Annotated in this window: 199 protein-coding genes (2 of these 199 running past the window's edge); 75 read left to right on the plus strand and 124 right to left on the minus strand. The window is 47.2% G+C overall.

Annotated features, from left to right (window positions below; genetic code table 11):
- The 3 genes from IC230_RS09710 to IC230_RS09720 form a co-directional block, all read left to right on the plus strand.
- Positions 1 to 947 carry the 3' portion of an ATP-binding protein gene (locus IC230_RS09710; protein WP_191038794.1) on the plus strand. 463 nt of this gene lie to the left of the window's left edge, so 947 of the gene's 1410 nt are visible here — the last part of the coding sequence; the start codon falls outside the window, past its left edge; its stop codon occupies positions 945 to 947.
- 85 nt (positions 948 to 1032) lie between these two features.
- On the plus strand, positions 1033 to 2694 hold the full coding sequence (locus IC230_RS09715) for an FAD-dependent oxidoreductase (protein ID WP_191039292.1): 1662 nt from the start codon (positions 1033 to 1035) through the stop codon (positions 2692 to 2694).
- A gap of 49 nt (positions 2695 to 2743) precedes the next feature.
- Positions 2744 to 3016: a UBP-type zinc finger domain-containing protein gene (locus IC230_RS09720; protein ID WP_191038795.1), complete on the plus strand. Its 273-nt coding sequence runs from the start codon at positions 2744 to 2746 to the stop codon at positions 3014 to 3016.
- 105 nt (positions 3017 to 3121) lie between these two features.
- Here the strand turns inward: IC230_RS09720 and IC230_RS09725 are convergent, their stop codons facing one another.
- The 3 genes from IC230_RS09725 to IC230_RS09735 all read right to left on the minus strand — a co-directional run bounded on the left by IC230_RS09725 (position 3122) and on the right by IC230_RS09735 (position 8748).
- Complete coding sequence (locus tag IC230_RS09725) at positions 3122 to 3754, minus strand: hypothetical protein (protein WP_191038796.1); 633 nt, start codon at positions 3752 to 3754, stop codon at positions 3122 to 3124.
- Positions 3755 to 4029: 275 nt separating this feature from the next.
- On the minus strand, positions 4030 to 5571 hold the full coding sequence (locus IC230_RS09730; RefSeq protein ID WP_191038797.1) for a SusD/RagB family nutrient-binding outer membrane lipoprotein: 1542 nt from the start codon (positions 5569 to 5571) through the stop codon (positions 4030 to 4032).
- Between the two features lie 27 nt (positions 5572 to 5598).
- A complete protein-coding gene (locus IC230_RS09735) occupies positions 5599 to 8748 on the minus strand; it encodes a SusC/RagA family TonB-linked outer membrane protein (RefSeq protein WP_191038798.1) in 3150 nt (1049 codons plus the stop codon).
- A gap of 424 nt (positions 8749 to 9172) precedes the next feature.
- Here IC230_RS09735 and IC230_RS09740 point away from each other — a divergent pair, with 424 nt between their 5' ends.
- The 12 genes from IC230_RS09740 (at position 9173) to IC230_RS09795 (ending at position 17598) form a co-directional block, all read left to right on the plus strand.
- A complete protein-coding gene (locus tag IC230_RS09740; protein ID WP_191038799.1) occupies positions 9173 to 9991 on the plus strand; it encodes a phytanoyl-CoA dioxygenase family protein in 819 nt (272 codons plus the stop codon).
- Between the two features lie 83 nt (positions 9992 to 10074).
- A complete protein-coding gene (locus IC230_RS09745) occupies positions 10075 to 11325 on the plus strand; it encodes a sterol desaturase family protein (protein WP_191038800.1) in 1251 nt (416 codons plus the stop codon).
- Positions 11326 to 11337: 12 nt separating this feature from the next.
- A complete protein-coding gene (locus IC230_RS09750) occupies positions 11338 to 11964 on the plus strand; it encodes a peroxiredoxin family protein (protein ID WP_191038801.1) in 627 nt (208 codons plus the stop codon).
- Complete coding sequence (locus IC230_RS09755; protein WP_191038802.1) at positions 11951 to 12883, plus strand: DUF1684 domain-containing protein; 933 nt, start codon at positions 11951 to 11953, stop codon at positions 12881 to 12883. Before IC230_RS09750 ends, IC230_RS09755 begins: the two co-directional genes overlap by 14 nt.
- 17 nt (positions 12884 to 12900) lie before the next feature.
- The gene (locus IC230_RS09760; protein ID WP_191038803.1) at positions 12901 to 13179 is read left to right on the plus strand and encodes a hypothetical protein; all 279 of its coding nucleotides are present in this window, start codon (positions 12901 to 12903) and stop codon (positions 13177 to 13179) included.
- 44 nt (positions 13180 to 13223) lie between these two features.
- A complete protein-coding gene (locus IC230_RS09765) occupies positions 13224 to 14396 on the plus strand; it encodes a methionine aminotransferase (RefSeq protein ID WP_191038804.1) in 1173 nt (390 codons plus the stop codon).
- Positions 14397 to 14581: 185 nt separating this feature from the next.
- Positions 14582 to 15820 carry a cysteine desulfurase gene (locus tag IC230_RS09770; RefSeq protein ID WP_191038805.1) on the plus strand — a complete coding sequence of 413 codons (1239 nt, stop codon included), beginning with the start codon at positions 14582 to 14584 and terminating at the stop codon, positions 15818 to 15820.
- Positions 15821 to 15847: 27 nt separating this feature from the next.
- A complete protein-coding gene (locus IC230_RS09775) occupies positions 15848 to 16039 on the plus strand; it encodes a hypothetical protein (RefSeq protein WP_191038806.1) in 192 nt (63 codons plus the stop codon).
- The gene (locus IC230_RS34765) at positions 16018 to 16314 is read left to right on the plus strand and encodes a type II toxin-antitoxin system RelE/ParE family toxin (protein WP_191038807.1); all 297 of its coding nucleotides are present in this window, start codon (positions 16018 to 16020) and stop codon (positions 16312 to 16314) included. The genes IC230_RS09775 and IC230_RS34765 overlap by 22 nt, the downstream gene beginning before the upstream one ends.
- Positions 16315 to 16316: 2 nt before the next feature.
- On the plus strand, positions 16317 to 16745 hold the full coding sequence (locus IC230_RS09785) for a SufE family protein (RefSeq protein ID WP_191038808.1): 429 nt from the start codon (positions 16317 to 16319) through the stop codon (positions 16743 to 16745).
- Between the two features lie 10 nt (positions 16746 to 16755).
- A complete protein-coding gene (locus IC230_RS09790; protein WP_191038809.1) occupies positions 16756 to 17067 on the plus strand; it encodes a DUF59 domain-containing protein in 312 nt (103 codons plus the stop codon).
- A 99-nt stretch (positions 17068 to 17166) separates the two neighbouring features.
- The gene (locus IC230_RS09795; RefSeq protein WP_191038810.1) at positions 17167 to 17598 is read left to right on the plus strand and encodes a BrxA/BrxB family bacilliredoxin; all 432 of its coding nucleotides are present in this window, start codon (positions 17167 to 17169) and stop codon (positions 17596 to 17598) included.
- 74 nt (positions 17599 to 17672) lie between these two features.
- On the opposite strand, the gene eboC is transcribed toward IC230_RS09795, so the two are convergent.
- Positions 17673 to 18548 (minus strand): UbiA-like protein EboC, encoded by an 876-nt coding sequence (gene eboC, locus IC230_RS09800; protein WP_191038811.1) that lies wholly within the window; start codon positions 18546 to 18548, stop codon positions 17673 to 17675.
- A gap of 82 nt (positions 18549 to 18630) precedes the next feature.
- The gene (locus IC230_RS09805; RefSeq protein ID WP_191038812.1) at positions 18631 to 19563 is read right to left on the minus strand and encodes a TatD family hydrolase; all 933 of its coding nucleotides are present in this window, start codon (positions 19561 to 19563) and stop codon (positions 18631 to 18633) included.
- Between the two features lie 239 nt (positions 19564 to 19802).
- Here IC230_RS09805 and IC230_RS09810 point away from each other — a divergent pair, with 239 nt between their 5' ends.
- Complete coding sequence (locus IC230_RS09810; protein ID WP_191038813.1) at positions 19803 to 20471, plus strand: DUF4136 domain-containing protein; 669 nt, start codon at positions 19803 to 19805, stop codon at positions 20469 to 20471.
- A 6-nt stretch (positions 20472 to 20477) separates the two neighbouring features.
- Positions 20478 to 21137, plus strand: a complete 660-nt coding sequence (locus IC230_RS09815; RefSeq protein ID WP_191038814.1) for a porin family protein — start codon at positions 20478 to 20480, stop codon at positions 21135 to 21137.
- A gap of 17 nt (positions 21138 to 21154) precedes the next feature.
- Here the strand turns inward: IC230_RS09815 and IC230_RS09820 are convergent, their stop codons facing one another.
- Entirely contained in the window at positions 21155 to 21829 is a 675-nt protein-coding gene (locus IC230_RS09820) for an EboA domain-containing protein (protein ID WP_191038815.1), read from the minus strand.
- A gap of 144 nt (positions 21830 to 21973) precedes the next feature.
- On the opposite strand from IC230_RS09820, the gene IC230_RS09825 reads away from it, so the two are divergent.
- Complete coding sequence (locus tag IC230_RS09825; protein WP_191038816.1) at positions 21974 to 23782, plus strand: SGNH/GDSL hydrolase family protein; 1809 nt, start codon at positions 21974 to 21976, stop codon at positions 23780 to 23782.
- Between the two features lie 111 nt (positions 23783 to 23893).
- Here IC230_RS09825 and IC230_RS09830 read toward each other — a convergent pair whose 3' ends face one another.
- From IC230_RS09830 to IC230_RS09970, 29 genes are all read right to left on the minus strand, one after another.
- On the minus strand, positions 23894 to 25261 hold the full coding sequence (locus tag IC230_RS09830; RefSeq protein ID WP_223860572.1) for an ATP-binding protein: 1368 nt from the start codon (positions 25259 to 25261) through the stop codon (positions 23894 to 23896).
- 62 nt (positions 25262 to 25323) lie between these two features.
- Complete coding sequence (locus IC230_RS09835) at positions 25324 to 26778, minus strand: eCIS core domain-containing protein (RefSeq protein WP_191038817.1); 1455 nt, start codon at positions 26776 to 26778, stop codon at positions 25324 to 25326.
- Positions 26779 to 26788: 10 nt separating this feature from the next.
- Entirely contained in the window at positions 26789 to 27607 is an 819-nt protein-coding gene (locus IC230_RS09840; protein WP_191038818.1) for a peptidoglycan-binding protein, read from the minus strand.
- 199 nt (positions 27608 to 27806) lie between these two features.
- Entirely contained in the window at positions 27807 to 28580 is a 774-nt protein-coding gene (locus tag IC230_RS09845; RefSeq protein WP_191038819.1) for a hypothetical protein, read from the minus strand.
- Positions 28567 to 32268 carry an eCIS core domain-containing protein gene (locus tag IC230_RS09850; RefSeq protein WP_223860573.1) on the minus strand — a complete coding sequence of 1234 codons (3702 nt, stop codon included), beginning with the start codon at positions 32266 to 32268 and terminating at the stop codon, positions 28567 to 28569. Before IC230_RS09850 ends, IC230_RS09845 begins: the two co-directional genes overlap by 14 nt.
- A 71-nt stretch (positions 32269 to 32339) precedes the next feature.
- Positions 32340 to 34022, minus strand: coding sequence for a contractile injection system tape measure protein (locus tag IC230_RS09855; RefSeq protein WP_191038820.1), 1683 nt, complete (start codon positions 34020 to 34022; stop codon positions 32340 to 32342).
- 10 nt (positions 34023 to 34032) lie between these two features.
- Positions 34033 to 36276, minus strand: a complete 2244-nt coding sequence (locus IC230_RS09860; RefSeq protein WP_191038821.1) for a hypothetical protein — start codon at positions 36274 to 36276, stop codon at positions 34033 to 34035.
- A gap of 37 nt (positions 36277 to 36313) precedes the next feature.
- Positions 36314 to 42439, minus strand: coding sequence for a hypothetical protein (locus IC230_RS09865; protein ID WP_191038822.1), 6126 nt, complete (start codon positions 42437 to 42439; stop codon positions 36314 to 36316).
- A 55-nt stretch (positions 42440 to 42494) separates the two neighbouring features.
- Positions 42495 to 44126, minus strand: coding sequence for a hypothetical protein (locus tag IC230_RS09870; protein WP_191038823.1), 1632 nt, complete (start codon positions 44124 to 44126; stop codon positions 42495 to 42497).
- Between the two features lie 31 nt (positions 44127 to 44157).
- Positions 44158 to 47772, minus strand: coding sequence for a baseplate J/gp47 family protein (locus IC230_RS09875; protein ID WP_191038824.1), 3615 nt, complete (start codon positions 47770 to 47772; stop codon positions 44158 to 44160).
- A 43-nt stretch (positions 47773 to 47815) separates the two neighbouring features.
- Positions 47816 to 48247 (minus strand): GPW/gp25 family protein, encoded by a 432-nt coding sequence (locus IC230_RS09880; RefSeq protein ID WP_191038825.1) that lies wholly within the window; start codon positions 48245 to 48247, stop codon positions 47816 to 47818.
- Between the two features lie 38 nt (positions 48248 to 48285).
- Positions 48286 to 48576: a PAAR domain-containing protein gene (locus tag IC230_RS09885; protein ID WP_191038826.1), complete on the minus strand. Its 291-nt coding sequence runs from the start codon at positions 48574 to 48576 to the stop codon at positions 48286 to 48288.
- A gap of 11 nt (positions 48577 to 48587) precedes the next feature.
- Entirely contained in the window at positions 48588 to 50369 is a 1782-nt protein-coding gene (vgrG, locus tag IC230_RS09890; protein ID WP_191038827.1) for a type VI secretion system tip protein VgrG, read from the minus strand.
- Between the two features lie 20 nt (positions 50370 to 50389).
- The gene (locus tag IC230_RS09895; protein ID WP_191038828.1) at positions 50390 to 51109 is read right to left on the minus strand and encodes a CIS tube protein; all 720 of its coding nucleotides are present in this window, start codon (positions 51107 to 51109) and stop codon (positions 50390 to 50392) included.
- A 3-nt stretch (positions 51110 to 51112) separates the two neighbouring features.
- Positions 51113 to 51280, minus strand: a complete 168-nt coding sequence (locus IC230_RS09900; RefSeq protein ID WP_191038829.1) for a DUF5908 family protein — start codon at positions 51278 to 51280, stop codon at positions 51113 to 51115.
- A gap of 28 nt (positions 51281 to 51308) precedes the next feature.
- Positions 51309 to 51800: a phage tail protein gene (locus IC230_RS09905; RefSeq protein WP_191038830.1), complete on the minus strand. Its 492-nt coding sequence runs from the start codon at positions 51798 to 51800 to the stop codon at positions 51309 to 51311.
- A gap of 33 nt (positions 51801 to 51833) precedes the next feature.
- Positions 51834 to 52280: a phage tail protein gene (locus tag IC230_RS09910; protein ID WP_191038831.1), complete on the minus strand. Its 447-nt coding sequence runs from the start codon at positions 52278 to 52280 to the stop codon at positions 51834 to 51836.
- A 57-nt stretch (positions 52281 to 52337) separates the two neighbouring features.
- Positions 52338 to 53330, minus strand: a complete 993-nt coding sequence (locus IC230_RS09915) for a hypothetical protein (RefSeq protein ID WP_191038832.1) — start codon at positions 53328 to 53330, stop codon at positions 52338 to 52340.
- Positions 53331 to 53425: 95 nt separating this feature from the next.
- Positions 53426 to 54394 (minus strand): hypothetical protein, encoded by a 969-nt coding sequence (locus tag IC230_RS09920; protein WP_191038833.1) that lies wholly within the window; start codon positions 54392 to 54394, stop codon positions 53426 to 53428.
- A gap of 29 nt (positions 54395 to 54423) precedes the next feature.
- Positions 54424 to 55836 carry a phage tail sheath family protein gene (locus tag IC230_RS09925; protein WP_191038834.1) on the minus strand — a complete coding sequence of 471 codons (1413 nt, stop codon included), beginning with the start codon at positions 55834 to 55836 and terminating at the stop codon, positions 54424 to 54426.
- Between the two features lie 24 nt (positions 55837 to 55860).
- Positions 55861 to 57099, minus strand: a complete 1239-nt coding sequence (locus tag IC230_RS09930) for a hypothetical protein (protein WP_191038835.1) — start codon at positions 57097 to 57099, stop codon at positions 55861 to 55863.
- Positions 57100 to 57113: 14 nt separating this feature from the next.
- Positions 57114 to 57740 carry a DUF4255 domain-containing protein gene (locus tag IC230_RS09935; protein WP_191038836.1) on the minus strand — a complete coding sequence of 209 codons (627 nt, stop codon included), beginning with the start codon at positions 57738 to 57740 and terminating at the stop codon, positions 57114 to 57116.
- A 255-nt stretch (positions 57741 to 57995) separates the two neighbouring features.
- Positions 57996 to 59048: a class A beta-lactamase gene (bla, locus tag IC230_RS09940; RefSeq protein WP_191038837.1), complete on the minus strand. Its 1053-nt coding sequence runs from the start codon at positions 59046 to 59048 to the stop codon at positions 57996 to 57998.
- A gap of 757 nt (positions 59049 to 59805) precedes the next feature.
- On the minus strand, positions 59806 to 60987 hold the full coding sequence (locus IC230_RS09945) for a cystathionine gamma-synthase family protein (protein ID WP_191038838.1): 1182 nt from the start codon (positions 60985 to 60987) through the stop codon (positions 59806 to 59808).
- Between the two features lie 90 nt (positions 60988 to 61077).
- A complete protein-coding gene (locus IC230_RS09950) occupies positions 61078 to 61491 on the minus strand; it encodes a nuclear transport factor 2 family protein (RefSeq protein ID WP_191038839.1) in 414 nt (137 codons plus the stop codon).
- 43 nt (positions 61492 to 61534) lie between these two features.
- Positions 61535 to 62602 (minus strand): PLP-dependent cysteine synthase family protein, encoded by a 1068-nt coding sequence (locus tag IC230_RS09955; protein WP_191038840.1) that lies wholly within the window; start codon positions 62600 to 62602, stop codon positions 61535 to 61537.
- Between the two features lie 88 nt (positions 62603 to 62690).
- Complete coding sequence (locus IC230_RS09960) at positions 62691 to 63827, minus strand: TlpA disulfide reductase family protein (protein WP_191038841.1); 1137 nt, start codon at positions 63825 to 63827, stop codon at positions 62691 to 62693.
- A gap of 108 nt (positions 63828 to 63935) precedes the next feature.
- Entirely contained in the window at positions 63936 to 65951 is a 2016-nt protein-coding gene (locus IC230_RS09965; protein ID WP_191038842.1) for a c-type cytochrome, read from the minus strand.
- Between the two features lie 103 nt (positions 65952 to 66054).
- The gene (locus IC230_RS09970) at positions 66055 to 67926 is read right to left on the minus strand and encodes a 3-keto-disaccharide hydrolase (protein ID WP_191038843.1); all 1872 of its coding nucleotides are present in this window, start codon (positions 67924 to 67926) and stop codon (positions 66055 to 66057) included.
- Positions 67927 to 68048: 122 nt separating this feature from the next.
- Between IC230_RS09970 and IC230_RS09975 the strand changes: the two genes are divergently transcribed.
- The 4 genes from IC230_RS09975 (at position 68049) to IC230_RS09990 (ending at position 73476) form a co-directional block, all read left to right on the plus strand.
- Complete coding sequence (locus tag IC230_RS09975) at positions 68049 to 68858, plus strand: 3-keto-disaccharide hydrolase (protein ID WP_191038844.1); 810 nt, start codon at positions 68049 to 68051, stop codon at positions 68856 to 68858.
- Between the two features lie 135 nt (positions 68859 to 68993).
- Positions 68994 to 69500: a SixA phosphatase family protein gene (locus IC230_RS09980; protein ID WP_191038845.1), complete on the plus strand. Its 507-nt coding sequence runs from the start codon at positions 68994 to 68996 to the stop codon at positions 69498 to 69500.
- Positions 69501 to 69622: 122 nt separating this feature from the next.
- Positions 69623 to 70123, plus strand: coding sequence for an FAD-binding oxidoreductase (locus tag IC230_RS09985; protein ID WP_223860574.1), 501 nt, complete (start codon positions 69623 to 69625; stop codon positions 70121 to 70123).
- A 56-nt stretch (positions 70124 to 70179) separates the two neighbouring features.
- Positions 70180 to 73476: a M4 family metallopeptidase gene (locus IC230_RS09990; protein ID WP_191038846.1), complete on the plus strand. Its 3297-nt coding sequence runs from the start codon at positions 70180 to 70182 to the stop codon at positions 73474 to 73476.
- Between the two features lie 39 nt (positions 73477 to 73515).
- Here the strand turns inward: IC230_RS09990 and IC230_RS09995 are convergent, their stop codons facing one another.
- A complete protein-coding gene (locus IC230_RS09995) occupies positions 73516 to 73929 on the minus strand; it encodes a hypothetical protein (protein WP_191038847.1) in 414 nt (137 codons plus the stop codon).
- Positions 73930 to 74188: 259 nt separating this feature from the next.
- On the opposite strand from IC230_RS09995, the gene IC230_RS10000 reads away from it, so the two are divergent.
- Positions 74189 to 75553 carry a M28 family peptidase gene (locus IC230_RS10000; RefSeq protein ID WP_191038848.1) on the plus strand — a complete coding sequence of 455 codons (1365 nt, stop codon included), beginning with the start codon at positions 74189 to 74191 and terminating at the stop codon, positions 75551 to 75553.
- Positions 75554 to 75652: 99 nt separating this feature from the next.
- Here the strand turns inward: IC230_RS10000 and IC230_RS10005 are convergent, their stop codons facing one another.
- From IC230_RS10005 to IC230_RS10025, 5 genes are all read right to left on the minus strand, one after another.
- Positions 75653 to 76804 carry a BamA/TamA family outer membrane protein gene (locus IC230_RS10005; protein WP_191038849.1) on the minus strand — a complete coding sequence of 384 codons (1152 nt, stop codon included), beginning with the start codon at positions 76802 to 76804 and terminating at the stop codon, positions 75653 to 75655.
- A gap of 92 nt (positions 76805 to 76896) precedes the next feature.
- The gene (locus IC230_RS10010; RefSeq protein ID WP_191038850.1) at positions 76897 to 78567 is read right to left on the minus strand and encodes a hypothetical protein; all 1671 of its coding nucleotides are present in this window, start codon (positions 78565 to 78567) and stop codon (positions 76897 to 76899) included.
- A 77-nt stretch (positions 78568 to 78644) separates the two neighbouring features.
- Entirely contained in the window at positions 78645 to 79136 is a 492-nt protein-coding gene (locus IC230_RS10015) for an NADH-quinone oxidoreductase subunit C (RefSeq protein ID WP_191038851.1), read from the minus strand.
- A 293-nt stretch (positions 79137 to 79429) separates the two neighbouring features.
- Complete coding sequence (locus tag IC230_RS10020; protein ID WP_191038852.1) at positions 79430 to 79660, minus strand: hypothetical protein; 231 nt, start codon at positions 79658 to 79660, stop codon at positions 79430 to 79432.
- A gap of 47 nt (positions 79661 to 79707) precedes the next feature.
- Positions 79708 to 81687 (minus strand): M1 family metallopeptidase, encoded by a 1980-nt coding sequence (locus tag IC230_RS10025; RefSeq protein WP_191038853.1) that lies wholly within the window; start codon positions 81685 to 81687, stop codon positions 79708 to 79710.
- Between the two features lie 187 nt (positions 81688 to 81874).
- Here IC230_RS10025 and IC230_RS10030 point away from each other — a divergent pair, with 187 nt between their 5' ends.
- Both IC230_RS10030 and IC230_RS10035 read left to right on the plus strand, forming a co-directional pair.
- A complete protein-coding gene (locus tag IC230_RS10030) occupies positions 81875 to 82366 on the plus strand; it encodes a DinB family protein (RefSeq protein WP_191038854.1) in 492 nt (163 codons plus the stop codon).
- Between the two features lie 161 nt (positions 82367 to 82527).
- Positions 82528 to 84117 carry an N-acyl-D-amino-acid deacylase family protein gene (locus IC230_RS10035; RefSeq protein WP_191038855.1) on the plus strand — a complete coding sequence of 530 codons (1590 nt, stop codon included), beginning with the start codon at positions 82528 to 82530 and terminating at the stop codon, positions 84115 to 84117.
- A 38-nt stretch (positions 84118 to 84155) separates the two neighbouring features.
- On the opposite strand, the gene IC230_RS10040 is transcribed toward IC230_RS10035, so the two are convergent.
- Complete coding sequence (locus IC230_RS10040) at positions 84156 to 85421, minus strand: MFS transporter (protein WP_191038856.1); 1266 nt, start codon at positions 85419 to 85421, stop codon at positions 84156 to 84158.
- A gap of 165 nt (positions 85422 to 85586) precedes the next feature.
- On the opposite strand from IC230_RS10040, the gene treF reads away from it, so the two are divergent.
- From treF to IC230_RS10055, 3 genes are all read left to right on the plus strand, one after another.
- Complete coding sequence (gene treF / locus IC230_RS10045) at positions 85587 to 87125, plus strand: alpha,alpha-trehalase TreF (RefSeq protein ID WP_191038857.1); 1539 nt, start codon at positions 85587 to 85589, stop codon at positions 87123 to 87125.
- A 262-nt stretch (positions 87126 to 87387) separates the two neighbouring features.
- Entirely contained in the window at positions 87388 to 88002 is a 615-nt protein-coding gene (locus IC230_RS10050) for a hypothetical protein (protein ID WP_191038858.1), read from the plus strand.
- Positions 88003 to 88107: 105 nt separating this feature from the next.
- Positions 88108 to 89757 (plus strand): glycerol-3-phosphate dehydrogenase/oxidase, encoded by a 1650-nt coding sequence (locus tag IC230_RS10055; RefSeq protein ID WP_191038859.1) that lies wholly within the window; start codon positions 88108 to 88110, stop codon positions 89755 to 89757.
- A gap of 177 nt (positions 89758 to 89934) precedes the next feature.
- Here the strand turns inward: IC230_RS10055 and IC230_RS10060 are convergent, their stop codons facing one another.
- From IC230_RS10060 to IC230_RS10075, 4 genes are all read right to left on the minus strand, one after another.
- Complete coding sequence (locus IC230_RS10060; protein ID WP_191038860.1) at positions 89935 to 91098, minus strand: PQQ-dependent sugar dehydrogenase; 1164 nt, start codon at positions 91096 to 91098, stop codon at positions 89935 to 89937.
- 137 nt (positions 91099 to 91235) lie between these two features.
- Positions 91236 to 92756, minus strand: coding sequence for a Gfo/Idh/MocA family protein (locus IC230_RS10065; protein ID WP_191038861.1), 1521 nt, complete (start codon positions 92754 to 92756; stop codon positions 91236 to 91238).
- A gap of 64 nt (positions 92757 to 92820) precedes the next feature.
- The gene (locus IC230_RS10070) at positions 92821 to 93576 is read right to left on the minus strand and encodes an SAM-dependent methyltransferase (RefSeq protein WP_191038862.1); all 756 of its coding nucleotides are present in this window, start codon (positions 93574 to 93576) and stop codon (positions 92821 to 92823) included.
- Positions 93577 to 93902: 326 nt separating this feature from the next.
- Positions 93903 to 94625: a pseudouridine synthase gene (locus IC230_RS10075; protein WP_191038863.1), complete on the minus strand. Its 723-nt coding sequence runs from the start codon at positions 94623 to 94625 to the stop codon at positions 93903 to 93905.
- A 61-nt stretch (positions 94626 to 94686) separates the two neighbouring features.
- Between IC230_RS10075 and IC230_RS10080 the strand changes: the two genes are divergently transcribed.
- Positions 94687 to 95490: a hypothetical protein gene (locus tag IC230_RS10080; RefSeq protein WP_223860575.1), complete on the plus strand. Its 804-nt coding sequence runs from the start codon at positions 94687 to 94689 to the stop codon at positions 95488 to 95490.
- An 8-nt stretch (positions 95491 to 95498) separates the two neighbouring features.
- On the opposite strand, the gene IC230_RS10085 is transcribed toward IC230_RS10080, so the two are convergent.
- Positions 95499 to 96158 carry a Rossmann-fold NAD(P)-binding domain-containing protein gene (locus tag IC230_RS10085; protein WP_191038864.1) on the minus strand — a complete coding sequence of 220 codons (660 nt, stop codon included), beginning with the start codon at positions 96156 to 96158 and terminating at the stop codon, positions 95499 to 95501.
- A 150-nt stretch (positions 96159 to 96308) separates the two neighbouring features.
- Here IC230_RS10085 and IC230_RS10090 point away from each other — a divergent pair, with 150 nt between their 5' ends.
- From IC230_RS10090 to IC230_RS10100, 3 genes are all read left to right on the plus strand, one after another.
- Positions 96309 to 97679 (plus strand): amidohydrolase family protein, encoded by a 1371-nt coding sequence (locus tag IC230_RS10090; protein ID WP_191038865.1) that lies wholly within the window; start codon positions 96309 to 96311, stop codon positions 97677 to 97679.
- A 116-nt stretch (positions 97680 to 97795) separates the two neighbouring features.
- Positions 97796 to 98644, plus strand: coding sequence for an MBL fold metallo-hydrolase (locus IC230_RS10095; RefSeq protein WP_191038866.1), 849 nt, complete (start codon positions 97796 to 97798; stop codon positions 98642 to 98644).
- 54 nt (positions 98645 to 98698) lie between these two features.
- A complete protein-coding gene (locus IC230_RS10100) occupies positions 98699 to 100423 on the plus strand; it encodes a serine hydrolase (RefSeq protein ID WP_191038867.1) in 1725 nt (574 codons plus the stop codon).
- A 14-nt stretch (positions 100424 to 100437) separates the two neighbouring features.
- Here the strand turns inward: IC230_RS10100 and IC230_RS10105 are convergent, their stop codons facing one another.
- The 6 genes from IC230_RS10105 to estT form a co-directional block, all read right to left on the minus strand.
- Positions 100438 to 101964: a flavin-containing monooxygenase gene (locus tag IC230_RS10105; RefSeq protein WP_191038868.1), complete on the minus strand. Its 1527-nt coding sequence runs from the start codon at positions 101962 to 101964 to the stop codon at positions 100438 to 100440.
- 179 nt (positions 101965 to 102143) lie between these two features.
- Positions 102144 to 102581: a VOC family protein gene (locus IC230_RS10110; protein WP_191038869.1), complete on the minus strand. Its 438-nt coding sequence runs from the start codon at positions 102579 to 102581 to the stop codon at positions 102144 to 102146.
- Between the two features lie 55 nt (positions 102582 to 102636).
- Positions 102637 to 104535: an AAA domain-containing protein gene (locus IC230_RS10115; protein ID WP_191038870.1), complete on the minus strand. Its 1899-nt coding sequence runs from the start codon at positions 104533 to 104535 to the stop codon at positions 102637 to 102639.
- A gap of 177 nt (positions 104536 to 104712) precedes the next feature.
- Complete coding sequence (locus tag IC230_RS10120) at positions 104713 to 105033, minus strand: hypothetical protein (protein ID WP_191038871.1); 321 nt, start codon at positions 105031 to 105033, stop codon at positions 104713 to 104715.
- 278 nt (positions 105034 to 105311) lie between these two features.
- On the minus strand, positions 105312 to 105554 hold the full coding sequence (locus IC230_RS10125; RefSeq protein ID WP_191038872.1) for a DUF3820 family protein: 243 nt from the start codon (positions 105552 to 105554) through the stop codon (positions 105312 to 105314).
- A gap of 86 nt (positions 105555 to 105640) precedes the next feature.
- On the minus strand, positions 105641 to 106498 hold the full coding sequence (gene estT / locus IC230_RS10130; protein WP_191038873.1) for a macrolide hydrolase EstT: 858 nt from the start codon (positions 106496 to 106498) through the stop codon (positions 105641 to 105643).
- Between the two features lie 143 nt (positions 106499 to 106641).
- Between estT and IC230_RS10135 the strand changes: the two genes are divergently transcribed.
- Positions 106642 to 107499 (plus strand): alpha/beta fold hydrolase, encoded by an 858-nt coding sequence (locus IC230_RS10135; RefSeq protein WP_191038874.1) that lies wholly within the window; start codon positions 106642 to 106644, stop codon positions 107497 to 107499.
- Positions 107500 to 107610: 111 nt separating this feature from the next.
- On the opposite strand, the gene IC230_RS10140 is transcribed toward IC230_RS10135, so the two are convergent.
- Positions 107611 to 108639: a S66 peptidase family protein gene (locus IC230_RS10140; protein ID WP_191038875.1), complete on the minus strand. Its 1029-nt coding sequence runs from the start codon at positions 108637 to 108639 to the stop codon at positions 107611 to 107613.
- 293 nt (positions 108640 to 108932) lie between these two features.
- Here IC230_RS10140 and IC230_RS10145 point away from each other — a divergent pair, with 293 nt between their 5' ends.
- From IC230_RS10145 to IC230_RS10175, 7 genes are all read left to right on the plus strand, one after another.
- On the plus strand, positions 108933 to 109790 hold the full coding sequence (locus tag IC230_RS10145; protein ID WP_191038876.1) for a hypothetical protein: 858 nt from the start codon (positions 108933 to 108935) through the stop codon (positions 109788 to 109790).
- A gap of 46 nt (positions 109791 to 109836) precedes the next feature.
- Positions 109837 to 110793, plus strand: a complete 957-nt coding sequence (locus tag IC230_RS10150; RefSeq protein ID WP_191038877.1) for a hypothetical protein — start codon at positions 109837 to 109839, stop codon at positions 110791 to 110793.
- A 217-nt stretch (positions 110794 to 111010) separates the two neighbouring features.
- Positions 111011 to 111556, plus strand: coding sequence for a DinB family protein (locus tag IC230_RS10155; protein ID WP_191038878.1), 546 nt, complete (start codon positions 111011 to 111013; stop codon positions 111554 to 111556).
- A gap of 317 nt (positions 111557 to 111873) precedes the next feature.
- Positions 111874 to 113262, plus strand: a complete 1389-nt coding sequence (locus IC230_RS10160; protein WP_191038879.1) for a DUF4403 family protein — start codon at positions 111874 to 111876, stop codon at positions 113260 to 113262.
- Positions 113263 to 113277: 15 nt separating this feature from the next.
- Positions 113278 to 114063, plus strand: coding sequence for a M90 family metallopeptidase (locus IC230_RS10165; RefSeq protein ID WP_191038880.1), 786 nt, complete (start codon positions 113278 to 113280; stop codon positions 114061 to 114063).
- Between the two features lie 145 nt (positions 114064 to 114208).
- The gene (locus IC230_RS10170) at positions 114209 to 114988 is read left to right on the plus strand and encodes an arylamine N-acetyltransferase family protein (protein WP_191038881.1); all 780 of its coding nucleotides are present in this window, start codon (positions 114209 to 114211) and stop codon (positions 114986 to 114988) included.
- A 115-nt stretch (positions 114989 to 115103) separates the two neighbouring features.
- On the plus strand, positions 115104 to 115895 hold the full coding sequence (locus IC230_RS10175) for a 3-keto-disaccharide hydrolase (protein ID WP_191038882.1): 792 nt from the start codon (positions 115104 to 115106) through the stop codon (positions 115893 to 115895).
- A gap of 22 nt (positions 115896 to 115917) precedes the next feature.
- Here IC230_RS10175 and IC230_RS10180 read toward each other — a convergent pair whose 3' ends face one another.
- A complete protein-coding gene (locus IC230_RS10180; RefSeq protein WP_191038883.1) occupies positions 115918 to 117918 on the minus strand; it encodes a T9SS type B sorting domain-containing protein in 2001 nt (666 codons plus the stop codon).
- 354 nt (positions 117919 to 118272) lie between these two features.
- Between IC230_RS10180 and IC230_RS10185 the strand changes: the two genes are divergently transcribed.
- Both IC230_RS10185 and IC230_RS10190 read left to right on the plus strand, forming a co-directional pair.
- On the plus strand, positions 118273 to 118665 hold the full coding sequence (locus IC230_RS10185) for a nuclear transport factor 2 family protein (RefSeq protein ID WP_191038884.1): 393 nt from the start codon (positions 118273 to 118275) through the stop codon (positions 118663 to 118665).
- Between the two features lie 41 nt (positions 118666 to 118706).
- Positions 118707 to 119483 (plus strand): hypothetical protein, encoded by a 777-nt coding sequence (locus tag IC230_RS10190; protein WP_191038885.1) that lies wholly within the window; start codon positions 118707 to 118709, stop codon positions 119481 to 119483.
- A gap of 46 nt (positions 119484 to 119529) precedes the next feature.
- Here IC230_RS10190 and IC230_RS10195 read toward each other — a convergent pair whose 3' ends face one another.
- The 3 genes from IC230_RS10195 to IC230_RS10205 form a co-directional block, all read right to left on the minus strand.
- A complete protein-coding gene (locus IC230_RS10195) occupies positions 119530 to 119844 on the minus strand; it encodes a hypothetical protein (protein WP_191038886.1) in 315 nt (104 codons plus the stop codon).
- 9 nt (positions 119845 to 119853) lie between these two features.
- Positions 119854 to 120807, minus strand: a complete 954-nt coding sequence (locus IC230_RS10200) for a zinc metalloprotease (protein WP_223860576.1) — start codon at positions 120805 to 120807, stop codon at positions 119854 to 119856.
- Positions 120808 to 120903: 96 nt separating this feature from the next.
- The gene (locus tag IC230_RS10205) at positions 120904 to 122028 is read right to left on the minus strand and encodes a glycoside hydrolase family 18 protein (protein ID WP_191038887.1); all 1125 of its coding nucleotides are present in this window, start codon (positions 122026 to 122028) and stop codon (positions 120904 to 120906) included.
- A gap of 242 nt (positions 122029 to 122270) precedes the next feature.
- On the opposite strand from IC230_RS10205, the gene IC230_RS10210 reads away from it, so the two are divergent.
- Positions 122271 to 122912: an FISUMP domain-containing protein gene (locus IC230_RS10210; protein ID WP_191038888.1), complete on the plus strand. Its 642-nt coding sequence runs from the start codon at positions 122271 to 122273 to the stop codon at positions 122910 to 122912.
- Between the two features lie 182 nt (positions 122913 to 123094).
- Here IC230_RS10210 and IC230_RS10215 read toward each other — a convergent pair whose 3' ends face one another.
- Positions 123095 to 123511 carry a type II toxin-antitoxin system VapC family toxin gene (locus IC230_RS10215; RefSeq protein ID WP_191038889.1) on the minus strand — a complete coding sequence of 139 codons (417 nt, stop codon included), beginning with the start codon at positions 123509 to 123511 and terminating at the stop codon, positions 123095 to 123097.
- Complete coding sequence (locus tag IC230_RS10220; RefSeq protein ID WP_191038890.1) at positions 123493 to 123714, minus strand: hypothetical protein; 222 nt, start codon at positions 123712 to 123714, stop codon at positions 123493 to 123495. The genes IC230_RS10215 and IC230_RS10220 overlap by 19 nt, the downstream gene beginning before the upstream one ends.
- A 564-nt stretch (positions 123715 to 124278) precedes the next feature.
- Here IC230_RS10220 and IC230_RS10225 point away from each other — a divergent pair.
- A complete protein-coding gene (locus IC230_RS10225; protein ID WP_191038891.1) occupies positions 124279 to 124683 on the plus strand; it encodes a VOC family protein in 405 nt (134 codons plus the stop codon).
- 78 nt (positions 124684 to 124761) lie between these two features.
- On the opposite strand, the gene IC230_RS10230 is transcribed toward IC230_RS10225, so the two are convergent.
- A complete protein-coding gene (locus IC230_RS10230) occupies positions 124762 to 124986 on the minus strand; it encodes a hypothetical protein (RefSeq protein WP_191038892.1) in 225 nt (74 codons plus the stop codon).
- 170 nt (positions 124987 to 125156) lie between these two features.
- On the opposite strand from IC230_RS10230, the gene IC230_RS10235 reads away from it, so the two are divergent.
- Positions 125157 to 126473 (plus strand): MFS transporter, encoded by a 1317-nt coding sequence (locus IC230_RS10235; protein ID WP_191038893.1) that lies wholly within the window; start codon positions 125157 to 125159, stop codon positions 126471 to 126473.
- A gap of 90 nt (positions 126474 to 126563) precedes the next feature.
- Here IC230_RS10235 and IC230_RS10240 read toward each other — a convergent pair whose 3' ends face one another.
- Positions 126564 to 127889, minus strand: a complete 1326-nt coding sequence (locus tag IC230_RS10240) for a DEAD/DEAH box helicase (RefSeq protein ID WP_191038894.1) — start codon at positions 127887 to 127889, stop codon at positions 126564 to 126566.
- A 98-nt stretch (positions 127890 to 127987) separates the two neighbouring features.
- Between IC230_RS10240 and IC230_RS10245 the strand changes: the two genes are divergently transcribed.
- From IC230_RS10245 to IC230_RS10275, 7 genes are all read left to right on the plus strand, one after another.
- Complete coding sequence (locus tag IC230_RS10245; protein ID WP_191038895.1) at positions 127988 to 129316, plus strand: DEAD/DEAH box helicase; 1329 nt, start codon at positions 127988 to 127990, stop codon at positions 129314 to 129316.
- A complete protein-coding gene (locus IC230_RS10250) occupies positions 129282 to 130460 on the plus strand; it encodes a DEAD/DEAH box helicase (RefSeq protein WP_191038896.1) in 1179 nt (392 codons plus the stop codon). The genes IC230_RS10245 and IC230_RS10250 overlap by 35 nt, the downstream gene beginning before the upstream one ends.
- Positions 130461 to 130764: 304 nt before the next feature.
- A complete protein-coding gene (locus IC230_RS10255) occupies positions 130765 to 132561 on the plus strand; it encodes a M61 family metallopeptidase (RefSeq protein WP_191038897.1) in 1797 nt (598 codons plus the stop codon).
- 33 nt (positions 132562 to 132594) lie between these two features.
- Positions 132595 to 133209 carry a DUF3137 domain-containing protein gene (locus IC230_RS10260; protein WP_191038898.1) on the plus strand — a complete coding sequence of 205 codons (615 nt, stop codon included), beginning with the start codon at positions 132595 to 132597 and terminating at the stop codon, positions 133207 to 133209.
- Positions 133210 to 133433: 224 nt separating this feature from the next.
- Positions 133434 to 134183: a YMGG-like glycine zipper-containing protein gene (locus IC230_RS10265; protein ID WP_191038899.1), complete on the plus strand. Its 750-nt coding sequence runs from the start codon at positions 133434 to 133436 to the stop codon at positions 134181 to 134183.
- 132 nt (positions 134184 to 134315) lie between these two features.
- Positions 134316 to 134771 carry a YybH family protein gene (locus tag IC230_RS10270; RefSeq protein ID WP_191038900.1) on the plus strand — a complete coding sequence of 152 codons (456 nt, stop codon included), beginning with the start codon at positions 134316 to 134318 and terminating at the stop codon, positions 134769 to 134771.
- Between the two features lie 4 nt (positions 134772 to 134775).
- On the plus strand, positions 134776 to 135189 hold the full coding sequence (locus IC230_RS10275) for an immunity protein YezG family protein (protein WP_191038901.1): 414 nt from the start codon (positions 134776 to 134778) through the stop codon (positions 135187 to 135189).
- Here IC230_RS10275 and IC230_RS10280 read toward each other — a convergent pair whose 3' ends face one another.
- From IC230_RS10280 to IC230_RS10295, 4 genes are all read right to left on the minus strand, one after another.
- Positions 135190 to 135807, minus strand: coding sequence for a trimeric intracellular cation channel family protein (locus IC230_RS10280; protein ID WP_191038902.1), 618 nt, complete (start codon positions 135805 to 135807; stop codon positions 135190 to 135192).
- Positions 135808 to 136138: 331 nt separating this feature from the next.
- A complete protein-coding gene (locus tag IC230_RS10285) occupies positions 136139 to 137374 on the minus strand; it encodes a multidrug effflux MFS transporter (protein ID WP_191038903.1) in 1236 nt (411 codons plus the stop codon).
- Between the two features lie 167 nt (positions 137375 to 137541).
- Positions 137542 to 137925 carry a hypothetical protein gene (locus IC230_RS10290; RefSeq protein ID WP_191038904.1) on the minus strand — a complete coding sequence of 128 codons (384 nt, stop codon included), beginning with the start codon at positions 137923 to 137925 and terminating at the stop codon, positions 137542 to 137544.
- Positions 137926 to 138194: 269 nt separating this feature from the next.
- A complete protein-coding gene (locus IC230_RS10295) occupies positions 138195 to 140081 on the minus strand; it encodes a M1 family metallopeptidase (RefSeq protein ID WP_317171781.1) in 1887 nt (628 codons plus the stop codon).
- 307 nt (positions 140082 to 140388) lie between these two features.
- On the opposite strand from IC230_RS10295, the gene IC230_RS10300 reads away from it, so the two are divergent.
- The 3 genes from IC230_RS10300 to IC230_RS10310 all read left to right on the plus strand — a co-directional run bounded on the left by IC230_RS10300 (position 140389) and on the right by IC230_RS10310 (position 142369).
- Complete coding sequence (locus IC230_RS10300) at positions 140389 to 141189, plus strand: hypothetical protein (RefSeq protein ID WP_191038905.1); 801 nt, start codon at positions 140389 to 140391, stop codon at positions 141187 to 141189.
- A gap of 30 nt (positions 141190 to 141219) precedes the next feature.
- Positions 141220 to 141825, plus strand: coding sequence for a DinB family protein (locus tag IC230_RS10305; protein WP_191038906.1), 606 nt, complete (start codon positions 141220 to 141222; stop codon positions 141823 to 141825).
- A gap of 103 nt (positions 141826 to 141928) precedes the next feature.
- Complete coding sequence (locus tag IC230_RS10310) at positions 141929 to 142369, plus strand: nuclear transport factor 2 family protein (RefSeq protein ID WP_191038907.1); 441 nt, start codon at positions 141929 to 141931, stop codon at positions 142367 to 142369.
- A gap of 38 nt (positions 142370 to 142407) precedes the next feature.
- Here IC230_RS10310 and IC230_RS10315 read toward each other — a convergent pair whose 3' ends face one another.
- On the minus strand, positions 142408 to 145860 hold the full coding sequence (locus IC230_RS10315) for a PKD domain-containing protein (protein WP_191038908.1): 3453 nt from the start codon (positions 145858 to 145860) through the stop codon (positions 142408 to 142410).
- Positions 145861 to 145998: 138 nt separating this feature from the next.
- On the opposite strand from IC230_RS10315, the gene IC230_RS10320 reads away from it, so the two are divergent.
- Positions 145999 to 147063 carry a PorP/SprF family type IX secretion system membrane protein gene (locus IC230_RS10320; protein WP_191038909.1) on the plus strand — a complete coding sequence of 355 codons (1065 nt, stop codon included), beginning with the start codon at positions 145999 to 146001 and terminating at the stop codon, positions 147061 to 147063.
- Positions 147064 to 147133: 70 nt separating this feature from the next.
- Here IC230_RS10320 and IC230_RS10325 read toward each other — a convergent pair whose 3' ends face one another.
- The 5 genes from IC230_RS10325 to IC230_RS10345 form a co-directional block, all read right to left on the minus strand.
- Positions 147134 to 148333: an NRAMP family divalent metal transporter gene (locus tag IC230_RS10325; protein WP_191038910.1), complete on the minus strand. Its 1200-nt coding sequence runs from the start codon at positions 148331 to 148333 to the stop codon at positions 147134 to 147136.
- A gap of 98 nt (positions 148334 to 148431) precedes the next feature.
- Positions 148432 to 148905 (minus strand): Dps family protein, encoded by a 474-nt coding sequence (locus tag IC230_RS10330; RefSeq protein ID WP_191038911.1) that lies wholly within the window; start codon positions 148903 to 148905, stop codon positions 148432 to 148434.
- A 162-nt stretch (positions 148906 to 149067) separates the two neighbouring features.
- Positions 149068 to 150003 (minus strand): sugar phosphate isomerase/epimerase family protein, encoded by a 936-nt coding sequence (locus tag IC230_RS10335; protein WP_191038912.1) that lies wholly within the window; start codon positions 150001 to 150003, stop codon positions 149068 to 149070.
- Between the two features lie 62 nt (positions 150004 to 150065).
- Positions 150066 to 153860, minus strand: a complete 3795-nt coding sequence (locus IC230_RS10340) for a hydantoinase B/oxoprolinase family protein (protein WP_191038913.1) — start codon at positions 153858 to 153860, stop codon at positions 150066 to 150068.
- Positions 153861 to 153980: 120 nt separating this feature from the next.
- Entirely contained in the window at positions 153981 to 154733 is a 753-nt protein-coding gene (locus IC230_RS10345) for a DeoR/GlpR family DNA-binding transcription regulator (RefSeq protein WP_191038914.1), read from the minus strand.
- A gap of 54 nt (positions 154734 to 154787) precedes the next feature.
- Between IC230_RS10345 and nudK the strand changes: the two genes are divergently transcribed.
- Together nudK and IC230_RS10355 are read left to right on the plus strand one after the other, a co-directional pair.
- Entirely contained in the window at positions 154788 to 155375 is a 588-nt protein-coding gene (nudK, locus tag IC230_RS10350; RefSeq protein WP_191038915.1) for a GDP-mannose pyrophosphatase NudK, read from the plus strand.
- Position 155376: 1 nt separating this feature from the next.
- Positions 155377 to 155724, plus strand: a complete 348-nt coding sequence (locus IC230_RS10355) for a DUF4406 domain-containing protein (protein ID WP_191038916.1) — start codon at positions 155377 to 155379, stop codon at positions 155722 to 155724.
- Positions 155725 to 155781: 57 nt separating this feature from the next.
- Here the strand turns inward: IC230_RS10355 and IC230_RS10360 are convergent, their stop codons facing one another.
- The 6 genes from IC230_RS10360 to IC230_RS10385 all read right to left on the minus strand — a co-directional run bounded on the left by IC230_RS10360 (position 155782) and on the right by IC230_RS10385 (position 163933).
- Positions 155782 to 156318 carry an REP-associated tyrosine transposase gene (locus IC230_RS10360; RefSeq protein ID WP_394355482.1) on the minus strand — a complete coding sequence of 179 codons (537 nt, stop codon included), beginning with the start codon at positions 156316 to 156318 and terminating at the stop codon, positions 155782 to 155784.
- 239 nt (positions 156319 to 156557) lie between these two features.
- Positions 156558 to 159104, minus strand: a complete 2547-nt coding sequence (locus tag IC230_RS10365) for a PIG-L family deacetylase (protein ID WP_191038918.1) — start codon at positions 159102 to 159104, stop codon at positions 156558 to 156560.
- 230 nt (positions 159105 to 159334) lie between these two features.
- The gene (locus IC230_RS10370; RefSeq protein WP_191038919.1) at positions 159335 to 160429 is read right to left on the minus strand and encodes a putative Ig domain-containing protein; all 1095 of its coding nucleotides are present in this window, start codon (positions 160427 to 160429) and stop codon (positions 159335 to 159337) included.
- 150 nt (positions 160430 to 160579) lie between these two features.
- The gene (locus IC230_RS10375; RefSeq protein ID WP_191038920.1) at positions 160580 to 161710 is read right to left on the minus strand and encodes a YjbH domain-containing protein; all 1131 of its coding nucleotides are present in this window, start codon (positions 161708 to 161710) and stop codon (positions 160580 to 160582) included.
- Positions 161711 to 161785: 75 nt separating this feature from the next.
- Positions 161786 to 162655, minus strand: a complete 870-nt coding sequence (locus IC230_RS10380) for a YjbH domain-containing protein (RefSeq protein ID WP_191038921.1) — start codon at positions 162653 to 162655, stop codon at positions 161786 to 161788.
- A 201-nt stretch (positions 162656 to 162856) separates the two neighbouring features.
- A complete protein-coding gene (locus IC230_RS10385; protein ID WP_191038922.1) occupies positions 162857 to 163933 on the minus strand; it encodes a hypothetical protein in 1077 nt (358 codons plus the stop codon).
- Between the two features lie 424 nt (positions 163934 to 164357).
- On the opposite strand from IC230_RS10385, the gene IC230_RS10390 reads away from it, so the two are divergent.
- Positions 164358 to 165116 carry a tyrosine-protein phosphatase gene (locus tag IC230_RS10390; RefSeq protein ID WP_191038923.1) on the plus strand — a complete coding sequence of 253 codons (759 nt, stop codon included), beginning with the start codon at positions 164358 to 164360 and terminating at the stop codon, positions 165114 to 165116.
- 448 nt (positions 165117 to 165564) lie between these two features.
- Here IC230_RS10390 and IC230_RS10395 read toward each other — a convergent pair whose 3' ends face one another.
- The 28 genes from IC230_RS10395 to IC230_RS10530 all read right to left on the minus strand — a co-directional run bounded on the left by IC230_RS10395 (position 165565) and on the right by IC230_RS10530 (position 195438).
- Positions 165565 to 166827, minus strand: a complete 1263-nt coding sequence (locus tag IC230_RS10395) for a WcaI family glycosyltransferase (RefSeq protein ID WP_191038924.1) — start codon at positions 166825 to 166827, stop codon at positions 165565 to 165567.
- 59 nt (positions 166828 to 166886) lie between these two features.
- Positions 166887 to 167141: a VanZ family protein gene (locus IC230_RS33955; protein ID WP_223860578.1), complete on the minus strand. Its 255-nt coding sequence runs from the start codon at positions 167139 to 167141 to the stop codon at positions 166887 to 166889.
- A gap of 169 nt (positions 167142 to 167310) precedes the next feature.
- Entirely contained in the window at positions 167311 to 168201 is an 891-nt protein-coding gene (locus tag IC230_RS10405) for a glycosyltransferase family 2 protein (RefSeq protein ID WP_191038925.1), read from the minus strand.
- Positions 168201 to 169331, minus strand: a complete 1131-nt coding sequence (locus IC230_RS10410; protein WP_191038926.1) for a glycosyltransferase — start codon at positions 169329 to 169331, stop codon at positions 168201 to 168203. Before IC230_RS10410 ends, IC230_RS10405 begins: the two co-directional genes overlap by 1 nt.
- A 92-nt stretch (positions 169332 to 169423) precedes the next feature.
- Positions 169424 to 170479 (minus strand): glycosyltransferase family 61 protein, encoded by a 1056-nt coding sequence (locus IC230_RS10415; protein WP_191038927.1) that lies wholly within the window; start codon positions 170477 to 170479, stop codon positions 169424 to 169426.
- 15 nt (positions 170480 to 170494) lie between these two features.
- Positions 170495 to 171031, minus strand: a complete 537-nt coding sequence (locus IC230_RS10420) for a DapH/DapD/GlmU-related protein (protein ID WP_191038928.1) — start codon at positions 171029 to 171031, stop codon at positions 170495 to 170497.
- A complete protein-coding gene (locus IC230_RS34610; protein ID WP_191038929.1) occupies positions 171006 to 172148 on the minus strand; it encodes a glycosyltransferase family 4 protein in 1143 nt (380 codons plus the stop codon). The genes IC230_RS10420 and IC230_RS34610 overlap by 26 nt, the downstream gene beginning before the upstream one ends.
- Positions 172149 to 172150: 2 nt before the next feature.
- A complete protein-coding gene (locus tag IC230_RS10430) occupies positions 172151 to 173338 on the minus strand; it encodes a glycosyltransferase (RefSeq protein ID WP_223860580.1) in 1188 nt (395 codons plus the stop codon).
- A gap of 48 nt (positions 173339 to 173386) precedes the next feature.
- Entirely contained in the window at positions 173387 to 174049 is a 663-nt protein-coding gene (locus IC230_RS10435) for an acyltransferase (protein WP_191038931.1), read from the minus strand.
- The gene (locus IC230_RS10440) at positions 174040 to 175206 is read right to left on the minus strand and encodes a glycosyltransferase family 4 protein (RefSeq protein ID WP_223860581.1); all 1167 of its coding nucleotides are present in this window, start codon (positions 175204 to 175206) and stop codon (positions 174040 to 174042) included. The genes IC230_RS10435 and IC230_RS10440 overlap by 10 nt, the downstream gene beginning before the upstream one ends.
- Positions 175207 to 175223: 17 nt before the next feature.
- Positions 175224 to 176570, minus strand: coding sequence for a hypothetical protein (locus tag IC230_RS10445; protein WP_223860582.1), 1347 nt, complete (start codon positions 176568 to 176570; stop codon positions 175224 to 175226).
- A 2-nt stretch (positions 176571 to 176572) separates the two neighbouring features.
- Positions 176573 to 177823 (minus strand): glycosyltransferase family 4 protein, encoded by a 1251-nt coding sequence (locus tag IC230_RS10450; RefSeq protein WP_191038933.1) that lies wholly within the window; start codon positions 177821 to 177823, stop codon positions 176573 to 176575.
- A gap of 12 nt (positions 177824 to 177835) precedes the next feature.
- The gene (locus IC230_RS10455) at positions 177836 to 178984 is read right to left on the minus strand and encodes a glycosyltransferase family protein (RefSeq protein ID WP_191038934.1); all 1149 of its coding nucleotides are present in this window, start codon (positions 178982 to 178984) and stop codon (positions 177836 to 177838) included.
- A 19-nt stretch (positions 178985 to 179003) separates the two neighbouring features.
- Positions 179004 to 180065, minus strand: coding sequence for a glycosyltransferase family protein (locus IC230_RS10460; protein WP_191038935.1), 1062 nt, complete (start codon positions 180063 to 180065; stop codon positions 179004 to 179006).
- A gap of 143 nt (positions 180066 to 180208) precedes the next feature.
- On the minus strand, positions 180209 to 180643 hold the full coding sequence (locus IC230_RS34615) for an acyltransferase (protein WP_317171782.1): 435 nt from the start codon (positions 180641 to 180643) through the stop codon (positions 180209 to 180211).
- 107 nt (positions 180644 to 180750) lie between these two features.
- On the minus strand, positions 180751 to 181857 hold the full coding sequence (locus IC230_RS10470; protein ID WP_191038937.1) for a glycosyltransferase family protein: 1107 nt from the start codon (positions 181855 to 181857) through the stop codon (positions 180751 to 180753).
- A gap of 36 nt (positions 181858 to 181893) precedes the next feature.
- Entirely contained in the window at positions 181894 to 183036 is a 1143-nt protein-coding gene (locus IC230_RS10475; RefSeq protein ID WP_191038938.1) for a glycosyltransferase, read from the minus strand.
- Between the two features lie 33 nt (positions 183037 to 183069).
- Positions 183070 to 183951: a glycosyltransferase family 2 protein gene (locus IC230_RS10480; RefSeq protein WP_191038939.1), complete on the minus strand. Its 882-nt coding sequence runs from the start codon at positions 183949 to 183951 to the stop codon at positions 183070 to 183072.
- 34 nt (positions 183952 to 183985) lie between these two features.
- A complete protein-coding gene (locus IC230_RS10485) occupies positions 183986 to 184795 on the minus strand; it encodes a DUF5672 family protein (RefSeq protein ID WP_191038940.1) in 810 nt (269 codons plus the stop codon).
- A complete protein-coding gene (locus tag IC230_RS10490; protein WP_191038941.1) occupies positions 184764 to 185729 on the minus strand; it encodes a nucleotide-diphospho-sugar transferase in 966 nt (321 codons plus the stop codon). Before IC230_RS10490 ends, IC230_RS10485 begins: the two co-directional genes overlap by 32 nt.
- A gap of 11 nt (positions 185730 to 185740) precedes the next feature.
- Entirely contained in the window at positions 185741 to 186709 is a 969-nt protein-coding gene (locus IC230_RS10495) for a glycosyltransferase family protein (RefSeq protein WP_191038942.1), read from the minus strand.
- 669 nt (positions 186710 to 187378) lie between these two features.
- Complete coding sequence (locus IC230_RS10500; protein ID WP_191038943.1) at positions 187379 to 188242, minus strand: glycosyltransferase; 864 nt, start codon at positions 188240 to 188242, stop codon at positions 187379 to 187381.
- Between the two features lie 6 nt (positions 188243 to 188248).
- Positions 188249 to 189535, minus strand: a complete 1287-nt coding sequence (locus IC230_RS10505; protein ID WP_191038944.1) for an ABC transporter ATP-binding protein — start codon at positions 189533 to 189535, stop codon at positions 188249 to 188251.
- Positions 189536 to 189597: 62 nt separating this feature from the next.
- On the minus strand, positions 189598 to 190512 hold the full coding sequence (locus IC230_RS10510) for an ABC transporter permease (protein WP_191038945.1): 915 nt from the start codon (positions 190510 to 190512) through the stop codon (positions 189598 to 189600).
- A 149-nt stretch (positions 190513 to 190661) separates the two neighbouring features.
- The gene (locus IC230_RS10515; RefSeq protein ID WP_191038946.1) at positions 190662 to 191144 is read right to left on the minus strand and encodes a UpxY family transcription antiterminator; all 483 of its coding nucleotides are present in this window, start codon (positions 191142 to 191144) and stop codon (positions 190662 to 190664) included.
- A gap of 150 nt (positions 191145 to 191294) precedes the next feature.
- A complete protein-coding gene (locus IC230_RS10520) occupies positions 191295 to 193634 on the minus strand; it encodes a GumC family protein (protein WP_191038947.1) in 2340 nt (779 codons plus the stop codon).
- Positions 193635 to 193705: 71 nt separating this feature from the next.
- The gene (locus IC230_RS10525) at positions 193706 to 194530 is read right to left on the minus strand and encodes a polysaccharide biosynthesis/export family protein (protein WP_191038948.1); all 825 of its coding nucleotides are present in this window, start codon (positions 194528 to 194530) and stop codon (positions 193706 to 193708) included.
- Between the two features lie 119 nt (positions 194531 to 194649).
- Positions 194650 to 195438, minus strand: a complete 789-nt coding sequence (locus IC230_RS10530) for a sugar transferase (protein WP_191038949.1) — start codon at positions 195436 to 195438, stop codon at positions 194650 to 194652.
- A gap of 508 nt (positions 195439 to 195946) precedes the next feature.
- On the opposite strand from IC230_RS10530, the gene IC230_RS10535 reads away from it, so the two are divergent.
- Together IC230_RS10535 and IC230_RS10540 are read left to right on the plus strand one after the other, a co-directional pair.
- Positions 195947 to 196294 carry a LytR/AlgR family response regulator transcription factor gene (locus tag IC230_RS10535; RefSeq protein WP_191038950.1) on the plus strand — a complete coding sequence of 116 codons (348 nt, stop codon included), beginning with the start codon at positions 195947 to 195949 and terminating at the stop codon, positions 196292 to 196294.
- Positions 196295 to 196803: 509 nt separating this feature from the next.
- A complete protein-coding gene (locus IC230_RS10540) occupies positions 196804 to 197160 on the plus strand; it encodes a LytTR family DNA-binding domain-containing protein (RefSeq protein WP_191038951.1) in 357 nt (118 codons plus the stop codon).
- A 25-nt stretch (positions 197161 to 197185) separates the two neighbouring features.
- Here IC230_RS10540 and IC230_RS10545 read toward each other — a convergent pair whose 3' ends face one another.
- Both IC230_RS10545 and IC230_RS10550 read right to left on the minus strand, forming a co-directional pair.
- On the minus strand, positions 197186 to 197710 hold the full coding sequence (locus IC230_RS10545; protein ID WP_191038952.1) for a class I SAM-dependent methyltransferase: 525 nt from the start codon (positions 197708 to 197710) through the stop codon (positions 197186 to 197188).
- 55 nt (positions 197711 to 197765) lie between these two features.
- Positions 197766 to 198122: a hypothetical protein gene (locus tag IC230_RS10550; RefSeq protein ID WP_191038953.1), complete on the minus strand. Its 357-nt coding sequence runs from the start codon at positions 198120 to 198122 to the stop codon at positions 197766 to 197768.
- 425 nt (positions 198123 to 198547) lie between these two features.
- On the opposite strand from IC230_RS10550, the gene IC230_RS10555 reads away from it, so the two are divergent.
- Positions 198548 to 201229 carry a sodium-translocating pyrophosphatase gene (locus IC230_RS10555; RefSeq protein WP_191038954.1) on the plus strand — a complete coding sequence of 894 codons (2682 nt, stop codon included), beginning with the start codon at positions 198548 to 198550 and terminating at the stop codon, positions 201227 to 201229.
- Between the two features lie 84 nt (positions 201230 to 201313).
- On the opposite strand, the gene IC230_RS10560 is transcribed toward IC230_RS10555, so the two are convergent.
- The 4 genes from IC230_RS10560 to IC230_RS10575 form a co-directional block, all read right to left on the minus strand.
- On the minus strand, positions 201314 to 202381 hold the full coding sequence (locus IC230_RS10560; RefSeq protein WP_191038955.1) for an efflux RND transporter periplasmic adaptor subunit: 1068 nt from the start codon (positions 202379 to 202381) through the stop codon (positions 201314 to 201316).
- Positions 202382 to 202707: 326 nt separating this feature from the next.
- Positions 202708 to 203082 (minus strand): YtxH domain-containing protein, encoded by a 375-nt coding sequence (locus IC230_RS10565; RefSeq protein ID WP_191038956.1) that lies wholly within the window; start codon positions 203080 to 203082, stop codon positions 202708 to 202710.
- Positions 203083 to 203133: 51 nt separating this feature from the next.
- A complete protein-coding gene (locus IC230_RS10570; protein WP_191038957.1) occupies positions 203134 to 203385 on the minus strand; it encodes a YtxH domain-containing protein in 252 nt (83 codons plus the stop codon).
- A 457-nt stretch (positions 203386 to 203842) separates the two neighbouring features.
- Entirely contained in the window at positions 203843 to 204010 is a 168-nt protein-coding gene (locus tag IC230_RS10575) for a lmo0937 family membrane protein (RefSeq protein WP_157589464.1), read from the minus strand.
- 421 nt (positions 204011 to 204431) lie between these two features.
- Between IC230_RS10575 and IC230_RS10580 the strand changes: the two genes are divergently transcribed.
- Positions 204432 to 204857 carry a response regulator transcription factor gene (locus IC230_RS10580; RefSeq protein ID WP_317171783.1) on the plus strand — a complete coding sequence of 142 codons (426 nt, stop codon included), beginning with the start codon at positions 204432 to 204434 and terminating at the stop codon, positions 204855 to 204857.
- A gap of 90 nt (positions 204858 to 204947) precedes the next feature.
- A complete protein-coding gene (locus IC230_RS10585) occupies positions 204948 to 206420 on the plus strand; it encodes a sigma-54-dependent transcriptional regulator (RefSeq protein WP_191038958.1) in 1473 nt (490 codons plus the stop codon).
- Between the two features lie 93 nt (positions 206421 to 206513).
- On the opposite strand, the gene IC230_RS10590 is transcribed toward IC230_RS10585, so the two are convergent.
- Positions 206514 to 207170 (minus strand): porin family protein, encoded by a 657-nt coding sequence (locus IC230_RS10590; protein WP_191038959.1) that lies wholly within the window; start codon positions 207168 to 207170, stop codon positions 206514 to 206516.
- Positions 207171 to 207859: 689 nt separating this feature from the next.
- Here IC230_RS10590 and IC230_RS10595 point away from each other — a divergent pair.
- The 5 genes from IC230_RS10595 to IC230_RS10615 all read left to right on the plus strand — a co-directional run bounded on the left by IC230_RS10595 (position 207860) and on the right by IC230_RS10615 (position 211857).
- Positions 207860 to 208300, plus strand: coding sequence for a response regulator (locus IC230_RS10595; RefSeq protein ID WP_223860583.1), 441 nt, complete (start codon positions 207860 to 207862; stop codon positions 208298 to 208300).
- Between the two features lie 72 nt (positions 208301 to 208372).
- Positions 208373 to 209845 carry a hybrid sensor histidine kinase/response regulator gene (locus IC230_RS10600; protein ID WP_191038960.1) on the plus strand — a complete coding sequence of 491 codons (1473 nt, stop codon included), beginning with the start codon at positions 208373 to 208375 and terminating at the stop codon, positions 209843 to 209845.
- Between the two features lie 267 nt (positions 209846 to 210112).
- Positions 210113 to 210346 (plus strand): DUF2188 domain-containing protein, encoded by a 234-nt coding sequence (locus IC230_RS10605; protein WP_223860584.1) that lies wholly within the window; start codon positions 210113 to 210115, stop codon positions 210344 to 210346.
- Positions 210347 to 210530: 184 nt separating this feature from the next.
- Positions 210531 to 211034, plus strand: a complete 504-nt coding sequence (locus IC230_RS10610; RefSeq protein WP_191038961.1) for a pyridoxamine 5'-phosphate oxidase family protein — start codon at positions 210531 to 210533, stop codon at positions 211032 to 211034.
- Positions 211035 to 211128: 94 nt separating this feature from the next.
- Entirely contained in the window at positions 211129 to 211857 is a 729-nt protein-coding gene (locus tag IC230_RS10615; protein WP_191038962.1) for a DUF3891 family protein, read from the plus strand.
- A gap of 64 nt (positions 211858 to 211921) precedes the next feature.
- Here IC230_RS10615 and glgX read toward each other — a convergent pair whose 3' ends face one another.
- The 5 genes from glgX to IC230_RS10640 form a co-directional block, all read right to left on the minus strand.
- Positions 211922 to 214051, minus strand: coding sequence for a glycogen debranching protein GlgX (glgX, locus tag IC230_RS10620; RefSeq protein WP_191038963.1), 2130 nt, complete (start codon positions 214049 to 214051; stop codon positions 211922 to 211924).
- 130 nt (positions 214052 to 214181) lie between these two features.
- On the minus strand, positions 214182 to 214637 hold the full coding sequence (locus IC230_RS10625; RefSeq protein ID WP_191038964.1) for a ferritin-like domain-containing protein: 456 nt from the start codon (positions 214635 to 214637) through the stop codon (positions 214182 to 214184).
- A gap of 123 nt (positions 214638 to 214760) precedes the next feature.
- Positions 214761 to 215108: a DUF3140 domain-containing protein gene (locus IC230_RS10630; protein ID WP_191038965.1), complete on the minus strand. Its 348-nt coding sequence runs from the start codon at positions 215106 to 215108 to the stop codon at positions 214761 to 214763.
- 6 nt (positions 215109 to 215114) lie between these two features.
- Positions 215115 to 215327 carry a hypervirulence associated TUDOR domain-containing protein gene (locus IC230_RS10635; RefSeq protein ID WP_191038966.1) on the minus strand — a complete coding sequence of 71 codons (213 nt, stop codon included), beginning with the start codon at positions 215325 to 215327 and terminating at the stop codon, positions 215115 to 215117.
- 33 nt (positions 215328 to 215360) lie between these two features.
- Positions 215361 to 216110 carry an OmpA family protein gene (locus tag IC230_RS10640; protein ID WP_191038967.1) on the minus strand — a complete coding sequence of 250 codons (750 nt, stop codon included), beginning with the start codon at positions 216108 to 216110 and terminating at the stop codon, positions 215361 to 215363.
- Positions 216111 to 216519: 409 nt separating this feature from the next.
- On the opposite strand from IC230_RS10640, the gene IC230_RS10645 reads away from it, so the two are divergent.
- Positions 216520 to 217749 carry an alpha/beta hydrolase family protein gene (locus IC230_RS10645; RefSeq protein WP_191038968.1) on the plus strand — a complete coding sequence of 410 codons (1230 nt, stop codon included), beginning with the start codon at positions 216520 to 216522 and terminating at the stop codon, positions 217747 to 217749.
- A gap of 258 nt (positions 217750 to 218007) precedes the next feature.
- On the opposite strand, the gene IC230_RS10650 is transcribed toward IC230_RS10645, so the two are convergent.
- On the minus strand, positions 218008 to 218364 hold the full coding sequence (locus tag IC230_RS10650) for a hypothetical protein (protein WP_191038969.1): 357 nt from the start codon (positions 218362 to 218364) through the stop codon (positions 218008 to 218010).
- Positions 218365 to 218689: 325 nt separating this feature from the next.
- On the opposite strand from IC230_RS10650, the gene tkt reads away from it, so the two are divergent.
- Positions 218690 to 220735 (plus strand): transketolase, encoded by a 2046-nt coding sequence (tkt, locus tag IC230_RS10655; RefSeq protein WP_191038970.1) that lies wholly within the window; start codon positions 218690 to 218692, stop codon positions 220733 to 220735.
- A 193-nt stretch (positions 220736 to 220928) separates the two neighbouring features.
- Positions 220929 to 221168: a hypothetical protein gene (locus IC230_RS10660; RefSeq protein WP_223860585.1), complete on the plus strand. Its 240-nt coding sequence runs from the start codon at positions 220929 to 220931 to the stop codon at positions 221166 to 221168.
- 20 nt (positions 221169 to 221188) lie between these two features.
- On the opposite strand, the gene IC230_RS10665 is transcribed toward IC230_RS10660, so the two are convergent.
- Positions 221189 to 225301: a hybrid sensor histidine kinase/response regulator transcription factor gene (locus tag IC230_RS10665; protein WP_191038971.1), complete on the minus strand. Its 4113-nt coding sequence runs from the start codon at positions 225299 to 225301 to the stop codon at positions 221189 to 221191.
- 499 nt (positions 225302 to 225800) lie between these two features.
- Here IC230_RS10665 and IC230_RS10670 point away from each other — a divergent pair, with 499 nt between their 5' ends.
- The gene (locus tag IC230_RS10670) at positions 225801 to 226082 is read left to right on the plus strand and encodes an ArsR/SmtB family transcription factor (protein ID WP_191038972.1); all 282 of its coding nucleotides are present in this window, start codon (positions 225801 to 225803) and stop codon (positions 226080 to 226082) included.
- A gap of 250 nt (positions 226083 to 226332) precedes the next feature.
- On the opposite strand, the gene pyrF is transcribed toward IC230_RS10670, so the two are convergent.
- On the minus strand, positions 226333 to 227154 hold the full coding sequence (pyrF, locus tag IC230_RS10675; RefSeq protein WP_191038973.1) for an orotidine-5'-phosphate decarboxylase: 822 nt from the start codon (positions 227152 to 227154) through the stop codon (positions 226333 to 226335).
- A 112-nt stretch (positions 227155 to 227266) separates the two neighbouring features.
- On the opposite strand from pyrF, the gene rfbC reads away from it, so the two are divergent.
- Entirely contained in the window at positions 227267 to 227812 is a 546-nt protein-coding gene (gene rfbC, locus IC230_RS10680; RefSeq protein ID WP_191038974.1) for a dTDP-4-dehydrorhamnose 3,5-epimerase, read from the plus strand.
- Between the two features lie 69 nt (positions 227813 to 227881).
- On the opposite strand, the gene IC230_RS10685 is transcribed toward rfbC, so the two are convergent.
- Complete coding sequence (locus tag IC230_RS10685) at positions 227882 to 228574, minus strand: type 1 glutamine amidotransferase domain-containing protein (RefSeq protein ID WP_191038975.1); 693 nt, start codon at positions 228572 to 228574, stop codon at positions 227882 to 227884.
- Positions 228575 to 228918: 344 nt separating this feature from the next.
- On the opposite strand from IC230_RS10685, the gene IC230_RS10690 reads away from it, so the two are divergent.
- Entirely contained in the window at positions 228919 to 229314 is a 396-nt protein-coding gene (locus tag IC230_RS10690; protein ID WP_191038976.1) for a hypothetical protein, read from the plus strand.
- Between the two features lie 33 nt (positions 229315 to 229347).
- Here IC230_RS10690 and IC230_RS10695 read toward each other — a convergent pair whose 3' ends face one another.
- Both IC230_RS10695 and IC230_RS10700 read right to left on the minus strand, forming a co-directional pair.
- Positions 229348 to 230376 carry a DUF6807 domain-containing protein gene (locus IC230_RS10695; RefSeq protein ID WP_191038977.1) on the minus strand — a complete coding sequence of 343 codons (1029 nt, stop codon included), beginning with the start codon at positions 230374 to 230376 and terminating at the stop codon, positions 229348 to 229350.
- 126 nt (positions 230377 to 230502) lie between these two features.
- Positions 230503 to 230686, minus strand: partial view of a hypothetical protein gene (locus IC230_RS10700; protein WP_191038978.1) — the 3' end only. The gene runs 431 nt beyond the window's last position; the window shows 184 of its 615 coding nt (coding positions 432-615); the start codon falls outside the window, past its right edge; the stop codon is at positions 230503 to 230505.

Raw genomic sequence — 230686 nt, forward strand, 5'->3', positions numbered from 1 at the left:
CGCATGAGCTGAACAATCCAGTGGCGGCCGTAGTACGTTCTGTCGATACGCTCAAATCACATCTGCGTGCTACGCCGGAAGCCTTTAAAACGGTCATGAGCCTCGACCTGACTGATGAGCAGGTCGATTCGGTACGGACGGTATTTTTCGGGAAAGTCGATCAGCAATTAGCGGCTGATGTCAAAAAGCCGTTGACGTTGCTGGAACGTAGCAGTCGGGAAGATGACTTAACCGATTGGCTCGATGATCACGGAATTGATGACAGTTTGGATCTTGCCGGGCCATTAGTGGAGTTTGGGGTCTCGGTTGATGATCTGGACTGGCTTCTGGAAAAAATTGGTGATGAGAATCTGGTAGGCGTCGTAAACTGGATCGTCAATAATTTAGTGACAGAAAAACTGGTGCTTGATATTGGCGAAGCGTCCAAGCGAATCGCCATGCTGGTTAATTCCATCAAAAACTACACGCACATGGATCGGGGCGGGGGTAAAGAAGTCGTTCAGCTCGGCGAGGGTATCCGCAATACGTTAACGCTGCTGGAACACAAAGTCAAAAGCAAGCACATTGAATTAAACGTACTGATTCCCGATGGGCTGCCCACTGTTTGTGGATGGCCCGGCGAACTAAACCAGGTCTGGACCAACCTTATCGACAATGCTATTGATGCCATGCCCGACGGCGGAAAATTAGAAATCAGCAGCCAGCCCGACCGCCAGGCCGAAGGATTGGAGTTTGTGCTGACGAAAGTGATTGACAATGGTCCGGGTATTCCGGCTGATATTCAGGATAAAATTTTCGAGCCGTTTTTCACGACAAAACCCATTGGAAAAGGTACGGGTCTTGGACTCGACATTGTCCAGGGCGTTATAAAACACCATAACGGTTCCATTAAAGTTAACTCAAAACCCGGCCGTACTGAGTTCAGTATATGCCTTCCAGTTCAATGATGAATGATAAACGATGAATAGGTCTATGGCCTGTCATTTAGCATTCACAATTCATAATCGCACCGGCGACCCGGTCATCATTCAAATGAAGCTTCCTATCATTTTCTCCATCGACGACGATCAACAGGTATTGCAGGCAATCCAGCAGGATTTGCGAAAACAGTACCGGAAAAAATACCGTATTCTTGCCACCAGTTCGGCCCGGGAAGCGCTCGATACGTTGCCGGAATTAAAGAAGAAGGGTGAAGAAGTGGCACTGTTCCTCTCCGATCAGCGGATGCCCGACATGACCGGGGTCGAATTTCTGACAGAGGCTCGCAAGCTATTCCCGAATGCCAAACGGGCTTTGCTGACGGCTTATTCGGACATTGATGCGGCCGTACGGGCCATCAATCAAGTGCAGCTCGATTATTACATTGCCAAACCCTGGGACCCCCCCGAAGAAAAATTGTATCCGGTTCTCGATGATTTACTGGACGACTGGCAATCGGATTTTCGACCTGGTCATGAGGGCTTAAAATTAATCGGCTACCAGTTTTCGCCCCGTTCACATGAACTAAAGGATTTCATGGCGGGTAATTTATTTCCGTATCGCTGGCTTGATATTGAAAGCGACCCTAAGGCTCAGGAACTACTCGACCTGCACGATGTCAGCACTAAAGATTTGCCTGCCGTTGTGCTTGAAGATGGCTCAATATTGACTCAGCCGACTATTAGTGATCTGGGAGAAAAACTAGGGCTGAAGCCTAAAGCGTCGCAGAGTTTATATGATCTGGCCATTATAGGCGCAGGTCCTGCCGGATTGGCTGCTGCGGTTTATGGGGGTTCTGAAGGGTTGAAAACGGTTATGATTGACAAACGGGCACCGGGCGGACAGGCGGGTACGAGTTCCCGAATCGAAAATTACCTTGGCTTTCCGAATGGCTTGAGCGGGGCCGATTTAACTCGTAGAGCGATTACGCAGGCACAACGCTTTGGTGTGGAGTTCCTGGCCCCGCAGGAGGTGATGTCGATTAAATCGCAGGGGCAATACAAGCACATCAGTATGGTCGATGGGAGTGAAGTGGTAGCCCGCGCGATCATACTCAGCACAGGCGTAGCATACCACAAACTGGAGAACGAAAGTTTAGAGAAATTTACCGGGGCTGGGGTGTATTACGGAGCCGCCACAACCGAAGCGTATGCCTTCAAAGGAAAGCCGGTGTACATTGTCGGCGGTGGAAATTCAGCGGGTCAGGGCGCCATGTATCTATCCAGAACAGCATCAGAGGTATTTATTTGTGTACGACGTCCTGACCTGACCGAAACGATGTCACAATATCTGATCGATCAGATTGCGAATACGCCAAACATCACGGTGTTGGGCTGTACAGAGATTGTTGAAGCTTTGGGAAACGAACGGCTGGAATGTCTGGTGCTGGAAAATATGGATTCAAAAGAGCGAAAAACCGTACCGGCCGCCGGGTTGTTTGTCTTTATTGGTACGAAACCCCTCACTGACTGGATCGAGATGGACATCATAAAAGACCCGAAAGGCTTTATCGCTACGGGTCGGGATCTGGCTAAATATGCAGACTTCAAAAAGGTCTGGCGATACGATCGGGAGCCCTTTGCCCTCGAAACCTGTAGTGCCGGTATTTTTGCCGCTGGCGACGTTCGGGCTGGCGCCATGAACCGCGTAGCGTCAGCGGTAGGAGAGGGGGCTATGGCCGTGAGTTTTGTTCATAAATACCTGGCAGAAAGCTAACGTAGCGCGGGCTCCCACTCGCGTTACGTTAGCCAGGCCACATACTACTATGCTTAAACGAACCATCTGCGAACACCTCACTAACTTAAACGAACTACGTACTGCCAGGGAACATATCTGCGAAGAATGTGTCAAAACCGGCGATTCCTGGGTTCATTTGCGTACCTGCCAGACCTGTGGTGTCACGCTCTGTTGCGACGATTCGCCCAATAAACACGCAATGAAGCATTTTCACGCCAGCGGTCATCCCGTTATTGCCTCTGCCGAACCAGGTGAGCGATGGCTATGGTGTTACGTTGATGAACAAATGGCTTCGTACTAAACAAGAAGCAAGCTGTCAGTACGCGCTTTTTATGTGAATATAAGCACGTACCGACAGCTTGCCGAATTCCACCGTTGAATAAACGCCTACTCAGTCGATTGTCTGTTAACGGGATGATCGCCCGAATGTGTAACCCGCTTTTAGACTAAAGTATGAATTCTGACCTACTAACATTTTCCGGGCAACTGTATTTGTGATACTCGTATTACTGACCAGATTATAGGCACCTTCCAGCGTGATAGGACCAAGTGCCAACCCCACGCGACCTAAACCGCCTATCTTGGCTGTAGCAGGTAGAGGGTATTCGTAGAAACTGTTCATGGTATCGTAAAAGGTCTGATCACTCTTAGCCGTATAATATGCGCCTGCGCCTACCCCAATATATGGTTGTACAGTTGAACTAGTACCAATCCGATACGTTAGCGTCAGCACACCTGATAGAATCGATTGTGACTGGCTCTGATAGAGCAATACTTCATCGAGTATTTCGGGACGTTTGATAAACGCCTGTTCGAAGCGCAGACCAATATCCAGATTGCTGCCTAAACCGAATTGGGGTTCGATGCTGTAAACCAAACCACCCTTGGGTTGATCGCTGCTGCTGAATTTAGATGCCTTCTGAAATTTGGCAAACCCAGCCGCAACGTTGAGTTTAAATCCACTTTGAGCTTGGAGGTTGGTGCTGGTTACTAAACAACCCGCAACCATCATGGGGAGAATTAATAGGGAGATTTTCATAGAATATTTGAGGAGTAAAAAACTGCGGCAAGCTACCCAAACACCCTATGCTGCTGGTGCGATTTTTTTAAGGAAAAAGTGTGACCAGTTTTAACGGGTCTAAATTAACTACCTTTTTAAGCAAAAATATACGTCTTGCTGTAGACTAATTGTTTCTAAAGCTCATTGATATTCCAAAAGACAGTCTTTGTCGTTTTATCCGTTAACATAAAACAAACAAGCTCAACCAGAAAGGTTGAGCTTGTTTGTGTAGAACAGGAAGTAAATCGGTCAGCTTATTTGTCCCAGAATACGCGCGTATCTAAGTCATCAGCGCCTTGGCGACTAACGGCTGCATTGTAGTTATCGGCGTTAACTGATTTTTCGCTCAACGGATACGTTAGCCGGCGAATAAACGTACCAGCTATCGTCTTGCCGGGATACGGATTGGGCGTTAGGGTCGGGAAGCCACTTCGCCGAAAATTGGCAAACGCTTCGGGTCCGTTCAGGAAAGAAGCCACCCAGTACTGGGTATTGATCTGTTCCAGCGCTTTGGTTGCGTCGAATGGATTCGCCGTCAGATAAGCCGTGATGTCGGTGGCTGCAATAGTAGCAGAGGCATCGTATTCCTTCATCTGGTTCATATGAGCCGTAACACCGTTCGTGTAGAAAGTGGCTGCGCTACCCGTTGTCCAACCGCGTTGGGCCGCTTCGGCCAGGAGTAGTTGCGTTTGTGCATACGTAATGTAATGCTGTGGTGCGTCTACCTTCGCGACGGTACGTCGGTTAAGCTGCGAATATTTCCAGCCACCCGAGCCTACGTTACCCGGATAACCTGGTGCCGTGCTAACGTTACCGTTGTCGTAACCAATTGGAAACCCGATCTGATTGGCTGGCGTATTATCTTCCGTTGTTCCGCTGGGGTCTTTTGATGGCTCAGCATATTTGGTCGCGATGGGTTTCAGGCGTGGGTCATTCGTTTGTTTCAGGTAATTGACAAACGGCTGGGCCAGGTAAAAATTAGCTTTCTCTGTACCATTCCACAGATTACTCGTTGGGCTGGGAAAGATGCTGGTGTACTGAATTTTGACGTTATCGTCGTTGGATTGCATCACTCCTCCGGCAACGGCTTTCTGAACAAACGACTGGGCTTTGGCGGCATCGACTTTCGAGAGTCGCATCGCTACACGTAGCATCAGCGAGTAACCTAGTTTTTTCCACTGAGCGATATTTCCTTTAAAGTACAGATCACCCGTTTCAACCCGTTTACTGGCATCCAGTGCTGCGGTGGCCTGATCGAGTTCGTTCAGCAGATCGTTATAAATATCCTGCTGGTTATCGTACTTAGGCAAATAGGTAGACTGCGTATACGCCTGCCCGGCCTGTGAGTAGGGAACATCGCCATAGGAATCAACCAGCACCTGAAAAACGTAGACTTTCCAGATCCGGGCCATATTGTATAGGTTGCTACGGTTGGCATCCGATTTGGTCTGGTTCATTACGTCGGCCAGCAGCTTTATCGGCCCGTTATTGCCATTTCCCGTTCCGCTGTAGAAGAAATTCCAATTGACCATTGTGTTGGTGCGGTTGTCCTGATTATAATTCCCGCCGTTATTTACACCCCCAAAAGGCGTGTAAATCTGCTGAACAATGGCCTCTTCATACATAATTGTCTGAGCAGAAAATGTCGTAGTGTACTGCGCATTGGAGAACAGATAAATTGGGTCAATATTCGTTGACTGTACTGGATTTCGATTCACCTCCTCAAATCCTTTATCGCACCCGCTCAGGCTGGTTAGCAAAAGAGCACCTGCCAGGATATAATGTATTTTTTTCATGACTAAATAGCTGTAGATGGGTTGTCCTTAGAATTTCAGATTTACGTTAACGCCATAGCTGCGCGTTGTTGGCAGCGAGTGGGTTTCAATGCCCTGAATGTTATCGGAGGCACCCGCCAACGCTTCGGGATCAAGATTGTCTACGTATTTTTTGATTAGCAGTACGTTATTGCAAATGGCTGAAACGTTCAAGCCTTTGATAAACGACTTATTAACAAACCGCGAGAGGTCGTAACCAATCGATAAGGCCCGCCAGCGCACAAAACTGGCGTTGTAAACAAATCGCTCGGTATTGTTGGTACTGCGGTAGCTGGAGTAAAAATCTTCGGCTTCAACCCGGGTCGTGTTAGGTGTATACTCTGTACCTCCCGATGCGTTCTTCACTTCGTTTACGCCATCAAACAGGACACCCCCTTCCCGGCCAACTAACGATTCCTGCGACAAACCATGCCGGAGGAAGTTCAGATTCGAGTTGGAAAGCAGCTTATGACCGGCTTTAAAGTCAATTTGCGCGAAGACGCGGAAACCCTTGTACGTAAAGGTGTTTAACCAACCACCCGTGTATTTTGGGATTGCCGTGCCAAAGGTGGTAATATCGCCAGCCACGGGTTTGCCAGCCGCGGTAATGATACGTCCCTGTGGATCACGCTTGTAGGCAATACCCCGCAACGAAGCCATTGGTAAACCGACTTCATGCCAGACTTCGCCAAAGAAATCGCCCTGACCGACTTTAAGCCGTTGCTGACCATTGGCTAGTTCGAGTACTTTGCTTTCGTTGTACGTTACGTTGAAAGTCGTCTCCCAGGTAAGATTGTTATTTTTAACAGGCACCAGCGTTAACAGCATTTCAACACCCTGGTTACGTAAGCGACCCACGTTTACTTTGGTTTTGTCGTAGCCTGAAGCCGTCGAAATATCAACATTCAGGATTTCGTCTACTGTGTTTTTCTGATAGACAGCCAGGTCCAGATTGATACGACTGTTCAGCGCTCGTAATTCGAGACCAACTTCGGCTTCTTTGATTTTAAGCGGACGCAGGTTGGCGTTCGGACTGGTATTGGTTGTGATGAACCCCAACCCCTGACCCTGCAACGTATTGGCATTTAGTCCGTAGAACAGCGCATTTTGGTAAGGATCGGTGTCGCCCCCGACCACGGCATAGGCTGCTCTAACTTTAGCGTAGTTCAACCAGGTCGGGCGGGTTTTAAGCGCGTCACTTAATACCAAACTTCCGCTAACAGAGGGGTAGAGGTAACTGGATTGAGCGAGTGTCGAAAACCAGTCGTTCCGGGCTGTTACGTTGACAAACAGAAAATTCTTGAACGAGAATTCAGAGGCTCCATATAACGAATTAACCTGTTTGCGGCTATAAGCGTACTGCGGGTCCTTAGCCTGACCATTCTGAATCGTGTATAGACCCCGGATATAGAAGTTTGTGGCTGATGCATTGTTGTTCGTATAGATCTGCTGCAACTGATTGCCACCCAGCGTTAGGTCGATTCCAAAATTACCGAACGTACGGTTAGCACCCAGCAGGAAGTCCAGATTCCGTTCCCGGAACGTAATCACTTCCTGATAATAGTAGCCATTGAAACCCGTTGCAGCTGCTGATAAAGAGCGAGTGCCGGTAGGTCTGTTGAAATCATACGGTCGCGTGTAATAATCCTGCCCGATACGGCCCTGAACATACAACCAGTCATTGAACTGATACCGTAGCGAGGCATTGCCAAACAGTCGATCACGACGTACGTTTTCCGCGCGGTCATAGGCTACCCAATACGGATTGTTCCGATTCGTAAACCGTGATGTTGCTAGTTCATTACCATTGGCATCGTAGCGATTATCCCGCAACGTATACATATCGACTGTTGTGGCCGTGGTATAGACCGTCGTATTCGCGTTCAGATCCTGCAACCCAATCTGGGGTGGATTGTGGTTATACTCATTAGAGTAGTTGGCGTTTACCTGGGCTGAAAACTTAGGGGTGAAATTGTAATTCAGACCAACATTGAAAATTTTCTTGTGGAAATCAGAGTTCGGAATTATAGCGTTGGCGTCCGTATTCGAAAACGAGATCCGAAACCCACCCTTGTCACTGCCACCCGACAGCGCTACCGTGTTCGTGAACGTACTGCCTGTGCGATAGAACTTCTTGATCCGGTCGCGACTGGCTTCGTAAGGACGCATAACTCCGTCGAACTGGTACGTTGGTTTGCCATCGATTCGCTCCCCGAAACTGAAAACCCCCGAACTCTGGGCCTCGCCAACCGTTGTAGGGCGTTTGCCGAATTCACCCTGTCCGTATTCGTACTGGAAATCGGTGTAATCCAGCGCCTGATCGGCCGTGAAATTCGAGTTCACTTCGACACCAATGCCTGCGTTCCGACGACCGGTTTTGGTCGTAATGACGATAGCGCCATCCTTTGCCCGGAAGCCGTAAAGGGCAGCCGCTGTCGATCCTTTCAAAACGGTCATAGTTTCAATATCGTCCTGGTTAACACTCTGTAAGCCATCGCCCCCATCCGCAGCTGATCCGCTCCGGTTTGCTGTGCCATCTGTATCGCCCTGCCGACTCGAGAAATTAGAGTTATTGATGGGAACGCCATTTACGATAATAAGCGGAGAATTATCGCCTTTAAACGACGATTGCCCCCGAATCCGAATTTTGGCCGTGCCTCCTGGGCCACCCGTTGGTGCTGTAACGTTTACGCCCGCTATTTTGCCCTGCAAACTGTTGCCCAGGTTAGTTGTCCGGTTAACCGTAATCTGCTCTGTATTGACAGTTGCTGTAGCATAGCCCAGCTTTTTCGATTCCTTTTTGATTCCCAGAGCCGTAACGACAATTTCGTTAAGGTTCTGAGCCGACTCCTGGAGTGTAACCGTTATTTGTGTCTGGTTTCCCAGAGTAACGTCCTGACCACTAAAGCCAATGGCACTAATAACCAGTACTGCGTTGGCCGGGGCGGCAATGGCGAAATTACCTTCTGCATCGGTTGTGGTACCACTCGTTGAGTTACGTAGCAGAACGGTTGCTCCCGGAATGGCTTTCTGGTCGGCGCCAGAAATGACCTTACCCGTGACCCGACGGTCCTGAGCTTGAGCAACCTGTGTAATCAGGAAAGCAATCCAGAGCAATACGCTACAGATGCTGACCTTCGTTTGTACAGCGTGTTTCATGAAGGATAGAAAATTGAGTTATTAATCGAATAAGACAAAATGTTCTGCTTTAATTGAAAAAATACAAAAGCCCGAAATTAAGCGTATCTACTACTTTTTGCACAAACGCATGAAAAAATTTGGAAAAGTGAAACTCACTAATCACCTTTGCCTATCAATCTAAAAGAGTATATCATTTCATCTTATTCTTCGTATGAAATCTGATCAACAACCAGCAATTTTTGAGCATCGAAATGCTTACGTTGTCTCCTTCGTCATGCCTACGATGATGAATAGATGTTGTTGAATTTGCTTCCAGAATAAGTTATTAGCCTAGTTCTTTCTGAATCCACTTGTCAGGCAAACACCATGTTTGCTTTTTTATAAAAAAAAATACTATACTTAATCTGTATAGTAAATGTATTAAACCTTAATTCTTACGTCAATGGTACTTACTAAAAATCCGGTTGCCGTTCAATCTTCTTTCGCGTTAACAGCTGAGCAAACGGCTTTCTTTGATAAAAACGGCTTCCTCCACATCAAAAACTTTGTTGATCGCGACGTAGTAAAACTTTTTCTGCGGGAACTGCAGCGTGTCGAAGCCAATTGGATTGCCGAAAAAGTCGATAAGATCAACGGTATACCCATCAAATTTGGGCGTGATGAAAATGGCCAGTTGATTGTGCAACGCTTCGCTTTTGCCTCCCTGTTCAGCCCGGCGCTGCATGAGTTTTTGCAGGATGAGCGGCTCAAAGCGCTGACTCCACTATTGCAACCTTATAACGGACGTATCGGCGAAGAAGAAAAGGACGGTTTAGTTGTGAACCACTACGTCCGCACACCAGAGAGTAATTTTTCCCGTATGGGCTGGCACACCGATAGCCCGCGCGATTTGTTCCTGGGACAACGTATCCGGCCCATGCTCAACGTGGGTTTGCATCTGGACGATTGCCCAATGACTAATGGTGGATTACGAGTCTTGCCCGGCACGCATAAGCAAAATACACTGCTAACGCTCTTCCGTAAACGTCAATTTATTGATCACCGACCCGATCCCCGCGAAGTCGGGTTCGACATCGAAGCGGGCGACCTGACCATTCACAACGGTAGTTTGTGGCACCGGGTCGAACAGTCGCCGAATCTGGGTGCTGAAAGTCGTCGTCGGGTGATGTATATCCCGCTTGTTACGGGCGAATATCAGCCTAAGAACGCAGCCAGTAAAACGCCATTTTATCATCGATTAGGCGCTAAAATTCTTCGATAATGTATGCTTTACAGCTAACCGTCTGAGGGTAAACGTATTCAGCCATGAGACGTAATACCTTGCGCTTCTATACTAATTAACTCATGCATTTCAACTGGCTTGCTTTCGCGGTTCCGCTGTTTCTGTTCTTTATGGGACTGGAATATCTTGTGGCGAAATGGCAGAAGAAAAATTACTTTCATTTCAATAATTCCGTCGCGAATCTCAATGTCGGCATTGCGGAACGATTGCTGGACAGTTTTACGGTTGGTATTTTCTATTTCGTCTATAAGTATCTGCATGAGCACTACGCTCTGTTCGAGATTCCAGCGAATGCCTGGGGATGGATTGGGTTGTTGATCGCGACGGATTTTGTCTGGTATTGGTATCATCGGCTGGCGCATGAAATTAACGTATTCTGGGCAGTACATGTCGTTCACCACCAGAGCGAAGATTTTAACTACACCGTATCGGCACGTATCACGGTCTTTCAAGCTGCCGTACGGACGGGATTTTGGGCAATTCTACCGGTTATCGGTTTTCCGGCCGAAATGATCACCACGATTCTTCTCGTACATGGCTTATACCCATTCTTTATCCATACCCGAACCATTGGCAAATTAGGCTGGCTCGAATACATCCTGGTTACGCCCTCGCATCACCGGGTTCATCACGCCAGCAATCCGCAGTATCTGGATAAGAACTATGGCGACATGTTTATCATCTGGGACAAACTGTTTGGTACGTTCGCCGAAGAGAACGAAGAACCTGTATACGGATTGACGAAGCCACTCGACAGTCACAGCTTTTTGTGGCAACATTTTCATGGCCTGCTTGAAGTGTTGGTCGCAGCGGGTAGAGCAACGGGCTGGTCGGCGAAACTAGCCATATTGTTTGGAAAACCCGATGCCGTCGATCCAACTATTCGGCAGGAACTGGAAAGCCGGTTTTTATCGGCCAGCGCCATTGAACGCTCCGCTGCTCACTATAAGAGCCGACGCTTTCGGGGATACGTTGCCGGGCAATTAGCCGCTACGCTAGTGATCCTGTTCACACTTCTGTTGTTTGATCAATACGTACCAACTTATCTTCAGTTCTTAACGGCTCTGTTCATATTGCTTACCCTGATCAACTGTGGGGCCTTACTCGAGCAACGGCAGTGGGTGCTTTATCTGGAAATTGGTCGGGTAGGGGTGCTTTGGTTGGCTATATATGGTTTATTGGGCGATCCTATACTGATCATACTGGGCTACATCGGAGCACTATCACTTTGGGCATATTTCTCGCTTCTGCAGAAACGCTATTTTCAATTGGTTTACGGATTGGGACTACGTTCCGTCGATAAAAATTTATAGACAACAATAAACATGACACTTGAATTTGAAAATGAACTAGGCGACATTCGAGCCGTTAGCAGTACGCTGGACCGCACCCGAACAGAACGGATACGACCGTTGGTAACGGGCGATCCGGCCCCTTTTTTTAGCCTTGCCGGAGCGCCCAATAATTGGCGGGCCTCGGTTTTCGCCCAGAATGGATCTGAGCGCACTACGTCGGTACTGGATCTGGTCAGCGTCCGGCCTTTAGTCGTTAGTTTTTATTGCCCATGCTGGGGCCGTTATGCCCTGCCTTACCTAAACTCGCTGGTTCAATTACATCAGAATCTGTTGCTGGCAGGCGCTGATTTGGTGGTTTTCTCAAATGAGTCGCCTAAAACGCTGGAACGGCAGGTAAAGGGTCTGGATTTCCGGGTGGCCTACGCTGCAGAGTCAACCGTTGCGCAACGGTTTGGCGTATATAGCGAAGATGATCCTGTTTGGGAACGGGTATCAGGTATTTCTGAGGAGGCTTTTACGCCGGCACTTTACGTAATCGGTCTGGATCGCCGGATTGCCTACCATTTCTTGGATGAAAATTTTGATCGTCCGCTCGATCAGGATGCTATTTTCGATGTTGTTCGTGACCTTAACATTGCTCATTATGAAACGCGCTAAACGATCTCCGAAGGCATTGAATCCGTACTCAAGCTGTTTTTTCGGCTTATGGCTACTGACCATGATATCGATTGTAGGCTTTCGACAAATCGCCGACAGTCCAGCCTACAAAGCACAGATTGAGGAATGGCATCAAAAGCGCGTAAACTCACTTAAAAGCGAAAACGGCTGGCTGAATCTGGCGGGTTTATTCTGGCTAAAGGAAGGTAAAAATTCGTTGGGACGGGGTTCCGATTTCGACGTACCGTTTCCTGCAGCTAATGCTTCGACTGAGCTGGGCGTGCTTGAGCTAAATAACGGTGAAGTTCGTTTTGAGCCGAAGTTTGGCGCTGACGTATCGGTCGATGGAAAGTCCGTAACGGAACCGTTAGTCGTTTTCTCGGCTGACAATAAGCCAGCGGTTTTGGCTAATGGATCATTGCGGTGGGTAACTATTAAACGGGGTGACAAATACGGCATCCGGCTACGCGATCTGGACAGTCCGTTGCTGAAAGAATTTCATTCGATCGACCGCTTTCCCGTTGACGAAAGCTGGCGGATCAAAGCGAAACTGGAAAAACCCAGTACGCCCAAAATCATTCCGATCATAAACGTATTGGGCCAGGTGACGCAGACGCCATTAGTGGGTACACTTGTTTTTGAGAAAGGCGGGAAAACGTATCGTTTGGATGCGGTTGGTGAAGAGGAAAAGCTATTCATTCTGTTCGGTGATCCTACCAATGCCCACAATACGTATGGCGCTGGTCGATTTCTGTACGCTGACAAAGCCGATTCAGAGGGCGTAACGACGCTCGATTTTAATCAGGCGATTAACCCGCCCTGCGCTTTCACTACGTATGCCACCTGTCCATTACCGCCGAAGCAAAACAAACTAACGCTTGCCGTTACAGCCGGAGAGAAACGTTACGGTGATCATTAAGACGAGGGAAGTTTCTCATGCAGAGCGAACGAAATCATGACGGAGCGGCTTCTTTTCAGCGTTTATCCTATCAGGAACAGTTAAATCTTGTCTGGCAGCGTGGCGTACTGCTCGAAGCCCGGCGACTGCCGGGCTTTTGGCTGCATCTGTATGCAGTCAATTCTTTTTTTGTAGAAACCTGGGTCTGCCAGCGTCGGTATGACGTTACGTTAGTACGTTTACTAGGCGATACGAATGAACTGGAACCGTATCTTGATAAAATTTTACTGGGTAACGTACTGCCAGATTACTTATAAGCTATTCTTTTGCGCCGGTTGTAACCCGACGAATTCAGATCATAATGCATAAAATAATACCTACTTTATCAACAACAGGCCTTTCGTCAAAGCTCCCCAACGTTGGCACGACCATTTTCACGGTTATGTCGAAACTGGCTACCGAGACGGGAGCGATTAATCTGTCGCAGGGATTTCCGGGTTTTGATTGTTCGCCCGAATTAGTGTCGCTGGTTGAGTACTATTTACGGAATGGGTTTAACCAGTACGCGCCGATGACGGGTGTTCCTGCATTGCGCGAATCGCTGGCGCAGAAAACATTTGAGCAGTATAACGTAGCGTATGATCCAGACACAGAAGTAACCGTTACGTCGGGTGCGACCGAAGCCATTTTCGCGGCTCTTACAGCGGTGATCCGTCCCGGTGATGAGGTACTCGTCTTTGAACCAGCCTACGATAGCTACGTACCTGCTATCGAATTGAACGGCGGAGTTCCCATTTACGTAACGCTGACACCACCGGATTACGCCATCGACTGGCAACGGGTTGCCGAAAAAATTACCGATAAGACCCGGTTAGTTCTGGTCAATACACCCCATAATCCCACGGGGCACGTCTGGACACGTAACGACCTGAATCAACTGGCCGACCTCATCCGCGACCGCGATATCTGGATTGTCAGCGATGAGGTTTATGAGCACATCCTGTTCGATGGACGGGTTCACCATTCGCTGATGACCCATCCCGAATTGCAGGAGCGGACGTTCGTCGTGGGATCATTCGGGAAAACCTTTCACGTCACTGGCTGGAAAATCGGCTACTGCCTGGCCCCAATGGAACTGACAACCGAATTTCGGAAGATTCACCAGTATTTAACCTTTAGTACCGTTACACCGATTCAGTACGCTCTGGCCGATTACCTGAAACAACCGGATCACTATCGGAAACTGCCCGATTTCTACCAGCGTAAGCGCGATTTGTTTCTGGACGGTCTGCGCGGCTCCCGCTTTACGTTCACGCCCGCCGAAGGCAGTTTCTTCCAGACGGTTTCCTATGCCGCCATCACCGACGAGCCGGACTATGATCTGGCAATACGTCTGACCAAAGAAATTGGCGTAGCATCCATTCCGGTTTCAGTGTTTTACAATCGAAAAAACGACTACCAGATCCTTCGTTTCTGCTTTGCCAAAGACGACGCCATTTTGCAGGAAGCTGCCGAGCGGCTGAGTCGATTATAAGTTGCACTGGTACCACGGACTTCAGTCCGTTTTTGAGTGAGTCTAAAAACGGACTGAAGTCCGTGGTACCAGTGCGGCCGACCGTTGTACCTTATCATTTGCTGTTTATCGAACCTAATACAGCCTACTTTACGTTTTCTAGATAGATTCGTTTAGTTTTCGTTGCTCCCCGCTTTTAATACCTTATGCAGCCGACCATAGATCATACGCTTGATATTCAAAAAATTCGCCAGGACTTTCCGATACTCGATCAGGAAGTCAACGGACGACCACTGGTGTATCTCGATAATGCCGCTACCAACCAGAAACCGATTCCGGTTATTAACGCTCTGACTCGTTATTACGAAGGTTATAATGCGAATATTCACCGGGGAATTCACCATCTGGCTGAGCAGGCTACGGCCGCTTTTGAAGCATCACGACGGGCCGTTCAGGAGTTTCTGAATGCGAAGCACTGGCAGGAAATAATCTTTACGTACGGCACGACGGATGGCATTAACCTAGTTGCTCAGACTTACGGTCGTCGGTTTCTGAAAGAAGGCGATGAGATCATTATTTCAACGATGGAGCACCATTCTAACATCGTTCCCTGGCAGATGCTTTGCGAAGAAAAAGGATGCGTGCTGAAGGTTATCCCGGTAGATGACAACGGCGAACTGATTCTGGAGGAGTACGAAAAGCTCTTGTCTGAACGTACCAAGCTGGTATCGTGCGTACACGTATCGAATTCGCTGGGCACGATCAATCCGGTCAAAACCATTATCGATAAAGCCCACGAAGTTGGTGCTGTTGTGCTGATCGATGGCGCACAGGCCAGCTCACACCTTGACATCGATGTACAAGCGCTTGATGCTGACTTCTACGTACTGTCGGCGCACAAACTCTACGGCCCGACGGGTATGGGAGTTTTATACGGCAAGAAAGAAATCCTGGATGCTATGCCGCCATATCGGGGTGGGGGCGAGATGATCAAAGAAGTGACGTTTGCTAAAACGACGTACAACGACTTGCCCTATAAATTTGAAGCTGGCACGCCTAATATTGCCGACGTCGTAGCCGTTAAAACCGCGCTGGAATATATGGCTGGTTTGGGTAAGGAAAATATTGCTGCCCATGAAGACGACTTGCTTCAATACGCTACGGAACAGCTTAATGAACTCGACGGACTACGTATCATTGGGCAGGCCAAGCATAAAATTGGGGTCATTTCATTTGTGCTTGATGGTATTCATCACCAGGATACGGGTGTCATTCTGGATCAGCAGGGCATTGCCGTTCGGACGGGACACCACTGCACCATGCCATTGATGCAACGCTTTGGTATTGCCGGAACTACGCGGGCATCGTTTGCGGTTTATAACACCAGAGATGAAATTGACCGACTCGTACAAGGTCTGCGCCGGGTTCAGAAAATGATGTTGTAATAAACGTGTAAACTGTTAGTTAGTCCTATGATTAGTACTGCTGCTATTGTTGAATCTTTCCGCCAGTTACCGGAAAAAATATCGCTTGACGAAGCGGTTGAACGGCTCATCATTCTTGATCGCTATGGACGTGCCATGGAAGAAATTGGCCAGGAAAAGGGCCATAAAAATGAAGATGTCATGCGTGAAATGAAAGAATGGATTCAGGCAAGCCGATAATTTGGAAAGACGAAGCAAAAGAGGACTTGTGGGATGTTTTGCATTACCTCTCACGATCATCGTCGGTTTATGTTGATAATTGGTCGAATGAATTGACGAAAAAGCTTGGTTTACTTGAATCATTCCCGGAAATGGGGCGTAAAGTCCCAGAGAAAGAACTGACTCATCTTCGGGAGTTATTGATTGGGAATTATCGTTTGCTGTACATATATCTCCAAGATACAATAACCATAATAGCTATACGGCATCAGTCCAGCCAGTTAGGTAAACTTTGAATATGACTATTAATGAAAAACAGGACGAGATCATCGAAGAGTTTGACTTGTTCGATGATCAACTCGACAAGACGCAATACATCATTGATTTAGGTAAAAAATTGCCACCTATGCCTGAAGCCCAGAAAACCGATGAAAATCGAATTATGGGGTGTCAGTCGAAAGTATGGGTCGATGCTGAACTAAAAGACGATAGACTGTATTTTTATGGGGATAGCGAACCAACTGCTCAAATCTCGAAGGGGTTGGTTAGTTTGCTGATCCGGGTTTTATCGGGCGAAAAACCTGAAGATATTGCCAGAGCAGATCTCTATTTTATTCCGAGAGTAGGTATGGGAAACCTGATTACGTCGTTGCGGGCCGGTGGGCTGGCCTCGATGATCGAACGGATGAAAGCTTTCGGTCGTGCATACACCGAAAAAACTGTTTAATAGTTGTGTCATGACAGACGAAGAACTGAAAGAACAAGTTGTACTGGCGCTCAAAGGCGTATATGATCCCGAAATTCCGGTTGATGTATACGAACTAGGCCTGATCTACGACATCAAGATATTTCCGGTGAATAATGTGTACATTCTAATGACACTGACTTCACCGTCCTGCCCGTCGGCAGGTTCTATTCCGGCTGAGATCGAAGAGAAGGTGCGGGCTATTGAGGGTGTAAACGACGTAAGCGTTGAATTAACCTTCGATCCACCCTACTCAACCGAACTTATGTCGGAAGTTGCTAAATTAGAACTGGGATTTATGTGATCGGTAATTTTTGAATTGCGATTGATGATTTCAATCTTAGTTCAAACTTCGTCATCTCCCCAAAATCGTAAATCATACTTTCAAAATCATACAGTACTTATGTATCCTCCTCATTTGCTTATCCCAATGCGGGAAGACCTGACCAGCGTCGGGTTTGAAGAATTGACCACTGCCGATGACGTAGTGAACACTATGGAAAACGCCGAAGGTACCATGCTCGTTGTGGTAAATTCGGTATGCGGTTGTGCCGCTGGTGCGGCTCGTCCGGGTGTCAAAGCCGCTTTAGCAGCTAGCCCTGTGAAGCCTGATAAAATGGTGACCGTATTTGCGGGTGGTGATCTGGAAGCTGTGGCTAAGATGCGGGAATACCTGCTACCTTATCCTCCTTCGTCGCCTGCAATTGGCATTTTCAAGGATGGTGATCTGGTTCATTTCATCGAGCGGCACCACATCGAAGGCCGGTCGGCACAGATGATTGCTCAGCATCTCGAAATGGCGTTGGAAGAGTTCTGTACGCCCGCGAACGCGTAACAATCGTAGTATCGAAGCTCCGGCTTCGGGAGTGTAAGAGAAGCCTCTTCACTCCCGAAGCCGGAGCTTCGGCGTTACGTTACGGCAAATACCTTTGCCAGTAACCGGGATAGTGGCAACAGGCAGCAAACCAGTAGTGCCAGCGGAAATGACGCAAATGCGGCTACCCAGGCGGCATTCATGACGATCAGTGATAGTACGCCCGCTTTTACGGCCAGACCGATATTTCGGCCAATTGGCTCTTTCACGGCTCGCCAGAGTGGCGGAAAAATAAAATACCCGAATATTAATAAGAAGGGCAAGGCGGTACCTAACTGTTGCTGCCGTTGCGCTAGTGCCGCTACACAGCCAATAACGAGTGCGTAGAGCAAGCCAGCGGCACGTAACGTTGTGGTATTACCGCCGTGCACTTCGCCCCGGCTAATCATGGTGATGGCCGCAATGTAGATAATCGGTACGATGCCAACCCAAACCCACGGCAGTACCTGGTCGGGCAGAATGCTAACTCCCAGTAGCAAATTCAGCCCTCGGCACAAACCCATGTTAACGGGCCCCAGCCAGTTGTGATGCTTGCCGAATCGATCATAGACAAGCGAGGATACAGCAATACCGATGGCCAGAAAGCCTGCTGTTTGATTCACCATAAACGACGTACCAATTCCCAGAATCAGCAGGAGCGTTCCCAGCAACGTAGCAACGCTTTTACTAACGACACCGCTCGGTATAGGTCGCTCGGGCCGCTCGACGGCGTCTAACTCAGCGTCGAAAACGTCGTTGAACACGACTCCCCCGCCGTACAGACAGACGGTTGCCAAACTGAGCCAGCCGACCGGCGCAGGCGCTGGATTCGGAATTACAAAATACCCTGCAATAGCCATGCCGGCCAACACATCCGCAATCGCCGTGACGAGATTGGCCGGACGAGTGAGGGAAAGAAGCGCTTTAAACATAGTGAAGAATGAAGAGTGTAGAGTGAAGAATAAAGAGCAAAGAATGATTATGCGTCAGCTTTTATTCTACACTCTACACTCTTCATTTAATGATCGTTGATTCTTTATCTACTCTTGGCGCCTGACCACCGCGCAGAACGGAACTGCCATTAAACCGTTGACTCTGGTCGATGCCCATGGGTTGCGTAAGTTCGTCGAGGCTAAGCTGCCCGCTTTGAGCGAAAGCCGTAACGGCATTCGTAAACGTAACGAGCCGGATCGCTTCATCCGAAATGCCGCGTTGCTTCATTAAAGCTGCTGTTTTCGGTACAGCCAGGGGGTCGCTGATACCCCAGTCGGCTGCGGAGTTGATCATGATCCGTTCGGGACCGTACTGTTTAACTACCTCAACCATACGTTCATTACCCATTTTGGTAAACGGATAAATCGTGAAGCCCGCCCAGAAACCGCGGTCCAGCACTTCACGAACCGTTTCCTCATTGTTATGATCAACGATGACCATGCCCGGCTCCAGCCCATGCTCCAGCGCAATATCCATACTACGGCTGGTTCCCTGTTTTTTGTCGCGGTGGGGCGTGTGGATCTGCACAGGTAGATTGGCCTCCTTCGCCAGTTCCAGCTGAGCCCGGTAATACTTGTCTTCAGCGGCCGTCTGATCATCAAAACCTATTTCGCCGACGCCAACTACCCCTTCTTTATAGATGAACAAGGGAAGAATTTCCATAACCTGTTCGGCCAGTTCTTCCTGATTGGCTTCTTTGGAATTCAATCCGATGGTGCAGTAATGACGAATACCAAATTGCGACGCGCGAAACCGCTCCCAGCCTACCAGACTCGCAAAGTAATCCCGGAAGGAGTCGACGCCCGTACGAGGCTGACCCAGCCAGAAGGCCGGTTCGATCAAGGCCACTACGCCTGCATCGGCCATTGCCTGATAATCATCTGTGGTTCGGGAGGTCATGTGAACGTGCATATCAAAAAATGACATACCCCGAATCGAATCCATAAAATCCATAATGCGTTTCTGTTAGGTATTGATTAAGTAAAGGTACCACGGGTTTCAACCGTACTTCCAGTGATTAATACGGGTTAAAACCCGTGGTACCTTACTGTTGGCTAGATTAGCTTCATAGCCTGCAAAGTTCTCGAAAATTTGCCCTCGTTCCGTATGACTTTAGTCAGATTTTAATTGAGCTTAAGCAAACTTCGCTTTGATCTGTTCGTTGTATAATTAGTACAACAACAAATTCAACCATGAATCTGCTTCATCATCTTCGGTTAGGAAAAGGGAGCCTCTGGGCGATCCTACTGCTAACACTGGGCGGGGCACTTACCGCCTGTCGCGAGAATGCGATCAACGATTTAAGTCCGACGGATACGCCCGTCTACATTACAAACTACGACCGTTCTGTCAACTTTGGTCAGTACAAAACGTTTAGCCTGCCCGATTCGGTTATCATTCAGTCGAACGATAGTTATGCCGCCGTGAAAAACAGTATTTCGGATCGGTTTGTCACAAACGTAGCAGCCGCGTTAACAGCCAAAGGATTTCAACGCGTCACTAAAGGACAGACGGCTGATCTGGGCGTTGCGATTATTCGCGTTAACAACCTGTACACCGGAATTGCCAGCAACCCATATTCCTATTACTCAAATTACTGGGGGTATGGCGGGCTGGGAGGATTAGGTGGCTTGGGTGGTTACTACTATCCGAGCTATTACACTTATCAGGTGACGGATCAGTACTGGGAAATTCAAATGGTCGATCTGAAAAATAACCCGGCGACGGGCAGCGGTCAGCAGCAGGTGAACGTCATTTACGATGCTACGATTCGTGGTACCGATATCACCGATACACAGTCGGTCGATACGGCAGTAACGGCTATTTTCAATCAATCCTCTTATTTACAGGCAACCCGCTAAGACGCCATGAAACGCATAACCGCAATCATTGCCCTGCTATGCCTGACAACGGCGGCCTGGGCACAATACAGAAATGAATACGAGTCGTCGATCTACGACCGGTACGTTACATTCAACGTATCGGCCCGATATGGTCTGTCACTGCCGATGGGTGGCCAAAAAGGATACATCGATAAGGTTTCGCCTACGAACTTTGCATTAGAGGGCGAATGGTTGTTTCCCAAACAGTTTTCGATCGGATTGAAAACGGGCTATCAGTATACGAAACAACGGTTAGGACGGCAGCTCTATACGTATATAGATGGCAACAGCGTACAGGACATTTCGTCGGTACAAACCCGAACGCTATCAGTTATTCCGGCAATGGTCTCGCTGTCGTACTATTTTGCCGACAATGCCGCTGCCATCCGACCGTACGTCCAATTTGCGGGTGGTGGAGCCTATGTCGATTACACGAACTATTTCGGTCCGTTCGCCGATCAGAAAACGGGCTTTAAAGGGGCCATTGCGCCAGCTGTTGGACTGAAATACTATGGTCGACGTGAGCAGGGACTGGGCGCTGAGATTCAGGCGCAGTATCAGAACATTTTCTTCAATTACGATCTGCTCAAAGGTAGCAGTCCGTCATTGATGCTATCGGCCGGGATAACGTACCGGTTCTATTAATCTGTAGCCCGGCCAGGCTACATCAGCAAGTCAATATTCGGCGGTAAACTTCGCCCGGCAGCCCGACGTTCGGCGGCATAGTCCGTTAGCGTTTGAGCCAGCCGGGCGTTTTTATGTTCAGCCAGACCGACGATCTGCGTTACGTCTTTGTCCGTGAAGAATGCTTTCAGAATCATCTGGTTCCAGGCGGCTTCGTCGAAGTAATCAGCTGGGTATGGATTGTGCAGCATGATGGCTGACTGGACATCCGCGATGTTGTTTCGAATGCCTTCGGTCGCCTGAAATCGCCAGCTCTCCGGATACGCCAGTACGGGTAAAGCTGAGTATAGGGCCACTAATTCGTTCAGTTCACCGGCTTTAAACAGTTGCGAAATCGTTTTGGTGTAGGTCTGTTGATCATCAGCAGGAAGTTGAAGCAACCACCACACGCGTGCCAGTCGATCCAGCGTCCAACCTGTAACGGTAAAACCCGGACGGATGCGTTCGAGCGCAAAAGCCATGTCCGTAGGAACCGTAATCGTTTGTTTACTCACAAAACGTGGAATAGCCGTAAAAACGCGGTAGAACGTAGCAAGCTGCGGATTTTGCTGAAACGCATCCGTTTGCTGACGAAGATAATTGACTGCCTTTTCGGAATCAGCCTGCTGCTCAATCAGGTAAAACAGCGTTTGGCTCATCTGAGAAATGTTCATAATGCAAAGGTACCTGAGAGAATCCTTACTCTTTTCTATCAAAAACACATTAGTCCGGCACTATACTCACCTTTATGCATCGGAACCAGACCCGTAAGGCATGATGTCAGGTTCAGAACCTGATATCATAACACCTAAATAAGCATGAAAAAAACGTTACTGACTTCGGTTTTATTCATCTGTTTACAAACCATCACTTCTCTGGCCCAGACTTCAACCGATTATGTCTGGTGGAATCCGGCTCAGGCTGATTTTTCGGTTGTTGAAGGGCAGGCCTGGTCTGGAAAAAGCATTCAAAATCAGTATGATCGACTGCCGGCTAAAGTCGAGAAAACCGTTCGGACGCCCGTCTGGAATTTGTCGCATAACGCAGCCGGGCTACTAATTCGATTCAGGGCTAGTACTAACCGGATTACGGTACGTTATGCCGTTACGGGAAAACACGACCTGCCGCACATGCCGGCTACGGGGGTTAGTGGCGTGGATCTGTACGCGGGCAACAGCGATGGCGACTGGCTGTGGTGCGCTGGGAAGTACACCTTTGGCGATACCATCCAGTATCAGTTTACGAATCTTGAACCCAATGATACGTATCATCAGAAAGGGCGCGAATACCGGTTGTATCTGCCGCTTTACAATTCGGTTAAATGGCTTGAAATAGGTGTGCCAACCGGCGTTACGTTAACCCCCTTGCCAGTTCGGGCCGACAAGCCAATAGTGATTTATGGTACGTCGATTGCCCAGGGAGCCTGTGCCTCAAGACCCGGTATGGCCTGGACGGCTATCCTGGGACGCAAACTGGATCGTCCTGTCATCAATCTGGGGTTTTCAGGCAACGGACGTTTGGAAAAAGAGATCGTTGACCTTTTACCAGAAATAGATGCCAAATTATACGTATTGGATTGCCTCCCCAACCTGATTGCCACAGTAGGTATAAAATCCGATACGATAAGAAGCCGGATCATTGAATCGGTGAAAGCGCTACGTCGACAACGACCCACGGTGCCAATTCTATTAGTCGAACATGCGGGCTATACCGATGGTGATATCAACCCAACCCGGAGGCAACTCTACAGTGATGTGAATGTATTGATGGGACAAGCCTTTACGCAATTGAAAAGCGAAGGCATTCAAAACCTGTACATCCTGCCAAAGTCGACAATCAATCTCGATAATGATGCCATGGTCGATGGTACACACCCGACGGATCTGGGTATGCAGCAATACGCTGATGCCTACGAACGTAGCATCCGCACAATTCTGAACGAACCCCTTGGTGATGTTTCGACCATGAAACCGCGAACGCAATACCGCGATGCCAGAATCTATGATTGGGAAACCCGGCACCGCGATATTATGGCTCGCGTGAAAAATAAACCCCCGCGCATTCTGTTCATCGGCAATTCCATTACGCACTTCTGGGGTGGTGAGTCGACGGGGGCTACGGTACGTGGGAGCGATAGCTGGAACGCTGTCCTGGAACCGCTGGGCGTTCTCAATCTGGGGTATGGCTGGGATCGTATCGAGAACGTATTGTGGCGGGTTTATCACGGCGAACTTGATGGCTACTCTGCGGCTCAGATCGTGCTGATGATCGGTACCAATAACCTTCAGCTTAACACAGATGTCCAGATCAGTGATGGACTTGCGTTTCTGATCAAGGCCATGAAGGCGCGCCAGCCCACTGCGGATATTTTGGTAATAGGCGTATTACCACGTCGGGATGGGGAGTTGCGCGTTGCTACGTTGAATCAGCGTATCGCCCAGATGGCAGGTGAGCAAAACGTTACGTTTATCCAGCCGGGTACTGTGTTTCTAAAACCGGATGGAAAAATAGAGGAGGGATTATTTAGTGACGGACTACATCCAAATGCGGAAGGCTACCGACAGTTGATTGCTAAAATTCAACCTTATCTGAAAGCGGTTGAGTCAGCACCGAAACGCAAGAAATAAGTACCGCGGATCTTTAGTCCGCGCTATCGTTAGGGTAAACTCCAGGACTGATTGTTCGTCTAACAGCTATATGGGCTAAAGCCTCGCGCTACGTATCATCGCGCTACGTAATCAATCGTTGCCAAACCCAACGAACATCTTCCCTTCTTTTTCGTACTCCCGACGGATTCCTTCTAAAATATGCTGGCGTTTCACTAACTGGCTACCTTCGGCATAAGCCGTTAGACAAGCAAATTGCACTACATTAATAATGCCGCCACCTGTGAGCTCATAGCGGCTGGAAAAGTGTGGCAACTGAACAGTGCTATCGAACTGAATAACCGAAGGGAATGACTTTGTCCAGATCTGGAGCCGTTCGTGAGCATCGGGCAGCGGAAACTTGATGATCGAATTGAAACGCCGTAAAAACGCATCATCAATGTTCGACTTGAAGTTCGACGCCAGAATAATCATGCCATTAAACGTCTCGATTCGCTGTAATAGATACGATACCTCCTGGTTGGCGTATTTGTCGTGGGCGTCTTTGACGTTCGTGCGCTTCCCAAACAGGGCGTCGGCCTCATCAAAAAATAAAATCCAGTCTTTATTCTCGGCTTTGGCAAACAGATTCGACAGGTTCTTCTCCGTTTCGCCTATAAACTTGGAGACAATCGTAGAGAGGTCAATCTTGTAAACATCCCGGCCTGTGTACTTACCGAGCAGGGAAGCTGTGAGCGTTTTGCCGGTACCGGGTGGCCCATAGAACAGCACCCGATAACCAGGCCGGAGTCGGTTGCCCATGCCCCAGTCAGTTTCTAATTGCCTGTGATACTGCACCCAGTTTTGTAACTCCCGAATCTGCTGCCGAATCTCGTCGTTCAGCACTATATCGTCCCAGGATAGGTTGGTTTCGATCCGTTGCGCCGGGAACGTACTGCTGAATTTTGGGGGCGTAATTTTTCCAATCGTAAATAACTCGACATACTCTGGCGACAGTAGAACACGACCACTCAGCATCGGTTCGCCTTCCAAGGCGTCTTCCAGGTGAAGTACCTGTTTGCGGGCAAAAAAATGATCAGCGCTGAACAGCGTTTGCCATTGAAATCGCTGGGCCAGATCGTTGCCCGCCAGTAAAAAAAGGACCGTTTCGCCGGTAGGCAGGAAGCCGCGGAATTGCTTGCCGCGGGTGCCGCCAATAGGCAGAAAATCAGTCGGCTGGTCGAAAAAAGAGTGGATGATGTTATCAAAGAAATCCACTTTTACGTGTGAAACCAGCGCCACCAGCAACGTAACGATTTCAGCCCGGCTGAGTTGATTTGTTGTAATAAAAACGCTAAGCGGATCTTGTTCCGATGCGAAGTCTGGAAATGGAATATCTTCAGCACGTTCGTATTCAGTGGGTTGATTAAAAAACGTTTGTAGCTGGAATTGAGCCAAACGTAGTAAGCCCTCAAAAAAAGAATAGCGCATCAATGGCTGATTTTTGATTGGCTCATTCATTAACGATCGCAATTAGGAAATAGCAATTTGTTGAACACCTTTTGTGAAAACTCTACTAAGCCTCACCGGAGTGCATCTAGTACATCCTGTTCAGTTTTGCTTTTAATCAGTTTTGCCCAGTCAGATTGCGGTTTTTTGCGTTTTATTTCGTCAAAAACCGCTGTTTTTCCGAGAAAGTAAGCCTTGGCCAGCGCATCGAAACCAACGACCGTCAAAACCTGACTGGCTCCTTTTACCTGATCCTCATAGGCCTTTCCAGAGCCGAGTTTATATTCGTTTAGAATGGCATTCGTAAAAATCTGCGTAAAGCCTTCATTTAAATAAGGCCCCATACTTCGAGTACTGCCCGCCGATAAATTATGAATGCTTTCGTGAATTAAGATCTCGATGGTCGGATTCGGAGCCACCACTATTTTGTTGTTACTACGGTCATAAAAGCCCCTAATCGAGGTTTCATACGTATCGCCGGGAAAGGTTGATTTAAAGCTGCCTTCGAAATCTTTTTCATTCCGTTTGTAGTCGACTTTATCCTGAATGGAAAATCCTTTTTTGAGTTTATTGCCAATATAGGGTTGCAGAACCGCACTGTTTTTCAAGGCCGCATCCACACTTTTCTCATCTTTATACCACACCGTTTTCGCAAGCGTGTAGTTCTTCAGTGGATTTTCTTTCAGGGCCAACGTATCGCCGTTCTGCTGCACAACATGTGTGAGTTCGTGAGCTAAGAGATGCTGGCCTTCCGCACTGTTGGGAGCAAATTTGCCAGTGTTGAAGTAAACATCTTTACCATGCGTAAATGCCTGTGCGTTTATCTCGTCATTCAGCTCTGCCGATGCCAAATCCTTATGAATGTTGACCCCACTGAAATCCCGACCAAACGCCTGTTCCATCTGAGAGCGGGTTTTGTCCGGCAACCGGCTTCCCTGTCCGCGCGTGCCTTCAATCTGAGAGGTTACAGAAGGTGAAGCGACCGATCCACCCGGCTGCGCTTTTTTTTGAACAGGCTTTTCTTCTTCTTTTTTTGGGTCATCAGCCTTTTGAACACCTGGCGCTTCCTCCTTTTTCTCCTTTTCCGGCATTTCCATTTTCTGGATCGTCGGCTTTTCTTCTTCTTTTTTCGGTGCTTCAGCTTTCTGGACTGTCGGTTTCTCCTCCTCTTTTTGGGGAGCTTCGGCCTTCTGAACCGTTGGTTTTTCTTCCTCCTTTTTTGGATCTTCTGCTTTCTGAACGTCCTTTTTTTCTTCCGGTGCAACCATGCGTTGTACCGCAGAATCGCCCGTTCGACCAACACCAGCTGGCTGTTTAGCTACCACTTTGTCTGCTACGGCATCCGCTTCGCGCTCATAGTGGTCATTCGCCTGACCAATAGTTAGTTTGGGTTGAAAAAAAGCCTCACGTTTGTTCTGTGCACCCGGCGCATTGACAGGATTGCGCGAAAAAAAAGGCTGTTGCTCCGTCTGTACATCCTGCGTAGACGGATTACGATGACGACGGGAACGAGGAGAAGATGCTTTCATGAGGTCAAGATTAGACTAAACTATCAATGGAAAACACATCAAGCTTGGATTGCCTGAAATTACGTACACGACTCAAGACGGCATTCCCATTGCTGGAACCGCCCTCATTGGTATTGCCTTCAATGGTTTCAAAAATGTCGTCATCTATGGCCGAAATGATACCTGTGTGGACCCAGTCATTAGTCGCTTTTTGCAGCAGGAAAATATCGCCTGGTTTCGCTAAGGAGGGGTCTTTTCGAATTTGGGTATGTCGAATAAGGTTTTTCTTCTCTAATCCGATGGTACCTACTACGTCGCAACTGTAGGTTAGGGGCATAAGCTTTTTAAAATCTTTGCCCTGTGTCGAAGCTGCCTGATCGATGATGGACTGCACGAAACCCATGCACCAAAACCACTCGTCTCCCTCATTTCCATCCATGTACGACCGTACCCAGGGACCGGAATTAGCCCGCTGATTAATAATCAATTCAGATGGGCGATGCGGTAAATGATTTCTAGCAGCACTAACCACAAGTTCGCGCAAGTCTTTGCCAGTAGGCTTCTTGGTAAACGCACTGCGCAGGGGCGTCGAAAGCAGGTCAAATATCTCCTGATCAACATGGCCTGTTTGCTCGATGCCTTTTGCTCTCTGGAAATTTTTGACAGCCTGCTCGGTTGCTTTTCCAAAATCACCATCAATCGCTGTAGAGGTAGCCGAACCGGGGTTCAGCATGGAAAAGAGAGTCAGCCAAGACTGAATTTTACGAATATCTTTTTTGACATTGTTCGCACCGTTTCTTCGCTGGATCGCACTAATTGTAAGTTCATTTTGGAAGGCCGTTTTGTGCATGGTTACGGGAATTAAATTATTAAATAATCAGGTTGCGAGGCTACATACGATATAAAATCGCTTTGGCGGCCCAAAAAATTTCTTCAGGAAGCTTCTTAGATAAGTTAAAGATACCAGATTCGATATAAGACTATCTACCGTTTGATAAGTCGTACTACACATTTTACATTTGATAATTTTTTTAAATAATGAACTATATTTAGTCTGACTTCATTTTGCTTAAATAATCTTTGAACTTTTTTGCATGATCAAACAAATCTTGATTGTCAGATTTGAAAAAGAAATCCTTTTCTCCTATTAGTTTGCTTATTTCGTTCTGGATACTATTGTTGATTGTAATATCATTTGAGAATACATTGTTGACTTCAGCAATCAATTGATTTTTATAAGGTATTATCTTAACTGTATTTTCTATTTTACTTTTTATTTTATCTAAATCAAAAGCATAATTACTCCATATATTTAACGAGTATAAGCCAGGAAAGAAATCTAAAAAATCCCATTTTGTGATTCCTACGTATTTCGTCGCCGTACCGCCCGACTTGAGTCTGGTTACTAATTTGTGCTTAAAATCGAACTCTTCTTTTGAGCATATGAAACCGTAGATTATTGGAATTATATCAATGGTTTGTGTAATGAATGTTAATAGTTTATCTGTATTTTTTGCCTCTTTAAGTGATATTTTTATTGTCCAGATAGTTATGTTTTGGTCAGGTATGAAACTAACGTGAATAAGTGAGTTCTGATCTCCGCTTAAGAAAAAATCAAAATTTTCCGAATAGAGCAAAAATAGTTTATTTCTATTTATGGGAAATTGGTATTTGAATGGTTCAGAAGCTCCAAATGAAGATAATTTTGATAGATTAGTATTGATGTTGTCAATTAGTTTATCAAAAACTACATTATCAATCACTCCTTTTTCAAAGTATAAGTAAATGTAGATTTCTCGGATGTTATTGTTAGATGATTTCATAAATTGTTCCTCCTCTGGATAGTATTGCTTGTTGTAAAGGCTCTGATACGTGTGTTGACTCAACTGTTCCATCCTTTGAGTCTCTCACGACTAAATCAAATGTTTTGGCGGCTGGGAGCCAACTGTCAGAGTTAGGTAATTTAGCGAAAGTTCCATCGGCGATTTTTGCATTGTCTCGCATTTGCTCATCAAAAGAAATGGAAGCGACGTCTTTAACATCGCCTACAACCGTACGTGGTTTATAAATATCTGGAATGCGATTTCTCTTATCGCCATTACTATCTTTTTTGTCAAAGACATCAATAGCAATTTTCTGTAAACCAGAATTGCCCGATTCCTGCACATACTTATTCAGAGATGCCGCTTCACCTGATTTTCCGCGCTTGCGGGAGGCTCTGTGTTCGACATATATTACCATATCGCCCGGTACTTTATACTTTTTACCTTTATAAATATGTAAGAAATCGTTTACGTATCGATTAGAGACCCCTAGTTCTGTTTTTTCTAATTCATCCAGATTAGGAGTTGATTTGCCCTGCAACTCTTTTGGGCGTTTCTTTTTAGTAGGTCCCTTCTTCTTCTTTCGCTGTATATACTCAAAATCCCAGGTTTCTCCGCCGTCTACAACTGTGATTGAGCCGATAATAGTGCCATGATCGCGTTTGACGTTAGCAGCAATCTGGTCAGCCTCTGCTCTTGTGACTTCACCATCAGCAAGCTTTTGATTACCTTCCTGGTCGATCTCACCTAAAGCCGCTTCAATCGTGTCGTTTTTACCATCGGCTTTTTTATCCGCTTCGGTTAGGATCGCGTTGAATTTTACGGGTTTGGGATTGTGAATGCCTCGCGCCGAAGATGATACAACCCACTTGCTGCCTTGTTGCTCGATCGTATACGTAAGGCCACTGACGGCTTTTTCAATTCCGTTGAGTTGCGTTCGCAGATCGGCTTTCGTTATCGGATCTTTGATGCCTTTTAGTTTATTACCGCCCTGCTCAAACAATTTTGCGGCCTCCTGTTGTGCTTTCGGGTCGGGTTTGGCCGCCGTTGCCTTAGCGGGAGCGCCTTTCGCCGGATCGGATTTATCGCCCTTCTTTTTACCCGCTTTCGGATCGGGTAGTTCGGGTTTTGTTACGGTACCATCTTCTTTGAATTCACCTTTTCCCGGACCGCCTTCGCCCGTTTTGTCCGGTAATGTATCATCGACCATATTGGTCATGAACTTCGAGGGGTCGAACTCCGGTTTTTTGAACTCAACTTCCGGTACGTTGCCCGAACCTAGTACGTAGTCTTTAACCGTAGCACTCAGACCGATTGGGTCAGTAAGTGGCCATTGTTTGGCGAATAGCGGCCATGTCCATTTTTTATCGGAAAGCGGTGACCACCAGGGCGTCTCTACTTCGATGAAGAAATCGCCACCCAAGCCCAGCATGGGTTGAGCGACCATTTCGAGCGTACCGCTGATGTAGAATTCGCCAGGGTCGCGCCAGCCAATGGTTGGGCGAGCATCTGCATACGCCTGAACGCCAACATCGGCTTGAACACCCACGCCGAATTTCAGATCATGACTTAAAATTTCGATGCCTGCCCCCCCTTCAGCTCGTAAACGGAGGCCCGCGTAAGCCGAAATGTTGATCGAACCGGCGATCTGAATGTTCTTTTGAATAGTTGGATCGGTCGAATACGTACCAATCACTTCAATGTTATAGATTTTGGCTGGTCCCAGTTTGGCAATGGCATGGAGGCTGATGTTGGCGAACAGATTGAGGTTACCAACGACCGGGATACCGTAATAGGCCTTTGCTTCAAATTTAAATAGCTCTTTATCCCAATCTTTCTGCTTAAACAACTCTATTTCAGCAGGTGGGGCAATTTTGCCGATGACCGTAATGTCTCCCTTGCCATCTACAATGACGTTGACTGTTCCGGCGAACCATCCCGTCAAGTGGAATTGTAATTGTCCGGTAGCAGCCAGAGCCCGATCTTTTTTGCCTTCTTTCGGAACCGGAACCTCGGCGGGGGGCGTTGCCGTCTGCGCATTCTCTTTACCACCTGCAGCCGCAATGGCATCTTTGGCAAACGCATTGGCTGACTGTAAATCGGTGGCGATGAAGCTTATTTCACCGGATAATTTGTTCGCATTATAGGCCGCTTTTCCTTGGACATCAATGCTGCCATCTTCCTTGTAGCTGATCTTCGCGATCCCGCTAAAGTCTTTATAGTCAACTCCTAAACTTACTTCGCCAGTGAGATTCTCTTTGGTATTGTCTAAATGCAATTCACCCGAAACAACGCCTTTGATATTGACGGTAGCCGATGCGTCAATTTTGGGCTTATTGGTATTTTCTAACAGGAAATTGAAGCTGGCGTTCAGGAAACCACCAACTTCGACCTTAACATCATTAGCGCCAAGTTTCAACACGCCACCGCTGAATTCATTGACTAACGTCGGTAGGCGCTCACTAACCTTTAAACCCACGCCACCCAAAAGAGAAGAATTCTGTTTGATGGTATTGAACCACTCTTTTGGCCCATTCTGCCGGTTTGATACGTAGGCATCTTTTATGGATTCATTCTCAACGGTAAAGACCAGATAAAAACCGCCTGCCTGCCTAGTCCAGGCATTCGTCAGGAGCATAGAACCCTTACTCTTGCTATTAAAGTTGCCCCGTCTGTCTTTTCTGATTGTAACCCGCCCTTCTTCCGTTATGCCTTTGACAATCACCCTGACGTCCAATTCTTTACGGGGAGCCGCGTCAATCTCTGCCTTGACTTTATCCGAAAGGTTGAACGTACCTCCCGATAAATCAACCACTTCCGAGCTCAGCGCAGCAACCGGAGCAGGGGCAGTCGCTTTCTGAATCAGCGTATCGGTTGGGTTCGGTTTGGGCTTACGTTTTACACTCGCTCCCTGCTGCACGGTATGCGTTAGTTCGTGTGCCAGCAAGCGTTGACCCTCGGAAGTGGATGGATTATATTGTCCTTCGTTGAAATAAATGTCGTTGCCGTGCGTAAAAGCATAAGCGTTCAGATCCTGACTGAGTTGGCTGGCTTCGCTACCCGTGTGCACACGTACGCCCGAGAAATCAGCGCCCATAGCTGATTCCATTGGCGTCCGAACACTGTCTGATAGGGGAGAGCCGTTGCCTTTGGACGTATTGAGCCGGTCCGAGACATCGGAACTGGCCGTTTCGCCGGAATCAGCTTCTTTTTTCTGAATTTGCTCTTTCCGGTCACTCTCGTCCGACTTGCGCTGAACGGTATCCTCGGGTGGATCGGCGGCTGATTCAAAAATCGGTTTTCGCTGAAGTTTTTCGTCCGTCCGTTCTGGTTCGTCCTCTTTCTTCTGGAGTTTTTCCTCCGGTTCACTGCTGCTCTTCGGTTGTACGTTAGAACTGCTGCCTGGCACACCTGGAGTCGTCGACGGCGAGGCAGATGCCTGTCGATTAACGGGTTGCGGATTCGCTAGTTTAGCGACAACGTCATTGGCAACTGCATCAGCCTGTTGCTCAAAATGATCATTAGCGGGCCCAACTCTAAGTTTCGGCTGAATACGAGGCTGATTGAAAAAGGACGACTCCTGCGCTTGCTCTCCCCAGAACGACGTAGCATCACCACCTTTCGAGAAAAAAGGCTGGTTCGTCTGCGAACGCGCAGTAGTGGCCGATGGCGGGGCAAGCGTTTTCAAGGTTAGTTCAGTTCCTTTTTTGTGACTAATTGCGGAAAATCATCCAGCCACAATTAGCTATCATACATCGCTTAATACCATTCAACGTAGAGAAATTCATTCATCCAGCTGTGTTTAATGACGCCGATCCCCCAGGGCAACTGATCGAGGAGAATGTCGATGGTCTGTCGCTCAACCTGTAGTAACCAACCGTTGTCGCGTTTGGTCAACCGCCCATCTCGGTAAAAAAATCCTTCCCGTAAGCCAGCAACACTAGTTGAACCGAGCGCCGACCAATAGGCAATGACCATATCGAGCAAACTTTTTGCTTCAGCTTTCTCCCGTTTGGTTAGCCGGATAGAACCATCAATCGGTTGGTTGATTGGCCAACCCGCTAAAATTTTCGGTAGCCCCTGTTCATATTCCGGGGTTTTCGTTTTTCCTGTTGCCAGATAGTGGATCAACTGAACCGCTCGTCTATGATCTGATTGGCGATTGGGCTGTAAGCCGACTTCTGTAAAATAGGCTGACAAAAACGGATGCAGTAAAACGACCCCGGCGTTCGGAACGTAAAAGACCTCTCCTTCGTCAACGTCGGTATGAATAGGGTTATCAATGGGCATTCTCTCGGATACGTTGTCGGCTCGTCCGGCCTCCGTCGATTTCTCTACAGGCAATTCGGTTTCCGCATCGGCTGATTGGCTTACAGTTGCTCCAGAAGAGGAAATCTGGGATTGTTTGGCCAGAAAATTCGTAATAACTGTGCGGTGTTCCTCTACGATTTTTTCGAATAAGCTGACCAAAAGTTCACCCTCCGATACGTTACGAAAAGCCTCCCTAATAGCCTGCTGAAGTTGCGTTGTCTCGAAAACTATGTCAATTGACTTACCCACCCTCGATTTTTGAGCGCGAGTTTTCGGCTTTGCCTGCTGACGGTGTTGCTGCTGAAAAAAGCGGTCGAGGACCAGCGCCTGAGACGTAGCGCTAAAAGAACGCCTAGTAACTCGCTCCAGGAGTCGCTTAAAAAATTCGGTACTGTTAACCCACTGGCTGAGTTCAGACTGATACGTATCGGTGCTCAGTTTTTCGAAAACAAGCAGCCAGAATACAGACGTAGCGTTCTTTACTTCCACCAACGTAATGCCAATACATTTCTGCCACCACGTTACGGCGAACAAGCCTCGAAAGGCGGTTTGCCATCGAAGCAATTCCCGAGCGGAACGGCCCGTCATGGCTTCAGCAAGTTGCACCAGAAATGGATCGTCGTATTGCCGGACAAGCCGCTCAAGAGCTACCGGTTGAGTACGTAGTAACTGCCGGAAGGTCGATACAGCCACCGGCGACGTAGCAATCAAATCAAGCGCGGCCAGTTCCCATTCGACAGGAGTGGCTACGGAAAGACGTCGGTGACCTGTGCGGATGAAATCGAGCCAGGCCTCGAAACGATTGGCCGTTGGCGATACTTCCTGTACAGGTGCGTCGGTGGAGCGAGGAAACAAGCGTCGCCGGATAATTTCTTCCGCAATCATTCGACAAACGGATTGGGTTAGTTTCTCTTTCCAGTTTTTTTTTCCGACAGCAGGTAACTCGATGGCAATTCGGTCGAGCCGCACGACTGTATGAGGTTCTATAACAGCGTCGAGAGCCTGGTTTAGTTCGGGTAATAGGTCCTGCCAAAACCACTCACTTACTTCAGTTTGCAGGGCAACGCCATCCGTCTGCCGCGATGCATGGACATTGAGCGCTACGTTGCCGATAAGGTGATTCTGGGACATGAGTTTTTAGTTAGTCAATTGGGTTAAGCGATGGAAGGCTAGCCGTCACTGTTTTTTCGGCTATATCGATCAGTCCATCTCTTGATGCAGTAAGTTGAATCGTGAAAGTCTGTGGATCCGCTTCCCCGGCCACCCAGACAAATTTTTGACTGAACGTATTTTTGGCTTTCGATTTTAGTTTGCCATCTAGTTGCCAGCGATACTCATCCGCGTTTTCGGATTTATTTTGGAATATTAGTTTGATTTCAAACGGTTTGTGGGCATCAGTAAACGTGACTTTAATTTCATCTCCATTCTCTGACACATCTCCATTTTCTTGTGCGTCTACGGCGAAACTGGCTTTCGGTGGTGTCTGTTCTTTTTGGTTTATGACAACAATGGTCGTTTTCTCTACACTTTCCCGGCCATCTTTTTTGGCTGTCAACGTAACGAGATAATGCGTTGCGGGTAGGTTAGTAAGCGGGAAAAAATGCGCGTATTCATTTTGATGGTTATCGGCAGAAAGTCTTGTGCCATCGCCATTGCTGCCTTTAACGTGCCATTCGAGATCATTCTGATTTTCTGATGTACTGAACAAAACGAATGTTTCTCCTTCGTTCGGTTTAGTTGTTTGGGATTTGATCTCAAAATCAGCAATAACTGGTTTGGGTGTGGGCGGTTGCACCCAGTAAGGCAGACAAAAATCGCCCAGAATCGTATTGCCTTCGCCTGAAACAACGACAACGAACGTACCGCCAGACGGTACACCGCCCTGATGTTCAAGACCAGGATTTTGCCGGGCAAATTCGGTCAGCGATGGCACGTCATCCTGTCCACGCAGCGGCTTAACCAACACAACCTGGAAAGGTAAATTCAGTGAATCGCGCAGGTCTTCAAACTGATTTTTCTTCTTATCATTCAGCGTTATTTTTTGATTGACATGCCCCTCGATTCGGTAGAAATCAGATTCGTCAAAGAATGGCTGGTGCTGTAGTCGTTTTGTGCCGTCGTAACTAAGAATCAGTGCATCGAACTGACTGGCGGGGCGCCAGTTTTTTTGGAGCGCATCCGTTTTCAGATAAAACGGAATAGCCTGCATCCCGACCGGGAACGTAGCGCGTCGGGATGGCGTAATACGTAGCTCTTTTTTTGCCTCCGTGTCTAAACTGCCAAAATCAGCATTGATCAGCAGACTAATCAGGCGTTCATACAACTGGCGGGCGTACTCAAAATCGGTATCGGTCGTACCAGAGAAGATCGGGCGGTAGAACGGTGTGCGGACGTCATCAGAAAAGCCGCCGTTCGCGTCGAATTTCCCCAGAGCTAAGTGCTTCGGAAAACAGGTTTTGGGCGGAAGATTTGCCATGTGCCGGGTAAATGGCGTAGTGACAAATTCATTATAAGCCCGGATGATCAGGCGCAGGTAGTCGTAAAGGTATTGTCCATTGGTTTTAGGATGCAGTGCCGGTACGTCGAGCATACTGGCTGCATCTTTGCCCATACTGCCTAGTCCAAAGATCGTATCGGCAAGCCCGCATGTTTTTATTAATTCGTCCTTGATTCCTGGAAACGAAGTATTGAGACTGTTTTTGTACAGGTCGCTCAGGTTACTATCTCCGTCAGCATCAGGCAAGCTCAGACGAACCACCGTCGTCGATATAGGCGTAAAGGTGTTGGACTGATTCGTTGCTGTATTTGGTCCACAATCGAAAATCGCTGATAAACCCGGTAGAGATCCATTCCCTGACCAGACCTTATCATCAATGAGCAGGAATTTTGTTGTTACGTTGGCACGCTTCCCTTTATCGCAGGTCGCGCAGCCTTTCAGATCTTCAGCAACGACTTCAAAAAAAACGATTAGCCACTTATTGGCCAGAGTCTCGCTGGTGAGCGGGGTGCCAATGCTGTTGAGTTCCAGATGCTCTACGGTGTCATTTAATTCATCTGTTGTTGAGGGGCGATCCAGATAATCACCGAATGACTCGGCTTTGAATTCTCTTTTTATGATTTTAGATGCCGGGCTGGTACTATTTGTCAGTTCGACAGGCGTATGTGAGCAATACAGATGACCTTCCGACGTAACGCCAGCCCCCGCCTGAATGGTGATTGTATTTGTTTCGACAGTTACATGAAGCCCATATAAAATACCCATACCATGCAGGCAGGTCCGGGTATGCCGTACTTCGGCGTCAGCTCGGCGAAAGACGGCGTTTAAATCGCGGCTGCGTAGAGGTAAGCCTTTCTCGAAGAACGGAAATATGGTTGACGTGTCCATGAGCGTATCCTTGGTTCGTTTATGATCTGTTTGTCGATCAGTCTATTGTTGTTTCATCCAGTATAATAGGTGTCCCGTTGCAGTCATTTAGGATAGCCTGCGGGAAAGTATTCGTCAATTTTCCCAGTATGTCGACCAGACTACTCGTTTGCTCACTGAAGTCAATACTGGAGGGCTGGTCGATTTCCTGAAGCCAGCCGCGTAAACAGTCCTCAAAACGCTGCATCTGTCCAGGCGTAATCCAGACGATATTCAGCAGGATGTGAACCGGTGTTTCGCGACGCAGGGTGTTCTCAAAAAACTGCCTGAAATCCACTGACCGAAACCGACGCGACCAGTACGGCAGCACGACCGTTGCAGTCATGGAGTACGGATCACTGCCGGGGATATACGCATCGAAATCACTGATCAATCCTGGTTTTCTCAACTCCTCACGAACCTGAATCGGTAAAAGCTGACTGGCTGCGGTTGGCAGGAATTGACGAGGACGTAGTAAAATGTGTTCGACTACGTGAAACCCTTCTGAATCGACATACGATCGTGTACGTTTGATCGCTTGATTACAGAGCGAAAGAGTAGTATATCGGCGAGGATGGGTTGCCAGCACCTGAGCCGGATCGGTCAAAACAAGTGTTCGTGACTGATCGGCGGCCTGGTAACGACTATAGTTGGTTTTGTCGCTGAGCAAATTCTGGCAACGGGTAAGCCCTGCCTCAAGGTCGGATTCCTTGCCATAGCTGGTTACGCTCTCCCAGATTTCGTAATGCGGAAAGTCATGTTGCTGGGTCAGACCCGCCAGTTGGTATCGTTCAGTGCCAACAATAATCCGGATTTCAAATCCTCTGCCGCCATCGACCCGATCCACAATCAAGTCGGCGGGTAGTGCCACGTACAACTGCCGAACGGCCTCAACTAATTCGGCTTCGGATGCGTGTTGATCTTCGTCGTCATCGAAAACAAACCGTGATCCAGTTGTTTTGTCGAGTACGCCCAGCATGTATATACCCGACTCAACCACCACAAAAAGATTGGTTAATGGCTGTCGGGTCTGGCTGAACGCAGGGACCTTAGTCAGGATTTTGGCTAGCAGCTTTTTGGATTCGTCCGACGCAGCGAATCGATTTGTCCACGCTAAAAACAACTCATCACGCCGAATTTCCCGATCGGTATTGGTATGGAACGCACCCAGATGCCGCGCCAATGCATACGTATCGCTCACGAGCTGAAACCGGTACTGGCAACCATCGGTATAATCGATATACGGACGTACTACCCGCGTTTCGTCAGTAGCCTGGTACCGATTCAGAAAATTTTCGACCTGTTCCCAGCCGAGCGTATCGAGTTGATCGGTCTCCAGTTTCAGGTCAGCTTCGGCAGGGCTGACTTTCGGACCATCCGGGTTTGTCGTGGTTTTCGGGTTAATGACAAAGCTATCAGTGCTTTCTAACAGGACTTCAATCAGAGCAATCTGCCAGCCCTTGTTGCCGTCGCGGATGGGGGCATAATGACTCTCGAAACCGAGTATATCCGTAAAGGACATAAAGCCATCGAGGGCTTCCCACCAGGTCGGATAGGCGGTCGAGCTTCGCCAGTCGACCCGTTGATTCCGAGCGTTATATAGCTGGAAATAAATGCCATCGGTCGTCGTATAGAACGGAAACAGGCGGGCATAATCATGCCTTAGACCGATACCCTGCTGGGCGAGAATAGCGCTGTCGAAGAGCTCGCTGACGGCAATGGCCTGGTGCCCATCAGTTAAATCGATTCTGAATCTGGGTATCTGTGTCTGCTCATCGATTACGGGCTTGATGGAGTAGTTATCCAGACTCAGCGAAGCGGTTATGACGCGCATAAGGGTTTTCTCAAACCACTGCCGGGCTTCAGCCGCCGAAGTATACGAATCCGGGCTTTGCCATAGTATCCGTGTTTTGTCGCGGATAACCCAGTGGCCGTCCGGTGGTGTGGCTCCTTCGCCTACGACCAAATCGCTGTAGGGAGGAGTCTGACAGCGATTGGTTCGTATGAGCTGATCGGCGAATTTCTTTGCTTCATCACTCGTGGCAAACGATTGCTCGTAAACAGCGATGGGTGCATTGGCGTCGCGCACACGCCAGCGTCGGCTTGCTAAGTCCGGGGGCGGAAACTCATCGCCGGGGCAAACAAAAACATCTGAAATTTGCGTATAGGCTTCGTTTGTTGTTGTCAGGCAATTTATTATTTTGATTTTCAGTACGTTCCGTTCTGCATCTGTCAGGTAACTTTCAGGATGCTCAGCCAGAATCTGGTTATTGACCTTTAGCTGAAACGAAAAACTGCCCGGTTCGCCAATTGGATCAATATAGTCAGGCTGAAAGTTCACTAACTTGTCTCGAACCTTTTCCTCAAAGAATTGCCGGCTTTCGGCTTCGGTCGTATGCGTACTACCAGCAGGTTCACGAAGTATGGCTGACAGGCTACCCTCACTATTAGGGCAGAGCAGTTCAAACTGCCAGGAATCGCTACGTTCTTCGGCTTCGAACCGGATGCGGTGGGCGCAGCTCAGCGTCTGAATGTTGGTTAGTACGTCATTCCGTTCACCGACGGTATCATACAGCGATGGATGGGTTGCCAGTAAGTCTCCTGAGTTTAAGTGCTGCAGGCTAAAGCCGTGCGCACAGCCGTTATTAATCGTGTCATCGAGAAGCCATGCCCCTCCGCAGGCGGCTTCCAGCACCTCGTCGAACGCCATTTCGGCTTCGTCGGCAGTGTCAAACAACCGAACATCCCGGAGCCCTATCTCGTTCTCCGTTTCATTGTCCATTAGTTGGGTATAGAACTGGGCTGGCTTCGTATCGAGCTGTACGGTATACTGATAAGGTAATTGCTGAATGTCGTCTCTGAACTGTTCGGCTTCCGGTAACGTAGCAACGGGCTGCGTCTGGGCAAGCACTACCTGAACTGTATGCGGCCGCTCATCCAGTTGCGCCGATGGGTACGTCCGAAGTTCGATCAACTGAACCGAGAACGTATCGTCGTTGTGGTGGTGTATTCTGACCGTACGGGCCTCTTTTGGCAACGTCATCGCCCGATCCGCTGCGGCCTGCGTTTGTTTGGCTGTTTTGAACAAATGGATACTTTGCAACTGGTTTCCTTTCGGTAACGGAATCGTCCAGTAATGACGGACTGGCGTCGACTGAATGAGGAGACGCAGGGGATTATTGGCAAAAAAACGAACGGTTTGCTCAATGGCCTCATTCCGCTTTTCGGCTGTCGAATAATAGTTCGGATGCGTAGCCAGTACATCGCTTAGGTTAGCGTTTTTCGTGCCTTTGGGCTGGCTACGTAGCTGAAAGCCAAAGCCTTTTGCGCTACGGGCTAATGGCTGATAATAGTCTTTATGAGCGGCTGTCCGACGAATGATGAGCGCCATCAGTCGAGCTTCAGCCTGTGTATATGTAGCAGCGACGGACCGGAAAATGGGGCTACCATCCGGTTTTAGTACGTTTGCGTAAAACCCTTTCTGTTGCGGTACAAAATCAACCGGTAGCCGATTGGCATCGCGCGTTACGAGCCGCGTATATCGTAGCATGGCATCGCGGGCCTCCGGTGTGCCATACGTATCGGGATGAACAGCAACGACACAACCCGCCTGATCTGTCATACGAAACCCAAACACGTGTTCCGTCTCGCAGCGCGTAGGGACAAAAGCATTGGGGCTTTTAACAGCCTCTTGAATCGTATGCTGAAAATCGGCAAGTTCGCCAATTCGGCTTGGTTGAGGGGACTGCAACAGGGTTAGGCCCTGCCGGTCATGAACGAAAAACTGCCTCCGTACGGCCTCATCGAGTTCAAAGAAATTGAGTTGTTTGGTGGGCTTGTTCGCTGGTCGATTGAATCCCAGCATCGTGGCCAGACGGTTTTCAAGTCCACTGCTGTTTTTCCATTGCCAGTATTTTTCCGGTGGCAAATGCTGGTTAAATCCACGGCTCCGATTGCGGCTGATCTTGGGGTACGCTTCGATAAACCGAGCTTTATCGCGGGCCATTGTTTCGGCAGACGGTGGTTGTGCGCTGTTTTTGTTCAGACCGAACATCAGCAGGGTGTAATCCGTAAAATCTTCGGCAAACCGGGCGAGTAAGTGGTCGAACAGGTTATTTTTCCGCCGGAGATAGTCGGACTGGCTTTCGGTGATCTGCCGCATAATCTGCCCGAAATCAGCAGTCCAGCGAAACACCCAGTCGAAGGTATAGTGATGTTCCTCTGCCATACGTTTCTCCCGGCTCAGATAGCTGGATTCCAACGTAGCTAAAAAACGAACCATGCCCAGAGCGGCTTCAGCATCGTCTTCCGTTGCGTAGGTTTTCTGACTGCGCAGGACTACCGGATGAAGCCCCTGACTGATGATCTGGAAATAGAAACGCCCATTGTCTGGATTTTTCGGAAACGATCTATCGACCGAATCTTCATCGAAGGCCTTGATGATTTGAATCAGAGCTGTGTCGCGTTCTGCTGGGGTGCCAAAGACACGCCGTTGTTGGGTGGTCGGATCAATAACTTTAGCGATACGTTCCCCTTCTGAGAAAAAACGGCTGATTGGGTTTCCAGGAACGGGTGCAACCGAATAAGGAAGCAGTTTCTCTAAAAACGCTACGTCGGATAAGCTGCCGTTGGCTAAGACACTGTCGGTTACTGGATCGAGTTTCGTTGAAAATAGACTACGTACGTTGGCTAACTGCGACAGATAATTGGCCAGTAACTGATCGAAAAATAACAGATAACCTTTCAATTGCAGCGCCTGAGCATGCCGCTGGCGTTCGTCGGCCGTGTTGGCGTTTGCCGGAAAAGATACTCCACTCGTGCCGTAAACTGCGGGCAGGTCGTTCTGAATGCTGAAATGATACCCCAGCCCATCGGTAAGGCTGGTATTACGCTCGTCTACCGGCTCATTTCGGTATGTGCCGAGTGTAATGGGTAGATCGAGTTCTGTGGGCTTTTTTGGCACTTTAAGCCGATTGGCTATCTTTTTGGCAAAGAATTTCAGCACGCGATCCGTATCAATACTGTAGACTACGTTCCGTTTACTGAGTACCAGCGAATTGATGGACTTTAAGGCGTCTAAGACGGGGCGGAACGTATCGGGGGTTAAGGGTAATATCCACTCTTCACCTTCCAGATTCGTACCGTTTGTCAGATTGACAAGGCGCAGGTTCTTGACAGCCGTGATCCCATCGATGCCGAGTAAAACGCGGTAGATGTCGGATACATGAATGACCTGCCGACGTTCAGCATTTTCTAGTTGCTTCGTATCGATAAAACCGAAACTGTCTTTTAGTTTTAATGGTAGCCCCTCAAAAATTTCGTCGGTTGTAGCGCCTTTTGCCAGCATTTCATTAATGGTATAAAACGAAATGGTTGGCGACAGAAACTCCTGGACCCGATCCAGGATGTTGAGCATTACGTCGTCGGGCAGGGCGTTGGTTGTCAGCTCAATTTCGCCACACAGGCTGATTTTCTCGTCGCGTAACACACGGATAGCCAGGTAGTCTTCACAAAGGTTACGGTGGGCGTGGAGTTTTTCGGAAACCTGAGCCAGAATCCGGTTTGTTACGCTCGTTGCTGTCTCGCCGTTGGCTTCCTGTTGAGCCAGGTAAGCATCGTCTAGTTCGAGTAGTACGTTGTACAGGCCATTGACGTAAATGCGGGGCTCCTCTTTACTAGTTGAAGCAATCATTTTTAACTGCCTGGTTTCCAGGTCGATAATCAAAGCCGGTTCGTCGGGGTTAGCCTCATCGGTTGGACCAACTACCGACAACCATGCATTCCGAACGCCCGCTGTATCCACCAGAAGTTTGCGTAGATCCAGAATCGTTAATGGGTTACAACTCAGGCTATGCGCTGCCGTCGGGAAATTGTCATCAACCGTTGACGTTATGTTGGCAGAACTAGATAGCGGTTGGGCCAGCAGATCCCGAATGTCGAGGTTCGTTCGATAGCCCAGATCGGTGAGGGCGTAACACAGGAGTTCGAGAATCGTGATGCCCGGATCGTGGCTATTGTGGTCTGTCCAGGTCTGACCCGCTAACGCCTGAATATGGCTGATCCCCTCGGCACGCAGGCGATCAAAGTCAAGGTATTCAGGAAATTTCCGAACCTTTTTTGGGGTGATTGTTCGTGCCGTAGTCATAGGGCTTCTAGTCTAAATTTTTTGGTTCACCGGTGGTAGCCGAACCGCACAGGCTTTATTTTCCCTGCTTCAACCCGTTAATTTCATCCTGGAGCGCGTCGATCTGATCACTCAGTTCCTGCACGCTACGTACCAGCAGCGCAATGAGATTATGCTGCGCAATGCCGAAGTTTTTGTCTGGAAACTGCTTCGCTATTTTAGAGCTACGCCCCGTTCGACCCGTGAAGACAAACCCCATTTGCGTATGATTATCGCCTTCGGGTACCCGAGCCTGGGGAACAAGCGTTTTCAGAAACTCCAGCCCCGATTCGATAGGGGTGACATCGCCCTGAAGTGAGCGGACATACAGGCCATCGGCGCGGGCAAACCCATCGACCAACGTACTGAAGGTTGTTGTTTTTCGGGCATTCGGATCGGGAGTGAGCGACAATACCCGATTGCCTTCCTGCCGAAACTCGAACCCTTGTTTGGCATCCGTATCGAAAACCGTTGCATCGTATTCAACTGACAGGTTCAGATTGACTTCTTCGCCGTCATCCTTCAGATTCGTTACGGTCAGCATGGGGTTCACACTTTCGACGTCGAAGGCGAACCGGCCATTTGTGCCCTTTTCATCGGCGATGTCGAGTTTGGCAGATGGTGTTGCTGTCCCGATACCTACGTTACCCGTAGCGTCGAATACAACCAGCGGTTTTTTGGCTATTGTCGAAAATAGGAAGCCACCTGGGGTGTTAGTTGTCCAGGCAGCACGCTGATTATCAAGGCTCTGGATTACCTGCGCTACGTTGTTTTTTACACCAGGTTTTAATAAAATCAACTGCGGCTGGTTGGGGTCGTCGACGTTGAGCCGGATACCCGTATTGCCGTTTGCGACATCGAGTGTAGCTTGTGGCGTTGCTGTATTTATGCCAACACGGGGTGCCTGACCTCTAGCGCTGCCCATCAGCAGTAGCAGCGTCTCGCTGGTCGGTGTGCCTTCGGAAATAGCCGCCATTTGTTTTTTAAATACATAGCCCAGCGGCACATTCGTTTGCCATTCGACCGACGTAGCGGTATCGTTGAGCAGAATGGTCTGGTCAACATAAAGCGGGCTGATGTCGTCCTGCGATTGCGACTGAATCCCTGATTTCAACTGCAAATGAGGCCCGCCCGTCAGGCCAGCCGGATTGAATAAGAGTTGGCTGCCTGCTCCCTGACTATCGTCGTTGAGATGAAAAAAAGCGTCGGGTGCCGACGTGCCAACCCCCAGTTTGCCAACCACTTCGGCATACATGATGGTCGCTGGAGACCCCGGCACAACGTGCCAGTCGTGATCGTTGCTGTCGATGTGAATAAGTTGCCAGCGACAGCACTCGCCGGGTGGTTTGTTGCCGCAACAGTCATCTTCGAGGCAATCGCACTCCTGCCCCTGGGCTTTCGCAAGGGCTTCGGCCTGTTTTTTGGAAACAAAGATATAAATGCCACTATTGGCAGGTCGGTCGCTGGCCGGGTCAGCCTGATCAGTGTAGAGGACAATATTGCCTTCCTGATAACCGGCCCCCTTTTGCCACACGCCAAAAAAACGGTCGTCGCGTTTGACCAGAACGGCATCGATTAAGCGGGCAAAATCCTGCCCGGTAGGAATGCTCCCATCTTTAAAGTGATCTTTCAGCTCCGAGCGGTTCTGGATATTAATTATGTTGCTCATGGACGTATGGTTTCGGGTTCAAGTCAAACGTTTAGGGTGTTTTGGAAGACGAGGAGGGTATTTGCCAGTCAGGAGAGCCAATGCCCCGGTTTACCAATCTTGGCGGAGGTTTAGCGGTAAAAGGCGTTATGGTATGTTTGCCGTTGGTAAAGACGACGCGGGCTGCCGATGCATGAACCTCTTCCTGTTGCACTCCGTCGAGTTGCATCACAAAATCAGTGACGAAGGCGACGTATTCGCGATTTTCAATAAAACCCAGAATGGAAGAGCGGTAAATGACGCCACCAAACGTCACCTGGGCTTTGGAGTCGAATGCCCAGGGAGCCAGAAATTGACCGATGTCTTTTTTTAATAACTCTATGTAGTATTCGCGGCTTTTTCCGGGACAGAACTGCACCTGAAACTGGGTATCGACTTCTTCATAAATCGGGTTAAGCACCTGTAATCGGGCGAAGGGCGAGATGCGTTTTTTTATCCAGTCCTGAATACGGGTCAGCAACCCCCGCGATGCCATTGGTTTCTGGAGATCATCGAGCTGCGTTTGCATTGCATCCGGCACCACCACAACCGTAACGTAACCAGGAGCCGCATGCACGTCGTTGATAGCCTGATTCGTGGGATCAACGCTTCGGTTGGCAAACGTGTGCGGAATACATTTGACCTTAAACACTTCCGGGAATGCTTCGAGAATGAGTTGCTCGTAGTCGAACAGGGTTACGCCCCGACCTTTGTGTCGCAGTTGTTCGCTTACCCGGCTGTAAAAATGGGAGGTGCTTTCGGCTGGACGACCGCCAAACGATGGGTACGGTTGCTTGATGGCCTTAATGCTCACATCCGGCGTGTCGAGTTTCGTTACCAAACCAGCAGGCAATGGTACCGCCAGCCGGGCCGGATCGTTTTGTTTGGCGGGCTCATCGGCAAGTACGGGGGCGAACGTAGCCCTGGATGCCTGCGTATGAACACCAACCGCCTTGCAAACAGCCTGGATATTATCGGACGTAGCGGCTTTGATCCAATAAAACGACGACGGCAAAACAGTAGTCTTCCGGGAAGCTGTCCGTTCGGGTAGCACAAGCTGCACAATGCCCGACTGAATGAAACCCTTTGTGGCATCGTTCACTACGTTCTTTCCGGCTTCCAGAGGCAGCCAGTCATTGCCATCGAGATACGTCCAGTGGATGGTGGCTGCATCGATATTGGTTTTCGCGGATGATTCCAGCAACTGAAACAGAACAAGTGTCAGACTACCCTCAACGGCGTTCGTCAGACCAATCAGGAGCGCACCCTGGTCCGAAAAATTGTCAACGACGAAGGGAACGGATTTAGCACCTTGTTCGATACGTCGATAATTGGCTCCGTCATCAAACGGCAGGACGTGGAACAGCGTTGCGGCTGACGTTTCTGCCGTATAACTGACTGTTAAGTTTTTAATGACAGGCGTATAGGGTGGATTGACTGTCAGGGTCGTTGCCGGAAATTCTTTGACGATATCCTTGAGTTGATCGGGCGTTTTGTTGGAAAGCAACAACGCATTCCGCGTTAAGACTTCGGCGTAATATTGATGCAGAAAATCGTTTTGCAACTGGACCAAAACAAACCCATCCTGCCAGCCAGCTTCTTTTGCAACAGCAGGCGAAGTCGGTATGGGCAAAGAAATGGAATCAGCTGTAAAATCGTTCCCGGTCGAATCTGCCGACAAAATCAGCGGCTCAAAAACATTACCGGGACTTGTTTCCTCATTGACAGGATTGCCTTTTTCGTAATAAAACACCCGCCGGGTAAAGGAATTATCTGTCGTGGGCAGCGGTACTGTCGTCAGTTTATAGGCGCCATAGTACGTTCCAAAATCTGACGGTTTTTTATCCCACTCAAAATCGACTTCCAGCTTGGTCAGTTCTTTAGAAAAAATCTCCGGGCTGCCAATCGAGAACGTGGAACCAACGGACGGCACGGCCCCGAAGGGCATAAACGGCTTGGTCGGGTCCTGGTCGCCGTCATCGGTACGTATCAGTACGTTTTGTAGCTGCGAAACTTCAGTTTTGATGCTGACAGCCTTGATCTGAACCAGCCGCATAAGCTCATACAGTCCGGCTTTGTCGTTGAGAATTAGTTGAATAACGGCTTCGTTCGTTATGCCATAGTCTACCCCCAATACGGCTGGGTCTGCCGCTACAATGGCGTCATCTTTAACCCCCAATGTAAACATTACGGAGAGCGTATGACCGTTTATCAATGTGGTCACTACACCGCTGGGACTAAACCATTTCTTTGCGCCACTTAGCCGAATAGCGAAAGCGTCAGTAGCATTGGCAGGTACCGGATTTTCGCACGTCAGTGTTAGGGTTATCGTGCGAAGACCAGCGCTGAGGATTAACTCTTTTGACGAAATGGCCAGACCAACGGTGGCTGCTAAGGCCTTTTTTGTTTTGTCGTTCGGCGGATTCTCTGATGCTTCTTCCCCGAGAATTGCCCATTTGGTATGGGCTGGATCGGCGAAGTCTTTGCCCAGACCATCCGCCGAATTGGCTTTGGGTCGGGCCAGAAACGAGGTGGCATTTCGATAGAGCGTCCGCAGTTCGGCGATCTGAGTTTGGCTGATAATAATTTCGTCATCGAGCGCAAAATGAACGTCGACTTTGTGCGCGTCTTTGCCATCTTTCAGAAGCGTCTGCTGCGGAAGCCGGTACTGCGAAACGGGCTTGGGTAATTCGAATAGCACATGGACGGCATCGGGTACAAGCAGCTTGGGCTGTAGCTTCAGTACGTCCCGATAATAAAAATCGAGGTGTTTTTGCGTGAGTCCGTTAAAGTCGTCGGTGACGCGACGCAATAGCCGTAGAAATGTGTAGAGCAGTGCCAGATGCGGCTCATGCGTTTGAGTGGGCTGAAGGATGTCCTGTTTAGCAGCCTCCCCAACAATTTGCTGAATGGTTTTCGCGAAGGTGCGGAAAATGTCATCGAGTCGATCGGCGATACGTCGAATCTGCACAACCGAGTCGAGATCTGTCAGCGTGTTGTCGCGGATGTATTGAATCGAACCAAGGTTCCAGAGAGACCCTACCTGCTCTTTGGCGAGATCGGTCAGGTTGGGGAGTTGATACGTAATGTCGGGCAAATTGACAACACTAAATAGTTGACTCAGGGCGGGTTGCAGGTTCGACTGGATAAGGTCTTCGATGAGCCGCCGGAGGGGTGTTTCATTCAGGATAACTTTGTTCTCCAGCAAGACAACATCTCCCGACAAAGCGACAAACCAGCTATTGACGGTTAAGGCCGAATCGAACAGAAAATCAAACCAGGGTGCGTAATTGGCTCGATTCAACCCGTCCGTAAAGCGTTGTTTCGTGTGCGTATAGCCCGTTTCGTAGTTCGTTATATCAAACGCTTCGATAAGCGATACCTGGACCGACGAACTGGTTCGAAAGAAGGGCTGCCAGTTTGATTGCTGAAGTTTTTTGTCGGGACTTTCGTCGGTTTCGTAGAAAGCTACAGCTTTGGCAAATTCATTCAAATAAACCAGCAATTGCCGCTCCGATCGGTCGTCGAGGGCAACCGATTCGGGCGCAAGCGCATGTAGGTCGAGCCGTTCAGTCTGGCTGCGGCCATCGCGGACAAGCGGATGCTGCGGGTTTATAGAATCTGCCATACAGGTGCCGGTTTCGGGCGGGTGGTTCGCCCGGAACGTTACGTTAGGAGTTTATGCCCTCTGTGATGTAAAAATCATAGACGAAATTGAAGCGCGAATTGGTGGTACGAATCGTATAATCGACCTCAATCAGTAGCTTCCCATCCAGCGCAGGCTGACCAATCGGCTGATTGACTTCCACCCGTTCGACCCGAATGCGCGGTTCATTGTAGATCATGGCCGTGCTGACCATATCGCGGATGTAGCCAACGACGGAAGCATTCATTGGTTCAAATTGAAAGTCAGTTAGGTTACAGCCGTAATCCGGGCGCATGATCCGTTCGCCCAGACTGGTCGACAGCAGGATTTGAAGACTCTGCTCAATATCTTCACGAGCGTCAACCATATCGGCTCCACTGGTGCCAAAATCGCTTCGATGAAACGTGGGTGGAAATGCCCAGCCCCGTCCCAAAAACTTGTCACTATCCTGTTGCATACGTTATTGACATTAAGTTGCGAAGTATCTAACCTTAGTCAGCCACCAATCATGACGGTTGGGAATCCTAGTACGATGCTGCCGCCGTGGGCTGTCAGGTCACCTAATCGGGCCGCCGGTTTGCCACCAATGAGCACGGTAGCCGATCCTTTCACGATGGTGTCAGGTGGTCCTACGCAGGTGGCTATGTCGCCTACGACGGCGGCAGGCAGACCACCAATCAAAACGGTGGGTAAACCCGGTCCTGTGATCGGACCGCCCACATGCGGCACTATGCCCGTAACCATCGGGCAAACATGCATATCGCCAATTCGAGCTGCTGGAGGCATTGTTACGTTCGTTAATTTATCATTACGGTTCCACCTTTTATTTCGGTCTGACCACCAGCTTTCAGCGACGCTTTCGCCGACCCTTCGAGGCTCAGCTCTGTTTGTGCTTTGCCTTTAAGGCTCATGCCTTCCAGGCTAAGAGCCTGCGTGGCTTTCAAACTGATGCTGCCCGTTGCTTTGATCGTAATGTCTTTCGGACTGCTGATCTCAATCCCATCGGGCGATAGTTTCCAGCTATTACCCGTTTGATCGGTTGTTTTGATGCTTTTCTCGTCGTCGCTGATGATGATTGAATTGTTGTTGGGTGTCGAAATTGTAATGCTTTTCTTCTCGTCATCGAACAGCACTTTCATGTTGCTGCGTGTCACGAAGCCCTTGATGTGGTTTTCGTCCTTCGTGGGTAATGGGGCCGGATTCTTACTGCTGTTGAGCATCCCCAGTACGACCGCATGACGCGGATCATCGTTAATAAATCCGACGATTACTTCGTCGCCGATTTCAGGACGGAAGTAGGAGCCCCGTTTGTTACCGGCATCTAAGGCTGCCACACGTGCCCAGATTCCGTTGCTGGCGTTGTCGAGCGTTGGTAGTTTCACACGAATCCGGTCCTCGCCGTCGGGGTCTTCGGCCAGCTTGACGACGATGCCAATTTGCAGTCCCGAAACAGCGGGCGTCAGACCGGCCGCAGCCACTTCGGCGGTTTGGTATTGCTGGTAAAAAAACTCCGGCGATAACCCAACCTGAATGTGAGTGTACCAGGAGCCACCACCCAATTCGTGCCGAACGGCCGTTACGTAGGCTTTGCCGTTGAAGCGAGCGCCCATACCGGCGAGGGTGACGCAGTTGCCCGGTACAACGCCCGCAAAGCCAACGATTTTAGCCCGCCCGCGAATTTTCGATAATCGGCTCCGGGTGATTGTTGCATCAGCCCAGGCTTTTAGTTCGGATTGGGCAATGTGTCCACTATGGCGGAGCTCCATTGCCGACAAACCTGCGTCGGTGGCCAGGTTATTGCCCGATAGGTTGCCATGTTCACTAAAACGACCCGCTACACTGCCGTCCGACGTAATGGGTTGCTGGGTTGAATAATCCCAGCTTTGGGCGTTGACAGCTCCGATTTGCGTTCGGGCATCCAGTTCTGTTTCGAACTCACGAAGATTACCACCGAAAACCAGATTTAACACCGACGCACTATTGGTTGACGGCTGCTGCCAACTGACTTTCCCGGCCTCAACTAAAACCAGCATACCGTTCATGTCGGCCCGGCTCATGACAAAATCCCAGTCGGTGCAGTAGTATTGAACTAACTCCCGGTGTTGGATTCTCGTAGCGTCAATCGAGCCCGCGTGTGCACTCAGCACCTGACTGACGGCATCGCTATCCGTCATATCGGTAAAGTAGCGATTATGCCGACCCAAGGTTAGTCGATACGTTTCATCCCGACAGTCGACAGTCAGCGTAGAGTCGCCCCCTTCGCGTGCCCGGATGCTTTGCCTGACCACCGCGCCTTTAAACACCGACGCATTGTGCTGATCGTGGCCGAGTTTGACCTCAATCTTGCTGCCCGGTACAAACGCATCGCCCTCGCTGATCGGGAAACTCTGGTTCGCTGCCGACCCATCGCGCAGAATGATTTTCGCCATAGGAATTCGGTTCACTTCGTTCGTGACGACGATGGTCAGCACCTGAAACCCCGGATCGATTGGCTGTCCGTCAACCAGGAGATCAAAACTGACAACATCCCTTCGGGAGTCATTCGGAACAACAGGATCGGTAGTCTGCGCATCAGGCATAACGTAGTGTTTTTAGCGTATCAAGATTCCTGAATTGGCGGAAAAACCAGATTGGCACCGGTCTTTAAGCGCCGGAAAGACGTCAACCCATTAGCTTTTGCCACCTTGAGATAATAGCTCTGGTCGTCGTATATTTTTTGGGTCATCAGCGGCAATCGATCGCCGAACTCTACGGTACGTACATGCGTCAGATCGGGTGAGCGGTGGTCCTGGCGATTTTGCAGACGAGCCTCCTGTTCGACGTAGTTGGTAAACTGGGCCGTCAGCTTGGCACGTAGCGGTTCACCGGTACGTGCAAACAGCGTGTAGTTCACATCCAGCTGAGTGAGCATACAGTTGAACCCCTGCACGTCGCCCGTCATCAGGTTGTCGCCCCACATGACCTTCAGGTAATGCGGTTTATGGCTTTCCCCGTCAACGTGATACGTAACGGTCATGAAATTCCTGACCTGCTCCTGAACAGGCGTTCCATCCAGCGTATTCCCCATCACCGTACCCGTATTGTCGAAGATGAACTCGAGTTTCAGCTGCTCCGGTGGTGTTTTCTTGTACTTAATATCTGAGCCACTATTGCCGTGACCGCCCGACTGATCAACCTCCACTTTATACGACATGGCGTAATTTTCGGGGTTGATCGGCAGAGTAAACTTACCGGTCTGCGACTGGAGTTTTTTGTCGTTAAATGCCTGAATGACAACGGGCGTTACGTTCGACGTCCCCACTTTTTTGGTTTCGGCCATGACTCAGCGTTCTTCTTGTTCCCGTAAAATCATCAGCACTTTATCGACAACAGCCTCGATCAACGCTTGCTGCGCTTCCTGACCACTCTCAGCCCCAGCCGTTCCGGCCGATGCTCCTCCCTCATCAGACAGGTTGATTTTGATGGCTAATTCTCTGATTTCGACTGGCATACGTAACGGGGTTTGTACTGGCGGGTAATTAGGGGCGGTCGTACGTAAAGTAGTTGTAGTTCAGCTCAAGCGATTCAATCAGCACCTCGCTCCGTTCGGCGTTCAGATCATTAATCTTCCAGTTTTTGGGCCAGGCATGCGCAACGGTCCACCGGGCCAGCGGCTCGTGTTTTTCGTTGAGCAACTCGATCAGCAGGTCACGGGTCCGGGTAAACTGGCTTTGTTTTCGCTCACTCGACGAAGCCGACATCAGCGCGATGGTATCGCTGAACCAGTCGGTCCAAACCGACTCTTTAGGCCGAAATAAGCCTCGTTTCAGCACCAGATCGCTGTATTTTGTCCGAACGGGCAGGGTATGTTCAAACCGATTTTCGCCCCCTTCTTTCCAGGTTTCCGTCTGAATCTGAACGCTCAAGCCACTAACCGACTGAAAATACGTATCGGTTGCGTTGGTCGCTCCCGTGAAACTGACACGAAAGTGAAAGCCAAGGGGTGGGTAGTATTTAGGAATGTCGGCCATAAATCTGAACGTAAGGGGTGATACGTTGCGCTGTTACGCTTTATTCGAGATAACGACACCCTCGTGCGCCAGCTCGACACTCTCGATGGCAATCTCGTTGGCATCGGCTTTCAGATCAGCGTACTGAACTTTGGTAGGCCACGCATTCTTGATTTTCCAGGCCACAATCGGCTCGTGGTTTTCGTTCAGCAGACTCACCGTAAGGTCGCGCCGGAATTTGGCACCTTTCTCTTCAAACAGTTTGGTCTGATCCCACCAGGTGTAGAATTCGTTGTCGTTCTCGAACGTACCCCGTTTCATGGTGATGTTACCGTATTTCTGGAGACCAGGCTGCTTGGTTTTGTTGTATTCCGGCGCTGCCCCGTGTCGATACTCGATCACTTCGGTTTCGACAGTCAGACCCGTCACTTCGGTAAAGCCAATGTTGGTGCCACCCCAGTCAACTTTGAAGTGAAATTTCGGAAGCGGATATTTTGCCATAGTTTAAAAAATTGAAAGTTGAATTCAGCAATTGGCCTGAACGGCCAGCGCCATCCTTTATTTCTTGGTCTGATTTTTAGCCTCTTCCGCACTTTTTAGCGCAGCACTCAAGCCATCAAAACTCGACTCGGCTCGTTGCAGGTCTTTCTGTGTGAGCGTGAGCTGATCATCGGCGGTTTTCATCATCCGTCTGGCTTTCTCATACTGTTTTTTTGTCTCGCTGTAGTAGCGATCAGTACCAGAAAGCGGGAAATGAGGAATATGCTGATAGACCGTGTCGCAGGGGTAGTGGTCGCCGTCGGGGTCGGGATCGGGTTGCGGCACACCCGAACTAAGCACATTTCTAAGCTGAGCCAGTAACCATTCCAGGCCACCCGGAATTTTTACGTCACGTCCTAAGATTTTAGCATCAATCGTTTCAAAAATGGTCGTGTACAGAATCTTATCTTCTTCAACGGTGACCGACTCGTCCAGAACGCGCGTAATACGGTACGTTTCTATGTCGCCAGTGCGGCTGCTGTCCATGCCGTAATGAAGGATATAGATTGCTTTGAGCAGGTCTAGTGCTTTGGTGAGTGCGTCAGCGCAGGCTATCGAGGCCTTATTCAGTTTACCACCGTCGCCCCCCAGTTTGTTGAACTCCGCCATGAATACATTCGGCTTAAAGTCCTTGCTTCCCATACCGGTATTGTCGATCTCGTTTTTAAGCGACTGGTATTTCTGCGTTAGGCGATCCAGCGATTGACTGACCATCCGAACGTTGCAAACCAGCAACCGAATGGCCTCAACAATCTGTTCGACGTTTGCATTAACGGTCTGGGCCTGAGCCGCCAGCTTGTCAATGTCCTCAAATACTTTCTCGGATAACTTTTCGGTGGCTTCGACATTGTCGAAATACACCTTAAGCTTATTGTACCAAGTGACGGTGTTGTCGCTATAACCTTTTTTCGTATCCCGAACGGCTGTCAGGTATTTTTTTGTCCGTTCGGCATGTTTTACCTTTCGGCGGAGGTGAGAAATATATTCCTGCGAAAGCGAATGATTAGACATGATTCTATAAGGGTTTGAATGACTGATTTCGGAGTCAGCCTAAGCCGATCGAAGTACGTTTGGATACTGGTGAACCAGGAAGAGCCCGTTGAGTCTTACTGGAATGACTCCTCAACTGCATGCTGAATCCGTTCAAGCTGTTCGCGGGTGTAGGTGCTTAGCTGGCCATCATCCGGGCAATCGGGGTCCTGAACGAAGCCGAGCGTTTTTTGAAGGGCTGTATACTGATGTTCTTTGCGGAAGGTTTCGGCACGGGCTAAGCGTTGTTTGGCCAGCATTTGGGCCAATATTCCCTGCGTTTCCTGCTTTTGGCTTTGGGCAAAGGCTACGTTTTTCGATACATCGGCCTCCAGAGCGGTTACGTCGGTAACCAGCATTTTGCTCAAATCCGTTAAGCTCGGTACGTTAGCCGATTCACTAATGCCAATCACTTTCACCGAAACCTCAAAGGCGTCATCGGCCAGATCATTGGTCAGATCGGCCAGACCCTGCCGGGGCGGCCGTCGTTGTTTAGGGTTTTTCTCGCCGGTATCGCCACCGATTTCCCGAACCCGATCCGAGAAATTCGTTATGTACTTATTCAGCCACTTCTGCTCATCATCAGCCGCCGTGGTGCTGGAGTTTTCGAGGAGTTCGCTAACCTGATAGGCCGTGGTTTCTACGTCTGTAAGCGCTGTCTTAAGATTTTGCAGCGACTGAATTAAAGTAGTGAACGACGTTTTTACCGTAGCCGCCTGAGCGACGTACTGGCCAATCGTTTTGTCGATTTCCAGCGCATCCTGTTTGGCAATGATCGTTACGCCGTTCATCAGTCCTTCATATTCCTGACCCGATGCCTGCGATTTTTGCAGCGTACACCAGGTAAACTGCTGGTTACTGACAGCCGCCCGTTCCTGCTCAAGGGCAACTCGGCGTTCAGTATCCATATCCTTCACTTCTTTTTGAAGTCCACTCGCATTATCCGCTCCCCGGGCGTATAGATCGAGGGTGCGGTCCGTTGCGGTAGGACCGGGTGGCTGCAAGAGTGCGGGGACGTCAGCCGATTTATTTGCTTCGTTTTCCATTGTATAGGCGTTAAAGGGTCATATTTCTGTTAGGATTGCGGCATCATCTGGCTAAAATTCAGGATGATAAATTCGGCAGGACGGACGATAGCCATCCCGATTTCGACGATCATACGGCCTTCCAGTACATCCAGCCCGGTCATGGTTTGATTCAGACCAACGGCTACGTAAAACGCATGGTCGGGTTTGGCTCCCTGCAATGCACCGGCCCGCCACTGCAGAATCAGGAAATTTTCAATCATAGCCCGTACCCGTACCCAGGTGTTGGCATCGTTTGGCTCGAAGACAAACTGCCCACAAGCGTTTTTGACCGATTCCTCAACCATGTTGCAGAACCGGCGAACGGAGACGTATCGCCATTCATTATCGTTACCGGCCAGTGTACGCGCTCCCCACACAATAGCTGGCCCACGACCCGGAAAGGAACGAATCACATTGATAGATTTGCCATCTCTGGCGTCGACATTCAGCCCCTCATGCTCTTCGTGTGAAATGATTTGCGAGGGTCGAATAACCAGATCCATGTTGGTGTTGGCGGGTGCTTTCCAGACACCGCGTGTCGAATCGGTATCGGCGTAAATACCGGCTATCCCCGCTGACGGCGGCATGCGCATGGGCTGATCGCGAATAGCCGATATGATCTGGAAATATTGCGCATTATTGCCTTTTTTCAAGGTATCTAACGTAGTGCCATCAACCGTCACTTTCGAATCATCAATGACGAAATCTAAACTCGTGTCGACGTTTGGGTAATAAGCGGCACCATACTTCAGATTGTCCGTACCAATTTTGCTTCGTAAAATGGCAACAGGGCTTTTATCATCTTCGGTTGCCGTGGCATCCGTAATTGTTTTCTGATCAGCTCTGTAAACATCCATTACGACAAACCGATCCATCAAATCTGCACAACTTTTCAGCGCGGCTACCTGAAGGTTATAATAGTCTGTAGCTGTTGTTAAAGCCTGTGCATCCGTGAAAAGAATTAAAGTGACTTCATCTATTTTTTTCGATGCCTCTAACCCGTCAGCCAGATCACTGGACAGCACAAGGCCACCATTTTTATCGTACTTACCTACCGAGATAATATAACATGGACCTCCACCATTGGCGAAGTAAAACTGGAGGCTATAAAACAGTTTAAATTTCGATAATTTGGTTTCATCAAAATTTACCGTAATTACAGGATCGCCCGCAGCATTCTTAGCGCTGATACTAATACCTTCTTCGGGCTGTGCATTCCCAAAATAAGTCTGATATTCGACTAAGGATGTGATACGGACCGCCTTGATTAAGTTGTCCACTATTTCTTTATCCGTAAGATGTTTCTGATCCTGGGTATAACCAATAAAGGCTGGAATCGCGGTTTCTACAGCCGCTACAGAAGGCGGAAAGGTTGGAATTTCGTTTATGTAGACGCCGGGGGTTTTATAATCTGTTGTCATCGGATAGTTGATTTTAATTGCTGGTTATACTTTCGGGACAAACACGTTAGAATAAAAAACATCGTCGCCCTGTTGACTTATCGCTGCGTCAGGGCCAGGCAGGAAAACGGTTGGACTATTGATCGTCTTTTGAAAATAGGAAGCTTCTGCCGATAACAAACGCGGATCAACGGTAATGAGATCTAGGCCTTTTTCGGTTAAAAAATCGTAACTATCCGGCTTCGTAAGCTTCTTGCCGTTGTTCGAACGGTAGCGCCAGTACGTTGCCCGGCTTTTGATCAAAATGTCAAAAATGCGATGGCTTTTTCTGATTGAATTGTCGGCGGTAAGTACGCTGAAATCTTCTCCCTTTGCGGTAGTGATTTCAATGAGTGCATAAGGACGTAGTGTCGCCAGCGTATCGCTGAAATAGATCATTTTCGACTCTTCCGGATTTTCGTTATAGCTGACTGTCAGCAGGTATAATCCATCGGTTATTTTGTTCCCCTTATCATCTTCCAGGAAGTTTAGCGATACGATTTGTACGGGTGTATCGAAGGAAAGACTTATTGTTTTTACTGGCTCGGTGCTCCCATCTGCAACTAATTTTGCAACCAGTTTTTTTATCGGTTCGGTCGCCTGATACGGAATTGTTTTTTGCGCAAATCGACACGTATCCTGATCGTTTACATACATGTACTGATCACCCTGATCACTCAAAGGCATCCAGTCTAAAGCTGTATCTGAATTTGTTGTTTTTCGGGCTATTTGCAGCTTATCTGATGTCCGGGCTAACTCACCCATTGCATAGGTTTTTTCCTTAGTAAAATTTGCAATTGTATTTGACAGCGTCGGCGCTGTTCTCATACGTTTTAATTGCAATGGTCGATTGGAAAAATAATAACCTGTATTGCTGGCTGATTCAGAAGTGAACGATCTGAATTGTGGGTTTTTGGTGCGTATTGAAAATTGAAATAATACGGGTTCTTTGAGCGGTATTCTGGGCGTTACCTGATCAAAATTCACCTCGATACCCAATATAAATCCAGTAGGTTTTACGGCAAAACGGATGTGATAGTCCGTTAGCTGTTTTTTGCAACTTTCAGTAGGTTCAATTAGTAAATCATTCGCTACGTTGTATTGCCTGTTTATTACTTTTTCTGCCAGACCGTTGGGCCATTCCGTTCGCTTTTTATCGAACAGAGACGTACCATCGGCCTGCATCAAATAATATTCATGCAGGAGTCTTACCTCAAAAAGACGTTTGAATAGCATTGAGGCCATAGAATTGACGATTACTAATTCATTTTTCGAACCTGGCTCTGAATTTCTTCGATAAGCGGTATGTCCTGACCGACGTTGCGGTTTTGAACGCTCACTAAACGAATTTTATACATGGCAAACGGAATTTGTCGACCACCCAGCGAGCCCCACAGGTGATTGATCTGCTCAAAGGTGAGTGTATATAAATCGGCAAATAATTTAAGTTCATTCAGGGTATTGTCCCGGTTAGGAATACCATTTACATTGAGCGAATTGGCGAGGGTAAATCCGGTCCGATATTGAAAAAATTCGATTACATGCGACAAGCCACGTAGTGATTTTATGTAACTATTCGTGGTAGCGGTTTCGCCCCCTTCATTTAGGTTGGAAGTGATTAGTACGTATAAATTCAGATGAATCGGTGGCGATCGGTATTCGTAACCTCCTCCTAAACCAGGTACGTAAGGAAGGCTATTTTTAAGGGTGCTCTCTTCTTCGATGTTGACCAGAGAGAGGATAATCTTATCTTTTAACGGCTCATCCTTTTCGGTTTCCAGCAACGCAATGTTTCGTAGATCGACCTCGATGCCAGCCTCTCCTTTATCATTGCGGATAAAGTAGGCTAACTCGTTGCGTAACAGGACGAGGGCTGCGTCGATCATGGTATGGGTAAGTCAATAAAATTTCGTGCTAATGTTATAATAGGCGTTTGGGAAACCTTGATCTTTTGAGCGAACGGTTGAAAGTTGTGTGTATACGCAAAAATTGATGCTTCGTGTTGATTTTCAAGTTATTCCACAGGTTATAGAGGTATATACGTTTGTCGATGTAAAACGCGTCTGTGTAAAAAAAAAGCCTGGAAGCTATGACGTGCTTCCAGGCTTTTAAAAAATGGGACAGAGTTATGACCGTGTCGTTTACCGACTTAGGGACGTAGCAGGTGGCTGAAATAAAAAGTAATCGTAAATGGTGCGGGCCAGATGGGCGATGGTTGCTTCGCGTTCTGCCAATGGTTGCGGGGATGGACCGACAAAAACCGCAATAGCTATGTGCCCTGCGTCGCCGGGCAACGTAATGATGCCGACGTCATCCGTTGCGTTCCCATCTAATGAACCTGTTTTGTGCGCAATAAGCGTTTCGGGAGGCAGATATCCTTTGAGTCGATTTAACCCACCCCGGCAGCGTTGCATCACAGCCAGCAGCGTATCCCGACTGGCGGGCTGAAGCGCTTTTCCACGAAAAATCTGAGTCAGTAAATTGACCATAGCCTCCGGCGTCGACGTATCACGAAAGTCATCTTTAAATTTTACTTCAGCCGCTTTACGTGATTCGGGTGTGGTCCCTTTTTCCAGATTAGCGTAAAAACCCAGCGTCCACTGGTCAGCGGGGGGTAATGTAACGCCTTCCAGATCGGCCAATAATTGAATAATGGATCGGTCTACCGACATACCCTGAATGCCCAGCGTTTTCAGCCGATTCTGAACGGCTTCCGGACCACCGGCCAGACGTAGCAGAATATCCGTTGCCGAGTTATCGCTAATCACCATCATCAGTTCGAGCAGATTCTGAACGGATAGTTGAACGCCCGGCTTTGCAAACAGCACATCCAACGTACCGCTACCCGGATGCAGATCGGATGGTTTCAGATCCGTCATGGTCATAAGCGACAACTGGCCTTTTTCAATCTTTGTGAAAAGTTCAGTCGCAATGGCCACTTTAACCGTGCTCGCCATCGCGAACCGCTCCTGCGAATTCAGGCTTATCTGTTTGCCACTTTCGAGATGAAGCGCGCAAACGCCCACTTTGCCTTTAGCCAGTTTGGCGATACGTTCCAGTTCCTGCTGCAACCGTTGCGTCGCTACGTCTGGGATTGTCTTTGTCGACAAACTGGTCTGAGCCCGAAGCAGAGCGGGAGAATGAATGTAGAAGAGTAAACCAATCAGTAATGAAGTAACGTAGCGTAGATTCATAGTTCGGTTAACGTGCAGTTATGTAGTTATTAAGATTTTTAGGGTTGTTGTTCAAGGAGACAACCTGTGTAAAGGGACTTATTTGACAATCTTACCTTCGCACTCAAACGGGAACGAGAGAACGGTATCTTTTTTGTGAATATAAAACACTAGCTCATTCTTACGCTTAACAACTGTATCGCCTATGGCAATGTATTTTGTGAAAAAAGGGTACCAACTACCCAGATCAGAATACCTGTTTCGACTTCCGTCATGGGCGTTAATCCCCTCTATACTAAACCAGCGGCCATTAAATTCTCGTGCCTCTACTTTGATCGCACATTCCCTGGATCGGTAGCTTTCTGCATCAAGGTCACAATTACTCCCTCCGCAACCCGAATTCAACCCGATAAGTGTGAACGTTGTGATGATTTGCTTCATCTTTCTGGTTATATAAGTTGGTTTGAAGTTAGGTTATGATAAATCCCTTAGCATAAGCAGTCAGGCAGAGCGAAACTGTAATTTTAGTACGACCCCGCTGGAGTCAAATGTTTATAGTAATAGTAGTTTCTATAAATATTTGGCCCCAGCGGGGTCGTACTAAATCGATCAAGTATAACCTTGCCTGATTATTTAAACGCCGATGGGTTTTTATACTTCTGTACGAATTCTTTAGCTGCGGTCATTAGTTCGGGATACTTCGTATCTGTAGCTAACAGTCGAAAAGTTAATTAATCGACCGTTAGCCGGATGAAAGAAAAATCAGTGAACCAAAATCTTATAAACCTCTCAGTGCGTTGTCCAAATCAGTAATCAAATCTTCTACGTTTTCGATGCCGACGGAATAGCGAATCAGACTTTCCGGAATGCCTAGTTGGGCGCGCTGCGCTTCCGTGAGTTCGACGTGACTGGTGGTTCGGGGTGGCCCCGCCAACGTACTGACTGAACCCAGACTGGCCGCCAGATGTACCAATTGAAGTTTGGGTAAAAACTTTTTTACGTCGTCATACGTACCGTTCAGCGAGAAGCTCATCATGCCGCCGAATCCCGACATCTGAGATTTAGCAATATCATGTCCTAAGTGCGTTTCGAGCCCCGGATAAAAGACGTCGTTGACGTTGGGGTGTGCTTTCAGGAACTGCGCAATTTTTAGAGCTGATGCGTTTTGGCGTTCGATACGTAGTTCGAGGGTTTTCATGCCCCGGGCAATCATATACGCCGGATCGGCTTGCAGGCTGGCACCGTTTATTTCCCGGAACCGGAACACTTTCTCGACCAGTTCAGCTTTCCCGGCCAAAACACCACCCATGGCATCTGAATGGCCACACAGGAATTTGGTAGCGCTGTGAACAACCAGATCGGCACCTAATTGTAACGGATTCTGATTAATTGGCGTGGCGAACGTATTGTCGACAACGACCACCGCGCCAACGTTTTTCGCGGCCGTTGCTAACCGCTTAATGTCGACGATTTTTAGTGTTGGATTGGTTGGCGTTTCCAGATAGACCAGATCGCAGCCTTTGGCAATTTCGGCTTCCAGTTGGTCGTGATCGGTGGTGTCGCTTAACGTAACGTTTACGTTATAACTGGGCAGAAAATCCAGGAACAATCGGCTAGCTCCGCCGTACGTGTCTTTCAGCGAAACGACGCGCTTGCCCGGCCCAAGTAAGGCAAATAACGTGTTGCTGATGGCCGCCATACCCGTTGAAAAAGACGTAGCGGCTTCAGCGCCTTCCAGTATACGAACCTTCTCCTCGAACACATGTACTGTTGGGTTCGTGTTTCGACTGTAGATGAATCCACTGGCTTTACCAGTCGCTACGTCGTACCATTCATCAAGATCGTCGTAGGCATACGTAACGCTGTTGATGATGGGGGGCGTTGTAGCACCTTGAAAAAAACGTTCGGTTTCGCCAGCCCAAATAGCGGTTGTTCCTTTTTTCTGCTTCGAGAAATCCATGTGAATCAGGTGTATAAATACAATGAGGTAAAAATTAAGATGATTGGTTTGACCCCTCCGGGGTCAAACCCGTCTGGAAATTGGTCGATCTTACTGGGTAAAATAGACTTTCCTGATTAGACCGTTTTCTACTTTGTAAATGGCCACGGCCTGAGAAGGGGGCTTTTGCGGATTGACGGTAACTTTTTCATGGTCGATCACCGTGTTGTTGAGGACAATTCGGTTAACAATTTCGCAGTGTAGCGATTTCGCTTTATCGAAAAAAGCGCCATAATCTTTTCGCATTGCTTCTTTCCCTCTCGAAATCAGCTTATCGGGCAGATCATACAATTCAATGTCATCGGCATAGGTTGCCAGAAAAGCGTCGATATTGCGGGCGTTATAGGCTTCCACCTGCTTCTGAACGATGCTTTCGGGCGTTACGGTTGTCGAATTTGTAACTGTCTGGTTGTAAGCTGGTAATGCGCTAGTAAGGGCAAACAGAAAAATGCAGAACTGTTTCATGAAAGGGACGTAATAAGAGGTTGAAACGTTACGTTTTATGCAGTCAAAAAACACCGGGTCGGCCCATCAATAGACGACTAATCGGACGATAATCCGTGAACTCGATGTCAGGTGCTACGTATCCTGGCTTAATCGGCTCTTCACGTACCAGATCGGTACTGAGATATTTTTTATTGCTGTCACACAAAATGGTCACCACACGGGCCTCTGAACCCATTTCGGTTTGGAGATTAATTGCGCCAATCAGATTGGCACCTGACGAAATCCCGACGGCGATTCCCAATTGCAGCGCCAGTTTCTGCGCTACCAGAATCGAATCGCCGTCACTGGCCTGCACTACGTGGTCTAACTCACTCAACTTGAGAATATCCGGAATAAACTCATCGAAGAATCCCTGAATCCGGTGCGAGCCGGTTTTGTAGCCCACCGATAACGTTGGTGACTCGGCAGGTTCGAGCGGGTGAATGCGAATATCGGGTTTGCGGGATTTGAGATACCGACCAACGCCCATGACCGTACCGCCCGTTCCGACACCAGCCACGAATGCATCAGGCGTGATGTCGACGCTTTGGAGTTGCAGCCAGATTTCTTTGCCGGTCGTCAGCCGATGGGCTTCGGCATTGTATTGATTGGCGAACTGACGAGGCAGAAATACGTGCGGGTCAGCCGCAGCCATATCCTCCGACCGTTGGATAGCCCCCAGAAAACCGCCTTCTTCCTTCGTAAACAGAATAATATCGGCGCCGAGGCTGCGGATGATGTCGATACGTTCCTGGCTGATTCCGGCGGGCATAATGATCGTGACCGGATGTCCCAGCGCGCGGCCTACTGCCGAAAAGGCAATCCCCGAACTGCCACTGGTCGCTTCAACGATACGGTCGCCGGGTTGGATATGCCCCTGACGATAAGCCTGGTGCAGTACGTGGAGCGCCATCCGGTCTTTCATGCTGCCGGTGAGGTTATAGTGCTCACATTTGACGTAAAGCGATCGTGGCTGACCTCTGTACGTGTAAAAGAGTTCCAGCATCGGCGTATTACCGACCAGGTGCCAGAGATGCTCAAATTTTTCCTGCGTTGCCGGATTGATTCCGGTTTCGATGGGTGATAGCATAGGGATTAATAAAAATTACCCGCAAAGTGCGTAAATCTTTGCGGGTAATGAAACGTAACGTTATCTAGTCTCTGAATTATTCAGGTCGTTAGGGCTTCGCGGTCAGGATCTCTTCCAGTTTTTTGCCTAGTTCTTCGCCACGAACGTTTTTAGCAATGATTTTTCCGCTAGGATCGAGCAGGAAATTCTGGGGAATCGAGCGAATGCCGTATTGCCTGGACACTTCGTTATCCCAGAATTTTAAATCAGATACCTGCGTCCAGTCGAGTCCGTCTTTATGAATGGCTTTGAGCCAGGCTTCTTTAGCATTGGGTCGATCCAAAGAAACACCCAGTACGGTAAAGTTTTTGTCTTTGTATTGATGGAAGTTCTTCACTACGTTGGGATTTTCTTTGCGGCAGGGACCGCACCAGCTTGCCCAGAAATCAATCAGTACGTATTTCCCGCGGAAGCTAGCCAACGATACGGCTTTCCCGGCTGTGTCGGCCTGGGTAAATTCGGGTGCCATGGCGCCAACAGACGTTGATTTGACCGCGGCAAGCATTTTAGCATATGCTTGCCCCGATTTACTAGTTTTCAGAGCGTCGGATAAGCCATCAAATAGGGGTCCTACTTCGGCGTAGTCGGGTGTATAATCATATTGTTGCAGGGCATTCAGACTGACCAGACTGGTCGGGTTTTCCCGGATGAACTGCCCCTTAATTTTCTTCTGTTCGCCCTGGATGAGTTCATACCGTTTATCCAGGTTTTCCTCAAACTCTTTCGATTTCTTTTGTTCTGCTGTTACAGACCGGTACTCCTTCATCAGTTGAGCCATTTTATCCGTGGTTGGCCTAAGCATAGTGGTAAGCTTCTGATTATCAATGTTCAAAGGCGTACCACTTATTACGGCATTTTCCAACGAATCGGGACTATTGACTGTAATCATGCCCGGCTCAAGGTAGATTCCGGTGGCTGCTATCGGGCGGCTTCGGCTAAAGCCCGTTCCCAGTTTATCAACAAACAAAGTAGCCTGCATGGCCTCATTAAGGGTCCCTTTAAACGTGAATTGCCCGTTTTGAATTTGAGCAGAGTCCATTTTTGCCGTACCGTTGTCCATGTAGCGTAAATAGGCCTTCGCTGGCGCTTTAACTCCGGCCAATTTTCCGTTGACTGTGTAAGTTCCCCCTTGCGCCCAGAGCCACGCTGGACTAAGAAACAGAGCTATTATGATAAAAGGCTTCATAGAAAGGCTTCGTTTGTTGATAGTCATGCATAAAAATAGCTAATAATGGACGAACTGTGTCATTATTAGCTATTATCAGTAATCACATTACCGCAGCGAATGCATTATTTATGGCTTTGGCTCGCCAGTTGACGTGCTTCCGTTGGCGGGAGCAAGGGAATTGATCCAGGCTGCAATTTTCAATGCATCGGCTTTGGGGACCTGTGGCATTGGCGGCATTTCGGTAGCGTAATCGGGCCAGTTTTGTGGCTTTGGACTATAGATTAGTTCCAAAATCTGATCGTTGGTGTACTTGCGTTTCGCTACGTCCGAAAAAGCTGGGCCAACCTGCCGTTTGTTGGCCTGGTGGCAGGCTGCACAGGTGTGGCGGGTCAATAAACCTTTCACTTCGTCGTAGGTTGGTGCTTTCGCCATCGTTACGGCCTGCCCTTCTACCAGTTTGGGTTTCGCGCCTGTGGTAACTTTGGTCGATGCTTTTTTGCCCGTTGTAGCCGCGGCTGGCGCTGTAGTCGGCGCAGCCACCGGAGTTGCCGCTGAGTTTTTTGTACTAACGTCACTCATGGCTAGTTTCTGCCCATCGGGAATGTTATTGAGCGTATAGTAAGCAATCGGATGGACGAGTGAGTAGGAGCCTTCGACGCCCCGAACTTCATCAAGGGTTAGTTGATGGATGTAATATTTACGCATGCCGTCGACAATCAGACGAGCCTTCAGGCCATCAGCAGAAACTTTCACGCCTTTGAGTGGCAACGCTTCCTTGTTGATTGTCGGGCTACCATAAACCGAATGGTATTTGTACAGAAAACTCTCAACCCGATACGAGGCTAAATCCTCGGCCGATTTGCGATCAACGGGTTTGGTAAATTCGACTTCAAATCCGTCGGGCATCGCTTTCACGGTGCGCATCTCAAACGGTACGGCACCATTCCAGACTAAACGTTGCAAGCCTTCATTGGCTTCACCAGCCGATCCCCAGCCGCGGTTCGTTTCACCTACGAACAGCGAGCCGTCTTTCGCAAACGCCATACGTAGTACGCCCGACCGAAAACCGTTCCTTAGTTCGATGGCACCGCCCTGGTATTCGCCATTAACCTTTTCCATGAACACCCGCGAAATCTTACTCATCCCCTGATCACCAACCAATAATTGTCCGGCGAAGGGGCCAAACGCACCTTGCGGAATCTCCAGAATTTCGGAGTTCGAAATGCCCAGAATACCGTGAGGTAACCATACGGCCGGTGTTTGGACATCAACTCCCGGAAACTTATCTTTCATCTGATAAAGCAGATTCGGGGTTTCGTTAACGATATTTTCCGGTTTAATAGCCCGGCCATTCTCGTCCCGACGTCGGCGTTCGTCAATAGTCGCGTTGAATTGAGTGGCGGTCAACTTAACCGGAGAGTTAGCTGCACCTGTCCATTGTAAACCCGCCGGGTGACCTACAAACGAACCTTTTTTGACATGAACAACCCCACCCGATCCCATCCAGTCGCCCTGGTTGTCGGCGTAGAACAGTTCACCGTCGTAAATGCCTAATCCGCAGGGCGAGCGCATACCCGTTGCCCACGGCTGCATGGTGCCGTTTTCACTGATCTTCATCGTCCAGCCGCGCCAGGGGACCCGGCTTTCACCCCGCCACCACTCTTCATCACCGAATGCTACGTTACCCGTTACGAAAAACTGACCGTCGGACGCAATTTTCGGGCCGAAACTGTATTCGTGATAATGGCCTGACAGCGGCCAGGCATAAATCGTTTCAAATACATCGGCTTTTCCATCGCTGTTGGAGTCAACCATTTTGGTCAGTTCGCCCCGTTGTGCACAGTACATAGCACCGTCTTTGTACGTCAGCCCCAGAATCTCGTGCAGACCTGAAGCAAACTTGCGGAAATACGGTTTGCGGCTGGTCGGATTCTCAACGATCCAGACATCACCCCGGCGGGTAGCCACGCCCAGATTGCCATCAGGTAACACCGTTAAACCACCCACTTCGAGCAACGTACCTTCGGGAGCAGTTACCTTTAAGATCTTGAAAAAATCTTCTTCCTTGGGCGATTCCTGCGCCTGTACTGCTGTGACAGTTAGGGAAAGAAGTACCGCTATTGTCTTTTGAAAGAATTTCATAATGGATTATTCATTGACAATAGACCACGGATTTTTATGATTACTATGATTTCTTAAGATCATAATCTATCCTAATCATCATAAAAATCTGTGTTCCATTGAATTAAAAAAGTATTGAATAGATCAGTTTACCTTTCACCGGCACGATCAGTTCCTGCCGCCCGTTGCTGTCCCGAATGGTTGGTTTGGCACCCGCTACGTCGTCAATGCGTACGTATTCCTGTCCATCAACAAGGTACATGCCGTTTTCCAGCGCGCTGATGCTCGTGCCGCTGATGATACGTGCATACAGATCGCTGGTCGGATTCGTGACGGTCACTTCGCGCTGAATGCCTTTGCCTTCGGCCAGCACCCGAATCTTATCATCGACCGACGCGCCATAGCTCTGGTAGCGGAAGGTTGGCCGGTCGCTTTCGTCTAGTACGTATCCTTTGGGTCGGTAACCGGAACCGGTCGTGTCGGCCACCCAGTTGGTTTGAGGGGAAGCGAGTTTTGTCAGGAACAGCACCGGCGCACCCAGACGCTGAACCATGCCCATGGGGCGGGAAGAACCATCGCCCCGATCGTGCCACATAGGCGTCGTATCCAGAAACGAACCGCGCCAAACCTGTACCAGCGCCCCTTTATCGAGATCGTAGGTGTAATGCACCTGCTCGGGGCTACCAACCGATACGGCATGGGTAACCCGTAGCGTACGGCCCTGCGTATTTTTCTCGCCGGGCATATCCATGAAACTACGTAGCATCGTGTTGGTCGGAGCATCTACGATAATTGGGTCTACTTCTTCGCCCGTACCACCTGCCATATCGCTCATCGCGTACTCACGAATACCCGGTCCGGCTACGGCTAAGCCGAGGCCTGGTTGAGCCCAGTCGACGAATTTAGCGTAGAGCAGTTCAAACGGGAGATCACCTTTAGGAAGCGTAGCTTTACCTCTTGCATTCCATTCGCTGGGCGCAATGACCGTCTGGTTATTTATTTTCAGGATTCCGCCACCGCCCGGAACGCCCAGATTAAATTGATACTCACCCGGCTCCAAAACACGTAACGTACCGGTATAGCGAATCAAAAACTCGTTTGGAATGCGGCTTACCGATGCCGACAATACGGTTGTCGCTCCTTCCGATTCAGGAGCTTTGCCGCCGAAATCCGCGTCTTTTTGAAACTTGCCCTTGTAGACCGCGTATTTCAGGTTCAGCAGTTCAGGCCGGGGTTTATCGTAGGCAACGTAGCGAATATTGCGGAAGGCCACCGCGCCATGATCACCCTGGATACGGAGCGGACCAAGGGGCTTTTCATCCGGAAACGCTGAACCACGGGTTGGTCCGGTCAGTTCAACATCTTCCTGAATAACGACGCCATTCAGTTCAACCCGAATAACGCGACCGTTTTCTGTTTTCTGCCCGTTTGTGTTGAAACGGGGTGCCTGAAACGAAATTTTCAAATGCTGCCATAAGCCGGGCGCCCGGCTTGCATTCTGACGGGCAGCGTGACCTTCATAACCTTTTTGTCCTTCGGGTCGTTTCTCGTCCCAGCGCTCATAAACTGAGCCATTATCATGAACGTTCGGTGTCCGAATTTCCCAACTGTCGCGTAATTGAATTTCGTAGCGCCCCTGCAGATAGACGCCCGAATTGGACTTAGCGGCCATCATGTAATCCAATTCTAAATCGACGTCACCGTGTTGTAGGTTGGTAAACAGATCTTTACCGCCCGTCGGATTTTTTGCCGGAGGAATGTTGGCCAGAATGCCCGTTCCTTTGTCGGTGGTCAGCGTGTTTTCTTTGTTTAGATCGGCACGTACGTTGCCGACGATGCGCCAGTTTGACGCAGGGTCTGCAAAGGCACTCATATCGTTGAGTGGAATGGAAATGCCCGGCATCGGAACTGGCTGAGCCATCGTACGTTGCGTAACAAAACCGCAGCCGATACTCAACAGCCAGTAGAAGTGGCTTTTGGAGGATAATTTGAACATGAAAAACAACGAAATTTTTGGGGCGAAATCTACCATTTTTTCTTCGAAAAAGGACGTAAATCCACATTTATCCTATCTTTGGACGGTTTTACCCGTGCGTTCATTAATCCGAATAATTCTCCATGAAAAAAGTACACGTATCGTTTGCCGTTTGCATCGGTATGGCTAGCCTAGCCCTTACGAATCTAGCTGTGGCCCAACAGGCTGAACCTAGAAAACCTACTCCCGAATCAACTGAAATTTGGGAGCCCGTTCCACCGGTCGTTACACCAGGTAAAATATCGGCGAATACCAGTGGTACCACTCCGCCGTCTGATGCCATTGTGCTCTTCGACGGTAAAAACGCCGACGAGTGGGTTGCCATAAAAGGATATTCGCCAGCTAGTTGGGAAAAAACCAACGAAGGCCCACTCAAATGGCCGGTCAAAGACGGAATCTTATACTCGACCGTTGGTTTTTCTGCCCGTTCTAAGCAGGAATTCAATGATTTTCAATTGCATATCGAATTCAAGACGCCTGAAAAAGCAGAAGGTAAAAGCCAGGCAAGAGGCAATAGCGGTATCTTTTTACAAGGCCGTTATGAGTTACAGGTGCTCGATAACTACAATAACCCGACTTACGTAAACGGGATGGTCGGTTCGATCTACAAACAGGCGATTCCGCTGGTTAACCCAAGTCGTCCTCCGGGTGAGTGGCAAACGTACGACGTTATCTATCAGGCACCCAGATTTAACAAAGCCGGTATGATGATGGACTACGCCTACGTAACAGTACTGCTGAACGGCATATTGGTACAGAACCATGCCGCCATTCGGGGTACGACGGAATACATTGGTTATCCTAAAGTACAAGCTCACGGTGCCGGCCCGATTCTGTTGCAGGATCACGGCAATCCGGTTGGTTTCCGCAATATCTGGGTACGGCCTTTGTAGCTGCTTCGTTTACCATTTACTAACTGCCTCCGGTATTTGCCGGAGGCTTTTTTGTATCATTGCAGGTGTCCACGGGTTTTAATTCGTGGTACGTAATCGTCCATCTAATCACGGGGTGAAGCCGTGGGTACTCGTATGCGCTTATTTTTTCTTATCGTCATCGGCATTACGTTCCTGACAGGTTGCTCCACAACCACCGTTTACATTGTTCGTCATGGCGAAAAAGTAAGCGAGGCTGATACGACAGACCTCAACGCAGCTGGAAAGCAACGGGCGATTGCGCTGGCCGATACGTTGGTAAACAAAGGCATCGACTCGATCTTCACAACACCGTATCGACGTACGCGCCAGACCGCCGAACCACTGGCGCAGCGAATCAACGTGCGCATGGTCGAGTACCCGGCTAAACCCAACGACGCAATTGTGAATCGGGTTGGTCAGATTCGGGGTAAAACGGTGCTGGTTGTCGGGCACAGCAATACGATTCTGGACATCGCCAAAGGATTAGGGGCTCAGCCAACACTGGCTAAAATTGAATCGGGCGATTTTGATAATCTGCTACGTGTCCGAATCCGTCGGGGCTTGTTTGGTAAATCTGTTTCGCTGTCGCAGACCACCTATGGCCAACCGACACAGCCATGAGTGACTGACCTCGGCTACGTATCGTCTTATAACCTTACTCCCCTCAAATCATACAAATGCAGTATTGACGGGGAAAGTAGCGAACGCTACTTTTGTTCGGTTACTACGACGATAACGTACTGATGAAACGCCTGCCCCTGATCGTATTTTTTCTTGCCCAACTGACTAGCCTAATCACGGTTGGGCAGGGCATTCGTGCTGCCCCGAACAGCGTAGAGGTCGCTCCGGTTAAAACGACTCAAGTTCCCACGCCCGATACGTATACCGGCCGTCAGATTCTGGTTGGTAGCGGTGGTGGATTTACCGGCTTTATCACAACATATTATCTATTTGAGAACGGCAAACTGTTTCGGCGAAGCAGTCGTGACACCACGTTTACGTTTGTTGCCCGGCAACCGACCGCTCGAACAAAGCGCCTGTTCAATACTCTTGAAGGCACTTGTAAAATTAAAAAGACCAGGTTCGATCATCCCGGCAATCGCTACACGTTTGTTCGGTGGCGAAAAGGTAAGCAGAGTTATAAAGTGGCCTGGGGAATGCCCGGCCATACCGTTCCGACGACGTATGCCAAATTCGTAGAGTCGTTTATGACTATGATTCCAGCGGCATCGAAACAGAAATGAGACCGGCCTGTTTTTAGATAAAATCAGCTTCGTTAACCGAGAAAATCCGCTCCCTTATGAAACCACTTTTCCTTTTCCTGTCCGTATTGATTGCCGCCCAGTCGCTGGCCCAGCAACCCGCCCCAAGCTTTAGTCGGAAATACAAAACAACGTCACCAACACCCGGATTGGCGGAACGATTAGGCGCAACGGTTATCCCGGTTTCTAAAAATCGAACAGGTCGCCAGACACTGACAGCTTCGGGTGCGTTACGATCGACACTTGAGCCGCTACGTTTGCGGGTTGTGCGGGATGCCGAAACGGGACTGCCCATATTGATCGAGCGAAAAAGTACGTCGACGGGTAGCACAAGCGCATCGAAAAATGGCCGTGCTCGACTGTCGGCGGCTGCCGCTGTTTCGGCTACGTATCAATTTATGGGCCAGGTACGTGGACTGCTCAAGCTCGACAATCCCGAAGCAAATTTTACCGTAGCCCGCACCGAAACGGACGACCTCGGGCAGATGCATGTTCGCCTGAGCCAGACGTATCAGGGTGTTCCTGTGCTGGGTTCTGAATTGGTTGCGCATCTAGCAGATGGCGATGTTTCGTCACTGAATGGCCGTTATCAAACTATTATTTCCGGCTTGTCGACAAAACCAGCGCTGGCGTTAACTGATGCATCGGAACAAGCCTTGCAGGACGTTCGTAAAACCTCAACGGTTCGTTCATTCGGCGATAATCTTCTGCAAATGAAGTCGACGGAGGGAGAGCTATGCGTGTTTCCAACCGCGGATGGACAGGCAAAGCTGGCCTATCAACTTACCGTCCGGCCTAACCTGCTCGAACGCTGGGAATACGTAGTGGATGCGCAGACGGGGGAGGTACTGGACAAATACAATCATACCTGTACGTTTGTGGCACCCCCGGTTACGGCGTCGGCACGGGATCTGAACGGCGTAACCCGGTCGATCCAGACGTATCAGCAGAGTGGTACGTATTACATGATTGATGCCACACGTCCGATGTTCAACGCAACGGCTTCGAAAATGCCGAGCGATCCAGTGGGGGCGATCTGGACGGTTGACGCGAAAAATTCGAATAGCGACGACCCTAAATTGTACCAGATCACCTCGGGGAACAATACGGATTGGAGTCCAACGGCAGTTTCGGCCCATTATAACGCTAGCGTTGCTTACGATTATTACCAAAAAACTTTTAGCCGCAATGCATTGAGCGGTAACGGCGCGACGATGATCTCGCTCATCAACATTACCGATGACGATGGCAAAGGCCTTGACAATGCGTACTGGAACGGCAAAATTATGGCCTACGGGAATGGTCGTGTGTTGAAACCACTGGCTGGCGGTCTGGACGTAGCGGGGCACGAAATGACGCACGGTGTTATTCAGAACACGGCTAATCTGCAATACAAAAATCAGTCGGGAGCCATTAACGAATCGATGGCCGACGTGTTCGGCGCGATGATTGACCGGACAAACTGGACGATTGGCGAACAGGTAGCAACGACCAGTCTTTTGCCATCGGGGGCACTCCGCGATTTATCGAACCCGAATCAGGGTGGTAAAACCAGAGATCCCAACGGCTACCAGCCTGCAACGATGACGCAGTACGAAAACACGTCTGACGACAATGGGGGCGTTCATATCAACAGCGGTATTCCCAATTTTGCGTTCTATAAGTTTGCTACAGCTGTTGGAAAGGATAAGGCGGAAAAAGTCTATTATCGTGCTCTGACAACGTACTTGGTTCGTACCTCTCAATTCCTGGATTTACGGCTGGCCATCATTAAAGCGGCCGGGGATCTGTTCGGCGCTACCGGAACTGAAGTAGCAGCCGCTAAAAATGCGTTCGATGCCGTTGGTATTGTTGAAGGTACGACACCGACCACGCCGGGTAAACAACCTGATTTGCCGGTGGCTTCGGGTCAGGATCTACTATTGCTGGCGGATGCCGCTAGCGCCAAACTTTATTCAACCGTAATTGGCGCGAATCCCGCCAAATTCGATCCAAAATCAGCCCTGGGCCTGATGCACCGCCCCAGCGTGACCGATGATGGAACGTATGCCTACTACGTTACAAGTGATAAACGAATCCGGGCCGTCAACCTGACGGGTACGCCCACCGAAACAGTGATTTCGAATGAGACGGTCTGGGATAACGTAGCGATTTCGAAAGATGGAACCAAACTAGCCGCCCTTACCGCCGATCGGGACGGGTCAATTTACGTGTATAGTTCCGCTCAGAAAAAATGGACCCAGTTTAAACTGTACAATCCTACGTATACGGAAGGCGTTCAGACGGGTGATGTGCAATATGCCGATTCGTTCGAGTGGGATTTCGCCGGGGAGAATATCGTTTACGATGCTTATAACTCACTCCAGAACAATGGTGGCGAATCTGTTGATTATTGGGATGTAGGGTTCATTAATGTCTGGGATAATAAAACAGGCAATTTCGCTAGCGGTGACATTGAGAAATTATACGCTAATCTGGAGGAAGGCGAGAGCATTGGTAATCCGTCGTATTCGAAAAACTCACCTGACGTTATTGCTTTCGATTACGTAAATGATACCGATGGTACGTATTACGTTGTCGCGACAGACCTCAGCACGAGCAGTTTGCAGATCGTTCATAAGAACAATACGTTAGGCTTCCCGAACTACTCTCGGTTGGACAACAGGCTTGTGTTCAATACGGAATCCGGGTCATCGGAAAATATATCGGGAATCAATCTGGCAGCCGATAAAGTGACACCATCCGGTACGGCATCGGTGCTGTATACCGGTGCGAAATGGCCCGTCTGGTACACTCAGGCGACGCGGACTATTCCAACTAAAACCGCCCAGACAATTACGTTCGATGCCATCGCCGACCGATACCTAAATCAAGGTGATCTGGCCCTTAAAGCATCGTGCTCCTCGAATCTGTTGGTCAATTTTCAGGTACGTAGTGGTCCGGCTACCCTGAGCGGTTCGACGCTAAAGTTCAGTGGAACGGGTGCGGTTACGGTCCGGGCTTATCAGGATGGCAATAGTCAGTTTGCAGCGGCTACATCCGTTGATCGTACGTTTCAGGTGATGGTTGTTACTGAAACGGAACCACTCTGGTCTGAGGCTGTCAAACTATATCCAAATCCTGTTCATACAACACTTACCGTTGAGTTACCCGGCACAGAAACTTTCGAAAACGTATCACTACGTACGCTTTCAGGCGCAACGGTCTTGCAACCGACGGTTCGCGCGAGGCAACGTACCACTACGTTAGCTGTCGACCAGTTACCCAAGGGTTTGTATCTGCTGCGGATTCAAACGCCGAATGGAGTTGCCAATAAAAAGGTGATAAAGGAGTAACCAGTACTGGTGATTCGTCACAGCCAGCATCTCAGGCCGTTAAGCGGGTGGTGTCTCGCTATTGTCCTTATCATCTTCTGGTTTATATGTCTCTACCGGGCTTGGGTCAAAATAGCCACTGCCATCAAAAGAATGGATGTCTTTATCGAAAGCGGGTATAATCATCCAGCAAGAAACACCCCGGGCGGGTTCAGTGTCCCATTCCGGATTGGAATTGATTTCCGGCTTGCCAGAGGTGGGTTCATCATCGATGCCGTCATTGTCATATCGTTGGTAAAACCAAGAATAGGTTCCATCCTGAAATGAATAGTCCCCAAGGACAACGCCTATATTCTGGATGCCTAAGAGGAGATTATAGTTTCCCTTGAAAGCGTCACTATGAATGTCCGGTGGTAGTTGATCTGCCGGATACCATTTACCTACTTGAATGTCTGAGCCTATACTATTGGCCATTGAAACTGAAAATTACATGTAACATTTAATCCGAACACCTAGTCAATACGTTGTGCTCGGAGAAGTTTATCAACAGGGATACTAATTGGTAGCCCCTTTGTCTTAATATAGTGAGGATTCTTTCCAATTAAGAACTTGTTCTATTCAATTGTTTAATCCTGCCTGACATCTAGGGTAGTGCTTTCTACAGAAAAGCCCGACTGTTACGTAGCAGCCGGGCTTTTCTGTATCTTGCCTCTTTAACCAATACAACCGCTATATGAAAAAAATACTTACACTTCTCATAACGCTATTTGTCAGTTATGCTCACGCTCAAAATGCTGACTCTGTTGCGATCCGAAAGATTTATAACGAAGCGCTCTCGAAGGGTAAATCCTACGAGTGGTTACGGTATTTGACCAAGCAAATTGGGCCTCGACTGAGCGGTTCCGCAGGCGCCCAAAAAGCCGTAGACTGGACGAAACAGATCATGGAGCAACAGGGATTCGATCGGGTGTTTTTGCAGGACGTTATGGTGCCGCACTGGGTACGGGGTGCTAAAGAAGAAGCTTATATTCAAACTGGAAAACAGAAAGTTAAGGTGCCCATTGCGGCTCTCGGCGGTTCGGTTGCTACGGGGCCGAAAGGCGTTGAAGCGGGTGTGATCGAAGTGAAAAGTTTTCCTGAATTACGGGCGATGAGTCCCGACAAGGTGAAGGGTAAAATCGTCTTTTACAACCGCCCGATGGACCCGACAAAAATCAATACGTTCGAGGCTTATGGGGGCGCCGTTGACCAGCGCGCCAACGGTGCTACTGAAGCGGCAAAACTTGGGGCTATCGGTGCGATTGTTCGCTCGATGACCAATGTGCACGACGATTATCCGCACGTGGGTGGCATGCGGTACGCTACGGGTGTGGCCTTGATTCCGACGGCGGCCATCAGTACGAATGGCGCCGATTTACTGAGTAAATCATTGCAGGAGAATCCAAATCTGACGTTTTATTTCAAGCAAAACTGCGAAACCTTAACCGATGCGAAGTCGTACAACGTAGTGGGGGAGATTAAGGGAAGCGAGAAACCCGATGAGATTATTGTCGTCGGTGGACACTTGGACTCCTGGGATCTGGCCGAAGGGGCTCATGACGACGGGGCGGGATGCGTGCAATCCATCGAAGTGCTACGTATTATGAAAGCGCTGGGCATTAAACCGAAACGTACCATCCGGGCTGTTATGTTTATGAACGAAGAAAACGGTTTACGTGGCGGTATTCAATACGCGGATCTGGCCAAGAAAAATAATGAGAAAACGATAGCTGCCGTGGAGTCTGACAATGGCGGCTTTACGCCCCGCGGTTTTGGTATTGTGGGCACGCCCGAGCAACGCACAAAAGTAATGCCCTGGAAACCGTTGCTGGCTCCATATGGCCTAACCGATATTGGTCCGGGTGGAGGAGGAGCCGACATCGGACCGTTAGCCCAATCAGGAACCGTTTTGTTTGGATTCAAACCTGATTCGCAGCGCTATTTTGATTATCACCACACGATGGTTGATCGCTTTGAAACCGTTAGTCAGCGCGAACTTGAACTGGGAGCCGCTTCGATGGCAGCTTTGATCTACTTGCTGGATCAGTACGGTTTATGAGTGTCTGATGAGTGGTTGTGCGTCGTGGTTACCGTTGCCGTGGTGTCAGGTTTTCGAACCTGACACCACGGCAACGGTAACCACGACGCACTCCACATTTTAAAAAGCTTCCCCTGTAAGAATATAGAAACCAAGCCCTTCGCGCGTGATGCCCATGTCGGCACGCAGAAAAACATCTTTTTTCTTGAAGAGCAGATAACGAATGCCGGTTCCGGCAGTTGGCAGCAAATGCTCGAATTGAACCTGATCCACCGAAGGCGCTACCGTACCGATTGCCGCAAAAACCACGGCACCGAAACGCTGACTGAACGGAAACGGTAACCACCGGTATTCCACCTGCGTAGCCGCATAAAATTTATCCCGATAGCGGCCCAAGTAATAACCACGCATGGTGTTTTCTCCTCCCAGCAACGCCAACTGGTTGAACGGTACGTTGCCCGTCATCAGATTCCCGTAAACCTGCCAGGCCAGCACCTGATTAGGTCTGACAGAATGATACCCGCGGAAATCGGCAAAAATGTTATGAAATGACAACGCACTACTACGTGATTGCCCGTAATTGAGATACGCGATTTCGCTAAAATAACCTTTCCGGGGATTCAATGCGTTGGGGCGACTATCATACACCAGGCCTAGTCCCAATCCTAGATTCGACGTTCCCTGACTGCCTAAGGGTAAGTCGTGAGCAGTGCCTTCTGGTTGTTGAAATTCGATTCGGCTCAGATGTTGAAAGTCAAGTTCCAGCCCGCCGAACAGATTGGGTCGTAATCGGCGCATTGCCCGTTCCCGAAGTTGAATGGAGAAAGCATCGACTGTGGCCGGATTGGTTGGCCCGCTCTGTGGCCCTATACCGTAATAAAGCAGTGGAAACCGCTGCACGCGGCCCCGCCCCAGAAAAAACCACCGGTCGTTATCTCCGTAGATGGCATGATCGAGATTAAGACCGTACTGACCACGTAACGTAAAGAAGCTAAATGCCTGAATTTCACTTAGGCGATTCGTCAGGGTATCGTTATGGGCATGATACAGATACAGCGCTGATAAACCTAATTCAATACTAGTTTCGGGTGCATACCCCAATGTTGGATAGAACGATACGTGCGGTCGCGCTGCTGAGGTTGTATCGTTGAAGTAACGATCTATAACCCGTTTAATGAACGTCTGCGACACTGCCTGCTCGGATGATAAGCCCAGGAGCAGTCCGATCAGAAAGAGCTGGTTCCGTAAACGTCTGTAGTTGGATTGCTGCATAAAACCTATTTAACTGAACCGTTAAGACAACAGGATTTTGTTTAATCAGTTTTGACAATCCTTTATAAGCTGTTCGGGCAATCTGTGAACGGCTACAGATTTTTATCCAGCACTTTTCTTACTTCTTCCAGTTCGCCCGGTAACGGTGCGTTTCGTTTGACAATTTTGCCGGTCCGATTAATAACCGTTGCCGATAATTCATTATCCGAACGTAATCGCTCAATAGCGTCCATGAGCTGGGAGTCGGTCAGTAGAAGGTGATCGCCAGAGAGATTGTAACGCGTAGCGAGTTCAGGCCATAACAAACTGTTGGTGCCGGGCATGGGTAAATAAACCAGGGCAAAATCGCGGGAACTGTAGACGCTACGCAGCCGCTGGGCGTCGAATGCTGCCTGCCGACCAGCTTCGTCGGAGGCTGATGTAAGCAGTAGGTAAATTACCTTTCCCCGATTGGTATTAACGACCTGATCGAACAGAGACGAACCATTGCCCAGATCGTCGCGGGTAATGAATACGCTGGGTGAAATCTCCAGATTACTGGTTCGGTTTCCCGCCTTACGTAGCGTCTGCATGGCTGCCCGAATCCGGGTGCTGTCTTTTACTTCAAGCCCATACAACTCATCCAGAGATTTCGCCAATTGCGGATCTTTAACCTGGGGCCGGGCATAATCGTACAGCAATCGCGCGAAGTCTAAGGTCAGACCAGGTAACGAATTTGCTAACCAGTAAGCGGCCAGATAATTTACGTCCGTACTATCAAATTTGCGGATACTGCGTTGAATCATAGTTTCGTAGTTCACTAACCGCTGAAGCGTATCGGGACTCCGTTTAACCAGCCCATCGAAAAAACGCAAATCGGCTGCGCGGGCCGTGTTGGTTGTTGCGTAGTCGTGGAGACGTAGCCGTTCTTCAGCCGTTATATTTTTTCCGTACCGTTCGAGCAGAAGCGATAACGCACGTACCGTCAGCCCGTTGGTTTGTTGCGTAGCATCAGTCGATATGCGTTCCGTTACGTAGCTGGCAAAGCGATTCATCGACGAGGCACGGGCAGCCGTCAGGAGCTGATAATCAGGCGGACGGAGGGAAGAATTCATAGAAGTAGGGATCATCGTGCTCTCAAAACTCGCCTTGTCGTACAGAAAAGCCGCTGCGTTATAGCGATTGTTGCCCATAACCCATTGAGTTACCAATGGAAATGGTTTTTCTTTCTCCGAAAACTTCACAAAAGGCGTCTGGAAGGAGGCTACCAACGTATTGAACGCTGTATTGTCGCTTTGATTGGCGATCAGCTCCGACAGTTTTTTACTTGATGGTTTGTCTGGATACGCGGCCTCAAACGCTTTGTAGCGCGCAAACTGCTGATTGACCTGCGCATTCGTGCCACCAAATCGAAACGGAACAGCTACCGAGAAAAGTGAGTCGGCATTCAACTCGATGGTTACCGTACCGGGTGCGGCCAGAAATGCAGTCGAAATACGACCGTAGTTAAAATACAATTCTTCCTGCGGATAAATGAGCGGTAGCGACACGCGAAACGTACCATCAACGTTCAGTGGAGCCGGGCGCACCAGTTCGCGATTCGCTTGCAGAATATTATTTCGACTGACCAGTACCGTTGGTGCTTCCCGATAAAGTCGGGCGGTCAAATTACGGATACGCCCCGTTACAATGATCGAGTCGGTGGTTTGGGCCGAGGCAAGTCCAGACAGGAGAATACTGGCAACAAACAGTACGTAAAAAAAGGGTTGAGAATGGTTTTTCATTGCTTCAATACAAACAGATAAAGCAATAACAAACGAAAAGCCCAAACTGTCAACACTTCACGAAAAATGCCATAGGCCTACTTCGTTTTTATGCCGTGATACTGCTCTTCTTCCTGATAATCGGTACGTAGTGGATGGCCAACCCAATCGGTCGGGAGTAGAATCCGGCGGAGGTCGGGATGATTCTCAAAATGAATACCGACCAGGTCAAACGCTTCACGCTCATGCCAGTCGGCGGTTCGCCAGATGTGAGCCACACTCGGCACCGAGGGCAAGCGGTTTTTCTCCGCGTTACGTGGGACAACGACCTTTACTGTCAGATTGTGTTCGTATGGAATAGACGTCAGGTTATAAATGACCTCCATTGTGTTAACTTCCGGGCCGTTATCAATGCCCGTAACGCAGGCCAACAAATCAAAAAAAAGTCGCTCGTCATCGCGCAGAAACTGGCAAAGCTCAACCAGTCGCTCAGTTGGTACCGTGAGATACGGTTGCGGATTTTGGGTGTTAGCCGTTAAGCCCTGGTCAAATTGAGCTGTTAGGAGGTCAGTTATTTCGAAGAAGGTCATAACTAGTTAAAACGCAAACGGGTTCATATCTGGTCCAGAGCGCGTATTCACGATATTTAGTAGACGAACAGCATCCTCCTCTATGAGGTAATATAAGTAATGGGTTTTGTTAATGAGTCGTTTGCGGAGCAATGGATTTTCCACGTGGCTCATACCAATATAGGGCTAACTATCAATAATATCTAACTGACGATAAAACTCATTGACAAACCGAATAGCCACTTCGACTGACCTGTTTTCAACTAGGTAATCACGAATTGAATTAAACTCCTTAACAGTCGTTTCTGACCAAATTATTTGTTTAGCCATTCACGATGTCGTTGTTTCATTTCTTCATGAGAGACGGTTTTATTTTCCTTATGCTCCTGAATAGCTTGGTCCAGTTGGCGACGCTGTTCTTGAGTTAAGTGAGATAAAGTAGTGAGTTGTCCTGATAAAATAAGACTGGCATCTTCCAACATCAATTTATCATCAACGGTTTCTACCAGTTGATGGAGTCGGCTCCTCATTTCCTGAATGCTCATTGCTGAATTCGCTTTGTTTATCGAAAGATATGATAAAGTTACTCAACTTACGCCAGCCAGGCCAGCCACTGCATCCAGTTTTCGATCCAGAATAAAAACTTCGTAGCGAATTTAGCCGCTGGAGCCGACGACGGTTTAAGTGTTAAACTATTGTTGTTGAGATCAGTGTCCATGTAAATCTTCTGTTTCGGATCGACTTTCGCCCACAGGACTTTGGCGTTTTCAGCGAGCGTGAACTGCCGCTGACGAGCCTTGCCATCCCAGAAAAGCATCAGTTCTTTGCCATTCTCGAAATGAACCAGTATGTCTACGGGCATCTTGCCATCGCCGTTACGTTGCACCCATACCACCGACCGCTGCTGACCATCCTGCGTCCGGTTTCTGATGGAGAGCAGTTCATAATCCACTACGTTGTCGCCATAGAGCGCCTGCTCGAAAAACCAGTTCATGTCGGGACCATATTTGCTGCCGAGCCGTTCGGGAACAATCTCATTGACGATGTCGATAAAGTTTTGACCATTGGGATGCTTGAATTTCCAGCGACTAAAGTACGTCTGCATGATCTCGTCCATAATCGGGCGACTGACAAGACCCTCCAGTGTTCGCAGCCAGGTTGCCGTTTTCATGTAGGTTAGCACACCGTACTGGCCTTCGGGCAATTGCCACGTATTACCAAACGACGAGCCATTTTCGGGATGATCCTGATGCACGTAACTATCTCGCGAAACTTCCAGGTCGCCCATTCGAAAACCCAGCAGATCCACCTGCGACGAGCGAGCGCCATAGGTTGCGTCCATAATTCGACCCTCGTAGTATTGATTGAAGCCTTCATCGAGCCACGCTTCCTCAAACTCGTTCGTGGCTAACAACTGCATAAAATACTGATGACCAAACTCATGAATAGTAACCTCTTCCGGAAACCGCATTCCGCTGGGCAAAAACCAGGCGCTACCGGCCGTGATGAACGTCGGATATTCCATACCAAAGGAACCACTGGCATGAAGCGGAGGGTCAATGATGGTCAGATTAGGAAACGGGTACTTGCCGAGGTGTTTATCGAAATACGATAGAGCCGCTTTAACCGCATCCAGGTGCCGTTGCGCCTGATGAACGTGCTCGGGCTGCATGACCAGCTCCAGCGTAACGGTACCGCCCGAAGGCGAATCCACCGCACCGGCGGACCGGCCGGGCCGTTTCCATTTATCGTTGATGACCTGAAAATGGGGGGAGGCCGTCCAGGCAAAATCCACTACGTCTTCGGCATGATACAGAATGGTTTTAGTGCCATTTTTATTTTGTTTTTCCGACTGAAACAGACCCGTAGCACTCACCCAGAAATCTTTCGGTGTCGTGATGTTTACGTCATAAACGCCATAGTCAGCGTAGAATTCGGAGTGGGCGTGGAACTGATGACAATTCCATTGTCCTTGCGTTGCATACCGGGTTCCAGCCGGTTCATAGACTCCAATTTTCGGGAACCACTGGCCAACCAGAAAAAAGTCGCGGCTGAAACCCGTTCGGGCAAAGATTTTAGGAAGTTTGGCCCGGAATGCGATGTCTAAAACAATCGTTTCGCCCGGTCCAACGGGTTTCGAAAGCGGCACCCGAATCACGGTATGATCATCCCGATTCTGGTCGTCGGGTTGAATAAACTGATACGCTAAGGCTTCTCCCACCCGCGTTTTCATCGACACGACATCAAGCGAACCGTAGGGATTTTCTTCCGCGTTTCGGTCAATTTCTGTACCGCGCAGCTGCCCGCCTGATTCACGCATGAACGTGGATTTTTCATTGCGGAAGGCGTTGAGATACAGGTGGAACTGTAACTCCCGAATGACGTCGTTGGAGGCATTGCGCCAGGTGAGCGTTTCCTTTCCGGTCAGTTTTTTCGTGATTGGATCGAGTGTTACGTCAATCTGGTAGTTGGCCAGACGCGGACTCAATGGCGTCGGGAAAATAGGTTTCGCTGATTGAGCAAAACTGATTGATATGCTGCTGTATAGCAGGAGAAACAGAAGACGTTTCATCGGGTTAGAAAGCGAAAATGGCGAAGATTTTCAGAATCGTTACGTAGGCGATCAAGTGCGTAATCCATTGCTGCAATGTAAGTGAAAAATTTGTTTAGACCTTCCCGCCATCGGCAAAACCCTACTGACATAGGGCTGTCACAGGGTCTATTTACCTTTGTTTCAGCAATAAACCAACGACAATTCTATGGAACTGATTCCGATGTTTTTGAAAGAACTGGAGCAGGAAGCACAGACAACCCGCGACATGCTGCAACGGATACCCGACGACAAATACGACTGGCAACCCCACGAAAAAAGTATGACGATCCGGCGGCTGGCTACGCACATCGCAAACATACCTACCTGGGTAACCATGGCACTAACAACGGATGAGCTTGACTTTGCGAACAATCCTTACCACGAAGACGTCATCAACAACACCGCTGAATTGATTGATTATTTTGAAAAATGTCTGGTGGATGGTAAATCACAGTTAGTGTTGGCAAATGAAGCCATCCTGAATCAACCCTGGACGTTACGCAACGGAGAGCAGGTGTATAGCGTTTCGCCTAAGCATGAAGTCATTCGAATGGTCTTCTGTCAGGTAGTACATCACCGTGCCCAGCTAGGTGTCTTTCTGCGATTGCTGGATATTCCGATTCCGGGGAGCTACGGACCAAGTGCCGATGAGCAATAAGTTAATTACGTAGGCTTGTGTGGTGGTGTCAGGGCTGAGGCCCTGACACCACCACACAAGCTGTATTATCTCTTCCCTTTTGTTGCGCATTTGATTTTGACGGAGAAAACAAGCATATTCATTGCAAATTGGCTTGTTCGACCATCCTCTCTATATTATCGATGCACCATTCTTTCTACGCGCTACTTATTTGCCTTTTCACCTCTTTTTTTAGCTATGCCCAACCCTATGATCTGGTGATTAAAAATGGTCGGGTAGTCGATGGCACGGGTAATCCGTGGGTATATGCTGACGTTGCTATCCAGAACGGACGTATCGCCCGCGTAGGTACGATTCCGCCAGCGGAGGCCAAACGGACAATTGACGCAACGGGACTCATCGTTGCTCCTGGTTTTATCGATGTACATGCCCACGTTGAAGGGAGTCTGGAAGCGCAGCCTGGTGCGCCAAATTTCATTCATGATGGCGTTACCACAGTGATAACGGGTAATTGTGGTGGGTCGAGTTCAAACCTGAAGACGTACTTCGATTCTCTTCGGATGCAGAAAACGTCGATCAATGTGGGATCGCTGATCGGGCATAATTCCGTACGGTTGAAGGTCATGAAGATGGCGTTTCGGGAGCCAACTGCCCGCGAGCAGACCGACATGGAAGCCCTTGTAGAGCAAGCTATGAAAGACGGTGCAGTAGGTATGTCGACGGGCCTGATTTACACGCCCGGTACGTATGCCCGAACGCCCGAAGTGGTCAATCTGGCGAAGGTGGCATCGCATTATGGTGGACTTTATGCCTCGCACATACGTAACGAAGGGCAGAACGTTAAACAGGCAGTTGAAGAAGCTATCCAGATTAGCCGGGAAGCCCACATCCCGGTCGAAATTTCCCATTTTAAAGTAGCCAGTAAACCGCTGTGGGGCAAAAGCACCGAAACGGTTGAACTGGTCGAAGCCGCCCGACGCGAGGGGTTGGACGTAACGGTTGACCAATATCCGTATACCGCATCCAGTACGTCTCTGGAAAGTATCCTGCCTTCGTGGGCGTTGGCTGATGGCGATTCGGCGGTCCTGATTCGTTTCCGGGACCCGGCAACCCGCATGAAAATTCGTACCGAAATGCTGGAGTCGCTGAAGAAAAATTTACGTAAAAATTACGACTACGCCGTTGTCGCCAGCTACAGACCCGATACGACGTTCAATGGCATGAGCATCAGTGCTATCAATCAGAAATTAGGTCGGAAAAGCACGGCTGAAACGGAAGCGGACCTGGTGATGGACCTGATGGAACGCGCTAGCCTGAAACGGATACAGATGGTCTATCATACTATGTCGGAAACGGATGTCGAGAACATTCTGCGTTATCCGAACACAATGATTGCTTCCGATGCGGGCGTCTCCAAATTTGGTTCGGGTATGCCACACCCGCGCGGCTACGGTACCAACGCCCGCGTATTAGGCCGCTACGTACGCGAACGGCACATTATCCCCCTCGAAGAAGCGATCCGACGAATGACGTCCTTACCCGCGCAACGATTTAAGCTGGCTGATCGGGGTTTGCTACGTCCCGGCTATGCGGCCGACATCGTTCTGTTCGACGAAAAGACCGTAGCAGATCGCGCTACGTATGAGCAGCCCCATGCCTACACCACCGGCATTTCGTGGGTGCTGGTCAACGGTACGCCGGTCGTTGAAGACGGAAAACATAATGGTCAACGACCAGGTCAGGTGCTGATGGGTCCTGGGTTTGGAAAGTGAAAAGAGCGCGATGGCGTACCGCCCGAACCAACCTCTGACTAATGCCCTGCCATGCCTGATACGGGCTTGACCTCATGCCCTGTTTTCTTCTGCATCCGGCTGAATACGGTAATCAACACCAGCAATAGCCCAATCGGAATGAGCGAAAAGTAGAAAGCCGTTTGCCCGCCGTAGGCTTCGAACACGTTACCCGTGATAATCGACCCTGTTGTGCCGCCCAAGGCTGAAAAAATCACAATCAAACCGGCCATCGGTCCCTGCTGACGTAACTCCAGGCTACTCAGAATAGCGGAGTTGATCGCTGGATAAATGGGTGCAATGAACAGACCAATCAGCGGGAAAACGAAAGCGGCTGGCGGGGCATCACTCCAGCCCGTTACAGCCCGTCCATCGACCGTAGCGGCCAGCGGTAAGGCCAGCAGAACCAGTCCACCCGATACAACCAGGCAGATCATCAATAGCCAGTACCACGAGATACGTCCCAGTAACAGGCCCGCCAGGAACCGACCAATTGCAGTTGAAGCCGCCAGAATGCTGGCCATTTCAATACTAAGCGAAGTCGGCAGCTTCAGGATTTTGCTGTTGAAGGTTGGTAGCCAGCTCATGATGCCCTGCTCCATCAGTACGTAAACAAAAGCCGTAGCGATAAAGACCAGCACAACGGGCGTAACAGCCAACCGAAGCATGTCGCCAAGATCATCGATGACGTTTTTCGTGTCTTCGTGGCGGACACTCCGTTCGTTAATAGGCGTGCTGAGCAACAATACAAACGCAATGAGCGCAATAGCTGCCAGTACGTAGTAAACCGACAGCCAGTTGGTCGATTGCAGGTTGGTGTTATCGACAAAAGCACTGAACAGAAAATACCCCGACAAGACGCCAACCATAAAGAAAGACTCCAGGAAATTCATGAAGCCCGCGTGCTCGTTCGAGTCGTTTGTGATGAGGCCAATGGTAGCAAACACGGACACTTTGATCAGGGCAAAACCCGCACCCGCAGCTGCAAAGAGTAATTTGGTTGTCCAGAAAGCCGGCACCTGCGGCATTAACAAACACGCTACGGTGACCAGGCCGAGGGCAAACAGCATGGCCCGTTTGTAGCCGATGCGGGTTATATAAGAAGCTACGATAAAAGATACGATGGCGATACTCAGGTCTTTGAACGCTTCGAGGACACTGGCCGATGATTCGGAAACGCCATAATTATTCTGCACCTGTAAAATCACCGTTCCCACGCTGTTGAGCAGAATGGCGAAAACGAAGTAGTTAAGAAGCAACGAAAGTTTAATACGCCAGTGGGCCATCAGATACGATGATTTTAGGATTTAGGTTGATAAACATACGGTTTTCCCGCTATTATTTTTACAAGTTATACTTGTGCATTTTGCATTTTTGCCGTTCCAGTCAGCTATACGTATGACAAAGCGGACCTTTTTTGGTTACACTATCAAACCCTTTTTGTTGAACCTTTGGCAAATCCATCTTTCCCCAAATCGCCCGACCAGCTTTTCGGTACGTTGTTTCATGACGTACAGTTAGGGCATGTTTTTACGGACTCGAAAACATTTGTAGACAGCGTACCTAAACTGGCGCCCGCCGATCTGGTAGCCCTATACGAATCCGAAAAAGACAAACCCGACTTTGATCTGGAAGTGTTCGTCCGTACTTATTTTATCGTGCCGGAAAAAGTAGCGAGCGATTACGTCAGTGATCGGACAATTGACACCGCCGAACACGTGAATCGTCTGTGGGACCGACTGACCCGACAAGCTGATCCGCCAGTGGAAGGTAGTTCACGCGTACCCCTGCCGCATCCGTACATCGTGCCGGGCGGGCGATTTCGTGAGATTTTTTATTGGGACAGTTATTTCACTATGCTGGGCCTGAAAGAGTCGGGGCGAGTGGATTTGATTCATGGTATGCTCGACAACTTCGCTTATCTGATCGATACGTTCGGCTTCATCCCAAATGGTAACCGGACGTATTTTCTGAGTCGGTCGCAGCCGCCGTATTTCGCGCTGATGGTGGGGTTGCTGGTTCACATGGAGGGAACCGCTACGTTGACAAAATACCTTCCGCAGTTGCAGAAAGAATATGATTTCTGGATGGATGATTCAGGGTCTTCTGGCAACGATGATCCGATGACGAAACGAACGGTGCGGCTACCCCATCACAGCGTACTGAATCGATATTGGGATGATACGCCCACGCCACGCCCTGAAGCTTACCGGCAGGAAGTCGAACTAACCGAAGTCGCCGAACCACTGGGCGTGGTGCCGGAGGAGTTATATACGCACATTCGGGCCGCTTGTGAATCGGGCTGGGATTTTAGCAGTCGCTGGTTTGTCGATCAGAAAACGATGGCGTCGATCCGGGCCGCTGAGATCGTGCCTGTCGATTTGAACTGCCTGTTGTACTATCTGGAACTTACCCTGCGAGACGCCTACAACGTAGCGGGTGATCAGGAACGAGCCTTGGCTTTTGAGAAATTAGCTATATCCCGGAAAGAGCTGATTCAGACTCTTTTCTGGAATGAGAATACCCGGTTCTTTCATGATTATGATGCGCTGGCGCAAAAACCGACGAATGCGATAACCTTAGCGGGCGTGTTTCCCCTATTTTTCAACATAGCTAATCCTGAACAGGCGAGCCATATTCACGACCAGCTTAACGCTGAATTCTTACAGGCAGGCGGCTGGGTTACCACCCTCAATCATACGGGTCAGCAGTGGGATTGGCCGAATGGCTGGGCTCCCTTGCAATGGATTACGTATCAGGGTCTATTGAATTACGGGTTCACGGAAACCGCTCACGAAGGACGTAACCGTTGGCTGGCACTCAATGACAAAGTGTTTAAGGCGACGGGTAAAATGATGGAGAAGTATAACGTAGTGGATGCTGCGCTGACAACGGGTGGGGGAGAGTATCCGAATCAGGACGGTTTCGGCTGGACAAACGGCGTTTATCTGGCGATGGATAAAGACCGGATCAATACTGCTCCAATTTAACTCTTATTACCGGTACCACGGGTTTCAACCCGTTTTTGGAAACAATTTCCGAACGGGTTAAAACCCGTGGTGCCTTTTTCTCAAACCATTACATTAGTCAAGTACTAGCGAACGAGTGACACTAGCTTTCGTCAGCTTTTTGTTCTTTCACTAATCCGTCTGTCCAGGCTTTTATTGATGCCTACGCCCTTTCATCCGCAACTAGTTGTAGGATTGACGTAACTGGCGTAGCTTTCGTTTCTAATCATTTTAAAATCAGCTCATGACACCGCTTCGCCGACATGCCGTACTTCGGCGCGTAAAAGATATTACCTTCAGTACCGCCCTTAGTCTGGCGTTACTCAACGGAGGAGCCATGCTCCAGAGTTGTAGCAACAACAATTCCGACGAGGAGCAGACCGAACGAACTGAAACGACGTTCAAACAAGGCGTTCGGACATTCATTACCGAAACCGCACCCGGTAACTTCAAAATTACCGATGAAGTGCAGGCCCAGCCAGGACAAGCCGGAGCAATTGTCAGCTATTACGATGGTCATCGTGATACGTTGAGTGTCGAAGCTGCTAAACGACTCGTTCAATCCGACGAATCGACCCGCACGTACCTAAACAATCCGGGCGGCTATCAGCATCACAATGGATTAGCCAATGTGTTGTTATGGGGTGGGTTGGGCTATATGCTCGGCCGCTCGACGGCTCCGCAATATCGTGCTGACCAACAGCGATACGGAGCGGGTGTGTATGCCAATTCAGACGTATACAACCGTTCTAACCAGGTTCGGGAAAACGTGCGCACCTCGCGTGTCGTTCGGACAACCCGGCCGTCTGGTGGACGTAGTGGATTTTTCGGAGGTCGTAGCCGGGGATTCTCGTCATAAATTGGATAAAATAAAGATATTGCCGCAACTAATTACCCCTTTGTTACCGTTACCTGATTAGAACTGAGGAAATTAAATAGCCTGATAAGCTTTTAGTAAACTACCATGAATCGGCAAAAAAATCGGGAGCGGCTGCGGCAGGAAACATTTGATCTCTGTATTATTGGTGCGGGTGCCAGTGGTGCCGGTGCCGCTTTAGACGCGGCTCTCCGTGGGTATCGGGTTGCGCTGATCGACCGGGGAGACTTTGCGGGCGAAACCTCATCGCGGTCAACGAAACTGATTCATGGGGGTGTCCGGTACCTGGAACAAGCCATCAAAAAACTTGATCTGGCACAATTGCGTCAGGTTCGTCATGGTCTGGCCGAACGTCGGACGGTGATTCGGAACGCTCCCCATCTGGCGCATCCGTTAGCCATTCTTACGCCTGTTTTCAGTTGGTTCGAGGGAATGTACATGACCATCGGGCTAACGCTCTATGATTTGATTTCCGGGCAGGATTCATTGCCGAAAGGTAGCTGGCTCAGTAAAGCGCAGGCGCTCGACAAAAGCCCAATGCTGACCCGGCAGATGCATTCGGCGGTGCTTTATTACGACGGTCAGTTCAACGATGCTCGCTACGCTTTAGCGCTTGCCCACTCGGCCGACGAAGCTGGGGCTGTGGTTGTGAACTACGCAGCCGTCACAGACTTCAGGAAAGAGAGCGGACGTATCAACGCTGCTATAGTTCAGGACCAGTTTACGGGCGAAACAATCGATGTTCGGGCAACCGTTTTTCTAAACTGTACGGGTCCTTATGCTGACAGCGTTCGGTTACTGGCAAACCCCGATCTGGATCAGCGCATTCGTCCCAGTAAAGGTGTTCATATTGTTCTGCCTCGCGAAACGCTAAACAGTGACTACGCTATCCTAATTCCGAAAACAACCGATGGCCGGGTGGTTTTTGCCATTCCGTTTGGCGATAAGGTTTTCGTCGGAACGACCGACAACGATTATTCGGATTTAAATCAGGAGCCCGTTCTGGAGCCCTCAGAAGTTGATTACCTGCTTGAAACGGTACGGCCTTATCTGGATAAAACGCCGGAACGTAGTGAAGTTCAGTCTGGGTTTGGCGGGATACGTCCATTGATTGTTAGCAGTCGTGCTGATACCAAAACTTTGCTTCGCGATCATGAAGTTGAACATGACACGACGTCAGGTCTGCTGAGTTTGCTGGGTGGTAAGTGGACAACGTACCGGGTTATGGCGCAGGATGCGATCGACTGGGTGGGTGAACTGCTGAATAAGTCCGCGAAAAGTAGTACGGAAACACATTACTTAGTTGGTGGTGAAAACTACAAGTATGCCGATTGGCAGCGCCTGCAAAACCAGTACAACCTTCCTGCCGAAGTATGTCAGCATTTAATGCGGACGTATGGCAATCGTGCCGATCAGGTAGCACAGTTAACACAGCAACCCGCGCTGGCAAATAAACTGACCGATAGCCAGCCGTTTATCAACGCTGAAGTAGTTTATCAAGTGCGTGAAGAAATGGCCGTTACACCCCGCGACGTACTGGCACGCCGGTGGCGGCTCGAACTTTCTGACTGGCAACTAACGGCTCAGCTTGCTCCGCAAGTGGCTGATCTGATGGCTACTGAATTAGACTGGAGCGATGCGTATCGCGTTGAGCAGATTCGTGCGTATCAACACCAGCTCAATACGTTTATGACCCGAGCCGGCCTAACCCACGAACGGACAGAAGCATTGACCTAGACGTGCTAAGACAATCTGGCGTCACTCGCTAGTGCGGTCTCTATAGACGTCAACAAAATTTAATCAATGCGACTCGCATTAAGCCATTCGACCCCTGCGGGGTCAAATGTTTATAGCAATTATTAGTTCTATAAGCATCTGACCCCGCAGGGGTCGAACAAAATACTATCGTATTTCTTAGTTTGGTACAACACGAACGATTCGGCCAGGTCCTTCGAGCGATACATACAGGTTGCCGTCAGGTCCCTGCTTGACGTTACGTATACGCTGGCCTGTTAGCAGTTTAGTTTCTCCCGTGATCTGATTGTTGCTGAGTGTCAGGATACTCAAGTATTCCTCCGCCAGCGCACCCGTCACCAGACTACCTTTCAGACTACCGAATTTGTCGCTCGTGATAAACGCCAAACCGCTGGTGCCTATAGATGGGGTCCAGGTGTGGATAGGTGCCTGAATGCCGTCGCGGGTGGGGCTTTCCGATATGATAGTACCGTCGTAATTAACACCGTACGAAACCAGTGGCCACCCGTAATTGGCACCTTTCTGAATGATATTAACCTCGTCCCCGCCTTTCGGACCGTGTTCCGTTGACCATAGCTGGTTCGTCGCCGGATTGAAGGCCAATCCCTGCGGATTCCGATTGCCATACGCATAAACCGTCGTGGGGGTCGTGTTGCCTGGTAAGATGGGATTGTCGGATGGAACCTGACCACTGTCAGTCATGCGGTGAATTTTACCCCAGCCAGTGTTCACGTTCTGGGCATTCTGGTTAGGCGATGAAGCGCCACCATACGTGCGCGGACCGCCTTCGCCTACGCTCAGGTACAACATGTTGTCTGGGCCAAACTCGATACGACTACCGTAGTGACCCTGCCAGGCATTCGTAGCATCCGTCTGAAAAATCGTCGACAAGTCAGTAATTTGGTTGTTGGCTACTTTGAACCGCACCAAGTTCAGGCGTCCTGACTGCGTACCCGCTGTAGAGCCCGCGTAGGTGGCGTAGATCCAGCCGTTGCTGGCGTACTGCGGATGCACCCGTAAGTCAAGTAAGCCGCCCTGCCCCGCCGTGTAAATGTCACCAGGCAATCCTGTCAGCTCAGTGGGCGTAGTGGAGCCGTTGGTTAGTCGATAGAGTCGTCCTCGCTTTTCGGTAAAGAGCAGATCGCCGTTAGGCAAAAAATCCATGCCCCAGATGATCTCATAGCCTGCCAGCACGGTTTGAACCTGAAAGTTGGCTGGTATCGGTGCGGGCGTTGTGTCATGGTCGGCCACTTGCTGGCAACTGCTAAACAGACTGGCACCCACGATTAGGGCACTCAGTACGGATAAAGTTTGCTTTTTCATACGTTGATTTTAATCTCTTTTTAATCTAAACGTATGTAAAGCGGATTTGTTGAATGAGAAAGTGGTCTGCCGAACGAATGGGCTTTGTTTCTTTAGCCATTCCTTCAACAGACCACTGCTCTAATCCAATCTCTTAATTACGCCGTTAACGACCAGCCCTGACGGTACTCACGCTTCACGAATTGATTCGCTTCGTCAAAATTGGTGATCTTCATGTTTTTGCCATCCCATGACAGTTGCTTCCGACCTGGGTAGGTAAATCCTTTTCCATCAGCTTTTGGCGTGCGAACTGTATAGCTACGAATCGCTAAGTTCCCCATCAGAACGGATTCAGTAAGCGGACCGGCGAAATCGAACGAAGAGGTAAGCGCCTTGTGCTCTTTGCTATTGAAACCTGCCTTGCAGGCTTCGGTCCACAGCACCTGGTGTCCATTTTCAGGTAGCGGCTTGGAACCATCCGCAGGCTTCGGTTTTGGGTCACCCACTATTTTCTTTCCATCTTTTGTGTAAAGCTTCGGGTCCTCGCCGTACATCCCACAGATGAGCAAGCCTTTGTCGCCGTGGATAAGAACACCGTTTTCGCCATTTTCGGGCATAGGTTCACCTTCAGGCAGCATATCCGGACGGAAAGGACGCAGACCGCCATCCTCCCAGATCATTTTTACGACCGACTTATTTTTAGCCGTTGCCGGGAATTTTAATTCCACATGCGATGAGGGCGGGCAACCTTCAGGAATATACTCGGGTGTCCAGTCTTTCAGGAATACCTGGCCAATGCTGGTTTCAACCTCAGTTGGGTAACCGAGTCCGAGTACCCGGAACGGCGTATCCATGATGTGACAACCGATATCGCCCAGGGCGCCCGCACCAAAATTCCACCAGCCACGCCATTTGAATGGGTGATAAGCGGGCGTATACCCAACTTTCTGCGCGGGACCGAGCCACAGATCCCAATCCAGATCGACAGGTACCTGCTCAACTGCCGGTGGCACGGGAATGCCCTGCGGCCAAACGGGACGGTTGGTCCAGAGGTTAACGGTATGCACAGTGCCCAGCAGGCCTTTGTCGAACCAATCCACCATTTGCTTCTGCTGCGGATTCGATGAGCCCTGATTGCCCATTTGCGTAACGACTTTGTATTTGCGGGCGGCCTCGGTCAGCATCCGGGCTTCGTAAATATTGTGGGTCAGCGGTTTCTGTACGTACACGTGTTTCCCGCGCTGCATAGCGGCCATTGCCACAACAGCGTGCGTATGGTCGGCGGTCGAAACCGTAACGGCGTCGATGGCTTTGCCTTCTTTATCGAGCATTTCCCGGAAATCTTTGTAGCGTTTTGCGTTCGGATGTTTCTCGAAATTTTCTTTAACGCGGGGCAGACCCCAGTCGACGTCGCAAAGCGCTACGATGTTATTCGCGCCATTGTTATACGAATTGTTGGTATCGCTAAAGCCTTTACCACCAAAGCCAACACCTGCAATATTTAGTTTATCGCTGGGAGCAATGAAACCTTTACCACCGAGTACGTGACGAGGTACGATAAAGAAGCCTGCCGTAGCCAAAGCGCCCGCCTGAAGAAACTGACGGCGCGTCGTGCCCTGCGTGGACGCGCCTGAGTTAGTTTGCCCAGACGTTGGCGTTGAGTTATCTGATTGGTTCATGAGAAACGTATAGGAGTTGTATTAATTGATAAGGGAATATCAGGCGAAATTTACCCAATTGTTGTTATGATTTTTCCGCTATCAGATACATTTGCTGATCCCCCAACTGGTAATCCGTCTTTTCCGTCGAATTATAAACAGCAATGGTTCGTAATCCATACTTATTCAGTAGTCGCTTCACTTCAGAAAGGGTATAGACGTAATGCTTGAAGTAATGCACCTCAGTCCGGTCTGCCTTGGTATACGTAATCTCCGTTGCCATGTAGCTGTCACCAACCACGTACGAATTGCGGATGTCCATAATTAAATCGCCAAGTAGGTAGTGCCCTGTATGGGGAAAGTTGGGCAGAATACTCTCGGCGACCAGCCCCGAATTTATCACAAACCGGGCTCCTGGCTTCAGGGCGTTCGCTACCTTCTTCACAAAGACGCTCATTCCCTTAGCATTGACGTAGCCAAAACTGTTGCCCAGGCAGTAGGCACCATCAAAAGAATTTCCGATTGGCGTTGTCAATAAATCACCCTGAATGACTTGGATGGGCAATTGTTCAGAGGCTATTTGTTGCTGTAACGCCAGAAGAAATTCAGCGGAGATATCAATGCCTGTCAGCATAAAACCCCGCTTTGCCAACTCAACAGCGTGCCGGCCGTTTCCACAAGGGATGTCGAGTAACGTAGCACCCGGTTGTGTGGCTAACGTATCAATCAGGAAGTTCACTTCCCGTTCGGTCACTGCTTCCAGAGGAGCTTTTGTCCACATTTCGCAGTTCAGATCCGAGAAAAAATCAGTATACCAATTATCGTTAATCGTAATGTTCATTGTCTGAAAAAGTGTTAATGGCTAAAAGACTGCTAACTGGGCAGACGTTTAGCTTGAAGAAATAGGGAAAGACGTTAAGACGTAATTCTTCTGAAGAGAAGTAGAGGCACGCGTACATGGCTTATATCAAACCGATACAGTGCCAGAAGAGCATACAAAACTGCCAGCCCGCATAAGCAGGCCCTGAAAGAGAAGGAAAAAAGACCGTATCAGCAGCCCGGCCGTTTGGGCCTAAACCAAGGAGATCACAGGCGAATCTGTTTTGAGCCGTAAAAGTACGGAAGCAGTAAAAGAGGGAAAAGTTGTTTTGAGCGAGCGGTAGCTGGTTAGTTGTCAACTCCAAACAAACCTCTCATCATTCGCTCAAATTCGGCCTGCCAGGGAGCCGTGATTGTAATCCGTTCCGACGTAACGGGGTGCGTAAATTCAATCTGCTGAGCGTGGAGCAGCATGGTATTCATGTCGAATTGATCCTTGAATAACTTGTTCTGTTTGTTACAGCCGTGCGGACGGTCACCAATAATTGGGTGCAGAATGTGGGCCATGTGTTTGCGTAACTGATGCATTCGTCCGGTGGTGGGCGTGAGTTCTACCAGCGAGTAACGGGACGTAGCGTGTTTGCCAAATGGTAGCGGAACCTCCGTTCGTTGAAGCGTTTTCAGGAACGTAACGGCATACTGTATAGTACCGTCATCGCGCCGGAGGGGGTAATCGATTGTTTGCTCATCTGGCGTGTAGCCTCTCACAATCGCTACGTATGTTTTTTGAACCTTACCTTCGGCAAAGAGAATCTGCATAGTTGAGTTCATGGCTTCAGTAAGCGCGAAAAGAAGCACTCCGCCTGTTTTTCGGTCCAATCGGTGAACGGGATAGACGCGCTGGCCCAACTGATCCCGTAGCAATTGCACGGCAAATTCGCTGGCGTCGCTGGCAATCGGCGACCGGTGGACAAGCAGCCCGTGCGGTTTGTTGATCGCGACTAAATCAGCAGACTGATAGAGTAGGGGAAGGGGTTGGGCTAGACTGATTGGCGGAGGCTGCGGTTGCATGGAATGAGTAAATAACGGGCTGCACATAACTTACGACCGTTATCGTGCAAACTTAAAAACTATGCAAGTTCGTCAGTCCGTCAAGAACCTTTGTCTTCTGACCAGTCTATTTTTCTCACTAACGAGTTTTGCTCAAAAAGCGACCGAACTCCGACGGTTTCAACTGGCTCAGGTTCAGCAGGGCGTGGCCGTCGACCCGGCGCATTTCTACGTCATTAACAATCATTCGCTGACCAAACATACAAAAGCCGACGGGAAGCAGATAGCAGCCTGGAACGATACAACCGGGCTGTTGAAACATATGAACAGCGGTGTCGTCATTGGACAAAAACTCTATTGCACCCACTCTAATTATCCGGACGTACCAATGGCTAGCTCCATCGAAATTTTCGATACGCGAACGCTGACGCACATTGGTACTCACAGTTTTGGCTTGTTTCCGGGTTCCGTAACCTGGGCTGACTTTTACCAGGGATACTGGTGGGTGGCGTTTGCCAATTACTCAAACAAGGCCATGGCCGAAGGTCGCGATAATCGCTGGACGACGCTGGTCAAGTTTACCGAAAACTGGCAGCAGCTTGAGTCCTGGGCGTTTCCTGCGAACGTATTGCAGGCGTTTGCTTCGTACAGTACGTCGGGGGGCACCTGGGGATCAGACGGGCTCATTTACTGCACGGGCCACGACAAACCGGAGCTGTACGTCCTGAAACTACCCGAACGAGGTCATACGCTTCAGTACGTAAAAACCATTCCAACCCTCAGCGAAGGCCAGGCTTTTGCCATCGATCGTAGTATCAAAAACAAACAGGTGTTGTATGGCATTACGCGCAACGATAACTACGTCATTGTCTCAGTTATCGACTAAGCGAGGCTTTACCGTTTCGCCAGATCAACAATATCCTTCACTTCCAGAATTTGCTTTTCGTAGCCTTTCGTAACGGTTTTAATCATTGCCTGACCCACTTCCTGCAACGTACAGAAACCGGCCGGGTAAAGGGCTCGACCGATGGGGTAAAGCCAGGCAAGCAACTTGTAATAACTCTTCACATTTTTCTGACCAGGTACCGCTTTCATAAAGCCGGGTCGGAACATGTAGGCGTTTTTGAACAGGCGCATCAAGGCATTTTCGGTAGCGCCTTTTACGCGCGCCCAGGCGAGGCTCCCCTGTTCGCTGCTATCGGTACCCGCTCCCGTAACGTAGCAAAACGTCATTTCCGGATTGAGTTTTGCCAGCATTGTCGCTACGTTCATAGTAAGGTCGTATGTCAGGTGTTTATAATCCTCCTTGCTGATGCCAACGGAGGATACACCCAGACAGAAATAACAGGCATTATACCCAGTCAGTTGATGTTCGATGGGGGTTAGATTAAAGAAGTCTTTGTGGATGATTTCCGTTAATTTGGGATGCGATACGCCACCGGGCTTGCGGTTAATGACCAGCACTTGCTCCACATCGGGATGATTCAGGCATTCGAGCAGGACGCCTTCGCCCACCATGCCGGTAGCGCCGGTTATGATTGCTTTGATTTTCATGAGTAATGAATTGACGGAGAGTGATAACGAAATAACTACCCATCGCTCATTATGTTGACCTGGCTAAATTTATCGGCTTGCCTAACAGTATCGAACTAGCTCAAAAATCCTTTAAACGCTAACTGGACTCATCGCTAACTCGTTCAATCTATGCGAAACGCACTTGCTTTTTTACTTATCTGGCTCCTCGCTCCTTGCACCCTGCTACTCGCACAAAGTCTTGTCAGCAACGGTCAGCGCGAGATTGTCTTTCGATCCGTGAATGTGATTCCAATGGATCGGGAACGTGTTTTGGAGAATCAAACGGTTGTCGTGAAAAATGGTCGTATCACGGCGCTGGGAAATGAGGGAAGCGTAAAGTTTGGCAACGATGCACTGGTCGTTGATGCGAAAGGTAAATACCTGACGCCGGGCTGGGCCGAAATCCACGCGCACGTACCGCCCATCGACGACATCGAGCCGATGAAAGAGGTGCTGACACTCTACCTGGTCAACGGAATCACCACCATTCGGGGCATGCTCGGTCACCCAAAACACCTCGAACTACGTAGTAAAATAAACAGTGGCGAAATTCTCGGTCCGCACTTCTATGCGACGGGTCCATCCTTCAACGGACAGACTGTAAAAACCGCCGAGCGGGGTGCCGAAATGGTACGGGAGCAGAAAGCCGCCGGTTACGATTTTCTGAAACTGCATCCCGGCCTCACCAACGTAACGTTTCCGGCCATTGCGAAAACGGCTAAAGAGGTTGGCATTCCGTTTGTCGGACACGTATCGTTCAATGTGGGCGTTTGGCGAGCCATTGACGCTGGTTACTCGTCCATCGATCATCTGGACGGTTTTATCGAAGCCATCGTGCCCCGATCCGATACGTTAGCGGAGCAGGAAACCGGGTTGTTTGGCTCCTGGATTGCCTATCGTGCGGATGAATCGCAGATTCTGAAACTAGTGAAAGGCTTACGTGATAAGCACATTCGGGTGGTGCCGACGCAGGCCCTGGCTGAACGCTGGCTTTCGCCACTTCCGGCCGATGCTTTTGCCAGTGCGCCGGAGTTCAAATACATGAAACCCGAACAGATTACGAGTTGGGTCAATGCGAAAAATAGCTACAACAACAACCCGAATTTTTCCAAAGAACACGCTGAAAAACTGATCCAGATCCGTCGGAAATTGATTCTAGCGTGTCAGAAAAACGGTGTTGATATTTTGTTAGGCTCCGATGCGCCACAGGTCCTTAACGTGCCGGGTTTTTCAATCCATCACGAAATGAAGTACATGGTCGATGCAGGTCTGACGCCTTACGAAACGTTACGTACCGGAACCGTTAACGTAGCGTCGTATCTCAACAAGCCCGATTGGGGAACGATCAAGACGGGCAACGTATCGGATTTGGTGCTGCTCAGTGGTAATCCACTGAAAGACATTGGCCAGACCCGGAACATCGAAGGCGTCATGATCGGCACGAACTGGCTGCCGAAAGACTACATCCAGAGTGAGTTGAAAAAGCTGGAGAAAAAATAAGATTAGTTAACCACAGAGGCACAGAGACCACAGAGTTTTATTTAGGATTATTGTACTTCAAGCTCTGTGGTCTCTGTGCCTCTGTGGTTAATTCAAATTTGTTCAATACACTACCAATGAACACTACCAACGCCACTTCAGAAGACCTTTCCGTAAATCAAACGACCGATAAAACCATCTGCGCTACGTGCGGTACGCAGTATCCGGCGAATAAACCGTTGCCGGAATTATGCCCGATCTGTAACAACGACCGGCAATACATTGGCGATGACGGACAAGTCTGGACCAGCCTGGCGACGTTGGCAAAAGACCGTACGATCCGCTTCAGTCAGGTTCATGAAAATTTGTATGACTTACGTATCACACCGGCCTTTGCTATTGGTCAACGGGCTTTTCTGATTTTGTCTGAGTCGGGTAACGTACTGTGGGATTGTTTGCCCTTTCTGGATGAGCCGACCGTAGCGTTCATTCAATCAAAAGGCGGGCTGAACGCCATCGCTATTTCGCATCCGCATTACTACAGCCTCATGGCAGAATGGGCACGGATTTTTAACTGCCCGATCTACATTCATCAGCACGATGCTGAGTGGGTGCAGAAACCTTCAGGTCATGTCCAGTTCTGGACGGGTAATCAGAAAGCACTCTGGGACGGCATGACCATCATCAACACCGGTGGGCACTTTCCGGGAAGCTGCGTCTTGTATCTGCCTGATAAATCCGGTAAAGACAGTATCTTAACCGGTGATTCCATCTACGTAGCGCGCGACCGGCGAGCCGTTACGTTCATGTACAGCTATCCCAATCTTATTCCGCTGTCTAAAAAAGACATTGAGCAGATACGAGACCGAATGGCCGACGTTCCGTTCGACCGCATCTATGGAGCATTTGACGGAATGATCATTGCCGAAAATGGCCGGGCCGTCTTTGATGCGTCCATTCAGCGGTATCTCAAAATTGTTTCCTGAAGAAACGTAGCAACGAATACTTTTTACAACACCACCCTAACTACCCGTAATGACATGAAAAGAATTATCTATTCGCTTGTTCTGATCGGCTTGCTAGCCAATCCACTGGCCCATGCGCAATCGCCCAGGCTGTCGGCCAGGATCGACTCTCTTTTTGCGGAATGGAATAAACCCGGTATGCCAGGAGCGGCCGTCGGCGTTGTTCATCAGGGTAAATTGATTTATGCCAAAGGATTCGGGGAGGCCGATCTGGAAACGGGAGCACCGATCAAGCCGGAAACGATTTTTCACGTAGCGTCGGTATCGAAGCAGTTTACGGCTTATGCGGTTGTGTTGCTGGCCCAGGAGGGCAAACTGTCGCTGAACGATGATATTCGAAAATACCTGCCCGAAGTGCCGGATTTTGGGAAAACCATTACGATACGTCAATTGATGAACCACACCAGTGGCCTGCGGGATCAGTGGAATCTACTGGCAATGGCTGGCTGGCAACTCGACGACGTAATCACCAAAGAACAGATTTTCAACCTGGTCCGTCGGCAGAAAGAGCTGAATTTTGAGCCAGGTTCGGCTTATGCCTATTGCAATACCGGCTATACGCTGCTGGGCGAGATAGTCGGGCGTGTTACTAAACAACCGTTTCCCAACTGGATGCAGCAGCATGTTTTCAAGCCATTAGGCATGAAAAATACCTTGTTTTATGCTAATCAGGAGCAACTTGTAAAAGGCCGGGCCTACTCATTTCACGTAGCGTCAGGAGCGCAGCCGGGATTCGACAAGAGTATTCTGAGTTATGGCAACGTCGGCGCCACCAGTTTATTTACTACGGTGAATGATCTGGCCCTCTGGATCGACAATTTCCGTTCGTCAACGATTGGCAACAAGAATACCATGACGCAGATGCTGGAACGGGGCCGACTCACAAAGGGCGACACGTTGCCCTATGCCCTGGGCTTGATCCACGGCAAATACAAAGGGCTATCGTATTACGGACATGACGGCGCTGACGCCGGTTTCCGCTCTTCGCTGGCGTACTTTCCAAAAGAAGATTATGGGTTCATTGTGTTGAGCAATCAGGCCGAGTTTAATCCCGGAAAAAAAGCTTTTGATGTTGCCAGGCTGGTTCTGGCTCCGCAACTGAAAGAAGAAAAACAGACCAGCGCTCCAGTTGCTACGTCGTCTACAGTGTATGCATTTGATTCAACACGGTTCAGTCAATATGCCGGAGCGTATGAGCTGGCTGAACAACCGGGCTTTATCCTGACATTCAGACGAAATGGTAACCGGTATTATGCTGATGCGACTGGCCGGGGCGAGATAGAAATTTTTCCGTCGTCCGATACGACTTTCTTTTTAAAAGTGGTCGATGCTTCTATTGTCTTTCATAAACCGAAAGAAGGCAACGTGAACCGCATTACACTCCGGCAAAATGGCGATCATCCAGCCACTCGTGTTCAGCCCGGTCAGCAGTCGGAAGTGAAGTGGGAACAGTTCGTAGGTAAGTATTATAGCCCGGAGCTGGAAACGATCTATACGATTGATCGCAAAGGTGATGCGCTGAAACTAATCCATGTGCATCACGGCGAAGTAGACTTAAAAGTAATCAATAAGGATCGGTTACAGGCGCCCTGGTGGTTTGTGCAAAACATTGCTGTGGTTCGGGATAAAGCCGATCAGATCCTTGGCCTGCGGATGTCGAATGGACGCGTAGTGAATTTGTGGTTCAAACGCTTGCCGGATGATTTCGGAACAGGAATACCGCCCATGGCCAGCAAATAGCTCGAATAAAGTAGTCAGTAAGATTCCGCTATGACTGCTTTGTTGTCCGCCACAGCCGATAGCTGCGGATAAAGTGCTTCTAATTCCCGCGTAAGACCTTTATAGATACCCGGATCAAACGGAGCCATAAATTCCTTAATGGGGTTGCGGGTACGCTGCGTTTTCAGGCCCATGTCGCGCATGAGTTCATCGGCATGGTGAAACGAGAAAGGCGAAACACACGTACCCGATGAACTGGTTTTAGGAGCCCGCTTCAACAGCCATTCCTGATGGACCGCGATCTCCCGCTTCATGGTTTCCGGGCTGGGCAGTTTCAGTTGACCTTTGATGTACTGAGCGGTGTAATGGGCAGCCAGCTCCGACGTAAAGGGGGTGAATAAGGATGCATTATACCCCACGAATGAAAGATTCGCTACGTCGGCGGGTAAGACGTTACGGTACAGCTGAAACATGCCTTTTTCATCCCGGAGACGACTGCTGAGTCTGGGTTCCAGAAACGGAACGGTTTGGTTAAAACCCGTGGCAAAGACAACCATGTCGGCCGCGATTTTTTTGCCGTTATCCAGAATCACTCCGTCTTTAACGTAGCGTACAATCTCGCCTTTCTCCAACTGAATCTCGCCATTGGCCGCCCGCTCAAAAAAGTTATCGGAGCTTAAGCCGAGCATACAGTTTGCAATGCTGTCGAACGGTTTTTCGGGGAGCAGACCGCTTTTCTTTAACTTTAGCTGAGTCGTTACCAGTTTGCCTAATCCCTTCACAATCAATTTGGTGACAGGTTTGCCCGCCGGGCCATGCAGAAATTTGTGAACGCCAAACAGCGAACGGTAGGGGAATAATGACTCGCCGAGCCGGTGAAGCAGTAGGTATTTGATGTTAAGTCCCAGAAAGATACGCGGCATTTTCCAGCGGACGTTTCGATAAATGCAGACCGGTTTCTGGCTGGATACGTTCCCGATCTGCGACAGAATATCGTGTGCCGATTTGGCAAAACCGACAACGGCTACCTTTTTTCGTTTGGCGGCTTCGAGATGGCGCTGCCGGAATTCTGTACTGTGCAGAATCTGACCTTCAAACAAAAGGGAACCCGGAATTTGTGGTCGATTTGGTTCGCTATACGTACCGTTGCAAATGACTAAGAAATCAACTTTTACTACGGCCGATTTACCATGTTGACTGGTGTGTAGTATCCAGCCGCCCAGTCCATCGTCGATAGCCTCCGCTTTCTCCACATTCGTGCTGAACTGGATTGACGGTAGTACTCGAAAATGACGAGCGTAACTCATTAGGTATTCCTGTACCTGTTGTCCCGATGGCCATTCTGCGTACTGCTTCGGCATCGGAAAATCGGAGAAGGTATACGTATCGCGGGTGTTCTGCGTCGTTACACCCGGATACTGACGGGTAGAAGCCCATACGCCACCTAATTCAGCTTCTTTTTCGAAGACCACGACTTCGAAACCGTGCTCGCGCAGCGTTTTTGCGGTAACTAAGCCGCTCAGCCCGGCACCGATAATTCCAATTTTCTTAGGCGATTTCATTACGTATGTGAAGACAATTGATCAAACATGAGTGAAGGATGATCAAAAGTAAATCGCTCCCAAGCCACCAAAAATCGGTACGATGTTGAGTTGGAGCTTTTACGTAACGAACCGCGAAAAATACGGCTTGACCTGTGCCGGTTTAGCCTAGACTATTCCATGCTAAACCGGCTGACATGCTATTGTTTCTGGCTGATACTTACCATCCAGTTGATACCAAACTGATCCGTTACCATGCCGAATACATCGCCCCAGAACTGCCTGGTGAGCGGAGCCGTAACCTTCCCGTTTTCGGAGAGTTTGTTAAAATACGTCTGAAGGCGCTGCTCGTCAGAACCCTCCAGCGATAAACTAAACGGGTTACTGTTCCTAGCTTCTGTACCATTGGGATTATCGCTTGCCAGCAGGACGACATCACCGCTAAGGCGGGCATGCATGATTTGGTCTTTTACGTCGGCACTGTTCGCTTTCGGCTCGGCGTGGGCATCGGCAGGACCTTCGCCAAACGTGGTCAGCACCAGTTCGCCACCGAAGACGCTCTTGTAAAATTCCATCGCTTCGCGGCAGTTTCCATCGAAGAAGAGGTACGGGTTGAGGAGTACAGGATTCTGATTCATAGGGTTTAGTATTTTTTGCGGTAAAAATACTAAGGCCGTTTAAAACCTACGAATCTCATAGCCACTCCCAGGCACTTTGATACGCATTGAGATTTTCGGAATAGGTAATGAAATCGGCGTAAAAGGGGAGCCCCGCCAACGTAGCGCTGTCGCCAATGATGACCAGTTTCTTGCGGGCGCGTGTCATCGCTACGTTCATGCGCCGGATATCGGACAGAAAACCAATGTCGCCTTCGGTATTACTGCGAACCATGGAAATGTAAACAATGTCCCGTTCCTGTCCCTGAAAGCTATCGATGGTATTGACCGAAATTTTGTCTTTATACTCCTGTAGCTCGGGCGTATTCAGCAACTGCTCGTTCAGGATATTGATTTGCTGCTTGTAGGGGGAAATGACAGCAATCGTTGGGAAATCCTGTTTAGCGTAGCGTGTAGCTAAATCGGTCGCTAGTTGCGCTAGATGTTTCATTAACAGCGCGGCTTCTTCAGGATTCGTTGAACTGGTTCCGTCCAGCTTTTCGTCAAATCCGCAACCCGCCGTATCCACAAACGCCAGCGACGTATCGCCCTCAAACAGGGAATGGCCTGCGACTGATGCGTGCGCCTTCACTTTGTTTTCGTAAAACACCTGCGACGAATACCCCATGATGTGCTCGTGCATGCGATACTGTTCGTTCAGCAACGTAACGGCTTCGGGGTGCAGCGTAACACATTTCTCGAGCAACGTAGTACTTAAGCCTTTCCGCGCGGCTTCCGGCGATTTGATCGTCGGCGGCAACTGGCAATGATCGCCTGCCAGCACAACTTTCTGCGCTTTCAGAATCGGAATCCAGCAGGCCGGTTCCAGCGCTTGTCCAGCCTCATCGATCACCACCGTATGATACGTCAGATTTCGAACCGTGTAGTGATTCGCACCGACCAGCGTAGCGGTAATGACCTGCGCTTTGGCGATCAGATCATCAATAACATACTGCTCCGAGTTGGCTACGTCTTTCATAATGCGATGGGCTTCATCAAACAGGGCTTTCCGTTGATCGCGTTCCGCTTTACCGAAATTGCGCTTGTACTTATGCGCCATATTCCTAAACTCATTCGCCTGCTTCTTCAGCTTTTTGGCTTCTTTCATGTATGGATGCTCGCCCACCTTATAATCCAGTGTCAGCGCCATCAGCCGTTCCGATACGCGGGCCGGGTTGCCGACCCGTAGTACGTTCAACCCCTCCTCATGCAGCTTTTCGCTCAATAAATCGACGGCCGTATTACTCGGTGCTACCACCAGAATCTTCCGGTTATCCTGCTTAATCAGCGTTTTGATGGCCTGTACCAACGTAGTAGTTTTGCCGGTACCCGGAGGGCCATGCACAATTGCCAGCTCATTCGCCGACACGATTTTCTCAACCGCTGCGAGTTGACTGGGATTCAGTTTAGGCAGAAATAACCTGGGGACTTCCGTATGAAACGTAGGCGATTTCTCGCCGGTCAGGATGTTGGTGATTCGTTTATCCGGTTTCTCGCTTAACGTACTGGCCGTTTTAAGGGCCTGTTCCATTTCGTTGTAGCTGTTGTCATCAAATAGAACTTCAACACCCAGTTTACCATCGCGCGACCAGTCGGGCAGTTCATCCGTACGTAGCGTTATTTTGGCGCGATTGCCGCCCTGGTAGGAAATTGTGCCTTCGACCCGGTCGGTTTTAGGATCGTGATTGCTGAACAACACGGCGGGCATGCCAAACCGAATCTGATGCGGGATGTCCTGATGCGTCGTTCGTTCAATTTCTACGGTCAAATAATCGCCACGACCAATTTCGGAACCACGGATGGCGATTGGGTACCAGGTTAAGCCGTTGGCCCGACGCTCGGCAACGGATGTCGTTTCGGTAAGTCTTCGGTATTGAGTACGGTCTTCTTCTCGTTCAATCTTGAGTAAATCGAGCAGATTTTTGAAATAATCCATCCACAAAGATACGTACCTTTCGTGGGTGTCAGGCTTGGGAAACAGACATCACTACGTAGACAGATACCAGCGGTTGTGCTAGCCTGCTTTCGACTCAACTATCGCTCCAGACAGACAAAAAAAACCTTCTGCCAGCACTTAACTGACAGAAGGTTTTTATGCAATGAGTCAATAAACCTATGGGCGCTGCATTTTACCGCTCGATGAATCACTTCTCATCCGGTTGCGTCGCATATCCCGATTCCGGCCGTTACCCTGCGTTGACATTGAGTCGCCCGACATGGAATTCATATTCCCCGACCGTCTGTTCATGCGTGCGTTTCGGCCTTTTCCCATGTTTGAATTGGTCGTAGTCGACGAATCGGTCACGCCAGTTTGCGAGGATGAACCGTTTGTGCCATTACCAGTACCACTGTTGCCGGTGCTTGTTGTTTGGGCCTGTGCGCTAAAGCTGGCTACTGCGAATAAAAGCGCGACCATCATTACTATGTTTTTCATGAGTATACGTTGAGTTTGACACTAGTCGACAGACTAATTGCTTGGTTAATGAACAGATTGTTCAGTAAAACGGGCCGAAAAGGAAGCAATAACTGAGCGTACGGTATCAAGTTTACCCAAGCGCGCCAATAACGGGCTTATAATTGATCAAAACAGTTGGTATCTGGCCATTTAATAGGCTGAGAAAAAGGTACCACGGGTTTTAACCCGTTGGGGAACTGGCAAAAAAAACGGGTTTTAACCCCTGGTACCGGTACTAAGAAGTAAAAATGGCGTGATTACCCTCTTCTCTTCAACTCATCGAGCAGATAGTCTAATCCATTCAGTTTGATTTCGTACATGGTTTGTAACAGCATCCCCAGCTTACCCGCCGGAAAACCACTCTGCATAAACCATTCCAGGTAAGATATTGGTAAAGCTCTGATCAGCGTGCCTTTATACTTGCCAAACGGCATCTGGTAATGAAGCAATTCTTTCAACAGTTCAGGATTGCCGTGGGCTTGTTCGCTGGGAATAGACATAACTAGTAAGGGTTGTTTGCCAAATTACGTGTAATCGGGCCAGGTATACATCAGGTTTTGTAGGGGATAGGTAAGTTGACTTGTAATTAGTTCGCTTCTACTGTCGCTGACACATGATTGGCAATAGCGTCGATGATTACGCCCCAATCTGCTTTATTTAGTTCGTGGCCCGTCCCTTCGAGCCGAAGTAGCTTTGCCTTTTTTAGCTCCCGTAGTATTACCTCCGTGTGCTGAAAGGGCCAAATTAAATCGTCCGTTCCGTGGATTAGCAGGGTGGGTTGTTTAATCGTATGAATTTGTCCGTAATAGGCTTCACCTCCCTGCAGCGAAGCATGATTAAACATACTGCGGTAGCTGTTGGCGCGTCTAAATTCGTTCCGGATCAGGTTCTCACTTCGTTTTCGATCAAATGGTTTTCGTCCATTCATCAAGATAGCTCCCTGAATCATATAATCTACTACGTCCTGCTCGTTCGCCCAATTCACGGAATCCGCTTTTGCCTGAAAGTCGACAATTCGCTGATCCATTTCGGGAATGCCGGGATCGGAATCTCCCCAGGGACCGGTGGCCATAAGGGTTAACGATTCAACTTGTTGGGGGTATTTCAGAGCTGCGATTTGAGCAATCAAGCCTCCTAGCGAGATGCCTGCAAAATGGGCTTTTGCACATTGATACCCATCGACTATGGCGATGGCATCATCTACCAAGTCTACTAGGTCGTAGGCTGTTACGCCAGGTTGATACGTCGTTGATTTCCCTACATCCCGGTAGTCGTAACGGATGACAAAAAGACCTTTATCCGCTAATCGCTGACAGAATTCTTCATCCCAAAAGAGCATTGACACCGTCGCGCCAGCCAGTAACAGTAAGGCTGGCTGGTTCGGGTCGCCAAAACTTTCAGTTGCTAAGTGTATGTTTTTATGGCTGATTATTTTTTCGCTCATAACCAGGTCGGTGAATAGACAGGTTTCATAGGTGTAAATAGTAAATCCGTCTTTTGGTTTTAATCTTACTGGAATTCCCGAGTCAAAAAAGCATTCCAACCAGTATAACAGGCTTCGGGTCCTGCCTGAGAAAAGCGAGTACTATGAAACACTTTTTTTATTGCCTCACAATAAGTATCATTCTTACTTCCTGCAGTGAAACAAAAGAATCCGCAGAAGCTGTTCCGTATGGCTCGAACCATGGAAACTATTTAACCATCCATGGCACAAAGATTTACTATGAAGAATACGGTAACGGAATACCGCTACTTCTCCTGCACCAGGGGCTTGGATCGATTGAAAACCTAAGCGAAATTATCCCGGAGTTATCCAGACACTTCCGGGTAATCGCACCGGACGCTCCAGGACATGGGCGGTCTGAGCAAGCCGACAGTTTGAGTGGAGATTTGTTAGCCGAATACTGTTCTGCCCTTATTGATCAACTTCAACTGGACAGTGCTTACGTAATGGGCTGGAGTATGGGTGGGAACACATCTCTGCTGCTTGCCGCCAACCGACCGGATAAGATAAAGAAAGTTGTCAGTGGCGCTTCCAATACAAAATCAAGTGGGCTAACCCAGGAAGGACGTGCGTTGTTAAAGGAGTACACTGTAGAAGCTGTCAAAGAAGATAAAACATGGCTTGAGCATTATCAGCGCATGAACCCTCAACCTGGCCAGTGGATTAAGTTTTGGGAGGATACTCAAAAAATGTGGTCACGGGAAATCAAAGTTCCAGACGATAAACTTTCCCGCATTACCGTACCCGTACTCATCATTCGCGGAGACCGGGACATGATAAAACTAGAGCACAGCGTTGACATATTCCGATCCCTCAAAAAAGGTCAGCTGTGTATCTACCCAAATATGGGACACGACATGCCCGAGTTAAAAAGTGAGATGCTCTGTCGAATAGCCGTTGATTTTTTTAACAAGAACGATGACAAAGGAGCCAGCCATTAGCAAGAGTTGGGCATGCTGGCGGCCGGCGAAACTCTAGTTTACGAATCTGCCAATGGGTAGTCTCAGCACAATGAATGGTGCGCGATGAGAAGTTGCCAAACGGTAGTATACCTACGTAACGGCCGATTCCAGCAGACGGATAGTACCCGCCGTTGCGTCGATTTCGGTATCGATGCCGAGCGGGACGGTGAATTTATCGCGGATGTGGCCGATCATGGCACCGGAGAAAGCAGGCTTGTCCAGGGGAATGATGTGTTCAGTCAATACGTCGTCCAGCGTGAGAGAACCGTAGCCGCCACTACCCGGCCCGCAGTCGCTGCATTTGCCAAACACGAAGCCTGCCAGCTGAGTCAAAATACCCGCCAGTTTGAGCTGGGTCAGCATCCGGTCGACGCGGTAAATATCCTCGTGCGTATCTTCCAGGAACAGAATGGTGTTTCGCCAGTCGGGGAGGTACGGCGAGCCGACCAAATGACTCAATACGGTGAGATTGCCGCCGACCAGTCGCCCGCGGGCCAGACCCGGTTTGATGGTGGTGATCCGATCCTGCGTTTGCGTGAGGTTATCGCCTTTCTCCGTGGGGTTCTTCATCGTCACGGTTTCACCTTCCATGAGCACCCGCTTAAACCAGTCGACCGTGTAGGCGTTGAACGTAGCGGACCCGACTGGGCCATGTACAGTAACTAAGCCGGTCTTGGCGTATATGCCCAGCAGTAGGGCCGTTACGTCGCTGTACCCCATCAGGATTTTCGGATTACGTTGAATCAGGTCATAATCCAGCAGGGGCAACAGCCGGGCGCAACCCCAGCCGCCGTGAATAGCGACGATGGCTTTAACGCTCCGGTCATTGAAGAAGGCGTGAATGTCTGAAACCCGGTCGGCATCACGCCCGGCGAGGTAACCGTACCGGTCGTAAATATGGGGTCCGAGTTTCGTCTGAAAGCCCAGCGCCTGAAGCGACTCCTGCGCAATCTTCACTGTTTCCTGACTATAGGCCGGAGCCGCCGGGCAAATCAGGCCAACGGTGTCGCCTGGGCGTAGGCGGGGTGGTTTTATAAGCGTCGCAGGTGGCTGGCTGGGTGCCAGTGAGAGAAACGGAGCCAGGCTGGTGGCTCGCAGAAACGAACGGCGAGAAGACATTGGAAAGGCAGGAATCTAACGGTGCAGAAAGATAACCGAAAACAACGTAGTGGTCAAGCGGACTGTATGCGTTTTAGTCAGTAAAAAAGAGCCTTTGAGCGCCAGAGAAGAGTTTTTACAGCCACTAAAAACGGGCGAAGCAGCTTTGTTTAGACCCGACTTGTAACCTGTTCACATACCAAATTGAGTATTTCGCCTACCAAATTGATCGATTGACATACATAATTCCCGGGATGCAGTGCCGAACGCTTAGTTTTGACCCATCGCAATAGTATACAGCCTGAAGACAATCTATGAAGTATTTCGTTTTGCTTTTCGTTCTCCTGGTCACTTTTCGGGGGAACGCTCAGATTACCGTTGGCAGCACGGGTATGGCTGTTGTTTCCGGTACGCCGATCAATGTCAATGGCTTGCTGCTCACCCCAGCCACCACCCTGACTATTGTCAACAATGGCATCCAGAAAAGCAGTACACCCCTGGCGAACAATCCGGGCATTAACCGTCTCTATCAGTTCAGCGCTCCCCTCCGGTTCTCAGGCATCGTCGGTATCAGCTACTTGCCGACTGAGCTCAACGGCTATACCGAGTCAACGCTGCAAGTGGCCTACACGCCCGAAGCGAGTGCAAACCTTACGGTTACGACCAGCAGCACCGTCAACACGGCTACGCATTCTGTACGGAACCGACTGACGGACCAGAATCTATACGTAGTGACCGCTACGGCCCTCTCGGATCTATCGCCCATCGTTTACGCCCGACCTACTTCCGTCTACGGCGCAACGCCCTTTACGGTGGTAGTCGATGTGGTCGAACTAAACTCCGTAGCCAGCAGAGGCACCTTCACCGTGCGGGTTACCAAGGACCAAAAGCTTAACCTGGTCTTTGATCCGGGCTTAACGCGGGTTAATAATCGACCTGTACAAAACAGCGTGTGGAGCCTGAACAATTCGAACCCTAATTATTACATCCTCACCACTTCGCAGTCTGTGGCAGCAGGTGACAAGTTGTCGTTTGGGTTAAATGGTAGCTTGAGCCCAGGGGCTTCTTCAGGCGTGATTACGATCAGCTCGACGGTGCTGCCAACCAGCGTTGTAGAAGCCAGGCTGAATAATAACATTGACGCCGATAAAGTGGAGTATTTCCAGCAGTAACGGCGCATCCGTGATTAATCGTTTCCTCTTTTTTACTCTTTACTCTATGAAAAAGTTCGTTATCCTGTTTGCTGGTTTACTATTGATCTCTTTCTGTGGGTTCGCCCAGGTCAAAATCGGCGACAACTTCACCGCTGTCAATGCCAATTCACTCCTGGAGCTGGAGAGCACGAATAAAGCGCTGCTCTTGCCCCGACTCAACCAGACCCAGATTGACGGAATGCAGAATGTACCTGCCGGGATGCTGGTTTACAACAGCACCACGAACCTGCTCAACATCCGCTCTAATACCGGCTGGATTACATTGGCGCAGGCAGCCGACGCAGCCTCGGCTACCAACCCCTGGTCAACTTCGAACACATCGACGGGACCAACAACCTATACCTATAGCCGGGTAGGTATTGATACCAACCAGCCTTTCGGCCAATTAGCCAACACTTCAGTCAATACCATTGGCTCGGATAAATACGGGGGCAATCCCGGTTCGCTATCCTGGGCTAGTACGCAACTAGGCTACGTAGGCCAGATCTATAACGGGGGTAGAGATAATAACTTCAATGGTCTGGCGGTTAAGGTTAATTCTAATAACGCTACTGCGCTAGACGTTTCCCAGGGGGGGCAAGGTAGTGAGGGCCAACCGCTACTTATCGTTAAATCAACGGGGAATGTAGGCGTCCGAACTACAAATCCAACCGAAGCCCTGGAAGTCAACGGCAATATAAAGTACTCAGGTAACTTGCAGATGGGTTTAGTCTACCCCTACTCTGATAACGTAATAGCCGTCAACACCTACGCTGCGATACCGGTTCCATGCCCTGCAGGCACTAAACTGATTGGTGGGGGGGGCGGCCAGCGTGATTTTGGGGCAGCTGGAGCCAGCCTTTCGATTACCTATAGCGGCCCCGACAAAGACGACACTAACAGGTGGTTACTCATTCTCGCCAATCGAAACAGCCAGGCCATCACCATTCGTACATACGCCATCTGTGCCAAAGTGCAGTAATCCATTCCTTAGCTATAGTCACTTGAAGCCCTGCCTCATGGTGGGGCTTCTTATTTTGATTGCTCTAAAACTAGCCCAAGGGTGTGTACTACCTTGCCTTTTATGCCCGATTTGTATTATCTGGTCAAATCAATGCTTAAATTTCCTGCACAATCAACGGATTGTCGTACCAAAAATCAATAAAGCCAATTTTCTCAATAACCCCAACCAACAAGTTATGATCACTAAACTACAGTTACGATTCGCGTTTGCCTGCCTGAGCGTATTCTGGATATTTACGGCCCAGGCCGCCAAACCCCTGACGACGGTCGCTCAACTGACCGCCGACTGGCAGCGCGCTAAAGAGTACACGAAAGAATATCTGGATGCTATGTCGGAAGATGGCATCAACTACAAGCCAACCCCCGAAATCCGCAGTTTTGCCGATCAAATGCTTCATCTGGCGAATGCCAACTACAATTTTGGAGCCGTAGCGAGTGGTAAAACCAATCCCATGCAGGGCAAGAAAATGGAGGAGATGGCTGATCTGAAAACCAAAGCGACCTTAACCAAAGCCGTGATGGACAGCTACGATTTCATGATCGATGCCGTCAAAGGTATGAGCGACGCTCAACTGGCTGAGATGGTGAAAATGGGGCCGCGCGAAATGAGCCGTGAAACGGTATTGGCGAAAGCCTTCGAACACCAGACGCACCACCGAGGCCAGTGCACGATTTACATTCGGATGAAAGGCATCAAACCACCGAATGAGAAGCTGTTCTAGAAACAAAATTTGAGTAACTAACAGCGTCCAGTTACGGAATGCTGATTACGGATAAAGGTCAATTGCCAAATCGTTTCGGCAGTTGACCTTTTTTTGTGAACGCTTAGTTGGCGGTACGTTAGTCTCTTCTATACAATCTGCTGTTCTGCTCACAAAATAGATTTACCGTGACCGAGTAACTGACAAAAGATAGATCTGAAAGGACATAATGCAGGCTTGAGCCAGAATAAGCCGCGTTCCGAACATACCGGAGTCTTAGACGTTAATAGACGTATTACTACGTTACTCAGGGGCCTGTCAACGGGTACTTTGTTTACATGACACCATCACACACGTACCGTTTATTGATTGGGCTGATCACGTTAATTGGCTTTGTACAGTGCCAGACGAAGCAGCAGCCCCAGGCCCCTGTCGCCGAAGGATTCGATCCACCTATTCCGCCCACACTGTCGTATGTGGCCGGGTCGATTACGTTTGATCTGAAGGAAATACAGAAAAAAATCAATCAGGAACTTGATCCTGTCCTGATTGGAAAAGAAACGGAGACGGGTAAAACAGAGGGGATCATTTCGTTTCGGGTGAAACGGTTAGGCGATGTTCAGGTGCGGTACGTCGATCATCAGATTCAGCTGTCGGCTCCGCTGCAGATGTGGTTAACGAAGCCCTTCAGCAAAGATACGACACCCCCGAAGAAACCCTTTAGCGTTATACGGGTTGCCTTCAAAAGCCCCATTACCGTAACGCCCAACTGGCGATTCGCCAGCCATACGACGTTTACGGATTATCGGTGGATTGTTGAGCCTGAAATTCGCGTGTTAGGCAAGGAGTTTTCGCTGCTAAAACTGGCTCAGAAGATTCTGGATAAACATAAGGCCGATATTGAAAAGGCCATTGACAAAGCGGTGTATGAGAACCTGCGGCTCGATCAGATGGTCAAACCAACCTGGCAGGACATGCAGAATCCCCTGCTGATCAATAAAGAATATGGCTTGTGGCTGGTACCTAAACCCATTAGCGTAGCGGCCGGACCAGTTGATGGCAATGCGCGACAGCTCGTTACGCACGTGCGGATTGCGTTTGAAACCCAGACAGAGGTGAAACCGCAGGAGCCCGTACATCCGAAAACAAACCTGACCCGACTACAGAAACGGGATTCGGTATCGCAGACCTCCGATCTGAACCTGATGAGCTTTATTCCGTATGCCGATCTCAACCGGATGCTGGCTCTGACGATCGGGAAACAACCCAAAGAAATGGCGCTTGGTGCCGTGACGGTGAAAGGCGCTACGGTGTATGGCGCCCAACGATCCTTGATTGTGAAAGCAGAGCTGAGTGGATTAATCGATGGGCCTGTCTACCTGCGTGGACGCCCGACGTTCGATACGTTGACCAATACGTTACGTATCAACCAGCTGGATTTTGACGATACCCATAGCGAATTGCTATCGAAAAGTACAGCGTCCGTCTGGCACGATCCTTTGCGCAAGGTGCTGGAGCGTATGCTGACCATCCGGCTGGGCGATGACATTGCCAAACTGCCTCAGGCAATTGATAAGGCTTATGAGCAGGGCGGACCAGGAAAAAAAACGGATTTGGGGATTCAGTCGTTTCGGTTCGTACCCCAGAAAATTGCCATCCGGCCCGATGGCATTCAGGCGTTGATCAAGGTAAAATCGAAAGTAGAGGTGAAGGTGAATGCGTTATGACTAATTCGATAAAAAATGATTGCTCTCATTAGTGTCGTTGTGCTGGTAATCGGCTGGCTTGTCTGGCGAAATCTGAAACAGAAAAAGCAGGATTCGGTGCCGTTGCCCGCTACGTACCCGGAATTGCTGGAAGAACACGTAGCATATTACCGATCCCTGAGTGACGAGAAAAAGAAACCGTTCGAAGATCGGGTGCGCCATTTTCTGAACACGATCAAAATTGAAGGCGTGGGTACGACTGCTGATGATCTGGATAAGGTATTGGTCGCCAGTAGCGCGATTATTCCTATTTTCGGCTTCGACGACTGGTATTATCCGCTGACTAACGTGCTGTTGTATGAAGATCGATTCAACGCCGATTATCAAACCACGGGCGATGAACGGAACATTCTGGGGATGGTGGGCGAAGGCGGGGCGTTGCAGAGTACCATGGTGCTGTCGAAACCGGCGTTGCGGGAGGGGTTTGCCAACGAAAGCAGTAAAGGCAATACCGGCATCCATGAATTTGTTCACCTGCTCGACAAGGCTGATGGGTCTACCGATGGGCTACCCGAATACTTATTAGACAAAGGACATATCAAGCCCTGGCTGCAGCTGATTCATACGAGCATCCACGACATTAAAGCGAATCATTCGGACATCAATCCTTACGGCATTACGAACGAAGCGGAGTTCTTTGCCGTCGTATCGGAATATTTCTTCAAACGACCGGATCTGCTGCACGAAAAGCATCCTGAACTCTTCGCCCGATTGGAAGAAATCTTTCACCAGAATCCGCTCACGGACGATAAAGTAGCGTAAACCTGGGATAAAGTGCGATCCAGGAGGCAACAACTCAATCGCCTTATTCACCTGCCAGGAAGCTGATTCGGCCAATTCAGGAACTAGGCTCTGGATAAACCTGACGATTCTGACCAACTTTGGTCCATACTCCAAACGAATAGCTATGAACGTCGATGCGTATTTAGAAAGGATTCAGTATACCGGCCAACGGGAGCCGACTTTGGCAACCTTACAGGCACTGCACCATCAGCACCAACTAACGGTACCCATTGAAAACCTGGACATTCACAACAATCGGGAGATTCGCCTGTTGCCTGAAGCGCTGTTCGACAAACTCATTACGCAAAAACGGGGTGGCTTCTGCTACGAACTGAATGGTCTTTTCTACGAACTGCTCAACACGCTCGGTTTCGACGTAACGCGCATTTCCGGATGTACGTACGAAACCGATAAAGGATTCAATCCTGAATTCGACCACCTGGCGATCGTGGCCCGTATCGATGGCATCGACTGGCTCGTCGACGTAGCGTTTGGGAAACGGTTTCCGCTGTATCCAATTCCACTCAGACTAAATCAAATTCAGGAAGATAAAAGTGGTTGCTATCTGATTGCCGAACACGATGCTGATTACATGGCCATCAGGCATGTGAACGAGCAGGGTGATTGGGAACCCGGCTATATCTTTACCCTCACTCCGCGCGAACTGTCTGATTTTGCCGACATGTGTCGTTTTCACCAAACCTCCAGCGACTCATTCTTCACCCGGAATAAAATGTGCTCACTCGTAACCCCGGAAGGCCGTATTACCTTGACGGATACAGCCTTGAAAGTTACTGAGTATGGCTACGTGACGGAAACAAACGTGCCCGATAGCCAGGCTTTTGATACGTTCCTGTACAACTATTTTGGCATTCGCCTGAATGGAATGCCCGCTATGGTTTAGTGCAGGGAGGGATAACGTAGCGATGTCAGATTCGCTGTTTTTGTGCCGCCGAAGTAGATGCGAAGGGTTATCGTCTTCCAGTTGTATAGCAACCTAAAAACGAATAAACGATCTCATGAAGCAACGGATGCATAAGCCAATACACGTATTATCAACCTTATTATTGGCTGCCGCCAGCCTTAGTATTAGCCAGACGGCCGAGGCACAGATTGGCGTTGGAGCCAAACCGCCCAAAAGCGCCGAAGTACTGTTCGACGGATCACGCAAGATGCTTGATGAAAAATGGACGTACTGGCAGGGGCCGCGTTTAGCCGCTACGTTGCCCATCAAATGGCAGATTGAAAAAGACCCGGCTGGTCCCGGTACGGTCGTGAACACGAATGATCCGGCGGGCGCGGGTGGCAAATACGGGGCTGCCGACATCGTGACCAACCAGGTCTTCCGCGATTTTCGCCTGCATGTTGAATTCTACGTCAGCAAGCCGGGCGGCAACAGCGGTGTGTATCTGCAAAATCGCTACGAGATTCAGATCTTCGACGGTGACACGACGTCACACGGACTCGGTGCCATCATCAACGAATCGCCGTCGCCCTATAAATTATATACTGGCCCTGGTAAGTGGAATGCCTATGACATTGAGTTTCGGGCAGCGCGTTTCAACGACGGCAAACGAACCGAACCGGCGCTGGTGACCATTTATCTGAACGGAAAGAAAGCGCATACGAATCATGCCATCAACCAGGTGTGGGGCGGCCCTAATTCCGGCATTGATGGTGGCAACGACGGCGGCAAAGGCATTACCGATACGCCAGGTGGTATAAAACTTCAGGCCGAAGGTCACGACGTACTATATCGCAATATCTGGATTCAACCGCTGGATTTAAAACAACCCAATACGGATTTTTAAGCAAGATCGTTTGCGTGCTTCTTTACCTGATCAGGACAACCTTGCCCCGCTTCTGGTCCAGTTGCTTTTTGCCGTACTCATACCGAATCTGGTAGCCGTAAGTGCCGGGTGGAACGGGATTTCCGTTGTAGGTGCCATCCCAGCCTGTTGTTCGGTCGGAGATGGGAAAATCAGTGCGCCTGTAAATAACTTCGCCCCATCGGTCGTAGATGAGCAGCTCGTTCACCAGAATCGCACAGGGCCCACCAAACAGCTCAAAAATTGGGTTGCGTGGGTCCTTATTGGGCGTAAAGGCATCCGGTACAAAGATACCGCAGGCCAAATCGACCTCAACCATAACCTGGGCGTATTCATGACAGGGCGCATCGACGGCGGAAACGGTTAAACTATAGGTTGTTGCCGTAGCCGGTTTGGCCCAGGGTTCCGGACACGTAGTGCAGGACAAACCATCTGCTGGACTCCACTGGTACGTGTAATTGCCCGCGGGGCGAATGCGTGGCTTCAGCTGAATGCTGTCGCCCGTGTTTAGCTTGATCAGGGTGGGTAATTCAACCGTATAAGCGCTGATCGCAAGCGTTGTGGTCACGATGCTATCACACAGGGGTGCCGTTCGGGGAATGCGATCGACATAAGTTCCAGCGGTTCGGTAAACGCTTTTTCCCACGGCCAGACTGTCTCCTTCGCAGATCACAATACGCTGGCTATGGCGGGACAGAGGGATAACGGTTATCGTCGTTGTCACGATACTGTCGCAGTGCTGTTTGTCGCGAGCGATACGTCGGACAAACGTACCCGCGGTCCGGTACGTCGTATCGCCAACGATAAACCCTTCTCCCTCGCAGATGGAAACGCGCTGGCTGTGTCTGGCCATTGGCTTTACCTGGATGGTGGCAACGACAACGCTGTCGCACGGTTGGCCGATACGTTTCACGCGCCGGGTGAAGGTACCGCTGGTTCGATACGTCGTGTCACCTACGACGTATCCCTCGCCTTCGCAAATCGTAGCGGTGTGGCTATACGGTTTTTGCAAGGGCGGAACTGTGTAGTCTATGTTAAAATCGCAGGCATTGTTCAAGCTGGAGAACGGTCGTACTTTCACTGAATAGCGATCCGCTTCTTTCGGCTTTACAATGATGGCCCGTGTTGTTTGACCAGTGTTCCACAGATAGGACTCAAAACCATCCGGTGCCGTGAGGGTAAGATCACTACCGGGGCTGGGGCAGGGACTGGAGGCAATGACTTCCGATTTTAGGCATTGCGCATCGAAGTAGGCGTACCCGTAATGACCGCTTTCGGTACAGTCGTTCGTTGTTACTTCAATCGTGAGTGTCTGGCCAACGTACTGCTTTAAATCAATGGCTCCGGTTGTCCAGTTCCGATACCGAAGGGCGCCCTGGTCCATAAACCCATCGATTTTTTTGGCGGCTGTTACCTCATAATAACCGCATCCGGCGGGTTGTCCGTTTGCGTTGGTAATTCGTAAACTGAACGCCGGTTGTTGAAAGACGGCATGGTTGGGGTCCTGCAAAACCACGGCAAATTTGTACTGAAACAGCGAATTGTCGGGCGTTACCAGCATCGTAGCGCGGATTCGATCAAAGCGGGCCCCACCCTTCGCGTTGCCAATCCGAATGGAATACTTACTGCCGGGCGCTACCATAGGGATGGGCGTCTGCTTGATATTGGGGTCGTTGCCGTCGCTGAGTTTGGTGATCAGGTGGCCATTGTCAAACGTGCCGGGTACTTCGTCGTAAAAAACGGTCTGCGCATTTTTGTCCAGAACTCGCCCGGTCGATAACGTCCAGCCCTGGGTGGTTCCTAGTTCAAAGCCAATGTTCGTGCAATCAATCGACTGCGCGAATACGCTTCGGAGCGATACGTAACTGCACAGCAACAAAAGATTAAACGTTCTCGTGAACGTAGAGGTATAGGTTTGTTTACCCGTGTTAGATGATGTTGGGTTACCTGTTGAGTACCACGATCGTAGGTTGTCGCAGCGGGAGTAGCCAGGAAAACGAGTCATGGTGGTGTAGCGTTTTATCTCTATACCAGCCAAGAGCCAATCGTAACAGATTGCTTCGTAACTTTTTCTACGTAGTGATACGATTGAGTTAACGTGATGAGCCGGGCTACGTTATTGGGAAAGGGGCGCTTGTCAGTGGAGGAGAGAAGGGTAGGCTTTGGGATGGCCTTTCAAATTGATTAGCTTTACAAAAAGCTTAAATCGACTGTTACGTATCGAGTTATGTAATCAGTTCCGTATTCGCCGTGTTGCTGTGATGTCAGCTTCTAAAAGCTGACATATGAGGTTTCTTAAAACCGACACCACGAACCTGATCAGACGAACACGTTATTCGCGAAAAGGATAGGATTAACTTTGGGCGTACTTCTGCTGTCGATGGACGTGCAGGGCGTACTGGCGCAACGCATGACACCCCAGCAATTGGTGCAACAGCAAATTGACGGCTGGAACACCCACGATGCTGTTAAGTTTACGGCCTCCTACGCAGATACCACTACGTTATACACCTTCCCCGATCAGGTCCTGGCTCGTTTTCGCTCCCACAAAGAAATCGAGGATTATTACACCAAAGTATTCAAGGACAACCCCAACCTGCACTGCGACGTAGCGAATCAAATGGTAACCGGAAACACGGTAATCGTCCACGAAAAAATCTCCGGCTGGACTAACCGCCCCAACTTCGACACTCTCGTCATCTACCACATCGAAAACGACAAGATTGTCAGCGTGCATTTTGTGAGGAAGTAAGAAATTTTATTTATAGATAGCCCAACATGTATTCAGATAGAATGAATTTTATCTGGTCAAGAGACCCGCAGGAAGCTTACGAAAATCCATATGAGTATGAAGCGCAAGAGCAATTCTTAAGAGAAGCAAAAAAGCTGCTAGATCAGTTATTTAGTCATCTTATGGAAACCAATAGAAGTTTTAATCGTGACGATACTTCTGTAGAAAAAGCTGTTTGGATGCTTCTTGTAGATGCCTGTGATACGTTACGAGATTGTGTAGAGCTTATTAACAAAAAGCAGCATAGACCAGCCGGTAAGCTTTTTCGCGATATAATAGAAACAATAGATTGTGCTACCTATTTTCATGCATCTCCTCCAGAAAGTGAAAAAAAACTGAAAGATTGGTACAACAATGAGAGTCCCAAGCATGGAGATATCAGATACTGGCTAAGTACTCAAAAGATGGGAGATCTTGATGAGCTAAAGAAAGAGCATCATTCAATGTCGAAATTTACCCATAGAACCTATAGAGCATTAGCTTATAATTATATTCTGGGAGTAAATGATATTTTGGCATACGAGGGTGAGTATTCACATTCAATGTTGCCCCACCCTATCGCCTTATGCTGTTCATTACTGGCTAACTATGCTAAGCTATTTGCTAGCTCTGTGGTATATTGTTCTTTGGTTGGTTTCCATGAAATAACATCCATTTGGGAACTCGCAATCGAGAAAGAACCAGTAAAGAAAAGTTATAGTACACCTAGAGATATATATCAGAAATATGTAGATAGTAAGACCGTAGGAACAGACAACCATTCTCAAAATACCAAATAGATAATGTCCTATTAAAATCCCTCTGTCGCCCTATTGGAGAAATCAGCTATTTCTTAAGCACCAATTTATCCGAAGCAACGGAGGCAATTTGGTAGGTTTGTAGCTGTTCGTCCTGGGTGCGGAAGGAGATTTCGTTGTTGTCCAGCGCCCAACTGCCCTGGTCTTCCTGTAAACTATCTGAGGGGGTTCCCTGGCCTTTTATCAGGCTACCATCGGCGTGAAGCGTGAAGAAATCGCGGGGGCGACGGGTCAGGGGAAACTCGTAATCGGCCGGGCGGAAGACAGCTTCCCCATCGCTGTCTTCCTCGGTCGAATGAATCCATTCCTGACACAAGTGGTTTGGTTTTAGTTTCGCAGCCATAGGTGTTGATTAGCTAACGAGCGAACTGCGCACATCCTCCAGCGTAGCGTGCATGCGGGCAATTTGTTCGAGTGTAAACATAAACATGGCATCATCGTCAACGTAGTCCATGTAGTTCATGAACATGTCGCCGTTGGGGCCGTTCGTGCAGGAAATATGCGGAAACGTAGGTTTGCCATAGTTCGGTCCGACGGCATTAGGCGTGTCTTTCACAAAATCAGTGCCGGAGCAGTCTTCGGTGTCGCCCCAGATGTGGCGAAGGTTCAGATAATGACCAATTTCGTGGGTGGCGGTACGTCCCAGGTTGAACGGAGCGACAGCCGTTCCCGACGTGCCAAAGGCGCGATACGTAATAACAACGCCATCGGTAGCAGCTGGTCCACCGGGGAATTGCGCGTAACCCAGCAAACCACCGCCCAGGTTGCACACCCAGATGTTCAGGTACCGGTCTGTAGGCCAGGGTGCTTTGCCAACGGCGCTGGTTTTCACCGTATCGTTCGTGCCGAATGAGGTGCGTTGCGTTTTGGTCCGGGTAATGCCGGTCGTTTTTTTTCCATCCGGATCAACGGTCGCCAACTGGAACTGAATATTCGGATTCCCGACCAGGCCTTTCCAGACAGGGGGTACTTTTGATTTATCGGTGTTCTTCGCACCAAAATCGCGGTTCAGTACGCTAATCTGGCTTTTGATCTGGGCCGTTGAGATGTTCTGTGCGGTCGTATTGTAGACCACATGTACAACAACCTTAATCACCATCGGCCCGCCAGAGAACTCGAAAGCCGCCATGCCCCGGGCCATTCGGCGAGCCGTTGCCGTTTCCAGCTGGGCCTGGATAGATCGAAAGTTTACGTCGGTTTCAAGCAGCCGAAAGTGGGCTGACATGGCGCCACATTCCCGACGGAGCAGGGGAGGTTCAGGAGCCGCAGCGGCCTCAGGATCAGGGGGTGTTTGTTTCTTTGCCATGACCTTGTGTGTTAATTTAAGTAAGGGTTTTGTTTGAACAAGGTATGAATTTTCGCGGATTCAGTCAATGCCGGTAAATCAAAGATATACGTCGGATTAGCGCCCTAATTCCCGGTCGATCTCGCTCAGCAAATACGTCTTCGGATCGCTGAAATATTCCCAGAACATCACACCTGCTAACCCTTTCTTTTTAACGTAGCGGCACTTTTCTTTCACCGACTGCTCATCATCGTACGAGACGAATCGCTTCAGGCTGGCATTGTAGAGGTAAGGTGCTTTGGCTTTTCGGTCCCAATTGCGCTCATAAGCCGGATTCGTCAGCAGACTATCTTTAATGAAGGTATAGCCACCGCCCCGTTCCACTTTCACAATGGAGCGCGGGAGGGTTTTGGGATCGTCGTTCTGCAATTGCCACGCCCGCCCGTAAAACGCAATCCCCAGTACGAGTTTATCCGCCGGAACGCCCGCTTCTTTGTACAGTTTCACGGCCCGGTCGCCCGATTGTTCGTTGTCGACTTTGCCCGATGCGTACAGGTTCGTGTGATGCCCCGCCAGTGGTCCACCCGTGAAATGATCGTACGACATGACGTTGATGTAATCCAGGTACTGTTGCGCCTGCGCCATATCGGTATGCGTGAAAATCTTCTCGAAGCCGGGCAGGGCTGTCGTTACGTAGTAGTTTTTACCGGTCTGTTGCTTGAGGGTGTTGAGCTGTTCACGTAGTGCTTTGAACATCAGCGTAAAGTTCTCTTTGTCTTCGGGCCGGAATACGTTGTCTTCGCCTTTCATGCCGGGATACTCCCAGTCAATGTCGATGCCATCCAACTGATATTCCCGAACAATATCCACCGCCGAAGCCGCAAACGCCACCCGCGACGTATCGCTCAGGACCGCGTCGGAGAAGTTCTCACTCCACGCCCAGCCACCGATGGAAATCAGAATTTTCAGGTCAGGATTCCGTAGTTTGAGGTTGTTCAGTTTCCGGAAATTGGTCGAGTCGGTCGCGAGGTTGTGTAGCCACGCCCGGTTGTTTTTGATATCGACGAAAGCGTAGTTGATGTGCGTCAGTTTTTCGGCCGCGATCTTGTCGGTGTCTACCAAACCGCGAAAACCGCCCACGTAAGCCAGCACGATCGGTTTCGTTTTTGGAGCAGGCTTAAAGCCAATGAATAGCAGGAACGTAACGGCTAATGAACTGAGGAGGAGAGAGGTACGTAGCATGACGGTTTGGTTGGGGTATTACCCATCGTAAAAGTAGCGCATCCGGGAAATTTAACGGAAGGCCTGCCTGGATTTTGCTTTCAACTGACGCAATAAATTCCTGTTTGTGCGGACAGAGCAACTACCGTCCGGTCGCGGTTTCTGTCAATTCAGGCTGCGATTTTTACGGTCGATCAGGCTTTGTCTTTTACAACGCATTGTATCCCTGTTGTTTTGCGTCGATTTCATCAGTCAATACAACCATGATACGTATACTCACGAAACAGAACGCATTTTCTGTACGAACTTTTTGGGTAAGTCTGATACTCGTCGCTGCCATTTCCTGTAAAAAAGATCCGGAAACTCAACCGAAGCCCATACCAACCACCGTTCTTATCAGCGGAAAAGAATATCCGACCGTTGCGATCGGTAATCAAGTCTGGACAACGGCTAATTATGAAGGACCGGGTGGATTGGCTTACAAAACCGGAAGCGAAAAACCTGAATATGGTCGTTATTATACGTTTGAGGAAGCCAAAGCGATCACCGTTCCTGCTGGCTGGCGATTACCGACCCGACAGGATTATACGGCGCTGGCTGAAAGTCAGGGCGTTGTTTTTACGGGCAATCGGGCAATGATTCAGGAAGCTATCAAGAAGCTGACGTCTACGACCAATTGGCGGGCCATTCCGGGTACAAACGCGTCAGGCTTCAATGCGCACCCGGCTGGTTATAGTTATCAAAACAGTGATCCTGCGGACGGCGACATTAGTGAATTCTGGACCGCTGAAGGTACTACGTTCAGTATTCAGGAAAGTGCTACGGGGAAGGCACATAACATTTCATTTTACGGCAACGACAGTGCGGGGTATCGTTTTAATGTGCGGTTTGTCAAGAACCAATAGAACGTATTCAGCCGGTAATTTAACAGGATCGTAATCGTCAAAGCCGGTCGCCCAATGCCAGCAAGGACTGATGGCGAACAAGTTAGCCAATTTTAGTGAAAGGTTTCCGGCCTTTACATCCTTGTTTGGTTGGGCTGCTCAGCTCTCCTGCGGGACGGGCTCCCTGTCATCGAGAAGCTGATTTACAGAGATTCAGGGCCGTACTGGTGCTTGTACTTGGGCCGGTAAAACGTGATACCATCCACAAAATCGAAATCTTTTTTGTTGAAAGTAAACAACTCAACCTGATACGTTAGGACGGTGGCCGCGATAATCATGTCGGCGATGCCCGGTCGTTTTGTGTAATGCTCCCAGGTCAGATTGAGGAGTCGGCGCGAGATTTCGGCGTCCAAACCAATCACATTAAACTTGTTGATGGTTTCCACCGTCTGGCGTTTTTCGCTACGTTTCATGCCTACATACATTTCCGCTTCCGAAATCACACTTAGGTACAAACGATCAAAGCCAAGCTCATCTAACTCCTGAATCATTACCGGCACTCCTCGGAAATAGTCAAACAAGACATTGGAATCACACAGAACTATCTTCTTTTTGGCCATGCTTTTGCCCGAATTGAAGCCATTGTGCGTTCATCATTAGCCCAAATGCCACCGAAAGAGGCTGGGGTCTCGCCAGATTTAGCGTTACTCTTACGCAGAAGTGGAATGTTGGCTTCGGGCTCCGGCTCAGGTTGAATGCCGTTTTCAATCAACAGCTTTATGGCTTTGGCGTAATCCTTATCGTTGATGGTTAGAGTTTTCATTATTTTGCAGCGTGTAACACAATATTACAACAACTTGAACACAAATTCGGCTTGTTTTTAACGGCTTTTGTTCAAGCCTGAAATTTGGGGCGGTTGATTTGTCGAACGCTACGTTGAAAACGAGCCTGAAAGGCTGGCCTGTCGGGGCGCTTCTCGTGTCGACCGGAGCCGACTAACGAACCCCAAAGCTGCCCTGTCGAGCCGTGACCCCTGTCGCCAAGACGACCGAAAACACGCTTTTACTTTTTAGCTTGCACCCAACGGTACGTTATACGACCCCTCCGGGGTCACATGTTTATAGGCTACGTTCAAGTTCTATAAACATGTGACCCCGGAGGGGTCGTGTACGTGTGTTCGTTATTAATTGTAGAATAAATAATTGATAATCAATGTGTTGTGTTGTCTTATTTTTGGTTGCTTGCAACAACAATCAACTTGATTTCGACGCGCAAACATGCTGTAAATAAGTTGTCGGAATCACCCCTTTTATTGTCGGATATACCCCCCGTCTAGGCCAGGAATAGGCCGTACTTTTGTCAGGTAAACATCAAACAACAACTACGTATGGCAACGAAAATCTTTGTAAATCTGCCGGTCAAAGACCTGAATAAATCCGTTGAATTCTTCAATAAACTGGGCTACAATTTCAACCCTCAATTTAGCGACGAGAATGCTAAGAGCTTAGTTATCACAGAGGATATCATTGTTATGCTGCTGACCGAGCCATTCTTCAAAAATTTCACCAAGAAGGAAATCATTGATGCGGGCAAAAACACCGAAACGATCATATCGCTGTCGGCTGATAGTCGGGCTGAAGTAGACGAAAAACTAAACAAAGCGATAGCCGCCGGGGCCACTACTCCGAACGATCCTATTGAAATGGAAGGCATGTACGGACGTAGCTTCGATGATCTGGATGGCCACCATTGGGAATACATGTACATGGACATGAGCGCCGTGAATCAATAAGAGCATGGGGCATAGAGGTAAGGGCAGGGGGTGGGCGAGTACTTTCCCCTCTGCCCTTACCCCCATGCCCTCTGCACCTTATTCCTGATGGCGAATGGTTAACTTATCGACTTCCAGTTCGCCGATTCGCAGTTTACGGATATAGCCCCGCCCGATACTTAACTGCCCAATGGCTAAGGCGCCAATGGCAAGTGCGCCCATGGCTAAAGCACCAGCGGCAAAGGCACCGACAGCCAAGCGTCCTACGGCCGCCTGTCCGACGGCCCGTTTCCCTAATTTTAATGGAAATGCGATTCGTTTCATAGCTTTTTTTAGTTAAAACGTATCGGCCGCTCACCGGTTTCATTCGTTTATTTTGCGGACAAAACCAGGTAGATGACTGACCACGGTCAATAAAGTTTATATTGCTGAATAACCGTTCTTCGAACCAACTGTTAAGGTCCTACTACGAACGGTTGATTAAACCAGCTATAATGAAAACCTTCTATGCCGTTCTGGCAAATTCACTGGCGGCTTCGCTCACCAATAATCTGGTCTGGTTTGCGGTTACTTTCTGGGTTTATCTTGAGACGAAATCCGTCGTCGCTACGTCAGTAATGTCCGGTGTCTATTCGGGCACGGTGGCTATCACCGGTTTTTTTCTGGGCTCGCTGGTTGACCGATATAAGAAAAAAACGGCCATGACGCTCTCAAGCGCCGGATCTCTGGTACTATACACGATCTCGTTCATTATTTACCTCGCTACACCGCGACAGGTTTTCACCGATCCGTCAAGCCCGATTCTCTGGGCCTTTATCGTACTGGCACTCCTGGGCGCTATCGCTGGAAACATACGTACCATTGCGCTGTCGACACTCGTCACGATTCTAATCCCTGAACCGGGCCGCGACAAAGCAAACGGGCTGGTGGGTACCACCAATGGCGTATCGTTTTTGGTCTCGTCTATCTTCAGTGGACTGATCATTGGCTTTCTAGGGATGTTCTGGATGCTGGTTGCCGCCATCGCCCTGACCGCCCTAACCCTGGTTCATGCATGGCTGCTGTCCATTCCGGAAAAGGGCATTGTTCATACCGAAGAACACACAAAACGTATTGATATCCGGGGTACCATACAGGCTATCAACCTAATGCCGGGCTTGTTTGCGCTCATCTTTTTCAATACGTTCAACAACTTCCTGGGTGGCGTTTTTATGTCGCTGATGGATGCCTACGGCCTGTCGCTGGTATCGGTACAGACATGGGGCGTGTTGTGGGGCGTATTGAGTCTGGGGTTTATTATTGGCGGTTTGGTCGTGTCGAAAAAAGGGCTTGGCGAGCAACCATTGCGAACCCTTTTTCTGTCTAACATCGCTATGTGGACCATATGCGTCTTCTTCACGATTCAAGCCTCTATTGTGTTGCTTGCCATTGGCATGTTCGTTTATTTATGCCTGATCCCCGTTGTTGAGGCTGCTGAGCAAACTATTCTTCAAAAGCTGATTCCACCCGAACGGCAGGGACGGGTGTTTGGCTTTGCCCAGAGTATCGAGCAGGCCGCTTCACCAGTAACAGCGTTCATGATTGGCCCGATTGCGCAGTACATATTCATCCCGTTCATGACGACCGGCGCAGGCGTAGCGTTAATTGGCAACTGGTTCGGAACCGGTAAAGAAAGAGGACTGGCGCTCCTGTTCACCGTAACGGGATTGATCGGGCTCATCGTAACGATTATCGCCATGAAGTCTAAGGCGTATAAAACGCTATCGACAAACTATCAGAAGCCAGCAGAAACGCAGGCGGTTGTGGAATAACGTTAACGATTAATCGAACGGGAACAGGAAATTTCTATCGCATCACCACTACGGCCGGACACTCGGCAACCCCGCCAGCTCCATAACCAATCAAGGTCTGGCTACCTCAATCTTATACTTCTTGCCTTTCATTTTTTCGTCTTTTATCCGATCTAGCAACGGATCAACTTTGGCCGTTTTCACGGCGGCAAACGAAATAAAATCTTTCACCTCAATTAACCCAAGATCACCTTTGTCGAGCTGGCCTTTCTGGGAAAGAAAACCAACGATATCGACTTTGTTGAGCTTGTTCTTCTTACCCCCACTTATGTATAGCGTTACGAATTTGGGTGGCTCGGGCAGCGACGTATCAGTAGGCAAGTCCAGAATCTCCAACGATTGGTCCAGATAATCGGGACGCGGTTCGTCCTGATGTAAAATTACATAGGCCGTTCCCAACGTGTGCATGCGGGCTGTCCGACCGTTCCGATGCACAAACTCATGAGCCTGCAACGGCAGATGATAATGAATGACGTGTTTCATTTCCGGAATATCCAACCCGCGAGCCGCCAGATCGGTCGTGACCAGATACGTAATGCTGCCGTTTCGGAATCGGATCAGCGCCCGCTCGCGATCGTCCTGCTCCATGCCGCCATGGTAAAATGTTGAGTAGATTCCGCGTTCGTTGAGTAAAGCACTGGTCCGCTCAGCAGCTTCGCGATGGTTGCAGAAAATCAGGGCAGCTTCTGAGTTCAGTGAGCATAGCAAATGAAACAACGTATCGATTTTATCTTTCTCTTCCGAATAAACGAGCTTGATGGTGAGGCCCGTTGATTCATCATCTTCCTGAGAGAAATTTAACGTAGTAGGCGCATTGAGCCGGATAAAATCGGGAATGCGGATGCCCGACGTAGCAGAGACCAGCACCCGTTTCTGGAGATTGGGTAAACGACCGATGATAAACGCCATCTCTTCCTGAAACCCTAACTCCAGCGACTTGTCGAACTCATCCAGTACCAGCGTTTGAATACCGTCCAGCGAGAAGGTTTTGCGATCAATGTGGTCTGTAATACGTCCGGGTGTGCCGATTAAAAGAGCGGGTGGATTACTCAGGTTTTTGATTTCGGTTTCCACCGGATGCCCTCCGTAACACACATTGACTTTATAGCCCGTTGCCATTTTTTTCCAGACCTGCTCAATCTGCAGGGCCAGTTCGCGGGTGGGTGCCAGAACCAGGCATTGTACCCGGTTGTTGTCTGTCTTGAGCCGCTGAAGGATAGGCAGAAGAAAGCCAAGTGTTTTGCCAGAACCCGTTGGCGCGATTAAAAACGTATCGTTGTCTTGCCGAATGGCTTCCTGAGCAGCCTCCTGCATCGGATTTAAGGACATAATGCCCAGGTTCGCCAGAATTTGTGTTGAGTGCTGTGAGGGTATCATGCCTTAAAAGTAAGTCAAAAGGTCTGCGTTACGTTGCTTTCTGTGGAATGAGTTGCCGGAATAGCCCTACCTTCGTGAAATAGTAAACGACAGAATCTATGACGTTTGAGGAACTGAATCTCAATAAGCCGCTTCTCAATGCCCTGAATGACCTGGGACTTACTACACCGACGACTATACAGCAGAATGTTTTTTCGGTCGTAATGTCGGGGCGGGATGTATGTGGCCTGGCGCAGACCGGTACGGGCAAAACGCTGGCGTATCTGTTGCCCTGCCTGCGTCAACTGCAATTTTCGAAAGAAAAACTGCCCCAGCTGCTGGTTATCGTTCCAACGCGTGAGCTGGTTGTGCAGGTGCTGGAAACGGTTACTCAACTGACAACGTACATGAATCTGGTGGCGGTGGGCGTGTATGGTGGCGTCAACATGAAGCCGCAAGTGGCGCAGGTTCAGCAGGGGATGGATATTCTGGTCGCTACGCCTGGTCGTCTGGTGGATTTATTGTCCAGCGGTGTATTGAAGCCCAAGGCCATTAAAAAACTGGTGATCGATGAGGTAGATGAAATGCTGAATCTTGGCTTCCGTACCCAGCTGAAAATCATTCTGGACCTGCTGCCACTAAAACGCCAAAATCTGCTCTTTTCGGCGACACTGACAACCGATGTGGAACAACTGATCGATACGTTCTTCAACAATCCGGTTCGGGTTGAAGCCGCCCCTGTCGGTACACCGCTGGAAAATATTGCCCAGACGGCGTATGCCGTGCCTAACTTTTATACGAAAGTCAATCTGCTGGAACTCCTGCTAAAACAGGGTGCCGACATGACCAAAGTGCTGGTTTTCGTCGCAACCAAGCAGTTAGCCGATCAGCTGTATGAGCAACTTGATGATGAATTCGCCGATCAGGCCGGGGTTATTCATTCCAACAAATCGCAGAATCTTCGCTTCGACGCCGTTGAGAAATTTAAATCCGGTACGTATCGAATTCTGATTGCTACCGACATTATCGCTCGTGGATTAGACGTAGCGGAAGTGTCGCACGTAATCAATTTCGACATGCCCGACGTACCGGAAAACTACATACACCGCATTGGTCGAACGGGCCGGGCCGATCAGAAAGGCATCGCCATTGCCTTTATTACAACTGCTGATGACGAGCGCCAGACGGCCATTGAAACGTTGATGAAGTATCAGATTCCTGTACTGCCATTGCCACAGGATCTTAAGATTTCCGACGAGCTAACGGAGGATGAGATGCCGAAGGTTTACATGAAAACGCCCGACGTAAAGACGCCTAAACGCGAAGATGTTGGCCCGGCGTTTCATGAGAAGATAGATAAGAATAAGAAAGTAAATGTCCGGCGCGACTATGCAGCCGAAAAAATGAAAAAATATGGTCGACCCATCAAGCGGAGCGGAAAAAAATAACGGATCATTTTCATCCCTTGGATTATCGGAACCGCTGGTGAAAGCTGTAGCGGAACAACAGTACACAAAACCGTATCCCATTCAGCAGGAAGCTATTCCGCCTATTTTACGGGGGAAAGATATTCTGGGAATTGCCAAAACGGGTTCAGGAAAGACCGCCAGTTTCGTGTTGCCGATTCTGGAATTATTCCACCGCACAAAAAGCGTTAGTAGCCGGTACGCCAGCGTCTTGGTGCTGGTGCCCACGCGGGAACTGGCCGGGCAAGTCGCTGATGTATTTCAGGAGTTGGGGGCTCATCTGTTTCCGAAGGTAAAAACCGTGGCGGTATACGGGGGCGTATCCATCAATCCGCAGATGCAGGCGGTACATGGCGCCGACATCATCGTAGCGACACCGGGTCGATTACTGGATTTGATTGGGCAGCATGCGTTACGTTTGTCAGACGTTGAAATCCTGGTGCTCGACGAAGCGGATAAAATGCTGGAACTCGGTTTCGCCGACGAAATGGATAAGCTGTTTGGTCTATTACCCAAAAAACGGCAGACCATTCTCTTTTCAGCAACTCTGGGCGACGCCATTCAGGACATCAACGCTACGTTGCTCCACAATCCGGTCAAGATTGAGGTTGGTGAAGAAGAAACGAATCTCGATCTGATCGAACAGATTGCCTATACCGTTGACGCCGAGCGAAAAGGACCTTTCCTGCGGTATCTGATCAAAACCGAAACGATGAATCAGGTACTGGTGTTTGTTTCATCGACCCGAACCGCGGATAACCTGGTGGTTAAACTGACTAAAAACGGGATTCAGGCGGCTGCTATTCACGGACAGAAAGGCCAGCAAATACGTACCGAAGTGCTTCAGAAATTCAAGGCCGGAAAGCTAACGGTAATGGTCGCTACGGATTTGCTGGCTCGGGGAATCGATATTCAGTTGCTGCCCTACGTGATCAATTTCGACCTGCCGCGCTCACCCAAAGACTACGTTCACCGGATTGGCCGGACGGGCCGGGCGGAAGCGACGGGGAAAGCCATTTCGCTGATTACCCCCGACGACCAGCATCACTTCAAAATCATCCAGAAAAAAATGGGCAAACGAGTCGAGCAAATAGACACGGCTGACATGGATTTGCAGGGGTATTAATGGCTAAGTACTAAAGCACAAATAGCCATCGTATTTTAGCTGACCTAGTTAATTGTAGATAATTGTGTTATTGTTAAATTGAAGGTGGCAGTAGGCTCATCTCCCGAATAGGAGTCTCAGCTTACCAACTAGCTCAAAGCCATCGAGATCGAAGGGGGGAGACTTAACTTTGGTCGCGAACCTCAATATAAACGCAAGGTCTTCACCGCTTATCCTCAAATAACTCCATAAAAACTACGATCCTTTTTGTCGTTTATGGATTCAGTTAACTTGCTTGTTCGTATTCGATCAACAATTAACTTCCATGAAGATTATACGCCTTCTCACACTGGTTTCTGCCATGTTTCTTTGGCAAATTGCCGTTGCAAAACCCTCCCTGCCTTTATTGTATGAAATAAACCTGAACGACCGCAGCGACGATCAGTTCAAGGTTACGCTGCATGTCAACGGATTGACAACCGACAACGCCGTTTACCAGTTTGCGGCTACAGCGCCCGGTACGTATCAGATTATGAATATTGGCCGCTACGTTCGGTCGTTCAAAGCGCTCGATGCGAAAGGGCGTGAACTAAAAACACAGCAAATCTCCACTAACCAATGGAAGTTTGATCAGCCGGAGAAAGTACGTACCGTTCAGTACAGCATCGCTGAAACTTGGGACACGCCGGTTAATGAGCACAAGCCCTACAACATGTGCGGTACGTCCATCGAACAGGACCACGTATTGATCAATGGGCAGGGCGTGTTTGGCTTCCCAACGGGTATGCAGACGGCTCCTATTGAAATAAAAATTGACTACCCAGCGGAATGGACGGTGGGAACGGCTTTGGACAAAAATGCGAAAGGTTATTTCACTGCGTCAAATTATGACCGCATTGTCGATTCACCCATCCTGTTAGGTCGCCTGACCAAAGCGACGACGAAGGTTGCGGGTGCGGACGTTGATGTGTATACGTATTCGAAAACGGATAAGATCAAGTCAGAGCAATTGTTGAACAACATGCAGGCTATGCTGAATGCGGCTGGTCAGTTTTTGAAGCAGTTGCCCGTAAAACGCTATACGTTCCTGTATCATTTTGAAGACCAGAGCTGGGGTGCCTGGGAGCATTCGTACAGTTCGGAATATGTGATTAAAGAAGAAGAGTTCTCGAAGAAACTGGCCGATGATATGACGTCGATTGCCGCTCATGAGTTCTTCCACGTCGTAACGCCACTGAACATCCACAGCGAAATCATTCAGCAGTTCAATTTTGAAACCCCTACACCCTCGGAGCATCTGTGGCTTTACGAAGGTGTAACAGAATGGGCGAGCGACGCGATGCAGCTACGAGGTAAGATCATGGACCTGCCAACGTACCTGGATGAACAGACGCAAAAAATTGCGTACGACAAAAGTCTGGACACAACGTACAGCCTGAGCAAATTGGGCCTAACCTGCTACACCGACGAAGGACAGCGGCAATACGGAAACATCTATGCGCGTGGTGCCCTGGTTGCGGGATTGCTGGATATTCGCCTGCTCGAACTCTCGAAAGGCAAACGGGGACTGCGCGAAGTCATTAACGAACTGGCTGCTACGTATGGTCCAAACAAAGCTTTCTCGGAAAAAGACTTCTTTGCTACGTTCGCGCAGATGACGTACCCCGAAATCGCTGACTTCTTCAATCGGTACGTAAAAGCCACTGAGCCATTACCCTACAAAGACTATTACGAGAAGCTGGGCATTACATATACACCAGCCATTTCTACGGGTGAGAAGGTGCCCTGGCTTGGTATGAAACCTACGTTTGTAGATGCCAAGTTTGTACTTACCAGAGTAACAGACCCTTTGTTGAAAGCTGGCTTGCAGGAAAATGACGAGTGGGTAGCCTTTAACGGCCAACCGGTAAGCATGGAGACTGTTGGTAAGATTCAGGCTGACTTGAAGCAGCTTAAGGCGGGTGATGCTTACGACCTTACTGTTCGGCGGAATGGTCAGGACATTACGGTGAAACCGACAATGCTTGAGAAAGAAGCTTTGAAACAGTATGTTTTCGAGCCTAATCCACAAGCTACACCCGAACAAATCCAGTTACGGGAAGTCTGGATGCGTAATCTGTAGAAAATAGCCATCCAGCCCTAAGAGAAAGAACACATGAGTATACTGAGGAAACTGTTTGGTCCTTACAAAGACGAGGTTTGGCAGCAACTGGCTGATGAGATTCACGCCGATTTTATTGACGGTGGTTTCTGGAAAGGGAGCCGGGTACAAGCCAATGTTAAGGAGTGGACGATAACGCTCGATACGTACACTGTTTCAACCGGAAAAACGCAGATTCCCTACACCCGGATGAGAGCACCTTATGTGAATCAGGATGGTTTTCGATTCAACATATACCGGAGAGGGTTTTTCAGCAATTTACAGAAGAGACTAGGGATGCAGGATGTTGAGGTAGGCTACCCTGATTTTGACGATCAGTTCATTATTCAGGGGAATGATGAATATAAACTCCAGCTTCTATTTAAGAATATCAACATCCGGCAATTGATGGAAGCGCAACCTGACATTAGCCTGCAAGTGAAAGATGATGAGGGCTGGTTAACAAATCGGTTTCCAGAAGATGTGGATCTGTTATCGTTTCAGGTAGTTGGTGTTATTAAAGATGTCGAGCGCTTAAAACAGCTTTACGGGCTCTTTGCCGAAGTCCTTAATCAGCTTTGTCGAATTGGATCAGCTTATGAGAATGATCCTGACGTAGAGCTGATCTAAAAATTTTTTAAGTAGGAATAATACAACTGTCGCCGTAATAACTGCCTAACTGTCAGTCATTACGGCGTTTTCATGTCGGAAAGACACTATTCCTTCTAACACAGTACTGCCAGGATAAAGCATTAAACCATCTGTCGCGATTCTGGTCTTAGAACAAACAATTACGTAGCAGAATACGTTAGTTGTCATTTGTAAGCCATCGTATCAGTTTAACAATTACTATCATGAAAAAGATACATCAGATTGTTGCATTCGGTATGCTGACAATTAGTGTCGTTGGCCAGGTCGCTGAGGCACAGGCAATACAAGGCTGGGGAACCGGAGCAAAAGGAGCTGCCATTGGAGCCGGTGCAGGAGCTGCTTTAGGCGCTATTATCAATAAACAAAATCGCGCCGTTGGCGGAGTTGCCGGTGGTGTACTCGGTGGAACGGCGGGTTATGCCGTTGGGAAGAGTGCCAAACGACGCTGGAGTCCGCAGGCAACCGGTACGGCCATTGGAACGGGTGCTGGTGCCGCTGCTGGCGCGATCATCAATAAGCGAAATCGCGTCGTAGGTGGCGTTATCGGTGGCGTTGTAGGTGGGGCTGCCGGTTATGCCATCGGTAAGCACAAGGATAACAAAAACAAAGCAGCAGAAGCCGCCAGACAAGCGGAAGCGGCTCGAATAGCGGCTGCGGAACGGGCTACCGCTGAAAGAGCTGCGGCTGAAAAAGCGGCTGCTGATCGGGCGGCTTCGGACAGAGCCGAACAGGCAAAAGCGGTGGCGAAAAACACGACTCCTCCGACCAGACAGGAAGTTGCTAAAGCCGTTGCCGTAGCGGCCGTTGCACCTAGTATTCAGGCCACTAGTTTAATGGATACCAGTCAGCCACCAGCTTCGTACGTATTGAAACCTGGTTTCCTACCAAACGATACGTATGGTGATCCGTCGTCGCCGTACCCAACATCCGAGTATCGTCGGAAAAGCTGGTAAAGTAAGGGATGATTTAGACGGGTTGATTCAGGATTGATACCAGCGTAGTTCGCTCAGGCAATCTAAATGCTGAATCAACCCGCCTAAATCGTCAATGGGTTTGGTCCATCATTCATAATTAACGCAACCATCATGAAACTATCCTCCTGCCTTCTGTTCGCTGCTGTCCTGGTAAGTTCCTGTTCAAAATCGACCGATACGGTCAATGTCCAGGAGCTCGATCAGCAATTTATTGGTGCCTGGAATAATAAAGACTCGGCAAAAATTATCTCGTTTCTGGCCGATGATATACATTTTCTGCAAGGCAACACGCATTTTAAAGGGAAAGCCGAAGTCTCCAGCAAGTGGGTGAGCGAAACGCTGCCAACGCTTACGGACTTAAAAACCAACGTAGTAAGTTCCGGTACCGATAGCCAGACGGCCTACGAAGCCGGTACATTTTCCGTGGACGTACTGCCCGTCAATCCTAAAGATCCGCATGCGTACGGTGAAGGAAATTATATTCTGCTTTGGAAAAAAGGTGCCGACAATACCTGGAAACTAAGTTACGCGCAGTTGGAAGACCTGCCTGTTCAACTGAAAAACTAGTCTCATGACAACGAATGAAATTTATGACGTACTGACCGATGCCATCAGTTCGGTTATTCCAGACGATTGGACGATTGCCCGGCTGAACGTTCAACTATTGTCGGATGGACAGGAGATTGAATTCGACGGTACGTATCTAACACCGGCAGGGGAGGCCGAACCTTTAAGCACCGATTTCCCCGATGAGGTGACTGAGGCTGTTCAGGAACTGTACCTGCATCGAAAGAATGAAGGCCAACCCCGTGCGAATCTGCTACAGATTGACTTAACCGCCCAGGGTAAGTTCACCACCGATTTTAGCTGGGATCAGGAAATTCAGGACGAAGATGACCACTTTAACAACGGCGGTACGGCCCGCGAGTGGATGGAAATTCGTAAGGCCAAATATGGGTCGGAAGATGAGGACACTACGGTATAGTTAGTGTTCCCATTTGTCCCGATAGATGAATTTGGGCATGTGCCAGTCGTATCGAATGGATAACAAACGCAGGGTTAGTCCTATTGCCGCAGCAGCCAGCATGGCGATTGTTGGATTGCCGTACCAATGGTCGATTGCTACGTAGACGCCACCTGTCACGAGTGACGCACTGGCATAGATTTCTCTCCGAAAAAGCAACGGAATGTCATTGCACAATACGTCTCGCAGAACCCCACCTGCGCAACCCGTTATGACTCCGCTGGCGACGATGATAGTAACCGGGAGGTGAATATCCTGGGCGATCTGGCAGCCAATAATGGTGAATACAACCAGACCCAGGGCATCCAGATACAAAAACAGCTTCCTCAGTCGACCCATAAACGACGCAATCAGTGGCGTAAAAAGGGCAGCTCCAGCGGTTATCAGCAGGTATTCGGGGTGTTCGACCCAGGCCATTGGGTAATGGTCAAACAGGATATTCCGTATTGTGCCTCCGCCCAGTGCCGTAATCCAGGCAATGATACAGACGCCTACCCAATCCATATCCCGGCGACCAGCCGATAAAGCCGCTGTCATGGCTTCGGCGGTTATGGCAACAATGTATAAGATGTGTAGCATACTAACTTGGCCTGCATACTGTAAGCCACATGAGGCTTATTTTAATAACTGACTTAGGTAAATGTACCTACAAATCTGTGGAAATTTTACTCAACTTCTGTACAGGTCGGATACGTTAAATTAAGCTATATAGATGCAAGCTTTTTATAATCACGGTCTTAACAAAAACGATGCATTCTGGCATCAAATTCGCACTTACTCTTTTTGAAAACATCAATATCCCTATGATACGCCAAGCGAATCAGCTATCACCCTACAGATGTTTTCCCTTACTCAACGCTATGAAAAAACCTCAATTCCTTTACCTGGATTGAGGTTTTACTTTTTTTTCCTACAGCAGAACTTCCGCCATTGGCTCATCAACCGGATTTTTGCTCGCCAGGTAGCGTATGGTACGTTGACCAATCAGGAGAATGACCAATCCGCTAACGGCACAAATCATCATCACGCCAACCATCGGAAGGGCGGTATTGTTGTGAAGCGCGCTGACAGCCCCGGAAACGATAGCGCCAAAGCCCATTCGAAAACTCCCCATCAACGCGGCTGCGCTGCCTGCATGACGCACAAACGGGGCCAGCGAAAGCGCTGTGGCATTCGGGCCTGTAATGCCTTGCCCACATAAAAACAGAAACAGAACCGCAATCAGTCCATATTGTCCATACCACCCCGCCCAGGTTCCTACGATCATAAAGAGCCCAACAATTGATTGATACGTCAGAGTAGTGAGAATGATTTGCTCACTGCTGAAACGCCTGAGCAGAAACCGATTCAACTGGGTTGGGGCGATGACCGCGATGGACAGAAAAGCGAAAATCCAGCCGTATTCCTGCGCACTGGCGTGGTAAATATTCATAAACACATCGGACGAACCAGCCAGATACGCAAACGGTGCCGACGTAGCCAGACCACCGACCAGCGCGTATGTCAGAAACTGGGGCTGCTTCAATACCGTAAAAAAGCTGCCTAACACGGCTTTCGGACGTAGCGAGAGAGTAGTATCGGGCTGTTTACCATCGGGTAAGGCGAAATAGATTCCTACCAGAATCAGAGCCGTAATAGCGGACAGAATAATGAAAATGGAATGCCAGCCCAAGGCCTCAGTTGCATAGCCACCGACAGTAGGGGCAATCATGGGCGAAACCGCGACAACCAGTATGAGCAGAGAAAACACCTGGGCAATCTGATCGACAGGAAACAGATCACGTACTAAAGCCTGTGCTGCTACCAAACCGACGCAGCCCCCAAGCGCCTGTAGGAGCCGCATGGCTATCAGCGTTTCGATGGACGTACTTAATGCGCAGCCTATTGATGCCAGCATGTAGACGACCAGGCCAGCGTAGAGGGGAAGTTTTCGACCAAACCGATCCAGCAAAGGGCCGTATAGAAGCTGGCCGACCGAAATGCCAATCAGATAAGCCGTTAAGGATAATTGAACCTGAGCAATCGAGGTGTGCAAGTCTTTGGCAATGGCCGGAAATCCCGGCAAATACATGTCAATCGAGAAGGGGCTAATGGTTGAAAGCGTTCCTAAAATCAGGATAATGACAAAATGCTGTCGGCGAGTCATGCGCACAAACAAGAGATAGTTAGTATAAAGACGTTCAACGAGAAACGATTGTTCCGCATGGGTGAAATGCATCAAAAATCCTACTTGACGTAATGCACTACGTGTCATGCAAAAGCCTTCCCAGTCTGATTCAGAATGAGAAGGCTTCTCTTGATTAAGCGTTGGGACTAGCTCATCGTAACGGTTCGGTAGGTCGCTGATGTGTGGGTATTCAAAACGATATCACTCACCTGACGAGTATTGCCTTCTGTTATAACGAGTTCATAAACTCCATCGGGAAGCTCCCTGAGGTCAAAGCGAATACGGCTGGGAACAACCTGTTTGTTGATCGACTTATTGGCTAACGTTCGGCCCTGCTGATCGACAACCTCAATCAATAGGTTACTGTCTGTTTTCCCGACAACTACATCAACTTTACCATTTAGAACCGGTCGAACCGTAGTTTGTGTAATTGGGGTTAAATCAGCAAGGGCATTACCGTCCTGCGCGAAACTGATTGACGATCCTGCAATAGCCAAGGCAAAGAGTAACGAAGTGATTAGCGTTTTCATAATTTTATCGTTTAAAAGTGAGTTGTTTGGTGATTCCCGGTTGCAGTAGTGCTCCCGACTTCTGAGACAAAACAACGCCTGTTCATGAGGATAAAAAAATGAAATCGATAGGGAAGGATCGAACGTCGACCAATAGCCGGTTTCTATGTAATAATCTGATTATTAGTGCCTTTTGTTGATTATTGGGCTTTTGATAGATCAGAATGATTCGTTGATAGAGATAAACAGCCTATTGATCGAGTTTGGACCCTGCACGCACGCCAGAAAATCTACTTCGCTTTCCAACTGTTATTCGTCTCGTCGGCATCCATAAAAATCCCGCCTTCTAAAGCGACCGACTGGACTTTCTTTTTGATGGGCAGCTTCAGCGTCGCCTGTTTTTGATTAGCCTGCCAGATGCCCGGTGTCTGGTGAAACGTTTCTTTGGTCCCATCGGCAAACGTAACGACCACGTCGACCGGCGCTACGTAGCCGCCAATGTTCTGTAACGTAATGACCGATTGGGTAGGGGAGTTTGTTACGTTCTGAATGGCGAAATCGATGTAATTGTTGCTGAAATACCAGTTGTTCCAGAACCAGTTCAGATCTTTTCCCGATCCGCTATTGAAACTGAAAAACATATCCCAGGGTGTTGGATGTTTTCCGTTCCAGCGGTTCATGAACTCGTGCAAGCCTTTTTTGAACAGCTCATCGCCCAGTAAGTCTTTAACGGCCAGATAACCCAGCGCTGCTTTTCCATACTCGTTGTTGCCCAGTGCGGCTCCGCTCAGAATGTTAGAGGGCGTAATAATCGGTAAATCCTGCTCGGCCGACGGGTCCTTGATCCAGTTGTCGACCCGAAATAGTTTAAAATTGGCAATGGCCTTTTCTTTGCCGAGGTCTGCCTGCATGATCAGATGTTCCAGCGCCGTGGCCCAACCTTCATCCATGAAGCCATAGCGGGTTTCGTTTGTGCCCATGTAGAACGGAAACCAGGTGTGCGCAATCTCATGCTCGGCCACAAAACGCGAAAAATTCAGATCGGGCGTGGGACTGTCGTTTACCATCATCGGGTATTCCATATCGGCGAAGCCCTGCACGATAGTTGTTTTCGGATAAGGATACGGAATGCCCGGCCAGTTGTTCGAAAACCAATCCAGTGAATGCCGCCCGAAATCGACCATGTGGTGAAAGTCATTGGCATTATCTTTAAAAGCGGCCTGCACACTCGATCGCCGACCGGTTTTTTTATCGACTACTATACTCGACGCATCCCAGACGTACTGATCGCTGATGCACAAGGCAATATCGGGAATGTTGGTGGCTGTCCAACGCCAGACGTTACTGGCCTGCTGGGCCGTTACGTTCCGGGCGGCAACGTCTTTGGCCGTTGCTACGTGGATGACTGAATCGGTCTGCATGGATTCGGTCAGGCGTTTGGCGAACGTGGGTTGAAGCACTTCGCTGGCATTCTGCAGGTTACCGGTCGACCAGACGATGAAATTGGCCGGAACCTTTACGTTCATAACGTAATCGTTGAAATCACTGTAAAATTCCTGCGCTTCGGTAAACGGCATCGTATCCCAGCCATAATAATCGTCCCGAACGGCTATGCGTGGATAGAAGTAAGCGAGATAGAACGTAGTGGAATCCAACTTCCCTTCGCGGTTGCTCTCCACGGAAATGTCGTAATGCCAGTCGAACGAAAGCTTAACGGAGTCATGCGGCATTAGCGGTTTCGTTAGGGGCATTCGCTGTACGGTCGTGTTCGCATCCCGCCACATGCGATTCACGTTGTTTTCGGCATACCGGTCGATTTTTATGCCCGATGTCATGTAGTCTGACGAGACGGGTTGCTGGCGAATGGCACCCTGCCGGTGGCTATTCAGGAATAACTTAAACGTAAGAAAACTCAGCGTGTCCGGGCTGTTGTTGATATAGGTGATTTCTTCGCTTCCCTGAATCGTGCGATTTGGTGGGGTACACGTAAGGGTTATGGTATAGCGGGCCGAATTCTGCCAGTAATTTTTACCCGGTTTACCATCCATCGAACGCGTCCCTTTCTGGTACGCCTGTTTCACGTTACGGGGCATGTACAGACTTTGTGCCTGCGCCAGATTTAGGACTGTAGTTACTAAGAAAAAGAAAATCGGAAGGTAGGTTCGATACGTTGACACGGTTGGTGCTGGTTTAATGAATCAAGCATCCAAGTTAACGGATTCGAAAATGTGTGACCCATAAAAAAGGATGATCGGTTGCACTAGGTACGTAATACATGCCATTCATAGCACAATAGCCAGACTTTTTGCGCTTCATTGGTACATCGTTAGTAACACAAGTAAGAGTTCACAAGCGAAGTGTTACAACATCGATTGGACATAGCGTTAAAGCTGTCCTCACTTCGGCTTTATGAATGTCGCATTTTTACAATTCTGCGCCCTAATGATCCGGTAGCTTTGTCATCAAATCCACATAAACGGTATAATGATGAAGCAGTTATCAATCCTCCTCACTACGTTGCTGCCCCTGCTGGCATTCGAGTCCGACGAGCCGGTCAGCAAACTCAATGGCGCGTTTCGCCAGACAAAAAACAAGTACGGTTCCATGACTAACTGGAAAGCCCGCGACTCGGTTACGGTCATTAAAGTATTTCGAGATGGTTACTGGTTTGGCGCTTATTACAACGACAAACGGAAAGGCAGACCGCCTTTCGATGGCGCTTGTGGCGGCACATACGAGCTCAAGAATGGAAAGTACATCGAAAAAGTAAGTTTTTACTCCTGGGATTCAACGGCCGTGGGTAACGTCTTTTCGCTCGATTACAAAGTCAGTGACAGGCAGTATGAACAATACGGGGTTATGAACTCCGACAAGTACAAAAACTATCCCATCAATGAAGTCAGCGAACGTATTACGACCACTGAGCCGCTGAAAAATCGGGGACTGGAAGGAACGTGGTTCATGAAAGAAGGCCAGTGGGGAGCCGACCGTTTGGGGGAAGGCAAATATAAAAACATACAGGTAGTTAAAATTTTCGCTTATCCCATGGTGGTTTATGCGTACTACAATCCTGTCACGAAGCAGTTTAACGGAGCAGGTGGCGCCATGTATCAGTTCGACGGCACTACGTTAACCGAAACGAATGAATTCTGGTCGTGGCCAACAGATGGCAAACGGGAAGGAAAGGCCGTTACGTTTGACGTATCTCTTGAACAAGGCCGGTACGTGCAGCAGGGCGGGGGAGTCCAACTGAGGGAAGTCTTCATGAAAGCACCAGCAAAGTAATTAATTGTTCTGATAACCAACGCAATAATCATGCGAAAAGTAATGATTACGTTCGTTGCTATGATGTTGACCCTACAAGTCAGCCGGGCACAAAAACTCTGGACGGAAGCCGATCGGAAATACACAGTCGATAACCTCAAACGTACCCGCGACGAAATCACGCGTGAAGTCGAAAATCTGACGGATACTCAGTGGCACTTTCATGAATCACCCGATCGCTGGAGCATTGCCGAAGTGGTTGAACATCTGGCTCTTTGGGAAATTATCTGGGCACGAGAAATCAGCATTGGAACGCGCTCAAAACCCCAGCCTGAACTGAATAAAACCAGTCGGCCTGATAGCTATTATGCCAACTGGATCATGGAAGATACGCCCCACAAATCGCCCGATTTTTCGCGCCCGACAGGGTTTATCAAAGGAAAAGATAATTTGACGTTCTTTACGAAATTACGAAATCAGCACATCGCATTTACCGATACAACCCGGGCGGATATGCGCTCCTGTTTCGAGTTCACCGGTACGGATGCTCGTCGAAACATGCATCAGGTATATATTTTTCAGTGGGGGCATGTCGATCGGCACATGCGTCAGATCCGCAAGATCAAAGCACATCCGAATTACCCGAAAGCGCAATAGCATAGGGGTAAGGGCAGGGGGCAGAGGGACTAAAAACGTATACGGGGTACCTTCTGCCCCATGCCCTTACCCTTATGCCAACCAACAAGTAAACGAACAAACGATGGAAACTCTTAACAAAACATCACTTACTGAACAGACACGCAAAGGGGCTTGTCTGGCTTTTTTTTCGGCCTATCAGGATATGGATACGGCCCGCATGATCCAACTCGCTACGCCCGACGCGACCGTGCATTTTCAGCCCATGGGCGACGATGGGAAAGGGTCATTCTGGGAATTTGGCAAAGGCGTGTGGCAATTGCTCATGGACTGTTTTCCGAACCTCGACAACACCGTTGATAGCCTGACAGCCGACGGAGACACAGTAACGGCGCACGTGACGATCTTTGGAACACAGGCGCAGGATTTTCTGGGTATTACCAACAAAGGCCTTCACTTCAACAGTGACCATGTGTTCGTGTTCCATTTCGACGAAGCCGACCGGATTACGAACCTGGACATTACCTGGGACCACGCCAGTTTTAGCAAACAACTGGGTGCCTGATCTTTCTCAGTAAAATCCGGTGTGTGGTGGGTTAGCAGCTAACGTAACAAAGCGACACTGCCGACCCGCTGCACGTACGTATCGCCTTTCATCAGAACTTCTGCTTCGAAGGTATAGCTTCCTGCGGGCATCGGCAGTCCGTTGAATTTTCCATCCCAACATTCGCCGGGCTGGCTGCTGTTGGCTGGAAAATTCTGTTTTTCAAAGACGACTTCGCCCCATCGGCTCCGAACGCGTAAGTGCTGAATTTGCTGAATGCCAGCGCCAAAGAGCGTCCAGGTTCGCCCAATGTTGTCTGTTTCGTTGGGCGAAAAGGCATCGGGTATAAAAACCTCGCAGGAAATGGCTGTTCCAACCAGTTGCGATCCCGTCGAACTCTGGCAATCGGCTCCTCCCGACGACACGACCAGCGAAACACTGTAAGGCCCTGGTTGAGACAACGGCAACGTAACGGTCTGACCGCTTAACTGCCGTCCGTCGCTCACGTACCAATCCCAGGCATCGGCGTTCGCTGCTGAGCCGACGAGTCGAATAGCCCCCGGCGCACACTGTTCGGCATTTCCCTCAACCGTGATGGTGGCCTGCGGTTTCTGACGAATGGTAACCACTTTGGGGAATTTATTCTGACAACTCGCTGACGCACCAAGAACCGTTAATGTAACCGTATAACTCCCCGGATTTGTGTACGAATGCGTTGGGGAATGCGTCACGGAGTCAATAGCCGACCCATCGCCAAAATTCCAGCGAAACCGGTTAGATGGACTGGTTAGATTAGTGATCTGGATGGGTAGCCCCTGACAGGCGGTTTGTGATTTAAATTGAAAATCGCCCGTTGGCAATTGTCCCGTACGAATCGATTTACGCGTCGAATCGTAGCCACACTCCGTAATGGCCGTCAGCGAAACGGAATACGTCGTGTTGGGTTGTGTAAACGCCTGTTGCGGATTGGCTTGTGTAAGAACCGTCCCGTTGCTGAATCGCCATATCCACCGGATTGGCTTCGGGGTAGTTGCGTCCGTAAACGTAACGGGTTCGCCTGGGCAGGGCGTTGGATTGCTAATCGTAAAGAGCGGTCGGACTAAGGTAGGCGAAATGCGGATCGATACGCGGCTGGTATCGTATCCACACTCGTTGGCGGCAATGAGCTGCACCCGGAACGTTTGGGTACTATCACGAGCCGAAAACGGATGCGACAACGTATCGGTCGATGAATGGAACGGGCTGCTTCCGTCACCGAATAGCCACAAAGCAGGTTGACTTTGACCCGTTGACCGGTTAGAGAATTTCACTCGGGCGGGCGAGCAGCGGAACGTAGTCGAATCCACACCAAGATCAGCCTGAACTAATGGCCGAACGGTCACCACGGCTGAGTACGATTGTACACCACAGGCATTCCGGGCTGTCAGACTGACCGGAAACGTCAGCACCTGCCGGGTCTGATTCTGGTACGTATGGACGGGCGGCTGAAATACCGTACTGGTCGAGCCATCACTGAAATTCCAGCTATACTGCGCATCTGGATTAGCGGTTCCGGCTACGCCAAACGAAACGGTCATGGGCGAGCAACCTGTTGTCTGGCTTGGGGTAAACGAAACGGGAGCCAGAGCGGCTACCAGCCGAACGGCCCGGCTGATTGTATCGACGCATCCGCCCGAACCGGCCTGCAATAATAATCGGTTCTGGCCGGCGGGGAGACTTATCGTTGGCTGCCGATCGGTTGAAATGGGATTGGTCTGGCCGTTCAGGAACCATCGGAACGTAGTAGCCGCCGTAGACGTGTTCTGAATCTGTACCGCCGAGCCACTACAGGCGCCGGTTATGCTAAAATCCGCTTTCGGACGCCCGATTGACACAACCGCATCATCGCGGGTTGGGCACCCTGCCGTACCGATGCCGAGTTCATACGATACCGGTATTTGGGTCGCCGTGATTCCATTTAGAAATAACGTATCGTTACGAACGGCGTTTGGAAAAGCAGTACTACGCCAGACGCCTCCCGGCAGCGAACTGCGCAGTTTCACAAAGGTCGTGTTGCCGCAAATAGCCGTATCGTAGGCTGTTACCTGACCACCCTCGACTGCAATTCGGATAGTGTCGCTACGTCGACAGACGCCGTTGCCGCGCGAATAGATCAGCTCATACTGTCCCGTTGTTTTTGGGTTAAAGAACGTATTGGTGCCCTGCGTTTCGATCAACGCTCTTCCGGAGCCGCTCCACGTTCCATTTGGGAGGTTAGTTTGTAGAGGAAATCTCGCTGACGCAGCGCATACGGCCGTCTTGCGGTCGGGTGTCGTGATGTTCGGAGTCGTGATCCGTACGGCTTGTGGAGCCTGTACAAAAAACGTATCGCTCATGACGCGCGTGCCACACATATTGCGCAACTCCCCCCGGACAATGTAGGGCGTTGGTGATAAAGCTGCTTCCACATCGGCATTCGGCGCGAGCGGTTGCCCATTGAACGTATACGTAGCGTTTGGATTGGGATTGATCAGTCGGTACCGAAACGATGCGCAACTGTCGGGCTGTGGCAGTAACGTCAAAGGCGGTAAATCGATCACACGGTGCTGACAGACGAAGGGTTTCGACGTACCGCAGTCGTTGAGCGCCGTTAAGGTTATCGTATAGTTTCCGGTCTGGGTGAATTGCAGTTTCACGACGCTCGAACCGCTGTTCGTGTTCTGAACATATCGGTAAGTGTTGGGCGTAATACTCCATTGATAGCGCGACGCATCAATCGACGTCGTGGCATCGAGCGACAGAACGCCCCCATTCGATAGACAGACGCCCAGCGTATCCTGCGCCTTGAAATCATAGCCCACAGCGGTATAACTCGCTACGGGTGTTTTTTTGATCGGTACGGTAAACTGTTTGGCATCCGTGCCACAGGAATTCGTCGCCGTCAGACTAACCGTATACGAGCTTTGAGTAGCCGGAAAAGTATGCGTAGGATTATCGAGCGTCGAAGTCGTATTATCGCCGAAGTTCCAGCTATATTTTGTATCGTTTGCGATATCGCTTGCGTTGGGACAGGTGTTGTTTCGAAAAAAAACAGGTTTCGCTTCGCAGGCATCGGGGATCGCCAACCGAATACTAGGCTTCACCAGGAACACTAGTTTTCGGATGATGTTATCGCCCGGGCAGTCGGTTTCAATCTCGATGTTGTATTTTAAGATACCCCCGTACAGACAGTCTCTTCCAAAATTTCCCAGCTTATAGGTGTGCTCTACCCGTACAGGACCTGGCCCGCTTTTCGTCTCGATTGGCGTATTGTCACCCCACTTGATTGTGAATTTTTTGTACGAGCAGATGGACGCTGGAATTACGTTGAAACACATCACATAAGCGGTGTCGGCTTCCGAAACGCAGCGGGTTAAGTTACCCTGACAGGCATTAACGTCAACTAGTTGGGCTTTTGCTGTAAATGAACAAATAAAAAATAGGGTGATTACAGCCGAACCTATACAATATCGTAGCGAAGTTGTAAAATACATTTTGTATGGATGGATAGATAGAGTCGTAAATATATACAATCTATCCAAACAATTTATTTACTTTACAGAGGAGATTGTTTCCTGGCTTAAGCGCTGAAAACTGGGGAGTTAACTCGCTTATAGTACATATACCACACCATGCGAAAATCAATTGTAACCATGCTTCTGGGCTGGTTATGGGCAAATCCTATGTTTGCTCAGGACCCGCAATTCTCGCAGTTCTACGCGAATCCACTTTACCATAATCCAGCTTTTGCGGGTAGTTCGGGCTCATCGCGACTCATTCTCAATTATCGGAATCAGTGGCCTGCGCTGGGCACGAATTATCAGACAATGACCGCTTCGTTTGATACGTATCTGGCGGCTGACCGGGGGCCGGTAGGACTGGGTTGGGGTATTCAGGCCATGCATGATCAGCAGGCTAGCTTCTGGCGTACGAACCGGGTAACGGCCATGATGGCTCCTGACGTAACGCTGTTCCATGATTCGAACCGATCATGGCGTCTGATTTTAGCACCTCAGGTTTCGTTTACGTCAGGCCAGTATAATCCGGTTGGGCTAACGTTTGTCGATCAGTTTTCGGCCAATGGCCTGACCAGCCTGACCAGCGCGGACCCCCTGTCGGTAGCGGGTATTAACCACAACTATTGGGATCTGTCTTTAGGTACGTTGCTCGAAAGTCAGCCCGACGATCGCGATCAGGCGTCGTTCTGGGTAGGTGGAACAATGCATCACATTGGCAAGTCGGTCAGGCGCGACGACTGGGTTACGCAACGCTGGGGCGCTCAGTTCGGGATTCGGTTTCCGATGGGCTGGTCAATTGGTGAGCATGGGTTAGGTCACGAAGCCAGCCGCGATAAAAGCGTAACCCTGACCGCGAACTACCGGCAGCAAGGGGCCGACCGTCAACTCGACGCCGGACTGAACGCTACCTACTCCCCTGTGATGGTGGGCGTTTGGTACAGAAACATTCCCTTCCGGCGATACAATCAAACTACCCAGCGGGATGCACTCATCGGATTAGTTGCGCTGCAACTGGATCGGTTCATGGTTCAGTACAGTTACGACATCACCATTTCGTCGCTTAGCTGGGCATCGGGTGGTGCCCATGAACTAACTGTCTGGTACGGATTCGATTCATTATTTAGCTTTTCCAGTCGGCGGGGTAATGCCAAGCGGCAGCGAAAATGCCTTAATTTCTAAGGGCATAGGGGTAAGGACATAGGGCATGGCCCTTTTATTTCTCCCTATGCCCTTGCCCCTCTGCCCTATGCTATTGAAAAGCCAACCAGACGTTCCAGAGTCCCAGAATGGCGGTCACCAGCACAACAAGTCCCATCGCTACGTTCTGGCCTACTGAATTACAATACGTATCCCCCAGAAGTTTTCGGTTGTTTACGGCGGCAAACAGGAATACTGTAACGAAGGGTAACAGAATACCATTAATCGCCTGAACGGCTACGATGACAGGGATTGGCGTTACGTTCAATAGTCCGAATGTTAGACCCGTTCCCATAACAATAAGCCAGATAGCACGATAAACGGGTGAGTTTTTTTGGACACCCAGTAGACTCTGCGCCGTTACTGCCGCAGCTAAGGGGGCTGTCAACGAAGAGGCAAAGCCAGCGGCAAATAAGCCAAACGCAAATAAGGAACCGGCCCATGTACCGAGTCTGTCGGTTAATACCTGAGCCATGTGCGGGTAAGAGAAATCTTCGGGAATAAGCAATCCTGCCAGTAGCAACACCACTGAAATAATTCCTCCCAACACCACCGCCACCCAAATTCCCAGACGCATTTCGCTGAGCGATTGAGCGGACGAACCCCCGGCCGGTACAATACTCGATCCGAAGAAAAGATTATAGGGCACAATCGTTGTGCCGATCAGGCTATTAATAAGTAATAGTGAACCCGAAGGAATATTTGGGGTGACCAGCGCTTTTGCTAGTTCAGCGGACGTAACGGGTGTGCCGAACGCTACGTAAACGAACGCTCCACCCATGGCAAAGACAATAATACCCAGGAAATTGGCCAGTCCCTGTGTTGTCCCAATCCAGAGTAGTACAATGCAAAGTAATCCCAGACCGATGGTTAGGCCTGGAACGGGTAAGCCTGTAAGGAGAGCCAGACCTGAAACGGCTCCCAGAATATTACCCGCCTGATAGGCGGCACAGCCCAGAAAAATAGCCAGAAATAGCCCCCAGGCAATCCAGCGCCCTTTAGTGCCCGCATACGTTTGTGTAATAACCTGCCCCAGATCGTGACCGGTAGCGATAGTAATTCGGGCAGCTGCTTCCTGTAGCCAGACGGTTCCTAACGTAGCAAATGTGAGTACCCAGAGTAATTGTAGTCCGAATTTTGACCCAGCTATGGCACAGGCCGTAACGGAACCAGGACCAATAAACGCGGCCGAAATAACCGACCAGAACAAGACACTACCAAGACCAGAGCGGAGCGAGAGGGATTTGGGCACCTGCAAAAAAGTGAAGCGTGAAGAATGACAAGTGATGAATATAGTAGATATTCCTGACACTCGTTAGTCCTCACGCTTCACTTTTCATTCTTTACTTACTAGGAAAGATATTTCCGCAGCATCCAGGCCATCGCTTCGTGCGCTTCCATCAGACCCGTCAGGAAATCAGCCGTACCTGCATCTTTTAGCTCTTCGTCGCATTTCTCGACGTCCTCGCGCAATTCCCGGACGACCTGCTCATGATCGGCCAGCAGATTCTTGAACATCGCGGCAGTATCACTCGGCTTACCTGAATCTTCTTTTAAGCTGGTATTATGAATGAATTCGGCCATTGTCGCCAGGGGCGTGCCACCTAACTGCCGGATACGTTCAGCTACTTCATCAATTTCAGCTTCGAGGGCTTTGTACTGCTTCTCGAAGAACTTATGGTACTCCATAAAATTCGGTCCCGCTACGTTCCAGTGGTATTTGCGGGTTTTGATATAGAGTACGTGCAGATCTGAAAGAAAATCGTTTAATAAGGTATTGTCCTGTTTCAGGACATCTTTTTCGAGGCCAATATTGGGTTGCATGATGCTAACGTAAGGTTAAATGAATGACATATTCAATAAGCCGGACTTCCAGCTTTGCTTCTTCATTAACCACGTGTAAGCAGGTTTGTTCGGTCGGCTCCGTAATGTGTTCATAGTCTAAATTAATAACCTGGACTTATAGAGTACATTACCTGAAGAAACTTAAACCAGACCTGAAAAAACGGTGCGTGTATAGTGTAAATTCTGCTTGTGCGCTTCGACAGGACCCATTGTTTTGGGTGAATCTTTTTCCAGACATTGCTCCAGGACCAGGAGCGGACGAATGTTAACGGTTTTCAAATCAGCAGCAAGACGCCGGTAGTCGATATCACCATCGCTGAAGGTTTCCTGCCAGATACCATTTTTTGATTGCCGTATATGTATTTCCACGATACGTTTACCGTACAATTTCACTACGTCGAACAAGGCGATCTGCGAATTCCCGGAGCCTCGATAAATCCAGTGTGCATCCAGACAAAGCGATACGTTTTTCGGGTCAGTAGCCAGCAGCATGTGGTGAAATTCGCGGGCGGCCTGCCGGTGCTCGGGAGCGTGTGTATGATACGCTAACGTAATACCGCGTTCGCGCAGTTGAGCGCCCAGGCGATTAAGATTTTTGGCTTGTTCGATTAGTTCGGTATCGGTTTTGTCGTCATTGCTACCCCATTTAACGGGGCTGGGATTCGTTACGAAAATAGTGGTTCCGGCAGGTCGGGCGGCTTCAGCAATGGCCAGGACGGAGTCGATGGATTTCCGCGCTTCGTCGGCTCGATGAAGTGTACTGTTTACGTACAGCGACGGCATCGCCAGCTTGTATTTAGTTAGGTAAGGAATTAGTCTTTTAACCTCATCAGCGTTGGTAAACGAGGGTTCGTAAGCAGTAAGCCCCGTTTTTACGTACTCAGCCAGCGACGCGTCCGGATCAGCCATCCACTGTTTTTTCTCCCGTTCGTAAAACGTATTCCAGGTATAGACGTTGCAGGAAATCGGCCAGGTTTTAGCCACCATTTTCGTCTGAGCTAATGGGTTATCAGGAAAGACTGCGGCTCCGGATATAGCGGTCAAGGAGGCTAGGAATTGACGACGGGTCGAGGGCATGATTATCAAACTGGTCTATCGTAAAAGTGCAATAAAATAAGTAAATACTGATTATAGTAAGTTTAATCATGCGTCAATCCAACTCCGCCACCTCCTGGTGTTTCAATACGTACTCGTTCGCCCGTTTGCATTGCTCGTGTAAAAATGCCCGGTAAAGCTTCTTCTTGTCCATCAGCATAGAGTAGCGTATGGCGACCCGTTGCCCCTGGTTTGCCACCCTTCAGACCGTAGGGTGAAACAATCCGGTGCTGGCTGAGGAGTGTAGCCTGAACGGGTTCCAGAAATTCGATTTCGCGGATAATACCATCGCCCCCATGCCATTTTCCTGATCCGCCCGAGCCGGTACGTATGCTAAACTGATGCAGACGTACCGGATAGCGTCGTTCCAACTCTTCGGGATCGGTGAGTTTGGTGTTGGTCATGTGCTGGTGCACGGCCGAGCGTCCGTCTGACCCTTCGGTGGCTCCGGCCCCTCCGCCGATGGTTTCGTAATAGCCAAAATTCGAATTGCCGAACAAAAAGTTGTTCATCGTCCCCTGGCTACAGGCGGCAAGCTCTAACGCTTTCAGCAATGTATCGACCAGGCGCTGACTGACTTCTGTATTTCCGCCAACTACCGCCGGGCATTCGGCGGGCGGGCCGTCGTTCCGGTCGTCAGGGAAAATAGGGTTCAGGAAGGATGATTCGGGTAGAACAAACGTAACGGGCGTCATCAAGCCCTCATTCAGCGGAATGTCTTTCTCGCACCACAACCGCAGAACATACAGAACTGCGCTGTACAAAATGGAAATATTCGCGTTGAGATTATTTGGGTGAACGCCTGATGTTCCCGTAAAGTCGAACGTTACGTTCCCATCCTTCACGGCAATAGCTAGTCGAATGGTATGCCCATCATCCAGCGCTTCCTCAGCCTGAAAGATTTGCCCGTTCAGTGGTTTCAGGACAGCAGAAATAGCGTCAGTTGCTGATTGATGCAGTCGAGCCATGTACTGATGTGTAGTAGATAGACCGTATTGACTGACAAGCTGTTGCAGAGCCGTTTCGCCTGCTTTTAGCGACGCTAGTGCCGCTTCAATATCGGCGCGATTCTCGGCCAGCGCACGCGTGGGGTAGGGGCAATCGGTAAAACGGGAAGATATGCCATCAGCTACGTCGTCACTATCGGTCTCCCACAAAAACTTACCTGCTTTCGCGACGTATTGAGGTTCCAGTACGACGCCTTCCTCTACCAAGGAAACTGCATCTGGTGGCATTGAGCCCGGCACTTTTCCGCCAATTTCGGCATGATGAGCCCGATTAATCACGTAGCCAATTAACTCTCCACTATCTGTGAAAACCCCGCTCAGCAGCGTTACGTCGGGCAAGTGCGAGCCACCGTATTTAGGGTGGTTGGTAATGATAACATCGCCTGGACCGAGCGGTAATTTTTCCAGAACCAGTCGCGCGCAAATCCCCAGGCTACCCAGGTGGACCGGAATGTGCGGAGCATTTGCCACCAACTCGGCCTTGGCGTTGAGCAAAGCACAGGAGAAATCGAGCCGTTCTTTAACATTGACTGAAAATGCTGTTCGCTGTAATTGAGCGCCCATTTCTTCGGCAATGGCCCGAAAACGTTGCGTAAACAATTCGAGTTGAATAACCTCGCTGCTTTCCTGATGGGGATCGTCATTAGCAGCGTAATCCTCAACATCAGCGATATAGTCAATAACAACGTTTTTGTCGGACTGGACAACGAGTCGCCAGCCGGGTTCAATAAAGGCTGACGAGGTTGTATTTAGAAGCAGAGCCGGACCACGGAACGTATCGCCTTCCTGCAATTGAGTCCAGTCGTAAGCAGGGTACGTATCGGTTTCGAACGAGGGAAGGGCGTGTCGGTGAGTTACGGGCGGGTCGCTGTTGATACGTTCCGGCTGAGCGGTGCTGACAATCACTCGAATGCTCTCCACTTCAATCGAACGATTGGCTGGATAGTGGCCATATAGGTGTTGATACTTCTGCTGAAAATCAGATGCTACACGCTCACTGAATGGCACATCGACGGTAGCCTCCTGTCCGGATAGCCGCAGAAAGACAACTGTCGATTTTGTAATAATAAGTGTCTCATTACCAACATCCTGTCGGAGTGTTTGCGTTGCCTGCTGAATTAACTCATCAACCAATAGCGGTAGGTCATTTTCAACGCTTGGTAACGGACGTAGCACCGACCGGGAAGCCATTCGTTCGATTTGGGCCTGACCAATACCATAGGCGCTTAACAGACCTCCGTCGAAAGGCAGCAACAGTTGTTCCATGCCTAACAATCGGGCAATGGCGCAGCCGTGAAGGCCACCGGCGCCACCGAAAACGAGCAGGCTGTAGTCTTTCGGATCAAACCCTCGCGATACAGAAATCTTCCGAATGGCCCCCGCCATGATTTCATTGGCGATCCGTTCGAAACCACGTAGCAACACCTGTGCGTCAGGCCGACTACCTGTTTGAATCTCGATCTGGTACAGTATATCTTCTAATGCGGCCTGTGCTTTTTCTGGAAAAACCGGAATCCCAAACTGTTTCGGATGAAGTTTTCCCAGGAGCAGGTTCACGTCGGTAATCGTCAGGGGACCACCCGCACCGTAACAGGCCGGACCAGGATTAGCCCCTGCGCTTTGTGGACCGACATGCAACTGCCCTGACGTAGCACCGGCGGACGAAACACCATGCCCTTCGAACCAGCAAATAGATCCGCCCCCCGCGGCTACGGTCTCGATGGCCAGCGAAGGAAGCTGGAGATCAAACGAACCGATTTTTGTTGTGAATCGGTAATCCAAATCCTGTTGGATTCGAGCGACATCGGTACTGGTGCCCCCCATATCGAGGGTCAGGATCGGCTGACCGTTCGCAACAGTCGCAGCGCCAATGACACCCCCAGCCGGTCCGCTAAGCAGACTGTCTTTCGGCTGAAATAAATCGGCCCGCACGAGCCCTCCGGCACTCGTCATAACCCGTACAGCACCACCACCCAACTGCTGTTGCACGTTATCCAGATACGCCCGCATGACTGGCGTAAGGTAAGCGTTAACCACAGCGGTTTGCGTACGCGGTACGTATTGTGGGGCTGTTGATACGGCTGTCGAAATAGTTACGTGCGCAAAACCAGCCTCGGTCAACGCATCCAGGAGCTTTTGTTCGTGGATTGGGTTTCGGTACGCATTCAGCAGGGATACAGCTATGGCGTCAGGTTTTGTGTGCCGAAGAGTTTCCAGCAGCGTCCTGATTGTATCGTTGGTTAAGGGCGCCAGTAGTTGGCCGTCGGCGGCAATACGTTCCTCAACTTCCAGTACTGAATCGTAAAGGACTTCGGCAGGCGGAATCGCCAGTTGGAACAGGTTAGGGCGCTGCTGGGTTCCAATTTTGAGTAAATCAGAAAAGCCTTTCGTGACGAGCAACGTAACCCGGCCACCTTTGCGCTCAAGCAGCGCGTTGGTGCCTTTGGTTGTTCCCAGCCGCATCTCCAGCGGTGGAAACGGCTGATTGAGTGGTGTCTTCGTCAATAGCCGAGCCGCCAGAACCGGTGCTTCTTCGTCGGTAAAAAGCTCAACTGTCGTCGTTTTTTGATGATCTATAATGGGTTGGTCAAGAACCAGCGTTCCATCCGGTTGAAGCGAGATAACATTCCGTAGCTCGTCTGTTTCAATAACGCGGAGTGTATAGCCGTCAAAAATGGATGCTGTGAGCCAGGGAGCACTCAGCTTACCGTCGAGTAGCTGACCACGTAACCGACTGCTACTAAGTACTTTGGTGCGATACAGGTTACCGTCCGGGTTAAGAGCAAGACCATCCGTGAAGGTGCCACCGGTATCAATCCAGATTTGCCACATGGGGTACAATTGTCGTTTCGCACAAAAATCGGTATCGCCATTAACTATTCCCTGTTTTTGCCCCAAGAAGTTCGTGCTCTGCCAGGGTTATCCATACCTGATCGAAAACAGGCTGATTGCTTAGTTAACCAACGTAACACCTGCCTGCCGATAAGCCGCGACGATATCAGGGTTTGCTTCAGTATCGGTAATCAGTACGTCGAACAGGCTTAGGGGCGCAAACGAAAGATATTTGTCAGTTTCCAGTTTCGATGAATCGCAGAGGAGGTAAACTTTCTCGGTTTGACGGGCAACGGCCATCGTTATACTGGCTTCTTTCTCGCTGTTAGCACTAAGCCCATTCTGTAGCGAGATACCATCGATACCAATAAACGCCCGGTCGGCACGATAACGACCTATATGTTCTTCGGCAATTAACCCGTGAACGGCCTGCCGCTCTTTATCTATCTCACCACCAACCAGATTAATGGACACGTCAGAGGATAGTAATTCGGCAACTACGGGTAATGAGTTCGTGACAACCGTGATTCGCTTGTTACGGATGAATTGGCATAGTCGAAACACCGTACTACCGCAGTCCATAAAGATGATGTCGCCCTCCTGAATTTCCTGGGCCGCTAACTGACAAATGTAATCTTTTCGCTCAGAGTTAACCGCAGTTTTATTGGCAAATCGATGCGAATCAGTGGCCAGACTTACTTTCATGGCTCCCCCGCGCGTTCGATACAGCAGGCCCGCAGCCGCTAACTGCACCAAGTCGCGCCGAACGGTCATCTCCGAAGTCTGGAGTAAATCCGCCAGGTCGCGAACGTCGACCGAGCCCCGTTCTTCTACCGTTTGCACAATTAGTCGCTTCCGCTGTTGGAAATTCATACTGAAATACGTTGTTTTGTTCAAAATTAAACAAATTCAAACAAATTTGAACAGATGATTAATGAACGTGTGCAAATAACAGAGGAGAAACTGCTTTCCGACAATTGGTACGTCCTGAAACGGTTTACGTTTAATTATCTTGGCAAGAACGGCCAGTGGACAACGCAACAACGGGAAGCGTATGACCGGGGCAATGGCGCAACGATTTTGCTACACAATCCGCAGGCGGATACGGTCATTTTAACCCGCCAGTTTCGGTTGCCGACCTTTGTCAATGGTAATACATCGGGTATGCTGATTGAGGCTTGTGCCGGTCTGCTCGACAATGACGATCCCGAAACGGCTATTCTCCGCGAAACCGAAGAGGAAACGGGTTATCGAATTCAATCCGTGCAAAAAGTGATGGAAGCGTACATGAGTCCCGGTTCGGTAACGGAAAAGCTATTTTTCTATATTGCTCAGTATACCGCCGATACCGAACGTAACGCGGGTGGTGGCGTCGATGAAGAGGAAATTGATATTCTGGAATTGCCCGTAAGTCAGGCCTACTCAATGGTAGAGCGTGGTGAAATTATCGATGGCAAGACGATTATGCTGCTTCAACATTTACGCTTACAGCAACTCATTACGTCCCCGAACTGACATGCTGATTCTTATCGCTGGACCGTATCGCTCCAATACCAACGATGATCCCGAACGGATTGCCCAAAACATGCATCGTATGGAGGAAGTTGCTTTGGCGGTTTATCGCAAAGGGCATACGCCAATTTGTGGTGAATGGATTGCTCTGCCGCTCATTCATACAACCGGTTCTACTGAACTGGGTGATGCAATTTTCAACGAGATTTTCCACCCTCTAGCTGTCCGTTTGATCGATCACTGCGATGCCGTGCTACGTATCGGTGGCCCGTCTGCCGGAGCCGATGAAATGATGAAACAAGCTGAGCTGAAAGGGAAACAGACATTTTGGGGATTAGGGAAGTTGTCATGAACAACTGTACGTGTATTTTGATCGAGACGTGTTCTAAGGAGGTTTCTTAAAACCTCCTTAGAACACGTCTCGATAATGGATTAACTGAGATTTCTCACGTCTCCCTTCATAGAAAGCCGCGCTGGAAAATGGATAGTCGATTGGATTATTGACCAAGCCTGCCCGTACTGGATTGTTATGCATGTATTCGATTTTGATTTCGCAAACATCGCGTGAATAAAGATAAACATCGTCGTATCGATCCGTCCAGATTTTAAAATGCTGAAGTCGATGTTCGTACGCAATATTCTCTACTAGATTTGGTTGACTGACCTGGATGTGCTCCCGGATTTTTAAGGGGGTAAACTTCTTAAAATCACGCATGTAATCAATCAGGCGCGTTTGTTCTTCAAAGAAAAGGATGAAGTGAATGTGGTTGTGCATGAACACATACGCCAAAAGTTTCGCTTCATATTTTTTGTTATAGAAAGTAAAGCTGTCGAAGAGAATCGCAAAACAATGCATGTCAGCTAAGAGCGGCAGATGTTGATAGCAAGTTGTCGTAATAAAGAAACAACGTTCTTCCGTGAGTAAAGTGCGGTTTCGGAGCCCCATAGAAAAGCATTCTATTGATACGAACAATAAGACGCGTTTTAAGAGGATGTGCCACTTTTGATCAATAAATGCCGTAGTATAGCGTAGTGTGTGGTGTCAGACGGTCGGCCGCAGCCGTTCTTAAACCTGACACGGTGAGGTTTCTCAAAACCGAACGATGGGCCTGTTCATTCGGTTTTAAGAAACCTCACCGTGTCAGGTTTGAGAAACCGACATCACAAAGTCACTTCCCAAGCTTATCACTTCCCTACCGAGATCAGATTGGCGAACAGGCGGTATGCGCCGGGAACACCAGCCGGTAACTCGCGGAAGAAAACCAGACCCGTATACATGAAATGGCCTTTGCCATATTTGGCATAAATCAGACTTCCCTGCTTGGGCGCTTCGTTCTGATCGTGGGCGGAGAAAATGGGTTCATAGGCCTTGTCCCAATCTTGGGCAAAGTAGATGCCGCGCTCCTGAATCCAATCGTTGAAATCAGCTTCCGTGATCTTATTGGGATAGTTCAGTAGTCGATGTTGCGGATTGAGGAACGTCATGGGTGCGTCTTCTTCCGTTACGCGCTCATTGACAACTTTGAACGGGTAGGGACCTAATTGACTTACTTTCAGGCCATTCTGGATGAAGCCCGAACCGCCCGGTGTTACGTATTGTATCACCATCGTACCGCCGTTTTTCACATAGTCCATCAATTTCGGCTGATAGATCGTCAGGAAATCGTCCGTGTTGTACGCCCGAACGCCGACCACGATGGCGTCGTAAATGGACAGATTACCGCTCAGTTGAGCAGGGCCCAGCAACGTAACGTGGCAACCCATTTGTTGCAAAGCAGCCGGTACATCATCGCCAGCACCGACGATATAACCTACGTTTTTAGCGGTCACCTTCACATCCAACCGAACCAGTTTGGCTTCAGCGGGTGGAAATAGCGTTTGGGTCGGAATGTGCTTGTAAGCGATCTGCCGAAGCGAGGTGGTGAACGTACCGGTTGCGGTAGTCATAACGGCCTGTAAGCTACCGTTCTTCGCCTGTGCGGTTGGGGTTAATGTAAACGTAGCCCGTTGCTCATCATCTTTATTGGCTAAAGAAAATGGCGCGGATTTCGGCTCGATACTCCAGCCCGCAGGCGCATCTACTTTCAGCGTTCCCGTTACGTTCGCCCGCCCGGCTTTGACGACAATTTCGACGGTTTTCGAGGCATTGTCTGAGAAGGCATAAACCCGTTCGGTGAAGTTTGCCATCACTTCGGGCTGCACGATGAAGGGACGATAAATTTCGCCGTCGACAGGATCAGTCGATTTGTAGACAACGGGTCGGGTAAATGTAAATCGTTGGCCATTAATATCGAACGTGTAACTGGCCGTCAGCGCTGGCGGGTTTTCGGGTAAGCCAATCAATTGCTGATTATCGACCTGAAACATGCCTTTGATCATCGGCCTTTCGAGCCAGTAGGGCTGAGAGATTTTCTGATTCGCCGGAATAGTCACGCGTGTAGGCAGCAGTACTACGTCGTTTGGCTTGAGCACTAGATTCAGGGTTGTGTCTCTGCCCGGCGTGGATTCGCCCCGCGTGGATTCGCCAGTTGAGTAGCGAACGCTTATCAACGTAACGGGAGCCTCAACGCGACTGACAATGTTTGTAGAAAGGCCGACGGTAGCGCCGGGCGTAACGGCGTACGTAGCGGGATTTGTTTCGAAGTACAAGCCCAGACATTGCTGAATCAACGTCTGGACATCCTGACGTTTACTTTTTACGTACAGATTCGTTGTATCCAGCTTATTGAGAGCACTATATAACTGCACGAGCGCGGGCACTGAAGCGGCTGGTTGATCAGTACGAAAACCGTTTAGTAGCTGGGTTACCTGTGATTGGACAGCCTCACTTCCACTGACTCGTTTCCAGCTTAAATCAACACCGTCGAGCGGATCTTTCTGGACAGGATCACCCCCTTTTAGCAACAGATAATCAATGCGGGCATTCCGATTCGCCGATGCGCCAAACCCCTGACTTTTGTGCTGGCTCCGACTTTCGGCCGCAATTTCCCCGTACGACTTGCCCAATAATGGATTGTAAAGCCCCGTTTCGATGCCGATCAGGTTGCCCGCTTCTTCGGGCTTTTTGTTGCTCAGGAAAGCCCCTGGAATAAAGACGTTCCACAATATACGCTTAGCCTGCCAGGGTTTTACGTACGTTAACTGCTCCGGAAATTTCGTTGGATCGTTCGAAATCTTGAACGCTTCTTCTGCCAGAAATCCCGACGCACTGTGGTGTCCATGACCCGCGCGGGCATCGGGCGGAAACCGGGTTATGATGACGTCGGGCTGGTATTTACGGATGACCCAGACAACGTCGGCCAATACTTTGTCCTGCCCCCAGGTACGGATCGCTTCGTTCGTCGATTTCGAGAAACCAAAGTCGTAAGCCCGGCTAAAAAACTGGTCGGGACCGTCAATACGGCGGGCAGCCAGTAATTCCTGGGTTCGGATCACACCGATGTTTTCGCCCTGCTCGGAACCGATCAGATTTTGTCCGCCGTCGCCCCGCGTTAGGGCCATATAGCCGGTACGTACCAGCCGCTCCTTAGCCATGTAGGCCAGTAAGAGCGTGTTCTCATCGTCGGGGTGAGCCGCTACGTATAAGACTGAACCTAATACATTTAGTTTTTTAATATTCGACAGAATTTCACCGGCGGGCGTTGGCTTGATGGGACCGTAGGGAACCTGAGCAAACGTAGTCGAAAATAAGAGGTAACCAAGAAAAAACAGCAGAGTGTTACGTAGAGTCACGTTATAGAGCAGATTGTTGGCGAATTAGACAAATTTACAATTAAGCATCTATCCGCCAACGTGTATCACCTACGAAAGTTGGCCAAAAGAGCGCAGAGCTGAGAAAAACACCTCTGCGCTCTTTTGCGTACCCATAGCTGGTGATCAACTGAACGACGCATAAAAAAGCCTAAACTGAAGGGCAGTTTAGGCTTTCGAAAAACAGTATCTTGTTCTAAAAGGTGGTTTCCTTATTGAGGATTAGAGAAGGTTTCTATTCTATCTACGTCAATATTGTTATTCGCTTTTGTTTCGCCACCACTTCCCCCGATGATTACTGTACTAATAGAGATCGTACCTGACGACCCCGCAGGGGTTAAGCTGCCGTTTAAGCGAAACGTAAGCGCACCTCCTGCTGGAACGGATGCAGATGTAGTCAATACGTAATAGTTTGTATTGGAACTCGCGTTGAGATTCCAGACGCTGTTCTGGGGAGCTGATGAAAGGACCAGCGAATACTGAGTTTGTTTCGTGACATAAACCGTGATCGGTCCGCTGGAGGGAGCCGAATTTAGCTCAACTACATCGACTCGTACTGTGAAGTCGGAATTTCCATACAGGGTAGAGGGAGTGGTTGTAATGATAGGAGTCAAATCCGGAACCTGTACACCCCCTGAAACGATCAGGGAAAACATCGTATTCGTCGTTAACCCTTTTGAGTTTTGGGCAGTGATGGTAATCTGCGACGTACTATTTTCAGTGGCAGTCCCAAAGATGAGTACACCGTTGAACGAAAAGCCGTCAGGTAAACCTGAAGCAGTCAGGGTTAACGGATCGTTTTGAGGGTCAGAGAACGTATTCGAAGGAATAATAAAAACGAAACTCTGGCCAACTGTAGCTGTCTGCGTACCAATTGGGTTCGATACGGTAGGGCGGAGGGCCTGGTTAGGATCTCCGTTTGGAATGACGGTAATAACGGCTTCACTGATGTCACTGACACAGCCATTCGCCGAACAGAGTGTTGGAACGACGACCGTTCCAGTTGTGCTTGTCGGTACCGAAAACGCAGTTCCTGGGGCAATGGTATTTACCCCACCATTGCCAAAATATTGGATAATACCACCCGGACAGCCCGTCGCTGTAACGCTGACAGGCCCACTCCCAACCACGGCTGTGGCTGCAGAAGGTGTTAGTACAGGGGGCAGAAGTCCGCAGGGATTTGTAAAGCTGGCGGCCGACGTAATTACAGGAGCCGCCGTTACGTTGGCTGCCACTGTTAGGCCGATCAGTAGCCACATACAGCGGATAAAGGCGGTAAAAGCAGAGGTCGGTAGCTGTAATTGCATAGATACGTGTGTGATTAAATTGAGTAGTCGTCGTAAAATCAAAGGTATAGGAAAAAACTGGCAGGTATAAACGGTGTCTGCTGGTTTTCAGGGGTTTTCGTCGGTTTCATGATGCTTATATTTATTAAACGGCGAAATAGATCGACGTTATTAAGGCACTTGCTGACGTAAATAATCGGAATGATACTGCCGTAGCAACGCATCCAACTGGTTTCCCAAACGGTAGCGTAAGCCGACATTATTTCCACCCCCGTTATACGAATACTCCCAGCGAAACTCCTCCGTTGTTCGTAAGCGAAACCGCTTCGACTGGGCCAACCGACCGGGTGGAATCGGGATGGCAAAGTTGAAACCCGCCGTTGAGGCTTTCGAGGTTTTCATGGCGAATATGCCTACTTCGACCGAATAGATCTGCCGGATGAAATCCAGCCGTACCCCCCGATCCTGGTACAGGTACTGCCCGCCCGACAGCTTAAGCGTAATGTCGTGCTTACGGAACCGGTACGCTACGTCGGCCAGTACCATCGCTTTGTTCATCGATTCGTAATAAATTCCTCTCGTCGGAAAATAATAATCTCCCGTGAGGCTGGCTTCAAGACCGAACGACCAGGGTTTAGTAAGGTTAGCCCGTCGGTACTGAAGATTCACCCCGTATTGATTGCTATAAAACAAGCCAACCGATCCACTCAAAAAATTCTGCTCATCCAACGCCAGAAACTGGTTCAGGTAAATCGGAGCTGGCCGAATATTCATGGGCTGGTTGTCGTAGTTGTTTGTTATGGGAAACAATACGCCCGCATTCAACACCAATCCCCGACTCAGGTACAACTGCGTCTGTAAAAGCAAACTCGTTTTTGTCTGGAACGGGTCCATCTTGAATCCGAAGTTGGCAATCACCTCCGGTTGTATCCGAAAGTCGAGTTTATAATGACCCGGTCCGGCTGGAATGAGCTTTCCTAAGGCTTTTCGGTCGCTACGTGACAACAGCCGGGTTTGCCAGTTATTGCCCGGTTGGTAGCCAGCGATGGGTATTCCCTGGTAAAGCGGAACAAACTCCGTTGCCGATGGTAACGACAACGCCTGACTCAATTCCAGTAAGCCAATCACCGGATTCCGATACAGTCGCTGTTCGTAATAAACCCGCTGAGCCGTGCTGTCAAGGGTGAGATTTTCCACATTCATCAGGCTTCGTTGCCGGTCCTGCTGGCAGAACCCTACTTGAACAGACCAGCACAAAAACACCACAATGAAAACAACGCCTAACCGACTGGTATACCTCATTTGCAAATACGTACTCAACACTGGCCACTACGGGCAAACGAACTACTCTATAAACCTACCCGACCGTAATCGCCCTCACTTTGGGATTGCTGTCTGTTGGCTCAACCGTTTCGGTAGTTTACGCAACGAAACCGCGTAGGAGGTTCCAAACGTGATCTGATCGAAATTGATGACACCTGCCTGTAACGTCCACCGCTCAAAGAGTTTGGCGTAGGCCCCTACATTCAGATGTCGCGAGTCCCATTCCAGCATTCCCCCCAGATTCTGTTTAAACCGCAGCGCGATCCCGCCAAATGGCCCTGATAAATAGGGATTAGGCCGGTCGTTTTTATTATGCAGTTTATAGTTGGTGAAGATGTTGTAATCATTCCCCACGTTATCACTTCGATCGAAATAATACGGACTGCCAAAACCGGCCGTGACTTCCGCCGTTACGTTTTCGCTGAGCGTAAAATTCTTTGTCGCCATAGCGGCATAGGTCACGAGCGAATTATCAATACCAAAAGGAGCGGAGACAACCATTGCAACCGATGGCCTGCGTTCGCGCTCTGTCAATACAGCATACTTGATATCAAACTGGCGATCGCCGATGCCCCGCTCATTTAAAGGGATATAGCCATTGACCCGAAATATATTTATGTTGACTTCCAGCCTGGGTAAAATGGCCAGAGTTGCATAAAAGATACTATTAGAGGATCCCACTGATTCCAACGAGTCTGGGTTTCTAGCGTTCGGATTGGCCGATCGGGGATCATAGTGCGACGGATTGTAATGATACCCGATATGAAACGTACCGTCCGATAAAACCCGGGCTGTCGGGATGTTGAGCAGCCCCGGCTTTCCCGATATGTTTACCTGCGCTATTCCACGCTGCGTTACCAGTATACCAATAATCGCCAATGACCACTGTACACTCAGCTTCCTGATCCAGCCTGCGCTGTTCATCAAAACGAATCGTTAATTAACGTACTTAGCTAAATTTATTTAACCACAGAGACACAAAGCACACAGAGATAATTTATTGACCGTCAACTTCCAGACATCTGTTTGCTTTGTGTTTCTGTGGTTGATAAGCCAATCTGATTCTACTTGATTGCTTAGCGTTCCAATTTCCCGGTAGACTGGAATCCCGTCTACGCTACGTAACTAGTTTCCGGTTCCCTGATTATGGCAGCTATCGAACAATTGAAGCACGATTCGCTGTGCCTGCCGGATCGTTGCGTTGAAATTGGAATTGATGGTATTGATGTCAGTATCCCGGGCAAATTTCGCGGACGCCACTTTTATCGTAGACGTAATCGCGCACGTGTTGAACTCGGCTGCCCGCAGGCTAAAGTACAGTTGAATTTGCTGCGCGTATAAGGTATAAAGGAAGGCTTTCAATACGTTATAGTTGGTTGGTCCTAGCGTTGCCTGAGCTGAGTTGAGGTCGTTCAGACTAGTGGTCAGCGCCTGATTAGCCTGCGTCACTAACGTATTATACTCGGATAGTTTGCCATTTACACAGCCAGGTACGTCAGCTTCTGCAGACGCTTTTGCCTGGGTATAAGTAGCCTCCACCTGAGCTGCCTGGTTTTGCCGATCACCTTCCAGACCAAAGATTTTCGCATCGTAGAGGTCGTTGGCCTGTTTGAAACAGGGATCACCGTTCGATGGGTACTGAATCGCCGAAATCGAGATTGGAACGGCTATCGAAGATACCGTGCCCGGACCGACAATGGATGTTGTGGTGGGACCGATCGTCTGACCATTCACTTTCGGATAGGTGACCGTCACAAAATAAGGCTGTAAGACCGGATTGGCCACCAGATTATTGATGGTTGCCTGTAGCGGAGTCGGCAATGTTCCACCTGAATTCAGCGTATTGATTACCTGCGTAGTGAAACTGGAATTTAGCGACTCTGCCGACACACCTGCTGCCGCTAGAGCCGCGCTCATATTAGCCACTGCCTGTGTAACTACGGGCGGAACGGAACCCATCGAGGGAATGCTGGCAATGCCGCTTTTTACCTGGCTTGCCTGCGACGACTGGGTTATCGTAGCGGGCGTAACCGTTACGGGCGGGGGAGCCGATACCCGAAGACTCGGTAACGCTAATTCTTTCAGGGAATCAAACGTAAAGGGAGCTAACGGCTCGGCGTCCTGATTCCGGCAGGCATATACCAGTAAGACGAGACATAGCCCATAGAATGACCATACAAACTTGTTTGTAAATGTTTTCATATGTAATGCGTATATGGAACTGATAAATCAAATGGTGTTCGCGTACTTTTCTGGGTCAGGTTAGCTGATAATCAGACCACTCGGCCATAACGAGTACACACGTTGACTTTAATCGATGAAATGCCTGACTTCTTAGTCGAAATTACCCTTTAGTTGACGCTGGTAACATCCGTTACTATCGCTGAACTGGGTTGATTGGCTTCTGCACTTTACTGGGGCAATATATTGGTAACGAATGATTTATAAGCACTTTAGCGATCAGTAAATACGCATGAATTTATTATTCGGCGGAAGTTGAGCCTCCTAATCGGGAACACTATACCAATCACTTTTTTTCGTATACTGCCGGTCATTTCACTATGCTATTATCGCACGTTTGGCAAAAAGCCTACCTTTGCGCTTTTACCGAGTAAGCTTCCGGAAGATGAATCAAGCCTGGAACTGGTTGAAAAACCAGCTGACGCACAGAGAGCCGACTGGTACGGCTACCCGCTGTTTCTGGCAGACAGACGTGCATTCTCATCTGATCCCGGGCATCGACGATGGGGTGAAAACCATCGACCAATCGCTCACCTGCATTCGTCAGTTGTCGGAATGGGGGATTCAGAAGATCATCACTACGCCCCACGTAAGCCACGACCATTACCCGAACGATACCGTCGGCATTCTGGAGGGTCTTGATTTCCTGCGGCAACAGGTCGATCGCGAAGGGATTCCGGTTCAGATCGACGTAGCCGCCGAATACTTGCTGGACGATTTTTTCCTTCAGCGACTGGACAGCGCATCCTTACTTACGTTTGGGGCCGAGCGTTACCTGCTGGTTGAAACGGGTTGGCTGGCTCGCCCACTGCTGTTAGACGAGATGATTTTCCGGATTCAGACCAACGGCTACACACCGATTCTGGCCCATCCGGAGCGCTATCCGTATTACATCAACGATTCCGACGGAATGGCCCGTCTTCGTGATTTGGGTTGCCTGTTTCAACTCAACTGGATGTCGCTGTCAGGGCGCTACGGTCCCCACGTCCGAAATCAGGCGAAAGTCCTTCTAAAGAACAAATGGGTCGATTTTATTGGTAGCGACGTGCACCGCCCCGAAGATCTTCCCGCCTTACTGGCCCTGTTTTCATCACCCGCTTTTGAGTTATTGGCTCAGCAGCCGCTACGAAACGGGAAGTTGTAACCCCACCCCCACCGGATCGCCGGACCGTCCACCCCTTCAACTAATGGGAGCCGGTCGGTCATTGCCGGGCTTGCCTTCACACTAGTTGTTTTAGTCCTTTCCTACGGGCTAATCTTGTACGCGTTTTGCAATAGCCCCAGTAGGGGCGGCCTGTCAATAGAAAACCGATACCTTAGCCGACCCTAAGCGCCGTAGGTGCGTCCCTAAACGCTGAAAACGAGGTCGCACCTACGGCGCTTCAGGAAAATGAATTGATACTTTCAGCTATTAACAGGTCGCCCCAACGGGGCTAGCAGTAACCAAGATTTACTGTTTAGTGAAACCCTTATTATGTTGGCCTCTCGTGTCGGCTTACTCTCTGCTTTTTTAAGCCCCTCCATTAGTTCAAGGGGTGGACGGTCCGGCGGTCCGGCGATCCGGCGGTCCGGTTGGGGTGGGGTATATCATATCACAACGCAACCGACTCGGTCACTTCCTGTTCCGCGCCCTGCAGCCGTAGCAGTTCCTGTTCAAACTGCTGGAGAATCTCGTCTTTGCTGAGGTATTGCCGGGCATAGGCACGGGCCTGTTGCCGATAGTGTGTCGTATCTTCCGTAAGCGCCTTATCAATCCCCGCGATCAATGCCTGTACCGATTCGGGCTCAATCAGGATGCCCATCTGATGCGTAGCCACGACATCGTATAACGTCGTTCCCGGAACGGCCGACACCAGCGCACAGCCACCAGCCGCCAGAATACTGGTCAGTTTAGAGGGTAGCACCAGGTCCGAAGCCGATTTCTTCTGGAGGACTAAATGTACATCCGCCGTTGCTAACAGAGCTGATAACTTTTCATAAGGTTGCAACGGATGAAACGCTACGTTGGTCAATTGGTAGGCATTAACCAGCGATTCCAATCGGGTTTTGCCACCCCCTGAGCCAAAGATCAAAAACCGGATGTCGGAACGTAGTGCATAGTGCTTTGCCGCTTCAATGATCAGTTCCAGTCCCTGCTTTTCGCCTAAACTTCCTGAATACAGAATCATCTTGTCGGTATCGCTTATGCCCAGTTCAGAACGTAGCGACGCGGTACGGGGTAGGGGACGGATCACCTGCTCATCGACCCAGTTCGGAAATAGCAGACAGGGCGACGGCAACACGTTCTTATCGGCTACTTTCCGGACCATGCCCTCGCTGATGGTTGAGACGACGGCGCAACGTTTGAGAATGAACTTTTCGATGGAGAAGAGCAGGTCGACAAAGGTTTTATTTTTGATCATACCCAGCTCTTTGGCCATGTCGACCTGTAGATCCTGCAAATGGTACCAAAGCGGTACGTTGCGCAGGATGGAATAGAGCGTAGGCAGCAGGCCAATCTGGAACGGGGGCGATACACAGATGACAGCATCATACCGCTTTCCCAGTAATACGTTTAACCAGTATGGCAAACTGCTGAGCACGAAGGAAAATTCATGCAAGATCCGCTTCAGCGTGGTTACTTTCTTCGGTACGTAGAACGGGCAGCGGTGTACCGTAACCCCGTCGATCGTCTCCGTAAACCACCCCGCACCTTTATAGCGATCATGAATTTCCCACTCCGGATAATAGGGCATAGCGGTAATGATCCGAACCGAATGGCCTTGCTGAGCCAGCCAGGCCCCCATCTCACCGGTATATTTACCAACTCCCGTTAACTCAGGCGCATAATTAATGTCGTAAATCAGTATCCGCATGCAGTCATTTGTATAGCGTTTTCCGTAGAGATGTCGTCCTTTGTGTCTCTACAGACCATTCAGGCGAAGGGTTTTCTCGCAGATTTTTTCAGAAAAGTGAACGTAGCCGCAAGGGCTAGACCGCTAAAAGCACCTACAGCGCCCCAGCCTACATCAGCCCAATCAAAGTTTCGCTCGGGTAAAACTAACTGACCGAGTTCGGCTATAAACACAACTGCCGTTAAACTAACCCAGGCCATTATCCAGGCTAGCCACTTCCGTTGCGTTAATACCAGCCAGCTACCAGTGACAATGCCCAGGAATATCAGCGGCACGGCAGTACGTAGGTTCTCGTTTTGTTGTCTATCTACCCAAGTCGCTAACCAAGCAGGTAAATAGCCTAATAAAGCAAGACGAGGACTAGGCACCCAGCTGAAATAAAAAACCAGTGTTACGCCGATCAGGACGAAAAGATAAAAAGGAGCCAGACGCACTACGTTCAGTTCAAATCGATTCTACCTGTCTTGCTCGTTCAGAAGTTAAAGAGGCTTTTTCAGCTTGTTTTAATTCTCTAATCTTCAAATACGTTTGGGTGAAATACGCCATTTTAAGAATGGCAAAGGCAAAACCACGCGTTCCGTCGCGAAAGCCACCCATCAGAAAAAAACTACCCAGGAAATAAATAGGGCCGAGCAGGGGCGTTTGCATCAGCCCGTATTTCACCTTCTGCATCCATGACCAACGTTGAACCGTCTGTGTGTCTTTCGACAGTTTCAGAAACCGCGCGGCCTCCCAACTTGAATACTCATTGTGTTTGGCAACGTAGTATGACACCCCGCGTAAATCCTTGTGATCGATTTTGCTACGGATCATACCAATCTCGCCGTTGAGTACCGGATGCTCATGGATTTCCATATCTAGTTGGCTCCATTGGTCTTCATCAATCCGTTCGTACTCACCAGCGTCTACCTGAAACAAAGCTAGCTTATGCAGGAAATAACCACCCTTATTTTGTTTGCCCAGAAAGTAAATGGTGTAGCGTAGCCAGTACCCTACTTTATTCTCATCCCGTTGTAATGTTTCTCGAAGATCGGCTTTGAATTCTTCCGTCAGCACTTCATCCGCATCCAGAAACATAACCCATTTGGTTGTAGGTGTATGATTGCGCAGATACCAATTTCTCTTCTTTGGAAACTTACCATCCCAGTCAAAATGAATCACCTCCGCACCATACGACTTAGCTACGTCCACCGTGTTATCCGTACTCCTCGAATCAATCACCACTACCTGACGGGCTAAATCTGTACCAATAGCCGTCAGACATTCAGGCAAATTCTGCTCTTCGTTGCGTACTGGAACAGCAATAGTTAGATCTAATAAAAAATTGCTATTCATCAATTTCTATAAATATTAGAAAAAATCATTTTTATATATTGTTCCTTTAATAATTCCCAGCTATAATTATTGTACGCGTGAGACCACAATTGAGCTTTATTAAAATTCAACTTATCTACGCTATTTATTAAATCTTGCAAAATCCCTTCATTGTTTAAATCAGCGAATACTCCATAATTAGTTAAAACTTCACGAGCGATACAATAGTCATGGACTATTGGAGTTAGACCAAACTGTAATGCCTCAACTAAGACTCTTGGAGACCCCTCAGTTAAAGAAGCTAGGATAAAATAGTTAGAAATTTTTAGATAATTTGAAACTTCATTCGGTTCTACATTCTTTATTGAAAAACTTTCTGGTTGCAAAATTGAATTGGCTAAGGCAATTATGCTTTGACTGTTTTTATCTATATTTCCTAAGATAACTAAAAAATATTCATCTGGATTTAATTTCGAAAATTCTGTAACAATATAATCCATACGTTTGTGATGACTATTGACTGCTCCAACTGAAATTATGATTTTTTTGCCAATTGGTAGTAAAAACTTATCTTTTAGTATATTCTTGTCAGTGTTATTTAATTCTATAAAATTATTAGATATATTTAATCCATAATGAAGTAACGTTTGTTTATTCATGGGCGTGTTCGCTTTACATGCTTTCTGTTGATGGACTAAAAGAAGTTGTTGAACATGATCGTCAGTGTAGAAGGGGGCACTTTTAGGGGCCCCATTGCTTAAGAGTAAGTTGTAGTTAAAATTAGATGCTTTTCGAACAGACCACAAGAGCTTACCTAGGACCGTGTCGCTATAGTATATTAATGCCGGTTTGTACTTTATAATGAGCGGTAACATGCTAATAAGAAAACTACCCTGTTCTAACCAGTATTCTTTTACTCCAAAGATTCTACGTATAAGAATAGATAATTTACTATTACGATGAATACAAGGAACTCTTATCTCGTTATCGGTATTTTCCCCAACAGCCTTTAACAAGATTAACTTAAATTCTTTACAATCTTTTAATTGTTCAAAACATTCTCTACTAAAAGATTCATAACCACGATTGACGTGTCCTAAACCGGTACATGGTAAAAATACAATTGGCGTTTTATCAATATTAGATTTCATGAAAGACTTATGACAATTGTTGTGTAGATACAGGCATCTTTTGTACAGAAAAGATTGAATATAAGAGCTGTATTACCATAGGGCTCTTATTTCTATAACATGTACATTAGTTCATTTGTATTTTCTTCTGTTAACAACAAATTTTGTCTATTAGCGCTGTTCTTATTTTTTTTAGTTTTAACAGGGTCTATAGAGACTGTACAAAAATTCAAGTTATATGTTTTAGCTATTTCACTAAAAAATTCTGGTGGATGATTATTGCTTCTTAATTCAATAATTTTTGTTTTTTCTTTACAAAAAATAATGTTAGTTAGTGCTGCTCCATGAACTCCTATCACAGTGTTTGCTTTTGATAATATATATATCTGCCTTGATAAGCTTAAGGTTTGTGGATCTATAATCTTAAAATTTAAATCTCGTAGTTTCTGTATTAGTTTCTTTTCACCTATTAGTCTTCTTGTCTTTTGATTGCCTCGTACTAAGTAGATCTTATCATAAGTTTCATACTCCTCTTTGTATGTTAATCTCTCTATAAAACTGTCTATTAATTGTTTCTTCCAGATAGGGAATTTTTCATTATAATTGATGTAATCAGCTATATACATTTCTTTAACTGTAGCTATGCTGAAAGAATTAAGTCTAATAATATTTTCAATTGGTAAATCTAGGATTTCTAAAGTTTCTTTCTCATAACTTTTTGTGGATTTATGCAGTATTATTTTGACATTACTTATATTTTCTAAATTTCTGCTTAACAGCACTAGTCGAGGCAGTAAATCTACTATCCAGTGGTAATAATTTCCTTCAGCCTCTGGTGTAATGAGAAAGACAGCCTTGTCAATTTCATAGGAGTCACGACCTAAATAAGGGAATGTAATGCCTGGATGTAAATCGATACCCCAAGGAAAAGCTGTGAATCGTTTGTAAGTTTTATTATTGGCGTCAATTATTAGTCCTCCAAAAAGGTTATTACAAATCACATTATGTAATTTCCAAATAGATATATGGTCGAGGTGTTTATATATTTCATATTCTTCATCGGGCTTTTCTACTAGAAAAGGAGCTTTACCGTGAGGGTTACCAATTTGTAGAAAACTTGATATTTTGCGAAGAAATTTTAGACAGCTAATAAAAAGTATATGTTTCACTTTATACTGAGACAATTATCTGGCTGGGTTGCCTTTAACAGTCGTATTTGGCGGCACTGACTTTGTTACCACACTGCAAGCGCCAACTATGGCATATTCACCTATAATAGTCCCAGGTAATATGAAAGCCCTAGCTCCAATGAAAGCTTGAGCACCAATACTGATTGGGGATGTAACGAGATTCATTTCTGGTTTATCGAAATCGTGAGTTCCCGTGCATAGGTAAGCTTCTTGAGCGATCGTAGCATGTTCATGAATTTCAATAACTCCTAAAGAGTAAGCATTAGCACGATCACCCAAACAAGCCCGGTCATGCATAATAAGGTGCCAAGGTATTTGAATACGGGCACGTTGATGTACAAAGGGAGTACCATAAATTTTAGCCCCAAAAACCTTAAGCCAAAACAGACGCCAGGGATTTGCTGGTTTGGGCGTCCAGGAGCAGAAAAAAGCCCAAACATATTCCCAGATCAGTAGCTTAATCCGGTCTTTGACTCTCCAGGGACTGGAATATGCATCAACTTGCTTATGAATTTGCGGATTCGTGAGCATTTCGTTGAGTAGTCTGGTCAACAATTCGCTGAAACTCTTCTAGAAAGAGATTTGCTATATGCGAGGTTGAGTGCGTTTGTTGAATGTGTATTGCGTTTTCGCTTAACTGTGTACGTAATGCATGTTCGTTTTGTAATTGTGTAATATAATTACTTAGTTGCTGAACTGCAGTTTCGGAACGATGATCAAAAATTAACCCATTGACGCCTTGCGTAATGAAGTCCTGAAAGCAGGCTAAATTAGAGACAACGGGTACGCAGCCCCAGGCCATAGCTTCTAATGGGGCTAAGCCAAAGGTTTCCCCTCGTTCCGCTACGGATGGATATACAAAAATAGAGGCATCTGCATAGAATTTATTCAGAGCGATGTTATCAAAAACGGGGCCTATAAAATCGATTTGACCTTCGCCAGCTAATTTTCGAAGTTTATCCATGTAATCGATTCCTCCTCCTCCAGCCGAAACTTCCCAAGGTCCAACTATCTGTAATTGGTAAGACTGATCGGTTTGCTTGAATGCCCTGATCAACAAGTCTAATCCTTTTTCTGGATGGACTCGGCCAACATATAGTATAATTGGCTTTTTAGGACTAATTATAGTCTCAGAAGGCACAAAAGGGAGAGGGTTGGGAATCATTACTATCCTGTTGTGCAAAGGTTTGGGCAGTTCCTTTCGAATCGCATCTGCTACTGGTGTCGAATTAGCCCGTAAGCGAGCCGTTGCTCCATATAGTCTCATTTGCCCTTTGGGCATACGTTGAACATCAACAAAACAGACTTTCTGTGCTTTTTGTGATAGTAAAATTGGTGCCCAAAACGTATTGCTGACAAGTATGTCAAAATCAGTTGGTAGCACTCTTAATACTTTTCTTGTATAAAGTAAGTCTCGAAACTTAAGAACAACCCCCGATTTAGGGGTATTATATCCCTTCAGTCGGATGTGACGAACGCCATCTATTTGTTCCGACTCTGGCAAGCCCTCCACTAACCTTGATACTTGAAAAACTTCATGGCCTTTTCGCACGAATTCTTTGCCTAGAGAGTACCACATTTTTTCGACCGCCCCGCCAAAAATGGTAGGAACTGGAAAAAAAGCGCCCTGCAGTAAGACGATACGCACGATTAAGTTATAGGGGTAGTGTCTACTGTTAAAGCCCTGAGAATACGTGTAGCCGCCTGTTCAACCTGAAAATTATTTTCGAAGGTTTGTCTTGCCTTCACTCCTACTGACTCCCGTTGGCTGATTGGAAGATTAAACCAATTTGCTAAAAGTTGCCTTGTTCCTTCATATGTATCAGGAGCGACAAGACCACCACCACCTGTTTCAATTTCCTGCCAAATGTTGACCTGGTTTGAGATCAACACGGGCTTTCCACAGGCCAATGCTTCTACCACTGCAATACCAAAATTCTCCTGATGACTTGGTAATACAAAAGCTTCGCAGCCGTAAATAACTCCCCATTTTGCGTCGCCCGATAGCATACCTGGAAAAAACACTCGATCCTTTAGTTGAGAAGTTTCTGAGACAAACTTCAGTATAGATGTACCATATGAGGTTTCCAGACCTGGGCCGACAATGACAAGATTAGGTATAGCAAAATCCGATTGAACTTTTGAATTAAGAAGACTAGCGTATGCTTTGATTAGTAAATCAACTCCTTTTTTGTAATGAATTCGACTCAGAAAAAGTAGGTAAGGTTGATCCTGCACTGTAGCGCATTTTTCCAAGAATGCCACTCGCATTGCGTTAGTGTATTTGGGAGGCTCCCCAACTCCATATCCAACATTTATTTCCTGTTTTGGATGGTAAGGTCTAAATGGCTTTCTAGCTAATTGTAATTCGGTTTCACACGTAAACAGTAAACCATCTGAATCATTGACCACCCGATTTTCAATAAATTTCCAATAAAGCCAATTTCGAATTGCTTTCAGTTTCCGTCCTTTAGCATTTTGAAACCAGGGATCTAACATGCCATGAGGCATAATGAAAAATTTAGGCGTCTGGGCTCCCGATCTTCGCTTCACTACGCGCAAAGCTTTCCATACAGCGTAACTAGGATATAACCAAAGTCCATTCACGATCACTACGTCAAAACGTTCTAAGTTGTCAATAAGCCAAGGGATTAGCTTAGCACTATATGCCCAGGAAGGCATGTCCGAACCAAGAGCATAGATAGGAAACGTATCCTGACCTAAAAATGACGCAGTGGGCTGATCTAGACTAACAACCTCCCGATGAATACCTAATTTTCTAGAGGCTTTATCTAAATTTCGTATACCTTGGCAAGGGCCTCCCGTTAAAGGATTCATGCTGCCAATTACGTGGAGAAGTCTCACCGATTTATTCTGGAAAACCAGCTAAATTACAAAGCCTTTGCTACGGGTAAAATATTTAGCCGTTTTAGGAATATTCTGAAGTGCCTTTGCAGGTACTCCTCCATAAATCATCCATTCGTCTGTATAGGCTTTATTCAGTAAAGACTTTGCGCCTAATACTGAAAAGTCGGGTAAAACCGCACCGCCTAATATTACTGCATTTGTTCCTATAAATGTATACTCACCGATTGTGATTGGATTACTATCCTGACGATTTTCGTTCACATCAACTGAGTGTGTCAAAAACTGTGACTGATAGCCTGCTACAGTCGTAAACCGTCCAATACTTATTTTATTCGTACAGTCAAGATGGTGATTTTTCGTAATAGAAGCATGTTCTCCCAGATACAGTTCTGGTAAACGATCAGTCTGATGCGCGAAATGATACGAATTGGTATTCTTAGGAAATCCTGTTATCCAATTCCCACGCGAAATTGATGCATAGGCAGACAGGCTCAGGTAATCCAAATGGATAGCTGCGTTAAAATGTCCAATCTTAGCACCTTCATGCATCGTAAGCTTTTTAGGAAAAATCCAAGAATACCCAATCCTGGCTGTAGGATGAATGTCATACTTAAACCATCGTTGTAAGCACCAGCGTTTTAGCGGCCATGGCAGTAGTGTTACTATAATTTTTACGAGCATACAGCTGGAGTTAGCCGAGTTAACCCATATAGATTGAGATAGGCGTCAATCATATCTGCAACCTTAAAGCGTTCACAATTTTGGTAGCCTAATTGAATCAATTCTTCTCGTTTACCAGGTTGATGAAGTTGGCGAAAGGCATCAGCGAATGATACAGGCTGGTGTGGGTCGGCTAACAAAGCACCATCCCCACTAACTTCAGGTATGGGCTGGATGGAACTTGAGATTACAGGAACTCCACATGCTTGTGCTTCTATGACAGGCCAACCAAATCCTTCAGAAAAAGAAGGAAATACAAAAGCTTCGCAATTCCGATATAAAGCCAGTAATAATTGGTGAGAAGGCTTTACTACAGTGATAATTCTATCTTCTATGCCCAGTTCCTTGATACGATCTGCTAGTGGTTGATCAACCGGCTGGCCTGCAAAGCATACCACACCTCGCCATTCATTTGTGAGTAATGCTAGCGTCTCAACCAGCATATTCCGGTTTTTTCTGGGGAGTGACGATCCGACATGCAATAAATAAGGCTTAGTAAGATCAGGAACATTAGTTGTTAACAGTTGATCAGCCTCTCTAGTAGAAAGGGGATAGAAATTGCCGTTAAATCCTACATGAATAACCCGCCAGCGGTCTGCTGTCGTTATAGCCTTGCCTATATATTCTTCAAGGTGTACTAATGTTTGTTTAGAGTCAGCAGCTAATATGCTCGCTTTTTTTAAATGCCCACCGATCCAGTTCTGAAAAATTTTACCCGTTTTTGAGGCTGGGCAATAGGCATCTGCATGCCCTAATGCTCCCCGGATGGCTAAAATATCATGACAAGTAATTCCCGTCTGGTAGTGGGGCAAGTGAGGTAAGTAGGGCGCGTTTGAGTGGTCACAAATATGAAAATAGACTTTTCTTTTCTTATACTTTTGAACACGCCAGCGCAATTGCAAAGGAAAAAGAATCCACTTATCGATATAACCTAACCATTTCCCTAAACCTTGTAAGGTTGATTTACTCCATTTTCCTAGCCACACTGTCGGTTTCCATAACTCTACTACATAGCCTGCCTCTAATAAACCGTCTTGTAACATTTGTGAAAAACGCTGCATACTTTCCTGTCGGTCAGGCTCGTAATTCCCAATCAAAATAAAACGATCTTTTGACATCAAGCCAGTGCTTTTGATTATGCTCGAAGAGAAGCTAGTAATAAGCCACTCACTAATGTACAAAACCCCAATGAGGTTGGCTGCGCCCAGCCTCCCTGTAAAAGCAGTAGAAGGCCATTACTAAGTAAAATCCAGGGTAAAAAGTCGCCGGATTGTATTCGTTTATAGCTGCTACTAGTACATTTTGCAGCTAAACTTATGCGGATGAAGATAACACCTATGCCTAATAAAGAACCCAGCTCGCCAGTTAACCGCCCCCATTCACCTTCTGATATTAAGAAAACAGAACGAGTACCGACTAATAGTTGAGCTCCTACATTAGTACCCATCCCCAGACCATAACCAAATAATGATTGATCTGAGGCTGCAAATAGAGAATTTACTAATCCATCTATAAAGCGATCAACAATGGCTCCTTTAAAGCCCCCACCTGCATCATTGGCTCCTTCAAAGCGAGCAGTGAACGCTTCTATGGAAATTTTAAATAGATCTGTCTGATTTAACAGGGCCAGGGCAATGATAAAGCCTATTATTGCCAGGAGTAAACGGCCAATATATTTAGGGTTCCGGCCAACAGCCAGAAAGGTGAATAAGGCAGTTACGCCTACTTGTAAAAACAAAGCCCGACTAATCGATAGAGGAATAGCTGCAATTAGACACAGGGTTGATCCAATCAGAATAAGACGGTTAACTTCTTTTTGATAGAGCCAGAAATAAAAGACAAAACAGGCTGCCAGACTATAAAATAAAGATGTCCCATTCGTAAACGAAAACGTGGCAGGTGGTCGATAATAACCTAAAGCGCCATCAAACCCAGCTCCCGCCTTGTCACCTGCTACACCGAGGTTCACCCATGCCGACTGAGGACTATAAAATTGCATAGTAATCAGAACAGTCATTGGAATGGTAATAAGCAACGTAACTTTGCCTAATTTGACTATGTCTTCCTGCCCAAATACATTGGCTATGAGAAACATGAATGGAAAATGTATCAGTAGGATTCTGGCCCCGTATAAGGTAACTAGCAAATTTCCATGCCCTATCGTCAATGCCGTAAGCATACCTATAACGCCAATCCAAATCATACCTGTTAAATAGCCATTTGCTTTTAAGCGATTATGAGACATGGCCAGACCAATAGCCCATAAGGCTATCGGCTCCCGAACGATTAATAAGGGAGTAGCCAGGCTGGGAAGAAACCACTTGCGCAACGCTCCTTCAAAAATGAGTAGGATGAAATATGTCCAAATCGCCTGTTTGAGCCGTCGGGTAGTTAAATCAGTTCTCTGTATTCCCGATTGATTAGTTGATCGGGCACTCAACAGAGGACTACGTAGCGATAGGGGAGGAGATGCCAAAGACATTGTTACGCAGGTATCGAAATTTCAGCCACTTGACAGGCTAACTCTTTTCCATATATTTCCCAGGGACGTAGACGGGCTGTTTCTCTGGCGGCCTTTCCTGCGGCAACAATAGTCCTGGGATTTTGTAATAGTATATCCAGTATCTGGCGCAATGCCTGAGTAGAACCGGCTTCAATGATCCAGCCATTATTACCATCCGTTATCAAATCAGGACCAGCTGTACGCTCTGTGGTAATAACCGGCGTTCCCTGCGACATGGCTTCCGTGATAACTAATCCAAAGCCTTCAAATAGCGAAGGAAATACCAGTATATCCTGGGTCTGCATCAGTGCCAGTATCCGGTCGTGGGATAAACTTGGAATCCAATGGTGTTGTGATAGCGCATAATCCAGGGCTGGGCAGGCTACGCCTGTTTTCTGACCAACAACCGTCAACTCTACCCATTTTTCAAGCCCCGCTACAGCCGCGAACAGATTCGCAATGCCTTTGCGCTGCGATAATCCCCCTACAAACAACATCCGTAGTCGTCGTCCTTGTGGTATAGTGCGGTTAGCTTTGGTGTTGACGGTTGGAAATCCATAGGGGATAACAGATACTGGCGCCAGGGAACCAGGGTACTCGGATAATGTTTGGGCCGTAAATGTACTAGCGACTAAGATATGATCGGCTAAAGAAAGTTCTTTGTCCTTACGAGCCAATTTTTCGGTTGAGTCCCGGAAGCCAGTTAATGTATTTGCCCAGTCGGGCCGTTGGATCTGTTCAGTTTCTAATAGTCTACGGGCTGCTCGCCAATAACCAATAGGGAGGTCGTATAAACAAACCAGCCCCCTTTTTTTTGCTGCCTGAAATGTCTCCAAAGCGCCATCTTCATACGCATAGACACCAGTGAGGGTAGGGCCAGTCCGACGATTTATCCAATTGGCTATTTGGTAATCAAATTGCTGATAAACCTGATCAATGCTAAACCTTCCCGTTTCGTGTGTTAGTAAGGTTGACCAGCCAGCTTTACTAGCTACTAATCGAGCTAACTCGTGCCAGGGCCAAGTATAGGTAATCGATTTGAGTGATTTATCAAATTGACGTCGTCGGATTTCGGAGAGTGATGAAACAAATTCACGCAGTGAATCCAGTATATCTCCCTCGAATATAGCAATGGTTGTATGGAACTCTGCTAGTTGTGTTCCATTCAGCAAACCCATAGCCGCAGCGCGAACGTTCGCATTGCCAGTAGGATGGGAAAGTAGCAGATTCATTTGGCGAACGGATCAATTATTTTCAAAAATTCGGCGCATAGCTGCTACGTTTTCTTCTCCATAGTATCTTTTTCGAGCAAACTCCCAATGTTCCAGACTTACATCTAGTTCCATCAATTTAGCTAGCATGTCCATCCCATCCTGCGCTTTTGTAGTGCTCCAGAGAACTCCCGTTCCAGTGGTTTGTAAGAATTCGGCTAACGAGCTATCGGCTGGACCATGTCCAAATATAGGTCGACCTGCCTGAACATAACTTGAGAGTTTTGTAGGCATACTCGTTTGCGAAAATATGCGCATCCTACGATTCATGGGATACATGGAATACACAAATGAACATTCAGCTAATTGGGGGATGATTTCGCTTTCTGGTAACGTAGCATGTAGCTTGATATGATCCCTTAATTCGTTTGGTATTTCTGCTGGCACAATATGCCATCCCCACATATTTATTTCAGGCTCTAATCCTATTTGATGCGAAATTTGTTTGACTAATCTAATGAATTCAAAAAAGTCGTTCTTGTCATAGACTGAACCAATATGGCCTACTTTTAATTGTTTGCTATTGCTTTCAAGAGGTTTACTCAATTTCCTGATTGCATCAGACGGAATATATCTATGGCTTATCTCGCCAATGCGCCCACTTAATCGCTTATAATAATCCTGCATTCCTTTACTGGTCACGTCAAAACTCGTAACCTTTTTTAACACATCAATAGTCATTCGTTTGGCTAAACCTGCCATAAAACGATAGCGCATAGAGCGAGCGCAAATGGCTCCTGCCCAATCATCATTGATGGTTAAATGTACAGGCCGATTGTGTTGGCGTTTAACTAACTCTAAAGCAATCCGAATACCTTCATTGTGGGAGACAATCCAGTAAGCGTCGCAATCGGTTTCTAACAAATGGTTAACTATAGAATCAATGGCTGGTAATCTCTTTCCAGATAACATTTGCCATGTTTGCCAAATATCATCATCAATTCTGCCCCCCATAAAACCCAAACCCAGATATCCATCTTCATAGCCACTCGCCTTTTTAGGAGCTAAATAGTTCCAGTCGACTGAAATGCCAGGAAGATTTTCAATCAAACTGCGAAAGTTTGCACTCCCTCCCCCAATTAAAGGTGAATGAGCTGTGAACAAACAAATTCTTCTACTCATCTAAGCTTAATTTTGAATTTTAAGAGATTCCATCCGCTAAATCATGGATATCGAAAAGATCATTGGTGGAAGATTGGAGGGCATTTATTAAGCTACTAGCGATGTCTGAAACAGTCACTACAGGCATGGTGCTTTGTTCAGCTAATCGAAGTGCTGATTCTAAATCAATATTCTTGTATTCAATAACTCCTGAACAAGGATGTACAATAGAAATTCCACGTGGTTTCCAGTCTGAAGCAATACATAACACAGGCAAACCGTGTGCAAGCATTGCGGCTACCGAACCACTTTTCTCGATGACTGCAAACGCTGTGGAAGAGAGGCCTAAAGTTGCCTCACTTAAAATCTGGGAAACTTGCTCAGCAGATTTTTCACCCAGGACAGTACAAACCAGTCCTTTTTCTTTCCAAATCGTTAGCCAACGATCACTTTCTGGTGATTGGCGTCCGATGACTGTTAACGATACAGTCCAATTCTCCTGTTGTGCAATACAAAAAACTTCAGTGGTAAATTGCTCAATCAATGCATCAGGGTGAACTGTTCCAAACACAACAAAATTGAATGTCTTAGTGACCCTAGCAATCGAAACCGGATTTCTTGCAATACTAGTTGGATTGTGTATGGGAATGTTTGAAATCAATGGTAAAAAGAAAGCTACTATTTTATCTTTTTGCAAATACTCTTGATAAGTATGAGTTTGTGTATGAACAATTAGAGGGCGTAACGCTTTTACTAAACCAATGATTAACAGACGTTGTATTCTTCCTAACCCAACTAATTTCAATGGAGCTTTTTCATCCATTCCGACCCATAATTCATGAAACATGATATGCCATTTTCTACCGGAGCCTACCTGTTTCAGGTAATTACTTAAACCAAAAGGTAAACCCTTCTGTTGAAAGCCAAAAGGGACGTACTGAAGACTTAACCAATCAGGGTCAATGTTATCGATCCATTGCTTTGCCTGTTTAAATCGACGACTGGTAGACCAAACGGATGGTAAACGAAAAACAGCTAGTTCAACTCCACCTTCAGCGTCCTGGTAGTCTACCATTTTATCATTTATATGGCGGTCATTCAAGGCGATAGCAGTAACTTGGCATCCCTGACGTATTAACTCCCCACTGATCCGACGAACATAATCGCCTACACCATCGCAACCGGGTTCAAGAGAGCTACATAGAAATACAATATTCAGCCCCAAAGCGAATTGTAAATTAAAAATTACTGAAATAGGCGTTTGTAACTAATATTGTATTCTAAGTTTTTACTACGAAATTTCAAAAATTTAGCAGGAACTCCGGCTACTACAGCATATGGCTGAACATCTTTTGTTACTAAAGAGCCTGCCGCAACTACGGCACCTTTACCAATGATAACACCTGGCAGAATCGTTACACGAGTACCAATCCAAACATAGTCATAAATAGTGACCGATTTAGTACGTCCTTTAAAATTAGGAGAATCAATCTCATGATCAGCTGTTAAAACGATTACTTCCTGCGATATTGAGACATTTTTTCCAATAAACACACCGCCACGAGTGTCGATCCTACAGCTAGAATTAATGACAGAACAATCTCCCAAAATTAATCCACCTGCACAGTCAAAAGTAGAATTCATTAAAATAGCACAGCCTTGACCAACATTAAAATTCATTATTTTCTTATAAAAATATTGGCGGATGCTATGACTTGGAATTGAATTTAACCAATTGTTGCAAAAATACAGTCTAAATTCTGATAGATATAATCGCCAGACAGCTATCATAATTCCCAAAATAAATTTTTAATTTTATCCATACTAAATCTATTTATTGCTATGTGTTTTGCATTTGAAATAATTGACAAATTATTATCAATTAATAATAAAATTTTCTTCAGTAATGTTTGACTGTCTAAATTATGACAGCCTATTGCAGAATCGGATGTCGATAATAAAAAATTTGCAGCACTATCTTCAGGTCCGTGATAAAGTATAGCACCTGGAGCACCAAGATACCCAATCATTTTAGTAGATAAGCTATATTGATAAAAATAATTATCTGAGAATTTAATTGGTAGATACAATATATCAGCCTTATGCATTTCTTCTTTTAATTCTTCTTCGTTCAAAGTAAATGGTTTATATACAATACTGAAAAGTTCTTTCTTTGGAAAAGTAATATGCTGTGTACCTCTCAAAATTAAATTGAATCGATAACCCATTGTTGATAATTCATTCAGAGCATGAAACAGAACTTGAAAAAGAGGAACATAATCAATATGCAATAGTCCCGCAAAATAAATACTTATAGGGTCATTTAATTTCAGTTTTGGAGCAATAATTTCAGTTTCTTTTAAACCATCAGTTATAATCTGAAAATCTTTATTGCCTAACAACCGGCAATACTCCCTGCCTAATTCATTAGATATTAAAAGTCGTCGACTAGCTTGATGCCAAAGCTTCTTTGTTGATTCTTCTGAACCACCTGAAGTTTTAAAATGATCATGAAATGAAACCCAAAGTTGCTTGTTATTCTGTTTAGCATAATCGCATAATGCAGCGGAGTAAATCCCATGATCAGTAGCATGAATTATATCGTGGGGAATACTAACAGCTATAGTTTGCAGACGCTTTATTGTACATGAATATGAAAAATGTTTTTGATACCATAAGGTAATATTTCGTAAATGCCATTTCATCCAAGGTTTTAAAATAGGTGAGACTAATATGATAGTTTCTGTAATAGCGCCTTCTGTTTTTTTACTTGAGTAAGTTTTTACAACTAAAGAATGAACATGTTCTTCATTACCCTCATATAAACGTCTAAGAATTCGACTTCCACCACCATTTGCGTAAAGTGAAAAAGGCTGAAATGAAAGAATTTTCATTTTACAAAATAGCTAAATAAAGGATAAAAGGATAAATTATTTTGCCGTATTATAAGTTTCTATTGCGTACAATACTTTATCTATATAACTGCTCCAAGTACAATCTTTAACAGAATTATGCGCTGATAAACACAGATTATTGTAATATTTATTCGAAAAAATCTCTTCAATTTTAGCAGCTAAAATTTCCGATGATTGGCTTTCGCAATACAGGCCAAAGGATAATTTAGCTCCAAAGGATTTAACAAACTCGTCATAAGGTTCAACAATTACAGGTGTAAATAAGTACATAGCCTCAATCGTGGCCGAAATAGCTCCCCACTTAGGAGTAGTATTAATAAATACTTTAGCTTTTTCTAACAAAGAATAATATAGTTTTTTATCACTCTCGCAACCCTTATTTAAATACCCATGACAAATAACCCTATCAGGTAAATCCTTAAAGTCACTAGAGTTCATACCAACAATATGTAGCGACAGCTTTGGGAATTTTAACAATAGCTTTTTAAATGATTCTATTAAAATTGTAGCGCCGTAAATATATTTTATATTACCAATAAACAATATGTCCTGCGATGTAGACTTAAGAGCTAGTATATTAGATTGATTTGGAGAAATTAAAGAATTGATGACGTTGCCTAAGTATAACAAAATCCTAGGTTTGTTTACAGTATTCATGTATGAAAAAACTGTTGAGAACAAAGTAATAACAATGTCTGATTCCTCTATCATTTTACTCTCATTTCTAATAGCAATTCTTTCACAAAAATCTGGCTCCCTTTTTTTGAAATATTTGAAATAATACTCATACGTCCAATCGCAAAGTAAAATAGATACCTGATTTTTTACTTTTGGCGAAGTAAAACTAAATGTCAAAAAAATATTAGCTTGAGCGGTTGAATATTTTTTTGTAGCTGCATTAATAATAAATTTTGTATACCAAATATGAATGATATTTCTGGAGGAATCTAAAGCTGTATCACTGTTGAAAATTTTTAATATTTTCCAGAATAATTGATAATGAAAAAAATTCAATAAATAATTTGGACTTATATCTACGCAATTTACTTTTATACCTTTTGCTTCAAGTGTTTTCAAAACAAAAAAAGGTACATTGGACCAAGTACTTAATTTATGTGGATCACCATTTGTAAAAAGAGTGACTTCTTTAACTCGCAAAGGTTTGAAGTAAAATAGTTTATATTATGAATTTTATTTTTCTAATTTTAATTTCCCATCTAGCCTATTGACAACTATTCTCTCGGGGTAATTTTTTATAAGAAGGATGCTTTTATCAAGCATCCTTCTTATAAAAAATATATCTAAAACTAAAGTGTATTTCATGATTTGCTTTATGTTATTAATAAAAGTAATAAACATTAAGTTGATTTTAATTTTAAAACTAATATTCATGTTATCAATAAAAAAATTAGCCTCTTTGCAGTACTTATCCATTTCCAGGGTTAATTGATTGCTTGATCTCTGTCTGAACCCTCCAATTAGTAAATTACATGGGTATAGTTTTGCTTTCATAGAAAATCTTAACCATAACTCTAAATCACCTGCAAGTTTAGCTTTATTATTAATGTAGCTACCACTTTTTTCCCAAAGACTTCTTTTCCAAACAGTAGTTTCTTGTTGAATCCATTTGTAATCTTTTGACAAAATATTATAATTAGAAATTTTTCTAGCTTCACATGCGCCAGTTACTCGATCTTTTTCATCAAAGGCAGTGTTAAGCCCCGTTATCCATTCAACTTCGGGGAAACTGGTAAATACTTCCACTATATTTTCAAATGCTCCTGGATGTAGTAAATCGTCAGAATTAATCCACATCATTATGTCACCTGTACTTCTCTCAAAACCTTTCTGAATAGCATCATACATCCCATTATCTTTTTCGCTTACCCAATAATGTAGCTTATCTGAGTATTTTTTTATTATATCAATAGATTGGTCAGTACTCCCACCATCTATAATTATGTATTCAAAATTTGAATAACTCTGATTTAGCACAGATAATATTGTTCTTTCTATAAAATTTCCTAAGTTATAGTTGGGTGTTACTATACTAATTTTCAGGGGTAAATTCATTCGAAGATATTAACTTTTATAGAAATTGTTAATTTTAGATATGGATAAATTGGCTCCAAAACTCTTTATTATATTTTTCCCAAGCATGGCAACCAAAAGGTAAATTGAAATCGTTCATTTCATATAAAATAGATCCATTAACTTCCATAGAGAAGCGCATAGCTAAATCTAAACTGGGAATTTTATACCATGTAAACTGCTGTGAAACTATATATCCCCAGAAGAAATCTTCCTGAGAATCCCAGTTATTAAATATATAAAAAGTATTATTGCGAAAGGTCGCATTCGCAATAATACTTAATAATGATTTTATACTTTTATTTTCTTTGAACTTTTTGAAGAAATAACTTATTGGTTTTAAATAATGAAAAGTCTCCAATACTTTTATTTGAGATTTAACTTTTCTTAAAGAAAAACCACCGTTACCAATGCCAAGAAATACAGAACTATTTGTTGCAAATTCCATGCCGACAAACCAAGGGGCTCCGATATAGTCGTAGTTTAAATTACACCAGTAATCTAATTCGTCTCTAAAAATCCAAGCATCTAATTGGTAAATTAGAATATAATCATATTCTGAAAAAGTTTTGTAAAATTTCGGTTTCAATAATAATTCATTATACCCATTTATGGAAGCGAAATATTTATTCCTAAATCTTTTTATAGAATAATCAACGTCTTTGTAAGCTTCAATTATTAATTCGTAATTTTTAGAATCAAAATTGTCACCACAAATTAAGAAATATTTTAGTTTCGGTAATACAATGAATATCTGTTTGAGAGAGGCATATTCTTCTTTTGTTAAATTTTCTTTATAAACAGGTATTACTATTGCGCAACGCATTGACGTGTATATTTTTTAAATAAATTTTAAGCTTTCTCAGTATTTTTAAAAATAAATTGGTTGTATGACTATAATTTAATACATTATAAAAAAAATAGTCATCCGCTTTTGTATTTATGACAATATTCTTAGGATGTGAAATGTTACTTAACTCGAAAGTGGGTAGATTGGATAATCTATGATTGGATGTTACTGTATGAGTTGCATCTTCTCGAAAACCAATATTTGAGATTAAATTTTTATTAGGAACAATTGTTAAGGCAGAATTCTTCCAGATAGTGAATAAAAATTGATAATCCCAACTATCAACTTCATTTTTATAAAATGCATCCAGATTTTTTTTCCAATATTCAATTTGATCTACTTTATAATTTAAAACTACATCAAGCTTCTTCTCTTTAAATTCAGGCCAATCTTGCATGTCAAAATCATATTTTTCCCATGCACGTCTCCATGTAGCCCATCCCCATATATATAAATATTTTGAGTAAAAATAAGAATCATTATTATAATTTCTTCCAAATTGGATATTTTGTCCAGTAATACTGTAAATGTTTTCGTTATACTTGTATTTTTCTAACATTTCTTTACAGAAAGAGAAAAAAGACGTATTTGGAACACAGTCGTCTTCAAGTATAATACCTTGTTCAACATGTTGAAAAAACCAAGTTATAGCTGTTGAAACAGCTTTGCCACACCCTAAATTTTTAGTTTGGTAAAGTCTAATTACTTCGCATTCCCATGTAATCCCATTTTTGATAATTTCTCTTACAGCTTCACATCGTTTGATTTCGTCTAAATTTTGATTGCGTGGTCCGTCAGATGCTATATACAAAAACTGGGGCTTTATTTTACGTATCTCATTAAGGACTTCTGAAGTAGTATCTGGTCTATTGAATACAATAAATAAAATCGGAATATTAAAACTCTTCATTTATTCTTTTGTTAAAAATTTTTTACCGCTTTTTTTATTCTTGCTATGAAATTAGGTTTGTATTTAGTATTTAAAGTTTTTTTATTAGTACAATATATAGGTTTCAATTTTGAAAATAGATCATAATTATTTTGATATACTAATTTATTGTATTTGTAGAAAAGTTCTTTAACATCAGGTCTATTATCAAAAGTATGTCTTGAACTATACTTACATAATATTTCCGGATTGTTAAATTTATAGCCACTAAAGTGGAAAAATCTAAGCTGTGTTGTTAAATTTATTGTTATATTATCATTTAAACTATTTGTGATTACTCTCTCATGCATATTCCAAGCTGCCATATTGTAACCTAAATGTTTTAATATATAATAGTTATCAAAGAAAGCCGGTACTAAATTAATTAATAGCTGATCAAAAAACATATGTTGGTTTGGTAAATCATAGCCATACTTTATAACTCTTTTACTCCACCAATTAAGAAATATCTGACTATTTTTATAATTAGATAATGCTATAAATCCTAAATTAAATGTGCCAGTTGCCAATAAATGAATATCTGCAGGAGCATGTTCATCATCAATAGGAGTACATGATTGAGGAGTTAAAACTATACTAAATGATTTCAATGCATCTAACAATTCGTCGAAGCTTGATAAAACTAATATGTCTGGATCTAAATAAATAACTGTATTTGATTTTCTTACATTAAATATATGCTCGAAATAAAACGGTTTAACCGCTGTATTTAGTTCTACAATATTATATTGACTTTCTAAATTATTGAAATTCGGTATATTTAATTCTTTAACTGGTATAAATATCGTATCCCCAAATGACTTGTAATCGACTTCTGAATTATAACCATCAACCAACCCTATTATAAATTCAAAACTATTATGATATCTCAAAAAACTTTCACCCAATACTTTTGCTTGAGCTAAGTAATTGTTAGAACATATTGTAAACGCTGTTTTCATATATTTATTTTTGGACTATTGATATAAACAATTGCCTTCTCCCTAAGTTATAACCACTGAATGCTGAAAACGAACACCTAACTACAATATCAAGAATATGATAATTCAAGGATAAATAGAGGCTTTTAACCGTGACATTAGACCGCTTAGCCACGCCGAGTTAATGACTATCCTTAAATTATTTAATGCTTGCCGAATCATAGTAGATATGTAGTTCAGCCTCTATTTCACTGACTCGTCTAACGAATGCCTGTGTGTAGTAAGTGATATAGCTAACTTTAGCTATATTTTGTATGGTAATAATGGGAGAATTTATTCAGGGTCCATAATATTCTTGAAAATATGGTAATCTAAGCATTAAATACTAATAATTTCTCCGAGCATTCTTAGCTTGTAATATTTTAAGTTTTTCAAAGTCTTCCTTGTTTATACCTTAATATTTCTGGCGTTAACCATAGAAAATAGCTTTTGAAATGATGTATAATGACACATTTCGACAACATAATGCCCTTGATTTTTTGTTCATTATAAACTATTGATAAGTGCAAAAAGTATCTTTTTCACTTATCAACAAATATGATATTGGGAAATAGGATAATCATTCTCTTTTATTGAATGAAATATAGTTAAATAATATGCTATTAAGTTGCACCGTCTTTCATCTATTCTCTACTTTAATAGCAGGCGTATTAGCTCTTTACAATACCAGTAATTATTTTTATTAAATGGTTTACTTTTAATTATGCATAAAAATGTTTTAATAGCCTGCATTTTTAAGCTTTCCTTACTCTCATAATGAAATTTGAAATCTAAAGTTCTAAACTCCACAGTATCAATAATTTTTTTTGTTAATACATTTATAGATATAGGTAATTTTTTTTTCCATTTTTCGTGTATTTTGATACCTTGTTTATACCAGTCTAAATTATTTTGCCCTTCTGAAAAATGTTCTAATAATATTTCATAAGTTACGTAATTATTATAACCACAATTGTAAATACCCAGACTGAAATCCATATCATAAAAGTGAAAACCATTTAATAATTTCTCGTCAAAATTATATTTTTCCCAAACTTTTTTGGTACAACACATGAAAACTCCATCCAATGTTACAACTTTGCTTAATGTCTCATTTAACGAATTTTCATTAATATATTTAATGCTTTTATCCCTCGAATGCTGAATAATATTAATTTTATTTCCTTGCTCTAAAAAATTGAACCAACTTGGGCTAAATTCTTTGGATTTATAATTTCCACCTGCTATTCCAATTACACCAATTTGTTCATCTTTTAAATTATCTGAAACAAGTTGCCCCCAATTTTTTGTTTTAAAAATTACATCCTCGTGACAAAAACATAAATTTGGATATTGGGCTTCTGATGCTCCTATATTATAAGCTGCGCATATACCCATTAAACCTGAGTTTTCAATTTTGATTATTTCATAAGTTATTCCAACAGTTAACGAGATCGACTTTGCTAAGTTTTGGAAATAGTCTTCATTGTATGAGGAAACAATTATAGATAGCATATTAAATTAGACAGCTATTACGTCTTCAAACCAATTTGGTCTTACGATAGAATTAAAAGTAGCGACGCTTTCTGCATTATATCTGTTGCCTTTTGTATCTTTTGAGTATAACTGAAATGCTAGGTTGATTTTTTCACTATTTATCTTATTGATACTAGGTAGTGATATATCAAAAATTAAATTATATTTACCATTTGCTAAATTATATTTTGGTATGATAAATTTACATAAATAAGTGCCTACGTTCAATGTTTGTATATCATTGAAATCATTGAAAAAACACCTGACAATTGGATCGCCAATCTCTGTGCAAATATTAAAACCAATACCAATTTCTCGAATAACCTCTTTAATCTCAAATTTTACTATAATTTCATAGTCATTACTGGTTGCCCAATATTCTTCGATATCTGTGTGGTGAATATCAGTTATTGGTCTTATAATTGATTCGTATATTACTATCTCCGTATTTCCATCCATTCCTTGCCAACTTGTATTGGATGAGAATTTTGAGGTATATTTATTTAATATATTTTCAATATTTCCTGATAGGTCTATTTCACCATTTACTAAATATATTCCTTTTGAGCAAAGTTTGCGCACCGCGGCTATATTATGACTTACAAATAATACTGTTTTCCCCTCTCCTTTGCTTACTTCGCCCATTTTACCCAGACACTTCTTCTGAAATTCCGCATCACCAACAGCCAATACTTCATCTACAATCAAAATCTCAGAGTCTAAATAGGCGGCTACAGCAAAAGCTAAGCGTACATACATACCTGATGAATATCGCTTAACGGGCGTATCTATGTATCGTTCTATTCCGGCAAAATCAACGATTTCATCAAACTTATAGGCAATTTCTCGCTTGCGCATTCCGAGAATAGCTCCGTTTAAGTAGATGTTTTCTCGGCCGGTTAGTTCGGGGTGGAAGCCTGTTCCTACTTCAAGCAAACTAGCGATTCGGCCTTTTCCAGTTATGCGTCCTGTCGTCGGGCTGGTCACACGACTTAGAATCTTTAAGAGGGTACTTTTGCCAGCTCCATTTCGGCCAATTATTCCTACAGCATCGCCTTGTTCTATTTCAAAATTGATATCTTTTAAACTCCATACTATATCGCTATTTCCTTTAGTTGTGCGGTCGTTTGTTTCACCAATTCTTAAAAAAGGGTCTTCTTTACCACGAATACGAGCAAACCACCGCTCTAGATCTTGTGAAATGGTTCCAGTACCAATTTCACCAAGTTGGTAGGCTTTGGAAATGTTTTCGGCTTTAATGGCAACTGGCATTTATGAAATTTTTACAATGAGGTTTGTAATCTATTTTATTTTCCAGTGAATAGGAGTTCTGATTAAACTGTGTCAACAAAGGTTTTTTCTACCTTGTTAAAGATGATAATACCGCTTATCAGGGTTATCAGTGTGAAAACTGTTGTATAGGCAAAAGCCTCCCAAGTAAATGTTCCTTGGCCTGTAAAACTGTAGCGGAAGGTTTCTATGATGGTAGTCATTGGATTTGCCCGGATTAGCCATCTGTATTTTTCTGGTGTAGCCGATAGGGGAATAATTACGCCTGAAGCATACATAAGTAGTTGTACACCAAACGTAATAAGGAAAGCCAAATCGCGGTATTTTGTCGTCAGTGCTGACACGACCATGCCCGAGCCTAAGCCCAAGGCTGCCATAAGAAGCAATAGAACCGGAAAGAGCAGAATATAAACGTTGGGTTGGATCGTTGCTCCTTGTAGCATAAAATAAAGCATCATGCCGATAAAGAGCAGGAATTGGACGCCAAACCGAACCAGATTACTGATCACAATACTCAAAGGCATAATCAGTCGGGGGAAGTAGACTTTGCCGAAGATGTTCGCATTATCGCGGAAAACCGTTGAGGTTTTCGTCAGGCAGTCGGCGAAGTAGTTCCAGGCCGTAACTCCAGCCATGTAGAACAAGGGTCGGGGAATGCCGTCGGTGCCAATGCCCGCCATGCCAAAAATGAAGGTATAGATCAGTGTGGTGAATAGGGGCTGGATAAAAAACCAGATGGGTCCCAGAATCGTCTGTTTATAAAAAGAAACAAAATCACGACGCACCAGCAGCCAGAGCAAATCGCGGTATTCCCAGGTGTCCCGTAGTTTTAAATCGAATAGCGTATGCTCAGCGTTGATTTCCCATTCATGCTGGTGATCGACAAAATTTGATGATTCAGCGTCTTCTGACGTATTAATTGCTTTATTTTCAACAATAGCCTGAGTGGGTAATTGCATTAGTTTACGTTTATATTAATTGATTTAGGGAAACCCATCAGAAAGAGATATTTATGGCTTCGCCCGCTCAGTCCCATTTTCAGAACCTACCGAGTAGTAGTAAACTATGTTTTGGTATGTAGAAAGTCAGAATAAAGCCAAACGTAGCTTTACCTGACCACAATTGTTTTAGACAAATCCACCTTAACGATGAGCTGTAAGGCGTCAAGTTGAATGGCAACGATTCGTCCCTGCTGTTTCAGTACGTTTCCGCTCAGATCGGCGAAGCTACCCGAACCAATGGTAAGCCTGCTGCCTGGCGTAAACGATTCAATCTGGAGGAGGTTATGATCGACCTCGTTCAGCATTAATTTGATGGCGTCAATTTCCGCATCGCGTACGATGGCCGGTTGCTTGAGCCAGAATAAATAACGAACAACGCCCGGTACGGTAAAGACTTTTGCCCGTTCATGCTCGGCCAGATTCACAAAGCAGTACGAGCGAAACAAAGGCTCTTCAACAAGCTTCGTTCGGTCAGACCATTTGCGTCTGGTTTTGATCAGCGGGCAATACACCTCAATGTTCATGCCCCGCAGCTTATCAGCCACAAGCTTCTCATTTCTGGATTTGGTGTAGAGGACAAACCAAGGCATTTGTTTTAATGATGAATGATGAATGATGAATGATGACGGGGCCGCTCGCACGGTGTGATTTAACCCATCAATCGTTCAAAATTTATCATGTGATTTAAGAAACATCTATCAACTAATTAAGGATGATCTATGACCATGAATGACTATAAATTATACGTAATAGCCCTTGCCTTTTCCGTAGCCATACCCATAGCCGTAGCCATACCCATAGCCGTATTCGTTGCTGTTGCGGTAATTAACACCATTGAAAATGATATTGAGTGATTTAAATTTCTTTGCCTGCTTCAACTCGTTAAGCAGACGCATGTAGGTACGTGGGGTATACTCGTGTCGTACCAGATAAAAAGCGGCATCAGCGTGGGCGCCCAGCAGCGTAGCATCAGCAACCAGACCTACTGGTGGTGTATCGAGTATGATGTAATCGAACTCCTGCCGCAAACTGTCTAATAGGGTTTCCAGTCGGCCATTTGATAATAATTCCGAGGGGTTAGGCGGAATAGGGCCGCTAGAGATAACAGACATATTCAGACTAAGCGCCGTTGGCTTGATTAGCTCATCCAGTTTGGTCTGCCCAATCAGATAATTGGATATACCCCTATCTTTCGCCACGCCCAGATACGTAGAGATTTTGGGCTTGCGCAGATCCAGCTCGAGCACAATGACTTTCTTGTCGAGCAGCGCCAGACTGGACGCCAGATTGATGCTGACAAAACTTTTGCCTTCACCACTAATGGAAGACGTAACGAGAATTACTTTGCCCTGACCCGGTAACGGATTCCCGATGACATACTGTAGATTAGCCCGTAAGATCTTGAACTGCTCGGCAATAACACTATTCGCCTTTGTATCGACGATATTGTCTTTCATCTCTTTAGGCTTTTTCATGATTTCCCCAAAAATGGATTGGCCAATTTCGGTTTCAACTTCGCGCCGGGACTGAACCGTATCGTTCATCATATCCTTAACGGTAATGAAGCCTACAGGGATTAGTAATCCGATCAGAATGGCTACTAGATAAACATTGGTTCGGTTTGGTTTTAGCGGAACCGACGAACCCGACGGTTCTTCCATGATCCGGCTATCGTTTACCGTAGCAGCATAGGCAATAGCTGTTTCCTCTTTCTTTTGAAGCAGCATTAGATACAGGCTTTCTTTAATGCCCTGCTGCCGTTTGATCGTTAAAAACTCTCGTTCCTGCCGGGGAATGGTTCGAACTGACGACTCATATTTGGCATTCAGCTTTTTTAAGCTTGCCCGCGTTACGGCAATGTTATGTCGCTGGTTAACTATATTTTCCCTGATTAATGATTTTGTATTAGCGATCTGGTTTGTAATCGTTTCCAGGAAAGGATTGCCCGGTTGCTGTGAGCGTTCGGCAACATCTTTCTGAGCTTCTAACTCGTTTAACTTGGTGAGCATGCTCATCATAAATGGGTCGGTCACCATCAAGGTGGCGGGAGCTACGCTTTCCTGGCTATTTTTGAGGTAAACCTCAACACCATCCAATATTTTCTCCTCCAGCTCAATGTCGTTGAGCTTCGTATCCGTTGTCTGTACCTGGTTCAAAAATAAATTGGCTTCGGCGCTTAGATCAACGATGCCTCTGGAGCTTTTATAGGCTTCCACATCACGTTCTACACTCCCTAATTCGGACGTAATGAGTCGCAGTCGCTCGTCAATAAAACGAAGCGTATTCGTTGCCTCCCGGTTTTTATCTTCCAGAGTAGCAATCATATAGACGTCGAGTAATTTGCCCAGCACCAGCTTACCTTTTTCGGGTACTGCATCCTGTAACGTCAGGCGAAGAGCCGTACTTTTTGGGTTGACCAAAGCTACTTGTAATGAGCTCAGGTAGCGCTGATTCAGACTTTCTTTAGACGAGAAGACAACTTTTATCGGGTTTTTATCCTTCTGGGGTGTTGAGCGCGTTAGCACCGTTCGGAATGTTCCATAAGGGCTGGTTGCTTTCTGACCGTAGAAAAACGTTCCTTTCACTGCCCCTTCTTCGTCTAGTACCTGATATTGCTGACGATTCAGTAGTTTAATAAAAACAGGCTGCTGATAAGCTACTGGTTTTAAGCTATCTGGAAAGATTTTGATAGGTGAATCGGTATAGAGTTCTTCATCGCTTTGGGCTTGTCGCTGATGAAAGTAGGCGGCATATAGATTAAGTTCACCCATAACCCGGTTCATTAAATTCCGGGATTTTAAGAACTCAATTTCGTTCTCAACAACTTTATCACCTGATGATGAAGAAACATCCAGGTCTTTCAGTAAAGCATTTTGACCTTTAAGCGGATCTTTAATTAACAGGACGGCGCTGACCTGATAGACAGGAGTAGTATAGCGCAAATACATATAAGCACATACCCAGGCAATAGATACTGCCAGGACAAACCAATACCAGTATCGGATGTATTTGAAAAAGAAAGTTCGCAGATTAAATGGCGTTTCTTTCTCCCCAAAAATATCGTAGCTCGTCTCAGCCATTGGTCAATATTTCGTATACAGTTACGTAGTAAGTTCGCTAGTAAAGTCCTGCCCTGCTATGGGGGGATTACTTATCGTCTGAAAAAGCTAAGTAGAGCTACTATTGTAGTGGCAAAACCCAGTATTATAGGTGTCAATTGCAGTCCCCGCTCCGTTGACGTAATTCGACCAGGTCGTGGTTCAACATAGATTACATCATTATGCTGTATGTAGTAATAAGGTGATTCAAGTACTTTTCGGGATCGTAGATCAACACGTACAATTTCCCGTTTATTATTTTCTGTCCGCATAATCATCACATTGTCGCGTCGCCCATATACTGTAAGTTCACCAGCAATTCCGATAACTTCGGGCAAAGTGCGCTGATTATCGAGCAAATTATAAACACCCGGACGCCCTACTTCGCCAATAACCGTGAACTTGCGATTTACATAGCGAACATTGACGGTAGGTTCTTTCAGGTATTTAGCTAGTTTGGTTCTAATATCATCTGCAGCTTCTTCGAGCGTAAGCCCGGCCAATTTCACCTTTCCCAGCAGAGGCATCTCTACACTACCTGTCGGATCAACCAAATAGCCCAGAGGCAGATTACCACCCCCTGCGCCATAACCTGCCAGTGGTATAGACGTACTGTTGAGAATATTGAAAATAGCATTTGTTTCCTCACTCAGGCTTGTCACAATGATAGCCAGTACATCATCAGTCTGAATCCTAGCAACTGGCGGGTTGATAGAAGCCAGGGGTACATACCGGGCAGTATCAACGGCTTCGGGCCCCTGAAAGTAGGTGATCGTTTTGGGTGAGGCACAGGAATAAAATAAGTATACTAATAAGAGCCAACTAATGACTTGTACGTAATGCTTACTTCGACTTACACTTCTAAACAGACGACTCATAGATTACTTTACTGGTGCAGATTACTTTCAAACCAACAAAGTTAATGTTTGTATCTATCTGTGCAATAGGTAGTAATCATGAATTAAGACGGTTGATGAATTTAGTCATTCTATAAATATTAGCGGGCGTTTGCGTCCCCTTTGTACATCAATTTTAAGGTTCGATAACAAATTTGCATATCAAGCCAGAAGGCCTGGCGTGGTATGTATAGGTGGTCATACCGTACCCGGTGGTCCATGCGCTGGGTCATGCCCGTAGCTCCCCGGGAGCCTCTTACCTGCGCTAGTCCGGTGATACCCGGCCGTACCCAGTAACGTTCCCGGTACGCAGGCGAGTCCCAGTGCATGGCATCATGAGGAACCGCATGCGGTCGTGGTCCAACCAGGCTCATGTCGCCCAGCAACACATTGATGAACTGGGGTATTTCGTCCAGATTCGTACGACGCAGAAACCGTCCCAGCGCCGTTACGCGCTGATCGTTCAGGTCTGTCTGTTGAAAGCCTTTGGGTTTATCGGGCACGTGGACCATGGTGCGAAATTTCAGGCACAAAAACGGTTTACCTCGTCGCCCGGTGCGCGCCTGAATAAAAAAGACAGGTCCCTGGCATTTGACCAGGATCAGAACACTGATAACCGGAATTAGCCAGGAAAGAACAAAGACGATAACAAAAGCAGATATAATCACATCGGCAAGACGCTTGCCCGCGTAGGCATAAAAGCCAGGTTTAGGCAATTGAACGACTTCCTGTTGTGGTGTCCATTGAAGAACAATGGTCGAGCCATACCGGTCATCCCAACGATTCTGCTTCCGGGGTAGATCGAGATCAGGGTGGGGATAATTAGCCGTAAAATTGGTTGAAATCAGGTCGGAATCATTGGGTTGAAAGAGGGTGGAAAATTCACTCATAGGTGTGGACGGATGAGATGATTGAACAGCTTAATGTATAGGGAGGGTGTTTAGAATAATCTGTTTTGTTTTCGGCTATTTGTTACCTATTCTTTTATAAAGTGAGCAGATTGTATGATCATCTTCTGTGTATGCAATATTAAGTATGATTCAGTGTGGCCCTGTCATTAAATAATTTGAATTTATTATTCGGCGAAACTGAAAAAATTTCTATGTAACTAACTAATAAACAGTGTATTGTAAGGGATATTTTTCATATGTTTTAAACAATAATTTGTTATTTTCTTTTAACTTATAATAGTATATAAAATGTTACTAATGATAAAAAATAGTTAAAATAAATAAGTAATTTTTTTATTCGGTTACGTGGTTTTGGTTAGTGAAAGCCGTGTATAAATATGCTATTTGTTTCATAAGTTTACATTTGATCAATTTTTAATAATCGGGAAATTATTATCTATAGAATTACAGGAATATATTTGGCTATCCACTCCAAATCATTCTTGTTATGAAACGTGTCGCAGCTGCCCAGCTACAACATAACTTTGCTCCTGAGCAGGTTCTCTATTTAACAGGAGATGTTAATTACTGCTACGTATACCTGGTGAATGGCAATCAGATTTTATCGAGTAGAACGTTAAAATGGTATAGTGACCGTTGGCCTCATTTTATCCGTATTCACAAAGGCAGCCTCATTAATCCCCGGTACGTTCACCGCTTTGCGCTGATTTCGCCTATTGCTGCTCATCTGATCATGCGAAATGGGGCTTCCCTGCCTGTGGGGCGCAGGCGGATCAAAGAAGTTATGGACCAACTGGGTATTCATGGACAGCCGGGGTCCTCTCACTCGTCTTAACAACTCCTTGGTTTATAGAAGAGTATAGGTTGGTTACAACGGATAGGATATTCTGTACGCTTTGACAAGCAGTAACGAGAGAGCCTGAATTCATGGTTTGGTTCCTGAGCCTTACGTGCCTCTCAGTCGACTGGGTTATTCGTACAGTTGGTTCGGCCTGATCGTGCCACGTTTACTGATCCAAAATTTGCTTGGGTAAATTGCGGGGAGGGTGCCCTGACGACTATAGCAAATTAGCCTATGTAGCTATGCCTATCTCAAAAACTGTTTGATTCTGCCTGTTCCGTAGTATCAGCTTGAACGAGGTCTCTTCCCTAAGTCGACCGACTTTACACCGCTCAGTAACAAAATTGCATTTACCTACTGTTTCTTCGTTTTATTTGTGTTAATGTATGATTTGGTTTATAATATTGGCAAAAAGTTAATTAACGGGCTGGGTAACTCTGTTACAAAGAAGGAAGCTGAACGTCTAATAATTGAATACAGAACAGACCCAAGCCCAAATAATCATGAAAAGACTTCCAGGTAAACGCGGTGAGCATCATTATGACCCGCAGCAAGTACTTTATCTGATTGGTAATATCAATTATAGCTATTTACACATGATACACGGTGAGGTAGTTATGTCTTGCCGGACACTGAAATGGTTTGCCGATCAATGGCCTCATTTTCTGCGGGTGCATAAAAAAGCATTGATTAATCTGTCGCACATCACCGTGTGCAAGCCTAGTGGTAATTCTACCGAAACCAATTACATCATCATGGCAGACAATGCTCAATTTGCCATTGCACGCAGGCGAGTTCCCTCGATTCTTGAATTACTCGCTCAGCAAAACTTGGTAAGTACGCAAATGAGCACCCAGTAAAAAGAAGACTTTCGGGCTATAGAGGTTAGTGACTTATGGCCGTAGCGTATAGATTGGCCCTGCTGTACAAAGAAGGCATTTCGCCCAGTTTCTCGATTGTTTTATAGCCTGCTTTCACAAATAAATGGATTAGCGACACGTAACTAAGTGGGTAAGGAACCCATGGGTTAGGCGTATCTGTGTCATACTCGACGAGCAAAAAGTGGCCTGATTCAGTTAAGTGTCGTTTAGCTTTTTCCAGAAAAGTAAATTTGTCTTTCACGAAATGCAGCGAATTGGCCATCAGTATGCCATCAAGACTATTGAAAGGCCATTCGTCCTGTACAAAATCCTGGTGTATTTTTTCGATCCTAACATCCTCGTGGTCAGCAATGCTGGCTAATGACGCCTGATTGGTATCAACCGCGTAAAGTATACTATCCGTTGGTAACAGGCTGGCCAAAGCATGAGTGAACAAACCACTCCCGCATCCTAGATCAGCCCATTTTACTGGTTTTGTTGGGACGTAGTGAACAGGTGTGATCAATGTAATCGCTTCATGTAGCTGCATGATGTTAATAGGTAAATTGAGATTGTCTTAAGCTAATTGATCTCACTGGCACTGATCAATGCTTGGTAAAGGGATATTGCAGATAGATGATGACCAGCGAGAGCAAAAAGAAAGGCAGTTCAATCAATACGCCTTTAAGGTTTTTATCCTGTAAATGAAAGGCCATGATGAGTAATATTCCAGCCGCAGTCATGAAATTGCCCCACACGAATGTTTGCGGAAACAGAACCAGAACGGCTCCTAGCATAGTGAAGATGCCCATAATCATCAGCCCAGTTCTGCCGATGTCCCACTTACTGAACATGTCCGTCATTTCGGGTTTGCCTGAAAGCATGGCCCACCCTTGTTTCAGCCCCATATAGAGAGCAAATAGAATCAGAACGGCATTGATAATTTTTAGCGCAAGTGTCATAGCAGAATGATTGGTTTGGCCAAATAAAGCATTGATTATAAGAAAATTAGTGGAGTGAACAAAGCCAGGCTTGACTGGCAGACTTCGCAAAGTTGTTTATACAGGGTATAATAGTCTGGCGAGCGACGGAAAATAGACTTTACAGCGGGCCGCATACTACCTGTTGAGTGCCTGTACTACTTTACCACTGCTTTTAGGGTTCATTGATCTAGTGATCAGGAATTTACGGGGAAGATAGGTATTAATTCCGGAGTTAATTATATACTTATTCTGAGCTAATTTTGTAGGTAAAAGGTATATGGCTCCTAAAATAACCGCAATTATCCTCGAAAAAAGTCAACATATAGCGTTCAGTACGTTGGGTTATGCAAGGTCAAACTCTATCTTTACACGCAATTTGATTTTTTAAACCTATACTTAATCGCATGAATAATAGTCTTTACATCGTCCCTTTTTTAGGGTTGGTGGGCTTGGCGGTGATGTTCGCCAAATTCGTTTGGGTTTCGCGACAAGATGCTGGCGACGCCCGAATGCAGGAAATTGCCGGATACATTGCCGACGGCGCCATCGCCTTTCTCAAAGCCGAATGGCGCGTTCTTATTGTTTTCGGAATTATTGTAGCCGCCCTGTTGTCGTTTGCCGGGGCGCAAGTTGAAAATTCATCCTGGGTGATCGGGATCGCGTTTGCTTTCGGTGCGTTTACGTCTGCGCTGGCGGGATATATCGGCATGAAGATAGCCACCAAAGCCAACGTCCGCACAGCTCAGGCCGCCCGCACGAGCTTAACGCGTGCCCTGGACGTATCGTTTACGGGTGGATCGGTAATGGGTATCGGTGTGGCCGGTTTGGCCGTGCTCGGACTAAGTGTTCTGTTTATCATTCTTTATAATCTGTACGTCGGCGAGTCGGGAGATGTGAATGGCCTGCCGATGGAACGGACGCTGGAGGTACTGGCGGGCTTTTCGCTCGGTGCTGAATCCATTGCCCTGTTTGCCCGTGTAGGGGGAGGTATTTACACCAAAGCTGCCGACGTAGGAGCCGATCTGGTTGGTAAAGTCGAAGCAGGTATTCCAGAAGATGATCCGCGTAACCCCGCAACGATCGCCGATAACGTAGGCGACAATGTAGGCGACGTAGCGGGTATGGGTGCTGACTTATTTGGTTCGTACGTAGCAACAATCCTGGCGACGATGGTGCTGGGTCGTGAAATTCGTATTCCTGCCGATGTTAATATTGTTGGTCACGCGCCGATCGTATTGCCGGTATTGATCGCCGGTATGGGCTTAATCTTCTCTATTCTGGCGTGCTATTTAGTACGTGTTAAAGATGACAATGGCAATGTACAGGGTGCGCTGAACCTCGGCAACTGGGGCTCTATTATCCTGACCGTTATTGCGTCATATTTTCTAGTTGGGGCTGTTTTGCCGGACATCACGATGGAAATCCGGGGTGTTGAGTTTACGCGTATGGATGTGTTTTACGCCATCCTGACAGGATTAATTGTTGGTGCTCTGATGTCCATCATTACGGAATATTATACAGCGATGGGGCGCCGTCCGGTTTTATCCATTATCCGGCAGTCGGCTACTGGCGCGGCTACAAATATTATTGGTGGCCTGGCGGTTGGTATGGAATCGACGGTACTGCCGATTCTGGTATTAGCGGCTGGTATTTATACCTCCTATCACTTTGCCGGCCTGTATGGTGTTGCAATCTCGGCGGCAGGTATGATGGCAACTACGGCGATGCAATTGGCTATCGATGCCTTCGGCCCGATTGCCGATAATGCCGGTGGTATTGCCGAAATGAGCTACCTGCCCGAAGAAGTCCGGGGACGTACCGATATTCTTGATGCGGTTGGTAATACGACTGCGGCAAGTGGTAAAGGATTTGCGATTGCTTCTGCCGCTTTAACCGCGTTGGCGCTATTTGCCGCGTTTGTGGGTATTTCGGGCATTTCGGCCATCGATATCTACAAAGCCGACGTACTGGCCGGTTTGTTCGTTGGTGGTATGATTCCGTATATCTTCTCGTCATTAGCCATTGCGGCTGTGGGCCGGGCTGCTATGGCCATGGTGGAGGAAGTACGTCGTCAGTTCCGGGAGATTCCGGGTATCATGGAAGGAACGGGTAAGCCCGAGTACGAAAAGTGCGTAGCGATTTCAACGCAGGCATCCATCCGTGAAATGGTATTACCGGGCGCAATTGCTTTGTCGGTGCCGGTGATCGTGGGTTTCATCTTCGGACCCGAAGTGCTTGGTGGTCTGCTGGCGGGCGTAACGGTGTCGGGCGTATTGATGGGTATTTTTATGAACAACGCCGGTGGTGCGTGGGATAATGCCAAAAAATCGTTCGAGAAAGGGGTTGAAATCAACGGGGAGACGTACTATAAAAAATCAGAGCCGCACAAGGCGTCAGTAACGGGCGATACAGTGGGTGATCCGTTTAAAGATACATCTGGCCCTTCTATGAACATCCTGATCAAGCTGATGTCGATTGTATCCCTTGTCATTGCGCCATACATCGCCGTTCAGTCGTCTGAAACACCAGGTTATAATCTTGAAGGGAAAGAAGCGGCTGGTACGGAAGTTCCTCTCGAACAATCGACCGCTGCCGATAATGATAAGGTTAGTACACCAAATGCTAAATTGGGCGAATTCAGTCTTCAGAAACTAACCAGCGGTGTTGAATTGAATATCCCTGAATTTGGTGTTGAAAACAAACTGTTAGGCTTCATCAAGAGTGACAAACCTGTCGACAAAGAAACCTGGTTCGATTTCGACCGGCTTTTGTTTCAGACAGGTAGTGCCACCCTTGAGCCGCAATCGCAGGAGCAGTTGAAAAATATTGCGGAGATACTAAAGGCTTATCCAAACGTTAACGTCAAGCTCGGCGGCTACACTGACAACACAGGTAATGCTGCCAGCAATTTGAAACTCTCGCAGGATCGCGCTAACTCAGTACGTGTTGAACTGGAGAAGATGAATATCGACAAAGACCGACTGGAAGCCGAAGGATACGGTCAGGAACATCCGGTTGCCTCGAACGACACCGAAGAAGGACGTGCTCAAAATCGCCGGATTTCAATTCGCGTGACGAAGAAATAATTCCTGATATATAAAAACGGGCAAGCCGTCGGAAGAAAGATCTACATTATCTTTCTTCCGACGGCTTGCCCGTTTTTATATCGATTAATTACCTAATGCATTATAAATCAGCAATTGATTTGTTGTAACAACCCGGTCGCCGGGAGCCAGTCCGCCTGAAAGATAGGTTTTTGGCCCAATGGTCTTGTAGATATCAACTTCACGGGCAATTGGCTGATTTTGCTTATTGACCGCTACAACAAAATTGCGGTTTTTATCAAACACCACGGCTCCCGCAGGCAACGTAACGCGCTTGTCATGACCCGCATACGTAACGTTTACGTTCGCAAACATCTCTGGCTTGAGTCGGTAGTCGGCGTTATTTAACGTAACACGAACTTTCAGCGTCTTGCTGTCAGGATCTAGCACGTTGAAAATTTTATCGATTCTACCGTGAAAGATTTTGTCTGGGTAGGAGAGGGTCGTGATGGTAGCCGGATCACCTTCATGAACATAGGCAAGATCTGACTCGTACACATTCGCCAATACCCATACGTGATCTAAATTTGAGACAGTAAACAGATTTTCTGGATCGTCGGAGCGAAGTTCCATACCCTGGGAAGCCGTTTTTTCTACGATAAACCCGCTCATAGGCGATTTTACGAGATAAACCGATCCATTCCCACCCACAATCCGACGACGTTCAGCTACCCGATTCACTTCTCCTCTTGCAGCTTCCAATTGCTCTTTGCTGGCAACTAATTCGCGTTGTGAACTTAAACCAGCTTTGGTCATGTCTTCAGTCACCTGCATATTTTTCTGAGCCACCGATAACTGACCTTTTGCTGCAACGGATTGCTGCTCCAGATCGGCCAGATCACCCGAGCGGATGACGGCCAGTATCTGCCCTTTCTTTACGTAGTCGCCCAAATCGGCTTTAAGCGTCTCGATATGACCACCTACCAACGGGAATACTTTCACGACCTGGTCCTGATTAAAAGCGATCTTACCCGTCAGATTCAACTCATTTTGCGTTGTTTCTAATTTCGCCGTATCGAATGTAGCAGTTGCCAGCAGATTCGTTTCATGGTTTGCCTTGGCTGATGGCTTTTCATCAGTTTGAGCCGCACTACCACAGCCAAACAACCCGACTACCAGAAGTAATCCTGCCATAACTGGCAACAGCTGATGACGTAGCGATTTATGTAATGAGTTTGAATTTCCTTGGAGTGGCTGATTAAAGCGTCCTAATACTATGTTAACTGAGTATTTATTACTAACAAGAGTTGAGTGCTTGTAAGTACTGGCAAAAGAGCTGACAGACGTGAACCTTTTCATACTTACAAAGGTGAACATCGTTAATTAAAGGCTTCTTAAACGCGAATTAAAAGGCCATTAAAGCCTACAATATCAAAGCCCTCGCAAGACGATTGTCCTGCGAGGGCTTCTTTTCAAGAACGTTGAGTAAATAAATTGTCAAGTAAACTGGGTGCTTTTACCTAGCTTACTTTTAAGGATGATTTTGCATCGTCAACGCCAGTTTTAGCGTCATCAGCTAACTCATCAACTTTGTCATTGTATTGGTCTTTGACAGTATCCTTATTCTTATCGACAGCTGCCTGAGCCTGATCTTTATACTGATTATACTGCTCTTTCGCCTTATCTGTATATTGATTTACCTGACTTTTGGCTTGCTCAAAACCTTCTTTCACCTGAGAAACGCCTTTTTCCCACTGATCTTTCAGATCACCTGAACGTTTATTGGCTTCTTCGGTTAGTTTATCGCGTGTTTCCTTGCCACTACGGGGAGCTGTTAAAATCCCAATTACAACGCCTGTAATGATACCGGTCAGAAAATCTCGTGTGCTTCTCATTAGTTTGCTATTTTAGGTGAGTCTGTTCTTTACCACGTAATGACTAAACAATTATTGCTTAGCCTTCTTTTTGGCCTGACTAACTAACTCCTCGGTTTTGCCAGCAGCCGCATCAACGTAGTCGTTGTACTGACTTTTGATGCTATCTAGTCCCGATTGAAGTTGATCCTGAAGATCTTTAAAAAACGAATCCGACTCTGACGAAATGCGTTTACGGGTCTTCTGACCGCTCTCGGGAGCAAGTAGAATGCCTACAACTGCGCCAACTGCTAATCCTACTAAAACTCCTGGTAGTGATTTCATGGTTTCTATTTCTTTTGTGAATGACTTATTCGACTAATAACGCCAACCTCATAGAAAATACTGTACCATTTCTGTATATTTTGAAGTAAAAAGCTGTATATGAGGTATTTAGTATTAGTACTAAATACGTTTTATCCGTAGAAAACTGAGGATTTTCTTCTACAGATCGTCCATTTGTGGCACCACATGTACCCAACACGTTAAGCATTCAATCGACCTGTGTCATCAAGTTTAGAATGATCGATCAACTCCTTAAAAACAGAAGACAACCCCCAGTCTGAGGCTACAAAAAAATCCCCGCGCTCAACTTGGCGCAGGGATTCCGTACCCACCGTAACTTGTACTTAACCTAAAATAACGTATCGCGGGTCAAGCCGCACCTTAATTAATTATAAGGAATATTGTGTCTGTTGAGTATGAGGCTATGAACGTTTATAACCTGCTGTTCTTCTCCTCCTCACACGCCACGTCCCTGAATTAAACGTAGAATAATCGCAATCACCGCAATAACCAGCAAAATGTGAATCAGGCTGCTACTACCAATCCCGGTTCCTAAAACACCTAAGAAGCCCAAGAGCCAAATAATGATCAAGATGACTGCAATCGTATAAAGGAGGTTTCCCATGACGGTTTGTGAGTAAATCAGAGTTAGTTATCTCGCAATCGATGATCTAATAAGAAAAATCTGTGCCAATGCCATCATCTATAAACACTTGGGTGACAAACAACATACTATACGCTTGGAAATGAGCCTCTAATTTGGCTAAAAACTTTAGTGAGAAGTACTAATTGCCAGCTAATAGACGGGAAGAATAGTGTAGATAAAATTCTACACTTGTAGAATTAGCGTAGAAAAAAGACGCATAAGTTGAACAATTTATCATCTGTGAATCAGGATAAATTAATACAGTTATAATCGCAAGTGGTTAATCTGGCGGAATTTAATACGTATAAACACGCGATTTTCAAACGCCCCGAGAGTTTCGGCACTATATTTTATACAAAAATCAAATGAATGAACACATTAGAACTAACTAGTAACCGTGGTGAGAACGACAACAGGGGTTAACGCGGGACAGCAATTCAGACCAGTCGTGATGAATAAAATAACTCTTGCAAAGCGCGTATTGATTATAGATGATGAAGCTGATATTTGTCTGTTGCTGTCAGGATTACTAAGACGATTGGGTTATCAGCCTACCTGCGCCCATTTTATTGAAGAGGGTCGCCAGTGTTTAAATGCACAGAAATTCGACGCGATTTTTCTGGACCTGAATCTGCCCGATGGATTAGGCTTCGATCTGTTGCCACTGATCAAAGAAGATCAAAATGAGGCAAAAATAATTATGATCAGTGCGTTCGACGGGCAGGCTGAACGCAGACGGGCTACGGAGCAGGGAGCTGATTATTTTATTGGAAAACCGTTCACCCGTCGTTCGGTGGAAACGGCTTTGCAAACCATTCAGGTTTAAGTAACTTTGTTTATACAGCCAACGATAGAACCATCCATTAGTATGCTACGTTTGTTAGAATGGGCTGTCTGAACATGCGTATTCCTCTTCATGGAAAAAATTCTGATAATTGACGATAATAATGATATATGCTTGCTCTTAGAGCGTTTTCTAAGTAAGCAAGGCTATAAAACAGCGTCGGTACAGCGGGGCGATGACGGACTTACCCTACTGCGAAAGGAAGCCTTTGAACTAGTAATCTGCGATTTTAAGCTTCCTGATATCGATGGCCTGGAAATGTTACGTCGGATTAAAGTAATGCATCCCACAACGGCAGTTATTATCATTACGGGATATTCTGACGTTCGAATGGCTGTTCAGACCGTTAAGCATGGCGCGTACGACTACGTAACGAAGCCGCTTTATCCCGATGAAATTCTCTACACAATAAAAGCGGCTCTTGAGCGACGAATTCAATCCTTGAGTCAAGCGAAGGCAGCGCCTGCATCAACGACGACTGCCGCTAAGTCTGGTTCTGTCAAAGCCGCATCCTCTAAAGCCGTATTGGCTCCAGATGGTAAGCGGTTTATTTTTGGTAAGAGCCGGGCTGCCGAACAACTACAGGAACATATAGACTTGATTGCGCCAACCGACATGTCGGTCATTATTACGGGTGAGACCGGTACGGGGAAAGAATTTGTTGCGAACGCTATTCACCTAAAAAGTAAACGGGCTGAAAAACCTTTCGTGGCGATCGACTGCGGTGCTTTAGGGAAGGAATTGGCTGGGAGTGAGTTATTCGGGCATGTTAAGGGCTCTTTCACTGGAGCGATGTCTGATAAAGCCGGTAGTTTCGAATTTGCCAATGGCGGTACAATTTTTTTGGATGAAATTGGCAATCTGTCCTATGACAATCAAATTAAATTGCTCCGTGTATTACAGGAACGTAAGATTCGGCGAATAGGCAGTAATCAGGATATTCCGGTCGATGTACGCATTATTGTGGCTACGAATGAAGACCTGCGTGAAGCTGTCCGGCAGGGTAAATTTCGGGAAGATATTTACCACCGCATTGCTGAATTTGAGATGCACCTCTCTCCATTGCGCGAACGCAAAGCGGATATCATGATCTTCGCCGAACATTTTCTGGAAACCGCTAATCAGCAGTTAGAGAAAGATATTCTTGGCTTTGAAGAGGAAGTAAGGGACAAGTTGAAAAACTATTACTGGCACGGTAATCTGCGTGAACTGCAGAACGTAGTGAAGCGAGCCGTGTTGCTCTCTAAGGGGGATTACATAGAGCCCGACGTGCTGCCGAGGGAAATCACTGAACCCCAATACCTAACAACCGATGATACCAATGCTGGTAATGTTCAGATCAGTTACGACCCAGCCCGGCCGGGTGTTCCTGTATTCAGCCAGTCTGCCGCTAACCTAAAATCGGTCTCAGAAAATGCCGAACGGGCTGCTATTCTGAAAGTACTGGAAAAAACGGGGTACAACAAAACCAAAGCTGCTGAAGTCCTTAATATTGATCGTAAAACGCTTTACAACAAACTGAAAGCGTACGATATACATTTATAGTAGAAAAAGCTAAAATGAGTGAACGAGCGAATGATGACATTGGTCATTCGCTCGTTCACTCATTTTAGCTTTTCTCCGCTTCGACGGTCCGATTTAATTCAGGCTAAATCCGACCGAGAGCAACCCAACGCTGTTCTTTGCATTACCGAGTAAAGTACGGGCTGCTCCACTATCTGCAATACGTTGTAAGCCCTGCTCATACCGTGCACCGATAAATGCCTTTCCAAAGTAGATGTTCAGGCCACCAGCAAGCCCATAATCAACTTTATTGAAATTGTCGCGATTAATAGCGCCCGAACCTATACCAAAGTCGCCGTTTGAATTCACATTGGAATTAAGCAGGTATGATACGTATGGACCTGCCTGCAACTCAACAGCCTGGCCCAGTTTGAACGTAGCGAGTACGGGGAGCTCAGCGTAGTTCAGTTTGAGCGTGTTTCTACCATTAAAATTTTGCCCTAGTATTGTGGTATTGTAGTCAGCCAAAGAACCTTTCGTCATGTAAAGTAATTCAGGCTGGATGGCAAAAAAATCACCAATAGGAGCCTGCGCAAAAACGCCGATGTGAAAGCCAATACGCTCATTTTTGTTACTCACGCCCTGCGAATCATAGAATAGTGAACTGGCATTTAACCCACCCTTTATACCAGTCCGAACGGACCCCTGTGCCAACGTATCAGATGAACTCGTTATAAAGGCACCGGCCGTAAGAACGGCGGCTGCAAGCAAGGTTTTGATTGATGTTTTCATAACTATTGTTGAATTAGCGGCAAAGTTTAACGTACATCTGCCATACTAAAGTAATATGTTAAATTCGTGCCAAAAAGGCTGTGATAGCTCAGAAATGGCATGTGTTCTTGGATTATACGGGTTTTATGTCGGTTGTATGCCTAGCCGATTTCACTACCAGCCTAATAGATTTGAGTAAGAACTTCCCCACTTTGTAGAACGTATCATCCAGTTTTATCACCTTATCTGTCCGATTAATTGCCACCGATCCCACCGATTGAATCCATTTAGCGATCGCGTATAACCGCAAGCGTAACCGGCTACCAGACTGAGCTCCTCAATTGAATGGCTACCGAGCTAATTCCTTATCGATGGGTGTTAACACAGTAAGCTTTTTGGAGATCGGCATTTGACGATTACGCATACTACAGGACTGTATTTGTCGCTCTGGCGTGAGGGTTGAACGGACTATTATATGAATATGAATGGTTGGAAAGTCTAATTTATTCCTGATAAAACTCACAATTTTTATTCTGACCAGAAGCAGGAATAATCTGATGTTTTTGACTAATTTTGAAAAGAGTAAACATGTTGCCACAGAGTTAAGGCCAGGAGTTGAATTACTGATTTATGTAACTACTTCGGTCTGCTATTAGCTTTGACGTTTAGCAACTGATCTTATTCGTACCGTAACTTATTCGATTCGCTTTATGCACCGTAAGCCTACGTCAATGACTATCCTGATTGCCGACGACGATACGGATGACCGTATGTTTATGGAAAAGGCGCTTCGGCAAAGCGGATACGCGCACACAATACAGTTTGTGGAAGACGGTGAAGATTTAATGCACTATTTGCTTCGACAGGGCCGTTATACCGAACAAAATGCGCCCTGGCCAGATTTATTAGTTCTGGATTTGAATATGCCCCGGAAAAACGGTTTTCAGGCATTAAGTGAAATTAAAGATGATCCTAAACTACGCCGGTTGCCTGTTGTGGTGATGACGACCTCTTCTGCCGACGAAGACGTAATAAAAACCTATAATCTTGGCGTTAATTCATTTGTAACAAAACCATTCAATTTTAACCGATTAGTTGAAATGGTCAGTGCGTTGAAAACGTATTGGATGGACACCGTCAAGTTGCCATAATCAGTAATCGGTTGCCGGCAGGCGTTCCCACAACTATTTCTTTCGCTGCTGACTGCCAGCTGCTTATGTTGTATGATACCGACTACACTCGACGTTGCTGAAGAAAAAGAAAATATCCGCGTTCTGCTCATTGAGGACGACGAAGACGATTACCTGCTGACGAAAGCCCTGGTGTCAGCTAAGGAGAATAGTACAATTAAACTGGAATGGGTAGATAGCTACAACCGTGCTTTGACGGCCATTGAGAGTGGCCAATACGATGTCTATCTGGTTGATTATCGCTTAGGACCCTACACCGGAATTGATTTAATTCAGGAAGCTTTCCGAATGGGGTGCCGTGCCCCAATGATTCTGCTTACCGGCCAGGACGATCTGACGGTTGATCAATCGGCGCTTGAACTGGGTGCGGCTGACTATCTGGTAAAAGGACGTATTGATGCGCAACTTCTTGGACGTAGTATTCGCTATGCGCTTCGACAGGCGGGCGTACTGGCTGAAGTTGCCCAGAAAGAGAACAAGTACCGAACGCTGTTTGAGCGCTCCATCGACGCTATTTTTGTTACGGATGATGAATTGCATTTTCAGGATGCCAATCCGTCTGTCGAGCGTTTGTTAGGTTACAGTCGCGAAGAGCTTCGGTCACTCAATCCGGCACGGCTTTTTACGGATCTTGACCAGCTGCGTAAGCTACGTTTCAATGTTCGCGAACACGGGCAGATTAAAGATTTTGAAACTACGCTGATTCATCGGAGCGGCCGTAAGCGTATTTGTCTTGTTTCTGTCTGGGCGGTCGAAGACATAATTGGCAAGCCGGAATGGTACCAGGGAATTGTACGGGATATTACTGAGCAGAAACGAGCTCAGCAGGATCTGATTCTGGCTGAAAAGCTGACCATGACTGGTAAAATTGCCCGTAGTATTGCTCACGAAGTTCGGAATCCACTTACTAATCTGAGTCTGGCTCTGGAACAGCTTAAAGATGAGCTGGATACGGATAATGAATACATTACCATGTTTACGGACATTATCGGCCGAAATGTAGATCGTATTGGGCAGCTTATCACCGAAATGCTTAATTCATCCAAACCGCGTGATCTGGATCGGAAAAAGCAGGACTTTAACGCTATTGTAAAAGAAACGCTACAACTCGTTAGTGACCGTATCAAGCTCAAGCGAATGCGGCTTGAAACAAGCTTTGCAGCAGGTGACTGTCTGGCTTTACTCGACCGTGATCAGGTCAAAACGGCATTGCTGAATATCCTGGTTAATGCTGTTGAAGCCATGCAGGAAGGAAAAGGAATACTGGTCGTTAAGACAAGCTGCACGGAAGATGACCGTGTATATGTTGAAGTAAGTGACAATGGAGGTGGCATCAGCGACGCTGACCGGCAGCGCCTGTTTGATCCATTTTTTACGGGGAAATCGGGCGGAATGGGCTTAGGACTGACGGCTACGCAGAATATCATTAACAGTCATAAGGGGTCTATCGAGGTAGAAAGCCAGGTAGGTCAGGGAACTACGTTCCGATTATACTTTCCAAAATAGACATAACGGTTTGCCTGCTTATTCTTTTTTAGATAGACCATCGCCAGCTTTGATTTAGAGCTGGTTTTTTTTGTGTCACACAGTGGGTAAAAATATACCCATTGCCCTAAATAAATTCTACATATCTCTACAAGATAGCAAGTTGATTGATTAGTCGTGCAAAAATTAGTACTGTTATATAGTTCTGATAAAGAGTAACTTAGCTTATGTATCCTGAGCTTTATAAATGGATAGTTAAGAAATGGCACAGAATCAGCTAGAGTAGATATGAAACACTCATTAATCCAATCTACGGCTATGTGGACGATCAATCACTTTCCGTCAGCTATGCGCTCATTAAGTCCCAGTACACGCGCTAAAGCAATTGAGATCGCGAATCATCTTCTGGAACAGGGACGATTGGATAAGCAGAACGTAGTGTCTATCAGCGTTGACCAAGCCCGGCGCTGGGCTCGCTACGAGCGGGAGTGGCCGATAACGAACGGACAACTTTACGCGTAGTTAATCTCTTCTTTGCCGAAAGGGGAAGCTAATCCGTTACGTTATTTTATTGAAGCGTCATACAGCAAACACTTTATAATTAAATAGGTTAGTCAGTTAGACACGTCGGGAGTTAGCCAGTTCGTTACGAAGATACACTGGCCGACTGTATGACTGACTAGCTGACCAATCTTTTTATAACGTTATGGAAACCCAATCACAGACAAGTAAACAACTGGAAAAAGTTCGAGAAATGGTCGAAGACATCCGCATTGCGATGATGACGACCGTTGATGAACAGGGAAATTTAGTAAGCCGACCCATGGCTGCCCTTCAGGCCGATGAAGATGGAACTATCTGGTTCTTTACAAAACGATCATCGCCCAAAGTCGATCAGATTGATAACAACGATCACCGGGTCAATCTTTCGTTTGCATCTGTAAGTGATGCTGACTACGTATCAATTTCGGGGAAAGCGCAGGAACTGGATGATCGGGCTAAAGTTGAAGAACTTTGGAATCCGCAGGCAAAAGCCTGGTTCCCGGAAGGGAAAGATGATTCGGAATTAGTTCTGTTGAAAGTTCATACCGATATGGCCGAGTATTGGAGCGCAAGCGACAGTAAAATGGTCCGCTTTTTTCAGCAGGCAACCGCAGTCATAACTGGCAATCCTCCCAAAATGGGAGAGAACGAAAAAATCTACAATTAATTTAGAGAAACACAGCAAGGGGAAGAAAGAGACGAGAGGAATACAGCGTTATCCTCTTGTCTCTTTCTTCCCCTTGCTGTGTTTCTCCCTTTCTATGATCGTTACTCAAACGGATGAGGGCTGGCAGATTATAAACCAACAAGCCCATGGTTTACTAGCGGTTCAATTGGCATCGCATTGGGGAACGGATAAGCGACCCATACACTGGATTGAAACTCTTATCGCTTTAACTGAACACGACGACGGGCAGGAACCCTGGACAGGACGTAACCATTTAACAAAAGCTGGTGGGCCATTACATTTCCAGATCCTACAATATTCTATCGAACAATGTCGCAATCTTATTCAGATCGGACTACAGAAAAGCCGCTGGAATGCCCTGATCATGTCAATGCATACATCCTTCCTGTATGAGTCCAAACGTGGTACTGATAAAGAATTGGATTTATTTATGGATCAACAGATTCATAATCAGACTTCATGGCGAAAGCAGTACAAGGCGACTAAAGCAGAAGCTAACTACGCCTATTCGTTTGTGCAATGGTGTGACGCGTTATCGCTGATACTGTGTATGGGGCAAATACCTCCTGAAGAGAGACGGCTGGAAGTAAGCAAAGGACCTGATGGTATCTCGTATTACATTCAGCAACGTAACGATGATACGTTGACAATTGAGCCTTGGCCATTCGATTCCTCAACATTTTCCGTACATGTTGAGGCATTCCAGTTACCACAGCTGGCATTTCAAGATGATCACGAGCTCTATAACGTAATGCAGGAAGCGCCTATCATTATGAAAGAATGGGTATTTAGAAAGCAATAAACTAGTTGTCGGCATGTTCCGCACTAAGTTCAGACTCAGCGCGGAACATGCCGACAAAAAACTATTATTTTACTCGTAACAGCATTGACGAACGGGCTGTTATCGTGATGGGATGGCCGCCTTTAATGGGCGCCGTTTCTGGATGAACCTGACCAGTAGCTGTATCAAGGACAACCTCCCAGAGTGAACTCTTACGGCCAATTTTGGGCAGCATAAAATCAATGTCTTCCCAATAGGCGTTCAGAATCCAGACTAACTGTTCATCGCCAATATCCTGCCCATCTTCTGTTTGTTCACTTACACGCATGCCGTCGATAAATAGACCGAGGCAACGGGTTTCGGGATTATGCAAGTCGTCGTTGTTCATCTCCCCGCCATCTGGCAGTAGATAAGCCACCTGTTCATTGCCGAAAAATTTACGACGGCTCAGTAAAGGAATATCCTGACGTAAGGCTGTAAGCTGACTAGTGAACTCAAACAGTGCCTGCTGTTTATCATTCCAGTGCCAATCCATCCAGCTGATTTCGCTATCCTGATTGTAGCCATTGTTATTCCCGTGTTGTGTTCGACCACATTCATCGCCCATCACCAGCATCGGCGTACCCTGACTGAGCAGCATCGTTGTCAGGAAATTACGTTTCTGGCGTTCGCGTAGGTCGTTGATTTCGGGATCGTCGGTAGGACCTTCGGCTCCGCAGTTCCAGCTCAAATTATCATTGGAGCCGTCGCGATTATCTTCGCCGTTCGCTTCGTTATGTTTCTCGTTATAACTAACTAAATCGTTCAGTGTAAAGCCGTCATGCGCTGTAATCAGATTAATGCTGTTAGCGGGTGAACGGCCATCATTGGAATATAGATCAGGGCTTCCCAGTAGACGTAGCGCTGTTTCACCGGCTTTCCCGCTATCACCTTTCCAGAATCCCCGAAGTGTATCGCGATACTTACCATTCCACTCCGACCAACGTACCGGAAATCCGCCGACATGATAGGACTGGATATCCCAGGGTTCAGCGATGAGCTTTACCTGAGCCAGGATCGGGTCCTGCGCTACGGTATCCAGGAAAGAAGAAACGCTGCCAAATTCTTCGTCAGTACGTATCAGAGCTGAAGCCAGATCGAACCGGAAGCCATCGACGTGCATATCCGTTACCCAGTAGCGAAGACTGTCCATAACCAGCTGCAAAACCCGCGGATGACTCAGGTTGAACGTATTGCCGGTACCGGTATAATCCATGTAATATTCCGGCTTATCGCCAACCTGGTGGTAATAGACCCGGTTGTCAATTCCTTTAAACGATAGGGTAGGGCCTAGTTGGTTGCCTTCGGCGGTGTGGTTATAGACCACATCCAGAATAACTTCTATACCCGCCTGGTGCAGGTTCTTGACCATTCGTTTAAACTCAGCAACCTGCTGACCTGCCATCCCGGAAGAGGAGTACGTATTTTGAGGGGCAAAAAAGCCAATCGTATTGTATCCCCAATAACTCTCATCCGTAAACTGATGGACGGGTAAAAGTTCAACGGCAGTAATGCCCAGTTTCTTCAAATACTCGACACTTTCAGGAGCGCCAACGCCAGCATACGTACCACGAACAGCTTCATCCATTGTTGGATGTAAATGAGAGAAGCCCTTTACATGCATCTCGTAAATTACCGACCGGTGCAGGGGCGTATCGGGCGGAGCATCGTTTCCCCAATCAAACTCAGAGTCAACAACTACGCTCTTCGGCACCGTTGGACCACTATCTTCCTGGCTCATGGCCAGGTATTCGTCTTTACCGTCTTCGCTGGAGGTAGGCTTTTTATTATCGTAGCCCAGCCAGGCGTTATTATGCGTGATTGGCGCATTGATCGCACGAGCGTAAGGATCGAGCAATAATTTATTTGGGTTGAAAAAATAGCCACCCTGCGGATCATAAGCTCCGTCGACTCGAAAACCATAAAGCTGGCCCGGTTGTAAACCATCCAGATAAATATGCCATATTAAGTCTGTATGTTCACTGATTGGAATAGAGGCTGTTTCACGGCTAGGATCGTCGCTATCGAACAAGCACAGCTGGACGGCTGTGGCATTTTCACTGAAAAGAGCAAAATTGACGCCTTCACCATCGAAGGTAGCACCGAGTGGATAAGGTTTGCCCGGTCTTGATTGGATAGATTCAGAGGCATCGTCTGCCTTAGATGGTTTACTCATAAACGAATTACTAAGAATTGATGTAACAACTTTTAATATCTAAACCGGGTATGAAGGGTATTGTTTTGGCTTGTTGGGAAACAAAAAAGCCTGCCTCCAACGGAGGCAGGCTTTCCAATCCCACCATTCACTACACTACCAAGGCCAGGCGAGCCATCGATGAATTTGCTGTATCGATGCTCTGTTTTTGACGTAACAATAACTCGCGTGTGCTGGCCACTAAGTCCGTTTCCTGAAGTACTGAATTATAATCCTGAAGTGCTTCCCGGTCACCCCGGTGGCACTCCTGTACGGTTGCTTTATCATCGTCGCTGGCGAAAGTCGACTTTATATTGATCCAGGCCCGATGCAGATCGGCTGCAAGGCTAGTACTAGTATCAGGTTCACCACCCAAAGCACGGATTTCGCGATCAATTTCATGAGCGAATTCGCTCCGTTGCTTGGACTGAGTTAAAAACAGCGTTTTCAGTTCGTTGTCTTTTGCATTGTCAGCGGCTTCCTGATAGCCTTTTTCTGCATCATGATTGCGGGTGAGCAGTCGATTTAACTGATCTAGGATCTCACCCCGGGTTTCTTTCACATTCATAACGTGTTCTGTTTTGTTTAATCGAATTAATTTAACCTTACTACTTCTATCTGTCGTTGAGTAAATCAGAAAGCCATTGACAGGGGTAAACTAGTACTTTGATACCGCACCCGCCAGTCGCTTTTATTTTTCGGGATCGTGACCCCAATTTTTTAATGAATAAGCCCAGTTTGAACCTGCTACGTGCTCTGGCTTCTGAGCACTGTGCCGTTTAACGTAGCTAACAACTTTACCCATGTGCGCATAATCGTCTTCTGATAAATCAGTGGTTTTTTTGTTCAGAATCTCGATAATATGCTCACCTGATTTATGACCGATTGATTCACTGTCGCCCTCTTTCTTCTGACCAACCGCTTTCGACTCATCTGTCTTGAGCCATTTCTCGATTTGTGAAGGCGACATGTTAACAACCGAATCAAATTCCTTTTTCAGCGCCTTTTTCTCGTTATCGTCAAGAACCGTAGTTGCCATAACTTTTTACTTTTTCGTGACCTCGCTGGCTGACTTAATAATTTTTTTGTCTCCCTGTTTGATCACCAAGGCTGGCTCTTCTTTAGATCCTTTACGTTTTACCGTAGCACCCTGAACAGTCCGTTTAACGTCTTCCTCGTGAACTTCGGCTATGCTGCCTTCTCCTTTTCCTCGTCCGTAGTTCCACTGTACCTCATCACCTTTCTTTACCGTAGCCATTTGTTCACGTGTTTTGTTGTGAGTCAAAAACTATTAATCACCAAGCTTACCATCTTTAGCATCTTGTTGCAGTTTTTTGTTTGCAAAAACGGCAATATCCACGCGACGATTTTTTTTGCGTCCAGCTTCTGTCGAGTTATCCGCAACGGGTTGTGCTTCTCCGTACCCTAGTTCATCTACTCGTGATGTTTTTACACCCTGCGTTTCCAGATAACTACCAACAGCATTGGCTCGTTGTCTAGATAGCTTCAAATTGTGATCTTCCGGTCCCGTTGCATCGGCGTGACCTTCGATACGGATGTCTGTGTCTTCGTATTTGTTAAGTGTTTTTGCAAAGTCGACCAGTTGCTGTTTAGTAGCTGGTTTAAGTGCATATGAATCCGTGTCGAACAGAATGTCTGATCCAAACGTGATTTTAATCCCTTCGCCAACCCGCTCAACCTGTGCGCCCGGCAGTTGACGTTGCATTTCCTCCGCCTGTTTATCCATCCTGCGACCGATAACAGCGCCGGCTGCTCCGCCTACTGTTGCGCCTAGAATAGCACCCAAAGCGGTGTTTCCGCTCCGACGGGCAATGACACCGCCAACAACGGCACCGCTACCAGCACCGATTAAAGCTCCTTTTTGTGTCTTATTAAGTTTCTTTTTAGTACTAGCTGTTTGTCGGCTGTTCGTTGTTTCCTTAGACGACTTACAACTTGTTAAAACGTTGCCAGATAAAAGGCTGGTAGCGATAAGCACTAAGAGCGTTTTTATTCCGACTGATTTCAACTGATTATTCATAGTGCTGCGAATATTTGGTATTACCTATTGATGCCCAAACCTTGTACCAGTTTAATTTAACACCCATCAACAAAGGTTAGTTATTTTGAATAGACGTCTGATTATTAAATAGTTAAAAGTATTGGTTAATTTAGATTTATACCAACTTATAGCTATTGAGAGAAGTAATCTGATAGAGTAAGCGGGAAGTGTGATGCCTATTGTTGTGGAGTACGTTCCACAGAGGCTATTTTAAATTAGACTTTCTCTATACGGCTTATGATCTACGGGCTGATCAAACGAATGTATTGATCATCATTATGATGAAAAGCGTAGCTTTCCAGGCATAATTAGGCGTTTCACAAACGAAATGTGGTCTGAAAGCGTTAAAAATATACCAATCTTATAGATTTAATTTCCCCGTATATTAATGATCAAATCAATTTTTGCTTTACTCCTGATCGGGGGTATAACGCTGATTGCTCCTACCGGCTGCAAAACATCCGTAAACGATGATCCTATGCCTCCGTCGCAGGTACAGACGCTGGTCAGCGGATCACTTATCGGCGAGTATTCGATAAGTCAGTTGCGGAATCGTTTTACGGGCGTGCTGGCACCCCTTCAAATCTTTATCCGGTATAGCATCAAAGCTTATCGGCTGGAATACACGACCACTAATACCGACGGTAAAACAATCAAGGCGTCGGGAGCGCTTATCGTGCCTACTGTAACAACGGCAGTACCGATGTTAAGCATGCAACATGGCACTATTACGAGCGATAGCGATGCTCCGTCGAATTTTCAATCGAGTAGTGAAGCGTATACGTACGGATCGGTGTTTGCCTCACAAGGCTATATTATTGCAGCTCCAGATTATATTGGGTACGGTGCTTCGAAAGACCTGCCTCACCCATATGAACACCGTAACGGCTTGGCAACGGCGTCGCTGGATATGCTACGTGCCGCTCGTGAGTTCCTGAGTAATCAGAACATCAACTGGGATAAACGGCTGTTTCTGGCTGGCTATTCAGAAGGTGGGTATGCAACGATGGCCTTGCAGAAGAAAATCGAAGAAGAAACAACTGGAGAATTCAATCTGGTGGCATCGAGTTGTGGGGCTGGAGCCTACGATAAACCAGCTTTTATGAAGCAGATACTGAATGAAAAAACAACTGGTGTTGATTACATTAATCGACTCTATATATGGGTTCTGCTGACTTACGACCGGATTTATGGATTGAATCGCCCGATGACGTATTATTTCAAAGAACCCTATGCTTCGCAGATTGCGCTACGTGGTAAAGAAGCTTCTATCAATGTTAGTCTGGAACAAACGTTTACGGAGAGCTTTAAGCAGGCTGTTAATGAAGGTACTGACAAAGAATTTCTGGCAGCCGTACAGGATAACGATATTCACGACTGGAAACCCCGTACACCAACACGTCTGTATCACGGGACTGCCGATGAAATTGTGTCGTTTTTAAATTCACAAAACGCTGTCGATGCTATGCAAAAACGTGGAGCAACTGACGTAAAATTAGAATCGATTTCGGGAGGAACTCACGGCACAGCCATTCTTGGCTTTATTGAGAGGACCTATACATTCTTTAATAATATTCTAGCTAAAAGCAGTCGTCAGCCTGCGGCCAACGGTTTATAGATCAACGTAAAACGTGTGAGTAGTAGGCTGACGGCTACATTAGTCAACTTCGAAGTATATTAAGGCTGCTTTGCCAATTCGCGCAAAGCAGCCTTTTTTGATTAAGCTCTGTTCTTACTAATCCGTTACGTCCTCAACCGTTTGTTCAGAAGCTTTCCTCCACCGCAGAATCTCGTCATTCGGAGTGCATACTAACCTGTGTAATGACGCCTGGCGCTAAGCCAACTGAAAGAAAAGTAAACAGAAGATACGAAAAAGCTACACTGGATGCTGGTACGCCCGCAGTTCAGCTTCTGAAGCAAACAGCATAGGATGGCTGTCGGGCTGTAGATTGCATTCGACCGTAAACGGCGAAAGGTGGGGCTGGGCTGATGGCATAACTGTATAAACGACGGCTTTTACCGTCAGCTCTTTTTCCGTTATAGCCTCCTTCACCAGGCAGGAATTGTCGTGGTTAAGTTCCAACTCGAACTTAACAGAGGATATCTTACCTTCCAGAGAGTCATAGGATGATGGCCCACCCGTATATTTATGATCACCTGGAGGGTAACTAGAATAGATCGTGTCGCCAACCGTAAAAGGAGCTGTGAAATCCAGTTTAACATGAAGAGGCATAAGTAGTTGCGTTTATATAGGGAGAATGCTAATTGCTCTATAAAGACTAGGCCTGCCAGGTATTTGTTCTGAATTTTTAGAATCAGTTACCTACTCTGACCGATAGGCCCATAGTATCGATAATGTAGTCCGGCTCGAAATATACCAGACCATTTAACGTACATTAGGAGGAAATCTATTTGCTTGTTAATCAGTGCTATTTGCTAACATTTGCTATTTTTTTCAATCTTCTTTGGCGTTCAGTAGTTAGATTATAAAACCTGGTTGACTGACACAAGCATATCAGCACAACAAGGTTATTTTTTTACTATCTGATTGATTCACTATGGCTAAAAAATCGGTTGATCTCGACCAACTTAGCATCAATACTATCCGACTTTTGTCGGTTGATGCCGTTCAAAAAGCTAACTCAGGACATCCAGGTTTACCACTGGGAGCCGCTCCCATGGCATATGTTCTCTGGTCGCGTTTTTTGCGCTTCAATCCTAAAGATCCGCACTGGCCTGACCGAGACCGGTTTGTCTTATCGGCTGGGCATGGCTCGGCGCTACTGTATAGCCTGTTACATCTTTATGGCTATGACTTACCGCTGAAAGAAATTAAAAATTTCCGCCAGCTTCATTCTATGACGCCTGGCCACCCCGAATCGAATCTGACGCCCGGCGTTGAAGTTACTACTGGACCACTGGGGCAGGGATTTGCGAATGGAGTTGGCATGGCGATGGCTGAAGCATTTCTGGGAGCTACTTATAATCGCGATGATCATACGGTAATGGACCACTACACGTATTCCATTGTCAGTGATGGGGATCTGATGGAAGGTATTGCATCCGAAGCGGCATCGTTAGCAGGTCACCTTAAATTAGGGAAGCTGATCTATCTCTATGATGATAACCTGATTTCGCTGGACGGCCCTACTAATCTGGCTTTTACAGAAGATCGGATGGCTCGTTTTGATGCTTATGGCTGGCATACACAGCACGTAGCGGATGGCAATGACCTGGACGCTATTGAAAATGCTATCAAATTAGCGCAAGCTGAAAAAGAGCGCCCGTCAATTATTGCAGTACGTACCATTATTGGTTATGGCAGTCCGCAGGAAGGAACCAGCAAAGTGCATGGTAGCCCATTGGGTGAGGAAAACGTTCGTAAAACAAAAGAGTTTTTCGGCTGGGACCCCGATAAAACATTTGTGATTCCCGATGAAGTTAAGGATCACTTACTTGAAGCGGGTAAGCGCGGAGCTGAACTACAGGCTGACTGGAAACAACGATTTGATGCCTATAAAGGTGATTTCTCGAAAGAAGCAGAACAATTCAGCCTATCGTTCAAAGGAAAATTTCCAGAAGGCTGGGACAAGGATCTCCCTAAATTTGCGCCTGCCGATGGCCCTCTGGCAACCAGACAGGCATCGGGTAAAGCACTGGAAGCTCTGAAAAAAAAGGTACCTTATCTTTTCGGCGGTTCGGCCGATCTGGCTTCGTCGAACGACATGCCGACCAAAGGTGACGTCAGTTTTCAACCTGGTCATTACGAAAATTCGAATATCTGGTTCGGTGTACGTGAACACGCAATGGGAGCTGCTCTCAATGGTATGGCGCAGCATGGGGGTGTACACCCGTACGGCGGTACGTTCCTGAACTTCTCGGATTACATGCGGGGAGCCATCCGTCTGACAGCTTTGGCGGAGTCATCTGCTACGTTCGTTTTCACCCATGACAGCATTGGCTTAGGGGAAGATGGACCTACCCACCAGCCGGTTGAACAGTTTGTTTCACTACGTACCATTCCCAATATTATCGTGCTACGTCCTGCCGACGCCAACGAAACAGTCGAAGCCTGGCGAGTAGCCATGCTTCAACCGAAAACGCCCGTGGTGCTGATTCTCTCGCGACAGAAACTACCCGTGCTTGATCAAGAAAAATATGGTTCTGCACGCGGTCTCGAAAAAGGAGCTTATATCTTAAGTGAATGCGAAGGTATTCCCGAGATTATTTTAATCGGCACTGGGTCGGAAGTTTCCCTGATACTGGAAGCACAGGCCGAACTTAAAAAACAGGGCATTCGGGCGCGGGTAGTGAGTATGCCTTCCTGGGAATTGTTTGAACAACAGGATATTGCGTATCATCACCAAGTGTTGCCACCGACGATTCGGAAGCGACTGGCTGTGGAAATAGGTTCGCCCATCGGCTGGCATAAGTACGTAACAGACGAAGGAACAACCATCAGTATGAATCGCTTTGGCCTATCTGGTCCTGGCGAAGAAGTGATGAAGTATTTTGGCTTTACCGTGGAGAACGTAGTGAAAAAAGCCAAATCTGTATTGAAAGGCGAACCGGAAGGCATCGAGAAGAAAGAAGTCTTATCCTGATCCTGTTTGTGGTGCTGATTTCGAAAACATGGCATCACAAACAGGAGTTAGTAACTCCATTTCAGCTTCCCGAAAGTTTATAACTTTCGGGAAGCTCTATGTTCAGGACGACTGAAATGGACAATGGATCAGAAAGGCTATCAGCAGTAAGGAAGAAATTCTGTGGTTTTTCGAAACGACTCATGTTCTGGTAATGTGGGCTACGCAGGTGCTGAAAACGCTGGCAAAGGCAGGTATTACGTCACGCGCCGAAATTACGGACGCTACGATGGCTCGCCGTTCGCAATACGTTATACTCAATAAAGACCCATATATTTTACAGGCTGCCGACGTATTGGTGGAAATTCTGCGACGGATGCACAAGCATCAGGATAAGAAAAACGACCTGCTCGCTGAATTGCAGCCGGCTCACAAGATTGCAGTATGTTCCTGATTAATCTTTTACTTTATAATCTAATTGACAGATGGCGTTCCTTTCGCGTATTCGCTGGGATTTTGCCCAAACACTTTCTTGAACTCACGGCTGAAATAACGTCGGTCGTCAAACCCTACCTCATAAGCCACCTCGTTGATGTTCAGAGACCCTTGCTGAAGTAAATGGGCGGCTCGTTTCATGCGAATGGATTTCGTGAAATCATTCACTGACATATCGGTCAGCGCTTTGAGTTTTTTGTAGAGCACCGGCGCACTCATTCCCACCTCAACTGTCAGCATCTCAACCCCAAATTCCGGATTATTCATGTGTTGTTCCGTAATCTGTACGATTTTATTGATAAATCGCTCATCGACTGGGTTAGTAGCAGACGGAGGGATTTCCTGAATGATTTGACTACTGTATTTTTTACGTATCAGTTCACGAGCTTTAAAGAGATTACGAATGGTAATCTCCAAAATCTGTACGTTCACTGGTTTGGTGAGATAACTATCGGCTCCTGTCTCAAGACCTTCTACCTGATAGACAGTAGCGGCTTTTGCCGTGAGCAGAATCACGGGAATGTGACTTGTTCGTTCATCTGATTTCAATCGACGACACAGCTCCAGCCCATCGACATCGGCCATCATAATGTCGCTGATAATCATGTCGGGTATGCGATCGACAGCTGCGTCCCATCCTTCCCGCCCGTTTGTTGCTTCAATAACAGTATACTGATGCTTCAGAATACCCTTAACAAAGCTTCTTAGTTCAGTATTGTCTTCAACAAGTAAGATAGTATGGTCTTTAGCTGTTTCGGAATCTGTTTCTGAGGGTGTAGTGAGCTGTTCATTCGCTTCTTTATCGATGGTAGGTAGGAGTAAGGGTGGAGCAACAAGTTGGTCTTGAGTAAAGTGATGGTGCCCTTTCCGAAGACTAATTATGAAACATGTAAAGCCGTTCTGCCCATTCTGAGCTTCTTTGCTTTCAACAGTTAAAGTACCATAGTGCAACTCCGTAATAGTTCGCGATAGAGCGAGTCCTATGCCGTAACCTGTATTTTTTTTTCCGTAATCGTATATCTGGAAGTAATTGCTGAATAATTTTTTAACATTCTCTTCAGAAATTCCTTTTCCATTATCCAAAATTTTAATTTCTACAGAATCGGTTTTTTCTTCAATCTCGACACGAATCTCACCTCCGTCTGAAATGAATTTGTACGCATTGGAAAGTAAATTGTAAATTACTTTTACTACTTGATTCGCATCAAACCAGAGAGGAATAGACGGTTCATTTGTTGAGAAAGAAAAGTTGATATTTCGTTTTTCGGATAAATGCAGAAACGAAGTAATAATATTTTTAATGAATGCGACAATATCATTCTGGGAAACATGAAGTGATAGTTGCTTACTTTCTGCTTTTCGAAAGTCCATTAACTCTGTAACTAAACTTAGCAGGCTATCTGAGCTATTTTTTGCGTAAGTCAGCTGTCTTTGGACATCAGCGTCGTCTTTTTTCGTGTTGAGGAGTACATCAACCGGTCCAATGATCAGCGTCAGGTGAGTACGAATTTCATGGGAGATATTTGTGAAAAAATCTAATTTGGCCTGGTGTAACTCCTGCTCACGATTAAAGTTGTTTCTAAGCCAGAAGAATCGTAGGATGAAATACAATACGGCTGCAAATGCCAGCAAATATAGGCCATATGCCCACCATGTTTTCCACCAGGGAGGGAGCATGACGATACGTAGTTGAGTCGGTTGCGTGCTCCAAATGCCGTCGTTATTGGCTCCTTTCACCAGTAATGTATATTCTCCGGCGGGAAGGTTGTTATATGTAATGGATGGCGTTTTAACGTAATGCCACTCCTGATCTATGCCTTTTAGTTTATAAGCGTATTGATTCTTTCCGGCTTTGATGTAGTTCAATACCGCAAAATTTATGGTGAAAAAGTTTTGCTCATGGTTGAATGTTATCTCATCCGTTGCGCCAATATCATTTACCAGTAAATTGCTTTTGTCACCAGCCTGTATGGGTTTGTTAGAGACTTCCAGAGCGGTGAATACGACCGTCGGTGGCTTAGTATTAATTTTAATTGCAGCAGGATCAAAGTAGACTAAGCCGTCATTAGTACCGAAATATAATCGTCCATCACGACCACGATATGACGCATTACCTTCAAATTCACTACCTGGAATCCCATCGGAACTGGTATACGTATAGCTACGTTTTTTTTCAGGGTCAAAGCGCGTCAAACCATTCTCAGTACTAAGCCACAGCATACCAGTGTTATCACTCTCGATCGCAGTAATTACACGTTGCGATAAACCGTCTATTGTTCCATAGTCTATAAATTTAATGTTACTTGGATCGAATCGTTTCAATCCACTATAATCGGTTCCTACCCATATTTTACCGTGATTGTCTTCACAGATAGAGTTAACTTTACCAGACATCGGCGAATTGGCATTTGGGGGGATTTCAGTAAAAGGTATCCACTCGATACGAGAACTTTTATAACGAAGTAGAAAAACTCCTTCTATTCCGCCAAGCCAAATATTTTTATGTGAATCTTCAATTAAGACAGGTACTGACGAATTACTAATAAATGGCTTAGCTTCCGAAGAAGGAGTACTTTGAGATAGGTATGGATGAAAAACACCATTACGTTTATCGAAAAGGAATAATTGTCTGTTGCTTATACACCAGAAACGCTGTTGACTGTCTTCCAATAAGGCAGCTACATGATCATAATTCTTGTCTGTCGAATAGTGATAAGTTGTCCACAGTCGGTGATCTGGATCCAGCCGACTAAGCCCTCCCCGGCGCGTGCCTACCCAGGTATAGCCTTCTTTGTCGACGTAGATGGCTTTTATCTGATTGGACGACAGGCTTTTCGCCGGATCAGAACCTGCCTCATAATGAGCGATCAAGCCGGTCCGGGGATTTATATAATCTAATCCTTCGCCATCGGCTCCAACCCATAGATTTTGCTCATAGTCTTCGGCAATACGATTAACTAGTTTACTACTAAGACCTTTAGCTGACTTTTTCGCTTTTAGAATGTTGAATGGAGCGTTATCAGGAGGTAACACGTTGACTCCCGCATAATACGTACCTACCCACACTGATCCCTGCTTATCTCGAAAAAGGGAATAAACACTGTTATCGGCTAAACTTTGTGGATTATCGGGATCGTTTTGATAAAAGGTGAAATTTACTTTAGAAGGCTCTAATTGAATGATCCCTTCCACCGTACCAATCCAAATCGTTCCGGTCTTGTCGAGGTGCATGCAATTAATTTCATTATGTGCCGACAAAATACCCGCTGATGCTTTCTTACGGAAGTGAATGAATGCTTCTGACGATGGGTCATAACGATCTAAATCACCGCTTTTAGTGCCGACCCATAGTCTGTTTTGCCGATCTATAACCAAGGCTGTGACCAAATCACTACTCAGGCTCGTGGAGTTATTTGGGTTGTGTGTGAACGTTTTGTAGCGGAAAGTACTCTGCTCAAATTCCACTCGGATAAGCCCTCCATTCGTTGCCAGCCATAAATTACCTTCGCGATCCTCATCGATACTATGGATAATGTTTTGACCACCGGAGCCTGAAAAAATATAACGCTCAAATCGGCTCGTTGAAGGGTCGGCAAGACGATTTAAGCCGTCTGCTGTTCCAATCCATATATTGCCTTTACGATCTTCAAAAAAGCAGTATATGTCATTACTGCTTAAGCTGGTTTTGACGGCTGAATCATAAAAAAATTGTTGAAAAGAATCTGTCTTCGGATTGTATTTGTTTAACCCTTTGCCGGTACCAATCCACAAATTATTACGAGAGTCATAGAGAGAAGCTGATACATAGCTGGAAGAGATGCTTGAAGGATCGGCTGGATCATTTCTATACGTTCGAAGAGCCCGTGAATCGTATCTGTTCAGACCATCCAAAGTAGAAAACCACATAAATCCCTTGTCGTCCTGCGTAATCGATAACACGGTATTCTGGGCAAGGCCGTCCCGAACATCTATATGTTGAAAAGCAGGTGACTGTGCCAGAGTAAAATAATTAACAGTAGCAGTGAGGAAAAGAGTAATATAGACAATCTTAACGACTAATGAATAATTGGAAGCAGTAAAGCGTACTCTCATATTAAGATCATAGTTCTGTGAATTATTATATAGGATCCTAATTTTTACTGTATCTATATAATTGGTTTACAAGCGCTAATATGATCAATTATTTATGATATTCACACCTAAAACTAAAGTTTTTCACACCTAAATACTGAATGTAAATATATGAACATTTTTATATTTATTAATATATAATTGATTTAATACAGACTGGCCTTTTTGTTTAAGATTTTCACACATCTGTTTCGTTAGCTTTGTTCAATTTAGCGTTTGCGAATACATAACTGCCTAAAGTTGGTTCAGCAGGTTGATCATTTGTCAAAAACATATGACCCCTGAATTTAATTTATCAGAAGGTCATTAACCGATTTGCAAAAATTAATTAGCTACTAATTGGCAATTGCGCTTTGGGTAGTATAATCGTTAGCTAATAGACATTCACAGTCGTTTAGCTAACAAAGAATAAATCTTGAGTTTTTAATAAACTAGTGTACTAACTTCTAAATAAAAAATTATGTTGAATCAAATTGATGATCAAAAAGTTGACCGGTTGGCGGAGTTATTGAATGTATTAGCCGACCCAACCCGTATGCGTATCATATTGGGCTTGACCAAGCCATCATCAATGAGTGCCTTACAGCGGCAACTGCAAATTGGGCAAGCGGCCTTAGCACATCATCTAAGTCAAATGCAGGCCAATGGTCTTTTGAACACAGAACAACGTGACGGCGAGCTTTATTATTTATTGACAGATAGTTCGTTGAACAAGTCTGTAAAGTTGTTACTGACTAAATAGAAGCCATCGAAGTTAGCCTACAACCCCTAGCGAGTATGGCTTATGCAGGGAACCAAAGAAATCCTAATAATTCAGTCGATGGCAAGGTCGAAAAAAGCCACCGAATATATAGGTATAGTCAGTTTATGAAGAAACCGATACTCCCGTAACGTAATATGTAAAATGTGTGTACATTCTTGAACAGGTTCAACAGCCTAATAGCCTACCAGGAGTTTGTGCTATTAGGCTGTTCAGCTAAATACGTTTATCACTAACGTAGTGTCAGGTGAATAGCCATCTCTGTCTGTAGTGTTTTAGCTTCAGCTCTTGCCCGTTCCGCGAAATCAGTACCATTAGATGCATACAGAATACTGCGCGATGCATTAACCAGCAAGCCTCCATTGGGTGTTAAGCCCTGACGAGATACGTCTTCTAAACTGCCTCCCTGGGCTCCTACACCGGGAACAAGTAGGAAATTATCTGGAGCCAGTTCACGAATCCGACTTAGTTCGGCAGCCTGCGTTGCTCCCACGACAAACATTAGTTGATCCGGTCCAGCCCAGGTCTGAGCAGTGGTAATTACTGTTTCAAATAATTCCTGATCGCCAACCTGTTGCCGCTGGAAATCAGCACTGCCTGAATTGGAGGTCAGAGCTAATAAAATGACCCATTTTCCTTCATATGCTAGAAAAGGGGTTACTGAATCGCGACCCATGTACGGGGCTACCGTAACGGAGTCAAATGATAGTCCGGCAGCTGTTTGATCAAAAAATGTGCGAGCGTATAGATCAGATGTGTTACCAATGTCGCCCCGTTTAGCGTCGGCAATCGTAAAGCAATTTTTAGGGATGTATTCAAGCGTTTTCTGAAGACTTTCCCAACCGCGCGGGCCTTGAGCTTCGTAGAACGCAATGTTTGGTTTGTAGGCTACGGTAAGATCAGCGGTAGCGTCGATAATTGCTTTGTTAAATGTAAAAACCGGGTCGGTCTCTGTTGATAAATGGGGGGGCAATTTGCGCGGATCAGTATCTAAGCCAATGCATAAATAAGACTGTTTCTGAACGATCTGCCCGCTTAATTCTGAATAAGTCATGTTACGTTACCAAATCATCAAATAAAATGATTTGGTTCAAAAGTACGACTTACGACATCGGTTTCATAAATTTGCTGCGATCACCAACTATTCATACGAAACAATCTTTCCTATGCAAGTCAGGCACACGGCCATTGAGGGGCTGGTAGAACTTATTCCGCGCATATTTGAAGACGAACGGGGACATTTCTTTGAATCGTACAACAAGCCTTTGTTTGTATCATTAGGCTTGCCCATGGAGTTTGTACAGGATAACCAATCCTTTTCGGTAAAAGGTGTTTTGCGTGGATTGCATATGCAAAACGAGCCATTTGCTCAGGGGAAGCTGGTACGGGTTCTAAGTGGGCAGGTGTTAGATATTGCTGTTGATCTGCGTTCGGATTCACCTACATTCGGTCAGTATGAAACTTTTCTACTGGATGCCCGACTTGCCAATATGGCGTATATACCTGAAGGGTTTGCCCATGGTTTCGTCGCATTAGAAGATAGTGTTTTCAGCTATAAATGCACGAACGTGTATAACAAGGCCGCTGAATCGGGCATTCGATGGAATGATCCTGATCTGAATATCAATTGGGGGGTTAGTAATCCCATCATTTCTGAGAAAGATCAGGAACTGAAATTACTACGGGAAGTCTGCCCACAGGCAGTCGTTTAAGTAAGTGTGCCTGGCGGTGGTGTCAGGTTCGAAAACCTGACACCACCGCCAGGCACACTTACTTAAATATCACTTTTCATACATTTCTTCTATTACTTTCCGCCCCACCTTCCGAGCCGATAGCGGATTCTGGCCAGTTATCAGGCGTTCGTCAACCTCAATATAAGGTAGAAAAGGAATCAAACTTTTGCTGTAAAGCGCATTCCTTTTTCGAAGGGCATCTTCTAACAAAAACGGCACTTCCTCGTCAAGCCGCACGAGCTTTTCTTCCATATTTGAGAATCCCGTTATCTGTCTATTCGTAACAAGCAAAGATCCATCAGATAACGTTACGTTCAGTAAACCGCTGACGCCATGACAAACGGCAGCTACCATGCCACCGTTTTCATACATGTATCGCGTAATACGTTGTAGCGTCGGGTCGTCTGGAAAATCCCACATGGTACCGTGTCCACCGGTCAGATAAAGAATCTGGTAGTTGTCTGGGTTGACGTCATCCAGTCGCAGGGAGTTTTCTAGTTTAGACCGAAAGGTTGGATCATTATACCATTTTTCGTTGATGGTATCGCGTCGGTCTATGCTCTTCTCATCAATCGGGACCATACCACCTTTGGGACTAGCTATATCGTAAGGCAGTTTTCTATCGGCTAGTTCATCGTAAAAGTGGGTAGCCTCATTGAGCCATAAACCCGTTTTGTGTGATTTGGTCGGATAGTCAGTATGGTTTGTACAAACGATGAGCGCGCAATAAGTGGGATCCATACAAAAAGTAGTCTTCTAAATCAGAAACAAAACACCTGTCATGACGTAGCACATCCAGGGTAATTCTCGTGTAATACGAAGATAAGGTGTTTTCATTAGACCGACTATGTCAGGCAAATGATAGCGAACCTGAAAAAACGTTGACGTATGATTTGATTGATTTTCAGACGCTCTCCTAGACCTGATCTCATGCTAACCTGACTACGTTAAACCTTTTTCATTCGGACTTATCCAATAGTTGGCAAAAAGATCCCCAGGCAGATGATTATTTGTCAAAATAAGGTATTGACCTTGTGAATAAATTGTGTTTATATTTGTTGACAAACCGTATTGTACAGACCGCCATGAAAATTGTCACGTATGAATCGCTACAAGCTGAACATGCATGGATGATTGTAGCCGATCAGCTTCAGCAACGTAACAACATGCTGGCTAAGGGTATTTCACATATGGAGCGTAACGCTACCGGATTGCCCATGGCCAGTAGACTGATGATGCTACGTTATCACCTTAAAATGAGCGTGCGTCAGTTAACGCAGGAAGCCCGTCAGCAGCGTTATTCAGTCCAATTAGATAGTCAACTGGCTGAACAATGGCGGCATGTTCATCAGCTGCTATTTCTACTCCGCCAGATTGATACTGAACTCGGTCGGGCAACGAACGAAAGCCAAACGTTACGATCATGGCTGGAATCGCTCGAAGCCCGTGTGTACCGGTCAGCGCTGGTACATTTAAATTAACCACTACAAGTAAATAGCACCTGGTACGTTAGTCTACCACTTATTCAGTTTAGCTAAATTCGCATCCGATACGTCGCCCGACTGAATAAGCAAACGGTGGCGGAACGTAACGGACTGACCGGCTGGTAGCGTATAGTTCATCGCTGGCGCTTTACCATCGGTAAAGACCGAAGGCGCTAATGGATTAGCGGCAAACAAGCCGTAGCCACGAGCGTGCCAATACGTTGGATAACCTACATTTTTTGGGTGATCCATCAGCACTACTGACACGGATTCGTTGCCTAGCTTTCCTGTCAATTTCGTCCATTCGGCACGGGTGCCCCAGACGGCGTCTCCCTCTACGCCCGCACTAGTATGATATAAGCCGGTTACGCCTTCATTGTTCAGGGCGGGAACCTTGGTCGCTACGCCCTGTGCATCAGTAAATACTTCGGGTTTCGTAGAAGGCTGCTCAAGTTGACGAGCCATCCGTAAGGCAATCATGCCTTCTTTATTGTCTTTAAAAACGACGTCTTTATCGGCTGCTTTTAATGTCGAAATTCGATTGATGGCCCGGTTATTGGCTCCAGCCTGAAACTGATACGTTGTTGTTTCCTGAAGCATCACCTTACCGTCTTTGTCGAGCCAGTCGGCTGTAACCACCAGTTCTCCCTGACCATTACCATTTTTCATGGTTTTAACACCCGTGTGAACAATTGTTCCAAAAGGCCCTTTGTGTTCAGGTCCAATAGCCGTTGAGTTGTTCCAGAAATCATGACCGTTGACGTCACCGTAGTTAAACCACATACCAACGTGGTGCGGATGATCAATACGTTCGCCGGGGCGAGGGTCGAGCGGCCAGCCACGCGTAATGAAATTACCACCTGCTGACATGATTGGGTAGAGTACCGGCTTTTTGAGCACCGTCGGTCCAGGATAGATGTAGGCTGTAAATGGTTTCCCGTCGACTGTAACAGAAACGCGTTTCTGCGCTTCATCATGGGTAATTTTAATTGCGTTGGACTGAGCCAGTGCTGGTAACGTTAACCCAGCCAGAAGGATAGTACGAATGAATTGGCGCATCGGTTGATCATTAACAAGTGTAAGAGTTGTATTCGCATTCCGGGCAACTAAAAAACCGCCCCAACCTGAAAAAGGCGGGGCGGTTAAAATGCTACTGAATAAGTAGACCTAAAATTGTGTGTCCGACTAATTACCCGTCAGAATTTTGTTGGTTACTTCCTGGTCGATGGTAATGTAGCCAGGATAATTGATCGATTTATTACCAAGAGAGAGCGTTGGTTTGATCCGAATCGTCAGCTTCGACGGTTGTGTGTTGGCTGCTCCCGACATATTCTGTACCAGTTGAGTAAAGGCATCCCGCGTTTTAGCG

The sequence above is a fragment of the Spirosoma validum genome, assembly GCF_014699035.1.
GTDB classification, from domain to species: domain Bacteria; phylum Bacteroidota; class Bacteroidia; order Cytophagales; family Spirosomataceae; genus Spirosoma; species Spirosoma validum.

Excerpts from the sequence above, each read along its gene's own strand:
- IC230_RS09715 (WP_191039292.1), top strand. The coding sequence starts at position 1,033 with ATGAAGCTTCCTATCATTTTCTCCATCGACGACGATCAACAGGTATTG.
- IC230_RS09720 (WP_191038795.1), top strand. The coding sequence starts at position 2,744 with ATGCTTAAACGAACCATCTGCGAACACCTCACTAACTTAAACGAACTA.
- IC230_RS09725 (WP_191038796.1), bottom strand. The coding sequence starts at position 3,754 with ATGAAAATCTCCCTATTAATTCTCCCCATGATGGTTGCGGGTTGTTTA.
- IC230_RS09730 (WP_191038797.1), bottom strand. The coding sequence starts at position 5,571 with ATGAAAAAAATACATTATATCCTGGCAGGTGCTCTTTTGCTAACCAGC.
- IC230_RS09735 (WP_191038798.1), bottom strand. The coding sequence starts at position 8,748 with ATGAAACACGCTGTACAAACGAAGGTCAGCATCTGTAGCGTATTGCTC.
- IC230_RS09740 (WP_191038799.1), top strand. The coding sequence starts at position 9,173 with ATGGTACTTACTAAAAATCCGGTTGCCGTTCAATCTTCTTTCGCGTTA.
- IC230_RS09745 (WP_191038800.1), top strand. The coding sequence starts at position 10,075 with ATGCATTTCAACTGGCTTGCTTTCGCGGTTCCGCTGTTTCTGTTCTTT.
- IC230_RS09750 (WP_191038801.1), top strand. The coding sequence starts at position 11,338 with ATGACACTTGAATTTGAAAATGAACTAGGCGACATTCGAGCCGTTAGC.
- IC230_RS09755 (WP_191038802.1), top strand. The coding sequence starts at position 11,951 with ATGAAACGCGCTAAACGATCTCCGAAGGCATTGAATCCGTACTCAAGC.
- IC230_RS09760 (WP_191038803.1), top strand. The coding sequence starts at position 12,901 with ATGCAGAGCGAACGAAATCATGACGGAGCGGCTTCTTTTCAGCGTTTA.
- IC230_RS09765 (WP_191038804.1), top strand. The coding sequence starts at position 13,224 with ATGCATAAAATAATACCTACTTTATCAACAACAGGCCTTTCGTCAAAG.
- IC230_RS09770 (WP_191038805.1), top strand. The coding sequence starts at position 14,582 with ATGCAGCCGACCATAGATCATACGCTTGATATTCAAAAAATTCGCCAG.
- IC230_RS09775 (WP_191038806.1), top strand. The coding sequence starts at position 15,848 with ATGATTAGTACTGCTGCTATTGTTGAATCTTTCCGCCAGTTACCGGAA.
- IC230_RS34765 (WP_191038807.1), top strand. The coding sequence starts at position 16,018 with ATGGATTCAGGCAAGCCGATAATTTGGAAAGACGAAGCAAAAGAGGAC.
- IC230_RS09785 (WP_191038808.1), top strand. The coding sequence starts at position 16,317 with ATGACTATTAATGAAAAACAGGACGAGATCATCGAAGAGTTTGACTTG.
- IC230_RS09790 (WP_191038809.1), top strand. The coding sequence starts at position 16,756 with ATGACAGACGAAGAACTGAAAGAACAAGTTGTACTGGCGCTCAAAGGC.
- IC230_RS09795 (WP_191038810.1), top strand. The coding sequence starts at position 17,167 with ATGTATCCTCCTCATTTGCTTATCCCAATGCGGGAAGACCTGACCAGC.
- eboC (WP_191038811.1), bottom strand. The coding sequence starts at position 18,548 with ATGTTTAAAGCGCTTCTTTCCCTCACTCGTCCGGCCAATCTCGTCACG.
- IC230_RS09805 (WP_191038812.1), bottom strand. The coding sequence starts at position 19,563 with ATGGATTTTATGGATTCGATTCGGGGTATGTCATTTTTTGATATGCAC.
- IC230_RS09810 (WP_191038813.1), top strand. The coding sequence starts at position 19,803 with ATGAATCTGCTTCATCATCTTCGGTTAGGAAAAGGGAGCCTCTGGGCG.
- IC230_RS09815 (WP_191038814.1), top strand. The coding sequence starts at position 20,478 with ATGAAACGCATAACCGCAATCATTGCCCTGCTATGCCTGACAACGGCG.
- IC230_RS09820 (WP_191038815.1), bottom strand. The coding sequence starts at position 21,829 with ATGAACATTTCTCAGATGAGCCAAACGCTGTTTTACCTGATTGAGCAG.
- IC230_RS09825 (WP_191038816.1), top strand. The coding sequence starts at position 21,974 with ATGAAAAAAACGTTACTGACTTCGGTTTTATTCATCTGTTTACAAACC.
- IC230_RS09830 (WP_223860572.1), bottom strand. The coding sequence starts at position 25,261 with ATGAATGAGCCAATCAAAAATCAGCCATTGATGCGCTATTCTTTTTTT.
- IC230_RS09835 (WP_191038817.1), bottom strand. The coding sequence starts at position 26,778 with ATGAAAGCATCTTCTCCTCGTTCCCGTCGTCATCGTAATCCGTCTACG.
- IC230_RS09840 (WP_191038818.1), bottom strand. The coding sequence starts at position 27,607 with ATGCACAAAACGGCCTTCCAAAATGAACTTACAATTAGTGCGATCCAG.
- IC230_RS09845 (WP_191038819.1), bottom strand. The coding sequence starts at position 28,580 with ATGAAATCATCTAACAATAACATCCGAGAAATCTACATTTACTTATAC.
- IC230_RS09855 (WP_191038820.1), bottom strand. The coding sequence starts at position 34,022 with ATGTCCCAGAATCACCTTATCGGCAACGTAGCGCTCAATGTCCATGCA.
- IC230_RS09860 (WP_191038821.1), bottom strand. The coding sequence starts at position 36,276 with ATGGACACGTCAACCATATTTCCGTTCTTCGAGAAAGGCTTACCTCTA.
- IC230_RS09865 (WP_191038822.1), bottom strand. The coding sequence starts at position 42,439 with ATGACTACGGCACGAACAATCACCCCAAAAAAGGTTCGGAAATTTCCT.
- IC230_RS09870 (WP_191038823.1), bottom strand. The coding sequence starts at position 44,126 with ATGAGCAACATAATTAATATCCAGAACCGCTCGGAGCTGAAAGATCAC.
- IC230_RS09875 (WP_191038824.1), bottom strand. The coding sequence starts at position 47,772 with ATGGCAGATTCTATAAACCCGCAGCATCCGCTTGTCCGCGATGGCCGC.
- IC230_RS09880 (WP_191038825.1), bottom strand. The coding sequence starts at position 48,247 with ATGCAACAGGATAGTGACAAGTTTTTGGGACGGGGCTGGGCATTTCCA.
- IC230_RS09885 (WP_191038826.1), bottom strand. The coding sequence starts at position 48,576 with ATGCCTCCAGCAGCTCGAATTGGCGATATGCATGTTTGCCCGATGGTT.
- vgrG (WP_191038827.1), bottom strand. The coding sequence starts at position 50,369 with ATGCCTGATGCGCAGACTACCGATCCTGTTGTTCCGAATGACTCCCGA.
- IC230_RS09895 (WP_191038828.1), bottom strand. The coding sequence starts at position 51,109 with ATGGCCGAAACCAAAAAAGTGGGGACGTCGAACGTAACGCCCGTTGTC.
- IC230_RS09900 (WP_191038829.1), bottom strand. The coding sequence starts at position 51,280 with ATGCCAGTCGAAATCAGAGAATTAGCCATCAAAATCAACCTGTCTGAT.
- IC230_RS09905 (WP_191038830.1), bottom strand. The coding sequence starts at position 51,800 with ATGGCCGACATTCCTAAATACTACCCACCCCTTGGCTTTCACTTTCGT.
- IC230_RS09910 (WP_191038831.1), bottom strand. The coding sequence starts at position 52,280 with ATGGCAAAATATCCGCTTCCGAAATTTCACTTCAAAGTTGACTGGGGT.
- IC230_RS09915 (WP_191038832.1), bottom strand. The coding sequence starts at position 53,330 with ATGTCTAATCATTCGCTTTCGCAGGAATATATTTCTCACCTCCGCCGA.
- IC230_RS09920 (WP_191038833.1), bottom strand. The coding sequence starts at position 54,394 with ATGGAAAACGAAGCAAATAAATCGGCTGACGTCCCCGCACTCTTGCAG.
- IC230_RS09925 (WP_191038834.1), bottom strand. The coding sequence starts at position 55,836 with ATGACAACAGATTATAAAACCCCCGGCGTCTACATAAACGAAATTCCA.
- IC230_RS09930 (WP_191038835.1), bottom strand. The coding sequence starts at position 57,099 with ATGGCCTCAATGCTATTCAAACGTCTTTTTGAGGTAAGACTCCTGCAT.
- IC230_RS09935 (WP_191038836.1), bottom strand. The coding sequence starts at position 57,740 with ATGATCGACGCAGCCCTCGTCCTGTTACGCAACGAGTTAGCCTACTTT.
- bla (WP_191038837.1), bottom strand. The coding sequence starts at position 59,048 with ATGAATCTACGCTACGTTACTTCATTACTGATTGGTTTACTCTTCTAC.
- IC230_RS09945 (WP_191038838.1), bottom strand. The coding sequence starts at position 60,987 with ATGGATTTCTCGAAGCAGAAAAAAGGAACAACCGCTATTTGGGCTGGC.
- IC230_RS09950 (WP_191038839.1), bottom strand. The coding sequence starts at position 61,491 with ATGAAACAGTTCTGCATTTTTCTGTTTGCCCTTACTAGCGCATTACCA.
- IC230_RS09955 (WP_191038840.1), bottom strand. The coding sequence starts at position 62,602 with ATGCTATCACCCATCGAAACCGGAATCAATCCGGCAACGCAGGAAAAA.
- IC230_RS09960 (WP_191038841.1), bottom strand. The coding sequence starts at position 63,827 with ATGAAGCCTTTTATCATAATAGCTCTGTTTCTTAGTCCAGCGTGGCTC.
- IC230_RS09965 (WP_191038842.1), bottom strand. The coding sequence starts at position 65,951 with ATGAAATTCTTTCAAAAGACAATAGCGGTACTTCTTTCCCTAACTGTC.
- IC230_RS09970 (WP_191038843.1), bottom strand. The coding sequence starts at position 67,926 with ATGTTCAAATTATCCTCCAAAAGCCACTTCTACTGGCTGTTGAGTATC.
- IC230_RS09975 (WP_191038844.1), top strand. The coding sequence starts at position 68,049 with ATGAAAAAAGTACACGTATCGTTTGCCGTTTGCATCGGTATGGCTAGC.
- IC230_RS09980 (WP_191038845.1), top strand. The coding sequence starts at position 68,994 with ATGCGCTTATTTTTTCTTATCGTCATCGGCATTACGTTCCTGACAGGT.
- IC230_RS09985 (WP_223860574.1), top strand. The coding sequence starts at position 69,623 with ATGAAACGCCTGCCCCTGATCGTATTTTTTCTTGCCCAACTGACTAGC.
- IC230_RS09990 (WP_191038846.1), top strand. The coding sequence starts at position 70,180 with ATGAAACCACTTTTCCTTTTCCTGTCCGTATTGATTGCCGCCCAGTCG.
- IC230_RS09995 (WP_191038847.1), bottom strand. The coding sequence starts at position 73,929 with ATGGCCAATAGTATAGGCTCAGACATTCAAGTAGGTAAATGGTATCCG.
- IC230_RS10000 (WP_191038848.1), top strand. The coding sequence starts at position 74,189 with ATGAAAAAAATACTTACACTTCTCATAACGCTATTTGTCAGTTATGCT.
- IC230_RS10005 (WP_191038849.1), bottom strand. The coding sequence starts at position 76,804 with ATGCAGCAATCCAACTACAGACGTTTACGGAACCAGCTCTTTCTGATC.
- IC230_RS10010 (WP_191038850.1), bottom strand. The coding sequence starts at position 78,567 with ATGAAAAACCATTCTCAACCCTTTTTTTACGTACTGTTTGTTGCCAGT.
- IC230_RS10015 (WP_191038851.1), bottom strand. The coding sequence starts at position 79,136 with ATGACCTTCTTCGAAATAACTGACCTCCTAACAGCTCAATTTGACCAG.
- IC230_RS10020 (WP_191038852.1), bottom strand. The coding sequence starts at position 79,660 with ATGAGCATTCAGGAAATGAGGAGCCGACTCCATCAACTGGTAGAAACC.
- IC230_RS10025 (WP_191038853.1), bottom strand. The coding sequence starts at position 81,687 with ATGAAACGTCTTCTGTTTCTCCTGCTATACAGCAGCATATCAATCAGT.
- IC230_RS10030 (WP_191038854.1), top strand. The coding sequence starts at position 81,875 with ATGGAACTGATTCCGATGTTTTTGAAAGAACTGGAGCAGGAAGCACAG.
- IC230_RS10035 (WP_191038855.1), top strand. The coding sequence starts at position 82,528 with ATGCACCATTCTTTCTACGCGCTACTTATTTGCCTTTTCACCTCTTTT.
- IC230_RS10040 (WP_191038856.1), bottom strand. The coding sequence starts at position 85,421 with ATGGCCCACTGGCGTATTAAACTTTCGTTGCTTCTTAACTACTTCGTT.
- IC230_RS10050 (WP_191038858.1), top strand. The coding sequence starts at position 87,388 with ATGACACCGCTTCGCCGACATGCCGTACTTCGGCGCGTAAAAGATATT.
- IC230_RS10055 (WP_191038859.1), top strand. The coding sequence starts at position 88,108 with ATGAATCGGCAAAAAAATCGGGAGCGGCTGCGGCAGGAAACATTTGAT.
- IC230_RS10060 (WP_191038860.1), bottom strand. The coding sequence starts at position 91,098 with ATGAAAAAGCAAACTTTATCCGTACTGAGTGCCCTAATCGTGGGTGCC.
- IC230_RS10065 (WP_191038861.1), bottom strand. The coding sequence starts at position 92,756 with ATGAACCAATCAGATAACTCAACGCCAACGTCTGGGCAAACTAACTCA.
- IC230_RS10070 (WP_191038862.1), bottom strand. The coding sequence starts at position 93,576 with ATGAACATTACGATTAACGATAATTGGTATACTGATTTTTTCTCGGAT.
- IC230_RS10075 (WP_191038863.1), bottom strand. The coding sequence starts at position 94,625 with ATGCAACCGCAGCCTCCGCCAATCAGTCTAGCCCAACCCCTTCCCCTA.
- IC230_RS10080 (WP_223860575.1), top strand. The coding sequence starts at position 94,687 with ATGCAAGTTCGTCAGTCCGTCAAGAACCTTTGTCTTCTGACCAGTCTA.
- IC230_RS10085 (WP_191038864.1), bottom strand. The coding sequence starts at position 96,158 with ATGAAAATCAAAGCAATCATAACCGGCGCTACCGGCATGGTGGGCGAA.
- IC230_RS10090 (WP_191038865.1), top strand. The coding sequence starts at position 96,309 with ATGCGAAACGCACTTGCTTTTTTACTTATCTGGCTCCTCGCTCCTTGC.
- IC230_RS10095 (WP_191038866.1), top strand. The coding sequence starts at position 97,796 with ATGAACACTACCAACGCCACTTCAGAAGACCTTTCCGTAAATCAAACG.
- IC230_RS10100 (WP_191038867.1), top strand. The coding sequence starts at position 98,699 with ATGAAAAGAATTATCTATTCGCTTGTTCTGATCGGCTTGCTAGCCAAT.
- IC230_RS10105 (WP_191038868.1), bottom strand. The coding sequence starts at position 101,964 with ATGAAATCGCCTAAGAAAATTGGAATTATCGGTGCCGGGCTGAGCGGC.
- IC230_RS10110 (WP_191038869.1), bottom strand. The coding sequence starts at position 102,581 with ATGAATCAGAATCCTGTACTCCTCAACCCGTACCTCTTCTTCGATGGA.
- IC230_RS10115 (WP_191038870.1), bottom strand. The coding sequence starts at position 104,535 with ATGGATTATTTCAAAAATCTGCTCGATTTACTCAAGATTGAACGAGAA.
- IC230_RS10120 (WP_191038871.1), bottom strand. The coding sequence starts at position 105,033 with ATGAAAAACATAGTAATGATGGTCGCGCTTTTATTCGCAGTAGCCAGC.
- IC230_RS10125 (WP_191038872.1), bottom strand. The coding sequence starts at position 105,554 with ATGTCTATTCCCAGCGAACAAGCCCACGGCAATCCTGAACTGTTGAAA.
- estT (WP_191038873.1), bottom strand. The coding sequence starts at position 106,498 with ATGAGCGAAAAAATAATCAGCCATAAAAACATACACTTAGCAACTGAA.
- IC230_RS10135 (WP_191038874.1), top strand. The coding sequence starts at position 106,642 with ATGAAACACTTTTTTTATTGCCTCACAATAAGTATCATTCTTACTTCC.
- IC230_RS10140 (WP_191038875.1), bottom strand. The coding sequence starts at position 108,639 with ATGTCTTCTCGCCGTTCGTTTCTGCGAGCCACCAGCCTGGCTCCGTTT.
- IC230_RS10145 (WP_191038876.1), top strand. The coding sequence starts at position 108,933 with ATGAAGTATTTCGTTTTGCTTTTCGTTCTCCTGGTCACTTTTCGGGGG.
- IC230_RS10150 (WP_191038877.1), top strand. The coding sequence starts at position 109,837 with ATGAAAAAGTTCGTTATCCTGTTTGCTGGTTTACTATTGATCTCTTTC.
- IC230_RS10155 (WP_191038878.1), top strand. The coding sequence starts at position 111,011 with ATGATCACTAAACTACAGTTACGATTCGCGTTTGCCTGCCTGAGCGTA.
- IC230_RS10160 (WP_191038879.1), top strand. The coding sequence starts at position 111,874 with ATGACACCATCACACACGTACCGTTTATTGATTGGGCTGATCACGTTA.
- IC230_RS10165 (WP_191038880.1), top strand. The coding sequence starts at position 113,278 with ATGATTGCTCTCATTAGTGTCGTTGTGCTGGTAATCGGCTGGCTTGTC.
- IC230_RS10170 (WP_191038881.1), top strand. The coding sequence starts at position 114,209 with ATGAACGTCGATGCGTATTTAGAAAGGATTCAGTATACCGGCCAACGG.
- IC230_RS10175 (WP_191038882.1), top strand. The coding sequence starts at position 115,104 with ATGAAGCAACGGATGCATAAGCCAATACACGTATTATCAACCTTATTA.
- IC230_RS10180 (WP_191038883.1), bottom strand. The coding sequence starts at position 117,918 with ATGACTCGTTTTCCTGGCTACTCCCGCTGCGACAACCTACGATCGTGG.
- IC230_RS10190 (WP_191038885.1), top strand. The coding sequence starts at position 118,707 with ATGAATTTTATCTGGTCAAGAGACCCGCAGGAAGCTTACGAAAATCCA.
- IC230_RS10195 (WP_191038886.1), bottom strand. The coding sequence starts at position 119,844 with ATGGCTGCGAAACTAAAACCAAACCACTTGTGTCAGGAATGGATTCAT.
- IC230_RS10200 (WP_223860576.1), bottom strand. The coding sequence starts at position 120,807 with ATGGCAAAGAAACAAACACCCCCTGATCCTGAGGCCGCTGCGGCTCCT.
- IC230_RS10205 (WP_191038887.1), bottom strand. The coding sequence starts at position 122,028 with ATGCTACGTACCTCTCTCCTCCTCAGTTCATTAGCCGTTACGTTCCTG.
- IC230_RS10210 (WP_191038888.1), top strand. The coding sequence starts at position 122,271 with ATGATACGTATACTCACGAAACAGAACGCATTTTCTGTACGAACTTTT.
- IC230_RS10215 (WP_191038889.1), bottom strand. The coding sequence starts at position 123,511 with ATGGCCAAAAAGAAGATAGTTCTGTGTGATTCCAATGTCTTGTTTGAC.
- IC230_RS10220 (WP_191038890.1), bottom strand. The coding sequence starts at position 123,714 with ATGAAAACTCTAACCATCAACGATAAGGATTACGCCAAAGCCATAAAG.
- IC230_RS10225 (WP_191038891.1), top strand. The coding sequence starts at position 124,279 with ATGGCAACGAAAATCTTTGTAAATCTGCCGGTCAAAGACCTGAATAAA.
- IC230_RS10230 (WP_191038892.1), bottom strand. The coding sequence starts at position 124,986 with ATGAAACGAATCGCATTTCCATTAAAATTAGGGAAACGGGCCGTCGGA.
- IC230_RS10235 (WP_191038893.1), top strand. The coding sequence starts at position 125,157 with ATGAAAACCTTCTATGCCGTTCTGGCAAATTCACTGGCGGCTTCGCTC.
- IC230_RS10240 (WP_191038894.1), bottom strand. The coding sequence starts at position 127,889 with ATGATACCCTCACAGCACTCAACACAAATTCTGGCGAACCTGGGCATT.
- IC230_RS10245 (WP_191038895.1), top strand. The coding sequence starts at position 127,988 with ATGACGTTTGAGGAACTGAATCTCAATAAGCCGCTTCTCAATGCCCTG.
- IC230_RS10250 (WP_191038896.1), top strand. The coding sequence starts at position 129,282 with ATGGTCGACCCATCAAGCGGAGCGGAAAAAAATAACGGATCATTTTCA.
- IC230_RS10255 (WP_191038897.1), top strand. The coding sequence starts at position 130,765 with ATGAAGATTATACGCCTTCTCACACTGGTTTCTGCCATGTTTCTTTGG.
- IC230_RS10260 (WP_191038898.1), top strand. The coding sequence starts at position 132,595 with ATGAGTATACTGAGGAAACTGTTTGGTCCTTACAAAGACGAGGTTTGG.
- IC230_RS10265 (WP_191038899.1), top strand. The coding sequence starts at position 133,434 with ATGAAAAAGATACATCAGATTGTTGCATTCGGTATGCTGACAATTAGT.
- IC230_RS10270 (WP_191038900.1), top strand. The coding sequence starts at position 134,316 with ATGAAACTATCCTCCTGCCTTCTGTTCGCTGCTGTCCTGGTAAGTTCC.
- IC230_RS10275 (WP_191038901.1), top strand. The coding sequence starts at position 134,776 with ATGACAACGAATGAAATTTATGACGTACTGACCGATGCCATCAGTTCG.
- IC230_RS10280 (WP_191038902.1), bottom strand. The coding sequence starts at position 135,807 with ATGCTACACATCTTATACATTGTTGCCATAACCGCCGAAGCCATGACA.
- IC230_RS10285 (WP_191038903.1), bottom strand. The coding sequence starts at position 137,374 with ATGACTCGCCGACAGCATTTTGTCATTATCCTGATTTTAGGAACGCTT.
- IC230_RS10290 (WP_191038904.1), bottom strand. The coding sequence starts at position 137,925 with ATGAAAACGCTAATCACTTCGTTACTCTTTGCCTTGGCTATTGCAGGA.
- IC230_RS10300 (WP_191038905.1), top strand. The coding sequence starts at position 140,389 with ATGATGAAGCAGTTATCAATCCTCCTCACTACGTTGCTGCCCCTGCTG.
- IC230_RS10305 (WP_191038906.1), top strand. The coding sequence starts at position 141,220 with ATGCGAAAAGTAATGATTACGTTCGTTGCTATGATGTTGACCCTACAA.
- IC230_RS10310 (WP_191038907.1), top strand. The coding sequence starts at position 141,929 with ATGGAAACTCTTAACAAAACATCACTTACTGAACAGACACGCAAAGGG.
- IC230_RS10315 (WP_191038908.1), bottom strand. The coding sequence starts at position 145,860 with ATGTATTTTACAACTTCGCTACGATATTGTATAGGTTCGGCTGTAATC.
- IC230_RS10320 (WP_191038909.1), top strand. The coding sequence starts at position 145,999 with ATGCGAAAATCAATTGTAACCATGCTTCTGGGCTGGTTATGGGCAAAT.
- IC230_RS10330 (WP_191038911.1), bottom strand. The coding sequence starts at position 148,905 with ATGCAACCCAATATTGGCCTCGAAAAAGATGTCCTGAAACAGGACAAT.
- IC230_RS10335 (WP_191038912.1), bottom strand. The coding sequence starts at position 150,003 with ATGCCCTCGACCCGTCGTCAATTCCTAGCCTCCTTGACCGCTATATCC.
- IC230_RS10340 (WP_191038913.1), bottom strand. The coding sequence starts at position 153,860 with ATGTGGCAAATCTGGATTGATACCGGTGGCACCTTCACGGATGGTCTT.
- IC230_RS10345 (WP_191038914.1), bottom strand. The coding sequence starts at position 154,733 with ATGAATTTCCAACAGCGGAAGCGACTAATTGTGCAAACGGTAGAAGAA.
- nudK (WP_191038915.1), top strand. The coding sequence starts at position 154,788 with ATGATTAATGAACGTGTGCAAATAACAGAGGAGAAACTGCTTTCCGAC.
- IC230_RS10355 (WP_191038916.1), top strand. The coding sequence starts at position 155,377 with ATGCTGATTCTTATCGCTGGACCGTATCGCTCCAATACCAACGATGAT.
- IC230_RS10360 (WP_394355482.1), bottom strand. The coding sequence starts at position 156,318 with ATGGGGCTCCGAAACCGCACTTTACTCACGGAAGAACGTTGTTTCTTT.
- IC230_RS10370 (WP_191038919.1), bottom strand. The coding sequence starts at position 160,429 with ATGCAATTACAGCTACCGACCTCTGCTTTTACCGCCTTTATCCGCTGT.
- IC230_RS10375 (WP_191038920.1), bottom strand. The coding sequence starts at position 161,710 with ATGAGGTATACCAGTCGGTTAGGCGTTGTTTTCATTGTGGTGTTTTTG.
- IC230_RS10380 (WP_191038921.1), bottom strand. The coding sequence starts at position 162,655 with ATGAACAGCGCAGGCTGGATCAGGAAGCTGAGTGTACAGTGGTCATTG.
- IC230_RS10385 (WP_191038922.1), bottom strand. The coding sequence starts at position 163,933 with ATGAAAACATTTACAAACAAGTTTGTATGGTCATTCTATGGGCTATGT.
- IC230_RS10390 (WP_191038923.1), top strand. The coding sequence starts at position 164,358 with ATGAATCAAGCCTGGAACTGGTTGAAAAACCAGCTGACGCACAGAGAG.
- IC230_RS10395 (WP_191038924.1), bottom strand. The coding sequence starts at position 166,827 with ATGCGGATACTGATTTACGACATTAATTATGCGCCTGAGTTAACGGGA.
- IC230_RS10405 (WP_191038925.1), bottom strand. The coding sequence starts at position 168,201 with ATGAATAGCAATTTTTTATTAGATCTAACTATTGCTGTTCCAGTACGC.
- IC230_RS10410 (WP_191038926.1), bottom strand. The coding sequence starts at position 169,331 with ATGAAATCTAATATTGATAAAACGCCAATTGTATTTTTACCATGTACC.
- IC230_RS10420 (WP_191038928.1), bottom strand. The coding sequence starts at position 171,031 with ATGCTCACGAATCCGCAAATTCATAAGCAAGTTGATGCATATTCCAGT.
- IC230_RS10430 (WP_223860580.1), bottom strand. The coding sequence starts at position 173,338 with ATGAATCCTTTAACGGGAGGCCCTTGCCAAGGTATACGAAATTTAGAT.
- IC230_RS10435 (WP_191038931.1), bottom strand. The coding sequence starts at position 174,049 with ATGCTCGTAAAAATTATAGTAACACTACTGCCATGGCCGCTAAAACGC.
- IC230_RS10440 (WP_223860581.1), bottom strand. The coding sequence starts at position 175,206 with ATGTCAAAAGATCGTTTTATTTTGATTGGGAATTACGAGCCTGACCGA.
- IC230_RS10445 (WP_223860582.1), bottom strand. The coding sequence starts at position 176,570 with ATGTCTTTGGCATCTCCTCCCCTATCGCTACGTAGTCCTCTGTTGAGT.
- IC230_RS10450 (WP_191038933.1), bottom strand. The coding sequence starts at position 177,823 with ATGAATCTGCTACTTTCCCATCCTACTGGCAATGCGAACGTTCGCGCT.
- IC230_RS10455 (WP_191038934.1), bottom strand. The coding sequence starts at position 178,984 with ATGAGTAGAAGAATTTGTTTGTTCACAGCTCATTCACCTTTAATTGGG.
- IC230_RS34615 (WP_317171782.1), bottom strand. The coding sequence starts at position 180,643 with ATGAATTTTAATGTTGGTCAAGGCTGTGCTATTTTAATGAATTCTACT.
- IC230_RS10470 (WP_191038937.1), bottom strand. The coding sequence starts at position 181,857 with ATGAAAATTCTTTCATTTCAGCCTTTTTCACTTTACGCAAATGGTGGT.
- IC230_RS10480 (WP_191038939.1), bottom strand. The coding sequence starts at position 183,951 with ATGAATTTACCCCTGAAAATTAGTATAGTAACACCCAACTATAACTTA.
- IC230_RS10485 (WP_191038940.1), bottom strand. The coding sequence starts at position 184,795 with ATGCGTTGCGCAATAGTAATACCTGTTTATAAAGAAAATTTAACAAAA.
- IC230_RS10490 (WP_191038941.1), bottom strand. The coding sequence starts at position 185,729 with ATGAAGAGTTTTAATATTCCGATTTTATTTATTGTATTCAATAGACCA.
- IC230_RS10495 (WP_191038942.1), bottom strand. The coding sequence starts at position 186,709 with ATGAAAACAGCGTTTACAATATGTTCTAACAATTACTTAGCTCAAGCA.
- IC230_RS10500 (WP_191038943.1), bottom strand. The coding sequence starts at position 188,242 with ATGCTATCTATAATTGTTTCCTCATACAATGAAGACTATTTCCAAAAC.
- IC230_RS10505 (WP_191038944.1), bottom strand. The coding sequence starts at position 189,535 with ATGCCAGTTGCCATTAAAGCCGAAAACATTTCCAAAGCCTACCAACTT.
- IC230_RS10510 (WP_191038945.1), bottom strand. The coding sequence starts at position 190,512 with ATGCAATTACCCACTCAGGCTATTGTTGAAAATAAAGCAATTAATACG.
- IC230_RS10515 (WP_191038946.1), bottom strand. The coding sequence starts at position 191,144 with ATGCCTTGGTTTGTCCTCTACACCAAATCCAGAAATGAGAAGCTTGTG.
- IC230_RS10520 (WP_191038947.1), bottom strand. The coding sequence starts at position 193,634 with ATGGCTGAGACGAGCTACGATATTTTTGGGGAGAAAGAAACGCCATTT.
- IC230_RS10525 (WP_191038948.1), bottom strand. The coding sequence starts at position 194,530 with ATGAGTCGTCTGTTTAGAAGTGTAAGTCGAAGTAAGCATTACGTACAA.
- IC230_RS10530 (WP_191038949.1), bottom strand. The coding sequence starts at position 195,438 with ATGAGTGAATTTTCCACCCTCTTTCAACCCAATGATTCCGACCTGATT.
- IC230_RS10535 (WP_191038950.1), top strand. The coding sequence starts at position 195,947 with ATGAAACGTGTCGCAGCTGCCCAGCTACAACATAACTTTGCTCCTGAG.
- IC230_RS10540 (WP_191038951.1), top strand. The coding sequence starts at position 196,804 with ATGAAAAGACTTCCAGGTAAACGCGGTGAGCATCATTATGACCCGCAG.
- IC230_RS10545 (WP_191038952.1), bottom strand. The coding sequence starts at position 197,710 with ATGCAGCTACATGAAGCGATTACATTGATCACACCTGTTCACTACGTC.
- IC230_RS10550 (WP_191038953.1), bottom strand. The coding sequence starts at position 198,122 with ATGACACTTGCGCTAAAAATTATCAATGCCGTTCTGATTCTATTTGCT.
- IC230_RS10555 (WP_191038954.1), top strand. The coding sequence starts at position 198,548 with ATGAATAATAGTCTTTACATCGTCCCTTTTTTAGGGTTGGTGGGCTTG.
- IC230_RS10560 (WP_191038955.1), bottom strand. The coding sequence starts at position 202,381 with ATGGCAGGATTACTTCTGGTAGTCGGGTTGTTTGGCTGTGGTAGTGCG.
- IC230_RS10565 (WP_191038956.1), bottom strand. The coding sequence starts at position 203,082 with ATGAGAAGCACACGAGATTTTCTGACCGGTATCATTACAGGCGTTGTA.
- IC230_RS10570 (WP_191038957.1), bottom strand. The coding sequence starts at position 203,385 with ATGAAATCACTACCAGGAGTTTTAGTAGGATTAGCAGTTGGCGCAGTT.
- IC230_RS10575 (WP_157589464.1), bottom strand. The coding sequence starts at position 204,010 with ATGGGAAACCTCCTTTATACGATTGCAGTCATCTTGATCATTATTTGG.
- IC230_RS10585 (WP_191038958.1), top strand. The coding sequence starts at position 204,948 with ATGGAAAAAATTCTGATAATTGACGATAATAATGATATATGCTTGCTC.
- IC230_RS10590 (WP_191038959.1), bottom strand. The coding sequence starts at position 207,170 with ATGAAAACATCAATCAAAACCTTGCTTGCAGCCGCCGTTCTTACGGCC.
- IC230_RS10595 (WP_223860583.1), top strand. The coding sequence starts at position 207,860 with ATGCACCGTAAGCCTACGTCAATGACTATCCTGATTGCCGACGACGAT.
- IC230_RS10600 (WP_191038960.1), top strand. The coding sequence starts at position 208,373 with ATGATACCGACTACACTCGACGTTGCTGAAGAAAAAGAAAATATCCGC.
- IC230_RS10605 (WP_223860584.1), top strand. The coding sequence starts at position 210,113 with ATGAAACACTCATTAATCCAATCTACGGCTATGTGGACGATCAATCAC.
- IC230_RS10610 (WP_191038961.1), top strand. The coding sequence starts at position 210,531 with ATGGAAACCCAATCACAGACAAGTAAACAACTGGAAAAAGTTCGAGAA.
- IC230_RS10615 (WP_191038962.1), top strand. The coding sequence starts at position 211,129 with ATGATCGTTACTCAAACGGATGAGGGCTGGCAGATTATAAACCAACAA.
- glgX (WP_191038963.1), bottom strand. The coding sequence starts at position 214,051 with ATGAGTAAACCATCTAAGGCAGACGATGCCTCTGAATCTATCCAATCA.
- IC230_RS10625 (WP_191038964.1), bottom strand. The coding sequence starts at position 214,637 with ATGAATGTGAAAGAAACCCGGGGTGAGATCCTAGATCAGTTAAATCGA.
- IC230_RS10630 (WP_191038965.1), bottom strand. The coding sequence starts at position 215,108 with ATGGCAACTACGGTTCTTGACGATAACGAGAAAAAGGCGCTGAAAAAG.
- IC230_RS10635 (WP_191038966.1), bottom strand. The coding sequence starts at position 215,327 with ATGGCTACGGTAAAGAAAGGTGATGAGGTACAGTGGAACTACGGACGA.
- IC230_RS10640 (WP_191038967.1), bottom strand. The coding sequence starts at position 216,110 with ATGAATAATCAGTTGAAATCAGTCGGAATAAAAACGCTCTTAGTGCTT.
- IC230_RS10645 (WP_191038968.1), top strand. The coding sequence starts at position 216,520 with ATGATCAAATCAATTTTTGCTTTACTCCTGATCGGGGGTATAACGCTG.
- IC230_RS10650 (WP_191038969.1), bottom strand. The coding sequence starts at position 218,364 with ATGCCTCTTCATGTTAAACTGGATTTCACAGCTCCTTTTACGGTTGGC.
- tkt (WP_191038970.1), top strand. The coding sequence starts at position 218,690 with ATGGCTAAAAAATCGGTTGATCTCGACCAACTTAGCATCAATACTATC.
- IC230_RS10660 (WP_223860585.1), top strand. The coding sequence starts at position 220,929 with ATGTGGGCTACGCAGGTGCTGAAAACGCTGGCAAAGGCAGGTATTACG.
- IC230_RS10665 (WP_191038971.1), bottom strand. The coding sequence starts at position 225,301 with ATGAGAGTACGCTTTACTGCTTCCAATTATTCATTAGTCGTTAAGATT.
- IC230_RS10670 (WP_191038972.1), top strand. The coding sequence starts at position 225,801 with ATGTTGAATCAAATTGATGATCAAAAAGTTGACCGGTTGGCGGAGTTA.
- pyrF (WP_191038973.1), bottom strand. The coding sequence starts at position 227,154 with ATGACTTATTCAGAATTAAGCGGGCAGATCGTTCAGAAACAGTCTTAT.
- rfbC (WP_191038974.1), top strand. The coding sequence starts at position 227,267 with ATGCAAGTCAGGCACACGGCCATTGAGGGGCTGGTAGAACTTATTCCG.
- IC230_RS10685 (WP_191038975.1), bottom strand. The coding sequence starts at position 228,574 with ATGGATCCCACTTATTGCGCGCTCATCGTTTGTACAAACCATACTGAC.
- IC230_RS10690 (WP_191038976.1), top strand. The coding sequence starts at position 228,919 with ATGAAAATTGTCACGTATGAATCGCTACAAGCTGAACATGCATGGATG.
- IC230_RS10695 (WP_191038977.1), bottom strand. The coding sequence starts at position 230,376 with ATGCGCCAATTCATTCGTACTATCCTTCTGGCTGGGTTAACGTTACCA.